Below are 230,686 nucleotides of genomic sequence, written 5' to 3' on the forward strand. Positions count from 1 at the left end.
TTGCCCAGCGCTGTGACTGCACCGATGGCACCTGTCGCCCAGCCACGCCCCGCCAGTAAGACCCCAAGAAATGGACCGATACCCGCCTGCACATCGGCCATGAAAAAATTGGCCGCAGCTAAGGCGTTACGGTCGCGCGCGGTCCCTGTCCGCGTTTGCGTCATCTGGTGATTGTGCCCGCTGCAGCGGGCCGATGTCGCGGCTGTGAATATGAGATTGGCGAGTTGCCTGGCGAGCAGTCATGCGTGTGGGCCGTCGACGTTGTTCCCCTGAGCGGGGGTGTCTGGGCAGCGGGGCCGGGTTAACTCAGCCGGAATCGAACCTCCGCCAGGTTCGCGACCGCGACTGACTTCAGGAGTGAAGCGAGACCTAGGAGCTGCGCGGTTTTGGTGGGCTTCTCGGCGTGACCGAAGCCAACGGTGCGCACCGAACTGATCCGCCGGTAGAGGCGCTCAAAGTTGTTCACTTGCCGTTGCAGCGCAGCCATATCAATCAGTTCCGTTTCATCGCCCGGCAGTTCGGCGAGCAGGTACAGCGGCGCGGTGACGAGGGAAATTGCTGGTATACCGGCGTGCAGGAGAGGCTCGCCCTCGCCGAAGTGAACGAGGGCGCTCGGTCTCGAAACACGGGTGATCGCAGCATCTTCGGCCAGCCACTCTGCCCGCGCGAGATGTGCCAGCTCGGGCGTGGTCGCATACAGAAGTTCAGGTTCAATCCGTCCGGTCGGCCGGAAGTCGTTGGCGTCGGGGTCGTCGATGAATTCCCGAGCACCAAGGTGCTCAATAGCGAGGCCTGCAACCGCTCGCCGTTGGCCTGCGCCGCCGGCCCACAATTCTGGATGGTCGGCCAGGAAGCGCTGGGTTGCCTGCCCCTCGGAGGTGACCGCAGGGATTCGCATATGGCCACTGGTGAAGACGAAGACAGTCGTGCGATCGGGGGGATCGAGTGCGGCGGCGCGGGCCATAGCGACCACGGCGATATGGCCGTTCTCCTCAACGGCATTGACGCCGTCGGTATGAGTCACGACAAAGACGGTCTCATCCGGCCTGGTGGTTCCTTCGACCGTCGTCCAGATGGTCCGGGCGGACGAATCAGGGGTGAGCCGATAGTTCAGCACCAGCGTCGCGTGCTCGTGGCTGGTCGCGCTCGCACGTGCGGTAGCGGCGCCTTCGCCGCTGACGAAGACGGCAGGGATGCCCTGATAGTCCATTGTGAACGGGAGGTACTGGCCACGCGCGTGATCGTCACTTATGTTGCGCCACAAGAAGACAACCGCCTTGACGCCCGCCTTCCTCGCACGTGACAGGCCTAGACCAGCGAGCGTAGCGGCGATCAGCGGGTTGCGTATCACTGGCCATGGCGCATCATTTCCCCACCTATCGATGACCGCGGCAAAAGGCAACCTGAAGTTGTTGACCTCGAGAACGGCGATCTTTCCTCGCGCCTTGCCCCAGGCCGGTATTGGTCCGCGTAGCCGGACCAACTGCCCAGATACGCCACCAGGGCCAGTAGTTCCCGAGTACGGAACGACAGAGGCAATCGGAACAGGATGCCCGGCGAACTCAAGGGTTGGATCCGTGTCGCCTTCGGGTGCCCAGCGGGTGAAGGGCAGCACGTCGCTATGCACATCGAGTCCCGCGTCGATGAGTTGTTCCTCGATGTGCTTGATCAGTTCCGCGTGCTCGACAGTGCCCGTGACCCGACTCTTCAGGCGGTTCAGCAGCGCCACCTCCTGACCGATCTGATCGGCGGTGATGATGGACGCAGACCCTTCGCTATCTCTCACGTCCACAGCCTCCATTCCTCGCGCAACAGTCCATACCAAGCGTCCACACGCCTTACCAGTGTCGATACACTATGTATCGAAGCTCAACGCCGATACTATAGCGACGTGGGCGAGTCGCGAAACCTGTCGAACCGGGAGAGTTGAGTGAGTGCCACCACACTGCGAGATCGCAACCGAACACGAATTGAGCTGATCGACGCCACCCGCCGGCTCATCGATAGCAGCGGCAGAACCAAGTTTGCCGTCAAAGACGTGTGCGACTCCATCGGGTACACGCGAGGCGCGTTCTACTCCAGTTTTGCGTCGATGGATGATCATCTTGTCGCAGTCCACGAACGCCAAAATGCCGATCTGACCGAAGCGGTAGCGGCAGCGCTGGCCCATGCGCGGAGTGTTGTTGGCGACACGGGCGACCTTGTGACATTCGTGAACACGTTCATCTCGACGATCGCAGTCGATCGAGGCCGCCTTGCCTTGCAGTCGGCTTTGACCGCACGCGCACAACACAACCCACATCTGGCCGATCAGCTAACCGTGCAGAGAGATCACCTTCGCCAGACGCTAGAGCCGTACCTGCTGGATGTAATCGACTGTGCTGGTAGGGAATTGACCACCGACACGATCACCTTCACCCGTGCCGTCATGGCAGCTCAGTCGGGTGCCGCATCGCAGTTGATAGCCGCTGACGATCCCGATGATATTCGTCCACTACTGGTCGCTACAACCATGATCGGACTCAGCCGGCCACGAACAAGCGGTTAGGGAAGCACCGCCCCCATCGCGCTTCTAAAAACCTTTATGGCCAACGTGTTTGAGGGGAGACGACGAGTCGGCAATCCATGCCGACCAACTCGGGCGTCAATCACGGAATATCTGACTACCGCGATTTTCCGACGGTCCGCTCCTCAGGCGTGGTCGCTCCCCAGATACCGTGTGGCTCGCCGGACTCCAGTGCGTAGCCACGGCATTGGGCCAGCACAGGGCACGATCCGCGCAGCTCCTTGGCGGCGTCTTCACGACTTCGCCGGGTCGCCGGTGGTCCATCGGAGGGTGGGAAAAAGATGTCGATGGGTAACCCACGGCATCGGGCTCTGAGGCGCCACTCCGCGTGCAGGAGTGACGGTTTCCGTCGTGCACGGTGGTCGCAGACGGCGGGTGTGCCGATACTTGCGAGGGCGAAGTCGACAGCGCGGCAAGCGTGGCGAGCGCCTCCGCCTCAGTGCAATGTTGCAGCTGCATAAGCAGTCCGATGGCTCGACGGGCTGATCGGGGACTGTCGGTCATTCGCGTTCCTGAGTTCGAGGTCGTCGGCGATGGGGTTTGCCCGGTGGCGCGGCGGTCGGTCTGCTATACATTAGCGGTAACGATAATCGTTTTCATTATTGAACAACCGCCTACCCGGACCACGATGGGCGTAACTTGATGTCAAGTCTGCGCAGATGGGACGCCAAGGGCGGAAAGGTGACTGGCATATGGCATGGCATGGGTTATTGATCAAGGCCGCCTCGACGGTGGTTACCGGCGCTGTTGGAGTCGCGGCCTACGAGGTCGTTCGCAAGGCTGCCGCGAAGGTCCCCGTACGCGACGTCAGCGTCACCGTTGCCGAGTGGTCCTTGCGCGGTGTACGTAAAGCCGAGGAAGGCGCCGAACGCGCGCGACTTGCTGTCGGAGACGTTGTCGCCGAGGCCCGTGAACGTCTAGGTGAGGAGGCGCCGCCACCCACGGCGGTGGATGCCGAGCACGACCACGAACACTGAGCCACGCATGGTCACCATCGAGTCGAATGCGGCCGGTCGGCTCCGGGTTACCGCCGCGCAGCTGCGAGGCGACTCACGTCGGGCAGTGGCAATCGAGGACGCACTTGCGAAGGTATCGGGCGTTCGCGCGGTACACGCGTACCCCCGAACAGCCTCGGTGGTCATCTGGTACTCGGCGAAGCGCACCACGATCGACGACATGCTCGCAGCGCTCAAGGAAACCCTTGAATTGTCTCTGCCGCAAACGCTTTCGCGTCTGCCTCACTCGGCAGACGTGCGCAACGCGGATGTGATCCGAATGGCCGCCGGCGGTCTGGCCCTGGTGTTCCTGGGCATCCGCCGCTATCCGCTGGGGCGGCCACCACTGCTGGGCCCGGCGAGCAGGGTGGCGGCCACTGCGGTGACGATTTTCACCGGGTACCCGTTCCTCAAGGGGGCACTCGCCTCACTGCGCGGTGGGCGATCGGCAGGCACCGACCTCCTGGTCTCGGCAGCTACCGTAGCCAGCCTGGTCCTGCGTGAGAACGTCGTAGCACTTACCGTGCTGTGGCTGTTGAACATAGGGGAGTACCTACAGGACCTCACTCTGCGTCGCACCCGGCGTGCCATCACGGACCTTCTGTCGGGCGGACAGGACACGGCCTGGGTCCGCCTCGCCGATGGCTCTGAGGTTCAGGTGTCCACCGACTCCCTCACTGTGGGTGACGAAGTCATCGCACACGAACAGGTGGCAATTGCCGTCGACGGTGAGATCGTGGAAGGCGACGCCATCGTCGATCAGTCGGCGATCACCGGCGAAACTCTGCCGGTCAGCGTCGCCACCGGCGCCATGGTGCACGCCGGTTCTGTGGTGATGCGCGGCCGTATTGTCGTGCGCGCCTCCGCCGTCGGAAGTCAGACCATAATCGGCCGGATCATCACGCGCGTGGAGGAGGCCCAACAAGACCGGGCGCCAATACAAACCATCGGCGAGAACTTCTCCCGGCGCTTCGTACCTGCCTCATTCCTACTGTCGGCTGTCACCCTGGCGTTGACCGGGGATGTACGGCGCGCGATGACGATGCTGCTGGTGGCGTGCCCGTGCGCCGTCGGTCTGGCAACCCCCACCGCGATCAGTGCCGCCATTGGAAACGGGGCCCGCAGGGGGATCCTGGTGAAGGGAGGCTCGCATCTGGAGTTGGCGGGTCGGGTCGATGCGGTCGTGTTCGACAAGACCGGCACCTTGACCGTCGGGCGGCCCGTGGTCACGAATGTCGTTGCATTCGATACTGATTGGGAACCAGAGCAGGTGCTTGCCTATGCCGCCAGCTCAGAGATCCACGCACGGCATCCGCTGGGCGAAGCGGTGATCCGGTCGACCGAAGAACGCCACATCACCATCCCCCCGCACGAGGAGTGCGAAGTGCTGGTGGGTCTGGGGATGCGCACTCGTGCCGACGGGCGCACGCTACTGCTAGGGAGCCCGGCATTGCTTCTCAAGGAACAGGTGCACGTCACCGATGAGGCTGACGAGTGGGTGGCCCGATTGCGCCGCCGCGCCGAGACCCCCTTGCTGCTGGCCGTCGACGGCGCCCTCGTCGGGCTCATTAGCCTGCGCGATGAAATCCGTCCGGAGGCAGCTGCGGTACTCGACGCGCTGCGCTCGTCGGGAGTACATCGAGTGGTGATGCTGACTGGCGATCACGCCGAGACCGCGCAGGCGGTGGCCGAGGAACTGGGCATTACCGAATGGCAGGCCGAAGTCCTGCCCGAGGACAAGCTCCAGGCGGTCAGCCGACTGCGCGATGAGGGATATGTGGTGGCCATGGTGGGCGACGGAGTCAACGACGCCCCGGCACTGGCTGCCGCCGATATCGGAATAGCCATGGGTCTCAACGGAACCGACGTAGCGGTGGAGACCGCTGATGTCGCGCTAGCCAGCGATGACCTACGTAAGCTGCTCGATATTCGCGGGCTTGGCGGGCGGGCCGTTGCGGTGATCCGGCAGAACTACGCGATGTCGATCGCGGTCAACGCCATGGGGCTCGTGGTCGGGGCCGGCGGCGCGCTATCCCCGGTGTTGGCGGCCATTCTGCACAACGCGTCATCGGTGGCGGTAGTGACCAACAGCTCGCGCCTCATCGGCTATCAGCTCGACGATGCCCCGGACCATCCACCGGTGGAGGACCACACCTGATTCATCGGGTGCGGCGCGGCACCTAGTTCGCGGATATTGCCGTGGCCGAACTAGTGTGACTTGGGCACCGAGAGAGCCGTGAACACCGAAAAAAGGTCCTGGTAGCGAGCTCCCATGACCCGGACGAGCACATCGAGAGCCTTGGCATCGGGTCCGACGAGTACGCGTGGCTTCTTCTTGCGCACGGCGGTGAGGACGATGCGCGCGGCAGCCTTTGGACTGGTGTTCGCCAGATACTTTTCAAACGTGGCGGCCGCCGCCTGCACATCGATTCCCTCCGCAGCGGTGGCGTTGCGGGCGATTGCAGTCTTCACGCCGCCAGGGTGTACGCAGGTGACGGCGATCGGTTTCTTGCCGATGATCATTTCCTGACGTAGAGACTCGGTAAAGCCGCGTACCGCGAACTTCGCTGCGTTGTAGGCACTCTGGCCGGGCATGGACATCAGGCCGAACAGGCTGGACACATTGATGACGTGGCCGTCGCCGGAGGCGATCAGGTGCGGCAAGAAGGCCTTGGTGCCGTTGACGACACCCCACAAGTTGACATCGAAGATGCGCTCGATGTCCTTGAATGGGCTCGCCCCAACGTCACCCGAGTACGCGACGCCGGCGTTGTTGTAGATCTGATTGACCGTGCCGAAATGATCCTTAATGGCGTCGGCGTAGAGCAGGAAGGACTCGCGCTCAACGACATTGAGTCGAGCGGAATGAACCTCTGCGCCGAGTGCCCTTACCTGGCGTTCGGTTTCGGCCAGACCTTCGGCGTCGACATCGCTGATGGCCACCTTGGCGCCCGAGCGGGCCAGCTCGATCGCCACAGCGCGCCCGATGCCCGATCCTGCGCCGGTGACCGCAGCCACCTTTCCGCTAAAGCCGTCCATTCCTGTCTCCCTGTCGGTTCGGGGCGTTATCCGGTAGAGGGGCGCGTCCTTGGCTTAGATCCTCGTATAGCAATTTTCTGGCTATCTCGCGGACTTTGGCCTTGCGGAGGTAGGCGAAATGAGCCTTGACAGAGGGGAAACCGAGATTGGGGTTCACGACATACGCAATCATGCTGATGTTGCGGCTGAGGTTCAGGAGAGCCCTATAGGCGCGCAGTCGAGCCCTGCGAGCGATGCCACGCTGCTCTCCATGCGCCCGGTAGTACGTCGTCTCGTCACCTCCGAAACTCTCAGCGGGAGCAGCTGTGTAGTAGAACAGCGCCAGGGATTGTCGCCACGCGCCTTCAGCGACGGGGAGAGGGAATCCGTGCACCGACTCGTCATCGGTGCGAAAGATGAGGGCCCTGCCCCACACGGGAACGACAGTCTGAACGGCCCGGCCCTCCGTGTCGTAGAGCGACAGGCAACCTCCGTCGTTTGACGACCAGATCTCATTCAAATAGACGATGACGTTGATGCGGCGGTAGAGGTTTAGCGCGCGAAGATAGTGGAAGTCGGTGTGGGGAGTCAGGATGCCGCCCGCGCCGCTGAGCTGGATGCCACCCCCAAACAGATAAGGATCGGGGAGTAGCTGCTGGATGCCGGTAATTTTTTCGAGCACGCTCAGGAAGCGCGGTTCGTTGAGCTCTCTGATCACAGCCTTGAAAGGTTCTGGGATGAGATCGATTTCCGCGCAGAACCGCTTGTTCTGGATGTATCCGTCGTCCCATTGGTTCCACCAGGGCCACGAGACACCGGGAAAGGTATCGGCGGCCTCAGCAGGCAAGCGGAGAAAATCGTCGACCACCAGGTGCGGAAATGGGTCGGCAGTCAGGAATTCGCGGTGCAGATCTGATGCGTCGTGCTCGAGCTTTTCGACCCTGACAACGGTATCTGTCTTGTGGACTCTCGCGTTGTCGCCTAGATATTTATCGACGGATTCTGTTGGCTCGTTGGCAATTTGATTTTCGATGTGCATCGGACATCTGCTCCTCGCGCTAGACCATGCGGAGCCTCGATAGCCGACCGCATCGATGTCTGCACGATGCAACAGCGAGCTGGTGCTGCGCCATGGTTTCGGCCCTAACCAAAACGATGTCGTGCAACATTGGCACGTACGCCTATGACGGCGTGAATGCCAATGCGGCAGGGGAACTCAAGAGGCTCTACGCCTTGAGTGGTTGCGTGGCAGGTAGGACGTGATTGCCCACCGCCAGCAGGAGGTCGACACTTTGGTGAATGAGTTCGGCCTTGTTTATGGGTAGGTCGCCAGCTAGCCAAGTGGTTGTGCACTCCATCAGTGCACCGAACAGGTGGACACCGGCGAATCTGATCTTGCCGTCCAGCTCGTCCGGTAGTGCACCACCGACTTGGAAGCGGCTTGCGCACGCATCAAACCGAAGAACATGTCGCTTATTTGCGTGCGGGATCAACCGGACATTGCTCCTCACAAAAACGGGCCAGAACGGGCAAAGTGGTAGCGCACAACGGTTCGCCGAGACGATGCAGTGGGCGCTCAGCGTCATCACCGATGATGGTCTGCTGCCGCAGGGGCCGGACTACGGATCGACTCTGCATGTGCGGCTCATCCACGCGTTCGTGCGACGACATGTCGCGGGGCCTACGTCGGCAATACGAATTCATGCACGGCCTCAGTACCGTCGGCCACGCAACCATCGGCCATTCCGCCAGTTATATCGGACACGCAGCCTGACTGATTTCCTAACTGTGGCTGGTCAGTTCTATGAAGTGGAGGACTGGCCCGATTCGGTACGTGAAAGCGGAATAGTTTACTAATAACCCGCATATTCGATTAATGCGATCAGGTCGCCGCAGCAATGGCTTGTCGTTTTCGAAATGGCCTATTTTCCATTCTTCGCAGTGAGGTTCTCGCGGAGCCATGTGACGAACGTGTCGATGTCCTTCCTTCGTGGGTGGTCTTCCATCCATGTGACGTAATAATCAAGCTGCGCGGGTACCTCGGCCGTCCCAATGCGAACGAGCTCGCCGCGCGCCAGAAAGGGCGTTGCCATGTGGCGGCGGATCATCGCCGCCCCGTGTCCCGAGATCACTGCTTGCAGCAGAGCGCCCGCGTCACGGTAAACCGGGCCTTTTTCGGGAGGGGCATCTTCGATTCCGGCCGCTTCGAAAAATTCCCGCCACGATCGGGATCCGAAGCGGAGCAGTGGGACGTCAACTAGTTGTTTGTTGCCTAAATCTGGGTAGCGGGCGGCGAAGTCCGGGCTGCAGACACAGATGACGCTGTCTTCGGTCAGGCGCACACTCCTATACCCGTGAGCGGTGGCCTTCTGGTGCCAGATCCCGATGTCGGCGGTGCGAGGGTCAGGCGGCGTGATATCGGTGTGCGGGGCCACTGTGAACTCTATTTCGGGATACTGGGCTGTAAACGTACCGAGTTGGGGGATGAGCCAGAACATGGCGAAGTCCGTCATGACACTAAGAAGCAAAGGCGTGACCGCGGCGCCTTGCCGCGCGCTCGTTTCAGCGAGCGCCTGATCGATCTCGTTCAAGGCCCTTCGGATCCGTGAGGCCAAGCGGCTGCATTCCGGGGTTGGCAGCATCTGCGTTCCTGATCGAACGAACAAGGTGATCCCGAGAGACAACTCCAACTGCCGGATTTGGTGGCTGATTGCGCTGTGGGTGACGTAGCGCTCGGTGGCAGCGAGCGAGTAGCTTCTGCGTCGCTCTGCGGCCTCCAGGGCCCGAAGGCTCGCGTAGTTCACCGGCGGGACCATCTGGACTCCTCTGCAGGCCCTGCGTTGACTGTAGTCAACGACTTTTTCGGCAGAACCGCCTGAAATATTACCCTGATCAGAATTCGTCAACAAAATCTATTCACAGTCCCATTGAAATACTTTCGTTCGATTTGACGGACGCTTCCGACTAAATTCGAGTTGATCGCGAATCAGTATCGAAAAGAGTTGTACAAATTAATGTGAGGAGAGGGCTGTTATGGGTCACGGTGTGGACTATGACACGATTTCAATCAAGTCTCCCGAAGACGTCGCGAAACTCCGGGTCGCGGGAAGCATTGCCGCGAAGGTCCTTGAAGAGATATCGCCGCACGTGCGCCCTGGTGTCACCACCAACGAGATCAATGCGATCGCACACTCGTTGATTGTGGACAAGTATGGGGCGGAGATCGATCGCGAGGACCTGAGTGGTTATGACGCGAGTCAGTACGCTTCAATCTCCATCGCGCACAACGATGTCGCGTTCAGCGGCGAGCCGACAGATGCCCCGTTGCGGATCGGTGATCTATTCGGCGTCGATGTCAGCTTGAAGAAAGATGGCTGGTGCGGGGACACGCAACGGATGTGGATCGTCGGCGACGAGACTTCTTCGGAGGCAAGACTACTCAACGCGGTCGGCTACCAGGCCATGTGTCTGGGAATCAGCCTGGTGCAACCAGGGGCGAAGATCCAGGACATCGCAGAACGCGTGCAGACTTACGTCGAGTCCTTCGGCTTCTCCATGCTCCGGGTACCCAGCGGCACCGGACATTCGACGGGTCAGGTGCACGCCGACGGATGGCTCATCCCTTACTACAAAGACCCACGCAACGAAGGGCGCGTACTGGAGAAGGGGATGGTTATCACTGTGGAGCCGTTCATATGTGCGGGATCTGGAGAAGGTAAGAGGCTTGACACACCCACACGGCCGGCCGTCACCGCGGATGGGTCGCTCGCCGTGTACTGGGAGCACGTCGTCGCGGTCACAGACAACGGATGCGAAGTACTCGACCTGCGAAAGGGGGAAGACGTCACCTTCCACTCCCACTGACAGGAACTCAGAGACAACGGCCCTGCTACAGACATCTGACACGCTGATTGAGAATGCTGCCATGTTGAGTGAGAACGGATGTCGGTTCCGGATTTAGTTGACCAGCGCAACAAGGTATTTGGCCATCTTCCCGGAGTATTGGGTGGGGTCTGTCCGGATGATGTTGGCCATTCCGTATGACGCTCGAAGGGCTGGTGTTGAGGGCGGCCACGGTGACGTTTCCTTCAATGGCGTCCGTCGCGGCGAGCTCCCGCCCGAAACTGACATCCAGCAGCTGGGTGACTACCTGGCCACTGCCCTCAACGGCCTATCGATCCAGGCGGGCGACGCCATACCTCGGCGCAGGCTCCTGGCCCTTATCGAACCCACCTTGAGCGTCTTGCCAAGCTAGGGTGAACAACTAGGCCTAGCTGAGGAATTCGCGCACCGCACACGCGAACTTGGCAGGCGCTCTACGTTGCTCAAATGCACCACCGGCAGCACGAGCAGGCGAGCGCCCGGAATGGCGGCGGCGATCTGCTGGCTGTGGGCCAGCGAGGTCGCCGTGTCAATTAGCCTGCGATCACCAGGTGGGGCGATCAATGAGCGAGATCACGCGGTGTAGAGCAGCATCTCGAACTGCCGCATAACAACGGGCCAGTCCAAAGCTGCTGGTGGCCAACAGATCTTTGCGAAAGGGACCGACTGCCTCGGCGTCGGTGGAAAGCATATAGGCCGGAAACCAGTTCCGCAGAAAGCTCTGCGCTGTCTCCGTCAGATCCATTGCCGCTAGCACGCTGTCGACGAGTTGACTGCGCTGGCCTCCTAGGCCTCGCCGGGGCGGGACATGGACATGTATGTCCTGCTCCGAGACCGTATGTAGATCAATCAGCACATGGGGACGGTGTTTTTCGCGCTGGCGGCTTTTCTCTGCGGATGCTTGGGAACCTGTGGTGCAGTTGGTCGATTAGACGGTAAGCCTCGTAGAGATCTTGACGCATCCGGCGTATCCGCAGATGTTTGTTTCGTAGCGTGGACCCGTGCTTTGCGCGCCGTATCTGATGTTCGGTTTCTGAGATCGTGCGCGTCAGTTCATCGACATGCTCGTGCAGCGATGTGAGCAGCACGCGGGCTTGGGCCACGGATGTGTCGTCGGCCATCATCCGACTTGCTGCCAAGACCAGCACCCGCTGGTAGCGAACGCGCAATCAGCCGGTTTGATCTGCACCGTGGACGGAGCTTCGGTCACGTTGCCCGCACTCCGGTGCCAGATGGGCGTTGCATCCCCTGCGGCCCATGATTTTTGGCCTGGCGTACAGCAACATGTCGGCGAGTGTGGAGGCTGGCGCCACTGAGGGGAGACCTGTCGCGGAGTACAGCGCGACGGCAACCGCGGCGAGGCCGCTGTGGTTGGCAGGATCTTCCATCGTGTGGTGTTAAGTGCCAGCTTCTCATCCATGAGGCCCCCTGTACTGACTGTGACGGCACCATACAGACCCGCAGCAAATATGAAAAGCTATGTTGTCAACTGCCGCGAAACGGTTGTGCGTGCGCACTTCGTTGAACTACGGCGCCAGGTTCCTGAGACGTCTTGTGTGGAAGAGCGGTCCAAGCGGGCGTCAACGACGCCGCGAACCTGGTTATCCCCGTCAGGCAACTTGTCCGCGACCGGGATTTGACCGCGACAAGTTACCGTGCTTTCCAACGCTGGGCATCGTTGCGTGCAGTTCGGCCCGTGCAGCGCGGATTAGTTCAATGCTAATCACCGTTCCCCAGAGGCCGAGCGCCGCTGCCGGGACGTAAACACCGAAGAACCCGTTGTATGCGAATGGTCCGGTCTTGAGATGATTTACCAGGAATGAGGTGCCGAACAGTGCTCCGCAAAGGAGGCTGAAGTATCCGATCCAACGTGGATGTAGCTGCCGGTGTTGGGGAGCCGTGAGAACGGGTATCCCAAAGGAGAATATCCAGACAGTGAACAGTGGCCAGATATATAGCAGGAGGTACCAGGCGGCATCGTTCAGCATCTGCGGAATTTCAGGGCTGGTCCAAGTTCTGAATGCGGCGATCGCAAAGCAGGCCGGAACAAGGAAGGTCGCCAGTAGCGTTGCGCCGAAGGTTGTTGCGCTCATGTACGTGAAGATGGGGAGCCTGCCCTCAAGGAGTCTGGTCCTGGCCACGAGCATCGCGCCCCACGGCGCGAAGAATCCTATGCCGATCACCATGATGAGGGCACCGAGTCGGATCCGATGACTGTTCTGCGCGAACAACGCAGCTATCTCGATTGCCGAAGCGTTGGGGTTTGGCGCCGGGAACAGAAGCCGCGCAACAATAATGAGCCCGAATGCATAGAGTGCTCCGCAGATATTTAACGCGACCCCACACCACACCTGTATGCGATATTGCATGTGCGGTTCCGACGCTTTCCGGGATGGTGCAATGTTTCCCATATGGTTCTACCTGTTTCAACGGGGGCGGCACCGCTAACGCACGTGCTGGGGTAGCGGTGGGACTTGTGGTATGAAAGGCGTTCCCGGGCAAATCATCTCAGCCCTGGCGGTAGATGAGACTGATGGTCAGACAAGTTGTTTGCCTCGGGCGATTCTGCGACGAAGGTCCCACAGGTAGTAGTTGAACGGGAACATGCGGACCAATGCGGGCGACCGGCTGAGTATCGTGCCAGCGGTGCGCGTAACCTGCTCGAATCGGCGTTGTTGAGAATCGGTCCATGACATTTGCATCTGTGCGCGCAGCTGCGGCGGCAGGAACCCGGTGACGAAGAAGCGGTGGCTACCCGCGAATGCCCAGCGCAGCGGCAGTGGCAGCATCTCTAGGTCGATCAGGGCGTTGAAGTAGGCGCGCACTGTGTCGTCGATTGAGGCGAGTGCGAGGTTCTCGTCCCAGTACCTCGCGAAGGCGGCACGATCTGCCGGCCACATAGCCGGTGGAAGCTGCAGTGTTGTGCCCAGTCGCGCGCAATGTTGATAGAGCGCGTCTGCCTCTGCGTCGGGAATTGGCCCGTATAGCAGTGTGGTGGTGTCGGTGACGCCCTTGTAAAGGCACGCTGCGACCCAGAGCTGCAGATTTTTGTCGAACGCGTTGTACTTCACCGGGCTGTCGGGTCCGGACCGCACCTGTCGGTGTGAGACGTTGACCGCGTTGCGGTATGTGCGTCGTTCCTCGTCGGTGCCCAGGATGGCAACCGCTAGGTAGCTCAGCGTCGTCCGCAACCGTTTGATCGGGTGCAACATGACGCTCCCGCTGTGCACGGGGCTTTCGATCACCCCGTAGCCGATCGGCGCCTGGCTTAACTGCATGATCACATTGGCTGTTCCATTGACGAATGCGGCGATCCCCGTTGTGTAGTCCTCGGGATTGAAGTCAGCCGCCGGATTAAACCCGGGCTGAATCTCCTGCTGTGAAGCGGTCATATTTCATCTCTCCTTGCGCGCTGCGCTGAAGATGGTCCCCGGCCCAAACACCGGGGGCCGCCGTCCTCGATTCCGTACCAACTTGGACAGAACCTCCCCGACGAGATCGGCCATTCGAGCCTCCTTCATCTGATCACGACTGTAGACAGATATACTATCTGCGCACAAGTGTGTCAAGATATTCGAGTGACAACCGAAGCTCGGGTGTATGGCGGCAAAACCGGCGACCAGCGCCGCGCCGAACGGCGCACCCGGCTGCTCGACGCGGGCCTTGAGCTGCTCGGCAACCATGGGCTGGCAGCCACCACAGTGCGCAAGGTCTGCGAAACCGCCGACCTGCCCTCGCGATACTTCTACGAGAACTTCTCCGATATCGACGCATTCACCGTGGCCGTTTACGACCGCATCATGGATGAACTGATCGATCTCGGCCGTGACACGCTGGCACACACACCGCCCGACATCGCCACGCAAGTCCGCGCCAACCTCAAATGCGCCATCGACCTCGCCGCCGACGATCCCCGCAAGGGACGCGTCGCCCTGAGCCTCGCCCTCGCCAGCCCACCGTTGGCTCAGCGCCGAAGCCACGTTGCCGAACGCATCGCCACCATGATCGCCGACCTCGGCAGCGGCTACCTTCACCCCGGCACCAACCGGCGGCAGCTACTGACCGCCACCCGATTCGTCGTCGGCGGGTTCGCTGAAATCCTCACCAACTGGATCGCCAACCCCACCAGTGCCACCCGCGACGAACTACTCAACGACTGCACCGGGTTGTTCCTGGCGATCCTGTCAACCATGCTGCCGCCAGCAGCACACGAGCCGACAAAACTTGGCGTCGCCCCTTCGGGAGACAGTTAGGTCCGTCCCCAATTGCTGTAGAACGGGACAGTCCCTTGCTTGCTTGATCACTCGCAGAGCGATGGGCTACCCGCTGGGGCATGGCAAGAGAGGTGCAGGCCCATGCGCTGCAATAATCATTCGGAACTGAGCTCGGATAGGGGGAGCGGCCTCCCTAAGGCAATCTCACACTGTCGGCGAAAGCTGATCGTTAGCCGGACGGGTGAGGATTAGTTAGCCGAAAGGCTGCGAAGCGACAAGGCGCTTAGTCATCCGAGCTCGGTTGCGATCGGGATACGTTGCAGGACGCCCCAAACGGTCAACTTACGACGTGGCGCGCTCACGCAACTCGATGTGCTGCCGGAGTTCCTCCGCTATCAATGCACGGAAACCGCAGTCGAGTCCGTATGCGGCCATCTTTATCCGGAAAATGGCCAACTAAATCCGGAGAGGACAACGGACAAGGGCAGTGGCGGATCGTGCATCCGTTGCAATGCATATACTGGTGACTCTGCATATTCGATTTCGCACTATTCGGTGCGGCCAGGGCTCAGACGTTCACTCCAATGGCTCGGGCGTGAAGGTGACGTCGACCCCGCCTATGGTCATCGTCACCTGACCTTCGATCACCATCACCTGCGCCGAGACCCGTCGATCGACAGTCTGGGCCAGTTGCTGCACCGCTGCATGCGGTATCTGAACTACCGACAGGTTCGACAGCCCCGCCACTTTGGGGCCGACGGTGCGCCACCAGGTGGCCACGCCGGCGGCGAATGGGAAGAGCAGCACCTGGTCGGCCTGGCTGGCTGCCTTGCCCAATGCGCGTTCATCGGGCTGGCCGACGTTGACCCACTCCAGGATCCGGCCGGTGTAGTCGGCGAGCCGCAAGTCCGGTACACCAGGAGTGGACAGGCCTGGCCCGAACGCCAACTCGCCGTCGACGTCGCTGAGTCGGTGTGCACGAAGCCCAAAAGCCAACAAGCGCACCACCATCCGCTCATCGGTCTCGCTGGGATGACGGGCCACGGTCAGTGCGTGATCGGCGTAGTAACCGTGATCGACATCGGAGACGCCAAGTTCGACTTTGAAAACTGTTGCAGAAAGGGCCACGTCATAGTGTCCACCCAAGTGGTGCCCCCCGAGCAGTCAGGTCGCATTCAGTGGTCACGACGCCTAGCCAGACGCCAGTTCGAGTCAGCCACCCAGGCACGCAACCATGCAGGAACAGTGGGGTACGTCGATGGCGCAGGCGCTGATCGCCTACGAAGACGCGGTACTCAGCTTGGTGGAAGCGCACGATGGGAGAGTGGCGCATTCCTCCCGATACGAACGTGCGGAATTCATCAGAAGCGGCAGGGGAGAGCGGTCCTCCTAGACCTACGCGCAACCCGCTACTGCAGGGTCGCGTAGATTCTTCGAGAACAATCCGAGCACCTAACGCAGCATTCAACGAAGGCCATCATGTCCGAGGATCAGAACACAGACGTTCCACCGAATCACCTCTCCATCGATCCGCGTAGCGCCTTCTATAGCGAAGAGGTGCTTCGCCGCGACGTGGGTATTCGCTTTAATGGTGTCGAGAAAACCAATGTTCACGAATACAACGTGGCCGAGGGTTGGGTGCGTGTTGAAGTCCCCACCGCGAAGGATCGCCGCGGAAATCCGATGGTCGTCAAGCTCAGTGGCACGGTTGAACCTTTTTTCCGCTGAGCAAAAACGCTGACGCCCCTGGATTTCTGGCGTGGTTGTCAACCGGCCCCGGCGGTCGGCCCGTGACTCGAGCGGCAGCGAGCAAGTTACAACAAGTACCTGTGGGCGTTTCGCGGCGAAACCGCTCAGGACCGGCCACATCAGTGCTTAGACGCGTACTCGACCTTGGTGACGATCCACCGGTTCTTCTGGTACTCGAGAGTGGTGGCCCAGGTCCCGTGCGTGGTCTGCGGTGCAGGGTTTCTAGGTGTCGTTACCGACCAGGCGATCTGTGACTCAACGCGGGCGTTGGCACCGGAGCACTCGACCTGCTTGCTGGTCAGCTCGGCGATATGCGAGATGTATCGATCTGCGCCCGGAATCGTGCTGACGGAGCGGAATGCCTCTTCGGACTGTGTGTAAACCTCAGGGGATAGACGCTCCTTGAGCGCGGGCAGGTTCTGCTCTGCGAGACCGGTGAACTCGAGGCTCAGGTGGGCGACCTCCTCGGCGGCGGCGACCGTAGTGTCGCAGTGGTTCGAGGCGCGTCGGATCGCGAAGTAGGCGGTGATGCCCCCCGCGATCACTAGTACTGCGACAACTGCGACTACCGCCCATCGCATCTGGCGGTTTCCGGACGCCGCGGCTGAAGGCCTGGGTGCCGGCAAAGTTGAGGCAGCGTTCTCCGATTCAGCAGGCTGGCCAGACTGTATGCCCGGCACTGCGGGTCCACCGACAGCCAGCGGCGCAGAGAGTTCTGCTACCAGCGTGCGCAGCTGGCCATCGTCGTCGAGATCGATCTGCTGCTTGCAGGCCTGGTCTGCCACGGCCATCACCTGGTCGCGGCTGATGGTTTGCCCCGTCAGCGCGGTGATCCGCTGGGAAAGCTCAGCGAGCCGGTCGTGCACAGTCATGATCGCTACCCTAACCACTCCTTCACCGTCCCTGCGGCCACCGGGATCCATTTGAAGGAGCAACCTGTGTTGAGACGATGCTTACCGATCCGGAGCACGACCAAAAACATTGCGTTGCAAGGGCGTTAAGTAATTATTTGGTGCAACCGGCCCGTTTTGTAGCTAGCGTGGATGTCGCCCTCGCTATCGCAGCGCTGTGCCGCAATGGAGCAGTGACGACTTTGGAGAGTCTGCTGGCCAATATCCTTGGTGATGGAGCCCACCGGCAGAAATATCTGGCTTGCGACGCGTCGCGGAACTGACGGTGCACAGTTGGCGTCGCCGCAAGCGGCGCGAGTCCACAGCGTAGGCACGGCAGGCGGAAAGCCTTGCACCGCAGCCGAAGACGATGGGATGAGCGGTGGCCGGCAGGTAGGCGGGTGAGGATTCATCTGGATGCGATATGCAGGGAGTTTACTGGCAACCCGCCATATTCTTCCTGGGCCTAGCGGCGATGCGCGCCCAAGGAGTGAGCGAAACCTCTGGATTTTCATAGTGGCGGCGCGCTATTGCGAGCTATGTCCGAGATGATCCGGATGCGCATATTCTGTTTGCTGCAAAGCCGCCCCAGCCTGTCAGTTCATCTGGGCTGGCTGAATGCTGGATCGGGTCGGGGTCTACTGGCGATCCCGCCCCTTGGATACCTGGCCGCCAGGTGAGGGTATCTGCCCTCACGCATAAGGTTGACCTCGCTTGGATGGATCACGCAATGCGACGGGGAGGGCGCCACGATTGACCCGAGGCTGGCCGATATGGACCCTACGGAGTTGTTCACTCGGCTGTCCGAGAAGCTGACGACCGCCGACGCGATGCGTCGGACACTGATACGAGCGCAGCGAGGCAAGGAGCTGTATACCTGGGGGCTCAACCCCCAGTACGCGGATCCGAACAGCAGCCTGGCCGCCGATGACGCCGGGTTCATGAACGAGTACACGGGCGACATGGTCAGCGCGACAGCCCTGTTTCCGATCATGAATGCTATCGACTGCCTTTGCGCGACAGCAGAACTGATTGAGTGGCGACCAAAGTCGCGTGACAGTCACACAACGTCAATCCTTGCCCAGTGTCGTACTGCGATTGAGTCGGCGGCGACGACGATATGGCTACTGTCCGACCGTGATCGTCAGATGCGCCGCGGTTTGAGTGTGCGGTTCACGACCTCGGAGTTGAATGCTCAGCGCTCCTACCACGCGTCAACCACCAAGTGGTTCAACACTGACCCCAATCATGCTGATACCCAACAGTATAAGGACTTTGCGGAGCACGTTCGGCTGTTCGACAATCGCGTGAAAATGCTGCGACGGGGCGAGAACATCACACCCAAAGCACCCGTACGCACCAGCGACGGGGTAGTGCGGTTCGCGGCGAAGTGGCTGGTCAAACATCCACCTGCCCACGCGGCAGAGGGTGAGCCATACGGCCGCAAAGCGTTCGGATTTGAAGACACGGCATCGGGTTTCTACTTGACCAGTTCCGCCATCATGCACGGTCTCAAATGGCCGCTGGACTACATGCCCAGCGGCGAACTGGACATGTCACGCCTGATCGTGGACGGGGTCAGCATCGCAGTCGGGATGGCAGAATGCGCCGTCGCGTTGTTCGAAGTACACGCGCAGCAACGAATACCCAAGACGCAACGAAAACCGCTGTATCCGGATCGGCTTCGGCCGACGATCAAACAGTGGGCTCGACACTTTTACGCCCCGGTGCACCCGCCTATCGATTCGGCGTTGCTTGCGCTGCCCGGGCTGGCTAACACCTAGCCATCCATGGCCCCAGATTGGCCAGCGACAGTGCGGCTAACTCGTCTTAGCACCTGTCCGGTCTCAATGCAGTTGACAGACGATGAGGTTCAAGGTTCTTTGCCGCATCGTGTGATGGCGGTTACATTGAACCTGTGTGCGATTTGCATCCGGTTTGCAGCAAGGCGGCGGGGCTGACGTGTAGGTGTTCGTGTGTCGGCCGCGGGCATGGAACGGAACGGCTATACAAGGTTGTGAGCGCGGTGCCGGAGGAGCGTGCGGCGGCCCGGGAATGGACTAGAACTGCTCTAGGTGGCGGTGGGAACCCTCACCCCGACGCGTACAGTCCTCGCCGTATCCCTAAGGCTGGCCCTGAGACCAAACTTGGCCCGGGCAGGCGGGCGTCAATACGTCATGGGCGCGGCGTAGATGAGGCATTAGCTGTTGCTGTAAACATCGCAATTGATGCTTTCGACCAGTTGGCCGTCGAGGTTGCCTTAGCTGAACTGATTCGTACTCGTATCTCGACTGAACAAGTAGCCCAAGTGATTGCCGGTGTCGCTGAGGTTGGTGTGACCGACGCCGACATTGCGACAGTAAGGGCACGGCAGGTAACACATGTTCACGGAATGCTCCAACCTGGCTCGGCCGGCACGGTTTCACGTGAGGGAATCGTTACCGCGCTAGCTAACGACAATCTCGGCTGCGCCGCAAACGAATTCGCGAAGGCAATCACCGACGAGATGATTGCTCTGGGCCAGATACAATTTGAGGCCGCGGATAATCCTGGACACGTCTGGTGTGGCATCCTCGCCGCTCTGTGCAAAGCCCTCGATGAAATCGAAAAGTACACAACGGCCGCACTCAAGGACGCAATCAAGGATGGGATCGCCGGTGCGGCAATAATCGTGCGCCCTTACCCCCAGCGGCGCCGAACCGTCGCAGACCGGCTCCTGGACTTCATAATCGACGTCACCGCAGGCAAGCTCGCTAAAGCAATCACGGCAGCGATCACAGCAGGGTTAGGTCTGCCGAACGTCAAACTCATACTCCGCGTTGCTGGAGCGGTTTGCTGTCGCGACCCCGACGAGCATCCCGCAGTGTTCAAATACTGTGTATGGCCGATCGTCAAACCCATTCTGACACAACAAATTAGTGCGACCGGCACCACTATCATTCACGACAACGTAATCGGAGGTTGGCAAGGCCGGAGACCAACAAATGAGGCACGTGGGACAAACTACTGGGACCTGCACGTGTGACATCCTCCTTATTCAGACAGCCACTTCACCTTGACTGTGCAGATGCGCGACCTGGCGAGTATTTCTGCGACGAGGGGGAGCGGGCGGACCTCGGTCGTGAGCTGCTTTAGGGCGCTGTTACGAACTCCCATGGGGGCATTCTGATTTGCTCGAACCCGCTCTGCGCAGGGTGATAGCGCGGATGGCGGGCAGAGCGCAACCATTCAAGGTTACGAACTTTCGTGGGATGCGCTTCATGTAGCACCTCGTGGCGCCAGCCGATATGCGCGCAGACATCCGCGGTCTTCTCGAACTGTGTAGCCGCAGTGTCATTCATACGCCCGGACGGTTTAACGTCATATACGAACCGGTCGCCGTTGCCGTGCAGCGCAAAGAAGTCAGGGTAGTGGCGCGTGCCATCGGAAAAGGTCATCATCATCGGCTGGGCCGCGATCCGACGGACACGACCTTCGAACGCGAGTACCAGCTATGCCTCTGCCTCCAGTGCAGACTCGCACCACACGTGAGAACCCTGCGGCGAGAAGAACTGTCGCGAATGCCGGTTCAATCGGTTCTGATACTGGACTCCCACACGAAGAGGCATCGCCTCGTCGAACGGCTCATGAAGCAGGAACTGTGAAGCAATTTCCGACCGGTCACGACCGTCGTGTGTACGCCATCGAACTGTGCCGACCCCGGGATCGGCGGTTCCTCGCCTTGAAACGCCCATGGCCGTCGTGACTTTCAATGTGAGCCCCTCCCTGGTCTGGTTTGGCAGGCGCGCCATGCTGCGCGCCTTCGCAGCGGCAATAGGAACCGTAGAGGGGAGGTACGACAGTGTTGGCGCAACGAAAATTCCCGCTGGTAACAGCACTGCGGAAGCGCACAAGGGCGCACCGCAGGATTCAAGACGTCCAATGAGACTCGGCCGACCAGGTTGATTCGCCGTTGGCGTCTTGTCGCCGAGCAGCTTTCACGCAAATCCAGTTCTTCACAGCGCTGAAGCGGATAAAGAGCGACAGAGACTACGGCGTGTCGCCGTAGTACTATCTTCTGTTACAGTTAGTATCTGTAACATGTCCGATCTCGCCGCCCTCAGTGATGCTGGGCTAACAGAACTCGACCATGCCTTGCGAAGTGAGCGGTTACGCCGCCGTAAAGCATGGCGAGAATGCGACCGCTGTCGTGAGAGGTTTCTTGGCCGCGGCGACGCTCGCTTCTGTTCTGCACGTTGTCGAGTCGCCTCCCACAGAGCAGGAGGGGCTCAATAATGAAGGACCGGATACGCGTTCTCGCCTCGCGCCGTTACGGCACTCTGTCACCCTTGCGATACCCCGGAGGAAAGGCCGCTCTCGCTGGATTTTTCGGAGACATCATCGAGCTACTCGAGATTGATAATCCGCGATACATCGAACCGTATGCAGGCGGCGTTGGTGCGGGGGTTGCGCTACTCCGGCAGGGAATAGTCGAGACTCTGGTTGTGAATGATATCGACCCTGCAGTACACGCATTTTGGCGTTCGGCCGTTCACGAGAACGCCAGACTGATCGAGCTGGTTTCGTCAACGCCATTGACCATCAGTGAATGGCAGAAGCAGCGCGACATTTACCGAATGCGAGATGAGAGTGACATGTTGCGCCTCGGTTTTGCCTTCTTCTTTCTGAATCGGACAAACCGTTCGGGAATACTAAACGCGGGTGTCATCGGCGGGCAACGCCAAGAAGGGGCGTACAAGATCGATGCCAGATTCAACCGCGAAACACTGATCCAGCGATTGACTGCCATTGGTGAATTGTCCGAGCGGATTACCGTATCTGATCTAGACGGTAGAACCGTGATCCAGCAGTACGCCCAAGATAAGTGCGCGTTCATGTACATTGATCCGCCGTATGTTGAGGCCGGATCACAGCTCTACCTAAATGCCTTTGACGGACGCGACCACAAGGCTCTCGCTGCCGTGGTCAATGCTATCGAGGGAGCGCATTGGCTAATGACATATGACACAGCGCCGCTAATCGCCAATCTCTACCGTAAACAGTTTCAGTGCGTCCTGGAACTCACATACTCTGCGCGCCATCCAGGCCAAGCAGAGGAGCTGCTCGTTGCCTCATCATCGGTGGCTGATTCAGTTATTCACCTTCAGGAGAGGGCTGAACTGATTGCCGTAGGAGATGTCTAAGCAGCGGACTCACAACTTTCCATGCTTGGCGGACATCTTCCGCGGTAACCGAAGCATCCGCGCTGTGGGCGGTGAGATTGAACCACTGGATGGACCCATGCTTGTGCGCATTTCCTGACTGAATAGCGCTGATCGTGGCTCTCAGCGCCTTGATCTGTCCGTAGGACTGGTCAATCTGCCGAAAGACGGCGCTCAGCTCTCCCGAGACGGGTGTAGCGGATGATTCAAAGTGGACCTTGATCGTTGACTCAAGAACCGATCGCAGCAAGATAGACGCCGAGATGGGCAGGTTCGAAAGGCTAACCTTGCGGAGCTCGAAGTAGCGGAGCTTCAAATTTAATGGCGCACTCTCGTATTCGAGACCCGATAGGTCAAGGGTGTCTTTTGTATCGGGGTGGTTCGGCCCGCGCGTCCCCGATGTGGCGGGCTGTGATGGCGAGTTGTCGCCTCCGCTAGATGCTGGCGCGTTTCCCCCGGTGATAGTCGTCGGCGTTGGCGAAGTGGATGGAGAAGGAAAAGGAGGTGTCGGCGCCGACGGTTGCGACGACTCAGGATTTCCAGGGGAGCCCGAAACACCGTTGAGCCGATCCACAAGTCGCTGATATGGGTCGCTGCGCTTCTTGAACTCCGGCGACCGCGTATTCAACCGACCAGCCCGGAACTCGCTGACCAGATACTCCAGCGCACTGAGTTTGCTCTTCGGCAAGTCTGCCCCGATCTTCGCAGGAGTCGAGGAGCGGGGAAGTAGTAGGCCGTCGGTGTCGAACTCCATTCCGATTGCGGACGCGATGTCCTTGCTCCTGTACGCATACTCGAATGCCGACATGGCCAAGTCATCACTTGCGGCGTACTGGCGCAGGCTGTGATCTGCAAACGGCACGGCGACCAGAAAACGCCGCGTGACTGCCATCTTCATAAATCGTGGGATAGTCACATCGGGGTATTGTGCTTTGACATCCTCAACAGTCGTCAGGTCATCTACTAAGGAATAGTAGAAAGTCGCCTGTTGATCCAGGCTCCAGCGTTTCTTCGAGAGGCCCGTGTGAAGCCGCGCGATGTGAGGCGCAGCCATAGCTCGATCTGGAGCTACGAGTACGCGGATTCGTTCGGGAAGGTCGTTTGATTCAACTTCGTACCGTTTCAACAGGGTCCGGAGCTCGCTCTCATGACCGGGCACTATGGAGGGGTCTCGCAGAGCCTTCAACGCACTGACCCGCCGGTTTCCCTCCAGGACGATGTAAGGCGGTCCGCCATCCTTGTCTGAGACGGCGATAACGATTGGCACCTCGTTGTCGAAGTAGCCGTCGCGAAGGATAAGCCTCGCGGCACCGAGAACATCCTCGGACATGAAAAGGTACTTAAGCGCTCCGGCCTCGTCGTCGCGGCGAGTGGGGATGCGGTAGTTCTCAAGATCTAGAAATAACCCATCAAGGTCGACTTCCACCATAGGCAACTGCTTGTACGCCATTACCACCCCTTCACCGATGGAACGCCAGCTCGACTCGATGCTGGTCGACACCAAAAACCGTGGATCACCTAACCGTAACCACGGTGGCGGCAAGATTAGCGTGGGACACGACGAGAACTCGTGAGTAGCCGTTCGGCGGCCGACGGAGTCTCGACTTTTTGTCCCTCAGTCCCAAGAAGACCGAGTAGATCTCAAGTCTCTTGTCAATCGACAGAGGACGAGTGGGGGCCGATCTGATTCATCAGATGAACACGGCGAGGTTAACTGACATAATGTGTCTTATCGGCGTTAGATATCTGCAGGCCGGACAACGCATGGCGCAGACCTGCACGAATGTCGCATTCTCTCGGCCCCGCTGATCTACCCGCCCCACCCACCCCCTCGGGTGCGCCGGCGCGGTGAAACTGCCGCGGTCCACACATGCGGGTTGCGGCCGGATGGCGACGTTGGCGCCGATCGAGACGTTCTTAGTAGTCATAAACCCATGCTGGACAACCGAGTTGGCTGATCCGACCGCTCTTGGGGCTTCCCAGTCTGCGTACACATAACGTCACTGTGACGTTATGTGTGTGTTGAGCGGCTTGTCTAGCCCGGCCGGTTCGCAAGCAACACAATCGCGTCCGAGCTCGCCCGACGGCTCTGATGCTCATTTCGGTTCTCACTAAGTGTGAAATGACGAACCTGTTCGCGGCCCCAACTTCCTTCGGCCAACCGACTCGTCTGCCGCTAACGTTCCGTTGCGCCATTACCGAACGCTACCCCCACTGCCCGACCTCTCCCCCGTAAGCCATACCTATTACGTCACTGTGACGAATATGTCCTGAATGCTTCTGCCCCACAACTTATTTGACAAAATCGGCGACCCAGTATTGGACGTTGAACGCGCCACAGCAGTGGTGGAAAACTACAGAGGCCGAGAACTATCTCAACCATGTGGCTACGACAAGCGGAACGCGGCCTCGATCTGAGCTACCGACTCTGCGACTGGCCGGTTGGTGTCGATGCGAAGCACCGTGTCTGACGTACGGGCTGTCACGTCTAAGGCCGCGGCGATGTCAGAAGTGGCATCGGAGAGTGTGGGCCCACGGTGAGCAATTCTGTTCTGGGTAAGAGAAAGCGGCACGTGACATTCGAATTCATGAAGCACGGCGTGCGTCTGGCAGGCGAGATCGCGTGTTCGCTCTTGCTGATGGGGGTCGCGCCATGTTCCATCAAGAATCACCGACTGGCCCCACGCAAGGAATTTTCGCGCGCGCTGTAGCACGGTCTCGTACACCGCCGCGACATTCTGCGTGGAGTACAACCCGCCGTCCAGAATTCCGGGCTCGCCGGCAATGACGCCTTGCTCCTGCAGCTCTCGGCGCACAGCGTCGGTGGAAATTACCTGCGCACCAGTTCTTTCCGACAGCGCTTTGGCGAGGGTCGTCTTTCCGGTTCCTGGCCCGCCTCCGATGCGGATAAGCCGCACCGCGCCCGCACGAAGGTACCGATGTGCCAGCTCAAGGTGAGCTATTGCCGCGTCCGCCGACGCGGGACGGCCCTGGGTGAATCGAATGCAGTCGACCTTTGCACGCACCACAGCGCGATAAGCGACGTAGAAATGCCACAGCGACTGTGGAGTATCGATTGCGGATGATTGTGTGTACTGATCGATGAAGTATTCGGCTAAATCGTCTCGCCCCAGGGACGCCAGATCCATTGCCAGAAACGCGGCATCATCTGCACAGTCGACGTAGCGCAGATGGTCGTCGAACTCAAGGCAGTCCAGGAGGACGGCTCCCCCGGGCACGCAGAAGATGTCTTCGGCCATTAGGTCGCCGTGGCCGTCGACGATAAGCCCCTTCTCGATACGCTCCGCGAAGAGAGAGTGCCGACCGCGCATGAATTCGTTTGATAGTGAGCGTATTTCATGGAGAGTCTGGTCAGTAAGCACGGATCCGACGAAGCCGGCAAGAACAGTGAGGTTCTCTTCCCAGCGGGCCGAGACGGCATTGGCTGTGCCTGATTCGCTGATCGGAGCACCACGGTCGGCGGCAGCGTGAAAAACCGCCAGCGCCTCGGCGATTGCGGCAAGATTCGGTTCCACATCCACTCCGGCTCTCACCATCGTGGCGAGCCGTGCCGAGTCCGGGTACCGACGCATCACTATTACGGGCTCGCTGGAACCGCCTGCAGGGTCAGTCAGATGAGCCACGCCCAAATAGCTGTCGCGAGCCAGTCTGCGGTTCAGGAAAACCTCTCGATTACAGGCCCTTTCACGTAATTCGACCGTACTGAAATCGAGAAAATCGGTCGTCACCGCCTTCTTCACCTTGTACGCGCGGCTGCCAATCAAGATCACGATTCCGGTGTGCGTCTCATGGATCTGTGGGGCGGCACCGCAGTGAGCGCCCAGCTGGTTTGCGTCCACAGCTCCATGTTCGTCGGCGACGCCGCAGATATCGAGGCATTGAGACTCTTTAACCGCCGCCAGTGTGCTCTCTTTCCCCAGGACCGGGACGAAAGCCTCTTCTGCTGAGTCCGGACTGCCCCGATAGTACAAATGATGCATTTGGCCGGGAGCCGACGATGCCAACAAACAGCTGCACCGAAGGTGAGGGACGACGTGTCAATGAGCTCTTTTACCAAGACATCACGGACTGCGGACGCCTCAGCGTTGGGTATTGGCGCGGCCAGTGCGCTGTCTGCCGAGGAAGTATTCACTCGACTGGCTGCCAGTCAACACGGATTGACACAGGAAGACGCCCGTCAGCGGTTACTCCGGCACGGGCCGAATGCGGTGTACTCACACCGGGCACGGATGGCCGCGGTGCTATGGCGTCAGCTCCGGTCCCCATTGCTCGGTCTGCTGGTAGCAGCGGCGACGGTGTCGTTCTTCGTGGGAGAGCGCACCGATGCGCTGGTGATCGGCGTGATCGTGGCACTGTCGGTCGGTCTCGGGTTCGGCAATGAGTACCGTGCGGCGAAAACGGCTGAGGCGTTGCACTCCCAGATCCACCACCGTGCGTTGGTTGTGCGTGACGGACATCAGGTTCTGGTGGATGTCACCGAGCTGGTGCCGGGAGATGTGTTGGAGCTGCGGCTGGGCGACATTGTGCCTGCCGATATCCGGTTGTTGTCGGTCACCGAATTGGAATGCGACGAGTCGGTGCTGACTGGTGAGTCCATGCCTGTCGAGAAGAATGTGGGCGAGAGCCCCGTCGGAGCACCGCTTGCGGAGCTGTCCGGGTGCGCGCTGATGGGCACGGTGGTGCACGCGGGCAGCGGGCGTGGCATTGTCGTCGCGACCGGTGCGGGAGCGGAGTTCGGCCGTATTGCCGCTGGATTGGATATCCGCAACCCGGAAACACAGTTTCAGGCTGGGCTGCGCAGCTTCTCGATGCTCTTGGTGCAGGTAGCGGGCGTGCTGACAACTTTCATCTTCGTCGTCAATCTCATGCTGCACCGGCCGATTATCGACGCGTTGCTGTTCTCTCTGGCGATCGCGGTCGGGATCACTCCCCAGCTGCTCCCGGCGATTGTCTCCACGTGCCTAGCCGCCGGGTCCCGACGAATGGCTCGGCGCAAGGTACTGGTGAAACGGCTTGTGTGCATTGAAGATTTAGGCAATGTGAACGTCCTTTTCACCGACAAGACCGGCACTCTGACGGAGGGGCGGATTAGCTTCATGCGGGCACTTGGCCCTGATGGCAGTCTTTCCGACGAGGCGTTGACATGGGGTCTGGTCTGTACCGAGGTGCACTTGGAAGGCTCTGCGGTGCTCGGCGGAAACGCGCTGGATGTGGCGTTGTGGGAGTCTTCTCAATCTGCCCGCTTTCGAAGTGACGTGGCTGGCTATCGAGTACAGGCAGTTATTCCTTTCGACCACGAACGGCGGATGTCCTCTGTGCTGGTCGACAATTCAGCCGGTCAACGGACCCTGGTAACCAAGGGAGCACCGGAAACCGTTCTTGATCGGTGTGTCGATGTTCCAGCACAGGCGCGGGCAGCCCTCGCCGCCGAATTCGCCGCGGGAAATCGTGTGGTGGCCGTGGCTACCCGCTCCGCAACCGCGCTGGCAACGCCAAGTCCCGACGACGAACACGATTTGCGATTCGTCGGATTGCTGGTCTTCTTGGACGCCGCGAAGCCTGGCGCCGCCACAGCGCTACAACGGCTGGCAGGCCTGCATATAGCAGTCAAGATCGTCACCGGGGATAGTCCGGCCGTCGCGCTGAAAATCTGTCAGGAACTCGATCTGCCCGTCACTGGCACGCTGACTGGAGCCGAGCTGGATGTCCTCGACGATCAACAGCTCGGCGCGATAATCGAGAACACTACGATTTTCGCCCGAGTGAGTCCCGAAGATAAGGCACGGATTGTGCGTATCCAGCGTCGCACCGGCTTCGATGTTGGGTTCCTCGGCGATGGCGTCAACGACTCGCTTGCCTTGCACGCCGCCGATATTGGGATCTCCGTTGACTCGGCTAGCGATGTGGCCAAGGACGCCGCAGATGTCATCCTGCTGGAAAAAGACCTTGATGTTCTCGCGGATGGAGTGATAGAAGGCCGGCGAATCTTCGCCAACACCATCAAGTACATCTTGATGGGCACCTCCAGTAACTTCGGCAACATGTTCAGTGCGGCCGGCGCCTCGCTGTTCCTGAGCTTTCTGCCCATGCTGCCCTCGCAGATTCTGCTCAACAATCTGCTCTACGACACGAGCCAACTCGCCATCCCCACCGATGAGGTGGATGCCGAGCAACTCGCCCGGCCGTCCCGGTGGAACATCAGTTTCATCCGCCGCTTCATGATGTACTTCGGCCCGATAAGCTCACTGTTCGACTTCGCCACCTTCGGAGTCATGTTGTGGGTCTTCCATTCTGGGCCCACACAATTCCGATCTGGCTGGTTCGTCGAGTCGCTCGCCACCCAAACCTTGGTGATCTTCGCCATCCGCACGAGGCGGATCCCATTCTTTCGCAGCACCCCCAGCATGCCGCTGCTGCTGTCGGCACTCGGTGTTGTTGTGATCGGTGCACTGCTCCCGGCGACACCTCTGGCCAACAGCCTGGGCTTTCACCCGCTGCCCCTCGGCTTCTTCGCCGCACTGGTGCTCATGGTCGTGTGCTATCTCGGCCTCATCGAGATGGGGAAGAAACTCTTCTACAGCGCGGCACAGACATCGCCTCCCGCGTTGCCACAACACGGCCGACAGCGCCACGTCCAACGTCGTGCGGCCCGCTTCAGCACCGCACTTCCCTAGGCGTATGGTCGGAGATTCGCGAAAATTCACCCTGCTGCAACAGTATTGGGGTCCTGTACGGACGTGTCTCTACTGTCGGCGAGTAGACACCGCGGCAGTGCCGATGCTCATTCCGGTCTAGTCCACCAGCTCGTTTCGTGGCCGCACCAGGACATCATGATCTCCCCCTTTTTTCTGTATACAGACGAATCTTAGAGCGGGCGGCGATGACCGCTGATCATGATGGAGCAGGCGATGTCGGGGGCTGTGCTGGATTGATCATGGTCGATCAGCGCGACAAGGCCCTGTTTCCGGTGACGCCCGACCGCCAGTAAATGAATGGGATCACGCTCCTGTGCAAGGTATTCAGCAATGTTGCCTTGCCAGACGACACTGTCGATGACGGTGTCGGGATACTGGTGTCGCCACGGTTCGAGCAGCTTTTCCATATGCGCTCGCAATGTGTTCACATCCGTCGAAGGCCTGGAGGTATCGCTGCCGTGGCGTGACCAACAGGCCACGACCCTAACTGTCGCAGCGCCCACTGCCGCAGCGTTCAGCCCTTGGGTCATCACGTCATCGAAGTCCGCAGAGTCGCCGAATTCGATGAGTACTGTCCCGCGCGGCTCTTGGCATGGCCTGCGTCCTCGAACAATCACCACGGGGCAGTGAGCGTGCGCAGACAGGGCCGCGGCCGTGGATGTAGCGCGGCGGGCAGTTGCACGGTCCCGCCCCAATGCTCCCAGGCAGACTAAGGCGGCTGAATGTGACTCACGGATCAACACATCCAGCGCGGAACCCTGGTGGATTTCGACCTCGATCTTTACGGGCTTGTCACACGATTGCACGGCGATCACGGCGCCCTGAGTGGCGATTTCAGCTGTCGCGAGATCGTATGCACCGTAGATGTCATCACGCGACTGCTGGCGGGGTTCGATGGCGTAGACGAGCCGTAGCGGGATGTCTCGGCTCACGGCTTCGTCGACTGCCCATAGCGCTGCTGCCAGAGCTCGATGGGATCCGTCGATACCGACAACCACTGCTGGTGCAGATTTGTCCTGATCCTGTGCCAGCTGGCCCTCGCCGGAGCAGCCGCTGTCGAGGTCTTCGTCCATCGTGCTCTCCTTCTGCGAGGGATCTTCCCGAAATATGGTGCTGTACAGGCAATACTCGCTGTCCGCCCTCCGTCCACGCCAGTGCCTGTCGTCGACTCGGTGAGAGCAAAAAGTCCACGACAACGGCGCCGTTCAGAAGGACCAATGGCGCCAATACGGGGACCGCAGACCACATCGTGGCGTGTAGGCGGACTCGTAGCCTGCGTGTACGAGTCCAGCAAGAAGGAGAATCGAGATGACAGAAACTACCCCAAAGCCGGGTGTTGTTGTCGCGGTGGACGGCTCACCTGAATCGTATGTGGCCGTGCGTTGGGCGGCGAAACATGCAGCCATGCGCCGTGATCGTCTGACGATCGTCACGGTGGTTACCAGGGAGTACCTCTACATTCGTGATCCAGAAACACAGGACCGAGTTCACCAATGGCAACGCCATCACGGCGAAACCGTGCTTCGCCGGGCTCAGCACGTCGCCGAAGACACTGTTGGCGCCGGTGTGCTTCCCGAGATATGTACCGATCTGATTTTCGGCAAACCAGTTCCTCTACTTGCCGATATGTCCAAAGAATTCCGCATACTCGTTGTCGGGCGCCGCGGCCTAGGAACATTTGATCGCCTTGTGCTGGGATCGGTGAGTTCGGGTTTGGTGCACTACGCACATTCACCGGTAGCCGTCATTCACGAAGTGCCCCACCTCGACCGAGACGATCCAGTGATCGTAGGCATCGACGGCTCCCCCGTTTCCGAGCCTGCCATCGCGCTGGCATTCGACGAAGCATCTCACCGCAAGGTGCCCTTGGTCGCCATGCACGCCTGGGTTGATGTCCTCGACACAGCACCCGAATTCGACTGGCGCGCTGAGCGTGAACAAGCCAATGAGCTCCTAGGCGAGCGGCTCGCGGGCTGGCAGGAGCAGTATCCAGACGTGAGCGTCGTCCGGAAACTGGTGAAGGGTAACCCTGGCCGTTGGCTGATCGAGCATTCCCGGCACGCACAGCTTGTCGTACTGGGCAGCCATGGCCGCGGCGGGTTTGCGGGAATGCTACTCGGCTCGGTGAGTAGAAGCGTTGTGCAAGCAGCACACTCACCGATCATCATAGTCCGGCCTTCATGATACCGGGAGTTCACCATGGACATGCTGATGCTCGAAATCGGCCGCTACCTAGTCCGCTCGATATGCACACCCGACCGACGGGTATGCCTATCGAGCCGGATAGTGGCGCTTGCTGAGTTGAGTGCGGCCACGATCCTGCTGTCTGCATTGGCCACGATTACAGCAGCCCGTCGTGCCTACGCTCGCTCCGAGAAGCTGTACACCCATGGACTTCCGGAAATGGTCGCGGGTCAGTGTGTACAGCCTTGCTAGACAAGATAGTTCGTGGTCTGTTTGGGTGAGCCATGTCCAATGAGCCAATAACGCACTCCGCCGAGCCGCATCAGTCCGGGACGGGCAGCAGACTGAACTGGCTGCGCGCGGGGGTCTTGGGTGCCAATGACGGCATCGTGTCGACGGCGGGGATGGTTGTCGGTGTCGCAGCGGCCACGGTCGAGCGTGCACCGATCTTCACAGCAGGTCTCGCCGGTGTGGCCGCCGGTGCAGTCTCCATGGCGCTGGGTGAGTACGTCTCGGTGAGCACGCAGCGAGACACCGAACGATCCCTTCTGAGCAAGGAGCGGCAGGAACTTAAGGACCTGCCCGCCGAAGAACTCGCCGAACTCACCTCGATCTACGAATCAAAGGGGCTGTCGCCAACAACCGCCCGGCAAGTGGCAGTTGAGCTCACTGCCCATGACGCCTTCTCTGCGCACGCTGACGCGGAGTTGGGAATCAACCCCCACGAATTGACCAACCCGTGGCATGCCGCTCTCTCGTCGGCCATCTCGTTCTTGACCGGCGCCATCTTGCCCATGGTGGCGATCCTCCTGCCGCCGGCGGCGTGGAGAATCCCCGTGACCGCAGTCGCGGTGTGCCTGGCTCTGATTGCGACGGGGTGGATCAGTGCCGCCGTCGGCCAGGCCAGTCGGACGCGGGCCATCCTGCGCGTCACCGTCGGAGGGCTCGCAGCCATGGCCGTCACCTATCTGATCGGCACCCTCGTCGGGCACGTCATATCGTGAGATAGCCCGAATACCGACTAGCGGGCGTTGAACGCATCGACGGCGATCGGCAGTGTCACGAAGATCCGGCCCTCACCGATCTTGGACAGCAATCCGGCCGCAGTAAGCGCATCGCGCAGATCCTGTTTGACTCGTGCGATCGCGAAGACGATTCCCGCGTCGCCCAAATCTTCTCGGAGTCGATCAAGTGCGTCGAGGGCGGTGAGATCCACGTCGACATTCGCCTCCGCGCTGAGAATGAACCACTCGACCGGTGCGGGGCCCGCAGCCACGGCCGCCATTGCCCGCTTACGAAAATCCTCTGCGTTGGCGAAACACAAAGGCGCGTCGTATCGGTAGACGACGAGGCCGGGTACCGCATGTGCGCCAGGGTAATCATCAAGGTCATGCATTCCCGGGACTCCCGGTACAAAGCCCAGCACGCTGTCGTGCGGGTGAGCGACGCGGCGAAGCAGGTCGAGAATCGACAAGGCCACAGCGGCAAGAATCCCGTAGAGCACTCCGACCCCGAGAACGGCGAATGTTGTTGCGAGGGCGATAATGAACTCGCTGCGACGAAAGCGGGCGAATCGACGGTACTCGGGAACATCAATCAGCTTGATAGCCGCATACACCACGAGTGCCCCGAGGGCCGCGCGGGGAAAATGCGCCAAGGTTCCGTGTGCGAACATCAGTACCATCAGGAGCAATGCGAGCGCCGTCAGGGAATGCAGTTGACTGCGGCTTCCCACCGAGTCACCCAGCGCGGTCCGGCTACCGCTGGAACTGACCGGAAAACCTTGCGTAAGACCGGAGCCCAAGTTGCACAGCCCCAGTGTGCGTAGTTCTGCGTTGGCATCGATGTCCTCATTACGGCGAACGGCGAACGCGCGTGCCGTCAAAATGTTGTCGGAGAACGCCACGATCGCCACACCTAACGCGGGTAGGACGAGGACGCCCAGACTGTGGAGGCCCAGCCAAGGTACCCCGGCGTGTGGCAGTCCTGCGGGGACTTGGCCGACGAGGTCGATGTCGGAACCGTCAGACGGTATGAGCGCCACCGCTGTCGCGGCAACCAACACCGCGATGAGCGGCCCGGGTGCCCGCGGAACCCATCGCCCAAGCACGCCAAGTAATGCGAGCACCGATGCCGCAACAATGATGGTGGGCCAACGGATCTGCTCGACGTGATCGGAGAATGACCTGATCTGCTCGATAAACTCGTCACCGGAACTGACCGTGCCCGTGATGCTACCGATCTGACTGCCCACCATTGTGATGCCCACACCGCCCATGTAGCCGACAAGCACCGGGTGCGAGAGCAGATTGGCGAGCACTCCAAGACCGGCCAGCCCTGCGATCAAACACACCACCCCGACGAGCAACGCCAGTGCAGCCGCTAGCGCCGCATAACGCGCGGCGTCACCAAAGGCCAAGGGAGCCAATACTGCGGCGGTCATCAATGCGGTGGTCGACTCCGGGCCCACGGACAGCTGCCGGGACGAGCCGAGCGCCGCGTAGATAGCCAATGGGGCCAGCGCCGCCCATAAGCCCGTCACCGCTGGCAAACCAGCCAGCGTGGCGTATGCCATGACCTGCGGGACGAGGTACGCGGCCACCGTGATTCCGGCGAGGACATCCCCCCGCAGCCACCGTTTCTGGTATGTGCGCAGCTGCGCCAGATTCGGTGCGTAGTTCATCCAACGCATGGTGAAGATCATCGTGCGTCAGCGGTTCTCACGCAGCTGAACAGACCTGATGACCAAGGACCCAGCTGCGACGAGCACAACTCTTCTACCAGAGGACGCAGCGCGGTGCGACGCTCTGCGGTGTCACTACCGAAAGACAGGAACGACAATGGACTCTTCGAGGACGCCGGTGTTCCGGATCGTGAAAACGACGCCGATGGAACGATTCAGCTGGCTGATCATGGGTGTGATTGTGCTGGCGACGGGCGTGCTGTTCTTGATGGACAAGACAGAACGTGCCTCCACGGTGGAGTTGGTGCTTCTCTGGGTGTTGGTTCTGGCCGGAATCAAGATGACGATCGTAGGGGCGTTCGGCCGCTATCCGTTGCCGCGCTGGTTTAGCTTTCTTGCCGCACATCCGCCCAAATAGTCAGGGCAGCGGCACTGACCAGGAGACCTGGGTACCGCCGCCGTCCGGCTCAGCGATGGTGAGATTCCCTCGCAGTGCTGCGGCTCGGGTACTGAGATTGCGCAGACCCCGGTGGGTAGCACCTTCCGGTATGCCTACCCCGTTGTCGGTGACATCCACAATGACATCGTCACCGACGGCAACCAACACCACTACTTCCGATGCTTTGGCGTGGCGGACAGCGTTGCTCACGGTCTCGCGCACCACCGCCTGGGTGTGCTCGGCGATATCCGTCGGTATGACATCGAGGGGCCCGTTCATACGCACGGAGACTTGCAGCGACGTGTCATCGGTCAGCTCGGCGACAATAGCGCGCAGGGTCGCACGGAGCGAAGGACCGTCGGTGGCCACAGTGTGCAAGTCGAAAATAGCGGTGCGGATGTCTTGAATGACGTTGTGCAACTGGTCAATGTGTTCGGCAAGCCGGGCGGCGACTCGCGGAGACTTGGCCGCGCGCCGGTGCGTTCCCTGCATGGCCAATCCGACTGCGAACAGTCGCTGAATGACGTGATCGTGAAGATCACGGGCAATGCGGTCACGGTCGGCCAGCAGTTGCAGTTCGTTCATCGTTGTGCGGGTCTGCGCCTGTTCAAGGGCCAGCGCGGCTTGGTCGGCAAAGGACGCGGCGATATCGAGCTGCCCGTCCCCGAAAGGGGCACCCTCGGGTGGGCGGATCAGCAGGAGCACACCGGTAGTTGAATCACGTCCACGTAACGGCAACGCCATCGCCGGCCCGAATGCGACGTGCGCGTCTGCTGCGATATCAAATTCCAGCTGGGTCACTAGGCGCGGCAAGCGATCTCGAAATGCCGCCCCGGAAGTCGACCCCCGGAGCGGAATGCGTGTTCCGCTGAGCTCTCGGCCCGAGGTACCGGCGCAGATCGCCACTTCGAGCTCGCCGATGTCGCTGTCGTCATCGGTCTCCAAGGGCACCGCGATCAAGGCGTAATCGGCATCAACCAATGCGGCAGCGCGGATGGCTATCAGCTGCAGCGCCTCGGCGGGTTCGACCCCAGCAAGTAGCTTTGACGTCACTTCCTCAATCGCCTGCAGCCAGCGCTGCCGCTGGCGAGCCTCCTCGTACAGGCGGGCATTCTCTACTGCGATCCCGGCTGCGCCGGCGAGTGCCCGCACCACCACCTCGTCATCGGCACTGAATTCCTCACCGTTGCGTTTCTCGGTGAGGTAGAGGCGCCCGAATACCTCGTTGCGCAACTGCACCGGCACGCCCAGAAAAGTACGCATGGGCGGATGGTTAGGTGGAAAACCGATGGACGATGGGTGGTGCATGATCTCGCTGAGCCGGAGCGGTTTGGCATCGTCGATGACCACCCCTAGGACGCCATGGCCGGTGGGCAACGGTCCGATGAGCTCGCGCGTGGCATCGTCGATGCCCTCGTAGATGAACTGAGTGAGCATGCCGTCCTGCCCGAGGACACCGAGAGCGCCGTACTGGGCATCCACGAGCTCGATGGCTACCCTGACGATCTGCCGCAGCGTGACATCCAATTCCAAACCGGCGCTGACCGCCATCACGGCATCCAGCAGCGCGTCGACCCGGCCCCTGGTCTCGGTGATGATGCGTTCGATACGGCCCTGGACCTCCGCCAGCAGCTCGCTGAGTTGGATATGCGCGAGTTCCTTGGTCACCGACTCATCGGCGCCCGACCGATCCGTCACCTATTGAGTATGGCGCAACCGGCCGGTATCGCCTCATCACGGGCCAAGTCTTAATACTCCGTATAGCGGCCCCCGGCGGCAGTACGATCACCGGCGACCTTGGTGGCGAGCACCGCTGCCTGTGTCCGACGTTCCAGGCCGAGCTTGGCCAGCAACCTCGAGACGTAGTTCTTCACCGTTTTCTCCGACAGGAACATCTCCCCCGCGATCTGCCGATTGGTAAGGCCCTTGCCTATCAGTTCGAGCAGTATCTGCTCCTGTGATGTCAGCGAAGCAACGGGCGATGACTGAGTCGCCGCACGCAGTCGATCCATCAAAGCTGCTGCCGACCGATTGTCCAGCAGCGACCGGCCAGAACCAACCGTCCGTATCGCAGATACCAGTTCCATGCCCTTGATGTCTTTGATGACATATCCGCCGGCACCGGCCAGGATCGCGTCCAGCATGGCCTGCTCATCGGTGAACGAGGTCAGCATCAGACAGTTCAGCGCAGGGCACCGCGAACGTAGCTCCCTGCAGAGTTCGATCCCATTCCCATCGGGCAGGCGTATATCGAGCACGGCGATGTCGGGATTGACTGCAGGAATGCGGGTCATCGCCTCGGCGACCGAGCCAGCCTGCCCTACGACGACAAGGTCGTCTTCGTCGTCGATGAGATCGGCAACCCCGCCACGTACGATTTCATGGTCATCGACCAGGAACACGGTGATCATCTCGTCTGGTCTCCTTCCCAGCGCCAGTCCCGCACCTCCGGTAGGTCTTCGCCGTGAGCACGTATCCAGTCGTGGTGGCGTTCATGCATCCAGAGCATCTCTTCCCTCAGTGCTTGGGCTTCCGCGCACTCCAGCAGCCCCGGTGTCCGCTCCAGCACATCGATCACCAACTGGAATCGATCCATCTTGTTCAACACCAGCATGTCGAAGGGCGTCGTGGTGGTGCCCTCCTCCAGGTAGCCACGAACATGCAAATTGGCGTGGCCCGCCCGGCGGTAGGTGAGCCGGTGGACGAGCGCCGGGTATCCATGGAACGCAAAGATCACGGGACGGTCCGCGGTGAACAAGGTGTCGTAATCGACGTCGGACATACCGTGTGGGTGCTGGCTATCGGGTTGCAAACGAAACAGATCCACCACGTTGACCACTCGGACCCTCAACTGTGGCAGATGCTTTCGCAGTATCGATACCGTGGCCAACACCTCAATGGTGGGTACGTCACCGGCACAGGCGAGAACGACGTCCGGGACGGCGCCTGCATCGCTGCTGGCCCATTCGAAGATATCGGCACCCCGTGCGCAATGCAGCGCCGCCTGTTCAGGATTGAGCCATACCGGCGTGTAGTTCTTACCGGCGACGATGACATTGATGTAGTCGCGGCTGGCCAGACAATGGGCCGCGACCGACAGCAGGGTGTTGGCATCGGGCGGCAGGTAGATGCGCGCCACCTCGGCGCGTTTGTTCGCGATGTTGTCGATAAAGCCCGGATCCTGGTGGGAGAAGCCGTTGTGGTCCTGACGCCAGACATGGGATGTCAGAAGATAATTCAGTGACGCGATGGGGCGGCGCCACGGTAGGCGCCTGCTGATCTTGAGCCATTTGGCGTGCTGGTTCACCATCGAATCCACGATGTGGGCGAACGCCTCGTAGCAAGAGAACAGGCCATGGCGGCCGGTGAGGAGGTAGCCCTCCAGCCAGCCCTGGCACAGGTGCTCGGACAAGACCTCAAGAACACGACCGTCTCGCGCCAGATGCTGATCGGTCGGCAAGATCGTCGCACTCCACTGTTTGTCCGTCACGTCGTAGACGTCCCCGAGTTTGTTCGATTCGGTTTCGTCGGGCCCGAAGAGCCGGAAGTTCCTGCTGTCGGCGTTGCGGATCAACAATTCTCGAAGGTAGCGACCCAGAACCCTGGTCGGCGACGCGTCCACTGCGCCTGGCTGGCCGGTCACGACACCGAAGGTCCCCGGATCTGGTAGGGCCAGCGGCTTCAAGAGGGTGCCGCCATTGGCGTGCGGGTTTGATCCCATGCGCTTTCGCCCGGACGGAATAAGCCGTGTCACAAGCTCATTGGGAGCGCCGTTTTCATCGAAGAGTTCCTCGGGGCGATAAGACCGCAACCACTGCGCAAGTTGGGCCCGATGCGACGGGTTCTCCCTCGCGTTGGCAATGGGCACTTGGTGTGATCGCCAGGTGCCCTCGACTTGGTACCCGTCTACCGTTACAGGCCCAGTCCAGCCCTTCGGAGTGCGTAGAACGATGAGAGGCCAGAAAGCGCGATGCAACACCGGATCCTCGCAGCGGGACAATACCTGGAAGTCGCGGATCTCCATGACCGCCCGGTCCAGTGCGGCAGCCATCTGTTGGTGCATATCTTCAGGTTCGTGGCCGGTGACGTAGATGGGACTGTAACCGTATCCGCGGAGCAAGCTTTCAAGTTCTTCCTCGGTAATTCTCGACAGCACAGTGGGGTTGGCGATCTTGTAGCCGTTGAGATGAAGGACCGGCAGCACCGCACCGTCCGTCGCCGCGCTAAGGAACTTGTTGGCGTGCCAGCTGGCAGCTAATGGCCCTGTCTCGGCCTCACCATCGCCGACGACGCATAACGCGATGAGGTCGGGGTTGTCCAGGACCGCGCCGTACGCGTGGGCCAGGCTGTAGCCCAGTTCCCCGCCCTCATGGATCGATCCAGGCACCTGCGGAGCTACGTGACTGGGTACACCTCCCGGAAATGAAAACTCCTGGAACAGCTTCCGCATGCCCTGCCCGTCACGTGGAACATCGGGCCGGATCTCGCTGTAGCTGCCCTCCAACCACGTGTTCGCGAACAGCGCCGGCCCGCCATGCCCGGGGCCGATGACATACATGACGTTCAGATCGTGAGCAATGATGGCCCGATTCATGTGGGCGTAGATGAAATTCAATCCGGGTGAAGTGCCCCAATGCCCCAGCAGGCGGGGCTTGATGTGCTCGGCATCCAGCGGCACCGCAAGGAGTGGATTGTCCATCAGGTAAATCTGGCCGGCGGTAAGGTAATTCGCGGCCCGCCACTGCGCGTCAACTGCCTCAAGCTGGTCGGCCGGTAACGGCCCCCGGCGATGGCGGGTGGCTGCCTGCGTTGTGGTGTTCATCATTTCACGTCGCCCGCGTGCGGTCGGGCTATCAAGACGGGGCACACCGCCTGATGGATCAGTGCATGGCTGGTGGCGCCGAGGAAGAAACCTGCAACGTCGCCGCGGCCGCGGCTGCCGACCACTAGCAGCTGTGCGTGCTGAGCACGCTCCAGCAGGATGTCGGCAGGGTTACCCATCGCAACCACCCGGCGCACGGTGACGTCGGGGTATTTCTCCTGCCAGCCAGCGAGCCTCTCAGCAAGTATCTCGGACTGCTGCTGCTCGGCGACATCCCAGTCCATCATGTTCCAGGCGGTGTACGCATACACATAGCTCGGCGGCACAGCACCTGCGGCGTTCACGGCCACCAACTCGGCGCCGCGCATCGAGGCTTCTTCAAAGGCCCATGCGATGGCTTCCTCACTGGAGGGGGTTCCGCTGATACCGACGATAACCGGGCCATCACCCGGGGTTCCCGACTCCCGGACGACCACCACGGGACTGTGTCCCTTCGCCGTCAACGAAACCGATACCGAACCGGCCATCATGCCGGTGAATCGGCCAAGGCCACTGGAACCCACAACGGTGATCAGTGCGTTCTTGGACAGCTCGACAAGAGTGGGCACGGGTTGGGCTTTGACCGTGGCGGTGAACACCTCCAGATTCGGGTGCAGTGCGGCAACGTGGTCCTTGGCCCGGGCGAGGAACTCCACACCGTCGGCGTCCAAATGTTCGTAGAAGCTCCCGGACGCCGACAGGTTGAAGCCATAGCCGAAGCTGCCGTAATCGACGGCGTGCACGAGCCGAAGGGGCAGATTGCGCCGTTCGGCTTCGTCCGCCGCCCACGTGAGTGCATGCAGCGCGGACGCTGATCCATCAATGCCCACCAAGATGTACGGACGTGGTGTGGTGTTCATGATTGTCCTCCGGATTGGTCGGTTACCAGTAGCTGGTGACAACAACGCTATGGAGCCGTCACGCGGCCTCCCACGGTCAAAGGTCCCGTTCCGCCGGGCAGCACGTCCCCGGTGAACAAGGCAGTAGGGTTCCTCGGTCCCAATGCACCGCCAAACCGGGACTAATTGCTCTCACCTTCCGCGGACCTCGGGTTGACACTTGCTAGAGGGGCCGAGGCGGAGGTATGGCTGTGACTCACGTAGTGCTAGCCCGTGACGTTGTCGTCAAGGCAATCCAGGCCGCGTGCCGGGCGCCGTCGATCCACAACAGTCAGCCGTGGCGTTGGGTGATGGATGACGAGGTCAAGCTTTATCTGGACGTGAATCGCGTGCTACGCGTGGACCCCTCGCGGCGGGAGGCGTTGATCAGCTGCGGCGCCGTGCTCGATCACTTTCGTGCCGCTGCGGCTGCCTTTGGTTGGCTGGTGCAGCCGGAGTACTTCCCAAACCCTAATGACCTCACCCATTTGGCGACCATGAATTTCACCAAGATGCAGTACGTCACGGATGCCCACCGTGATCGCCTGCATGCCCTGGAGCGCCGGTACACCGATCGACTCCCCTTTCTGCCGCCGCCCCGGTGGGCGGTGACCGAGCAGCTGCTCCGGCAAGCCGTCAGCGATCGAGCCTTCCTCGACGTCCTTGCCGACGAGGCGCGTCCGTGCGTCGTGGAGGCGGCTCAGCTCAGTGAAGGTCTTCGCCAATATGATCCGGAGTACAAATCCGAGATCGACTGGTGGACTGCCCCCTTCAAGCTCTCCGAGGGCATCCCGAGCAGCTCGTTGCCCTCGGAGGAAGAAAGGAACCGAGTCGACATCGGGCGCGGATTTCCTTTCGCGCGACATCAGGAGCGCCGCGCGACTGTGCCGCAGGATAGAGCAACTCTGGCGGTGCTCTCAACCGCCGATGACTCCGCACAGGATTTCTTGAGATGCGGTGAAGCCTTGTCGGCCTTGTTGATTGAAGCCACAGTTGCCGGTTTGGCCACCTGCACCTTGACCCATGTCATCGAACTCGCCGCGAGCCGCCAGATCATCGAGGGACTAACCGACCGCGACTACCCGCAGGCGGTGGTTCGGATCGGCGCGACGCCCCCGCTGGAACCGATACCGGCACCCACGCCACGGCGTCCCCTGTCTGCGGTCCTCGAATTCACAGGCAGGTGACTATTATCCCGAGCACCGCCCGCAGGCGCTAAGGCAGGAGCACGGCGGCGCCGTTGATGCGGCCGGCAGCCAGATCGGACAAAGCACGGTCCGCATGTCGCAGGTCGTATCGGGGGCCCGCCAGATGGAGCCGATGTGTCGCGGCGAACTCCAGGAATGCCCGTGCGTCGGCCCGGGTGTTGGCCGTAACCGATCGAATCTGCCTCTCCTGGAACAGATGCTGCTGATAGTTGAGCGCTGGAATGTCGGTTAGGTGGATGCCGGCAATGGCGAGCGTGCCTCCCCGGTCAAGCGCCGCGAGCGCGGGCGGCACCAGCTCACCGACGGGTGCGAAAAGTATCGCCGCGTCCAGCGCAACGGGAGGCGCATCAGCCGGCCCCTGCGCCGAGCTGGCACCAAGTTCGAGGGCGAGTAACTGAGCGTCCTCCCCTCTGGTCATCACGTGCACCTCGGCACCCTGGGCCAGGGCCACCTGTGCGGTGATGTGTGCGCTGCCGCCAAAGCCGTACAGTCCCAGGCGCCCACCCGGAGGCAGCTCTGCACGCTGGAGCGAGCGGTAGCCGATGATGCCGGCGCACAGCAGCGGGGCAAGTTCGGCGTCGGAGTAGCCTGCCGGCAGCTTCAACGCATAGGCGACCGGCGCCACCGCGTATTCCGCATACCCTCCATCTGCATCCCAGCCCGTATACAACGATAGAGGGCATAGGTTTTCGTTGCCACGTTCGCAGTATCTGCATGTACCACACGTATGCCGAAGCCAGGGTATGCCCACTCGATCACCTACCGTGAAAACGGTCTCGGGCTTATCGCCCAGTCCAACGACCTCCCCGACGATCTCGTGTCCGGGCACGACGTGTGGCCTGTGCACGGCCAGATCGCCCTCGGAGACATGAAGATCGGTCCGGCACACCCCACAGGCAAGCACTCGCACCAACAGTTCACCGGGGGCGGGCGCGGGCACCGGGACGTACGCACGACGCAGGGGCCCGCTCGCTATGGGACCCGGCCGCTGCACCTGCCAGGCCAGCATCTCTGAGTCCATGACCGCCTTCGTCCCTTCTGCTCGCCGACAAGCCTACGAGCTCAATGGTCACTTTTCCGGCGACCCCCGCGATCAACCAGCGCGTCGAAGTCTGATTCCCAGCGCGCATAACGGATCCGTTGGATCCGCCGCAGCGTCCATCCGACCGCTCCGACGACGAGGCTCGTAACGGCAGTCCACAACAGAACCGCGCCGACTATGGCATCGGCTGCGGCATCCGTTCGTGATGTCGGTGCCGACACACTGCGACCAGTCGAATCAACCCAGATCGGGAACCTGTCTCCCGTATTGAGATCTGCTCCGTACCGCACGGTGTCGTGATGCTCCACGGCCCCGACATTCCACCGGGCTGGCACCAGAACAACTGCACTGTAGCGGGGAGCCACCGCGTGACTCTCGCCGATTGCGACCGCTTGCACCTGGTGGCGTGAATGCAATTGTTCACTGCTGCTTCTGCTTCCGGCGTCGTACAAGGCTGTGCCGGCCGCACCTGCCACCGATAGCATCACCAACACCGAGAGCCAGCCCAGCAACTGCACCATGGCCTCTGCGCGGTCACAGCCCCGGACCAAGGGATGGCGCCGGAACAATCTGATGAGCAGAACCTGCCAGTAGCCAAACACCAAGACATTCATGACATCTCCTAGGCTGAGCATTAGGTCTGATCAGCTGATCCTCGCATCGGGTGGGGCCGGTGCCGCAGAGACCGCGGCCTCCACTTGAGCAGGTCATTGGTCACGGCGCCTGTCAACCTTCTGACACGACGGGCCGTATACCACTGGCAAGGAATCGGGGACTTACGACTCCGCCCAGCACAAGCAACCAGGCTTACCGTCAATTCAGCCGATCAAACGGCCGGCCGCGCTCGATCATCCGAAGGAGAGAGTCCCATGACTGATAATGCCCGGCACGGACCCGTGGTCGTCGGCATCGACGGTTCGCGCGCCGCTGTTCACGCGGCCGAATGGGCCACGGATGAAGCAATCAGCCGAGACGTGCCACTGTGCCTGGTTCACGTGACCAGGCCCGTCGTCACGGCTAAGTCTTTTGTCGACGAGTACAACATCGACAAGGAATACGCAGAAACATCGCTGCGCGATGCCGCGGCGGCCGTCAAGGCGACTGGAAAGGCTGTCAAAGTCGATTGCGTGATCCGCCACGGGCTAGCCTCGGATGCCTTGACCGCAGAATCGCGTACCGCCAGCCTGGTGTGCGTTGGCTCTGAGGGGTTCGGACGATTGGCAGGTGCCTTTTGGGGTTCGACCGCCAAAGAAATCGCCAACCGCGCGCACTGCCCCGTCGCGATAGTCCACCGACCGGAATTCGTGGCGCATGATCGCACCGTATGGATTGCTGTGGCCGTCAACGGTCCTCAGGACACGGATATAGTCATCGACCACGCGATCCAGGAAGCGCGACTGCGCAATCTGCCTGTTCTTGCGGTGGGTACTTGGCAAGAAGACATGGGCCAATCGCCTTACCAGGAACTCGATCGCCGTGTCGCCGGCCTGCGTGAACGCTATCCGGATATCCACATCTACCCCGTCGCAGCGCGCGCCGACATCGGCCATTTTCTTGCCGACTGTGACGAGCCGATCCAACTCGCAGTGGTGGGACGTGCAGATATTCCACACGTTATCCGCATACGGCCCTCAGTCGATCGTGGCGACCGCACGATCCTGGTCGTCCGCGACTAGCGGATTCCTCAGTACGAGACGAAAGAGGTTGAAAAAGAAATGCTATCCGAGACGCACCATTCGGGGATCGTGGTCGGGGTCGATGGATCCAGCTGCTCTGATGCCGCAGTTCGTTGGGCTGCAAAGGAATCGAGGATGCGCAACGAGTCACTCACCGTTGTCAGTGCGTTTGACATCGAGCAGACCCATGTGTACGACCAGCAGCTACGCGAGCGGATCTATCAATCACGTGAGCGGCACGCACAATTGATCCTGGAGAACGCTTGGCGAACCGCAGAAGAGGCCGCGGACGGCCCGTTGAGCCGTGCACACGGCCAGGTGGCCTTTGGGCATCCGGTACCAACGCTGGTAGACGCGGCACAAAACGCTCGGGTCCTCGTGGTCGGCAGCCGGGGCCTGCATACCCTGGACCGCCTGAGGCTGGGCTCGACCAGCACCGCCGTCCTTCACCATGCCCGTTGTCCCGTTGCGGTGATCCATGACGAGGCAATACTCGATAACCACGCGCCCATCCTGCTGGGTGTCGATGGCTCGCCGACATCGGAGAAGGCGACGGCCATCGCCTTCGACGAAGCATCACATCGCAAGGTTGCACTCATCGCGGTGCACGCCTGGCACATGCCCGACTTCTTCGAACCCGCATTTGACCTGCAGGCCACGGAAAACCAAGAAAAACAAACGCTCGCCGAAAGACTGGCGGGATGGCAGGAACGCTACCCCGACGTGAAAGTCGATCGCCGGGTCGTCTGTGACTACCCCGCCCCCTACCTCACCGCAGAATCCACACAGTCCCAGCTTGTCGTTGTCGGTAGTCACGGCCGCGGTGGCTTCGCCGGAATGTTGCTCGGGTCAGTCAGTTCCACCGTCGCTCAAGCCACGCGGGTTCCGGTAATCGTGGCGCGGCAACCATGAGCGTCATCGTCTCCGATTTTGGACAGCGGGCGCGCAAAAGCATCGATGGCTCGACGATCACCGTCAGAACACTGGATCGTGACGACATCCAATCGGTCACTGCTCTTCATTGCGAGCTCAACGACCAAGACCGCTATCTCCGATTCTTCACCACCAACCCAAAAAGTGTTACAGCACTTGCTGAATCACTGACTCAGCAGTCCAACCAACAACTGTCAATCGGAGCCTTAGAGCGTGGGCGACTGGTCGGTGCGGCAAACTACGTCATCAATCAAGACGGACATAGCGCCGAAGTTGCCATCCTCGTCGCGCACGCCGACCATCAGCGCGGCGTGGGCACAATGCTCCTCAAATGCCTCGCCGAGCACGCCGTCAGGAACGGGATCACACGGCTCACCGCGGATGTCCTCGCAGAAAACCACGCGCTCCTCGTGATGCTGCGTGAACTAGAACTGCCACAGAAGATCGACCACACCGATGGCGCCGTACTTCACTTGGCGATCGAACTAGACTCCTTGGGTTTTTAGCGTTCCTAGCCGCCTGGACAACCGCGGCGACTCGCCCGCTGTCACCGCATACACCCCGAGTCGAGGCCTGCATACCCTTGACCGCGCCTGTTGCTGAGCGCGATCAACACTGCAGTTCTGCATCGCGCACGTCCGCAGTTCGCACCCTTCAGATACTTGCAAATATAAAGTATATTTGATTATATCAAGTATCGAGCAAGGGGTAACCATGACAGTCCCGGGAAGACCGGCGTGGGTTGATGACGAGCTGTTCCCGTTTGAGAGCCGATTCATCGGCATCCACGGGCACCATATCCACTACGTGGATGTTGGATCGGGACCCACACTGGTGTTCTTGCACGGCAATCCAACCTGGTCGTTCGACTACAGCGAGGTCATCGACTCCCTGCGGCAAGAATTTCGTTGTATAGCAGTGGACTACCCCGGATTCGGGCTGTCACAAGCAGCGCCGGGATACCGGTATTTGCCCGCAGAACATGCACAAGTGATCGGCGCTTTTGTGGACGCGTTGGGGCTGAGCGGGGTGACGCTGGTCGCCCATGACTGGGGCGGCCCAATCGGTTTGGCAGCTGCGCAGAAACGCCCCGAAGTCTTCAGCCGGTTGGTCCTGACCAACACCTGGGCATGGCCCGTCAGTGACCCGCTCATACAGATCATGTCCTACGTGATGGGCAGCCCGATCGGGCGCCTGGCGATCCGGCAACTTAACCTCTTCGTCAATCTCATGATCCCCATCGGGCACCGACTTAACAAGCCCACCGTCGAGCGGATGACCCACTACCGGAAGCCGCTCGGAAGTCCCGCGCGGCGGGAACCCTCGGCAGTCTTCCCTCGCGAAATCACCGCCAGCCGAGCATTTCTCGCCGACGTCGAAGCCGGGCTGACCGACATCGCAGCACTACCGACGCTAATCATCTGGGGTGACGCCGACTTCGCGTTCGGCAACAACGAACTACGACGGTGGGAACACACTTTCACCGATCACCAGACCGTCAGCGTCAAGGGCGCCGGCCACTTCGTCCCTTCTGACGCACCCGAGCAGTTCACGGAAGCGATCCGTAACTGGCGCAGGGAACGCTGGGCTTGAAGCTAAGGACCTGGCAGAGTCGGCGTGCAATCCACCGGGGGTGTGCGCTGTACCCCTAGTCCTGCAGTCTCTTGCAGGCATCGCCTTTAAACCAGCGCACTAGGCCCGGTCCGCCGGGGAGGCTGAATGCTTTTCAGTCGCGCAGTTGAGGACGACCTCATCTCCGTCAGCGTGTGCCGCGTCATGTTGATTACGCGAAGCAAGCGCGTTGGCACTCCCCTACGGCCCGGATCGATTCGTCATTGTGGCGGGCTTCTGCCGGATCAGACTGCACCACAACAAATTCAGCAGTATTGGGCGAATTCTGCTGTGTGAGCCCCACCGCTTTGGCCATCACGCCCCTTCCTTCTTGCTCGCACCCAAGCCATCAACCCAATTTCTGGGTTTCACTGACAACTAGCGCTGCGCGAGTCGCCAATCGGAGTAGGCTGAGTGCAGACGGTCTCTTGCACTTGCCCATCTTGCGGACGAGGCTCCGTCTGGTTATTCGGCGCCGGTCAGGGGTCCGAGGCTAGGAGCGTCGATGACGCATCAGATTTTTTCTCCGCCACGATCCAAATTGGCGCTACGTCTTCGCCTGGATCCGAAAACCGGACACAGCGACGGGTCCTGGTGGCCACGCTCGAACGACCTGTCGATCGAGCTACCACAGCTGCTCACGCAGCTGAGCATCGACTTGGGCCCTATTGATCGGGTCACCTATCGACTCGGAGAATGGGCACCAACCTCGAGGCGGGTACTTTTTCTCAACCGGCTGGTGCATCTGGGTTGGTCGCTTCTGCAGCCAGCCAACACCATCAGCGTCCGAGGGACGACCGGGTTGCATCTGACCTTATTGATTGTCCCACCCTCCAGTGTGTCTCCTTTCGAACAAAACACCACCGCGGATGAAGCAACCCCGGGCAGCACGGAAACCATCGCTCAGCTGGCGCCCCGCGACATCACGGCGTTGACACGATGGATCGACACCTTTGAAGCTGAGAACCAATGGGACTCCGACGGCGGAGCCCAGCTGAAGCCTGCCGCAAGATCAACTAGGCGGACATCATGACGCGCGCGGCCACATTAGTGCCGCCGGTGACGTTCCAAAGTAGCGACCCCGTACGTCTTCGGTTGAAGCCCGACGGTGATTGGAGCGGGTATGTCGACGGCGCCTGGTGGCCGCACTCGCGAGACTTAGCGCAAGAATTGCCAACGGTTTTGGATGCTGCGGCATCTCGACTCGGAACCGTCAAACGGGTGATCTACCGTATCCAGGAATGGGATGCGGCCCCCAGGCAATTGGGCTACGGCGATCGCATGGTGTCTTTGGACGGATACCGCTACCAGCGGGCGGACACCGTCTACATCAGCGATCTGGATCGTCGTCAACTGGTGCTCCTGGTCATCCCCCCGATGACCGACCCGCACGTCGCCCACGACGCGATGGCGAAGGCAGCGACCCCGGGAAACATTTCCGCCCCAACGGCACTGTTACCGACTGAACCCTTGTCGGCGGCACGCAGGGCCGGTTGACGGCCCCACTCGCTGAAGCCTCTATGAGCGCGGCAGGCAAATCCTCTCGAAGAGCGCTAAATATGCATCGACGCATCGGTCTGCGCTGAAACGCTTCTCCACGTCTGCCCTACATGCGTAGCGGTCCAGCGTCTCGATATCCGCTACCGCGGCCACGGCGCTCCCGGTATCGACCACAAGGAATCCCGTCGAATCGTGCTGAATCAGTTCCGGCATGGACCCCAACGGTGTCGCGATCACCGGAGTGCCGGTCGCGAGGGATTCAACAACTGACAGCCCAAACGGCTCAGCGAAACTGATCAAGTGAAGCAGCGCTCGCGCACCGCCCAGTAGTTCGTCACGCTTCAAGGGCCCCACCGGCCCCACGTAGGTCACTTCCGCGCCGGTGAGATGCGGTTCGACCGCTGCACGGAAATACTCCTCGTCCTGGATTATCCCCGCGATGATGAGCGGTAGACCGGCACGCCTCGCCACATCGATCGCCACATGGGTCCCTTTGTCGGGATGAATCCTGCCGAGAAACAACAGATATTTTCCCACCGTAGGAACAAATGTAAACTTTGATAAGTCAATACCGTGATAAATCGTCGAGTCATAGCGCAGCGCCGGATGTCTGTTGGCATTACTGATCGCTACGTAATGCGCAATATCATCAAAGGCTTGATAGACCGGCACGATCTTTGGTGATGAAAAGCCGTGGATCGTCGTGACCATCGGGACGGACACCAGACGACTGTAGGTCAGCGGCATGAAGTCGAAGTGATTGGCCAATACATCGAACTCATCGCCGCGCTCGAAAACGCTCGAATTGTGGAGTGCTTCGCAAACTTTGGCGTCGGCCCCCTCGGATTCCTCGTACCCCGATTCCACCGTGCCGAACAGTCGCGCCGATGTCATGGAGTCCGCGGTGGCGAACAAGGTGACCTCATGCCCACGGGCCACAAACCCCTCGGTCAGCGTAGACGCGATCTGTTCCCAGGGGCCGTAATTCAGCGGCGGCAATCGGTGAGCCACCGACGCGATGACACCTATCTTCATCAGATCCTCAATTTCCGGCGCGATTCCGTCTATCGAGAAATTGATCCGACAGCTAGTGCCAAATTCACTGTATCAGGGAAAATGTTTAAGCGTTGAGCCCGGTTTGACCTCCATCTCAGTAGTCTCACGGTCTGAATATTTCCCGAAAAAATGCTAGACTAACGATTGTTACTCCGCCTTGTGGAGCAACAATTTTTGGTATTTTCCCAAATTGTGGTGGTCGATTTGCCGGGTGTGACGCTCAGGCGGATTCTCAAGCGCTTCAGCGCGGCACAGACGGCCAATTGAGTGGCGGCAGGCGGCAACTAGATGTGAGCTGCCCGAAGCGGAAAGGCCGGCACGTGCCAGTTCTGTCCTACGGAGTTCTCAGCACCTATCCCCCGACCCAGTGTGGGTTGGCGACGTTCACCCGGTCGCTGGTCGAATCGATCGCCATGGACAGCGACATCGTCTCTGCCCCAGGGAATTGCGATCGCCCGTCGAGTGAAGGGGCGGACTCCGTGGGGGTGGTCGCGCTGGTGGATGCGGTTTCCGAGACCGCCCCGGTTGGTGTCGTGCATCAATGGGTACGCAGCGCCAGGAAGGGTGCAACGGCGGCAGCCGCCGTACTTAATCGCCACGATGTGGTCGTAATCCAGCACGAGTACGGGATTTTTGGCGGCCGAGACGGATCAGATGTATTGGAAATTGTTCGAGCCCTGAGGGTTCCGACCATTTCCGTTTTCCACACCGTGCTGGTCACTCCGACCGCGCACCAGCGGATGATCCTGGAGAAGCTCGCCGAGGCGACCACTGCGATCGTCACGATGACACACACCGCTCGTCAACGTCTGATCGATCATTATTCTGTGGACCCGACGAAGATTCGGGTCATACCGCATGGTGCGGCCGACATACGATCTCAGCCCACGGACCCACACCAGCCGATCACACGGACACCGGTGATCTTGACGTGGGGACTCCTCGGTGAAGGCAAAGGTATTGAATGGGCCATCGATGCGATGGCCTTGATCGCCGACTTACGGCCCGCGGCGCTGTACCGGGTAGTTGGCCAAACTCACCCGAAAGTCGCAGAACGGCAAGGTGATTCCTATCGCGCTGGTCTCATCGCGCGCGCCCAACGCCGTGGAGTCGCCCATGCGGTGCACTTCGATGCGCGTTACCTTGATCAAGCAGAACTGCGTCGGCTGATTCGTCAGGCAGATGTTGTACTGCTCCCGTATGACTCACGCGAGCAGGTCACATCTGGCGTATTGATCGAAGCTGTCGCAGCGGGCAAACCAGTGATATCAACGGCGTTCCCGCATGCAATGGAACTGCTGTCGACCGGCGCGGGTCTATTGGTCGACCGACAAGACCCCTCTGCGATAGCGTCCGCACTGCGCCTCGTCCTCACCGAGCCGCACCTGTCGGCCCGCATGAGCGCGGAGGCAAATCGCATTGCCCCAGAACTATTTTGGCCAGCGATTGGCCGAAAGTACCGCGAGCTGGCCACCGAAATGCACGATATCGATTCCGTCATGGCCTCAGCATGAGCACCATCGCCATCTCCTACGCGCACCTAACGCGCCTCAGCGATGCACACGGGATTTTCGAGCATGCGAAGTTCGTCGAGCCCCGGATCGATCACGGCTATTGCGTCGACGACGTGTCGCGCGCACTCGTTGTCATAGCACGCGAGCCCGAGCGCACCAAGCAACAGCGGGCACTTGCGCGGATCTACCTGGATTTCCTCGTAGATGCGCAGAGCCCGGATGGGCAATTCCGAAACCGCCGTTCGGTCGACCTCGTTTGGGAGGACGATCCGAGAGTTGCCGATCATTGGGGCCGCGCCATCTGGGCATTGGGGTCAGTCGCCAACCAGATCCCCGAGCTAGCTCAGGAAGCGTTGACGTACTTCGATATCAGCATCGCCCGCCGCTCACCGTGGCCGAGGCCGATGGCTTTCGCGGCGCTCGGCGCAGCTGAAGTATTGCGCACACGCCCTCGCCACAAAGGTGCCAGGGCCCTGCTCACCAGCGCAAGCGCGTTGATCGGGGCGCCGACCCGCCGATCGGATTGGCGCTGGCCACAGCCACGCCTGCACTATGCCAACGCGGTACTGGCGGAGGGGTTGCTGGCAGTAGGCACCGGACTGGGCTTAGGGCGGACCTATGCCGACGGGCTCGTGATGCTGCGCTGGCTGCTGGCGATCGAGACCTCAGGGGGCCATCTTTCGGTCACCCCCGTGGGCGGGTGGGCCACCGGCGATCCGCGGCCCGGTTTCGATCAGCAGCCTATCGAGGTGTCGACGTTGGCCGACGCCTGCGCTCGCGCCTATGACGACACCGGCGACCACCGCTGGTATGACGCCGTGATGCTCTGCGAAGCATGGTTTCTCGGTGCCAACGACGTCGGTATCCCGATGTTCGACTCTGTCAGCGGGGGCGGCTGCGACGGGCTCGAGCAATACGGCAGAAACGAGAACCAAGGGGCCGAGTCGACCTTGGCCCTGATTTCCACCCTCCAACAAGCACGCCGCCTCCGGCAGCCCAGACCATGACGGACAAAGCCACCACCGCATTGGTCGAGCCAGTGCGGCGTGGCTCGCAAGTCCTCTCCCCCGACGCTCGGCGCGTCTTGGCGAAGTTGTTTCTTCCTGGCCAAGAAATTCTGGCTCAGGGCATTTCGCGCGCCGACACAATCATCGGCCGCGTGCTGAGGCTGACCCAAGAGGAGGTCCGGACTACCCTCTCCGATACCGCAGGCCGATTCTGTGACCGACACCGCGGGCTCGACGCGATATTCGCAGCGCATTTTGCCCTCGTGCAGCACCGCCTCCCGCAAGGGGCATCACTGACACCCGAACGCCAGCAGCTGATCGGCGCCTGTTTCACCCAGGAGTACGCCATCGAGGCTGCGGCACTGCTGAATCCGTCGATTGTCGCGCACCCCGACCAATCAGGGCTGGAAGCCGGCGAATGCCGCTTTGTCATGAGCCTGCGAGCTATCGGCGAAGGACATATCTCGAGCATCGAGTTTCGCACGGGCGTGCTCGCACCCAATGATTCCGTGCGTATCGATGCACCTGGCCACTTCGCGAACGCCGGCGAGCACTCCGCCGCCGTGGTATCTCGCGACTTCCTGGGGGCGGCACTTGCCGAGCGCGGCGACGCCGAGGCCGCCACACATGTACTCGGCCTGCTGCCGGAGAAGTTCGACGCGGCCACTCTCGAGGAGGCGCTGACCTCCGTCGGCCGCGATCGCCTGACTCGTGGCAGCACGGACGCCGTGACCGACCACATCCGGTGGATTGCTTCCTGCAACTACCGGCTGACGTATCCGGCCGACCGCCCGTTATCCGAGCGTGTCATCTTTCCCGCAAGCCCCGACGAAAGCCGCGGGATCGAAGATGCACGCTTCACCAGATTCCGTGACGATGACGGCTCCGTCAGCTACTACGCGACCTATACGGCATTCAACGGTTCTAAAGTCGTTCCGCGGCTTTTACATACCCGCGACTTTGTCACGTTCGACAGCAACCAGCTGACTGGGTCCGCCGCTAAAGACAAAGGCATGACGTTGTTCCCCCGCCGTTTACACGGCACCTATCTCATGCTGTCCCGCTGGGATCGGGAAAGTATCAGCCTCGCCAGTTCACCGGATGCCCTGGTTTGGAGCGATCCGATCACGATCTATCGACCGAGCCAGCCGTGGGAGCTGATCCAGCTTGGTAATTGTGGGCCTCCGATCGAAACGGCTGAAGGCTGGCTGGTGCTGACCCATGGCGTTGGCCCGATGCGCACCTACGGGATTGGTGCGATTCTGCTAGATTCCGATGACCCCACCACGGTCATCGGAGTGCTGCGCGAACCATTGCTGGTGCCCAACGAATCCGAGCGGGACGGCTACGTGCCCAACGTCGTCTACTCCTGCGGCGCGCTGGTTCATCGAGACGTACTGGTCCTGCCCTACGGTTGCAGCGACTCCTCAGTCCGGTTCGCCTTCGTTGACCTGCTCCCGCTGCTCGAGCTCCTCAAGGCATGACGCTGCACGCTATGAGGCGTGCATGTCTATCGATGGCGGACCACAAGAACTGAGCTTCCCGCCCCACCGGATGATGCAGATAGGCGCGCCGTCTGGTTCCCCTCTGCGGCCCCGATCACCGTAAGAGCAATCGGTTCTTGACATCTGGCAATGAACCGGGAGATACGTGAACGTGTAGTCACCGGATACATATGAACGTCCCGATACTGTTCACGCAGGCGCGCGATCCGGCGATCTAGTTCATGGTGCATTCCGTCGGCAAGATTATGCGACCAGGGGCTTATGGCAAGTACGGGTAGCTGACGCAAGCGCGCCTCGCGCATTGCGTAATCAGCAACACGGTGGTTGTCGTCTGTACCGTTGATGGACAGCGCAATCCACCTTTGGGAGAGGTTGTTCCAGCTCCGTCCAGCCGCTGGGCTCTCCAGCGTTGTCGGCTCTGAAGAGCCGTCCACATCAGGCCTTTGGGCTACCAGGACCGGGCAGTGGGCATGCTCGGCCAGTTCGGTCGCTGTAGAGCCCAGAACGGCCGCTGCGAAACGCCCGGTCCCTACACAAACAAGACTCGCGCTTCGTGATTCGACGATAAGCGCTTCAGCAGGAGGACCTCTGAGGACAACAGAGTCAATCTTCACCGGCTTGCCCAAACCTTCGATCGCGGCCGCCGCTGACCGCAGAACTGTCTCGGCATACTGCCCATCTTTTCGATACTCGTCAACGAAAGATCTGGCGGTGACCGCAGTCCTCGTCACATGGACAAGACACAGCGGTACATCACGGCTGATAGCCACATCGACCGCCAATTCCGCGGCGAAAAGCGCCGCCCGTGATCCGTCGATCCCGACCACCACGGGGCCATTTAGTTCGTTCTCGCTCATCAGAGTCTCCGTTCCACGGACATCTGCTGTTTCACTGGTGCAGGCGCCCAACTGTTGTGCGAGCACGGTGCCGTTGATGCACATCTGCGATCGCTGTTTTCAGCCCCAGTCTCCGGTTGGTGGCGGGATCAACAGGCGCAACGCGGGGCGCCGTCGCAAGGAACATCTGCTCGCTTCGGGTCTCGGGTGCGTCATCGGCCGTGTCATGCAGATATCTGTCGGGGAGTGAGAGCTTGGCGATAGTGCGCCACGTTTTGGCGTACTGAGCCGGAAATGATCCCGTTGTGTAGGGCAGGTCGTATTTCTCGCAAATCCCTTTGACCCGAATCGATATCAGGTGGAGCCGGTTGCTCGGCAGGTCGGGAAACAGATGATGCTCAATCTGATAGCACAAGTTGCCGCTCATCAATCGCAGGAGCGGCCCGGCTTCGAAGTTCGCCGCTCCGAGCATCTGCCGCAGGTACCACTGCCCTCTATTTTCGCCACATACCGCTGTCATCGCGAATTTCTCTGCGCCATCGGGGAAGTGGCCACAGAAGATCACGGCGTTCGACCACAGGTTGCGGATCATGTTCGCGAAAAAATCGGCTGTAAGGGTCGATTTGTAGGAAGCTCCAGGAGACAGCATGGTAAGCATCGGAAAGGCCACGTAGTCTTTGAACACCTGCCGGCCGGCCTTGACGAGAAACTCACGTATGCGTTTCAGCGACACCTTGCGGTCTGTCCTGCCTGCAAAGAAATTCTCAAGCTCTAAGGGCTGCAATCCGATTCCCCACTCGAAACCAAGGGCCAGGACTGCGTTGAGAAACAGGTTTCCCAGGTTCCATGGTGTCCACCGCTGATCTCTGGTGACCCGCAAAAGCCCAAAGCCCACGTCATGGTCCACACCCAAGATGTTGGTGTATTTGTGATGCATGAAGTTGTGAGTGAGACGCCAATGCTTGGAAACTGAGCTCATGTCCCACTCCCACGTCGAGGAGTGGATCTCGGGATCATTCATCCAATCCCATTGGCCGTGCATGACATTGTGGCCGATCTCCATGTTCTCCACAATTTTGGCCACACCCAGTGCGGCAGCGCCTGACCACCACGTTGCCCGGTACGCGCTCCGGAAGAGGATCGCCCGGCCTGCCACCTCCAGCGCTCGCTGAGCCGCGATGGTCCGGTGTATGTACCGCGCGTCCCGGTCACCACGAGACGATTCGACCTCGCGGCGGACCTCATCAAGTTCTGCCATGAGATTTTCGATGTCGGAGTCGGTCAAGTGTGCAAATGCCGCGACGTCTGTAACGGCCATCCGCTCCTCACCTTCTTGTCAAAAATAGATCTGCACTGACGCTCGCAACCGCGGCCAGGCTCTCACGTATGATGTTTACCGGCAACCAATCTCATTCTCTGTGGCCATCATTCCGGCCGAGTGCAATTGCCGACTCGTTCTGCTTCACCAATGCGTGCTGTTCCGCAGCCTTGCGGATCTGTTCAGCTTCGGCTTGCCCGTATCGGTGGTGCTCGTTGTACGCCATGAGTGCGATGGCGGCGAAGAGGAGAATCCCCGCGAGCACGACGAGGATGATCAAGAAAATAGCGCTGGTAGCCATATAGACTCCTAAAGTTGTTACATAGATGGGTGATTCGGGTCATCACCCACGGGTTTACGGGTATCAGCCACTGGGCGCGGGACCGCTGCAGCCCGTCGCCTTCGAATCGAGACCGGCGTAGTTGAGCGGACCGGCCACAACCGTCAAAGCAATCGTCGCAATGCCTCCACAACTATGTGTGTTCGCAAAATAGCCACGTTGGCCGGTCGCAATGGCGCCCATGATGAGCCAGCTGAGTATCAGTAGTTCCAGATAGTGGACGATGCGCTCCTTGTGGGGCGTAGTCGTCGAACGCTTTTCGCGTCGTAAGCTAGTACTCATCGTGCGATTCCTTCGCCGTCGCCGAAGGTAACGGGCTCACATCCGCAAGCGAGACTGCGCGGTATGCCCCGCACCACCCCACCGTCGACGGTATGACCGACGATGGAGCATCTCCTTCCCCTATGACGTGACGGTCGAAATCAGCAAAATCTCTAAGGACAAGGGCAACATCGTCAGCAGCAACCAGCACTGCCGTGAACCCAACGACCATCGCGATGACCAGAGTGGTTAATCCGATGATTGTCATCATCTTGCCTCTGATCCTGATGCGATAAGTCCAGTACACGCTTGTCATCATCGTTTGTCAACACTGTAGATAACAGCGTTGACCAGCAATGTAAGGTTGGTTCAGACTGAGCCGACCGACGGGACGAACTTCCCGAGATGAAGGTGTCACAGCAAAATGCCTAAACAGCCAGCCGGGCCTGCCGCTCACGACGGTCAGGGCACTATTCGCAGTCCTGCGGGTCGAACCGACATCCGGCTGACTCGCGCAATGATCTTGCAAGCGGCCCTCGAGATCGTCGATCGAAGCGGGATTGATGGCCTATCGATGCGACGCCTTGGCGAGGCCTTGGGTCGCGATCCAGTGACGCTGTACCGCCATATCCCAAGTAAGGCCGCGCTTCTCGACGGAGTGGCAGAGATGGTGCTTGCAGAACTCGTGGTGGACACCAACGACCCCGACTGGGAAGCCCAACTGCGTTCTGTCGCACACGATTTCCGCCGGCTGGCGTTACGGCACCCCAACGCCGTGCCGCTACTTGTGACTCGCCCGCTGTCTACTCCACTCGGGCAACGGCCACCAGGAATGGTACGGCCCCTTGAGAATATCCTCCGACTGCTCACGTCCACGGGGTTCCGCGGTGAGGAGGCCCTCCACGTCTATCGAGTGCTTTTTGGCTACCTACACGGGCACATCCTCAACGAGCTTCAGGAAGTCCTCGAACGCCCGGAGGAGACCGACCAGGTGCTCCAACTGGGCCTGCACCGACTACCGATCACCGAGTTCCCGCTACTGCGCTCCTTGGCGCCGGCCTTGGCGTCTTACGACGGTGCCGCAGAGCTAGATCACGGGCTCGACCTGCTTCTACCCGGCCTTAGTTCACCTCGCGCCGACCCCGACCGCACAGGCGAAACCACCTGAAACACATCTCGTCCGCGCCGGATATTGGCCAGCGAGTGCTATCGGATCGTTTCCGGGATCGATTCCAGTGCATGCAAAACGTAGATCGCCGCCGAGTTGGCGGCATCGTCCTCGAGCGTCGACGACGCCATGAGCGCCTGGGCTACCAATTCGACGCGCTTCTCGTAGGGAGTCCGGAACGTGATCGTAGATTCCATGATCTCTGTCCTGTTCAGTCGGCCCGTTTCGAGCACCACAGCGGTACTCGGGCCGACAACCTCTACGCTACGCCTATGCCCGTGTCGGTCACGTCGGTCGGATCGACCATGGGGCGGTGTCGCCCAACTCGTTCGGAAATCTGACGGGATAGCGGCGCGTTGCAGTCACAGACATCCTCGGAAGCTTTGCTTTTCGCTGAGCGTCTCGACTCCCCCATTTCCGCCGAGATACCAACCTGGGAAGCTCTCATTAGTGAAATCCGTAGCGGTGCAAGAATTTCTGGAGGCGTGATGCCGCGCGTGCCCAGTGCTAGCTTCGCCACGTCCATATCGCAGATTCGGAGTAGGCTGGTGGCACGACGGTATTTTGGCACTCGCTCATCGATGGACGCGGCCGCGTCGAAGTATTCGACTCCGCATGCGGGGCCGAGATGAGGAGCGTCCGATGACGCATCGAGTGTTTTCAAAGCCGCAAAGCGGATCAGCGGTTCGTCTTCGGTTAAAGCCGAAGGCGCCTACCACTGGACACGTAGATGGAGCATGGTGGCCGTATTCCACCGACCTGATGGTGGAATTGCCTCCACTGTTGAGAGTTCTCAGTGTCCGCTTGGGTTCGATCGACCGGGTTGGTTATCGCGTTTCAGAATGGAGGTCGGGCTCGCGGCGCATGCTGTTTCCCGACAATCTCGCACGTCTGAACTGGTCACTGCACCAACCATGCAACACCATTAGCGTCCAAGGAGAACACGGGTCTGTTCTGACCTTGTTGGTTGTCCCTCCCGAGACCGAGTCGTACGCCGCCCACACCAGTATGATGACTGCAGCAGCCCCAGGAAACACCAAGACTGTCAATCAATTGCTATCCGTGGACACCCCGGATGTACTGCAGCGAGCCGACGCATTCGCAGCACAGAATCAGTGGGATTCAGAAGGTGGTTCACAGGGTGTCGAAAACCGCGTCATGACTGTGTCCTAGGCACGGGCTTACGTCACGGTATGACCGACGAGTGTTCCGATCAGATAGGTGACCGCCATGGCGATCAACCCGCCAATTGTGACCCGCAGTATTGCCCTGGTGCGGTCGGCGTGACCGATGGTGGCGCTGATCCAGCCGGTCAACACCAACGCCAAGCAGACTGCTACCACAGTGGTCGGAATTCTCCACGCCGGCGGAGGAGCCAAGATCGCGATCAGCGGCAGCAGTGCGCCGGTCAGAAACGATATGGCCGACGATAGCGCGGCCTGCCAGGGGTTGGCGAGCTCATCCGGATCGATTCCCAACTCAGCCTCGGCATGGGCGGCAAACGCATCGTGGGCGGTGAGCTCGGTTGCTACTTGCCGAGCCGTTCCGCGCGACAGACCTTTTGACTCGTAGATCGCGGCGAGTTCATCGAGTTCTTCGTCCGGCAGCTCATGTAGTTCCTGGCGTTCCTTATCCAACAACGCTCGCTCGGTGTCACGTTGAGTGCTGACCGAGACGTATTCCCCGAGGGCCATCGAGACAGCTCCTGCCGCAACTCCGGCGACACCCGCGGTGAAGATGGGCGCTCGTTCGAGCGTCGCTGCCGCAACCCCGACCACGATGCCCGCAATAGACACAATGCCGTCGTTGGCACCTAATACACCCGCGCGCAACCAGTTCAGTTTGCCGCCAGCGCCCGAGACATGAGGTTCGGCGGAATGGGCGATCAATGACTTGGCCACACCGCCACCTAAACAGCTATGAACAGTGTTGTCTAGCAAGGCAGTACATACTTACTTGCTGCTCCATGCCGGCGAAGCAGGGCGAGTTGGCGCCTGAGGCCGGCGACCGACTGGGGGCATTGTGGGGAAAGACGTCAAGGTGGCCCGTTTTCGGCCACTTAGCCGAGACAACAGCGCGGCGATGAGTGGAGTGAGCAATGTGATCAAGAAGATTCGTGTCACCTGGGCGACTGCGACTACCGCCACGTCGCCGCTGTAGTTCGCGGAAGTCTCTGTGGCGGCGTAGATTCCACCCGGCGACATCGCCAAGTATCCATCCAGTACCGTCCCGCCGTCTAGTCTCGCCAACGGCCAGCCGATGATGCAGCTCGCTACGATGAGGACAGCGACTAGCGCGGTAGCCGTCGGCAGCATTGCCGCGATCTTCTTTACCGTGTTGACCGTGAACCTCAGGCCTGCTTGCCAGCCAATCACCCCGAACGCGAGGACTGCAACATATCCGGGCAGCCGCAATTCTGGTATTACGCCGACGATTTCCAACGTCAGACCCAAAATCATCGGCCCCAACAAGGCCGCAGATGGCAGCCGCGCCGCCCTGCCCAGCGCGTAACCGCAGCTTGCAACCGCGGCTGCTAACGCAAAATCGCTGAAGCTCATGCGGTTTGGATTTCCGCCCGACACCAATCCGCCGTCTGCGCTCGCTCCTGAAGAAAGAATGTAGACGACGGCAGGAAGGCTGAGCGTTACAGCTATCACCCTCAGGTACTGCAGAGAGGCGACGATGCTGGCTTCTCCCCCAGCATCTTTGGCCAGCGTGGTCAGGCTGGTTGAACCGCCCGCGATACTCGCCAAGATGGCGGTCGGTCGACCCACATGGGCATGGTGCACGCGATGCAGCGCAAAGCCGCCGGCAGCAGATATCGCCAGCGTTGCGATGGCCCCAGTGACTATCCACGGCAATTGCGGGAAGACCGTCATCAGTTGATCCCGATGAACCAGTGTCACCAAATGTATGCCCAAAATGCCTTGTGTCACTTGGACTATGCTTGAAGCTAGCACGTTCGGTCCCCGTGACAATAGCGCCAACGCGGCAGCCGAAAGCGTACCGGCGACCAGTGGCGCGGCCGGCACATTCGCTATCGAGAAGACCGATGTCAGTGCCGCAGTGATAGCGGCCAAAAGCAGCCACTGCTTGACGGATTCCGACCCAGGTCTCGTGCCCATGGGCTGAATACTGCAGGCATGCGGCTGTGAGTCCCCTGAGAACAACCTCAAGCATTGGCAGGCCCGATGAAATGCGATAGATATCTTCACGCATAAAAGCTGCTGCGAGAGAACGCTATTCGATGTCCGTGAGTGCAGAGCGCTCATTCCGTGACTCCCTGATACCCATGGCATATGCCTTTGACACGCGGTACTGGAGGGGGAATCATCCACGTCCGCAGTGTGTTCCGTGCCGGTGGTCCCGTTTGTCGACTATGTGGGAACTGCCTATTCGTTGGATCTTCGCCGGCTGGCCGTGTCAGGCGGCCAGGGCCGGGATGTCTCAAAGTTCACGTTGATGGCGTCGTGGTGGGGCTCTGGCAATGACGGTCGCCCTTTCGTCCTCGCGGTGCCGCTGTGACTGAGGCTAACTACGAACTACGGAAGACCTGGGCTGGCCGCTCTATTTTCATTCCGTTGCGCTCGATGCCCGCCTCATCCTGCGTCACTGGTCCGGTTTCCCTCGTTCACGTGCAGCGACGGTGCCAGAGCGCGCGGACACGGAACATGGTTACGATGTCGCTGGCTGACTCGGACGGATGACCACAGTCCGGTTCGGGTGGCCGGCGGTCAGTAAACGAAGTATCGATTTCTAGGCGGATACATGTCTAGCCATGTCATGAGCTTCCGCGATCGGGCGGAAGAGATTTATGCGGCCCGTACCGAGACCCTGGATGGGATTCGGCTGCTGCGCCCCGTTTGGCTCCTCACGGCGATCTGCGCGCCGGGTATTGGTGCGGCGGCGATAACGCTGGCCTTCGAAGGCATGTCCACAGTCCCGGTCGTCTGCCTTGCTATTTCGATTCCCGCATTCGCATGGGGCATCCGGTACGCCCTCAAAAGACCCATCACCTACGCGGAGTCTGTCGCTTACGTCGTGTACTGCGACGTAGCCATCACGGTTGGTGTCTGCGTCGTGACCCAAACGGGCATCGCGTTTCTCAAGCTGGTGTGGCTGGTGGCCGCTAACACCTACGCGTTCGCGTTTCACGGACGGCTGGCGATGGCGCTACAAGCGGCCGCGACTGCGCTTGCAACGGGCCTGACGGTAGGTGGCGCGATTATTCGCGGAGATTCCAGCACTCCTGCACTGATCACGACCGTAGCGACGGTGATCTTGGTCAACGCGGTCGCCGCCTGGGCTATCTACGCGGGAATGGCTCAATTCACCGAATCCGCCCGCGACAAGGATCGCCTCGCCCGCCACGACGAACTGACCGGCCTCCTCAATCGCCGTGGCCTTCAGCAAGCCTGTGCCAACTGGGCTGGTGGAACAATCGGCAAACACGCCGTAGTCGCCGCGATCGATCTGAACGGATTTAAATCGATCAATGACAATCACGGTCACCAGGCAGGTGACCAGGTACTGAGGAAAACGGCTCGACTACTGCAGACATTGGCTGGTCCCGACACATGGCTGGTCCGGCTTGGCGGAGACGAGTTCAGTGTTGTCGCCATTGTCGACTCAAACCGTGTACTGGACTACCAACGTGCGGTCGAAGACGCTCTCGCCGACGATGCGCCCCCGGTGGATGCCAGCGTCGGGGTCGCATCCGAAGAACTCTCGCGCGCTGACGACAGCGCGCCGTTGTCGCTGGCCGCAGTGGTTGCGGACTTACTCGTCAAGGCCGACAGCGCCATGTACGCCGTGAAAAGACGCGTGACATCAGAAGGAGTCAATCTCATCGAGCGCCGCACGATCGCCGGGGCAATCTCTGCGCGCCGACGGGGCCTGGGGCTTTAGCCGACCGTGAAACAGGGGCGCACGAAATGCCCTTGATTTCAGTGGTGGTCAGCAAGAGCGCCAGGCAGATCCCCAAAGTGCAGTAAAACCACCTGTCACCAGGTGGTTTTATTGTCGGGCTGACAGGATTTGAACCTGCGACCACTTGACCCCCAGTCAAGTGCGCTACCAAGCTGCGCCACAGCCCGCCGCCGCTATGAGCAGCAGACGGAAGCCTACCGTAGGTCTGGCCGGATTCTGAACTCGGATTCCCCCCAGCTGCACGCGATTCTCGAAATCACTTGTGTCACAAGCGAATGATCCAAAACATTTGACATCTACTCGTCGGAGTGGCGGAACTGAATTCGAACATGGGTTCGACAATGGGCGCCGGCGCGAGCCGTATCCTTGCGGACCTCGCCGCTGCGGTCGCCGCCCTGTCCGATCTCGACGTGTACATGCTCACCCGCTAGGAGCGCCTCGCCATTCTGCGTGATGTGGAAACCGTCATGCGGTGTATTCCCGCGGCAACCCACGGACTCGTCAATGAGCTTGCGGCGGGGCATGTTAGGGCGCGTACGGGATGTGGCGGAGCTGGCCCCGACTTCCGTGCTGAGCGCTGAACCTTCGGGCCGGTGCGGGACCCCTATCCCCCGTATCAATTGGTTCCATCACCGGGACAGCTACCGGCAGGAGTGAACGACATCGGCCCCGCCAGGGATTAATCCGACGGGGCCGATGGGGCCAAGAGGCTTAGATCGAGCTTCTCGCTCAAGCCGGCGAGACTACTCCGGAATGGTCAGAACCTGACCCGGCTGAATCAGATCCGGGTTGTCGATGCCGCTTGCGTCGGCGATCTTCTGGTACTGGTTTCCGTCGCCGTAGAAGCGCTCGGCGATGGCCCACAGGGTGTCGCCGGACTCAACGGTGTAGGTGCGGGGCTCCGGGGCAGGAGCGGGCTCCTCCACGGCCGCAGGAGCGACCTCGACGGACTCGGGGGCCGCGGCCACCGGGGTGTCGGTCTGGGTGCCCGAGGACCACACGGAGTCAGCGCCCGAGTACAGCACCAGGTTGCGGTCGTCCTGCAGAACCAGCTTCACGTCGGAGCGACCCTCGGTGTTGCTGCTCCACAGCGCGCCACCACCGTTGTCGTATACGACGAAGTTGCCATCGCTCTGCACCTCTGCGCGGCCAGCGGAGTGTCCGCTGCTGTCGGAAGCCCACACGGGGCTGCCGCCGTCGGTCAGCACGAGGTTGCCGTCATCCTGCAGAGTCAGGGTGTACGCGCCATTGTTCGAGGTGAGGCTCTGTCCCGAGTCCAGCTTCTGGCCCTGGGTGAGTGTGTCCGCCACTGTGTTGCGCCTTTCGGTAGGTGGTTTTGATACCGCCGCAGGATGGTAGACGGTGAAACCAGCCTAGGTCGGCAAACCGAAAAAGTGGGCGATTCGGATCGGGTAGATCACAACACGAGCGCGAATATTCGGTGAACGGAACCTGAGAAGGCAATGTGCAAGAGGTCTTTTAGCTTGTGCCCGTTGCCATCTCACTGTCAGTTAGCGCTTGGGACTGCGCTTTTCGCGCACTCGGACATTGATCCGGATGGGGGTTCCGTCAAAGCCGAAGGTCTCGCGCAACCTGCGCTCCAGGAATCTGCGGTACCCGGCCTCGAGGAAGCCGGTGGTGAACAACACGAATGTAGGAGGTCGTGAAGTGGCCTGGGTGGCGAACAACACTCGCGGCTGCTTTCCTCCGCGCACCGGAGGTGGTGTAGCGGCAACCACTTCCTTGATCCAGGTATTGAGCTGACCGGTGGAAATTCGCCTGTCCCAGGAATCCAGCGCAGACTCCAGCGCCGGTACAAGCTTCTGGACGGCCCGTCCGCTTTTGGCTGAAATGTTCACGCGTTGCGCCCAATTGAGCTGCGAAAGCTGAAGGTCTACTTCACGTTCAAGGAGGTCGCGGCGGTCCTCATCCACGAGATCCCATTTGTTGAACGCCAGTACCAATGCCCGCCCCGTTTCGACCACCATCGACAGCACGCGCTGGTCCTGTTCGGTGATGGGCTGGGATGCATCCAGAAGGACGATGGCAACCTCGGCCGCCTCGATGGCGCCATGAGTACGCAGCGACGCGTAGTACTCGTGCCCGGAGGCCTGTCCGACCTTGCGGCGCAAGCCCGCGGTATCGACGAAACGCCATGTCTTGTCGCCGAGTTCGATCAAGGTATCTACCGGATCGACGGTTGTACCCGCGGTGTCATGAACCACCGCCCGCTGATCGCCCGAGAGGCGGTTCAGCAGAGAACTCTTGCCCACGTTCGGTTTTCCGACCAGAGCGACCCGTCGCGGGCCGCCCTCCCCCGATCCTCGTGACGAAATCTCGGGCAGATCGGCGACCACGCGGTCGAGCAGGTCCGCCACTCCGCGGCCGTGCATGGCACTGATCGGAGACGGCTCTCCCAGTCCCAGCGACCACAGCACCGCGGCATCGGCCTCGGCGCGATCGCTGTCAACCTTGTTGGCCGCCAGGAAGACTGGCTTACCAGAGCGGCGCAGTAGCTTGGCGGCCTCTTCGTCGGTAGAGGTTGCGCCCACCGTGGCGTCCACCACGAGGATGATCAGGTCCGCAGTGGCCATGGCGTGGCGCGCCTGTTCGGCGACGAGCTGTTGTAGCCCGGTTGCATCGGACTCCCAGCCACCGGTGTCCTGCACCGTGAAGCGGCGGTCGAGCCACTCGGCCGGATACGAGACGCGGTCCCGGGTCACACCGGGAATGTCTTGGACGACGGCCTCGCGCCGGCCGATGATCCGGTTCACCAGCGTCGACTTGCCCACGTTCGGCCGACCGACCACCGCTACCACCGCGGGCGGGGCGCTGGGTTCGTCGGCTCCCTCGTCTGTGTCGAATTCGGTGAGTTCCCACTCACTTTCGTCTTCCCACGTGCCATCGGTCATCGAGACGCCCCTGCCCTAGTCTGCACCAGGTCCAGCAGGTGGGCCACGACCTGTTCTTGTGTCATATCGCTGGTATCGACCTCCACCGCATCCTCGGCTGGACGCAGCGGCGACACGGCTCGGGTGGAGTCCAGATGGTCCCGGCGCTGCACATCGGCAAGCACCTGTTCATACTCGTCGGCGCCGCCGCCGGAGACGTTCTGGGTATTGCGGCGCTGTGCCCGCGCCTGTGCCGATGCGGTGAGATAGATCTTCACGTCAGCATCTGGCAGCACCACGGTGCCGATATCGCGGCCCTCAACCACCACGGCGCCACTACCGTCGGCCAGCTCGCGCTGCTGCCGCACCAATCGTTCACGGACCGCCGGTACCGCGGACACTGCCGAGACCGCGCCGGTGACCTCGGTGCCTCTGATCGGGATCGAAACATCCTCTCCCGCAAGCAGGGCTGTCTGTTCGTCGGGATCGGAGCCCACGGACATGGGGACCTGCGCGGTGGCCGCGGAGATGGCCGCGGGATCGGTGAGATCGACCCCGGCCCGCAGCGCCCACAGTGTCACGATCCGGTACATCGCCCCGGTGTCCAAATAGGCCGCGCCCAGCTGGCGCGCCAATTCCTTGGCCACTGAAGACTTTCCGGTACCGGAAGGGCCGTCGATGGCCACCACGAGGCGCGTCACAGCCGCACCATCTTGTAGAGCGAGGCAATCTCGTCGCGGCCCAGGGCGCGCAGGCTGCCGGGACGTTGATTGCCCAGCGTGACCTCGCCAATCTTGATGCGCACCAACTCCACCACAGGGTGGCCCACGGCGTCCATCATCCGGCGCACAATACGGTTGCGGCCCTCATGCAGGGTCAGCTGCACCATGGTCTGGCCGTCGGTGGTGCCCAGGAACTTGAACTCGTCGATCTTGGCAGGGCCGTCGGCGAGTTCGACGCCGTCGCGCAACTGCCTGCCCAAGCCGCGCGGAACCGAACCTGCCACGGTCGCGATGTACGTCTTGGGCACCTCGTAGGACGGGTGCATGAGCCGGTGGGTCAGCTCCCCGTCATTGGTGAGCAGGATCAGTCCGACGGTTTCAGCGTCGAGGCGTCCCACGTTGCGGACACCCTGGTTGCTCCGGACGCGCTCCTCGATCAACTTGCCGATGCAGGGGCGGCCGCGATCGTCCGACATGGTCGAGAGCATGCCCAGTGGCTTGTTGAGCGCCAGATACACCAGGTCGGTGTTCATGATCACGCGTGCGCCATCGACCCGAACGACGTTGACAGCCGGATCGATTCGCTTGCCCTGCTCGGTGACGATCACGCCGTCTACTTCGACGCGACCGTCGTAGATCATCCGCTCGGCCACCCGGCGTGACGCAATTCCCGCTTGCGACAACACCTTCTGAAGCCGAATACCCTCTTCGCTCATGATTTCAGTCCTGATCAACGGTAAAGGCGGGCGCGGCATCAGATCCAGCGCCCTCGCCGGGTGTCCGGTTGAGTCGCGCGAACCGCGGCTCGTCGCCGAGGTTTTCGGATAGGTCATCGATCACATCGATATCGGGAAGGAGCGGCGCGATATCAGGCAGGTCGGACAGCGACGTCAACCCGAGCCGCTCCAGGAACAGCTCGGTGGTGCGGAACATCACCGCACCGGAGTCGTCGTCGGTGCCGGCCTCGGCGATCAGCCCGCGCATCAGCAGGGTCCGCATGACGGCGTCGACATTGACACCGCGGACCGCGCTGACACGTGATCGCGTCACCGGCTGCCGATAGGCCACCACCGCGAGGGTTTCCAGCGCGGCGCGGGTGAGCTTGGAACGTGCCCCGTCGAGCAGCAGCTTCTCGACATACGGGGCGTACCGGGCGCGTGTGTACATGCGCCAGCCATCGGCGGTTTCACGCAGATCGATGCCGCTACTGCGATCGGTCAGAATCTCGGAAATCCGTTGCAGGGCTTCGGCTACGCGGTCCAGCGGCTGAGCAACGACGGAGGCCACGGATGCGGCAGTGATGGGCGTGTCGACCACCAGCAGCAGCGCCTCGAGGGTGCTGATGAGCTCGTCCTCGCCCATCGGGACGAATTCGTCATCGCCTGATTCCACCTCACCAGATGCGTCCTCGACGGACTCCTGTGGGCCGGACTCCTCGGGGGTGTCGGGTTCGGTGGACTTTTCCGGGTCTTCGACAGCGATCGTCTGCTCGCTCATGTGTAGTCCACTGCCTTTTCTAGATCATCCTGCGCCGGGCGCTCACCGGTCCATGAAACTTGGAGCGGTCCAAGCGGTTCGGATTGCTCGAATAGTACCGCCTTGGAGCGGTACAGCTCGAGCACGCCCAGGAAGCGGGCCACGATCTCGAGGGGCACCGAGCATTCGGCCACCAGCTCGGTGAACGTCATCCATTGTCCCGCGCCACGTTCGGCGAGCAGCTCGACCATCCGCTTGGCGTGCTCGGGCACCGAGACACGGGGAATATGCAGATGACTCAGTCCCACCGTCGGCACCGGTCGCGGGCTGAACGCACCGGCGGCGAGCTGGGCGAATTGATCCCCATCGAGCCCCAGGTGCACCGGCGGCAACAGCTCGCTGAAGCGCTCCTCCAGCGCCACCGCGCGCGGGTACGAGCGCAGGGCCGCAGCCTCGAGCTCGGCGAACATCTCTGCCACGTGCTTGAAGGCCCGGTACTGCAGCAGCCGCGCGAACAGCAGGTCCCGGATTTCCAGAAGCGCCAGGTCGTCGTTGTCATCCACCTGGCCCGAGGGCAGCAGCCGCGCCGCCTTGAGATCCAGCAGTGTGGCCGCCACCACCAGGAAAGCCGTCACCTCATCGAGGCTGTAGGTATCGCCCAGCGTCTTGGTGTACGCGATAAATTCGTCGGTCACCTGGTGCAACGCCACCTCGGTGACGTCAAGCCGATGCTGAGAGATCAGCTGCAACAGCAGATCGAACGGGCCCTCGAAGTTCGTGAGTCGAATGCGGAAACCGCGCGCGTCAGCGGCATCGGGCACCGGTGCGGCGTCGGGCGCCACAGGCTCCGCAGCGGTCTCGACGACATCCGGCTCCTGGTCCACACCAGCAGTCACGATTCGAACCGGTCGATTACCTCGCGAGCCAACGAGATGTATGCCTGTGCGCCGGAGGATTTAGGGGCCCACGTGGTGATCGGCTCCCCCGCCACGCTCGTCTCCGGGAAGCGGACGGTGCGGGTGATGACGGTGTGGAAGACCTGATCGCCGAACACCTCGATGACCCTGGCCATCACCTCACGCGCATGCAGGGTGCGGGCATCGAACATGGTGATGACGATGCCGGACACCGACAGTTTGGGGTTGAGCCGGTCACGCACCTTGGCCACGGTGTCGGTGAGCAAGGCCAGCCCGCGCAGCGAGAAGAACGCGCACTCCATCGGGATGACCACGCCCTCGGAACAGGCCAGCGCGTTCACCGTCAACAGCCCCAGCGACGGCTGGCAGTCGATGAGCACGTAGTCGTAGCGGTCCAGCACCGGGTGCAGCGCCCGGGCCAACGAGTGTTCCCGGCCCACCTCGTTGACCAGCTGAATCTCGGCCGCGGAGAGGTCGATGTTGCTGGGAATCAGGTCCAGTCCCTCGACGCGGGTGCGCATCAGCACATCGTCGACTGACACCCTGGGCTCCACCAGCAGGTTGTGCACCGTGGTTTCCAGCTCGTGGTGGGCGATTCCCAAACCGGCCGACAGGGCGCCCTGCGGGTCGAGGTCGACGAGCAGTACCCGTCGGCCGTACCCGGCCAATGCGGCACCCAGATTGATGGTCGACGTGGTCTTACCCACCCCGCCCTTCTGGTTGCACATCGCGATGACCTTGGCCGGCCCATGAGTTGTCAGCGGCTTCGGCTCGGGAATGTCTTTGGGAGGACGACCGGTGAGATCAAGGTCGCCGTCTTCGGCGGGGAAGTCAGAGTCGAGACTGCCGTCTGTCACGTCACCTCCCGGTCATCTACTCGACCCTGTGCGCGAACGCTGGGGGTCTCGCCCACTTGTGGGGGCCTTATCGAAGGCATTCGGGCAAGTCTAGTGGGGTTGCGGCCTTCGGTAGCGGCAACCCGCGCATGTGGTCGCTGAGGAGCCTGTCTGAAGACCATGCGGTGGCCACTAACGGGCACGGGGATGCGCACCTGCCCACACTTCGCGTAGCGAGCTCACCGTGACCAGCGTGTAGATCTGAGTGGTCGTCACCGAGGCGTGGCCGAGCAACTCCTGGACCACACGGACGTCGGCACCGCCCTCCAGGAGATGTGTTGCAAAGGAATGCCGCAGGGTGTGCGGGGAAACCGCCGCGCTGATCTGGGCCCGCTCGGCGGCATCGGCCAACACCTGCCATGCGCTCTGACGGGACAATCGCCCGCCCCGCGAGTTCAGGAACAGTGCGGGAACACCACCACGACCGCGGCGCGCCAGATCTGGACGACCTCGCACCAGATAGGCCTGAAGTGCCTCGACAGCAGGCCGCCCCACCGGCACCAGCCGCTGCTTACCGCCCTTGCCCCAGAGCAGCGCAGAACGGGCCTGGACATCCACATCGTCGACATCGAGCCCCACCGCCTCGGAAATGCGCGCACCGGTGGAATACAGCAGCTCAAGCAGCGCACGGTTGCGCAGATCAAGAGGCCCGTCAGAGGCGCTTCCGACACCGCCACCTGCCGCGGCCAGCAGCGCCTCCACCTGCTCGACGGTCAGGCTCTTGGGCAGCCGCCGGTTGGGGGTCGGCGGTTTCACGGCCCGAGCGACATCGGTCGGTACGAGCCCTTCGATGGCCGCAAACCGGTGCAGCCCCCGCACGGCGATCAACGCGCGGGCCGCCGAAGAGGCGGACAGCTCCGGCACCCCGTTCTCGGGATCACCCCGCCGCAGTGTCACCACGAAGTCGCTGACATCGGGTTCGGATACGTCGGCAAGTCGGCCGATCTTGCGATCGGCGAGATGCTGGTGATAGCGGCGCAGGTCCCGACGGTACGAGCTGAGCGTGTTGGCGGCTACGCCGCGTTCCACGTCGAGGTGATCCAGGTAGGACTGGATCTCGCCGTCAAGGAGCCCAGCGACGAGGCCCCCGCAGGGAGGTACCACCCCCACCTCGGGCGAAGAGTCGGCGGCAAGCGCGCGGTTCAACTACGTTCCTTGCGTTCCGTGAAGGCCGTGGGCCGGTCCGGCCACGGGGCGTCCACGGGGCGGGTGTGGTGACCCTCCAGTGCGATGTGTGCGGCCAGAATGCCCGCCGCCGCAATGGCATTGACCACCTCGCCGGCGAGCACCATGGACACCGCCTCCGCCAGCGGCACCCAATGCACCGTCATGTCGGCCTCTTCGTCATGGCTTTCCCCACGACCCGGGTGCGACAACCCGGTTGCCAGGAACACCCTGACCACCTCGTCCGTGAATCCGGGGGACGCGGCGGCATCCACGAGCACCCGCCAGGTGGTGGCCTCGACACCGGTTTCCTCCAGCAGTTCGCGTGCGGCGGCCCGCTGGGTGTCCTCGCCCGCGATATCGAGCAGCCCGGCGGGTAGCTCCCACAGACGGCGTCCCAGCGGGTGGCGGTACTGATACACCAGCGCGACCCGGCCGACCTCGTCGATGGCAGCGACCGCCACCGCCCCGTAGTGCTCGATGACCTCACGGATGGCGCTACCGCCCCCTGGCATGGCCACCCGATCGCGGCGCAGCGCCAGAATGCCGCCCATGTAGATGGGCTCGGACTCCAGGGTGACGAAATTGTGGCGTTCGCCCTCCCCGGAAGTCCTGCTACTCACTGTCGGGATCCATGTCCGGTTCTAGCGGAAGCCGTTCGGCCGCTTTGTATTCCATGGCAGCGCGAATGAACGCGCTGAACAGGGGGTGCGGACGGGTGGGGCGACTCTTGAGCTCCGGGTGTGCCTGGGTCGCCACCGCGAAGGGGTGGACATCGCGCGGGTATTCCACGAATTCCACCAGGTGCCCGTCCGGCGAGGTCCCGGAGAACCGCAGACCGCTCTCGGCAATCTTGTCGCGGTAGGGGTTGTTCACCTCGTAGCGATGCCGGTGCCGCTCGGATACCTCGGTGCTGCCGTACGCCTCGGCCACGATGGAATCGGGCTCCAGGACGGCGGGATAGGCACCGAGGCGCATCGTTCCGCCCAGGTCCGCCTCGCCCGCGACGGCCCGCACCTGATCGGCCATGGTGGCGATCACCGGGCTGGGGGTGTCGGGATCGAACTCGGCGGAGTTGGCATCGGCGAGGCCCGCCGACCGTGCCGCCTCGATGACCATGCACTGCAATCCAAGGCACAGACCGAGTATCGGGATGCGCCGCTTGCGGGCGTACCGGATGGCACCGAGCTTGCCCTCGATACCCCGGATACCGAAACCACCGGGAATCAGCACCCCGTCGACATCTCCGAGCGCGGTCTGCGCGCCGGTCTCGGTCTCACAGTCGTCCGACGGCACCCACTTGATATCGACCTTGGTGTGGTGCCGGAAACCGCCCGCGCGGAGCGCCTCGGTGACCGAAAGATACGCATCGGGTAGGTCGATGTACTTGCCCACCAGGGCGATTCGCACCGACTCGCTGGGCTCGTGGACGCGCTGCAGCAGATCGCCCCACTCGGTCCAGTCAACGTCGCGGAAGGGCAGGTTCAGCCGGCGCACCACGTAGGCGTCGAGCTCCTCGCGATGCAGCACCTTGGGGATGTCATAGATCGACGGGGCATCCGGCGTGGAGATGACACCGTCGACGTCGACGTCGCACATCAGGGCGATCTTGTTCTTGAGTGGCTCGGGCACCTCCCGGTCGCAGCGCAAGATCAAGGCATCGGGGGTGATACCGATGCTGCGCAGGGCGGCGACGGAGTGCTGGGTCGGCTTGGTCTTGAGCTCGCCGGACGGCTTCAAATACGGCACCAGCGAGACGTGCAGGAAGAACACGTTGTCGCGGCCGACGTCATGGCGGATCTGCCGCGCCGCCTCAAGGAACGGCTGCGACTCGATATCGCCGACGGTGCCGCCGATCTCGGTGATGACGATGTCGGGCCGTTCTCCCTTTTCATTGGGTTCGGCCATGGCCAGGATGCGGCTCTTGATCTCGTCGGTGATGTGCGGAATCACCTGGACGGTGTCGCCGAGGTACTCGCCGCGCCGTTCCTTGGCGATCACCGACGAATAGACCTGCCCGGTAGTGACATTCGCCGACCCGGACAAGTCGCGGTCCAGGAAACGCTCGTAATGCCCGACATCGAGATCGGTCTCCGCACCGTCCTCGGTGACGAAGACCTCACCGTGCTGGAACGGGTTCATGGTGCCCGGATCCACGTTGAGGTACGGGTCGAGCTTCTGCATCGTCACCTGCAAACCGCGCGAGGTGAGAAGTTGCCCGAGGCTGGAGGCGGTTAGCCCCTTGCCGAGCGAGGAGGCGACTCCGCCGCTGACAAACAGATGCCGAGTGGCGGATTGAGGATGCTTGCGTAGACCTGGCAAGAAGGCTCCCGTGACGACTGCTGCAGGGCAATTCTGACTCGCTCGGGGCCCTGCTGACCCACGGAACCTCACCCTAACAAATACGCCGACAACCGGCGGCGAACACGCCGCGCAGTGTGGGCTAGATCCCTTTTAGGGGACGGTGATGGAAGTAGCTCCCGGACCAAGCCCGTACCGGCCCGAGTGCCCGTCGGCCTGTTCACGCAGGGCCAGAACGGCGGTGATGCGGCCCGAGGCCATCTCGATATCGTCGACGGTGCTCGCCGCGGAAGCCATGGACCCGTCGGCACGGGTTACCGCGATCGCCGCGATGCCGTTGGCGGAGCCGCTGCGCCCGGTCAGTACCGTGCCCGAGCCCCGCCGATCCAATGCGGCGGCGAATCGCGCCACGGTGGAGCCCTTGTTCCCGGCGTCGTCCGGTAGTGCTCCCCCCGTTACCACCACTGCGAGGTTCCCCGCTGCCACCTGGCCATCGGTGTAGGTGATGAATCCGCTTTGGCGTAGTGCCGACAGCGCGGTGTTCCGCTGCTCATCGGTCACCGGAGGTACCGGTTCTTCTGGCTTATGCGAGGGGACCTGCAACACGATGCCCACCAGGTCGCCAGCCTGCGATCCCTGATCGACCACATCGGTGCGCAGCTGCGTTCCCGCGGGCAGGATCGACGAGTTCACGATGGTGCGCAGCCGTTCACCCTGATTAGCGTCGGTGAACTGATCGGTCAGCCCGATCCGGCCCGATACCGAGCCGCCGGCGGTCGCGATGAGCTGGGCGATGCCGTCTACATCGGAGCGGTCGGCCTCCGGCGTGGTGATCAGAACCACCTTGCGATCGACGAGCGCGTCCTTAACCATGCGGGGAGCCATGGTGGCATCGAAATTACTTGCCGCGTTGAGCTTTTCGTTGAGTGCGTTCTTGGCCTGGTTCAGGTCTTCGATCTGCCGCTGCTGGCTGCGTTTGTCCTCGCGCAGACCGGAAAGCAACGTGTCATTGAGTAGACCGGAACCGAGTACGACGCCCACCGCAAGGGCGAGGAAAACCGCAGCGAGAGATATCGCGTGCTGACGCAGGGTAATCACGAGTAACTCAGCTGACCAGGTTCTGCACCCAGATCGTCAACCGGTTCCAGTAGGCAAGCAGCCATTCGGCTGCACTGTCGCCCGCGCTGGTGACCCACAGCATGGTGATCACTGCCACCAGCACCGCCAGGATCAACAGGGCAATCGCCCCGCCGGAGAACCGGTTGCGGTACAGCGTCGCAACGGCTTTGGAATCGACCAGCTTGGCGCCGACCTTGAGACGAGTCAGGAAGGTCGACGGATTGGACTGCTGGCGTTCGCGATCGAAGAACTCTTCGATCGATGCCGAATGCCCCACGGTGACGATCAGAGATGCCCCGTGATGGTCGGCCAGCAGCAGCGCCAAGTCGGCGGCAGAACCGGCAGCCGGGAATGTCACCGCACCGACTCCCAGGTCCTGGATGCGCTCCAGGCCGGCGGCGTGCCCGTCAGCATCGGCGGGAAGAACAACCTGCGCACCGGATTTCAGTACGTCGTTACTCATCAGCAGCGGGTCCCCCACCACGATGAGTGGCCGGTACCCGGCCTTGCGGAGGATGTCTGCTCCGGTCCCGACGCCGATGAGAACCGGTTGGTACTCCTTGATGAACGGCTTGAGGTTCTTCAAATCATGCGCGGCGCCAACACCATCGGACACGACGACAACATGGCGGTTGCGCAGATCGATATCGACGTCCGGGATGCCGATGCCGTCGATCAGCAGCGGGCTTTCGCTGCGGATGAACTCAATGGTGTTACCCGAGAATGCTTCCAGGTGGGCGACGAGACCGGTCTTGGCCTCGGTCATCAAATCGTGGACGTCCGCGTCGGTGCGCGGGGTTCCGGCGATGAGGCGCCGGTCGCCGTTGTAGATGCCGCCGTTGTGCACCCGGACCGTCGAGCCGTCCTTGACCTTCTTGAAGACATCGGGCCCGATGCTGTCGATGAGGGTGATGCCGTTGGCCACGAGCACCTCGGGGCCGAGGTTCGGATAGCGGCCCGAGATCGACGGTGAGACGTTCACCACCGCGCTGACGCGCGCATCGACCAGGGCGTCCGCCGTGATGCGGTCCAGATCGAGAATGTCGATGACGGCGATATCGCCTGGGTTGAGGCGCTGCAGCAGCCGGTTGATGTCCCTGTCAGTGCGTACCGTTCCGACGATGCCAGGCCGGGAGCTGCTGCTTCGAGTGAGCATCGTGGTCAAGTTCATAGGGGTGATCATGACGCCGAGCCCCCGCTAGCCTGTGGAGGCGCGCCGTAACACCTGTCACATTAGTCACTCCAGCACCCCTGGTTTATCGCCGCGAATAGGACGTATTGCCTGTTCGGGCGGGGTGCGAACAGTGCTACTAGGCGCGCTCGGCACGGGCGGCGTCGAGCAGCTCGCGAGCGTGCGCTCGGCCGGTGTCAGAGTCGCCCAGACCGGCAAGCATGCGGGCCAGCTCGGCGACCCTGTCCTCGTCGTCGAGGCGGCGGACACCGCTGCCCTTGCTGCTCACACGGTCAACGGTGAGGTGAATATCGGCAAATGCCGCCACCTGCGGCAGGTGGGTCACCACGATCACCTGGTGGGTATGGGCCAGCCTGGCCAATCGTCGCCCGATCTGGACGGCCGCGCGCCCGCCAACACCGGCATCCACCTCGTCGAACACCATGGTGGTGCCGACTGTCGAGGCGGCAAGTACCACCTCCAGCGCCAGCATCACGCGGGACAGCTCGCCACCGGAGGCGCTCTTGGCCAGCGGCAGCATGGGGTTGTCGCGATGCGCGGCGAACCCGAACTCGACGGCGTCGGTACCCGATGATCCGGCGTGCACAGCCTGCCCGGACGGCAGCGTCAGCGGCGCCGAATCGTCGGCCCGGGCCGGAATCGGCTCGACGGCAATGGTGAACGCGGCGCGGTCCATCGCCAGACCGGCCAGCTCGGCGGTGACTGCCTTACCCAACGCCTTGGCGGCTTTGGTGCGGGCTTTGGTCAGACCCGTTGCCGCGGTAGCCAGTTCACCGGCGAGCCGATCTACGCGTTGCGAGAGGGCGGCTAGCGTTTCCTCGGAGGTATCGACCTCGGCGAGCCTGGTGCGTGCTTCCTGCGCCCAGGCGATCACTCCGTTGAGGTCGGCGGCATACTTGCGGGTCAGCGTGCGAAGTTGCCCCTGGCGGGCCAGCTTCTCTTCGAGCGTGCTTGCATCGCTGGGCAATTCGTCAGTGAAGGCGGTCAGCTCGCGGGAGACGTCGCTGACCACTGCGAGCGCCTCGGCAAGTTGTGGCGCCAACGCCTGCAGGGCCGCGTCGTCGGTGGCATCCAGCAGCGCCTTGGCCTTCGCGATGCGATCGATGGCCGAATAGGAATCGCCAGCCTCACCCTCCGTATCGGCTCCGGCCAGCGCCCCATGTGCCGAGGCCGCCGCATCACGCAGGGCATCGAGTTCAGACAGCCGATGTATGTCGGCGGTCAGCTGGTCGTCCTCCCCCGGTTTGGGGTCGACCGTATCGATCTCGTTGAGCGCGAACCCTAGCCGATCCGCCTCCTGGGCGAGTTCACGCGCTCGGTTGGTGCGGTCGATCAGATCACGCCGGGCGGTGAGCCATTCCTCCCGCCGCTTGCGGTAGGTGGTGAGCAACGCCTCGATGCTCTCCGTTGCGAACCTGTCGAGGGCGGCGAGCTGCTGCTCCGGGCGCATCAGCCGCAGCTGGTCGTTCTGGCCGTGCACCGTGAGCAGCCCCGCGGTGAAGCTGGCCAGCGACTTGGCGGGCACGCTGCGCCCGCCAAGATATGCCCGCGAGCGGCCATCGGAGGTCACCGACCGGGCGGCGATCACGCTGCCGTCGTCGTCGCGTTGTGCCCCCGAGGAATCCAGTACCTCGGTGACGTCCACAGGCTCGGCACCCAGCGGATCGGCGGTCAGGAATCGGCCCTCGACCACGGCGCGATCGGCGCCCGCCCGCACCCGGTTTGCGTCGGCGCGCGCCCCGCCGAGCAGGTGAAGGCTGGTGACCACCATCGTCTTGCCGGCGCCGGTCTCGCCGGTCAGCACGGTCAGCCCACTGTCGAACTCCGCGGTGGCCGCCGGTATGGCGCCGAGGGACTCGATGCGAATCTCGGTGAGCACGATTACCTTCCCCGCCAGCCCTTGACGGGCAAATGGAACTTACGGACGATCCGGTCCGCGAAAGGCTTGCTGTCCAGGCGTGCCCACAGCACCGGCTGATGACCGCGGACAACTTCGACGCGTCCCCCCGGGGGCACCCTGATTTCTCGGCGGCCATCACAGAACAGGAGTGCGTCGTGCCCATCGGCTTCGATCTCGACGGCGACGGTGGACGCGGGACTGATCACCATGGGCCGGGCGAACAGGGCGTGCGCATTGTTGGGCACCACAAGGATCGCGTCCAGATCAGGCCAGACGACCGGTCCGCCCGCCGAGAACGCGTACGCGGTTGATCCTGTCGGCGTCGAGACCAGTACCCCGTCGCATCCGAAGGCCGAGACCGGGCGGGCGTCCACCTCCAGCACCACGCCGAGCACCCCCAACCGGGGACCCTTTTCGATGCTGACCTCGTTGAGCGCCCAGCCGCGTTCTTTCACCTCGCCGCCGATACGGACCTGAACGTCCAACGTCATCCGGGTCTCGACGCGGTACGTGCCTTCCACGACGTGATTGAGCACCGCATCGATGGCCTCGGCCTCGACCTCGGCAAGAAAACCGATGCGGCCCAAGTTGATACCGAGCACGGGGGCGGTAGCACTGCGCGCGAGATCGGCGGCCCGCAGGAAGGTGCCGTCCCCGCCCAGTACCAGTACCAGTTCGCAGCCGGTGGCCGCGTCCTGATCGGCGTCGACGACTTCCACATCGACACCGAGCGAGCGGAACTCGGAGGGGTCCAAGTGCACGGGTCCGCGATCAATGGCCTCGGCGGTGAGCACCCGCAGCGTTATGCCGTTCTCCCCCAATATCTTCGCGACACGGCGGGCGGTTTCAGTCACCTCATCGCGGCCGGTATGTGCGACAAGCAGGATTTTGCGATCGTTCACTGAGGTCCCCTAGACACGGCGTCGGCGACGGCTGCCTCGACATCCACCTCGGAATCTGTCTTGCGCAGCCACAGAAAGTACTCGACGTTTCCGGACGGCCCCGGCAGCGGGCTGGCCGTCACACCCGCGGTGAACCAGCCCTGGGACCGAGCACGACGGGCGACGGAGATGACGGCATCGGTGCGCAACTGCGGATCGCGCACCACACCGCCGGTACCGACGAGCTCCTTGCCCACTTCGAACTGGGGCTTGACCATCGGCAGAATGTCGGCATCGGATGTGGCGCAGGAAATCAGGGCATCAAGCACCAGTGCGAGCGATATGAAGGACAGGTCGGCGACGATTACCTGCGCGGGGCCGCCGATCAATTCGGGCGTCAGGGTGCGAACGTTGGTTCGATCGAGAACGGTGACGCGGTCGTCGGACTGCAGCGACCACGCCAGTTGGCCATATCCGACATCGGCCGCGACCACCTCGCGGGCGCCGGACCGCAGTAGCACCTCGGTGAATCCGCCGGTGGAGGCGCCGGCATCCAGGCATCGCTTGCCGTCGACGGAAAGTCCTTGTGGCCCAAAGGCGTCAAGAGCTCCGAGGAGTTTGTGGGCACCACGCGAGACCCAGCGGTCCTCGGACTCCCCTTGCACCACAAGGGAAGCCGTCGCGGGGACCGCGGTGGCAGCTTTGGCGGCAGGTATGCCATCGATACGGACCCGGCCCGCCTCGATCAGTTCAGCAGCCTGCTGACGAGAACGAGCGAGCCCGCGGCGCACCAACTCTGCGTCGACCCTGGCGTGCCGGGCCATGGCTATCCTTGCTCCGCGGATTCCAGTGCTCGGACCAACACCTCATGGGCTTGCTCAAGGACCTGAGCCTGGTTCTCCAGGTCCACTTCGGCCTCGGTTTCGCCCGCGCCGGTGTGCTGGTCGAGCTGAGCCAGCAGCGCCTCTACCTGAGACCTGACCTCATCGGGGTCAGGTCCGGTGGTCTGGCGCGCGACATCGTTTGGGGTGGTCATCGCGCTCAAGGCTAGTGGATCTCCCCGACGTGGCCGGGCCGACGACACACTATCCGGCAGAAAGCTGCTGCAAGGCGTGTTCAGCCAGGTCATCGGTGGCCACGATAGGCCTGATGGCAGGGGCTGGAGCGGTCCCCCAGACCGCAGCCGCCAGCGCCTGGGCCAGCGACAAAGGTGATCCGGTGGCGTCGATGGACCCGACCGACACCTGATCTGCCGCCACGGAGACCTGCCACGACGGCTTCGACTCGATTCGCACATCGGCCAGCGGGAGATGCAGAGCACTCAAATCCGCTCCCAAGAACGTGGGCCGGTGCGTGCTGTCCGCCCAGATCGCGTCGATGGCGCTGTTCACACCGGTAAGCACCATGAGGCTGGGCAGGCCCGCACCATTGGCCCCGGAGATGTCGGTATCGAGGCGATCGCCGACCACGAGGGGCCGGGTGAAGCTGCCGCGCGCTAACGCGTCCTGGATGAGTGCGCGCCCCGGCTTGCCGGCCACTACCGGATCGGCATCGGTGGCGGTGCGCAGCGCGGCGACCATCGACCCGTTTCCGGGTAGCAGACCCCGCTCGGTCGGCAGCGTCGCGTCGACATTGGCCGCTACCCAGTACGCACCCGCCCGGATGGCCAGGGCGGCCTCAGCGAGGGTCGTCCAGCAGGTGTCCGGCGAATGTCCCTGCACGACAGCACGGGGGTCCTCGTCGAAGCTGCGCACCGGCGTGAGGCCGACGGCGGCCACCTCGGCCGCCAGCGCGTCGGTACCGACCACGAGTACCGCCTCATCACGCCCGAGTGTCTCGGCGAGCAGTCTGGCCGCGCTTTGCGCACTCGTGACAACGTCGCCCGGGGCCGCGGTGAAACCCAGAGAGGTCAGGTGTTCGGCCACCTCGGGTGCGGACCGGCTGGCGTTGTTGGTGACGTACAGCTGCCGGGCATCGCCTGCGGCCGCCAAGGACGCAATCGCGTTGGGGGTGGGTTCGGCACCCCGGAACACGGTGCCGTCAAGGTCAAGGAGCAGGCAGTCGTACGAGCCGGCGAGTGTGTCAGGCAAGTTCGGCGGCCCGATCCTCGGCGTCCGTGTGGCCCTCGACATCGGCATTGGCGGCGTGCAAGAACCATTGCACTGCTTCGGGTTTGCGATCCAGTGCCAACAGGATGTCCGCGTAGGCGTAGAACAGCCGCGCCGCGACCACGCCGACACGCTTGGGATCCGGTGCCGGAGTGGAGAGCACCGCCAGCGCCTGATCGAGCTGCCCCATATCGGCACGCGCTCCGGCGGTGACGATGCGCAGTTCGTCGGCGGCGTCGCCGGTGAGGGCCTTGGCCTCATCTCCGCGGGCGAGCTCAAGAGCGCGTTCGGGCCGCCCCACTCCCCGTTCGCAGTCGGCGATCAGCGCCAGCAGCGGTGAGCGGGTGCCCATGCGCTTGGCCGCACGCAGTTCCGACAACGCCAGCGCCCAATCTCCGCAGTGATACGCGGCGATGCCGAGTGCCTCACGGACAGCCGCGATGCGGGCCGCACGGCTCTTGGCGGCCTTGGCATGCGCAAGAGCGGTCTCGGGGTCCTCGTCCAGCAGGTTCCCGGCGGTCACCAGATGCCGGGCCACCGTCTCCGCGGTGTTCTTGTCGAGACTGAGCAATTCGGCGCGGACATCCGGAGCGAGCTGCTTGGCCTCCACCTCGTCGGGAATGACGGGGCCGAAGTTTCGTGGAGCCGGTCGGTCATCGGTGCGCCGGGGGCGCGGTCCCTGATCGCGCCGCGGGCGGTCACCGCCGCGCTCGTCGGAACGCTGACGGCGCTCGCCGCCGCGCTCATCCGACCGGTGTGGACGTGCAGAGCCACCGCCGCGGTCGTCGCGCTGGGCACCCGAATCGCGTGCGGGCCGACTCGGGCCTTGCCTTCTCGGGCCCTGCTGCCTGGGTCCTCGCTGGTCCACGGGCACCTCCTTCTATAGCGCGAGTATGCCGGTAGCGAGCCCTCCGCCGGAAATGCGGTGGCGATCTATGTGACCGGTTCCGCAGACTAGGCGTCATGAGCCATGTGCAGCTCGATGCCATCGGCTACCACCTCCCGGACGGCAGAGCACTACTTCACGACGTCAGCCTGCGCGTGGGTGAGGGCAGTAAAACGGCGTTGATCGGCCCCAACGGGACCGGCAAGACGACACTGTTGCGCATCATCGCCGGCGATGCCGATCCACACGACGGAGCCGTAACCCGTGGCGGGCAGCTCGGGGTGATGCGGCAGTTCATCGGATCGGTTCGTGACGATTCGACGGTCCGCGATCTACTGCTATCGGTGGCGCCCGATCGCGTCAGGTTGGCCGCCGAGCGCCTGGACCGTGCGGAGCTGGTGCTCATGGAGCGCAACAGCGAGCCCGATCAGCTCAAATACGCGCAAGCACTAGCCGACTGGGCCGATGTGGGTGGCTACGAGTTCGAGACCGAATGTGACGTGCACACCATGGCCGCGCTCGGAATTCCCTACGAGCTGGCCAGATTTCGCGGGGTCAACACGCTTTCCGGAGGTCAGCAGAAGCGGCTGGTCCTCGAATCGCTGCTGCGCGGACCCCACCAGGTGCTGCTACTCGACGAGCCCGACAACTATCTCGATGTCCCGGCCAAGCGCTGGCTCGAGGAGAAGCTCGCCGAGTCTCCGAAGACCGTCCTGTTCGTCAGCCACGACCGCGAGCTGATCAATCGCGCGGCCGGACAGGTCGCCACGCTGGAACCCACGCGGTCCGGATCGACCTTGTGGGTGCATCCGGGTTCGTTTGCGACGTACCACCAGGCCCGCGCGGACCGCAATGCCAAACTCGCCGAATTGCATCGCCGCTGGGACGAACAGCGGGCGGCGCTGCGCGATCTGGTGCTGATGTACCGGCAGAAGGCGGCCTACAACTCCGATATGGCCAGCCGGCTGCAGGCTGCCGAGAGCCGGCTGCGCCGGTTCGACGAGGCGGGGCCGCCCGAAGCAGTGCCATTGCGGCAGAACGTGCGCATGCGTCTTGCAGGCGGACGCACCGCCAAACGTGCCGTGATCGCGGACAATCTCGAATTGACCGGCCTCACAAGCCCATTCGATGCCGAGCTGTGGTACGGCGACCGGGTCGCGGTATTGGGCGGTAACGGAACCGGCAAGTCACATTTCCTGCGGCTGCTGGCCTGCGGCGGCACCGACCCGGAGCAGGATCAGCTGCCGGTTGGCGAGATGATTCCCGAACCGGTGCGCCACGGCGGACGACTCCGGTTGGGTGCGCGGGTACGTCCCGGCTGGTTCGCGCAGACGCACCATCATGTGGGACTGATGGACCGCACACTGCTGGACATCCTGCATCACGGGGACGAGAGGCGCGCCGGATACGGGCGCGAGCAGGCGTCACGAATCCTGGACCGCTACGGGTTGGCGGCATCCGCCGAGCAGACCTTCGGCTCGCTGTCCGGCGGACAACAGGGCCGCTTTCAGATCCTGCTGCTGGAGCTGATGGGCTCAACGCTGCTGCTGCTCGATGAGCCGACCGACAACCTCGACCTGCACTCGGCGGAGGCGCTGGAGGACGCACTGACGGCCTTCGACGGCACGGTCATCGCGGTCACTCACGACCGATGGTTTGCGCGGAGCTTCACCCGCTTCCTCATCTTCGGTGAGGACGGCAAGGTGAAGGAATCCGTTGAACCCCAGTGGGCATAGCGGACCTAGTGGGCCTTAGAACTAGCGGACTCGCTGAACCCCGGCGATGTTCCGCTTGCCGCGGCGCAGTACCAACCAGCCCCCGGTGAGATAATCGCCATCACTTGGCGCCCAGTCCTCGGCGTCGACCCGCGTGTTGTTGACGTACACACCGCCCTCCTTGATGGTGCGGCGTGCGGCGCCCTTGCTTTCCGAAAGTCCGCTACTCACCAGGAGATCCACGATGGTGTCGGGTTCGCCGTCGGCGAGCCGGGCGGGTTCCCCGTTTCCCGCCTCGGTGAGGGCGGCAGTCAGGGTGCCCTCGTCGAGGCGATCCAGCTCGCCACGGCCGAACAGCGCACCGCTGGCGTGTTCGACAGCCTGAGTGGCGCTTTCACCATGTACCAGCGTGGTGACCTCGGCGGCCAATCGGCGCTGCGCGGCACGCTCATGTGCCCGTTCCGTCGTCGCCGTCTCCAGCTCGTCGACCTCGTCGGCGGAGAGGAACGTGAACCAGCGCAGGTACCGCACCACGTCGGCGTCAGCGGTGTTGATGAAGTACTGGTACCAGGCGTAGGGGCTCGTCATCTCCGGATCGAGCCAGAGTTTGCCGCCTCCGGTGGACTTACCGAACTTGGTGCCATCGGCCGCGGTCACCAGCGGAACGGTCAAGGCATGCACCGAGGCGCCATCGAGCTGGCGGGCGAGCCGCACTCCGGCCACGATGTTGCCCCACTGATCGGAGCCACCGATCTGCAACGAGCAGCCGTACTTTCGGTGCAGCTGCACGTAGTCATTGGCCTGCAGCAACATGTACGAGAACTCGGTGTAGGAGATGCCGTCGCCCTCCAGGCGCCGGCGGATGGTGTCGCGGTCGAGCATGACGTTGACGGAGAAGTGCTTGCCAAGATCGCGCAGGAACTCCAGGGCGGTGAGCTGTCCGGTCCAGTCAAGGTTGTTCGCGACGATGGCTCCGGTTGGGCTGTCACTGAATTCGACGAAACGCTCCAGCTGGCCGCGAATTCGGCCCGCCCACTCGGCCACGGTGTCGGCGCCATGCAGGCTTCGTTCGGAGGTGTCTCGCGGGTCTCCGATGAGCCCCGTCGCTCCCCCGGCCAACACGATCGGCCGGTGCCCCGCGCGCTGGAATCGGCTCAGTGTGAGCAGCGGAACCAGATGCCCGGCGTGCAGGCTCGCCGCGGTGGGGTCGAAGCCCCCATAGACACTGATCGGGCCCTTCGCGATATCGGCCGCGAGCGCGTCGCGGTCGGTTGTCTGCGCGATGAGGCCGCGCCAGGTCAGCTCGTCGAGGATGGATGAGCCGCTTGCGCGAGGATCGTTAGTCGGGGAAGCCACGGAGACGATCATCCCTTATCGGGTTCAGCGTGCGGGATACCGCTCGTCCCAGTCCTGTCCCGGCGGCCCGACTAAGTCGTCGGAGATCGCCATGATGAGCTCGCGCAATTCGAGCTCGGACAGCCAATCCGGCGGCAATGCCTGAGGGTGTCGTGGGTCTCCTCATGCCGGGGATACGTGATGAGAAGACCCAGCGCCGACGGGACCGCGTCGGGCAGCATGAGATCGGCCGCCAAGCGATTGACGATCACCGCAGGTGCTCCCGCAACGACTATCGCTACCCATGTTCACCAGTATCCGGTTGTGGTGCACGGGGACTGCGCCGGTACGCAGATACCTCCGGATATTCGGGCAGCCAGAACCGCCACGGACGATCCGCTGCCAGACTGACACCCACGCGTGGCCCGGACTGTGCCTTCCGTGTGCGATTCAACACGATGCGTACCGGGCTGGCGGCGGAGAAGACGTCAACGCCGTTGTCTTCCTGGGTGATTGCGAGCGCGGCACCCAAGTTGCCGGGGCCGCGGGCCAAACTCGCGTCGTTGCGCGCCGCCGGACGTCGTTGCCAACAGATCGGGGCACCATCGACTATCGCCGCGGCACGCATCAAGACACCGCAGGCGACACCGTCCGGGCCGCACACCACATTGGCGCACAGGTGAATTCCGTGGCTTCGGTACACGTACAGGTGGCCGGCAGGCCCGAACATCACCCGGTTGCGGTTCGTCGGGCCGCGAAACGAGTGAGAGGCAGGATCAGGCCACGGGCCGTCCGGCACGCCCCCGTACGCCTCCACCTCAACGATCAGCGCCCGTACGCCACGTGACTCGATGGTGGCGCCGAGCAGGCGCTGCGCTGCCTTTACCGGGTGGGTCTTGAGAATCTCGGCGCTCACTCCCCGATTGTGCTTGACCGTCGCGGGCTCTCTGCCGGCCCCCGCGCGGCGCTACCTGGGGCGCGCGATAGTTCAGTAACGTGATGTCGGTGAGTTCAAAGCGGCCCGGGCGTCGTCCGGGTACCAGCAACACCCGTGACGATATCCTCGCGAGCGCTCGAAAACTGTTTTCGGTCAACGGAATCGACAAGACTTCGATGCGGTCCATTGCCGCCGACGCCGGAGTGGACCCCGCGCTCATCCACCATTACTTCGGGACGAAGCTCGATCTTTTCCGCGAGGTGGTGCAGCTGCCGGTCGATCCGAGTGTGGTGTTGCAACCCCTCCGCGAGGTTCCGGTCGACGAACTGGGGGTCGCGATCCCCCGACTGATCGTCGCGCTGTGGGACTCGGACCTTGGCGCCAACGTGCTGGCGGTGTTCCGCTCGGCGCTGGCGGGTGCCGACGACGGGTTGGTGCGGGTCTTCTTCCGCGAGGTCTTGGTCAACATCATCGCTGAGCGCGTCGACAATCCAGTCGGCGGCGGCGTGCTGCGGGCCGAGTTCGCGATCACACAGATGGCCGGCATCTTGGTGGGCCGGTACATCCTGGCGATCGAACCGCTGGCCTCGTTGACGTCAGAGCAGATTGCCCTGACCGTGGGGCCGAACATTCAGCGATATCTGACGGGTGAGCTGCCCAGCATCACGCAGTGAAGCGCTGGTGCTCCTCGTCGGACACCTCGCGCGCTTCGTCCGGCAACAGCACAGGGATCGAATTCTCGATCCGGTAGGCCTTGCGCAGGCGGGGGTTGTAGAGGAGGCCGTCGGTATCGCTGCCGATGAGCAGGAGTGCCCCGCGGTCGACCGGGCAGACCAGGATGGCTAAGAGTGCGGCGTCAAGAGGCATATCGGTGCGATCAGCCCAGCGGGATGTTCTGGTTGAAGATCTGTTGACCGCCGCCCCCACTGACGCCGATACCTGGTCCGGGATTGACGTTGGGAGGCCCACCGTTCGGGTTGTTGGTTCCGTTGGTGCCGCTGATGCCGATGTGGACAGGCTGCTGCGGCTTCTGGGCGGCCCTGAGGAACTGCGTCTGCACTGCGATGACCGACTTCAGTGTGTTGATCAGCGGCATTTGGCTGGGACGCTTATCCAGGGCGGCTTTGAGGGCATCGTTCTGTGCCGAACTGACCTGGGCGCCCTTTGCGCGCAGCTGCAGCGAGGTGCGGACCAGATTGGAGACCTGACCACCACTGGTACCCGTCGAGTACTCGTGCGCGATGTCATCCAGTACGTCGGCGCGGGCCGTGCCGGCACCAGGCCCGAACGCCAGGGCGGCGCAGAGGCCGACCGTGGCCAGCGCGGTACCCGCGAGGGCACGTGGGCGTGTCGGCATGACGAGTTCCTTCCGGTATCGCGGACGCCAGCCTAACAACACCCCGCCACATCAGCAGCAGAAGGCGAGGCGGCGGCGTGTGGGTGGACGCCCTGCCGGGCCCTAGCGGGCCGCGCCCTGCAGCGCCTCAACCGTCGCGGCAGTGAGTCGGTGGTAGGTGCCCGATTCCGGATCGAGGTGCCACGTCTGCCGGCCCGGCTTCGGCAGGCCCAAATCCCGCAGGTGTGTTGTCGACGGCCGGTAGGAGGCACTCAACGGCAGATTCGGAACCACCTTGATGATGTCCGGACGTTCGGTGATCGGGACGGCGGCAAATGCTTCGGCCAGATCCGCGGGCGATAGCGCCTCGCCGGGCCGCAACACCACTGCCGTCACCGCAAGCGTGGTTTCGCCCGATTCCACCGGATACGTCGCGACCAGATCGATGGCACCCAGAGCGCCCAGCGCGTTGCTGGTGGCCTCGGCATACACAACACCCTGCGTCGTTCGGATCGCGGTGCCCCGGCCGTCAAGCATCCAGAAATCGCCGTCTTCATCACGGCGGAACAGGAACTCAGACGACACCCAGGTGTCGCCGGGGGCGAATACGCCGCGTCGCACCGCGGCGGTGGGGTCAACGTCTCCCGGCGGCTTCGCCAACAGCAGGCCGACCTCCCCAGGTTCGGCGATCTGCACGAAGCCGTCCTCCCCCTCGATGATCACGTCTTCAATGGGGTCGTACGCGGCCAGCCGTACCTTGCCACCGCCGGGTAGGGGGCGACCCTTGCTGCCGACCTTCGTGCCGGACACGTTGGCCAGCACCGCCTCGCCGTCGGTCGTCGCGAAGAATTCGACGACATGAGCGGGCTCAAACTTCTCGGTGACCCGTCGCCACAGACCCGCGGGCATGCCCGATCCGATGAACAGGCGGACCGAATGATGCGCGCCGAGGGCCAGCGCCGGATCGTCGATAACCTCATGCATCATGGCCCAGGTGTAGGACACCACGCTGACGCCGTACTGATGGATCTCCTGGACGAATCGATCGGGATCGAGCCCGCGCGACAAGGCAATTCGCGCACCGCCGGCCACTGCTCCACCGATGCTGACCAGCAGCCCGGACTGGTGATGCAGCGGCGTGAGGCAGTACACGGTGTCGGTGGAGCTGAGCGCGGCGGCCGACGCGGTGCCGAACGCCGACAGCGCCCACCGATGATTGGTGATCTGTTTCGGCAGCAGCTTGGCGCCGGTGCCACTGAACATCACAAACGCAAGGTCACGGGCTTGACCGGGATCTGGCCGGTACCACCCGGGCAATTGGACGGCGTCAGGATCGATCTTTTCCATGTCGATGGTTGAGCCGTCATCGGGAATGGCCAGGTCGCGCGACTCGCCGCCGCCGAGTACCAGCACGTGGACCGGAAGGCTCTGTGCGACAGGAAGATTCGGCGGATCCGTGAGTAGTTCGGAGATCTCCCCCAGCTTGACGGCGACCTCGAGATCGGCATCCGGCGGCAACAGAACCGCGACAGCACCCAGACGTGACAACGCGGCGATGGCGACCAAGGCGCTGGGGCGGGTCTCCATGAGAATGCCCACCCGCACGCCTTGGCGGACTCCCACCTCGATAAGACCCTTGACGACGTTGTTGATGCGGCGATCGACAGCCTCATAGGTGTGTACGCGGCCGTCGAAGAGGAAGCACTCGCCGTGCGGGGTGCGACGCGCCTGTTCTGTCATCAACCGGCCCATGGAGATTCGGGTGTGATCGTGAATCTGCCCCAGGCGTGTCAACCGCGGAAGCGTGCGAACCGCCTCGACGGCAATGGATTTCACCGACTTGTTGGCCGCCGCTGCGGCCGCTCCCGCGGTGCGGGCAGCCGTGATGGCGACCTCGGTGGTGGTGCTCAAGCCATGCGCCACACGGGAAGCGAGCGGGACACCGCCGCCGTCGAGTTGGCCGGCTTCGTGCTCGTACATGAGATCCACGGACGGGGGTTTCGACGCTTCGCCCTCGCGCCATTGCACCCATTGGCTGACCGTCGGCCAGGTCTGAGCGACTGCGGTCGAACCGACCACCAGACCGAAATGACCTGCGCGGATGAGGTATTCGTAGACGTCAGCCTTGGGTGCGGCGCGCAGAATGCCGCGCACCGAAGCGGGCTGTCCGATGTCGTCGACCTCGCCGACGACCGCCAGAACCGGGCAGGTGATATCACTGAGGGTGACCACCCGGTCGTTGACGGTGAAGCCGCCGGTGGTCATGCGGTTATGCACCACGAACTGACGCAGCAGTTCGGCGATCGCCGGACCGGACCATGCGATCCAGCCCTCATTGGCCAGGAACTTACGCTGCTGCTCGCGTGGGAGCAGCGCGTCCCGGTCGTGCAGCTGCCGCAGGAAGTCGAGACGGCCCCTGATGGTCTTGACCGGATCCAGCATCTGGAACCCGAGCCGTGCCGACCATGCCGGAATGGAGAATCGGCTGAATACGTGGTCGGCCATGAATTCGGCAATGTCGGCCGAAAGCCCGGCCGGCATACCCATGGGCATCGCGGCGTTGGCGTCGACCGGCGAGCCGAAGGTGATGATGCTCGCGATGGTGCGCGACTTTCGCAGTGCCGCAGTCTGATAGCAGAACATGCCACCCTGGGAGTAGCCCGCCAGGTGTATCTGGCGGCCGGTGATGCGGTGCACGGTCTCGATGGCGTCACTGATCGCGACGACGTGATCGGACAGAGTGCGCTCCATACCTCCGGCCATCCGGTCGGGGCTGCCGAAGTCGATGACCCACGGGTCGATACCGGCCCGGTGCAGCATGCCGACGGCGCCACCGTCCTGGGTGACGTCCCACATGTCCGCGGCCATCATCATCGGATGAACCATGAGGACGACGGGCCCGGCGTCTTCTGCCCCGGCCGCACCCGGCGCGAAGTAGCGGCGCAACCGGTACATGGGCACGCTCTCGACGATCTGGTGCGATGACGCGGTGCTGCCGGTCTCGAGGCCACCGAGGCGCAGGACTTCAAGCCCGTTCTGCGCGGTGGCTGCCAGGCGGGCGACAGGCTTGGTCAAGGAGGAGAGATTGAAGGCCACTGCTGCTCCTTAGATACCGATCGTCCACCCGGGATGCCCAGGTGAGGGCCCGCTCATCCTGTCACAATGGGCGCGTCGGCCCGACCAAATCCCTGTCACCCTGATCGGAAGCGATGTCGTGGTACGAGCCTCTACGATGACGCGGTGGGGAATCTGTTGCTGAGGCCGCTACGCCTCTGGGTGATGTATCTGCCGCAACTGGCGGCGTGCTATCTGTTGGGCCTGCTGGGGCGCAACATCGTCATCGAACTGGCGGCGAAATTCGGCTGGAACAACTATCTCGTTGTCGACCTGTTGATGCCATTCGCTGGCATCATTCGCCTCGGGTCCATCGTGGCAATGTTCCTGGTCTTGAAATCGGCGATCCCAGTGCTAGCCACGCTGCCTAAGGCGTCACTGCGCAGCATGGACATCTTCGCCAATATCGTGCTGCCCTTCTTTGTCATCTATCTGGCTTGGAAGATGTTTCAGGACGACTGGTTGGCCTACGAACGACGTGCCATGCCGTACCGAATGGCCGCGGCCTGGACCGGGCAACCCGTGTCAGATCAGCTCGGCCACCTCCCCCTGACCGACACGGTGTGGTATCTCATCGTTGGCGCATTCACCGTCCGCTATTTGATGAAACTCAAATGGGTGAAGGCTCATACCCCGTCATGGTTCGTTTTCATCCAGGTCTATCTGGATGCCCTCTGGGTGTTTCTGGCGCTCTCCTTCGCTGCAAGTAACGGAGTCACCTTCTTCCTGAACCCGGCCGGATGGTTCAAGGAACGTCGGATCGTGGTCTGGGCGGAAAACATGCGGGCCGAGCTTTTTTCTCACTTCCGACCGCTTGAGATTGCCTGGAACTTACTGACAAGCGTCTGGGATATCGCGTGGGGCGCTGCCGCCGTACCGCTCATCTGGCTTGCCATCGCCGGAATCATCTACGGCTCATCTAGCCAAGCAAGCTGGCGTGGCGTGCTCAGACGCGTGGCAGGAGCACGCGGCGACCTCGTCGTGGATCGATTGCTCCCTGCCCGGCAGCGTGTGCAGAGCGGATTAACCGTTTTTTCTGACCAAACCAAAGGCAAGACAAAAGAGCTGGCGCTGTCGCAGTTCGGCCGGGCCCGCCCAATCATCGACTCGGCGCGGTTGGTGCTTCATGGCGGACTGATCATGTTATCCGCCTACATATTGTTATATATGTGCTTGTCGTGGCTGGATATGTCGGACAGTTTCCTCCGTGCGCAGCGTCAAGAGGGCGGATATCTAACCCGCGGGTTTGCCTGGCTCTTTGGTCCGCATCCTGCCTACTTTTGGGATGCAGTGAGTCCGGTGTTGGTCGCACTAACGGGCGTTTTGATCGGTTCGCTTCGCATCTGCTTGATCGCATCAGTCTTCGCGCATTGTGTAGAGCGGGCCGAAGCAGAAGTGATCGACGCTGACGCCTCCGAATCCGCTGCTGGCGATGTTGTCGACTATCCCGAAGAGATTCCTGGAACACCAGCCGACCCGATCGACATAAACTCGCCGCAGCGCTGACTTACGCCCCCGGTATCTCGAATCTGATCAAGATCTGAGTTCCGTATGCCTCGATGATGTCCACCGCCGTCGGGTGCGAATCCTCCGGCAGCAGAAAAGTGAACTGCAGGGGGCCTGGCTTTCTGCAGGAGTTGGAGGTGCCATCGGGAAGCGGCACCGTGTATTCGATTTGGTCGCCCTTCCAACTGCGAACGCCGTCAGTCAGCAGGGCTTGGCAGTACATGTCCGGCTGTGGTGTGCCCGACCGCTCGATGGTCACCACCGCAAGTTGAGTGCCCTTCGGTATCGCCGAGTTCCAGGCACCTGGCAACTTTCCGAAATGCCTGATTTGACCGAGCTGCCATGTCTGTCCGTCGATGGTCTCGGTCTGCCCCGCCTGGACGACGTGAGCGGGCCTGACACTGTCCTGGTAAGTGCGCCACGGACCGCGGAAGGAGACCACGGCAAGGCCAGTGAAAGCTGCCACCACAATCAACCCCGCCACTGTGTTCTTAAACCACAGTTGCGACCAGAGCCCCGAACCAATACGCCGGTGCCGAGCGCCGTCCTCTAGCACCGTCATGTCTGACCTACCACTGTTTTCGGGAGCGCTACTACGGACGCACGGGGCGCATTCTCTGGATCTAAGGGGACCTCGACGACGAGTCGCGAATCCCATTTGAATTCGCCGTAAGAGATATACAGCTCGCCCGACGAGGCACGGTTGAGGTCATCGGTTCCAACCTCGAAAACATATACGCCCGTCTGCGGAATCAACGGAGTCAGCGCAGCACCATCGAGAGTTGAAATCTGTAGCCGATTGTCGGGGCGGTACGCGTTATCTCCGATTTGCAGTGACGCATTGGCCATTGGTGCATCGACGAGTGAAGTAACCGTGGCCTTGATGATCACCCACTGCCCCAGCGATGTGATGTTGCGTTGCTTCGGGAAATAGCCGGTGTGCTTGACGACGGGCGCCACCGCGACCTTGCTTACCGATATCGAGAAGAGCCTGCCCGACACGACGTTCCCGACAGTGCCGTGAACGTCGAAGGCGTTCTGTATCACCGGCGCGGTCGGAAGCCGCCTCCACACGTAGACCGCTGCGCTCATAAAGACACCGGCGACGACTACTACGCAAAAAACCCGCAGTAGCGGTGATGAGATCTTCGACGGCGATAGCGAATCCCCAATCCGCGCGAATGTCATGACGGAACCCCCACCGATATATCAGCTTTCGCAGAATCGTCCTTGCCCACCCAACCCTCGCCATACTGCACGAAACCTCGACTGAACAGGCGGTACGGCAGTTCTAGCGACACACTCGTCCCCGGTGTGACCGTATCGGGCACGCTCCATACCACCGCAACCTTCTCGGTCAGGCCGGGCTGCAAGAGGTTCAATTGGCTACCGTCCGAAACACGATAGATGACTGGTACACCTTCATTAGGTACGACCGGATTTTGTGCGTCCGGAACCTTCGAGAGCACGAACATAGAAGTCGCCACGTCGGGTGAATCCTGCTGATTGGTGATATCTGCCAGCACACCGAGATAGATCCGGCCAGGTTTCGGCTTGGCCACCACCGATCCACCGCCGACAATCTGTTGCACCAAAGACGCTCTGTGCACCGTGATGGTGAACTCACCGTTATCGAAAGGCTCCCCGAGCACAAAAGTCTGCGGCGTCTTGTTGACCTGATCCAGACCGCCGAAACCCGCGGTCGTGAGTATCGCCGCAACCGCCACGACGTGCCACATCTGGACGAACTCAAGGTCGTTCCACCACGAGCGGACCCACGCGGTCAACCGGCCGACAACACCTCGCGGCGCAGGCGGTACAGCGCTTTCCGCGACGGTGGAGCCAGCCTCCACTGGTTCCGCGGCACCGGGACGGCGCCACACCGCGTTTGGGTCGTCCGGTATCCCACCCCCCGGACCGGGGCCCGATGACGTCGGGTCCGGCTCACCGTCCATGGCTGGATATTAGCCTGGTTGATTGCCGCTCGGACCGCGCAGCACGTTCAGACGCGCCAATACCAGCTCACGCTGCTCGGCAACCCGCTCCGGGGCGGTGCCGCCGCGCGCACTGCGTGAGGCGACGGACCCGGCGGTGGTCAGTACGTCACGTACTTCGCCGGTCAGCTCAGGGTGAATGGCCGCGAACTCGTCGTCGGTGAGGTCTTCAAGACCGACGCCGCGGGCCTCGGCCACACGAACCGCCTCCCCCGCTGCCTCGTGCGCGATGCGGAACGGAATGCCTTGACGCACCATCCATTCCGCCAGATCGGTGGCTAGGGTGAATCCCGCGGGAGCTAGCTGTGCCATGCGATCGGTGTGGAATCGCAGCGTGGCGACCAGCCCTGCCATCGCGGGCAGAAGTAACTCCAGCTGGGCCACCGAGTCGAACAGTGGCTCCTTGTCTTCCTGCAGGTCCCGGTTGTACGCCAACGGCTGCGCCTTCAAGGTGGCGAGCAGGCCGGTGAGGTTACCGATCAGTCGTCCCGACTTACCGCGCGCCAGCTCCGCGATGTCCGGGTTCTTCTTCTGGGGCATGATCGAACTACCCGTGGACCATGAGTCATCAAGGGTGACGTATCCGAATTCAGTGGTGCCCCACAAGATGATGTCTTCCGACAGTCGCGACAAATTGATGGCGATCATGGCGAAAACGAAGGCGGCCTCGGCCGCGAAATCACGCGCCGACGTCGCGTCGATCGAATTATCGGCAGCCGCGCTGAAACCCAGATCCAACGCGATGGCGTCCGGGTCCAGTCCCAACGAGGACCCCGCCAGTGCCCCGGCTCCGTAGGGTGAGACGGCGGTGCGCCGGTCCCAGTCGACGAGACGATCCACATCACGCAGCAGCGGTTGCGCGTGTGCCAGCAGATGATGCGCCAGCAGTACCGGTTGAGCTGCCTGCAGATGGGTCTTGCCCGGCATGATCGCATCAGGATGCGCACCGGCCTGATCGGCCAGTGCCTGCACAACGTCGAGCACACCTTCGGAAACGCGTCCGGCCGCGTCGCGCAGCCACATCCGAAACAGTGTGGCCACCTGATCATTTCGGGACCTACCGGCACGCAAGCGGCCGCCGATATCGGGCCCCACTCGTTCGATCAGCCCGCGTTCGAGTGCACCGTGCACATCTTCGTCGGTGTCGGCCGGGGCAAACGCCCCCGAAGCGACGTCGCGGTCCAACCGTTGCAGGCCGTCGACCAGCGCGGACAGCTGATCGTCGGTGAGTAGGTCCGCCTTCCGGAGCACCCGGGCATGAGCGATCGATGCCCGAATGTCGTAGGGCGCCAGGACCCAATCGAAATGGGTGGACTTGCTCAACGCCGCCAGCGCGGGAGCCGGACCGCCGGCGAACCGGCCGCCCCACAGGGAGCCTTCGTTGGTGCTCACTTCCCTGCGAGGTCCCGTTGCGCGGAGATCTTCGAGGACAAACCGTGAATGTGTACGAAGCCCTTGGCGCTCGTCTGATCGAAGCTGTCGCCCTCGTCGTAGGTGGCCAAGTTGAAGTCGTACAGAGACTCGGCGCTGCGACGACCGTTCACCGCGATGTTTCCACCGTGCAGCACCAGCCGGATGTCCCCCGAGACATGCTGCTGGGTGTCGGCGACGAATGCCTCGAGCGAGCGCTTCAGCGGGGAGTACCACAGGCCGTCATACACCAACTCCGACCACTTGCGATCGGTGCCGCGCTTGTACCTGCCGAGTTCACGCTCCAGGGTCACGTGTTCGAGTTCCTCGTGCGCGGTGATGAGGACCATCGCCCCCGGGGCCTCGTAGATCTCACGGCTCTTGATGCCGACCAGCCGGTCTTCCACCACGTCCAGACGACCCACACCCTGCGCGCCCGCCCGCCGGTTGAGCTCGACGATGGCCTCCAATACGGTGACCGGCTTCCCGTCGATCGCGGTCGGAATGCCCTTGTCGAAGCTGACGATCAGCTCGTCGGGCGCACCCCAATTGAGGGTCGGATCTTCGGTGTAGTCATAGACGTCCTTGGTCGGCGCGTTCCAAAGGTCCTCCAGGAAGCCTGTTTCGACCGCACGGCCCCACACGTTCTGATCGATCGAGAACGGCGACTTCTTCGTCACGTTGATCGGTATCGCGTTCTCCGCGGCGAACGCGATGGCCTTCTCACGGGTCCAGGCGTAGTCACGGACCGGTGCCAGCACTTCCAAATCCGGTGCCAGCGAGGCGAAGCCGACCTCGAATCGCACCTGGTCGTTACCCTTGCCGGTGCAGCCATGGGCGACGATCCCACCGCCGTACTCGCGCGCCGCAGCAACCAGGTGCTTGACGATCAACGGGCGGCTGATCGCCGACACCAGCGGGTACCGATCCATGTACAGCGCGTTGGACTGGATCGTGGGCAGGCAGTATTCATCGGCGAATTCGTCGCGGGCATCGACGACGACGGCTTCGACCGCGCCGCAGTCGAGTGCGCGCTGGCGCACCACTTCCATGTCCTCGCCGCCCTGACCGAGGTCGATGGCGACGGCCACGACCTCGCGGCCGGTCTCCTTACCGATCCAGCTGATCGCCACGGAGGTATCGAGACCGCCCGAGTAGGCCAGGATTACGCGGTCAGACGTTGTCGATTGGGTGGTCATGTCATCTCTCTCTTAAGCAAGCTGTTCGAACTGTGCGGCGAGCTGGGCTCCGGTCATGGGTTCGCGGGCGATCACCGCAATGGTGTCATCCCCCGCGATGGTCCCGACAACGTCGGGTAACGCGGCGCGATCGATCGCGCTGGCGAGATAGTGAGCGGCACCAGGCGGTGTTCGCAGCACCGCGAGATTACCGCTGGCGTCGGTGGATACCAGCAGCTCCCCCAGCAACCGGGATAGCCGGTCGGTGCCGCCGGACACCCCACGAACGGGACTGCCGTCCTCGGGCACGACATACACCCCCACTCCGCCGTCGGCGGCGCGGAGTTTGACGGCCCCAAGCTCGTCGAGATCTCGGGACAAGGTGGCCTGAGTGGTCTCGATGCCCTCGGCGGCCAACAGTGCGGCCAATTCGCCCTGGCTGCGTACCGATTGAGTGGACAGCAGCGCCACGATGCGGGCCTGCCGGCCTGCCCGGGTATCGGCCGCGTGCGCCGCCGTCATCGTCTGTGCCCTTGGCTTTTCGCGCAGACTGGGGGTACCGCCCACTCGAGGCGGATCATCGCTGCTCCAACAGCCACGCCAGCAGTGCCTTCTGGGCGTGCAACCGGTTCTCGGCCTCGTCCCAGACGGCGCTGCGCGGCCCGTCGATCACCTCATCGGTGATCTCTTCTCCACGATGGGCGGGAAGGCAGTGCAGGACAATGGCTTCGGAATCTGCCAGGCCAAGTAGCTCCTGGTTTACCTGGAACGGCCGGAACGGACGGACCCTGTCGAGCCCGTCATTCTCCTGCCCCATAGACGTCCAGGCATCGGTGACAAGGACGTCGGCGCCCGTCGCGGCGGCCCGCGGGTCGGCCGTCACGGTCACCGAAGCTCCCGTGTTCACGGCGATCTTCTCGGCGGCGGTCACGTACTTGACGTGCGGCGCAAACCCATTGGGTGCTGCGATCGTCACGTGGATACCGGCGGTAACCCCGCCGACCATCAACGAATGCGCCATGTTGTTCGCACCGTCACCGAGATACGTCAGACGCAGACCGGCCAGCGAGCCCTTGCGTTCGGCGAGTGTCTGCAGATCGGCGAGCACCTGGCACGGGTGAAAGTCGTCGGACAGGGCATTGACAATAGGGACGGAGGCACCGCTTGCCATGGCGGTCAGGCGTTCCTGCGCGTAGGTCCGCCACACAATGGCTTCGACGTATCGGGACAGCACCTGTCCGGTGTCCTCAAGCGTCTCTTCGCGACCGAGTTGAGTCGTACGGCTGTCGACGACCACCGCGTGACCGCCCAGCTGCGCGATACCCATCTCGAAGGAGAACCGGGTTCGAGTGGAATTCTTCTCGAAAATGACGGCGACGCCACGCGGACCCTCCAGTGGGCGCCGCGAGAATGGCGCCTTCTTGAGTTCAGCTGCCAGCGCAAGGACTTCGGCCTGCTCCGCGGGTGAGAGATCATCGTCTCGTAAAAAATGGCGAAGTGACTTCGACTGAATCATGCCTGCTCCTGTTCTGCGGCGGTGTCGAGGATTGCCGGCAATGCGGCGACGAACTCCCCGATCTGTTCGTCGGTGATGATCAGCGGAGGCGCCAGCCGGAGCACGTCGGGCGCGGCGGCGTTCACCAGGAAGCCGGCCTTGCGCGCGGCCGACTCGGCGGCCTTGGCGCGTTGCTCGTTCAAGACGATGCCCAGGAGCAATCCCGCACCGCGGACGCGGTCGACCAAGGGATGGTTGAGCTCTTCGATGGAGTGACTCAACGACTTCCCCGCGGCGGCAGCATGGTCGATGAGGTTCTCGTCGTCGAGCACCCGAAGCACCGCCAGTGCCGCTGCGGCACAGACCGGATTGCCTCCGAACGTGCTGCCGTGCATGCCAGGGGTCAGTAAGTCGGCGGCGGCTCCGGTCGCGATGCAGGCTCCGATGGGTAGCCCACCGCCGAGGCCCTTGGCCAAGGTGACCACATCGGGCGTGATACCGACCTGTTGGTGTGCGAAAAACGTACCCGTGCGGCCAATTCCGGTTTGCACCTCGTCGAGTACCAGTAGCGCACCGTGGCGGGCGGTAATCTCACGTACGCCGGCGAGATAGCCCTCCGGCGGGACAACTACTCCACCCTCGCCCATGATCGGTTCCAGGAAGACCGCGGCAGTATCACCGTCGACCACCGCCGCAATGGCGGACAGGTCTCCGTACGGCACATGGACCACTCCGGTGGGTAGCGGCTCAAATGGCGCTCGCTTTGTCGGCTGGCCGGTGAGCGCGAGCGATCCCATCGTGCGGCCGTGGAACGCGCCCTCGGCCGCTACGACCTTGGTCCGTCCGGTGAGCCGAGTGAGCTTGAATGCGGCCTCGTTGGCTTCGGTGCCGGAATTGCAGAGAAAGACCTTGCCGGGAACGCCCAGCCGTGCGATGAGCGCCTCGGAGAGTTCGATGCCGGGCCCTGTCGCGTACAGATTCGACGTGTGCCCCAGCGTGGAGAGCTGCTGCGTGACGGCATCGATGACAGCTTGGTTCCGATGACCCAACACATTGACGGCGATGCCGCCCAATAGATCCACATATCGCTTGCCGTCGGCATCGGTGACGACGGCACCGTCGCCTTCGGTAAGGACAACAGGCGGTGTGCCGTAGTTGTTCATCATGACGTGTTCCCAGCGCTGCTGAGTCTGGCTGGTGTTACTCATGCTCGCTTTATTCATGGCTGCTCCTGACGATCGTTCCGACGCCCTCGTCCGTGAATAGCTCGACCAAGACACAGTGTTCGACGCGCCCGTCGATGATGTGGGCACTGGGCACTCCGCCGTCCACCGCACGGAGACACGCTTCGACCTTGGGAATCATGCCCGATTCCAGGCTGGGAAGGAGCGCGCGCAGATCTTCGGCCGCGATCTCCGTGACCAACGATTCCCGATCGGGCCAGTCGGTGTACAGACCCTCGATATCGGTCAGCATCAGAAGCCGTTCGGCGCCAAGGGCTTCGGCGAGCGCGCCGGCAGCGGTGTCGGCATTGAGGTTGTGCACCACGCCGTCCGCATCGGGGGCGAGGGTGGATACCACCGGGATGCGCCCGGCATCGATCAGGTCGAGGATCGCTTCCGGATTCACCTGTGCCACATCGCCCACCAGACCGATGTCGGTCTCGATGCCATCAACCGTCGCGGTCCGCCGAACGGCGGTGAAGAGTTGCGCGTCTTCTCCCGTGATTCCCACGGCGTACGGTCCGTGTCCGTTGATCAGCCCGACCAGCTCGCGGCCCACTTGGCCGAACAGCACCATGCGTGCGATGTCGAGCACTTCCGGGGTGGTGACCCGAAAACCGCCCTTGAATTCGCCGGACACGCCAAGCTTTTTCAGCATCGAGGTGATCTGTGGGCCGCCACCGTGCACGACGACAGGATGGATACCGCAGTTACGCAGGAACACCATGTCTTCGGCAAAAGCGTTCTTGAGAGCATCGTCGGTCATGGCGTTGCCGCCGTATTTGATCACGACGATGGTGCCGTGCAGCTTCTTGAGCCACGGCAGAGCCTCGGCCAGTACGCGCGCTTTCTTCGGGGCCTTCACGAGCTGTACGCCGAATTCTCTTCGACGTACGCATGCGATAGATCGGTGGTCCGGATGGTCGCCGTGTGATTCCCGGCGCCGAGGTCGATGAGTACCTCGACATCCGGTCCGGACAAATCGATATCACGAGCGCCCGGCTGACCGGTGCAATTGGCGCATACCAGGTTTCCGTTGAACGACACCGTAACTCGATCCGGATTGAGCTCTATCGGAGCCATACCCACCGCGGCCAGCACCCGGCCCCAGTTGGGGTCGGAACCGAACAGTGCTGTTTTGACCAGACTGTCGCGCGCGACGGTCCGCGCGGCGGCAACCGCGTCGTCCTCGCTGGCGGCGCCGGCGACGGTGATCAGAACCCGTTTGGTGACGCCCTCGGCATCGGCCTGTAATTGGGCGGCGAGGTCGTCGCACACCTGCACTACCGCCTCGGCGAATTCTGCTGGGTCGGGGGTAATCTCGCTGGCCCCTGAGGCCAGCAGAAGCACGGTGTCGTTGGTGGAACAGCTGCCGTCGACATCGAGCCGGTCGAAGGTACGGGCGGTGGCGGCCCGCAGCGCCGAATCCAGCTGCTCGGCCGATACCGCGGCATCGGTCGTGATGACCACCAGCATGGTGGCCAGAGAGGGGGCGAGCATGCCCGCGCCCTTGCCCATGGCGCCTACCGTCCAACCTGCTTTATGGTGCAGTGCAACCTCTTTGGGCACGGTGTCGGTGGTCATGATGGCATGCGCGGCGTCGGTTCCGCCTCCAAGTCCCCCGGCCAGTTCGTGCACGATCTCCTGCACTCCGGTCAGCACCTTGTCCATGGGCAACCGGTCGCCGATCAATCCGGTAGAGCACACCGCCACCTCGATGGCGCCGGTCTCGGTTCCCCAGTCGCTGAGGGTCTTGGCGACCTCCTCCGCGGTGGCGTGGCTGTCCTGAAATCCCTGCGGACCGGTGCAGGCGTTGGCGCCACCGGAGTTGAGGATGACCGCGCGCAGACGGCCCGTGGTGAGCACTTGCTGAGACCACAGCACCGGGGCGGCCTTCACCTTGTTTCGGGTGAAGACCCCTGCCGCGGCGTAATCGGGCCCCTCGTTGAACACCAGCGCAAGGTCCGGCCTTCCGGAAACCTTGATACCGGCGCTGATTCCGGCGGCCTTGAAACCTGCGGGCGCGGTGACACCCTGCGTGCGCACGAGAGGTGAGGTCACGGATTCAGTGGTCACGGTGCTACTCCCACGATAGAAAGGCCGTCGGCCTCGGGCCAGCCGAGCGCGAGGTTCATGGACTGGACGGCGGCTCCGGCGGTGCCCTTGACCAAGTTGTCGATCGCCGCGATGGCCACCAGCACGCCGGCATCGGGATCGACGGCGAGGCCGATATGTGCCGCGTTACTCCCCGATACCGCCTTCGTGGTGGGCAAGTGCCCTTCGGGCAGCACATGGATGAATTCTTCGGTGCGATAGGCCTCGTCGTACGCATCGCGGATCTCGGCCAGGGTGGCCGTGGTCGGTGCGGTGCAGGTGGCGAGAATGCCACGAGGCATCGGGACGAGCACAGGAGTGAACGAGACGCTCACCGGCTTGCCCGACGGATGCTTGAGCCCCTGAGCGATTTCGGGGGTATGTCGGTGGGCCCCGGCGACGTTGTAGGCCCGTGCGGATCCCATTACCTCGGAGGCGAGCAGGTCGGCCTTGGCGGCGCGTCCCGCGCCCGTGGTGCCACTGACCGCCACAACGGTGACCGACGGCTCCACAAGCCCCGCAGCCACCGCGGGCGACAATGCGAGCAGCGCCGCTGTGGGGTAGCACCCGGGCACTGCCACGCGCCTTGTGGCATGTAGAGCAGCGCGTCCGTCCGGAAGCTCGGGCAGTCCATATGGCCAATTTCCCGCATGTTTTGACCCGTAGTACCGCTCCCATGCCGTGGCATCGGTCAGCCGGAAGTCTGCACCGCAGTCGATGATGAGGGTCTGGGGTCCCAATTCGTCGGCGATCTTTGCCGAGGATCCATGGGGTAACGCGAGGAACACCACGTCATGACCCCGCAACAATTTGGGATCGGTGGGCTGTAGTTTGTGGTCAGCCAGTGGTGTGAGATTCGGGTGATGCTCGATGAGGTTGCTTCCGGCGTTGGAACCGGCGGTCAGTACTCCGATGCGCAGGCGACCCGCGGCATATGCCGGATGCGACAGCAGCAGGCGCAAGATCTCCCCGCCTGCGTATCCGCTGGCACCGGCGACCGCGACCGAGAACCCAGTAGTCATGGAATCAATTCTGAATCATTATGCAGAAGAGCGCAAATATATTCGCAATATCTTTGTTGGCCCGTCCTCAACCTCAACGTGAGCTAAACGGTGTAATGCTGGGTGCCCACAGTTACGGTGAGGTAGCTGGCGAATAGCGTCGGCAGTTGATAACGAGCGAGAACGAGTACGAGAAGGGAGCCTTCCATGTCGGATCGTGCCGATCGTCAGCGCCAGGAGCAGCACCGCGAGCAGGCTGACCAGCGTCGAGGACAGTAAGACCTGCTAGGCGCGTTGGGTAGCCCCGACGCGCTCGGCCGCAGAAGCCACCGCCGCCACCCGGGCGGCGGTGGCTTCGTCTTCGGTGAGGGTTCGATCCGCTGCCCGGAAGCGCAACCGGAAGTTCAAGGACTTATTACCCTCGCCAACTTGCGGTCCGGTATAGACCTCCACAAGCCGCACATCCTCAATCAACTCCCCCGCCCCGTCACGGAGGGCGTTGGTGACTGCATCGGCCGGGACCGTGTCGGTGACCACCAGTGAGACATCCTGGTGAACCGCCGGGAAGGGCGAAATCCTTGGCGCCGGCAGTGGATTGGTGGCAGGAAGCGCGTCGAGGTTCAGCTCCAGCGCACAGGTGCGTTTGGGTAACCCGAGGCGTTCGATGACGGCGGGATGCAGCTCACCTGCATGGCCGATGACCTGATTGTCGACCACAATCTGCGCGCAACGCCCCGGATGCCAGGGCAATTCGTCGCCGGCGCGCAGCGTCAGATCGACGTATGCGGCACGTCCGATGATCCGGGCGGCCTCCAACGCATCGGTGACATCAGCAGCGCGCCCACGTCCCCAGGGCCCACTGGGCTCGCGAGCTCCGGTCAGCACGAGCGCGACATGCACCGGCTGTGCCGGTAGCGATTCGAGCAGCGCATTGAGTTGGGCTTCGGAGGGGCGTTCGCTCAGGTCGAGTAGCGGGATCGCCCGGGTGGCCTCCGTTGGCCGGACCACCTGGCCGATGGTGAAGAGGGCGACATCGGTGGTTCCACGTGCGATATTGCGGGACAACGCTTCCAGCACGCCGGGCAGCAGGGTACTGGCCAATTCTGGGCGATCAGACTCCAGCGGGTTGAGCACCTTTGTGGTCCGGCGACGTGGATCATCGACATCCAGGCCCCACGTGTCGAATACACCGGCTGGGAGGAATGGCATTGGCAGGATCTCGGTGTAACCGCTGAGCGCCAATGACTTCCCCACCGCGCGACGACGGCGTTGCCTAGGGGTGAGACCGCCGCCCTGCGGCGCCGCGGGCAGTACCGAGGGGATGTCACCCAGTCCTTCGAGCCGGAGCACTTCTTCGACCAGGTCGGCGCCCTCGGCGATGTCGGGGCGCCAGCTCGGCGGCGCCACGCGGAGTTCGTCACCTTCGACGACAACCTCGGCACCGATCTGACGGAGCCGGCGTTCCACCACGCCGTCGGCGTAGTCCATTCCGGCGATCCGCGCCGGCAGGTCGGCGGCCATGACGATCTCTGGCCGAACTTCGCTGTCGGCGGTCCAGTCGGTGAGCTCGGCGGGTGTGGTCCCGCCGGCGATGTCACGCAAGAGAGAAGCGCAACGATCAAGTGCGGCAACGGATATTGCGGGGTCTACGGAGCGTTCATAGCGACGCCCCGCCTCGCTGTGCAGGTGTAGCCGGCGCTGGGTGCGCAACACCGCGGCCGGGTCCCATACCGCGGCTTCCAGCAGCACATCGGTGGAGTCGTCGCGCATCTCGGTGCTGCCGGCGCCCATCACACCACCGATGGCGGTGACGGCGGCATCGTCGGCGATCAGAACATCGCCGGGCTCTAGCTTGCGCTCCAGGTTGTCGAGCGTGACCACGGTCTCGCCCGGTGTCGCGAACCGTACCCGGAAATCGCCACGGATACGTGCCTTGTCATGCGCGTGCATCGGATGCCCGATCTCCAGCATCACGTAGTTGGTGGCGTCCACAGCTGGCGAGATCGCGCGGATTCCGCACAGCATCAAGCGTCGTTGCAGCCACCACGGGGAGACCGCGGCCGGATCAATGCCGATCACCGGACGCAGCCCGAAGCGCTTGACTCCGGTACCGCCGTCGATATGCACGGGCAGTGACGGCCCGTCCGCTGGGAGAGGCTGCACCGCAGCGGGATCGACGAAGTTCAGGTCGTAGGCGCAGGCCAGATCGCGAGCCAGGCCACGGACGGACAGGCAGTATCCGCGATCCGGGGTGATGGACAGATCGAAGACTGCGTCGTCCAGCCCGACAACATCGGCGGCATCGGCGCCGGGGGCCGCGGTACCCGGCGGCAGCACCAAGATGCCCGACGATTCAGCGCCGAGGCCCAATTCTGTCGTCGAGCAGATCATCCCATCGGAGTTGTGCCCGTAAGTCTTTCGCTTCGCGATGGTGAAGTCGCCGGGCAGGGTGACGCCCGGCAGTGCTACCACCACTAGGTCGTCGACGGCAAAATTCGATGCGCCACAAACGATTTCACGAGGTTCTGCCTCGCCGACATCCACGAGGCAGAAGCGGATCGGCTTCTTGAACTCGGTGAGTTCGGTGATCTGAGCGACCCGGCCCACCACAAGCGGTCCACTCACCGGGCCCGGAACCACCACCTCTTCGACCTCGTGGCCGATGCGGATCAGGGCTTCTTCGATATCGGCGGCGGTGGCGGAGAACTCCGGTGCGCCGACGCGCAGGACCTCGATCAGCCAGCTGTAAGGAACACGCATCAGACACTCACTCCGAACGGAAGGCTGAAGCGCACATCGCCCTCGATCATGTCGCGCATATCCGGAAGCCCATTGCGGAACTGCAGAGTGCGCTCCAATCCCATGCCGAACGCGAAACCGCTGTACTCGTCGGGGTCAATGCCGCTGGCCCGCAGAACATTCGGATTCACCATGCCGCAACCACCCCATTCGACCCAACCCGCGCCGCCCTTTTTGTTCTCGAACCAGACATCGACCTCGGCAGAAGGCTCGGTGAAGGGGAAGAAGTGTGGACGCATCCGGGTGTGTGCCTGAGCCCCGAACATCGCCCGGGCGAAGGCGTCGAGCGTGCCCTTGAGATTGGCCAGGGTCAGCCCGCGGTCCACGGCGAGTCCTTCGACCTGATGGAAGGCCGGCAGGTGGGTCGCATCGATCTCGTCGGTGCGGAAGGCGCGCCCCAGGGAGATCACATAGACGGGCAGTTCGCGTGCCAGCAGGGTCCGGACCTGAACCGGCGAGGTGTGCGTGCGCAGCACCTGCCGAGAGTCTTCCGGAGCGATATAAAAGGTGTCCTGGGTGCTGCGTGCCGGGTGGTCCGGGAGAAAATTCAGGGCATCGAAGTTGAAATGCTCGGTTTCGACCTCGGGGCCGTCGGCCACCTCCCACCCCATGGCGATGAAGGTGTCGGCGATGTGTTCGGACAGAATTGTGATGGGGTGACGCCCACCGAGGGGCTGCCGGGTCGAGGGCAGCGTCACATCGACGCGTTCCGCGACGAGTACCGCCGCATCGCGTTCGGCACGCAAGGCTTCCAGCCGGTCGTCATATGCCTGTTGCGCCTGCGTGCGAACGGTGTTGACGAGTTTTCCGGCCTCGGCCCGTTGATCCTTGGGCAGTGACCCCAGTGCTTGTCGAGCCTGGGCCAGTGGCGACTTCTCCCCCAGATGATCGATCTTCGCCTGCGCGAGGTCGTCCAGGTTGGCGGCCGCGTCGAATGCAGCACGGGCAGCGTCAACGGCAGCAGTCAAAGGTTCCGTTGAAGACTCCACCGAAGGATTCTGGGTGTGATCGGCCACGGAAGCCGATCATAGGGTAAAGCGGGCTAACCACTTCCCGTCGTGCCGGACCAGCGCCGCAGCACGCGCCTAATCTCGAACATGTGAATGGCGCAGCAGCACGCCGCTGGATCTTCGAAAGGCACTGCCACCCGGTGAGCGCATGGTCACGTTGGGCGACGACACCGCTATTGCTCGTCCCGGTCTGGACCAGACGATGGCGTTCGGGAATCCCCATCGGTGTCTGGCTGGCTATCAATCCCATTATGACGCCGCCGCCGCGTGACGACAGCTCGTTCGCCACCCGGGCCATTCGCGGTGAGGAGATCTGGATGGCCAGACCCACGTCGGATCCCGCGATCACCGCGTTGAGCCTGCTCGGCAGCGCGGCACTGATGTCGGCACTTACTGCCTCGTGGCGGCGTTCGTGGGTCGGGGCGATGGCGGGAACCGTGATATCGATGGTCATCACACTGCTGGCGTGGGGCCGGTATTCCCGAATCTGGGAGGCTACCGGAGCCGGACGATAGCGTCCGATTTCCGCTAGCACTGCCGCAACGGCAGGGGCATGCTCAACACATGGAACTTGACGCGGAGGCCTGCTACCGAGCGGTCCAGTCCCGCGACACACGATTCGACGGGCAGTTTTTCACCGCGGTGCGCACCACCGGGATCTATTGCCGGCCATCCTGCCCGGCGCTCACGCCGAAACCTCAGAACGTTTCATTCCACCCCACCGCGGCATCCGCGCAGGCCGCGGGATATCGGGCCTGTCGGCGGTGTCTGCCCGACGCGGCACCCGGCTCTCCGTTGTGGAATATCAAGTCCGATTTGGCCGTCCGCGCGATGCGCCTCATCGGCGACGGTGTCGTTGAACGCGAGGGTGTGGACGGATTGTCACGCGCCCTCGGGTATTCCAGTCGCCAGCTCAATAGGGTGCTGCTGGCCGAGCTCGGCGCGAGCCCACTTGCCCTGGCACGGGCCAATCGAGCCACCACCGCACGTCTGCTCATCCAGCGCACCGAACTTCCCATGTCCGATATCGCCTTTGCAGCAGGGTTTTCCAGCATCCGGCAATTCAACGACACAATCGCGGCGGTCTTTGCGACGACTCCATCGAAGTTGCGTACCGAACTCCCCCGCAGAGGCGGCATTGCGCCGGCGCCAATCCCTGGCGCCGTCAGCCTCAAACTCCCGCTGCGACAGCCTCATAACGTTGCATGGTCAACCTGGCTCCTCGAGCATCACTGTGCGCGTGGTGTGGAGGATTTTTCCGAAGGTCGCTATACCCGGGCATTGCGGATGCCGCATGGCCCAGTCATCGCGACTTTGACGGTCGCCGCCGATCAGGTGCGGACCGACCTGCAGCTCACAGACATGCGCGACTTGGCCCCCGCCGTCGCACGTCTGCGTCATCTCCTTGATCTCGACGCCGATCCCGCGGCTGTCGACGACGCCTTGCTCTCTCACCCCGCGCTGGCTCCACTCGTGGCCGAGGCGCCTGGGATCAGGGTTCCCGGCACCGTCGACGGGGCAGAACTATTGTTGCGCACCATGATTGGTCAACAGATCTCGGTTGTTGCAGCCAATACCGCGACAGCATCCCTCGTGGCCGCCCTCGGCGAGGAAGTAACCGATGCGACGGGGCGGGTGACCCACCTGTTTCCGACCGCGGAATCTGTTGCCGCCTCAGGCGGAGAGGTGATGTCCGGCCCTGCGGCGCGGATCGCGGCAATCGTCGGGGCGGCCGACAGACTTGCGACCGGAAAGCTGGAACTGCATCACGGGATGACCGCCACCGATCTGCGTCGACAGCTGCTGGACATCAAGGGAATTGGGCCCTGGACCGCGGACTACGTGGTGATGCGCCAACTGGCCGATCCCGATGTCCTGCTTGAGCATGATCTGGTGTTGCGGCGTGGCGCGGCCGCCGAAGGTATCGACCTCGCGGCCGCCCGTGCCAGCTCACCGTGGCGGTCCTATGTCTCCATGCACCTGTGGCGCAAGGGAATCGCCGCACAATCCCGGCAGCACACTCGAAAACCGAAGGAAATCTCGTGACCGATCATGCGACTCTCACCACTCCGGTGGGGCCATTCACCGCCATCGTCGACGACGCCGGTGCCGTTCTAGCATCGGGATGGACCGACTCGCCCGAACTGCTGCGTGCGTTGATCCACCCGTCATTGCGTCCACTGACACTGACACGCAAGCGTGATCTCGGGAAAGTCACCGAGGCGATCACTGACTATCATGCGGGCGATCTGACCAGCATCGATTCGATCCCGGTCGCCCAACATTCCGGAGAGTTCATCCGGCACGCCTGGGATGTGCTGCGGACGGTGGATCCGCAAGCGCCCATCACCTACAGCGAGTTCGCCATCCGCGCGGGACGTCCCGCCGCCATCCGCGCCGCCGCCAGCGCCTGCGCGCGCAATGCGGCGGCGTTGTTCGTCCCGTGCCATCGGGTCTTTCGGATCGGAGGTGCGTTGGGTGGCTTTCGCTACGGCCTCCCGATCAAGCAATGGCTACTTGACCATGAGGCCGCCGGCGCTCGCTGACCCAGTGAGTGATCAGTATTGCCGCGGCGCCGGCGGGCAGAGCGACGGCAAGCGTCTGGCCATCTTCGGAGAACAACATCAGCGCAAAAAGACCACCAAAAGCCAAGAGTGACAGCCGAAGGGGCGACCAACGCGGCGTATGAAGGGGGGCCAGGTGGCCCACCACCATGCCCAGCAATAACGCCGTGAGGTGGCCAACCTCGGTGAAGGTTTGGTTGCACACGATGGAGACGACCCCAATGGTGATCCATCCCCATATCCAGGACACCCGCCACCGCGGCGAGATCGAGTAGGTAAGCGCTCCAAGGACGGCCGCGGTTCCGTAACTCATTCCGACATCGCTGGCGCGCGCAATGGACACGGGGGCCCAATGAAGCCAGATGGCCAATGCGAGGCCTGAGCTGACGATGAGCGTGGCCCCGATGTGTCCCAAGACAAATGTCAGCGCCAGTCGTCCGCTGCGCCATTGCAGTTCCGCAAGCGCAAGGATACTCACGAGGCCAGGGAGCCACAGGTAGATCGGCCCGGCATCCGTCACGAACGCGCTGCCGATGAGAGTGCCCAGGTGTCCCTGGTGGAGATTGTGCAGGTTGGTGCTCGCATGGGCGATGACCCTGTCTTGCATCCGCGGGCCCTCCGCGACCAATACGGTGGCGACCACGACCAGGGCCGCCGCATAGCCAATCGTCACGCGCAGCCGGACTAGCGCGGCCCACACTCTCCGCATGACCCATGATCGCACCGTCTAGATGCGACCGTCATCTCCCGAGGCTGGCAGCTCTCTGCGAGTTTCGAGCAGGTACATCTTCATATTCTCCGGCACCCCGGCGGGTCGGCTGGAGAATAAGGGCCGTCGCACCGGCGTGGGCGTCAGACCCATGTGGTCGAGAAATACCAGCGGCACCTTCGCCAGCGCGGGCTGCGAAATGGCCAGCCCGCCCTTCGCGGCACTCTCCATGACGCGGGCCGCGATGTTCACGTCGACACCAAGCCAATCCGACCCGATACGCTGCGGCATGCCGGTGTGGATACCGATCCGCAACACCGGCGTGTATCCCTGGATCTCAACGTTTTTCAACGCCTCGCGGGCGGGAATGACCGCACGCAGTGCGGTTACCGGATCATCGAAGACCGCCATGATGCCATCGCCCATGCGCTTGACGACCTGTCCCCCGGCGCTGAGCATCGGCGGCTCAGAGACGGACGCCACCCGGCGCAGCAGCTTCAGAGTTGCCTCATCACCGGCTTCAAGTGCCCATCCGGAGAAGCCGACAAGATCGGTGAAGACCAGGGTGACTTCGCGATTGGCCGGCTGCTTGCTGACCTTCTCGGTGAAGGCCTGCCAAATCTGCAATGCGCCGAACCCGAACTCGCGGACCGCGGTGTCTCTGTCGGTCACCAACCGGTCGGCGGCGCGCGCGACTGCACTTGCCCCGCCAAAACCACTGGTGGACAACGGGTCACCGAAGTAGGGGTCGCCCGGTAGGGACCGTCGCGCACGGCGCACTGCGGCCACGACCGCAGGGTCGCGATCCATTTTACGGAACCAGCTACCGGCGGTACGTGACGCGCGTGCGATGTGGCGGGCGGCGGGCTCTACTGGCTCGATGTCATCCTCGGTCTTCGCGGCGCCGTCTGGCTCCAGGGCGGGGTCATGCCGCACAGGTCCACGGGTGCGGCCTCGCCTGCGCTTACGGATCCCAGTGTCGTACTCACCGTCCGGTTCGGCATCGAGGCCTGACGGCTCGACATCCACGGGCTCAGCCTATGTGCTGGTGTGTGTGGCGGCAATCTTGTGGTTGCCAGTGTCGCCAGGTTCGCGCGCGGCACGTTAGGTCCTGCTCATCGCCCATTGGCGCTGGTAGTAGCGGCGTGGAGCGTCGGACACGTTTGGCAAACCGTTGTCATCACCAGCGACGTGGCCGTTGAGAGCGCTGGTGATCGCCCGCAGCGTGCGTGATAGCCGCCACACAGGGGGCCCATGATGACATCCAACACTGCCGGCCCGGATTCGCTGACGTGCAAGTACTTCGCGAATCTGCGGACCGCGTCTGCGACGACGACTGGGAGATCAACCGCGCGGCGCTCGATATCTTCCACATCCAGATTCCGAAGCTGCGATACGTCTTAATCCCCCGACCTTCTTTGGCGCCCGACGTGGACACCCGCTCGGGCAGTGTTCTTTCGGTTGTTCGGCAAGGCGGTGCGGCTGGTGTGCGGCCAGCTGTCGACTGATGCACCACTGGTCGAAGCCTCAAAGACCACCGCTGCGTCCAGGGAGAGGCGGGGCATCCGATGTGTTACGTACCGCCGCCGGTTCCGCCAAGATCGCTCGCGCGGATGGTCGAGTTATTCAACTCTGTTGTCTCGCTGATTGGCCCGATGTGGGCGAATCAGGGGGTCGCGACGTCCTGTAACACCTGTTTACGCAGCTTTTACAGGCCTTTACTATGGCGTAGGACACATTTTCGGAAGGAGTATTTCTGTCGTCTGACAGACGAAATCAGCAATTCGGGCTATGGGTTAACTCCGCCGTGGGAGGTTCGACACACTCTGTTCACCGGGTGATTCTCCCAGCATAAGAACATATTTGGACAGCCTGACCTTTGTTAATTAGCCACGTCTAGCAACGCGGCATCAACTCACACTGAACGAAACTCGAAAGTGAGCTTCCGTGTCCCAGTTGCCGGATTCTGTGAAAAACCTGTGAAAACTGACCTGCGGCGACGATTCCGTCGGCGTATCTTTCCGTCAGCTCACATAACGGACTCATCACACCGACACGTAATCGACGACGCTGCACAGCTCCCAAAACTTCAGGTATTGGTCCACCACTCTTCACATCCGCAAGTGGAAACGAGGCATCCACATGGCAGTACGTAAGCGCGTCGGCGCCGTCATGGCGCTGGTCACTGCGATCTGCACTCTGGCAACGGCACCGGCGAACGCCGATCCCGTCACGATGGCACCTCAGACATATACGAAGGTGACTCGAGACGGCTGGACTCTGGTGATCCGGATCGACCACGAGACCATCAACTCGGTGCCCAACCTGGCAGAGGCCTCCAACTCACGCGAGGCGTTCGTGACCTTCGACGCGACAGCGATCGCCACCGGCGGATCGGCCCCGATCACCGACAGCCTTTTCATCGCAGGCTACCAACTGGGCTGCCAGACGGACGTCTCCAGCGGTCTGCAGATCGGTGGTACCGGTGGTCTTGCCGGGTCGGTGGGTTACAGCGGTGGACCGAGCGTCGGAGGTTCCGGTGGTCTCGCCGGTTTCGTGCAGACCATTCTGCAGCCCGGAGTGATCACGGACCTGCCGCTGGCCAACATGGCGCTCAGCGATAGCGGAAAGGCCATGCTGGACGTAGACAATCTGCACATCAAGGCGGATGCTTGCGGTGGAGATGTCACCATCCGCTCGTATGTCTATCTGCGAATCTCGACCGCTTCCGCGCATACTGAGTTCGCCATCTACGGCGACCCGATGAAGATTTAAGGAGGAGATCTCTATGCCGAAGAGAAAGATCGCCGCCACTGCGGCCGGTGTGGCCGGAGCTCTCGCTTTGGCAGGATTCGCCGCCCCCACGGCAGCCGCCGACCCGCCGGGTATTCCGTTCGTGCCCGGCGTGCCTGCGCCACTGCCAGCCACTCCGGGTAGCTACACGTACATCTACAACAACTTCCCGGCGGTGGCGCCGGCCACGGTCGACGCCCGCGGGGTAAAGATCGCGGCGAACGCCGACCCGGCGGCGGGTGCCGCCGGTCTCCCGGGCAGCAAGTTGGGTAACAGTGCCCATCCGGCCAACGTGCTGACTTCGTCGAGTACCCGGTATGGCATCCAGGGCGGCGCCACTCCCGCTGCCCCAGCCAGCACCACTGGCGTGCAGTTCGGTGCGGGTAACGAGAGTCCCGCACTGGAGGATGCGCATGGTCAGGCGCCGCAGAGCGTCGCCGCGATCGAGGCCACCGCTCCGACGGTGATGCCGGGTGCACCCACGCCGCCGGTGCTGGAATCACCGGACGGTCAGCCACCGAAGCCTGCGGAGGCTCCGGCCGGCGGTTAGGCCTGATTCAAGAAAACGGGATCACTCCACCACGGGGTGATCCCGTTTTCTTGTACGCCCAGTCGATCGCTCGCTGATAGCTTCAGGCCAAGAACGAGGGGCGGGGATGAATCTGTCGAGAACAAAAAGCTTGGCAGACAAAGGCGGACGCATTTCTGGCAGCCGCGACGAAACTCGGATCGATCATCAGCACCGCCGCAGACGCGATGGCGAAAACGGAGGGCGGGATCGCGAACAACCCGGAGTTGGGCGGGGCCAAGTGACTCCTGGGCCCCGCCGATAACCCGCGGCTTCGAACCGACGACGGCAAAATAGAGCGAGTGACGGGACTCGAACCCGTGTGAACGGCTTTGCAGGCCGGTGCCTAGCCTCTCAGCCACACCCGCGTCGAGCACCGATAATGCCGAAGTACGGTGCGCGACACGAGTGTTGGACTCAGAGTGATCCCAGGGTGCCTAGCCGGTGAGGCGGGAGTAATCCGCGCCGGTGAGTTCCACCGACTTCTCCCACAGCTGTGCCGCCAGCTTGGGGTCACGTGCTTCGTTGTTCCGGGGCGCGCGTGCCACCGGTCCGCGGGCACCTGTCAGCTGTGTGGGGCCGAGGTAGTCGTCGGGCTGAACATCGGGCATCGATGCTGCGTACAGCTCGGCCTCGGCGCCCTGACGCTCGTCCTGGAGGACCAGGCCCATGCCGAAGTAGAAGGCCTTATGCAGCCCGGGGATCTTCGGGATCATGGAGTCGAACAGGTTGGTGGCGGCCACTCCGGGGTGCACGTTCACTGACAGCAGCGAGGATCCGGCGGCAGCGGACTTACGGGCCAGTTCCGAGCCGAACAGCATGCATGCCAGCTTCGAGGCGCGATACGCGGTCATGCGGTTGTACCGGCGCTGAGTGAAGTTCAGGTCATCGACCTTCAGGTTGTTGCGTCCCTGCGCGTGCGCGACGCTACCCAGCGAGATCACCCGTGGCGCGTTGGCGGCCAGCAGTGAAGGCAGCAGCGCGTCGGTTAGCACGAAGTGACCGAGGTGGTTCACGCCGATCTGCATCTCAAACCCCTCGGCAGTGCGCTGCAACGGGATCGCCATGACCCCCGCGTTGTTCAGCAGCACGTCGATGGTGGGCGCCTGGGTACGAATGGCGTCCGCAGCGGACCGCACCGACGCAAGGCTGGTGAGGTCCAGCTCGACGAGCGCATGGTCAGCGTTCGGGCCCAGTGCGCGCACCTTGTCCAGCGCCGCACGGCCTGTCTGCTGGTTGCGGCAGGCAAGCACCACGCGGGCGCCGGCCCGGGCAAGTGCCTCCGCGGCGACTAGACCGAGGCCGTTGTTCGCACCGGTGATGACGTGCGTCTTGCCGGTCTGGTCGGGAACGTCCGACTCGCGAAAATGCCTGATCTGCAGGGGTGCGGGCATGAGGTTCCTCAATCCGTGGAAGTTACTAGTACTCGTTGTTACGGTTTTGTCGGATAGTACTGGAGGCTATTGACGGTGATGCATCCGCGCCGTGGCGTATAGGCAAATCGAGGCGGCGCTGGCCAGGTTCAGGCTCTCCGCTCCCCCGCGCATCGGGATACTGATCCGATGCGTCGCCAGGGCGGCGGTCGCATCGTCGAGCCCGTGCGCCTCGTTTCCGAAGATCCAGGCGCAGGGTCCGGCAAGGATCGAGTCTGCCTCGTCGAGTGAGAGGTCACCGTCGAGTGTGGTGGCCAGTACCGCTGCACCCAGCGCCGCGAGGTCACCGGCGATCGCCGCGATATCCCCCTCGGATACCACCGGAATATTGAAAATGCTTCCCGCCGAGGCGCGCAGGCTTTTGCCGTTGAACGGATCGACGCTATTGCCGGCCAGTACGACGGCATCGGCACCCATCGCATCGGCAACCCGGATGAGGGTGCCCGCGTTACCTGGTTCCGAAATATCAACGGCAACAACGATAAATCGAGGCGAGTCGGCGACTATTTGGGTCCAGGTGGCCGCGACGGAACGGCATTGGGCCACCAGGCCGACCGGAGTGACGGTGTCCGACAACGCTTTCGCGGCCCGTTCGGTCACCAGGCGCACGGGAGCATCGGCCAACAGATCGGCGAATCGTTCCAGCGCAGTCTCGGTCGCGAAGACGTTTTCGACCGCCCCGGATCGCAGGGCGGCCTCGACCAGATTGGGGCCTTCGGCGAGAAAAAGACCGGCCCGCCGACGGGCGGCGGGCCGGTGCAGTTTGACCGCGTCGATCACGGTTTGTGATCGCTCAGTCAGTGCCATTGAGCCAGGCAGAACGCTCAGGCGGCTTCCCCGGCCGGAGCATTGACGTCCTCAGGCAGAGCAGCCTTGGCGACCTCAACCAGCGCGGTGAACGCAGCGGCATCGCTGACGGCCAGCTCGGCAAGGTTCTTGCGGTCAACCTCGACGCCCGCGATCTTCAGGCCCTGGATGAAGCGGTTGTAGGTGATGTCGTTGGCGCGAGCTGCGGCGTTGATACGCGCGATCCACAGCTTGCGGAACTCACCCTTGCGGGCGCGACGGTCCCGGTAGGCGTAGGTGAGCGAGTGGAGCTGCTGCTCCTTGGCCTTGCGGTACAGGCGCGACCGCTGGCCGCGGTAGCCCTTGGAGGCCTTCAGGATTGTCCGGCGCTTCTTCTGGGCGTTGACGGCCCTTTTCACGCGTGCCATAAAATTCGTTCCTTCTAGTGATGCAGTGTTGGGGTGGTCGTGGTGTCGGCGGCTAGCCGGCCAGCATTTTCTTGACGCGCTTGGCGTCGTTCTCCGCTACCACGACGCGGCCGTCGAGACGGCGGGTGCGGCTGGTGGGCTTGTGCTCCAGCAGGTGGCGACGGTTCGCCTTCTGGCGCACGATCTTTCCGCTGCCGGTGGTGCGGAAGCGCTTCGACGCACCGCTGTGGGTCTTGGCCTTAGGCATCTTGGTGTCCCTGTCCTTCGTTTTCCGTACTAGGTCTGTTCGGTGGGCGCTTGCTCGGCGGGCGCTGCCGCCTGGGCTGGGGCCGGTCCCGCAGGAGCCTCCGCCTGCTGGGCCGCCTTGGCCCGGGTCTTAGCGCCCCGGTGCGGCGCCAGCACCATCGTCATATTGCGGCCGTCCTGCTTCGCGGAGGTTTCCACGAAGCCGTACTCGGCCACGTCTGCGCCGAGCCGCTGCAGCAGCCGGTAGCCCAGCTCGGGCCGTGACTGCTCGCGTCCGCGGAACATGATCGTGACCTTGACCTTGGATCCGGCTTCCAAGAATCGGACCACATGGCCCTTCTTGGTTTCGTAGTCGTGATCGTCGATCTTCGGCCGAAGCTTTTGCTCCTTGACAACGGTCTGCTGCTGGTTCTTGCGAGACTCGCGCTCCTTCAGAGCCGTCTCGTACTTGAACTTGCCGTAGTCCATGATCTTGCAGACCGGGGGCCTGGCGTCTGGGGCTACCTCGACAAGGTCGAGATCGGCGTCTGCGGCGACGCGAAGCGCATCTTCGATCCGCACGATGCCGACCTGCTCGCCTTTCGGGCCGATCAGGCGGACTTCGGGTACGCGGATACGTTCGTTGATGCGGGTCTCAGTGCTGATGTGGCCTCCCTGGCTCGTCCTCATACTGTCGTAACCGAAGCTCGGTTCGACGGGGACAAAAGCGGCGCCCATCAGCAAGAAAGCCCTGCGTATAGCAGGGCCCGAAGCCGACCGGTCATGACGAAAACACGCCATTCTGCATAGCGCAGAACACCCACCCAAAGGTGGCTGGACCGGACCGCTGTACCTTGTGGCCAGCGGTGGGAGCGGGACTCCACTTGATGTCCCCGACGGAGCCGGGAACGGTCGTGCATGACAGTCTAGCAGCCGTGACCGATGACCTTGACAATGATCAGTACGACGAGGCCCCGGCCGACAGTGTCCGCGAGCTCGCCGACATCCCGGCCATCGAAGTAATTACCAAGGCCATTGTGATGCTGATGAGTTCCAGTGCCGAGAAATTGGGGCTGTCCTCCCCCGATCCGGACGAAAGTCCGCACCGCGACCTGGATGAGGCGCGCCGGTTGATCACCGCACTCGCCGGCTTGGTGGCCGCCTCGGTGGAGTACCTAGGTCCGCACGCGGCACCCATTCGCGACGGATTGCAGAGCCTGCAGAAGGCATTTCGTGAGGCCAGCGCCGTCCCGGACGAACCCGGGCAGGGTCCCGGCGAAAAGTACCTGCGATAAAACGCCGGGAACCCAAACTCGCAGGGAATGCCAAGGCGTGCCACTTATTCTCGCAAGGTGACATCCACCAAACCGGCAGTTGAACCACCCGCCCCGGACCATCCCGCTGTCACGGCGCTCCCGGGAATCGGCGCACGCCCAGCAGCGCGACCGCCCATAACCTCGTTGTGGCGCTGGGTTCCGGCGTTCTTCGGCTGGTTCGTCGGCATCCAGGCGATCCTGAACTTCCTCTCGAGCATCTCGCCATTCATTCGGATGGTGACGAGGCTGCCGCGGGAATTCGTCGATGAGTACCTGTTCGGCTGGCCCGACGGCAGCCTGTCCTGGGCATTCGTGCTTTCGTTGCTGGCCGCCGCACTCGCAGTGCGCAAGAGCATCGCGTGGTGGGTGCTGCTGATCGATTTGGTGGGGCGGTCGGCACTCAATGTCGGCGGTTTCATCGAGCACCGCGACTCCACCGAGCTGATCGGTCTCGTCGTGCATGGCGCGTTCATCCTGCTGCTGCTGCTGGCGCGCAAGGAGTTCTACGCGAAGGTCCGGCGAGGCGCGACCGTCAAGGCCGCGCTGGTGCTGATCGCCGGTATGGCAGCGGGAACGCTCGTCGCGTGGGGCCTGCTGGAGCTCTTTCCACGCACCCTGGTCCCCGGCGATCGCTTCTGGTGGGCGCTCAACCGTGTTGCAGGCTTCTCGATCGCTTCACATCGTGATTTCGACGGCCTCCCGCCGCACTTCCTGAACTGGCTTTTTGGTCTGTTCGGCGCGCTGGCGCTGATCACCGCGGCCATCGTGCTGTTCCGCTCCCAGCGCGCGGTCAACGCGCTGACCGGTGATGACGAGTCACTCATCCGCGGGTTGCTGGAGCGTTATGGTCAGGACGATTCTCTGGGGTACTTCGCGACTCGCCGCGATAAGGCGGTCATTTTCGCGCCCAACGGTCGTGCGGCCGTGACATATCGAGTGGAGGTTGGCGTCTGCCTGGTCAGCGCCGATCCGATCGGGGACAAATCGGCCTGGGGCCAAGCCATTGCCGCATGGTTGCAGGTATGCGACGCCTACGGCTGGGCTCCCGCGGTGATGGGAGCCAGCGCCGAAGGCGCGCTCGCCTATCGCGAACATGGCCTCAACGCACTGGAACTCGGCGACGAGGCCATCCTGTACCCCCGATCCTTCTCGATATCGGGCCCGCATATGGCGGCGGTCCGGCAGGCGGTCAACCGTGCCCGGCGATCGGGGCTCACGGTGCGTATCCGTCGTCATCGCGAACTGAGTGCGGCAGAGGCTAAACAGATCATTGTCAATGCCGACCTGTGGCGTGATGGAAACACCGAACGCGGATTCTCGATGGCGCTGGGGCGATTAGGTGACTCCACCGACGGCGACTGCTTGCTGGTAGAGGCAGTGGACCCCAGTGGCAACCCGGTCGCCATGCTGTCGCTCGTGCCCTGGGGAACCAACGGGGTATCCCTGGAACTTATGCGCCGTTCGCGTCAATCACCCAACGGCACAATCGAATTCATGGTTACCGAGCTGCTCACCCAGGCGGAGGGCATGGGAATCACCCGGGTCTCCTTGAACTTTGTGATGTTCCGCTCGGTCTACGCCGATGGGTCCCGGATCGGCGCGGGTCCGGTCCTGCGGCTGTGGCGCTCGGTGTTGATGTTCGCGTCCCGATTCTGGCAGTTCGAGCAGCTGTACCGCTCGAACGTGAAGTACCAGCCGGAATGGGTGCCGCGGTTCGCCTGCTACGAGGATGCCCGGCTGATTCCCCGGATCGGCATCGCCTCGGTGATCGCGGAGGGCTTCCTGGTGCTGCCCTTCGGGAACCGCGACAAGCCGCGCCACACAGGTCAGTACAGCGCGGTTCCTCAGGCCATCGTGGCCACCGGCTTGTTGCATCATGACGGCAGCACCCCGGACCTGCTGCCACAGGCGACATCTCCGCAGCGCGTGCCCGAGCAGGTCAAGGTTCGTCTTGGCAAGCTGGCGGCCTTGCAAGACAAGGGAATAGACGCCTATCCGGTGGGGTCTCCGCCGTCCCACACCGTCGCCGAGGCGCTGGCCGCGGCCGACGGGAGTCTGGTGGTCATCAGCGGCCGCTTGCTGCGCATCCGTGACTACGGTGGCGTGTTGTTCGCGCAGTTGCGCGACTGGTCGGATGAGGTGCAGTTGCTCATCGACGATCCGGGCCTGCATGAAGATTTCACCGCGGCCGTCGACCTGGGCGACCTGATCGAGGCCACCGGCGCTATGGGTCAATCACACAACGGCACTCGATCGGTGCTGGTGCGCTCGTGGAGAATCATCGGCAAGTGCTTGCACCCGCTCCCGGACAAGCGCAAGGGCCTTACCGATCCCGAGGCCAGGGTGCGCGCGCGATACCTCGATTTGGCGATCAACCCCGAGGCCCGCGAGCAGATCACCGCACGCAGCGCGATCATCACATCGCTGCGCCATACCCTGTTGTCCCAAGGGTTCCTCGAGGTGGAGACACCGATCCTGCAGCAGGTGCACGGCGGAGCGAACGCACGTCCCTTCCTGACGCATATCAACGCATACAACATGGACCTGTATCTGCGTATCGCCCCGGAGCTCTATCTCAAGCGGCTCTGCGTCGGTGGCGTGGAACGGGTCTTCGAACTGGGCCGGGCCTTCCGCAATGAGGGTGTGGATTTCAGTCACAATCCCGAATTCACGCTGTTGGAGGCCTATCAGGCGCACGCCGATTATTTGACCTGGGCCAAGACAACCCAATTACTCATCCAGAACGCCGCGAAAGCTGCGCACGGCAGCGAGATAGTCCTGCGACCCGGCGGAGATGACGGGAAACTGGCGCCGGTCGATATCAGTGGCGAATGGCCGATCATCCCGGTGCACGAGGCGGTCTCGCGGGCACTGGGTGAACAGGTCGATGCGACCACGGAGGTGCCGACGCTGCAACAGTTCTGCCAGTCCGTCGAGGTGCAGTTCAATCCGCGGTGGGATGCCGGGCACCTGGTCCTGGAGCTCTATGAACGGCTTGTCGAGAAGCACACCACCACACCCACGTTCTATAGCGACTTTCCAGTCTCGGTCTCCCCGCTCACTCGCCCGCACCGAAGCATCGCCGGGCTCGCCGAGCGGTGGGATTTGGTGGCTTGGGGTGTCGAACTCGGCACCGCATATACCGAGTTGACCGATCCGGTAGAGCAGCGTCGGCGCCTGTATGAGCAATCACTGCTGGCTGCGGGCGGAGACGCCGAGGCGATGGAACTCGACGAGGACTTCCTGCGCGCTATGGAGTACGCGATGGCGCCGACCGGCGGTATGGGAATGGGTGTCGACCGGGTGGTCATGCTGATCACCGGGCGCAGTATCCGCGAGACGTTGCCGTTCCCGTTGGCCAAACCCCGGTAGCCGGGCCGGCACTGAGTAGTCTGGAATTGTTGGCGTTCCGTACCCGGACTCGTCGGACAGCTGACAGACAATTCACAGAAATCTAGGTCATCATGAGTGCCGTGTCCGGTCATGACATCTCCCTGTTACATGGGAACTTTCCCGTCTCCATGCAGGTCATCGCCGGCTTTGCGCTCGTTTTCGCGATCGGGCTGCGTACTCGCGGATGGTTTCGGCGCTGGGTGCCGGTTGCGGTAGGTATCGGCGTGGCCCTGGCCGCATGGGCCTACTGGTACATCCAATCCGAGGGTTGGGCCGACAGAGGCAATCCTGCTCCGCTGATGCTGTGGGTGTGGATCGCGCTCACCGGTGTGGCCGCCACAGTCCTGGTAGTGGGTTGGCGCACGGCGCACTGGTGGCGTCGTGCGGTCGCGTTCACCGCGGTACCGCTGGCTATCCTTTCTGGCTCGCTGATGCTGAACCAATGGGTTGGCTACGTGCGCAGCGTCCAGTCCGGCTGGGCGCAGTTAACCGCGGGCCCGCTACCCAATCAGGCCGATATGGCCACGGTGACCGCTGCACGCGAGCAGCGCCGTGGTCCGACCATGACCAAGGGCAAGCTCGTCCCGGTCGACATCCCGGCCGATGCCAGCGGATTCCGGCACCGCAAGGAGATCGTCTACCTGCCCCCGGCCTGGTTCGACTCGACGCGTACCGAGTTGCCGACGATCATGATGATCGGCGGCGAATTCAACACGCCAAGCGACTGGATCCGCAGCGGGAACGCGGTCGAGGTGGCAGATGCCTTCGCCAGTCAGCACGGCGGGAATGCGCCCGTCATGGTGTTCGTCGACGCCGGTGGCTCGTTCAACAATGACACCGAATGCGTGAATGGCCCGCGTGGTAATTCCGCCGATCACCTTACGAAAGACGTTGTCCCGTTTATGGTGTCACGTTTCGGGGTCAGCCCCCGCCCGCAGAACTGGGGCCTGGTGGGCTGGTCGATGGGCGGCACGTGTGCGGTGACGCTCGCTGCCAAACATCCCGACCTGTTCAGCGCCTTCGAGGATATCGCCGGTGATATGTCGCCCAACACGGGAAACAAAGCGCAGACGATCTCCCGCCTCTTCGGCGGAGACGCCGGAGCCTGGGAGCAGTTCGACCCGGCGACGGTGATGGCCCGTCACGGACGCTATGCGCACACCGCGGGCTGGTTCGACGTCAATGGCCTGCACCACGCCGGATCCGGTGCGATCACCAGTACGGGAGCGGCCCCCGGGGCCGCAGCCCCCGCGCCGCTGAGCGATCAGGATCGTGCCGCGCACCGACTGTGCGAGGTGGCTACAGCACAAGGGATCTCATGCACGGTGCAGCACAAGCCCGGCGAGCATAAATGGCCGTTCGCGCAGACCGCGTTCACCTCGGCGCTGCCGTGGATGGCGGGCCGGATCGGCACGCCGGCGGTGCCCGATCTGCCGCTGCCGCGCTAGTCGCCCGGAGTAGCCTCGACCGGTATGGCCGATACACCAGATCCGGGATACGACGACAGCGGTGTACCGACATTCGATTCGGTGCGCGAAAGGATCGAAACTCGTTCCGGCACGGCCGCCGGGGCCGCCGAGCTGGATGCGGAGAGCGACGAGGGCCGCGCGATCGAGGAACAGTTCGAGGCCAGGAGCCGCGCGGCCGCCGAGAAGCTCGAAGAAATCCGTCAATCGATGCGCGATGAGGCTAGCCGCCCGCCGCCCGACGGACAATCGCCTGCTCACGGATGAGGCTGCGCCGAACCTTGCCGGAGTCCTCCCGCAGCGGTTCGGTGACGAATTCGATGGTGCGCGGCACCTTATATCGGACGATCTGATCGAGCAGATAGTCGTGCAGCTGACCCTCGGTGACATTCTGTTCGGCGTGCACGACAGCGTGCACGATCTGCCCGAGGTCGTCATCGGGTAGTCCCACAACGACACTATCGATGACGCCCGGGTAGCCGTTCATGATCGATTCCACCTCGGCGGGAAACACATTCGCACCGCCCGTCACGATCAGGTCGGTACGACGATCGCTCATATACAGATAGCCCTCGTCATCGAGCCAGCCGAGATCGCCGATGGATTCCCAGGTTCCGAACCGCTTGATCTCCGCGCCGAGGTACTTGTACGGCTTGGGCATGCCGTCCCATGGGCGCATGAAGATCTCCCCTACCTCCCCGGCGGGCAACGGGTCTCCGGCCTCATCAAGGATGGCGAGCTCGCCGAGAGCAGGCTTGCCGACGGAGCCGCGGTGCGCCAGCCATTCCTGCCCGGTGATGATGGTCCCGCCGATGGCCTCGGTGCCGGCGTACAACTCCCAGATGACATCGGGGCCCAGCAGGTCGATCCATGCTTGCTTCAGCCATACCGGACAGGGGGCGGCCATATGCCACAGGACCCGGATGGTGGACAGATCGAACCGTCCCGGGTGCTGACGGACCTCGCGCAGCATCCGCGACATCATCGTGGGCACGACTTGAAGCCACGTGATCTTGTGCGTGCCGATCAGTTCGAGCGCCTCAAGTGCGTCGAACTTCGGCTGCACGATCAGATGGTGACCGAGTAGCAGTCCATATGACGAAAACATCAGCGGGGCATTGTGATACAGCGGACCGGCGACCAGTTGGGCGTCCGAGGGCTGCATGCCCATCAGCTCGCCCGCCGCCGGTCCGGTGATGACCGCGGGGCTCGGCGCGAGAATGATCTTGGGTCGTCCGGTGCTGCCTCCGGATGTGGGTGCCTTCCAGGCGGGCGACACCACCTCAGGCAGTGGCTCGGCGGCATGATCTTCGGTAGTGGGTTCGAATCCTGCTGGCACGCACACCCGGTCGGGGTGATCGGCCGGGTCTACCCCGACTACGAGCGCCGAGTCGGCCAGTTCGACGATCGCCCGCCGTTCGGCAAGTGGCAGACGCCATGACACCGGTTGCGGGGTGGCGCCCAGCTTCCATACGGCGATTTGCGCGGCGAAGAACTCCACCGAGTTGGGTAACCCGATGGTGACGAGATCCCCTTGCCGTACCCCGAGCCGTTGGTAGGAGTGTGCCAGGGCGCCGGCACGCCGCTCCAGCTCGGCCCGGGTGACTGATTCGGTACCGCAGGTGATGGCCGGGGCGTCGGGCTCTGCATCCGCGAGGTGGGCGAGGATACGAACGAACGGTTCACCAACGGCCGCGTCAGTCATGAGTGCCACCCTAGACCGGAGTGACAACCTTCCTGGTCCGTGGTTTGGCAGCTGTCTTCGCGGCAGTCTTGGCCGGCGCCTTCGCCGGGGTCTTGCCATTGCGCCCGGGCTTGGGCAGCAGGTCCACCAGGAATTCGCCGGTGTAGCTGCCCGGCGTCTGCGCGACGGCCTCGGGTGCCCCCTCCGCCACCACGGTGCCACCGCCCGATCCGCCCTCGGGCCCCATGTCGATGACCCAGTCCGACGTCTTGACGACATCGAGGTTGTGCTCGATGACGATGACGGTGTTGCCTTTGTCCACCAGACCGTTGATCACCGTGAGCAGCTTGCGGATGTCCTCGAAATGCAGTCCGGTGGTGGGCTCGTCGAGGATGTAGATGGTCTTGCCCGTCGATCGTTTCTGGAGTTCGGCTGCCAGTTTGACGCGCTGTGCCTCGCCGCCGGAGAGGGTTGGAGCCGGTTGCCCCAGCCGCACATAACCCAGGCCGACCTCCACCAGGGTGTTCAGATACCGATGGATGGACGTGATGGGTTCGAAGAACTCGGCGGCCTCTTCGATGGGCATGTCCAGTACCTGGGCGATGGTCTTGCCCTTGTAGTGAACCTCGAGCGTTTCTCGGTTGTAGCGGGCGCCGTGACATACCTCGCAGGGCACGTAAACATCCGGCAGGAAGTTCATCTCGATCTTGATGGTGCCGTCGCCCGTGCACGCCTCGCACCGGCCGCCCTTGACGTTGAACGAGAACCGGCCCGGTTGATAGCCGCGCACCTTGGCCTCCGTGGTCGCCGCGAACAACGTGCGGATCTTGTCGAAGACCCCGGTATAGGTGGCCGGATTGGAACGCGGTGTGCGCCCGATCGGCGACTGGTCGACGCGCACCAGCTTGTCGACCTTGTCCAGTCCGGTCACTCGGGTGTGCCGGCCGGGTACTTGGCGTGCCCCGTTGAGCTTGTTGGCCAGTACGGTGGCGAGGATGTCGTTGACCAGGGTCGACTTCCCCGAGCCTGACACCCCGGTGACCGAGGTCAGCACCCCGAGCGGGAACGCGACGTCGATGTCCTTGAGATTGTGTTCGCGTGCTCCGACGACAGTGACCTGACGTTTCGGGTCGATTGTGCGGCGTATCAGCGGCAGCGGAATGCTTTCTGCCCCCGACAGATAGGAGCCGGTGACAGAGTTTTTGTTCTTCAGCAGTTCGGCGTAGGTGCCGCTATGCACCACCTGGCCGCCGTGCTCCCCCGCGGCCGGGCCGATGTCCACCACCCAGTCGGCATGTTTGATGGTGTCCTCGTCATGCTCGACCACGATGAGCGTATTGCCGAGATCTCTTAGCCGCGTGAGTGTTTCGATGAGGCGCCGGTTATCGCGCTGATGCAGGCCGATCGAGGGCTCGTCGAGAACATAGAGCACGCCGACCAGCCCGGAGCCGATCTGGGTCGCCAGCCGGATTCGCTGTGCCTCGCCGCCGGACAATGTGCCTGCCGCACGCGACAGCGACAAATACTGCAGTCCGACATCCAGCAGGAATCCCAGCCGGAACTGGACCTCCTTGAGAACCTGACCGGCGATGGCTTGCTCACGGTGCCCCAGAGTCAAGGCGTTGAGGAACTGTGCGCAGTCGGCGATCGACAGCTCACAGACCTCTGCGATTGATTTGGTGCCGTGCTGGCCCGCGGTAAGCGTGACGGAGAGGATCTCGGGCTTGAGGCGGGTTCCGTTGCATTCGGGGCACGGGATGTCCCGCATGAAGCCCTCGTAACGTTCCTTCGCCCATTCGGACTCGGTCTGTTCCATCCTGCGTTGCAGAAAGGCCAGCACACCTTCGAATTCCGCATAGTACGAGCGGGTGCGCCCGTACCGGTTCTTGTATCTCACATGGACCTGCTCGGTGGAGCCGTCCAGGATCGCCTTCTTGGCCGCGGCGGGAAGCTTCTTCCACGGGGTGTCCACGTCGAATCCGAGCGCGTCGCCGAGACCGGACATGAGCCGAACGAAGTAGTCGGCGTTCTGTCCCATCGACCAGGGGGCGATCGCGCCCTCGGCGAGCGTCATGTCCGGGTCCGGGACCACCAGGTCGGGGTCGACCTCCTTCTTGATGCCCAGACCGGTGCACTCGGGGCAGGCGCCGTAGGGCGAGTTGAACGAAAACGAGCGTGGTTCAAGATCATCGACGGCCAGCGGGTGGCCGTTGGGGCAGGCGAGTTTCTCGGAGAATCTGCGTTCTCGCTGCGGGGAGTCGTCGTCCGCATCAACGAACTCGAGCACCACGATCCCGTCGGCGAGGCGCAGTGCGGTCTCCACCGAGTCGGTGAGGCGCTGCTTGGAACTTGCCTTGACGCTGAGGCGGTCGATGACCACCTCGATATCGTGCTTCTCTTGCTTCTTCAGCTTGGGCGGATCGGTGAGCGAATGCACCACGCCATCGACTCGAATGCGGCTGTATCCCTGCGAGTTCAGCTGCTCGAACAGGTCCACGAACTCACCCTTGCGGGTACGCACCACGGGAGCGAGGACCTGGAAGCGCAGGCCCTCCTCCATGTCCAGCACCTGATCGACGATCTGCTGGGGTGTCTGCTTGGCGATCTTCTCCCCACATACCGGGCAATGCGGCGTACCGGCGCGCGCGTACAGCAGGCGCAGGTAGTCGTAGACCTCGGTGATGGTGCCAACCGTGGATCGGGGGTTGCGGTTCGTGGACTTCTGGTCGATCGATACCGCGGGTGAGAGCCCCTCGATGAAATCGACATCGGGCTTGTCCATCTGCCCCAGGAACTGGCGGGCGTACGCGGACAGTGATTCGACGTACCGGCGTTGCCCCTCGGCGAAGATGGTGTCGAACGCCAGACTGGACTTTCCGGATCCGGAGAGACCCGTGAAGACGATGAGGCTGTCTCGGGGTAGGTCCAGGTCGATACCGCGCAGGTTGTGCTCACGCGCGCCCCGCACGATCAGACGGTCGGCCACCTGTCTCCCTTCACACTGCCCATGCAGGTCTTTCGCACAGCTCAGCCGCTGCGTTCCCATGCGGAATCCAGGCCGACCGAGTCGTCGACTCCATGCTAGGGCGAGGCACCGACAACCTTCGCGCCGAGACAGGTCAGTACCGTTGACGTATGACCTCGATCACCGTCGACGACAACTACTCCGGACACATCGAACCGGGTTCCGGTGTGGCACGTCGCACCGTGGGCGGTGCGACCATCATCAAGGCCTCGGTGGGTCCGATGGACAACAACGCCTATATCGTCACGTGCACCAACACCGGCAAATCGCTGCTGATCGACGCCGCCAACGACGCCGAGCGCCTGGCAACCCTGCTGGATGAGAACGCGCCGAACATCGAGCTCATCGTGACCACACATCAGCACTTCGATCATTGGCAGGCTCTCGAAGCGATCGTCGACAAGACCCAATCCCCCAGTGCCGCACACGACTTGGACGCCGGCCCACTTCCCGTCCCGCCGACGACGCTATTGGCCGGAGGCGACAGCTTCGATATTGGTGACCTGCACTTCGACGTCGTCCACCTGCGCGGACACACGCCGGGCTCGGTGGCGCTGGCATTCAACGCCGACGGTGTGACCCACGTGTTCACGGGCGATTCGCTATTTCCGGGCGGCATCGGAAAGACATTCAGCCCCGAAGACTTCAACCAACTGCTCGATGATGTCAGCGACAGACTTTTCGGCGCGTACCCAGACTCCACCGTTGTGTACCCCGGACACGGGGACGACACCACCTTGGGTGCCGAGCGCGGATCGCTCGGAGAATGGCGCGAACGAGGCTGGTGAACCCGCCCCGTTCGCGCGTACCGAATCTAGGTGGTGTGCACGATCAGCACGTCGCACCTGGAGCGACGGGCTACATCCGAGGGAACCGATCCCAGTAGACGTCCGGCGATGGTGTTGAGGCCGACATTGCCGACGACCAGCAGATCCGCCTTGGAATCCACCACCAGGTCGAGCAGCGCATCCACCGGGGCGCCCTCGATGGAACGCTCTTCGACGCTCGTCGCACCGGCCGCGGCGGCGCGCTCGCGAGCGGTGCGCAGGATGTCGTAGACGGGTGCCTTGCCGGTGACCTTGTACGCGTCGTCCTTGAGCACATCGGCAGAGTGGGGGTTGTTCTCCGGGAAGTACGCGGTCGCGACGATGAGCTTGGCGCCGGCGGCGCCCGCGATCGCTCCAGCGCGGTCGACCGCCCGGTACGACGAATCTGATCCGTCAGTACCGACAACGACAGTGCTGTATGCACTCATGAAAGGTCCTCCAGTTCCGTTTGACCAGGCCAGATGAGATTAGCCGGGAAGGGGCCCGGCCATGCGTCATTTGGCCGATTGTGTCGCGCTCTGCGCGCGATTTTCCCTCGTCGGGTCCGCGTGTCGATATGGCCTGCGCCTCAATCTGGATATGAGGACGATCACGCGGCGATGAGCAGCGCGCCTGAAGAGCGTCAGGCTCCGTTCGCATACAGCTTGACGACTTGATAGAGGAATGCCCGTCCGTCATAGAGGGATTTCACCTGGATACGTTCGTCCAGACCGTGTGCGTGTGTCTCACCGGGCTGGGCGAATATCCCGCTGAGGCCATATACCGGGGTCGTTCCGAAGTAGATGGCGTCTGTTGCTCCTGTCGACATGGTCGGCACCAAAGGCACACCCGGCCACATCGAACCGGCGACGGCCTTGATGGGATCGACGATCTGCGCAGATAACGGTGGGACAGTCGCGACGTTGGTGCGGAACGCCGTGGCGGGCTTCACCGTCACCTTCGGGTCATTCACTGCTTTGACGATCGCGTCTTGAACCCTCTGCTGCACGGTCCCGGCACCGGGCAATATTCGGCAGTTCACGTTGGCGGTGGCGCGTTGAGGCAGCGCATTGTTGGCATGTCCGCCTTCGATTTTCGTGGGGACACAGGTGGTGCGCAGCATGGCGTTGTACAGCGGACTGGCCGATAGCACCGATATGGCGGCCGGATCCTGTGGATTGACAACGATCGTCGACATGGCCTGACCGACCTCTCCCGGCTGCAGCGCGGCCTGTGCCGTGAAATAGGCCCGGGTCACGTCGTTGAGCTGGACGGGAAAGGGTGCGGCGGCGAGCCGGTTGAGCCCGGCGCCGAGGGCCTGTATCGCGTTGAACGGCCCGGGCTGGCTGCTGTGACCGCCCTCGTCGGTGACCTCAAGGGTGAAGTCTTGATAGATCTTCTGGCCCGCCTGGATTTGGAGCAGGATCGGCTTGTTGTCCTTGTTGAGATCGCCGCCGGCGCCTTCGTTGATGACGAATTCGGCATCAACGAGCTCGGGCCGGTTTTGATGGAGCCACTCGGCACCGTTCACCTGCCCGCCGCCCTCTTCACCACAGGTGAGCGCCACCCTGATCGGACGTTTGGGGACGAAGTTCTCCGTGCGATACCGGATGAGGCTATCCACGAATATCGCTGCCATGGCCTTGTCGTCCTCAGCACCACGAGCGTAGAAGTACCCGTTCTCCTCGGCGAGCGTGAATGGATCACGTTTCCAGTCCTCGCGTTTGGCCTCCACGACGTCGATATGTGCCAGCAGCAGGATCGGTTTGGCAGCATCATCGGATCCCGCAAGCGTGGCGACCAGGCCGCCGTCCTTGGGGTGATCGGGCGGGCTGAACAACACCAGATCCTTGTCGGCATAGCCGGCGGTCTTGAGCCGAGTGGCCATCTTTTGTGCCGCCTCGGTGCAACTCCCCTGCGATGCCGTCGTATTGGTTTCGATCAATTCCCGGTAGAGGTCCCGAAACGCACCACGGTCGTCGTTGGTGACAGGGGCAGTGGTCGCCGGTGAGCTCAGCTCCTGCGTCGCCCCGCAGGAGCTGAGGGTGAGCACGGCGACGGTGAGCGCAAGAATCCGGTGCATGGTTCCGTTCATACACCCGTGACGGCTATAGGGGGGCCTGAACCGCTTCTTCCCCTGCCTTATCCGTCACTTCCAGTCTGGAATCTCCGCGAAATACCCTGGAAGACACCGCAACACCGGCAATCGTAATCGCGGCGAACCCCAGGAACAGTAGATGTGCTCCGCGCGTGGGCGATCCGCCGAGATTGACCAGCACACCGGCCAAACCGGCACCGAATGCCCCGGCGATCAACTGCACCGTACTGATGGCCGCAGCGGCAGCACCGCTCTCTGCTGCATCCGTCGATACCGACATCGCTGCGGCCGCCAGATGCGGCCACGCCATGCCGATACCGGCGCCGGTGACGGCGAAACCGAGCGCCCACAAAGCCATCTCGAGTGCGGAGGCGCCGTCGCGCTGCAGTGCTCCGGCGAGAAGCAGCCCCGCCGCCACCACGGCGGGAGCGAGCGTCACCACGCGTGAGACGGCGCGCGTGTGCGCCGATGCGCTGATCATTTCACCGACGGTCCAGCCGAATGCCAGGGTGGCGCCGAGGAATCCGGCGGTCAGCGGGATCAGGTGCCCCAGGCGCTGGCCGAAGAACGGAATGTATGTCTCGACCATCGAGGCCACCGCCAGCACCGCGATCGTCAGGTAAATCCACTTCAACGGGTTGTGCGCGAAGACCGTCCTCGGCAATACCGGCGCGCCTGAGCGGCGATCGAGTATGACGAACAGGACCGTCAAGGCGGCGGCGCCAACGATGAGGCCGGACATAGCGGGCAGTGCCGACTGCAGTCCGGCCACGGCCACCAGGCCGGCCGCCGTCGTCAGCACGAGCAGCGACCGCACCGGAACTCGGCGCCGGGCGGCCTCGGAGTCCGCGGTCTCGGTTCGCGTCAACACCGCGGGCACCATCGCGGCGATGCCCACGGTCATCAGGCTCAATGTTACGAACGCCCATCGCCAGAGCCCGAATTGCGCGAATAGGCCGCCGGCCGCAGGCCCCACAAACGTTCCGACCCCCCACATTGCCGAGGTGAGTGCCGAAGCCCGTACCCATAATCGTTGTGGTAAAGCAAGATTGATGACCGCATAGGCAAGACCGGCCAGTAGGCCGCCCGCTGCGCCCTGCACGGCGCGTCCGGCGAGCATGACCTGCATCCCCGGAGCAACTGCGCACACCAGCGTGCCGGCCGCGAATGCACCGAAGGCCAGCAGGTAGGCGCCGCGTGGACCGGCCCAGCCGAGAAGCGGGCTCACCACCGTGGCGGCGCTCACCGAGGCGATCAGGTACACCGTTGTCACCCAGGCGTAGAACCGTTCCCCGCCGATATCGGCGACAGCACTCGGCAACAGACTGGTGGTGAGATACACGTTGGTGGCGTACAGCGCGACCCCGCCGGCCAGCACCGTGACGATCCCGAGCTGCCGCCCACCCAACAGATCCCGCCAACTACCGGTGTCCGGTCCGTGAGTCATGCCGACACAGTATGAGTTAAAGTGCACTTGAGATCAACTCGGCATGGCGAACTGCACCAAGGAGACCGATGAAGGGCAAGGCCGAGCTGCTGCCGATCGGTGAGGTGGCCAGGCGAAGCGGAATCGCAGTGTCCGCGGTGCGCTACTACGCCGATATCGGTCTGGTCCCGTCCGAGCGCACGTCCGGGAACGCTCGGGTCTTCCGCCGCCACGCCTTACGGCGCATTTCGCTGATCCGGGTGGCGACCGGATTCGGTATCCCGCTATCGGAAGTCGCGGAGGTGCTGTCGAGCCTGCCCGATGATCGGGCGCCGAGTACCCGTGATTGGCAACGAATCTCCCGCCAGTGGCATGCGCATCTGGAGGCCCGCAAGAACGCCATCGCCGATATGCAGGAGAAGCTCACCGGATGCATCGGTTGCGGCTGTCTGTCGATGACGAAGTGCACCCTGTTCAATCCCGGCGACGTCCTCGCAGACGACGGTTCTACCGGTGCGCTGTTGCTCGCCGATCCGGGCTGATTACTTCAAGCCCGCGGCGTCCATACCGCGCAATTCCTTTTTGAGGTCGGCGATCTCGTCACGGAACCTCGCCGCCAACTCGAACTGCAGATCACGTGCCGCGGACATCATCTGCTCGGTCATATCCTTGATCAGGTCGGCCAGCTCGGCCCGCGGCATGCTCTTGGTATCGCGGCCCTCGAAGACTCCGGCGCTGACCGCGCGACCCGGCTCACCCTGAGCGCGGCGGCCGCGACTGGCGTTACGGCCGGAGCCGCCGATCTGAATCGCCTCGCTGCTCTCTGTATCGGAGGCTTCCCGATACACCTGGTCGAGAATGTCGGCGATCTTCTTGCGCAACGGTTGTGGATCTATCCCGTTCGCCTCGTTGTAGGCGACCTGCTTGGCACGTCGACGATCGGTCTCGTCAATGGCCTCTTTCATGGAGTCCGTCATGGTGTCGGCGTACATGTGCACCTCGCCCGAGACGTTGCGCGCGGCACGACCGATCGTCTGAATCAGGCTTCTGCTGGACCGCAGGAACCCTTCCTTATCGGCGTCGAGAATCGCGACCAAGGACACTTCGGGCAGGTCCAGTCCCTCCCGCAGGAGGTTGATTCCGACCAAGACGTCGTACTCGCCAAGCCGGAGCTGGCGTAGCAGTTCGACTCGCCGCAGGGTGTCGACCTCCGAATGCAGATAACGGACCCGGATGCCCATCTCAAGCAGGTAGTCGGTCAGGTCCTCGGCCATTTTCTTCGTCAGCGTCGTGACCAGCACCCGTTCGTCGACCTCGGTCCGTTGCCGAATCGAGGCGATGAGATCGTCGATCTGGCCCTTGGTGGGCTTGACGACCACCTTCGGGTCCACCAGCCCGGTCGGCCTGATGACCTGCTCCACAAACTCTCCACCGGCCGCGCTGCGTTCGTAATTTCCGGGGGTGGCGGACAAATACACCGTCTGGCCGATACGTTCGGCGAACTCCTCCCAGGTCAGGGGCCGGTTGTCGACGGCGGACGGGAGCCGGAATCCGAAATCCACCAGATTCCGTTTACGCGACATGTCGCCCTCATACATGGCACCGATCTGGGGAACCGTCACGTGCGATTCGTCGATGACCAGCAGGAAGTCGTCCGGGAAATAGTCCAGCAGGGTGGCGGGCGGCGTCCCTGCACCACGGCCGTCGATATGCCGTGAATAGTTTTCGATGCCCGAACAGAAGCCGACATTGCGCATCATCTCGATGTCGTAGTTGGTCCGCATCCGCAGGCGCTGGGCCTCCAGCAGCTTGCCTTGCCCCTCCAGCTCGGCCAGGCGTTCCTCGAGCTCCTGCTCGACACTCACAAGCGCCTTTTCCATCCGATCCGGTCCCGCCACGTAGTGCGTAGCAGGGAAGATCCGCAGCGAATTAGTCTGCCGCACAACGTCTCCGGTGAGCGGATGGAGGTAGTAGAGCGCCTCCACCTCGTCGCCGAAGAATTCGATGCGAACCGCCAACTCTTCGTAGGAGGGAATGATCTCGACGGTATCGCCGCGCACCCGGAACGTGCCGCGGGTGAAGGACATGTCGTTGCGGTTGTACTGCATGTCGACCAAGAGCCGCAGGAGCGCATCCCGCGGCACCTCCAGTCCCACATCCAGTTGCACCGAACGATCCAGATAGGACTGCGGGGTACCCAGACCGTAGATGCACGAGACCGAGGCCACCACCACAACATCCCGGCGGGACAGCAGATTGGATGTCGCCGAGTGCCGCAAGCGCTCCACGTCATCGTTGATGGAGCTGTCTTTTTCGATATAGGTGTCGGTCTGCGCGATATACGCTTCCGGCTGGTAGTAGTCGTAGTACGAAACGAAGTACTCGACGGCGTTGTGCGGCAACATCTCCCGAAGCTCATTGGCCAGCTGCGCGGCCAGGGTCTTGTTCGGCGCCATGACGAGCGTCGGTCGCTGCAATCGCTCGATGAGCCAGGCCGTCGTCGCGGACTTGCCGGTACCCGTGGCACCGAGCAGCACCACGTCCTTCTCCCCTGCCCGAACCCGGCGTTCGAGCTCGGCGATGGCACCCGGCTGATCGCCCGCGGGCTCGTACTGACTGACGACCTCGAACTGTCCGTCGGCACGCAGGACGTCCGTGACCGGGCGGTACTCGGAATGCGCAACGATGGGGTGTTCTGTTGCGAAAGCCATGTGCCCAGAGTAAGCCGAGGGTCTGACATCCCCTCCAGTACCAGTGAGGAAGGCGGAAGGAAACCAGCGTGCACCCGCCCAAACGCGAGATCTTCGACGTCGATGCGCTGACCAACACCGACCCCAAGGGAATCGTGCGGTTGGTGGACCAGTACCGGGTGCAGCCGTGGGGGCTGTACATGGCGCGCCCGACGCCCGGCCGGGCACAGTTTCACTATCTGGAGTCCTGGTTGCTTCCGACGCTGGGGTTGCGGGCGAACATCTTCCACTTCAACCCGGGCCATGAGCGCGATCAGGACTATTACCTCGATATTGGTGAGTTCATCGCCGGGGAATCGCAGTGGGTGGCCACCGACCACTATCTTGACCTAGTGGTGCGCGGCGGACGAGAAACCGAACTGGCGGACGTCGACGAGCTGCTCGAAGCGCACAAACTGGGGTTGCTATCCACTACTGCAACAGAACTCGCCATTCGTCGGGCAGTTGCCGCCATTGACGGACTCGCTGAGCACGGACATGATCTGAACGCTTGGCTCGCCGATGCCGGGATGCCTTTGACCTGGCTCGACAGATGCGGAGATGCACATGCCTGAGGCCATTCGCTGGGGAATCATCGGGCCGGGCCGTATCGCCGGCAACGTAGCCCGTGACTTTCCGCTGACACCAGGGGCAGAGCTGGTGGCCGTTGCCTCCCGGTCCATCGGGCGCGCTCAAGACTTCGCCGCGGCGCATGGAATCAACCGGGCCTTCGGTTCATATCGTGAGCTGCTCGCCGACCCGGATATCGACGCCGTGTACATCGCCACTCCACATCCCCAGCATCGACAGGCCGCCGTCGCGGCACTGACCGCCGGGAAAGCGATTCTGGTGGAGAAAACGTTCACCGCGACCGTCTCCGGGGCACAGGAGATTATCGATATCGCAAGAGCCCGAGGCGTTTTTGCGATGGAGGCGATGTGGACCCGGTTCCAGCCGGCCATCGTCGCGGCCAAGCAGCTTGTCGACGACGGGGTCATCGGCGAGGTGCGCCAGGTTCAGGCGGACCTGGGGGTCGATCGACCGTTCGATCCCCAGGATCGGTTGTTCAATCCCACACTGGGTGGCGGGGCGCTGCTGGATTTGGGTGTTTACGTGGTTTCGCTGGCCCAATACTTCCTCGGAGATCCGGCGGCGGTCGTGGCGCACGGCTCGTTGTTTCCCACCGGCGTCGACGCCGAGGCCGGGCTGCTGTTGCGCTACGACGACGGTCGTACCGCGACTCTGCTGTGCTCGCTTCTGCACCACACCCCTGGTCAGGCGCGCATCTTTGGCACCGAGGGCTGGATCGATATCCTCCCCCGCTTCCACCACCCGCGCGAAATCGTGGTGCACCGCAAGGGATCTGACCCCAAGCCGATGGTGCGGCCCCCGATTGGGGGTGGTTACAGCCACGAACTCGCCGAGGTGACCGAGTGCCTACGTGAGGGTAGAGCGCAGAGCACGGTGATGCCGTTGGCCGACACGTTGGCGGTACAGCGGGTGCTCAATACGGCCTGCGAACAACTAGGGGTTGATCACTCCGAAGACCACGCTGACCTGGACTAATCACATTGCCGCTGTCTCTGGGACCCCGGTAGGATGCCCATATGCGTCCTCTCCATCGAGGGGTTGGCGCTGTCGGGACAGCGACGGTAACTCTCGCTCTTCTAGCAGCACCAGCCTCCGCAGCCGAGCTGCACAACATCAGCTACATCGCCCGTGTCGATGGGCTGGGACGCGGCATCTCCGTGACGTTCAAAACCGATCCGGTGGATCGGCGTACCGAGCAACCTCGTCTCGGACCCGGCGAGAACTGGGAGGTCAACCTGGTGATGGATGATCCGCAGCAGGCGGGGATGACCGTTCGGGTGCTGCCTCCCTACGGCGTCGCATTGCACTGTGAGGTGCAGGTCGACGATGTGGTCACCGATTCTCAGGACCTGACGGTCCCCCCGGCTCTAGGGATCTTCAACGGGCCCGTCAACGACACCGTCACCTGCGGTCACTTCAACTCGTAATCACCAGTCAAATTAGTCACTTCCGCACCCCGGACCTGTACGAAAACCGCTACAATAGCGCCATGCGCCTGAACTCCATTCGTACCCATTTGCGCGGTCCCGCTCGCAGCGCGGGAATTGCGTTAGTCGCCGCAGGAATTGCCGCGAGCACAATCCCCGCGATTGCCTCCGCAGACTCGACCGATGACTACCCAATTCCTCGTCGAATGCTGAAGACCACGTGTACGGCCGAACAGTATCTGGCCGCAGTCCGCGATTATGACCCGGTTTACTACACCCGGTACATGATCGATAAGAACAACAAGCCCGATTATGTGCAGCAGGCCACAATCGACCGGATTCATGAGTTCTTCTCGAAGGACTACACGGGTCGCCGCGCGGAGTCCGAGGTTTTCGCGGTGAACTACCCGCCGGAGGCCTTGACGTCTCAGTGGCCCAACTGGGGCAAGATCTTCTTCAACAACAAGGGTGTCGTCGCCAAGGGCACCGAGAATTGCAGCAAGTACCCCTCCGACATGTCGGTATGGGACGGCCCCTAACCAAGCGCAGAGAAAAACGCCCCGTGGTCATCACACCGCGGGGCGTTTTTCTATCCTGGAAGACTGTCGGGAAACAGTTGTGCCAGCTGGGAAGACCTGGAAAGGCTTAGTCAGCCGATCCCATACACGAATTCGGCCCCCATGCCATGAGCACGGGGGCCGAACTGTACTAGCCGTCAGACCTGAGGTCGTGGGAACTCCGCGGTGACCGGGTCATCATGTGCGGGTCCAGGACCCGCCCCGACGGGAACAGGCGCCGGTGGTGGCGGAGCCTGTTGCTCGACGGGCACCGGCGGTGGCGGCGGATCCGTCGCGTACTTGCTCACCTTCATGGGCCACCAGAACCACCGGCCCATCAGGGCGGCGATCGCCGGCGTCATGAACGCCCGGATGATGAAGGTGTCGAACAGCAGACCCAGGCAGATGGCCGACCCCGCTTGGCCGATCGCGATCAGGTCGCTGGTGATCATCGAGCCCATGGTGAACGCAAATACCAGACCCGCCTGGGTGGCCACACTTCCGGAACCGCCCACACCACGCAGGATGGCGGTGTTCAGGCCACCATGTAGCTCTTCCTTGAATCTGGATACCAGCAGCAGGTTGTAGTCCGAGCCGACCGCCAACAAGATGATGACGGTGAACGGCAGCACGAACCAGTGCAGCTGCAGGCCAAGAATGTGCTGCCACAGCAACACCGATAGGCCGAAGGACGCCCCGAGCGATATCGCGATGGTCCCGACGATCGTGAACGCCGCCACGATGCTTCGCGTGATGACCAGCATGATGACGAAGATCAGGCATAGCGACGCGATGACTGCGATCATCAGGTCGTACTTCACCATCTCGCCGATGTCGTGATAGGTCGGCGCCGTACCGCCGAGATAGAGCTTGGCCTCGTCCAGCGGGGTGCCCTTGATGGCGTTCTTGGCGGCCTTGAGTTCGACTTCCGTGTTGGCGAGCGACTCCTTGCTGGCGTAGTCGCCCTCATGCGTGATGATGAACTGCGCAGCCTTGCCGTCCGGCGACATCATCAGCTTGACGCCCTTCTTGAAGTCTTCGTTGTCGAAGGCTTCCGGCGGCAGGTAGAAGAAGTCGTCATTCTTCGCCTCGTCGAACGCCTGACCCATCACCGTTGCGGTGTCGGTCATGCGGTCCATCTGGCCGATCATGCCGTTCATCGTGCTGTACATGGTCAGCATGGTGTTCCGCATGTTCTTGGTGATGGCAATCATCGGTGGAAGCTGCTCCACCATCTGCGGCATCAGCTTGTCCATGTTGGTGATGTCACCGAGCATTCCCTGCATGCTCTCGGCTAACTTATCGATCCCGTCAATGGTGTCGAATAGCGAGCGCATGGACCAGCACATCGGAATATCGAAACAATGCTTTTCCCAATAGAAATAGTTGCGCAGCGGGCGGAATTGATCGTCGAAATTGGCGATATTGTCCCGCATTTCATTGGTGACACTGATCATGTCCGGCACCGTCACTGTCGCCATATGGTGTGTTACACCGACAAGCTCTTTCATGATGCTGTACATGCGTTCCATGATGGCGACCATCGATCCCATATCGTCGGCCATCTTCAACATGTCCGCCATGCTGTTCTTGAGGTAATTCATGTTCTCGGTCATCGATACCGATTGCATACTCACCTGGAATGGCACCGAGCTGTGATCGATCGGAGCGCCCATCGGGCGGGTCATGCTCTGCACCTTGTTGATGCCCTCGGTGCGGAAGACGTTTTTGGCGATGCGGTCCAGCACCAACATGTTGGCCGGGGTCCGCAGATCCTTGTCCGCCTCGACGATCAGGATGTCCGGGTTCATTCTCGCCTTCGAGAAGTGCCGGTCGGATGCCTGGAAGCCTTGAATCGACGGCAGACCAGTCGGGATGTAGTACCGGTCGTTGTAGTTGACCGAGTACGTGGGCAGGATGCCCAAGCCGACGATCGCGATGATCATCGTGACCGCCAAGATCGGTCCCGGCCAGCGCACGATGGCGGTGCCGATCTTGCGCCATCCTCTGCTCTTGATGGTGCGCTTGGACTCCAGCAGCCCAAACTTTGTCGCGATCAGAATCACCGCCGGACCGATGGTGAGCGAGGCGGCCACCACCACCAGCATGCCGATCGCGCAGGGCACACCCAGCGACTCGAAGTACGGCAGGCGAGTGAATTTCAGGCAGAACGTTGCGCCCGCGATGGTGAGGCCCGAACCCAAGATCACGTGCGAGACACTGTGATACATGATGTAGAAGGATTCGAGCCGGTCCCTGCCCTCGGCCCGTAGCTCGTGATAGCGGCCGATTTGGAAGATCGCATAGTCTGTCCCGGCCGCGATGGCCAGAGAGGTCAGCAGGTTCACCGCGAATGTCGACAGGCCGATGATTTCGGCATTGCCGAGGATCGCGACCACGCCACGAGCGGCACCCAGTTCGACGAACACCATGAACAGGATGAGCAGCACCGTCGTGATGGATCGGTAAATGAGGAGCAGCATCACGGCGATGACGATGAAGGTGATACCCGTCATCTTGAGCATGCTCTTGTCGCCGGCGTCGTTCATGTCCATCGTCAGCGCGGCCTGGCCGGTGACGAAGACCTTCAGCCCGTCGGGATAGGTGCTGTTCTTCTTGCTCTCGTCGATGAGCTTGGCGACGATGTCCTGGACCGCCGTGACGGATTCCTTGCCTTCCGTCGTGCCTTGGTCTCCACGGAGATTCAGCTGAACGTACGCAGATTTTTCGTCGACACTCTGCGCGCCACCGGCCGTGATGCGGTCGCCCCAGAAGTCCTGGGCGTATTCCACGTGCTTGGTATCGGCACGCAGTCGTTTGACCAACTCGCGGTAGAACGTGTGCGCCTTGTCGTTCATATCGGTGGAGAACTTGGTGTCGCTCTCCAGCAGGACCATCACCATGCTGTCGTCCTTGAACTGCTGGAACAGCTCACCTTGACGCTTGATGGCCTGGTAGGACGGTGCGTCCTTCGACGCCAACGACACCGAGTGTTCTTTACCGACCTCTTCGAGCTGCGGCACGACGACGTTGACGATGACCGTCAACACGAGCCAGGCCAGAATGATCGGTACGGAGAACGTGTGGATGAACCGCGCTATGCGCGAAGGCTTTTGGGTTGCGCCATTCGTGGGAGCGCTATGTGTGCTCATGCGGATTTCACCATGCAGAAGACCTGGGCGTTGTGGTTGGACACGGTCTGTTCGTCCTTTACTTCGCCGTTGGACAGGATGCGGCAGCCGATTTCATCGCTATCCCCCATCGCGACGACATTGGCGAAGACAGAAGTCATCGTCGTCGTGATGGTTAACGTCCACGGCAGTGTGGTGAACTGGGCGCGCTGCGGTTGCGCCCGGTCGTCGAGATAGTTGACCTCGCCCCTTGTTCCTGCGGGACCGAAGATTTCATAGACGATGTCTTTCGGGATGATGTTCTTGGAGTCATCCTTGATGCCGACCGCCGAGTTGATGCTGGTCGAGCCGAACACGCCGTGAAGCCGATAGACACCAAACGCGGCGGCCGAGATCACCACCAGAACGACGAGCGGGACCCATACCCGCTTCAATACCTTGAAAATGGTCCAATCCCCTTCACCCGTGTGGCCCGGGGGCCAACAACTCGACTCTGCTTATCGCGTCCGGCTATGCGGCGGCGCGATTCGCGCGCAAACAGTTACCAGCCAGTACGACACCGTGTTGTTTTGCGGAGTCCGTGAGCTGATGGGGCACCCGCTCATATCGTCGGTTCATCCCACGTGGCTCCGCTCATGCCGATTTCTTAGTAATTCGTAAGGGATACTACATACGTTTGTCAGGGAACTGTACATGTGCTGTCAGTCACAACTTGCCCGTTCGCTCCCCTGAGCACCCGCAATAGCTTAGTTAGCTACAAGCGGATGTCAACAACCGGTGACACGGATCTATTCCCCGTTTCTTTTCCTCCATGTAACGAAAGCGCCTGCGTGCACATCGGAGTTAGTGACTGATCTAAGAATCGCACCAGCTACCGGACCCACCGAGTGTTTGCCAGTGCTATTTTCCGCCGGGCCGGTTCCCTCGGCTTTGATGCTCGCAACGGCCGTGGGCGGTACACGCGCGGCGGGACGAAAAAGTGACCGGCAGCTAGGGCACACGCCGGGCGTGTCGTTGGTCACGAAGGTCGGTGAGTCGTCATCCAATGGACGTGGTGCCGCGCACGGCTCAGCGCCACCCATACAACCAGCAAATATTTTCCGACGGCTTTTGGAGCCCTGCTGCGATGGTGGATCTCATTACTCCAACACATCGCAGCCGAATTCGCGTGCCGATGACGAGTGAAACACCTCGGATATTGCCAAGGCATCATGAACGATGCCTTGGCAATAGGACTGTTTACCCGACGGGAAATCTCGCGTGCGGCTACCCGCGCTTACGGGAGTCAGACCGAAGGCCGGGGGAACTCCGTGGTGATGGGCTCATCGCCGTGTCCCGGAGTCACCGGCACCGGCGGGGGCGGCACGGGCTGCGAAGCTGCCGGCGTCCTGGGCGGAGGCAGTGGCCGCGTCCGCACATTCAGCGGCCACCAGAACCAACGACCGAGGATGGTCGCGATGGCCGGTGTCATGAAGGAACGCACGATGAGGGTGTCGAAGAGCAGACCCAGCGCAATGGTCGTACCGACCTGGCCGATGATGCGCAGATCACTGACCACCATCACAGCCATCGTGAACGCGAAGACCAGGCCGGCCGAGGTCACCACGCTGCCGGTACCACCCATCGAGCGGATGATGCCGGTCTTCAGACCGCCGTGCAGCTCCTCCTTGAGTCGGGACACCAACAAGAGGTTGTAGTCGGAGCCGACCGCCAGCAGCACGATGATCGCCATCTGCATGACCAGCCAATGCAATTCGATGCCCAAGATGTATTGCCAGATGATCACCGACAGACCGAATGAAGCACCCAGCGACAACGCCACCGTGCCGACGATGACAAGTGAGGCCACGAAGCTCCGCGTGATCAGCAGCATGATCAGGAAGATCAGGCACAAGGCGGAGATGCCGGCGATCATCAAGTCGTACCGGGCGCCATCGGACATGTCCTTGAACACGGCCGCGGTGCCGCCCAGTTCGATCTTGGCGTTCTCCAGGGGCGTGCCCTTGACCGCCTCGATCGCGGCCTGCTTGATCGGCTCGACATGCGAAAGGCCTTCAGGTGTCGCGGGATCACCTCGGTGCGAGATGATCATCCGGACCGCCTTGCCGTCCGGTGACAGGAACGATTTCATTCCCCGTTTGAAGTCGGCGTTATCGAAGATCTCCGGTGGCAGATAGAACGAGTCGTCGTTCTTCGCAGCATCGAACGCCTTACCCATGGCGGTCGAGTTCTGGCTCATCTCGTCCATCTGGTTGTAGAAACCGGACATGGTGCTGTGTTGGGTCAGCATCATCTGCTGCATGTCTTCCATGATCGGGACCATCGCCGACATGTCCGAGACCATCTTGGGCATGAGCTGGTCCATCCGCTCCATGTTGACGACCATGCCGTCCATGGTTTCGGTCATCTCATCGATCTTGTCGAGAGTGTCGAAGATGGAGCGCATCGCCCAGCACATGGGGATGTCGAAGCAGTGCTTTTCCCAGTACAAGTAGTTGCGAATCGGGCGGAACCAGTCGTCGAAATTCGAGATGCTGTCCCGCATATCGTGGATGGTGCCCTGCAGGGTGTGCATATCGCCGACGAGTGAGTGCGTAATGCCCGCCATGGTGGTCATGTTGGCGAGCGTGCGCTTCATGATGACGACGTTCTCGCCCATCTTGTCGGCCTGGACCTTCATGTCGGCCATGCGGTCTTTCATCAGCTTCATGTTCTGCAGCTGACCCACGCTCTGCATGCTGATGAGGAATGGAATGGAGCTGTGCTCGATCGGCGTGCCCTGTGGGCGCGTAATCGCTTGCACGCGTGCGATTCCGGGCACTCGGAACACGGCCTTGGCGACCTTGTCGATGACCAGGAAGTCTGCCGAGTTCCGCATGTCGTGATCGGACTCGATGAGGAGCATCTCCGGGTTCATCCGGGCTTGCGAGAAGTGCCGGTCGGCGGCTTGGAAGCCCGCGTTGGCCGGAATGTCCTTCGGGATGTACTTCTTGTCGTCGTAGCTGGTCCGGTATCCGGGCAGTGCCGCAAGACCGATGATGGCGATCGACAAAGCGGCCGCGAGAACCGGGCCCGGCCATCGCACGATCGTCGTCCCGATCTTGCGCCAGGAGCGAATCCGCATGGCGCGCTTCGGTTCGAACAGTCCAAAGCGGCTACCGATGGTGATGAGGGCCGGTCCCAAGGTGAGGGACACCAGCACGCCCACGAGCAGGCCCACCGAGCAGGGCACGCCCAGAGTCTGGAAGTACGGCATGCGGGTGAAGCTCAGGCAGTACATGGCACCGGCGATGGTCATACCCGATCCCAGGATGACGTGCGCGGTGCCGTGGAACATCTCGTAGTACGCCGCTTCCTTTTCGGCGCCCATGGCTCGGGCTTCCTGGTAACGGCCGATCAGGAAGATGGCGTAGTCGGTTCCCGCGGCGATGGAGAGCATCACCAACAGGTTCACGGCGAAGGTCGACAACCCGATGATCTCGGTATTACCGAGGAAGGCGATGACACCGCGCGCGGCGCTGAGCTGGATACCCACCAGCATGAACACCATGATCACGGTGAAGATCGATCGATAGAAGAACAGCAGCATCACCACGATGACGAGGAAGGTCAATCCGGTGATGAGCTGGAGGCTGCCGTCGCCGGCGTGGTTCATGTCGGTCTGCAATGCGCCGGGGCCGGTGACGTAGACGGTCAGCCCGTCGGGCAGCTTGGTGCCGTTCTTGGTCCAGTCGGCCTCGAGTTGTTTGACGATGTTGCGAGCCGCCTCAGTGGACTCGTTCGACAGCGTCTCGCCCATGTTTCCCGCGAGGTTTACCTGGACGTAGGTGGCCTTGCCGTCGGTGCTCTGGGCGCCGGCCTCGGTGAGGGGATCGCCCCAGAAGTCTTGAACGTGCTGAACGTGTTTGGTGTCGGCGCGCAGCCGGCCCACCATTTCGTCGTAGAACTTGTGCGAGCCGGGGCCCAGTCGTTCCTGTCCCTCCAGCACGATCATGACGACGCTGTCGGAATCGGACTCCTTGAACATCTTGCCCATGTGCTTCATCGCCTGCATCGACGGCGCACTCTGCGGGCTCAACGAAACGGTGTGTTCCTTGCCGACCTGCTCCAGCTGAGGGACGAACGTGTTGAGGGCGAAGACAATGGCCAGCCAGCCGATGACGATGGGGATCGACAGGCGGCGAATCCATTTGGCCAAAAAGGTGGGCTCCCCTGCCGCACGTCCTGTGTGCGCCCCGCTCATGCGGACTTCACAAAGCAGTAGACGTAGGCGCTCACCTCGTTGGTATACCTTTCATCTTTTTTCTCATCGTTGGCCGTGATGCGGCAACCGAGTCCATCGGCATTGCGGGTCTGGGCCAGGATGTTTCCCGTCATCGACGGTGCGGTCGTGACGATCTCAATCGACCACGGCAAGACCGCCCCGTTGATCTGGTGCGGTTCACCCTCTTTGTCGATGTAGTTGATGTCCGCGATGGTGCCGGGAGGGCCGAAGATCTCGTAGAGCACATGCTTGGGCTTGGAGTTGTTCTTGTCGTCGGTCATGCTGCCGGCGTAGGTGGGCAACTGCGACGAGCCGAAGATGCCGCGAATCCGCCATACCGCGAAGCCCGCGATGGCCAACACGAGCACCATCACCACGGGGATCCAAGCCCGCTTCAATGCGCTAAGAATCGTAAAACCCCTTCACCCGTTTGGCGTTTCGCAAGCCGATAGCACGTGCTTGCTCGAACCTGGCTCAACTACCGATCGGATTCCGCACCCGACCGCCCCACTCGAAAGGGCGGCGCAGCAATCGCCGCGTGCTGGTTGCTTCAAGCCTGCGGTGCCCGGGCACGCATGCCCGCACATTTCTCGAAGTAAACCATGCCTAAGGTCGGAACAGTTGGCTCCCTTCCAGCGCGTTTCATCAGGATCTTTAACGCATACCACGTGCGTAACGCACGCTACCGGGTGGTTCGTTACGTCGCAAATCACACGCCGTGCGTTATCCTCGGCACGTGGCGCAACTGACATTTCAACGCGCCCGCACTGACGAGAAGAAACGTCAACGGGCCGCAGCAATCGTGGAAGCTGCGCGGTCGCTGGCTGTGGAATCCGGTGTCACCTCCGTAACGCTGACCGCGGTCGCGAATCGCGCCGGGGTGCACTACTCGGCTGTTCGGCGCTATTTCAGCTCCCACAAAGAAGTCTTGTTGCACCTGGCCGCCGAGGGTTGGACCCGGTGGTCGGCCACGGTCTGCGCAGCGCTGGCCGAACCTGGCCCCGGCTCCCCCGCCCGCGTGGCCGAGTCGCTGGTGCACGGCTTGGTCGACGATCCCCTGTTCTGCGACCTGTTGGCCAATCAGCATCTACACCTGGAGCACGAAGTCGACGTCGAACGCGTCGCCGAGGTGAAGCAGATCAGCAACGTCGCCGTCATGTCGATCGCAGAGTCGATCGAACGCACCCTCCCGGAGATCGGCCGCAAGGGCTCGCTCGACATCCTTGTCGCCGCGTTCTCGCTCGCCGCCATGCTCTGGCAGATCGCACATCCCCCGGAGGGACTTGAACACGATTACCGGAGTGAGCCGGGCGTCCCACCAGACTGGAGCCTGGACTTCGAGCCGGCATTGACCAGGCTGTTGACCGCGACCTGCATCGGTATCGTCACGCAACAACGGTGACGCGCGCGTCTTACGGAGTCCATCCGGTTTCGGCCGCCCAGGCAAGCGCGCGTGGATACGCCGATGCAAACCAGGGTTCCTTGGCGTCGACGTAGGCGCCGAGATCACCGTTGGCCTCCGCCGCCGCTCGCTCGGCCGCTTGCTTGATCGAAAGATACTCGGCGCGCGCCTGCGGATCCGAGCGCAGCCAATCGCGGAAGATCAGCGCGAATCGCTGACCCGGCCAACCGTCCACCCGCACATGTACCAGGGCGGCGCGACCCGGGTCCGCTGCAGCGTGGATGCGCTTGCCCCAGGTGGCAATGTCGGCGTCATGCGGATCATCGGCGGTGATACCCACTATTTGAGGTAGCCCGATATCGGCCAAGGGATCCGCCAAAGCGTCGGCCACATCGAGCGATTCGACGGTCACCTGAATATCGATGACATCCTTGGCGTCCAGTCCGGCTATGGAGGTGGAACCGATGTGGTCGATCCGCAGCGCCTTCGAACCGCACACCACCGCCAGCCGGTTGATGATGCGCTGGGCCTGAACCGGCCACGTCGGGTCGGCGGGAACGAGCTCTGGCTTCCATGGCGCCCGTTGACGAGTGCGCAGATTATGCGCGTACGGCTGCAGCCGCTCGGCCCACAGGTCACGAACCGTCTGTGCGAGTGCGTCGGAGTCACCTGAATTATCCAGCCACACATCGGCGATGGCCCGGCGCTGCTCATCGGATGCCTGGGCGGCCACGCGTGAGCGGGCGTCCTGCTCATCCATCCCGCGATGCGTGACGAGTCGTGTGACGCGGGTTTCGATATCCGCGTGCACAACCAGCACCAGATGGTAAAAGGCCGCGAGCGAGTTCTCCGCGAGCAATGGAATGTCTTCCACCACAATGGCATCCTTGCCCGCGGCGGCCATCAATTCGGCCCGCCGGGCGCCGACCAAAGGATGCACGATTCCGTTGAGGGTGGCGCGGTGCACATCGTCCTGGAACGCAATTGCCGCCAGCGCTGGACGATCCAAGGCGCCGTCGGGGCGCAGGATCGATTCCCCAAAGGCCTCGACCAGTGCAATCAGGCCGGGAGTTCCGGGTTCCACCACCTCGCGCGCAATGACGTCACTGTCCACGATGAAGGCCCCACATTCGGCGAGGGTCCGCGAGACCGTGGACTTTCCCGCGCCGATTCCTCCGGTCAGGCCAATGCGCAACATGTCCGCAGTCTGTCACAGCGCCGGCTCCGCCTGATCACCAGCACCCGGGAACCCGCTACCCGTGTTGACATCGAATTCTCCTGGGCGAGGCCCTGATTCGGCGACGACGTGCCAGAACAGCTGCTGTGAAGACGAAGAAGGCCCCGGTCGCAGGACCGGGGCCTTCCGTCGTGAGAACGCGTGCTTAGGCGTTGCCTGCCAGCTTCTCGCGCAGTGCGGCGAGCTGCTCGTCATTGGCCAGCGAGCCACCCTGCGGAGCCGAATCCTCGGACCGCGAGGAGCTGCTCGAGGAAGCGGCCGCGGCCTCTGCCTCGGCGGCCGCCGCGGACTTCTCCATCTGCACGGTGTGCATCTTGTGACGGCGCTCGGCCTCGGCGTACCGGGCCTCCCACTCTTCACGCTGCTTGTCGAAGCCCTCGAGCCACTCGTTGGTCTCGGCGTCGAAGCCCTCCGGGAAGATGTAGTTCCCGGCCTCGTCGTAGCTGTCGGCCATGCCGTACTTCGAGGGGTCGAACTCCTCGGTGTAGTCCTCGTTGGCCTGCTTGAGGCTCAGCGAGATCCGGCGACGCTCCAGGTCGATGTCGATGACCTTGACCATCGCGTCGTCGCCGACACCCACAACCTGGTCCGGCACCTCGACGTGGCGCTCCGAGAGCTCGGAGATGTGCACCAGGCCCTCGATGCCCTCTTCGACGCGGACGAACGCACCGAACGGCACCAGCTTGGTGACCTTGCCGGGCACGATCTGGCCGATGGCGTGGGTGCGGGCGAAGTGACGCCACGGGTCTTCCTGGGTTGCCTTGAGCGACAACGAAACCCGCTCGCGGTCCATGTCGACGTCGAGAACCTCGACGGTGACCTCGTCGCCCACCTGAACCACCTCGGACGGGTGATCGATGTGCTTCCAGGACAGCTCGGACACGTGCACCAGGCCGTCAACCCCACCGAGATCGACGAAGGCGCCGAAGTTGACGATCGAGGACACGACACCCTTGCGAATGGCGCCCTTGGTGAGCTGGTTCAAGAACTCGCTGCGGACCTCGGACTGGGTCTGCTCCAGCCAGGCCCGGCGCGACAGCACCACGTTGTTGCGGTTGCGGTCGAGCTCGATGATCTTGGCCTCGATCTCCTTGCCGATGTACGGCTGCAGATCGCGGACACGACGCATCTCGACCAGCGATGCGGGCAGGAAGCCGCGCAGGCCGATGTCCAGGATGAGGCCGCCCTTGACGACCTCGATGACGGTGCCCTTGACGGCCTCGTCCTTCTCCTTGAGCTCTTCGATCGTGCCCCACGCCCGCTCGTACTGAGCGCGCTTCTTGGACAGGATCAGACGGCCTTCTTTGTCTTCCTTGGTGAGAACCAGGGCCTCGACCTCGTCGCCCACGGAAACGACCTCGTTGGGGTCGACATCGTGCTTGATCGAGAGTTCGCGGGACGGGATGACACCTTCGGTCTTGTAACCGATGTCAAGAAGAACTTCGTCGCGGTCAACCTTGACGATGGTCCCTTCGACGATGTCGCCATCGTTGAAGTACTTGATCGTCTTATCGATAGCGGCGAGAAAATCCTCGGCCGAGCCGATGTCGTTAACGGCTACTTGCGGCGAGGTCACGGTGGGACTTGGCATGTGTGGGGTTGCTCCGGACAGGTTGTGTAGTAGGGACAGTGCTGGTGCAGCTAGCTTCAGCTGCGGGCGTGCTGATACCTCCGCACGTGCGGCAGAGATGTGTTTCACCTTACTAGACCGGTCTCCACCAGCACAAACCCGGTCGACTCGGTGGGTGCTGCCGGCGGGCCATCGCCGCACCCTCCCGAGGGCTCACAGCTACTCTTCGGTGGTGTCCTACGCACCCGCGCCCGCCCCCATGCCACCGATGCCAGGATTCCCTCAGCGGATCAAGAAGGTAGGGGCGCCGATCGGCCTCATCATCGCTCTTGCGCTGGTGACGGGATTGATCATCGCGGGTCTACTTCTCGCGAATCCGGTTGGCGCAATGATCGGCTTGGTCCTATCGAGCATCGCGATCGGGATTGTGGTGCTGTGCTATCTCTGGCTGGACCGGTGGGAGCCGGAGCCCTCACGGCTCCTTGTACTGGCATTTGTCTGGGGCGCGTCGCTCGCGGTGGTGGTGTCGATCATCCTTGAAGTGGCCTTTGGTGCGGGGTACGGCCCGGACTCCAGTACCTCCTTCGCGTCAGTGGCCATCCGCGCGCCCTTCATCGAAGAGGCCGCCAAAGGAGCTTTCCTGCTACTGATGCTGACGGGTCGCCGCCGCCTGGAGCTCAACTCGCTCACCGATTGCCTCGTCTACGCGGGTATCACCGCCGCCGGATTCGCCTGGCTCGAAGACATCGCCTATATCGGCAGTGGCAACACTGTCGGCGAGTCAGTGCTGACCGCGATCGTTCGGCTTGGTCTTGGCCCGTTCGCGCACTCGTTGTTCACGAGCATGACCGGTGTCGGTGTGTACTACTCGTTTCGGCAACGCAGCGCCGTCGCCAAATTTTTCTGCATTGTGGCCGGATATCTGGCCGCAGTGCTCATGCACGGTTTGTGGAATGGCTCGTCGTTCCTCGGGTTAGAGGGTTACCTGGCCGTATACGCGTTCTGGATGGTGCCGATGTTCGCGCTGATGATCGTCGTCGGAGTGCGCAGCCGGCGCAAAGAGCAGCAGGTCGTCGCCGAGAAGCTGCCGGGGATGGTGGCAGCCGGGCTGGTCACGCCCAATGAGTCCACCTGGTTGGGCTCGCTCAAGGAGCGCAAGCACGCGGTAGCGGAGGCCAGGCGAATTGGCGGGGCCCCGAGTGGTGTCGCGGTGAAGAACTTCGCGGCACAGGTCGTGGAACTGGCCTTCGTGCGAGAGCGCATCGAGCAGGGCTCCCGGGACCCGCGCGATATCGCGATGCAGACCGAGGAGGCGTATGCGGTGATGGCCGCGCGAGCCGCCGCTCCGGTCTTGCAAGGACTCTCGGGTTACCGTGCGCCCCTTACGGGGTAGCGTGATGAGTCGGATGTTGTCTCATCAATGACGATCAGGAGCATCATGTCGGACATGTCGAAGGACGAGCTCGTAGACGTTCTCATCGTGGGTGCCGGGATATCCGGCATCAACGCCGCTATTCGATTGAGCGCCGCGGGCCGTAGTTTCCACATCGTCGAGCGCCGAGAACGCATCGGTGGAACCTGGGATCTGTTCCGGTATCCGGGGATTCGTTCCGACAGCGACATCTACACGCTCAGCTTCGGTTATCACCCCTGGCATGAACGCAACACCATCGCCGATGGTGCGGATATCCGTGATTACCTGGAGCATGCCGCGCGGGACTACGACATCGACGGCCATATCACCTTCTCCGCCAAGGTCACCGGCGCGGATTTCGGAACCGACACCGACACCTGGTCGGTGGGCGTCGATACCCCGGCCGGGCGGACGACCTACCGGGCCCGGTTTCTGTACCTGTGCACCGGCTACTACAACTACGACGACGGTTACACCCCCGACTTCCCGGGGGTGGAGAACTTCGCCGGGCAACTGATCCACCCGCAACACTGGCCGGAGGATCTGGACTGCTCCGGCAAGGAGGTCGCGGTCATCGGCAGCGGCGCCACCGCGATCACGTTGGTGCCGTCCTTGGCGCGTGCCGGCGCCAAGGTGAGCATGGTGCAGCGCTCCCCGAGTTACGTCTACCCCATCTCCCGCGCCGATCCGATCATCGGCCTGGTGCGAAAAGTACTTCCGGCCAACATTGTTCAGCATTTCGCACGCATTTGGCTGGGCGGGTTCAGCTGGATCATGTACCACGTCTGCCGTCGGGCGCCCGGATTCGCCAAATGGTTCATCAGGCGCCGAATCTCCAAGCTGTTGCCCGCCGACTATCCGGTCGACGTGCACTTCAAGCCGCGGTACAACCCATGGGACCAACGCGTGTGCGCCGATACCGACGGAGACCTCTTCGAGGCCATCAACGCGGGCGGCGTCCGCATGGTCACGGACACGATCGACTCGTTCACCTCAACCGGAATCCGGCTGGGATCCGGTGAAGAACTACGTGCGGATGTCATCATCACCGCGACCGGGCTGAATCTGCAGATTTTCGGCGGCATCGGACTGAGTGTGGACGGCTCCCCCGTCGATTCCCCGAGCCGGTTCATCTACAAGGGATATCTGATCGAGGGAGTCCCGAACGCCGCGTGGAGCGTGGGATACACCAACGCATCATGGACGCTGCGTGCCGACCTGAGCGCGCGGGCCGTGGTGCGTCTCCTCGACTACATGGATCAGCGCGGATATACCCACGCCTATCCAGATCGGCACGGCGAAGAACTCGAGGCGCGGCCGTTCTTCAATCTTTCGTCCGGCTACGTGAGCCGCGGTGATGCCCACATGCCGCGCTCCGGGACATCGGGGCCATGGGCCATCCGGCACAACTATCTGCTGGATTTCCTTGCGTTCCACCGGGATCGAATTGAGCAGAACATGGAGTTCGGTACCGCCAAGTCGAACGCGGTGTCTTCGGCGGCCTAATCGCCGGGGGCGATCTCCGAATCCTCAAGGTCTGCCAGGTGCGTGAGCACCCGCAGGAACGCATCGCGATCCGTTGAGGGCACGCCGGCGAGGATCCGCTTCTCGTTCTCTTGAATCGCTTTCTGTGCTGCCGTAACAGTTTTGCGCCCGGCGGCGGTTAGCGACAGCAGATTGCTTCGCCGGTCACTCGGGTCCGGTTGCCGATTGATGAGCTTGCGCTCCTGGAGATCGTCCAAGACGGCGATGATGCGCGTGCGGTCGGCGCCGATGGTGTCGGCGAGACTGGCCTGACTGCTCGCCTCATTGTCGCGCAGCGCCGTAAGCACGGCGTACGCCCACATAGACACGCCGTGCGCCTCCAGAAGCGGCAGTTCCGCGCGCATCAAGGACCGGCCGAGCGGGACCATCAGGGCCGCGAGGTCCGGCCGGGCATCGGGATTCTGTTGCGCCACGGACATCAGAATAGACGATGGTCCGCGATCGTATTGATTGCATAATGATATGCAGACACCTACGATAAACGGCATGACACGGACTGAGGATCGCGCGGTAGTCGTCGAGCGGGTCATCGACAGCGCCGCACAAGAAATATTCGATGTGCTGGCCAATCCGGCGAACCATGCCGCCATAGACGGCACGGGGGCGGTACACGATCCGGTGCTCGATGCGCCCACGCGGCTCCATCTCGGCGCCACGTTCACCATGCGCATGCGTACCCGGCTGCCAAACCTGGCCCTCTCCTCGGTGGTTCAGGTGACTGTTGCGCTGACCCATCGCGGTCGGCTCACGAATGTGGTGCGAGAGTTCGATGAACCGCGCAGGATCGCCTGGCGGAACTTCGGTCGGCATACGTGGCGGTACGAGTTGGAGCCGCTGACGCCCACGCGCACCTTGGTGCGGGAAACTTTCGATTATTCAACGAATATCGCGCCATGGCTGCTCGAGTTGGCACGATTTCCTTCGGTGAATCGCCGAGCTATGCGGGACACGCTGGACAGGCTCGCCGTCGTTGTGGGCACGAGCGCATGACGCGTTCGACAGTGGCCCGTTGCACTAAATCACTTGTGCTGCAATAGTTTTACGCGTCACAAACATGCTGGTAGAACCGGCATGTCACGGACGAAGACCCAGCCAAGGTCCGGCGCCGACGTGAACTACCGACCAAAGCGTTTCAGGTGTTGGTCCAGAACAACGTGATCCTCACCGGCGGCCTGTCCCCTATCACGCTGCCTTTCTTCGTTGGGCGCGGTCCGCTCAAGGTTCATCCCCCGATTGCCGTCGGCAGGGGTCTTCGACCGGAACGTGCCTACTCCCAACGTGCACTAGCGCCGAGGATCAGTGGGCCGCGGCATCCCAGCTGCGCCCATAGCCCACGGACACCTCAAGCGGCACATCCAGCGGATACGCCGAGCCCATGGTTTCGCGCACCAGCGCTTCCAGGCTGTCCCGCTCGCCCTCGGCCACCTCGAAGAGAAGTTCGTCGTGCACCTGTAGGAGCATTCGCGACTGTAAGCCCTTGTCGCGCAAGGCATTATCAGTCGTAATCATCGCAACCTTGATAATGTCGGCCGCACTCCCCTGGATCGGCGCGTTGAGTGCCGCCCGTTCGGCGGCCTCCCGCCGCAGCCGGTCGCCGCTATCCAAATCGGGCAGGTATCGGCGACGGCCGAGCACTGTCGAGGTGTATCCGTCCTTGCGTGCTTGATCGACCACGGCGTGCAGATAGTCACGCACACCGCCGAACCGCGAGAAGTACTGGTCCATCTGCTCTTTGGCCTCGTCGTTGGAGATCTTGAGCTGGGTCGCCAGTCCGTAGGCCGACAGACCATAGGCCAAGCCGTAGGACATCGCCTTGACCCGGCGACGCAACTCTGCGGTGACCTCGTCGATGGGTACACCGAAGGCGCGTGCTGCCACGAACGAGTGCAGGTCCTCGCCGGTATTGAATGCCTCGATCAGCCCCTCGTCGGCCGACAGGTGCGCCATGATGCGCATCTCGATCTGGCTGTAGTCGACGGTCATCAGCTCGGAGTAACCCTTACCCACCACGAAGCCATCGCGGATTTCGCGACCTGCCTCGGTACGCACCGGGATGTTCTGCAGGTTCGGCTCGGTGGATGACAGGCGGCCCGTCGCCGCGATCGTCTGGTTGAAGGTGGTGTGAATACGACCATCGGCGGCAACGGATTTCAGCAGACCGTCGACGGTCACCTTCAGCCTGGTGACGTCACGGTGTGTGAGCAGATGTTCCAGGAAGGGATGGCCGGTCTTGTCGAACAACGTCTGCAGGGCGTCCGCATCGGTCGTGTAACCGGTCTTAGTCTTCTTCGTCTTGGGCATGCCCAGCTCGTCGAACAGCACGACCTGCAGCTGCTTGGGTGAACCCAGGTTGATCTGCTTACCGATCACCGCGTACGCGGCGTCGGCGGCCTCCCGGATGCCGGTGGCGAATTGATTCTGCAGTGAGGTCAGGTGGTCGGTGTCGACGGCGATACCGACCGATTCCAGGCCCGCGAGCACCCGCTGGACCGGTAGTTCCATATCGGCGAGCAGCGTCGCCGACTCGATGCGTTCGAGCTCGACATCGAGCGCATCGGCGAGGTCGATGACCGCCCGAGCACGCAGCATCTGAGCCTGTGCGGCCTTCGCGTCACCCGCGCCGTCCTCGTCAAGCAACGAAAGCTGTTGTTCCCCATCATCTTCAGCGCGAAGCTCACGGCGTAGATACCGCAACGACAGGTCGTCGAGCGCGAAGCTGCGCTGTCCGGGGCGCACCAGATACGCGGCGAGAGCGGTGTCCGAGGTGACGCCGTTGAGCCGCCAGCCGCGCCCGGTCAGCGCGTGCATGGCCTGCTTGGCCTCATGCAAGGCCTTGGGACGAGCCTCGTCGGCGAGCCATTCGGCAAGTGCGGCCTCATCCTCCGGTGTGACCGTGGTGGTGTCGATGTACGCACCGTCCCCATCAGCGGAGGCGACGGCCACGGCAGTGGCATCACCGTCGTAGGGCGTGTACGTCCCGACCACCGCCAGGCCGCTGCGGCGGCCATCTCCGGTGTGCCGGGACAGCCATTCGGCGACGGTGCCGGGCTCCAACACCTGTCCGGCGAGTTGGAATCCCTCGTCCACTTCGGGCTCGACGGCCTCAAGAGTCTCGAACAACCGGTCGCGCAGCACCCGGAACTCGAGGTCGTCGAAGAGGCGGTGAATCTGGTCGCGATCCCACGGTGCCAAAGCCAGCTGGCCGGGCACATACGGAAGCGGCACCGTGCGCACCAGATCGGTGAGTTCGCGATTGAGGATCACGGCGCCCAGGTTGGCACGGAGTGAATCACCGACCTTTCCGCGCACGGTGTCGGCCTTATCGACCAGCTCTTGCAACGACCCGTATTCGAGAATCCACTTGGACGCCGTCTTCTCACCCACACCGGGAATGCCCGGCAGGTTGTCGCTCGGGTCGCCGCGCAGCGCCGCGAAATCCGGGTACTGGGTCGGCGTGAGGCCGTACTTCTCGACCACGGCTTCCGGGGTGAACCGGGTGAGATCACTGACGCCCTTGCGCGGATACAACACCGTCACGTCCTCGTTGACGAGTTGTAGTGAGTCGCGGTCACCGGTCACCACGAAGACCTTGAAACCATCAGCCTGCCCCTGGGTTGCCAGGGTGGCGATGATGTCGTCGGCCTCGAATCCCTCCTCCGCCAGCACCTTGATGCCCAGGGCCTGGAGCACTTCCTTGGTGATGTCGATCTGTCCGCGAAACTCGTCGGGCGTGGCCGAGCGCGTGGCCTTGTACTCGGGGTATCGCTCGGAACGGAACGTCTTGCGGGATACATCGAAGGCGGCCGCCACATGCGTGGGCGCCTCGTCGCGCAGCAGATTGATCAACATCGAGGTGAACCCGTACACCGCGTTGGTGGTCAGACCGGACTGTGTCTTGAAGTTCTCGGCCGGGAGCGCGTAAAACGCGCGGAAGGCCAGCGAGTTACCGTCGAGCAGCAGGAGGGTCGGCTGTTTGGTTCCGGTCTTCGTCGCAGGCGCAGTCACACTCCATACCCTAGGCAACCGGTGCGACAGCGTTTACGACCCCGACACTTCCCCTGATCCGTACGGCCGGGTGATGATCTCCAGGTAGTGGCCCGAGGGATCCTGGAAGTACACCCCGCGGCCGCCGTCGTTGTGATTGATCTCGCCCGGATGTTGGGCGCGCGGATCGGCCCAATGTTCCAGACCCCGTTCGGTGATGCGGCCGTAGATCGCCTCGAAAGCGTCTTCGTCGACCAAGAAGGCATAGTGCTGCGGGGTGATATCGCCGGCTGCAATGGTCGCAAAATCGAGATTGCCGCCGTGCTCCAGCTCCACGTTCAGGAAATGTCCGAACTCCTGCGCGGCAGGTAAGCCGAAGATCTCGGTGAAGAACCGCGCGGACTCATCGCGGTCCCGAGAATGAACGATCGTATGGTTGAACGCGATACCCATAAGTCCAGGGTATGCCTACCATCTGACATTCCATGTCCCACTGAACTGACACACGTTTCAATTCGTTCATCGGCATGGGTAATCTGACCGGGTGCCTACAGACCAAGCCCCCGCCGTCGACGGCTGGTTCGATACCGATGAATCCGGCCAGCCACATTTGATCGGCGGCAAGTGCACACAGTGCGCCACCATCGTGTTCCCGCCGCGTGCCAACAACTGCCCCAACCCGGCCTGTGACAGCGACGTCCTGGATCAGGTGCCACTCTCCTCGCGTGGCGCGGTCTGGAGCTACACCGAGAACCAGTACGCGCCGCCCCCGCCCTACCCGGCGTCCGACCCATACCAGCCCTACGCCATCGCGGCGGTCGAGCTGGCCGCCGAGGGCATCATCGTGCTCGGCAAGGTGGTGACCGGTACCGGCGCTGCCGATCTGAAGGTGGGTCAGGCGATGGAACTCGCGCTGGAGCCGCTCTACACCGACGACGAGGGCGTCGAGCGCCTGGTCTACGCATGGAAGAAGGTCTCCGCATGAGCCGCACTCCGGATCCGGTCTATATCCTTGGCGCGGGGATGCATCCCTGGGGCAAGTGGGGACGGGACTTCACCGAGTATGGTGTCGCCGCCGCTCGGACCGCGCTGCAGGATGCCGAATTGGATTGGCGCCAAATTCAATTCGTTGCCGGAGCGGACACCATTCGCAACGGCTACCCGGGCTTCATCGCCGGCTCCACCTTCGCCCAGAAGCTGGGCTGGAACGGTGTGCCGATCAGTTCCACCTACGCGGCCTGCGCCAGCGGCTCCCAGGCGCTGCAGAGTGCCCGCGCACAGATCCTCGCCGGGTTCTGTGATGTGGCGCTCGTCATCGGCGCCGACACCACCCCGAAGGGCTTCTTCGCCCCTGTCGGCGGCGAGCGCAAGGCTGACCCCGACTGGCAGCGTTTTCACCTCATCGGGGCCACCAACCCGGTGTACTTCGCGATGCTCGCGCGGCGCCGGATGGACCTCTACGGCGCGACCGCCGAGGACTTCGCCCAGGTGAAGGTCAAGAACTCGCGGCACGGCCTGAACAACCCGAATGCCCGGTTCCGCAAGGAGTCCTCCGTCGAGGACGTACTGGCGAGCCCGGTCGTGTCCGACCCGCTGCGGCTGCTGGACATCTGCGCGACCAGCGACGGTGCCGCGGCCCTCATCGTGGCGAGCGCCGATTTCGCGAAGAAGCATCTCGGCTCGGTCGAGGGCGTCCCGTCGGTGCGTGCGGTCGCGACCATCACTCCGAAGTACCCACAGCATCTTCCGGAATTGCCGGACATCGCCACCGATTCCACCGCGGTGGTGCCGGCGCCGGAACGGGTGTTCAAGGATCAGATCGTCGACGCCGCGTACGCCGAAGCCGGTATCGGACCCGAGGACATAAGCCTTGCCGAGGTATATGACCTTTCGACGGCCCTCGAGCTCGATTGGTATGAGCACCTGGGCCTGTGCCCCAAGGGTGAGGGTGAGCAGCTGCTGCGCAGTGGCGCCACAACGGTGGGCGGCCGGGTTCCGGTGAACGCCTCCGGCGGCCTGGCGTGTTTCGGTGAAGCCATTCCGGCCCAGGCCATCGCGCAAGTATGCGAGTTGACCTGGCAGCTGCGTGGGCAGGCCGGGGAACGGCAGGTCGAGGGTGCACGGGTCGGTATCACCGCCAACCAGGGTCTGTTCGGCAACGGTTCCTCGGTCATCGTCGCGCGCTAGCCGCGCCCGGCGGTCATCTGCTGGCGATAGCCTCAACCGATGGCACCGGCGGCGCTACGGGAGTTCCACCAGCACGGCCCATCCCATATCGCAGCGATCACACTTTTCGTATGCGGCGCCGTGATCCTGGTGTGGTTGGGGCGCAGACAAACTGAATTCCAGGCCCGCCTACTCGGACGGGTCCTCGGGGCCGCCACCGCCGCGATCTACGTCGCGATACTGGTTGCCGGACTCAATCCGCCGCGCCTCGATGTGTCCGTGCCGTTGCGTCTGACCGACCTGGCGACGATGGTCTGCGCGTATGCCCTGTGGTCCCAGCGACATTGGGCGTATGCGTTGACGTACTACTGGGGACTGGTGCTGAGCAGCCAAGCGCTGATCTCCCCGGTCCTGACGGGGCCGGACTTCCCCAGCGTCGGGTTTCTCGCCTTTTGGTCGATTCACCTACTGGTCGTCTGGGCCGCCATCTACCTCACCTGGGGGCTGGGCATGCGGCCGACCTGGCGCAGCTATCGGATCGTGACCGTCGTCAGCATCGCTTGGGCGATCGTCACGATGGTGTTCAACGCCGTAGCCGGATCCAACTATGGATTCCTGAACCGGAAACCTTCCACGGCAAGCCTTTTGGACGTCATGGGCCCGTGGCCGTGGGAACGATCCGCGGGCCGAACCGCAGAACCTCAGACCACGCCGAGATAGGCCGAGCGAATGCTGTCATCCTGCAACAGTTCTCGTCCAGGGCCGGATCTGACGACCGAGCCGGTCTCCAGAATGTAGGCGTGATCCGAACGGCTCAGTGCCTGCTGCGCGTTCTGCTCGACCAGCACCACGGTGGTTCCGGAGGCGTTGATCTCCTCGATAATGTTGAAGATCTTCGTGATCAACAACGGTGCCAGGCCCATCGACGGTTCGTCGAGCAGCAGGATCTTGGGCCTGGCCATCAGGGCGCGTCCGATGGACAGCATCTGTTGCTCACCGCCGGAGAGGGTGCCGCCGGGTTGATGGCGGCGTTCGGCCAGTCGCGGGAACAGTGCGTTGATCCAGTCGAGACGCTCCCGACGTTCCGAGCGGGATTTGAATCTTCGCCCGTAACAGCCCATTTCGAGGTTCTCGGCGACCGTCATGCCTGGGAAGATGCCCCGCCCCTCCGGCGCCTGGACGATTCCTGCCTTGACGCGTTTGTGCGCCTTCATCTTCGAGATGTCCTGGCCTTCGAAGAAGATGGTGCCGGCGCTGAGCGGGACCAGGCCGGAGATGGCGCGCATGGCGGTCGACTTACCGGCACCGTTGGAACCCAGCAGCGTGACCAGTTCGCCCTCGCGCACGTCGAACGAGAGCGTGTTCACCGCCTGGATGGGTCCGTAGTGGACCCCGACGTTGTTGAGTTTCAGCTGTACGGGAGGCATTCACCTCTCGCCTTCGGCATCGGGTTCAGCGGGACCGGTACTTGTCGACTCGAGCCATCCGGGTCCGTGAAGGTCCTCATCGGCCACTCCTAGGTATGCCTCGATGACGGCTGGGTCATTTCTGACCTCGGCGGGCAACCCGTCGGCGATCTTCCTGCCGAATTCGAGGACCACGATGCGGTCGGTCACGCCCATGACCAGCGTCATGTCGTGCTCGATGAGCAGCACGGTGTATCCGTAGTCCCGGATGCGCTGGATGAGCTCGATCAGCGATTCCTTCTCGCTGGGGGTGAAGCCGGCCGCCGGCTCGTCCAGGCACAGCAGTTTGGGTTCGGTGGCCAGCGCGCGCGCGATCTCGAGTCTGCGCTGGCTGCCGTAGGGAAGGTTCTTGGCCTTAACGTCCGCGACGTCGGCGATGCCGACGAAATCGAGCAACCCCATCCCCACATCGACGGCATAGTGTTCCTCGCGGCGGTGCCGCGGTGTGCGCAGCAGGGCGCCCAGGACCGAGGTCTTGTGCCGGGCATCGGTTCCCACGGCGACGTTCTCCAGTGCCGTCATCTCGCCGAACAGCCGAATGTTTTGGAATGTCCGGGCGATACCGCGGCGGGTGATCTGATGGCGGCGCAGTCGGCGTAACGGCTTGCCGTTGAAAACGATGCTGCCGGACGTCGGTTTGTATATCCCGGTGATGGCATTGAAGCAGGTGGTCTTGCCCGCGCCGTTGGGCCCGACCAGACCCAGGATCTCGCCGCGGCGGATGTCGAAACTCACCCCATCGAGTGCTTGCAGACCCCCGAATTTCAGTGTCAGTTCCTTGACCTCGAGCAGGACTTCGCCCTCGTCCCGATCAGCTTCGGACTCGGTGTCCTCGGCGTCGGTCCCCTCCTCGACGTCGATCGCGGTCTCGGACTCGCGCGGCTCGGCGGCGCCGTCCTCGTCGTGAACGGTGTTGTCGTGTTCGGTCATGCCGCGGCCTCGGCTTCGTCGGGCTTCTTGGCACCCAAGCGCTCAGATGTCGTGCGCCAGTACGCCATCAACTTCTGATGCGCGGGGAACAGGCCCTGTGGGCGGAAGATCATCAGAACAACCAGTGCGAGACCGAAGAACAGATACTTCAGGTTGCCCAGATCGACTCCCTGCACGTGCACGCCCAGCAGACGGTTTGGCAGGTAGACGATGATGAACGCACCAACGACCACGCCAAGTTTGTTGCCTTGCCCGCCCAGGACAACGGCGCACAGGAACAGCATCGAGTTGATGATGTTGAAGGTCGGCGACGCCACGTATTGGACCTGACCCGCGTACAGGGCACCGGAAAGTCCACCGATGCTTGCCCCAATCACGAAGGCCCACAACTTGAACCGGAATGTGGGAACACCCATCATCTCCGCGGCGTCCTCGTCCTCGCGGATGGCCACCCACGAGCGACCCACCCGGCTGCGCTCGAGATTGCCCATCAACACCAGCACCACCGCGATCAGACAGAGCCCCAACCAGTACCACCACACGCCATAGTTCAGATGGCCGCCTGAATTGGCACTGGAGAAGACACCGCCGCCGTGGACGTGCTGCTCCCCCACGTGCGGGTAGGCGACTTTGTGCAGACCGCGGGGACCATTCGTGACGTCCAGGTTGTCGGCGAGCAGACGAATGATCTCGCCGAATCCCAGTGTGACGATGGCGAGATAGTCACCCCGAAGCCGAAGCGTGGGGGTGCCGAGGATCAGGCCGAAGCAGGCTGTGATGGCCACCGCGATGGGCAGGCAGGACAGCCATGCCCAGTCCGAACTGAAAAATGCCGAAGTGCCCATCCGATTCCACGGACTATCGGGACTGGTGAGCAGGGCGACCGTGTATGCGCCGATGGCATAGAACCCGACATATCCCAGGTCGAGCAATCCGGCTTGTCCGACAACGACATTGAGGCCTATAGCGATCAATGCCACCATGGCGAACTGGGCCATGACCCCGCCGAAGCTGGTGTTGGGCGTGTCCAGGTACGGGATCTTCCACACCGGTAGCAGCGCCAGGAGTGCGAATCCGACGATTCCGTACACCCACTGCATGGGACGGGCCAGCTCGGCCCACCACCGGCGTATCGAGTCGCCCGGTGCCAGGGCACGTGGGGCACTCATGCCTTCGCCCGCCCTAGGCTCTCACCGAGAATGCCGGTGGGGCGGAACATGAGTACCAGCACCAGCAGAACGAACGCCACGACGTCGCGCCATTGGGTGCCAAAGACCGCCTGGCCGTAGTTCTCCATCACGCCCAGAATCAAGCCGCCCAGCAGCGCACCGCGCAGGTTGCCGATCCCGCCGAGTACCGCGGCCGAGAATGCCTTGATACCCAACAGGAATCCGCCGGAGTAGATGATGTCTTGCGGCACCTTCAGGGTGTACAACAGCGCCGCCGCGCCGGCCAGCTGGCCACCGATGATGAAAGTGGTCATGATGATGCGTTCGCGGGATACCCCCATGAGCGTCGCCGTCGTGGGATCCTGTGCCACCGCCCGAATGCCGCGCCCGAACTTGGTGTGGTTGATCGCGACATCGGTCACCAAGGCCAGCACCAACGCCGCCGCGACCACCACGACGGTGACATTGGTGATCGTGGCCTGGAACGGGATGTGGTGACCACTCACGTCGAACGGACCGAATGTCCACACCGGCCTGGGCGTCACCAGCATGATCGGCTGCTGAGCGTTGCTCCCCCCATAACCCTTGGCGATTTTCGGCAGCACCCAGTGCACGAACTCCTGGATGACGAAGGACATGCCGATAGCGGTGATCAGGAAGGTCAGTGGGCGCGCACCGCGGCGGCGCAGCGGGCGATAGGCGACCGTCTCCAGGCCTATTGCCGTGGTAGCGGACACGACCATGGCGATGAGCATGGCGACGCCGAGATACAGCACGGTCAGCGATACACCGTTGTTGTAGGCATTGCCGCTGGGCGAGAAGCCGAGCACGACATCGAGGGCGAAGTACGCGCCGAACATGCCGAGCATGAAGACCTCGGAGTGCGCGAAGTTGATGAGCCGCAACACCCCGAAGACCAACGTGTACCCGACAGCGACCAACGCGTAGATGGCGCCCCACGCCAAACCGTCAATCGTCAGCTGTCCGATGCTGCTCCACAATCCGTGCAGATCGAACGAAATTGTGCTGGTCTGCACACCCGTCTGTGCCATCCACCCCGAAATCATTTGCGGCTGAGCCTAGTCCCCTCGTTTGTCCTACGTGACCTTATACACCCAGATAAGTGTGGAAGTTAGCTCCCCATTTTCGTTCCACTTGTATTCGCGTGCCACGCCCTGCCCCTGGTAGTTCCTGACCCAGTCAAGCAATCCCGCACGGGTGGTCTTTCCCGCGTCGATTCCCTTGATCAGGATCGTCGCTAGGTCATACCCCTCGGTGCTGTATGTCCCCGGCTCCTGATCGAACTTGGCGGTGTAGTCCTTGGCGAACGTATTCGACGCCGGCCCGCACGGGCAGGAGAGCAAGGCATCCTTGGCCGAGTCGCCGGCTTGTTTGACGAACTCCACGTCCTTGGTGCCGTCCGCGGACACGAAGGTCGCGGCCACTCCGCCATTGCGCAGCTGCTGCACCAGGGGGGCCGCTTCGGCGTAGTACCCACCGAAGAACACCGCGTCCGGGGAGGCGTTCTTGAGCTGGGTGACGGCCGCGGAGAAGTCCTTGTTCCCCTTCTTCACCGAGGCGTTGCAGTCATTTCCGAGTGTTCCGCGCACCGCGTTGGCCAGTCCGGAGCCGTAGTCGGTGCTGTCGTCCACGACGCAGATTTTCTTGTACCCGAGCGTCTTCTTGAGGTAGTTGGCAACCGCGGGCCCCTGTACCCCGTCGTTGGCCAGACCGCGGAAAAAAGTCTTCCAGCCCTGCTGTGTCAGCGTCACGTTCGTGGCCGAGGCGGTAGTGGAAACCAGACCTGCCTCGCTGAAGATCTGACCCGTCGACTTGGTCTCACCAGAGAAAGCCGGCCCGATGAGCCCGAGGACTGACTGGTCTCCGATGATTTGCGGGGCGATATTGCTTGCGTTCTGCGGCAGGCCCTCGGTGTCGAATTCGCGGAGTTTGACCTGGCATCCGGGATTAGCGGCGTTGTGTTTGTCGATAGCCAATTGCGCCCCGTTGCGGATGTTGGTCCCGAGTGCCGCGTCGGGGCCGTTGAGCGCACCGGCCATGGCCAGGGAAACATTGGTGCACAGGGCTTTTCCGTCTCCTGCGGGATCAGCAGCTGACTGCGTGTTGGACGCGGGCACCTCGGTCCCGTCCTGAGCGATCTGCACCAGCGGCACGATCTTCAGGTTGCTCTGATTGGAGTCGGCCGACTGCGCACCGGCGTGACAGCCCGCCAGGACGAGGGCCACCGCGCCCAGCATGAACACACGCGCGCGAGCACGCACGATTACCTCCGAATCGCTGGGGCGGACTGGTCCAAACGCTGATGAGAAAACATAGCCAACCGGGAGGCCACGCGCAGTGCTTACCCGAGTTTCAGCTCGGCGCGTCGGTGTCGAGTGTTTCCAGCACCACTTCGGCAACGCGCTTCATGGTGGTGCGGCGGTCCATCGCGGCGCGTTGGATCCACTTGAACGCTTCGGGTTCGGTGAGGCCCTGAGTGGACTGCAGGACGCCCTTGGCGCGCTCGACGAGCTTGCGGGTCTCCAGTCTGTCGGCCAGGGTCTGAACTTCCTTCTCCAGCGCGGTGAGCTCGCCGAAACGGCTCACTGCCACCTCGATAGCCGGCACAAGGTCGGTCTTGGAGAACGGTTTGACCAGATATGCCATCGCACCGGCGTCCCGAGCCTTCTCGACCAGGTCGCGCTGACTGAACGCGGTGAGGATCACGATCGGAGCGATGCGCTTGGTGGCGATCTCCGCGGCAGCATCGATCCCGTCGCGGCGCGGCATTTTCACGTCCATGATCACCAGATCGGGTTTGAGCTCCACGGCGAGGTCGACGGCTTCCTGCCCGTCGCCTGCCTGCCCCACCACGTCATAGCCCTCCTCGTGGAGCATCTCGACAAGGTCGAGGCGGATGAGGGCTTCGTCTTCGGCGACGAGCACGCGGCGCGCGGGTGCCGCCGGTTCGGTGTTCTGAGGGCCGGTCATGGCGACCATTGTGACGCATGTGGTCGTGCGCACGGCCATACCGTGGTGAAAGTGACGTTCCCCATCCTTTAAGGTGGGAGATCGCGCGACCGGCCGACGGCCACGAAAACGCGAGAAACGCCAGGCCCTCGTATCCCAACTGGCAGAGGAAACGGATTCAAAACCCGTGCAGTGTGAGTTCGAATCTCACCGAGGGCACCACAGCTCGCCGGCGGCCCTAACCGACGTCGGTGCAGTTCACCCCGGGGTTATCGCAGTCGGGACCGGTTTGATCGGGTGCACTTACCCAGCCACCGGCATCATCGCGCCCTGGTCCCAAGTTGGAAGCGGGTGGGTTCTCGTCCGAACCGCAGACCACCCAGGCGTTCTCACATTGGGCGCCGGCGCCGTTTGGTAAGTAGCCCCAGCCCGTGTCCCCGGAGTCGTTGGGCTGGTCGACCAACGACCCATGCGACGGCGCATTCGGTGAACCGGGTACCGGCGGCGGTGGGGTCGGCTCGGCGTACGCCGTGGCGGCACCGAATCCGAGGAAAGCAACAGCTGCCGCGGGCGCCACGACAAGACGGGTGAATGCGTTCATGGGGCACCTCTTCAGGGGTGGTCGATGCATGTACGACAAATGTATTCCCAAGCAGGGGTGTGTGGATGATCTTGATGCGAGCAGACCAGGCCCCGGGCGGGACTGGGCGTGCTAAGACTGGCTGCATGGAACGCCCGACCCCTGAAACTCTCGTCGACATCCACGAGATCACCGAGCTCAAGTACCGCTATGCCCGCACCCTCGACAACAAGCTGTGGGATGCGTTCGCCGACACGCTCACCGAGGATGTTGAGGCGACATACGGCACCGCGGTACACGGAGCTCCCCTCGAGTTCACGTCGCGCGCAGGTGTTGTCGAATACATGCGGTCCTCACTGACGACCGATATCACCAGCGTTCACACCATGACGCATCCGGAGATCCACGTGAGCGGCGATACCGCGACAGGCAGCTGGGCCATGAGCGATGTCGTCATCGTCCCGGCGCACAGCGTGCTGATCACCGGCACCTCGTACTACACGGACCGGTACCGCCGTGACGCCGATGGGACATGGCGGATCAGCCACATCTCCTATTACCGCCTCTACGAGGCGGTGCAGAACACCAAGGACATCGGTTTCAACCTGATCGCGAACCGCTGGTCGCAGTAGGACCCATAACCGGGTACCCTATCGCCGGGTCTGGAGACATCCGTACTCCACATAGCTGGCGAAGGAGAAACCGGTGCGCTGCCGTCTGTGCGACTCGACGGAGCTGCTCAGCGTCGTCGATCTGGGCGCCACCCCGCCCTGCCAGAAGTTCCTGCATGCCGACGAGCTCGACCTCCCGGAACCCACCTACCCCTTGCACCTGAGGCTCTGCCGGGATTGCATGTTGCTGCAAATTCCCGCGCTGATTAGCCCCGAGGAGAACTTCACCGAATACGCCTATTTCTCGTCGTATTCGGACAGCTGGGTTGACCACGCACGCTCATATGTCACCGGCTCGATCGCCCGACTGGCGCTCTCCCCCGAACGTCGCGATGATTTCATCATCGAGGTTGCCAGCAACGACGGCTACCTCCTTCAGCATGCCGTCGCCGAGGGGATTCGCTGCCTCGGTATCGAGCCCTCGGTCAACGTCGGACAGGCCGCACGCGACAAGGGTGTGCCGACCCTGACGGCCTTCCTCGACGAGGACACCGCCGCCCGGGTCCGCGCCGAGCACGGTCCCGCACGCTTGGTCGCCGCGAACAATGTTTACGCACACATCCCCGACCTGCGTGGGTTCACCCGTGCCCTGCGTGGACTCGTTGCCGACGACGGCTGGGTGAGCATCGAGGTGCATCACGCGCTCAACCTCATCGAGCTCGGCCAGTTCGACACCATCTACCACGAACATTTCCAGTACTACACCGTGCTCGCGGCCCAAAGAGCCCTCGCGGTAGGCAATCTGGAAGTTGTCGATGTCGAACTGCTTGATACGCACGGCGGTTCGATCAGGGTCTGGGCCCGCCCGCGCGAATGCAATCCCCAGATCGCGCCATCAGTGGCCGAGGTCTTGGAGCTGGAACGGCGTGCGGGTCTGCACGAATTGTCCGGATACGAGCGATTCCGCGCCACGACAGAACGAATTCGTTTGGAACTCTTGCAGTTCCTCCTTACCTGCAAGGCCGAGGGCAAGTCCGTCGTCGGCTACGGGGCGCCCGGTAAGGGCAACACGCTGCTGAACTATTGCGGCATTCGCACCGACCTCCTTGAGTACACCGTCGATCGCAACCCCTACAAGCAGGGCATGTTCAGCCCCGGCACCCGCATCCCGGTGCACTCCCCCGACCGCATCGACGAGGACAAACCCGATGTGGTGCTGGTGCTGCCATGGAACCTGGAAACCGAGATCACCCGACAGTTGCGGCATATCGGTGAGTGGGGCGGGCGGCTCGTCTACCCCCTGCCCCGGCTGCATGTTGTCGAACCCCACGTCGAGCCCGAAGGAGCATCGGTATGAAGGTCGTGCTTTTCTGCGGCGGTTTCGGAATGCGCATGCGCAACGGGGCCGGCGACGTGATCCCCAAGCCCCTCCAGATGGTCGGGCCACGCCCGCTCATCTGGCATGTCATGAAATACTATGCGCACCATGGGCATAAGGAATTCATTCTGTGTCTGGGCTACGGTGCCGAGGCCATCAAAGATTTCTTCTTGAGCTACAACGAGGCACAGTCCAACGATTTCGTCCTGGCTGAGGGCCAAGTACGACTGTTGAAATCCGATATCGCGGACTGGACCATCACGTTCGCCGACACCGGGGCCGAATCTCCCATCGGAGAACGGTTGCGTCGCGTCCGCCACCATCTCGGCGACGACCCCTATTTCCTGGCCAACTACGCAGACGTTCTCACCAACGCCCCCTTGGATGACCTGGTGGCCAAGTTCCAGGACTCCGGCGCGGCCGCGTCCATGCTGCTGGTTCCGCCTCAATCGTCGTTCCACACCGTCGATGTCAACGACGGCGGGTCCATCACCGACATCACGGCCGTCTCCAAGCTCGACATGTGGGAGAACGGCGGCTATTTCGTGCTTTCTCAAGACGTTTTCGACTACCTGCCTGCCGGCGGTGACCTGGTCGAAGATGCCTGCGGATCGCTGGCCAAAGAGGGCCGGATGTTCGGCTACAAGTTCAATGGATTCTGGAAGCCCGCCGACACATTCAAGGAACGCGCCGAGCTCGACGACGGGTATCGCAAGGGCGTGCGACCGTGGATGGTCTGGGAGCAGGAGCAAGCCACCGCGTGATCGAACTCGGTACCGGGCCAGTTGACGAAATCGCGCTGCTGGCAGCGCATTGCGATGATATCGCGATCGGCATGGGCGGCACGCTGTTGACCATGACAGGTCGTCATCCCGGCCTGCGCGTGCGGGCCCTGGTGCTCTCCGGTGCCAACACCGAGCGGGAATCCGAGGAACGCGCCGCACTGGCTGCCCTGTGTCCCGGAGCCGAGGTCACCATCGATGTGCTCGACTTCCCCGATGGACGAGCTCCCGCCCGTTGGGACGAGATCAAGGACGCCCTAGCCGCCTTTCGCCGCCAGTCGGCGGCCACGCTGGTGTTCACCCCGCAGCGCCATGACGCCCACCAGGACCACCGGCTGCTGGCATTCTTGGCGCCCACCGAGTTCCGCGACCACCTGATCCTCGGCTACGAGATCATCAAGTGGGAAACCGACACCCCGACACCGACGGTGTTTCAGCCACTCAGCGATGAAATCGCCACCAGCAAGGCCGACCTCATCTACACGCACTACCCGTCGCAACGGCCGCATGACTGGTTCGACCACGAGACCTTTCTGGCGTTGGCGCGCGTACGCGGTGTGCAATGCCGCCATCGGTACGCGGAGGGGTTTGTACTGGAGAAGGCCACAATCTCGTTAGGAGCAACGCAGTGAAGGTTCTGATCACCGGCCATCAGGGCTATCTCGGTACCGTGATGGCGCAGATGGTCGCCGGAGCCGGTCACGAGGTTGTCGGTTTGGATTCGGGCCTTTTCGCCGACAGCGTGCTGGGCCCGCCCGTCGTAGATCCCCCGTCCATCGCCGTCGATCTGCGGGACGTGACGGCCGATCAGCTGGCCGGTTTCGACGCCGTGATTCACCTGGCCGCCCTGTCGAACGATCCATTGGGGGCATTGGCTCCCGACCTCACCTACGACATCAACCATCACGCCTCGGTGCGGCTGGCACGGCTGTCCAAGGAAGCCGGTGTGAGCCGGTACCTGTACGCCTCGACCTGCTCGGTGTACGGCTCCGCCGGCGAGGATTTGGTGAACGAGAGTGCTCCGCTCAAACCATTGACCCCGTACGCCGAGAGCAAGGTTCGGGTCGAGGATGACGTCGCCGCCATCGCCGATTCCGACTTCTCGCCGGTATTCCTGCGCAACGCCACCGCATTTGGATACTCGCCCCGGCTTCGCGCCGATATCGTGCTGAACAACCTCGTCGGCAACGCGGTGCTCACTGGGGAGGTCCGGGTACTCTCCGATGGCACACCATGGCGCCCCTTGGTGCATGCGCAAGACATCGCGGGCGCCTTCCTTGAATGCCTCACCGCCCCACAGGACGTCATCCATGGTGCGGCATTCAATGTCGGTACCGAAGAGAACAATCAGACGGTCGCCCAGATCGCGGAGGCCGCCGTCGCTGCGGTGCCGAACTCGACCTTGACCATCACCGGCGAGACCGGTGCGGATCCCCGGTCCTACCGCGTTGACTTCTCGGCGATCCGCGCCGCACTGCCCGGATACCACGCGACATGGTCTATAGCGGCCGGTGCCAAGGAGCTCTACGAGCAGTGCGTTGCCGGAAACCTCACCGAATCGATGTTCCGCCAGTCCTTCACCCGCCTGGCGCATCTGAAGAGCCTTCGTGAATCCGGGGCAGTCGACGACAGTCTGCGGCCGGTCACGCGGTGAACGGGTCACCGACTGGTGAGTGCCACCCAGCTGCCCGCGGCGGCGTCCTTGGCGCTCACGACGGTGACCGGCAGCGGCCAGTCGATGCCGAGATCGGGGTCGTCATGAGCGACCGAGACGTCCTCGGCCGGGTTGTGCGGCCGGTCGATGCGGTAGCAGAGGTCGGCCCACTCTGTCAGCGCTTGATGGCCATGCAGTATGCCGGCCGGGACGAATAGGTGCGCAAAGGTGCAGTCATCGAGAGTGAAGCTCTGCCAGCGCCCGAAGGTCGGTGAGCCCGGCCGCGCGTCCACCAGCACGTCGAAGACGGCGCCGCGGGCACATCTAATCAACTTGCTCTCACCGCTGCCCGACCGTCCATGCAATCCGCGCAATACACCCTGGCGCGAACGTGATTGGGAGTCCTGCAGAAAGCCGGCGGCGCGCACCGCAGCGCCGGCCGCTTGTTGGTACTCGTCGAATACCGCGGCGTCGAATGTCCGGGTGAAGAATCCACGGTCGTCATGGTGCGGTGTGGGTTCCATCAGCAGCACGCCGTCAATCTCGGTGGTATGGATACGCACAACGCCATCCTGCCGTACCGCGGGAGGATTGGGGTGGCAACGGTGATCGCCTGCCGATATTGCCGCGGCCACCGACTGAGCCGGGTTCTGGACGTGGGCAGCGTTCCCGCCGCGGACTTCTTCCCGCTCGCTGCCACTGGGCCCTTCGATGACGCGGTGTACCCGCTGGCCATGATGCTGTGTGCGGACTGCGCGCTGGCGCAGCTTGAGGTCGACGACACCCATACCGAGGAGCCCAAGGCTGTCGAGCCGCAAGCCCTCCGAGACCAGGCAGCCGACGCGGTCCGTGCGGTGGAAGCCGCCGGACTCCTCACCGGAGACACCGTGCACGAATTCACCAGTCCGCACGGCGGTAGCTGGCTCGATCTTGTCATTCCCAAGGGTTTTGAGATCGCATCCGATGAGCCCGCGGATCTGGTGCTGGACAGTTTCGGCATGATGCACGATCCGGATCAAGCGGATGCCATCCGGGAGCGCGCCCGCCGCACCAGTACCGACGGCGTGCTGCTGCTGCAATTCCATTCGATCGCTACCATCTTGGCACTGGGTCAGTGGAACGCGCTGCGGCACGGCCACTTTGCCTACTACTCGCTGACCGTGGTGTGTCGGATGCTTGCCGATGTGGGTATGTCCGCGGTGGCGGTATGGGAGTTCGACCTATACGGCGGCACCCTGTTGGTCGCCGCCCGGCACGGCGAGCATCCGACTGCGCCGTCGGTGCGGCAGGCACTGGCACGTGAGAAGGCAATCGGCGCCGCCGATCCCGCCGGATTCGTGGGGCTGCAGCAGACCGTCGACGAACAGGTGCGGCGCCTTGCCGAGTGGCTGAGTGAAATGCGTTCGGCCGGACACTCGGTGTATGCGTACGGCGCACCGTCCCGCGCCGTGGCGCTCTTCCACCGGGCGGGGCTGACGACGGAATCTGTGGTCGCGGTCGCCGACGCTTCTGCGGCCAAACAGGGCCGGCGCATGCCCGGCACCGATATCCCGATCGTGTCGCCGGCCGACTTGATGGCCGCCCGTCCCGACCAGGTCCTGCTTACCCTGCCCGACCTTTACACCGAAGTGCACCGGCGCTTTCCGGAACTGGACGGTCGGTGGATGACCGGACTGTGCTAACGCAGTAGCGCTGCGGCCAACGTCGGGCTGAACGCTCCCCCGGGTGCATCGGGGGCGGCACCGCAGGGCCCGTTGGAGCTGCCCGGTGCCAATATCCAGAGGTTCATGTCCAGACCGACAGGGGACCCCACTAAGGCCGGCGGCGTACCGAGCGTGCGGCCGGACGGGTTGCACCAGTCGAAGTTCCATTCCGGATTGCCGTTCTGAGATGTGTCGACGACATAGCGAGGATCGCGCACGCCGAACCACTGCTGCAAGGCGGCCCTGATGCGTTGGGCGTAGCGGGATATCTCATAGGGAGGCGCAAAGGAAGAGACGTTGACGGCATAGCCCACATGATCGGAGACGCCGACCAGAGCGAGCAGGGCCGCCATCCTTTCAGGGGTCACCGAACCGGACGAGGTACCGGCGTCGACGTACACCCGCGCGTTCAGATTCCGCGCCGAGAAGGTGTCAACCGCATATCGCAGCGAACGGATACGACCGTCGAAATCGGTGCCCTGCAGGGATTGTCGATCGGCGAACCACAGTGCATCCGGTTCGACGATCAACACCATGCGGGCGTCTCCCACCAACGCCGACACTCTGTCGATCCAGGCCTGGTACACCGTCGGGGTCACGGCGTGGTGTGGGCCGGAGAATCCGTCATCGCGGTCCGGGATGTTGTACAGCACCAATTGCGCGGTACCTGCGGCGCGCCGCGCGCGCCCGACGATGTCGCCAATGTTGCGGTCGTCGTCCTCATCGTTTCCGGTGGCCCACATGGCGATCGGGTAGCGTGCGATCCTCTCCCGAATGGCCGGCGCACGGGGGTCGTCCGGGTGATCACGTACCCACCACGCGACGTCAAGAGAGTTCGGTACTAGCGGGCCGGTCTCGAGCCGGTGCATGACGGTCTCGGCGGCGCGCTGATGCACGAACTTGCTGGAGTCGCGCGTCAGCACCACCGCAGCTATCAGAGCCAGCACGGTCAACAGCACGGCACCGGCCACCGAGGGATGGCGGTGTCGCCCGGTCTGGTCCGAGGTCACAGCGAGGAACGATACCTAGCCGCTGAGCTTTACACTTGGCGCGTGTCCAATGTCCGTTCGACGCCCGCACCCGTGCGTGTGCTGGCCATCGGGCCGGCCCCGGCGGGTCCGGAGAGCCGCGGAGGTATGGCAACCGTCATGTCGCATATGGCGGCGTTGACTGACCCGGATGTGACCGTGCGGGTCGTGCCCACCTACGTCGACGCCGGACGGTGGCGTTGGCTGTGGGTCGGTATGCGCGGAATGCTGGTGTCATCGTGGTGGGTCCTCACCGGACAGGTTGACGTTCTGCACGTTCACCTGGGCCACGGCGGAAGTGTCGCGCGCAAGGCACTCCCGCTCTGGGCCGCTCGGATCAGGCGGGTACCTTCCCTCATCCATGCCCACAGCTTTGATTTCGCCGGGTGGTATCGGCAGCAGCCCGTCGCGGTGCAGTACGGCGTGCGGTGGGGATTGCGTGCCGATCGGTGGATCATCTTGGGTCGCGGCCTCGCTGACGAGTACACCGCCTGCCTGCAACTCGATCCGAATCATGTTGCCGTATTGCAGAACCCGGTACGAATTCCCGAACAACCCGCATTCTCTGCGGCAGCCACCGTGACCGCGGTGAGCCTGGGCAGGTTGGGCCACCGCAAGGGCACGTACGACATCGTCAGAGCGGTATCCATTCTGCCGACCGATGTTCGTGCGTTGCTACGCATCCACCTTGCGGGCGATGGCGAGGTCGAGCAGGTGCGCGCCGCGGTCACCTCGGCCGGTGTCGCCGACGTGATCACCGTCCATGGCTGGCTGGATGCTGCCGCGGGCGCTGAACTCCTCAGCGGCGCTGATATTTTCGTGTTACCCAGCTATGCCGAGGGCCTACCCATGGCGCTGCTGGAGGCCATGGCCGCGGCCGTCGCCGTCATCACCGCACCGGTCGGGTCAATTGCCGAGGTTGTGCACAACAATGAGAACGGCATCCTGATTACACCGGGCGATATCGACGCCCTGGCGGCGGCTCTCACCCGGCTCGCCACCGGCCCGGAGGAGCGCCGCGCATTGGCACAGGCCGCGCGAGAGACGGTGCGCGGCCTCGATATCGCGGACTGGGAAGCGCAACTAGTGCGGACGTGGAAGTCGCTCGCAGATCGCTAGCAGCCTCGCCGCGGCGTGATCCGCGGAGAAATTTTGCGTGTAGTGCTCGCGTGCCGCCGCGCCGAGACGCGCCGCGACGACGGGATCGGCGTGGCGGTCGAATGCCGCGGCGAGCCCCGGCACGTCATCACGGCCGAGCGGGAGTTCCCCGGGCGGTTGGAACTCCGGCAACGCTCCCTCGGAGGAAACGATGACGTTCACGCCGAGCTGCATCGAGAGTGTTTGCACACCGCTCTGCGAGGCCTGCCGGTAGTGCACGACCGACGCCTTGGCAGCGGAAAGCCGTTGCAGTACCTCGCTATAGCTGTACCGTCCGCGAATCCATCGCACCGATTCCGGTAGTGGGCCGGTGATGGTTCCGTCGCCGATGATCACCAGGTGGTCTCCACGCCAGGCCGGTCCGGCACTATGCGCCTGCCATGCCTGCAGGATGACATCGACGTTCTTGTAACCGTAGAGCCGCCCGACCAGGACGAAGTCACGCCGCCGCGCCGCGGGTACGAGAGGAGGCACACGCGCCGGATCAAGATCACTCGTCAATGGGACCACGCCGACCGGCGATGACGCGTGCGCGGCAATCGAACGTGAAACATAGTCGCTGAAGACCACGCGCTGAGCCGCGCCCGTCTCCCACCCGCGGAACGCCACATCCTTCCACCGGGGGCGCTCTTCGACGACATCATGCGGTCGATCGTCGTGGATGAGCAGCACCCGCGGACGGCCCTGGCCGAATGCCTGCCATCGCGGGTCACGCACCAGCTCACTGATCACCACATCAGGCTGGAACGCGCGGGCTTTCGGTACCGCACGCGCCCAAGAGGCCCAACTCGCCGGTTGAGCGAGCGCGGTCTTCAGGACCAGCTCGTAATCGCGTGCCGGCCCGGACTCTGGATGATCGTCGGTGGTCACCAACAATATGGAGGCGCCCCGATCTTGCAGGGCCTCCGCTTGTACGCGCGCCAGCGGGCGCATCCAGGGCGATAACCAGAGAATCCGCATCGTCGATGTCAGCCCTTCAGCACCGCGGTAAAGGCCTCCTCGTAAGAGTCCGCCATGGTCTCAATCGTGTAGAGATCACGCATTCGGTCAAAACCGCGCCGCCCCAATGCGGTGAGGCGCTCAGGGGCGGCCAGCACTCCCTCAAGCGCGGTACGCCAGTGCTGTACGTCAATCGGGTCCACGACCACGCCGCTGTCGTTGCCGAGCATATCGGGCACTGAACAGACCGCCGAGCCGATGACCGGGACCGCTCGTGCCATCGCCTCCAGGATCACCAGCGGAAACGCCTCACTGCGACTCGGCACACAGAGCACATCGCAGTCGGCCAGCGCATGCTCCGGCCCGGGCGACCAACCACGCCAGTGCACCCGGCCGCGTACCGCATCGGGGGTGAGCGCTTCCAACCGTTCACGATCAGGTCCGTCACCGAAAATGGAGAGTTTCCAGTCATATTCGGGCAATCCGCTCAGTGCTTCCACCAAGAGATGCGGGTTCTTGTGCTCCACAATGCGTGACAGCATGACGAAGTGCACGGCGCCACGCGGTTCGGTGCGGTGCGGTGCGGTCTCGGGCAGGTCGGCGCGGCTCACGACCCCATTGGGGGCGGTGAAGAATCGGTTGCCCACGCGTTGATGCGCTGACACCTCATCCCAGTGCCGCCGCGACAGCGCGATAAACCCGTCGGCCCTGCTCATGGCCGCCGCCAGCGGCGCCGAGTAGGTCCCCGTGTTGAGCACGGGTGGAATGTGCGCTGCGACAAGCCATCTACGATCGCGCCCGGCTGCGCGCCACAAGGTCGCACACCCGGTTTCGGTATTGGTATCCCCCGAGACCAGGATCGCGGGCCCGCCGCCCACCTCGAAGGTCGGACACCACCAGGGCTGGCGCACGACCCGCACCGTCGCAGGAACTTCGGATACCAGTGGGCCGAATCGCTGCATGCACGCGATGGTCACGGAGTAGCCGCGCCGATCCAACTCAGTTGCCAACAGCACGTGTTGGCGTTCCGCTCCCCCATAGACCAACCGATTGGTGGTCAGCACCACCTGCGGGTGTCCTTGGAACGAGGCGATACGGGCCGCCCGGGCGCGCCGTGCTGCGGGCTGCACTCGGTCCAGCACTGATGTGCCGGCCAGGTAGAGATCGGCAGTCCGTACGCCCTGCGCATGCTCGAGTGTCAACGCGATGTTGGCCCGCAGCAGATCGTCGGACCGCATGCTGCGCCGGTGATCTCCCGCGACTGTCCCCTTGGCGCTGTGCGTGACACCCGGCTCGTCGACGAGGACCAATCGCCAACCCGCGAACCGTGCCCGTTGTTGCCAATCGGCTTCCTCGCCGTACAAGAAGAACTCTTCGTCAAATCCACCTATCTCATTCCAGGCGTGACGGTTGATCAAAAGACAAGCACCGGTGAGGTATCCGTCAACATCCGGCGGTGGCGTCCGATACAGATCGGAGATCGCGCGGCCGCGCAACGCGGGCGCGTAGCCCGTGCGCGAGACGAGTGCTCTCATCAGGCTGGGGGCCCGATGCCCGTTGTCCCACGGACGCTCGCCAGGGTGAGCGGTGACGGAATCGATCTGCGGTGCCGCCGCTCCCACCCGGACATCCGTCGTCAGTTGAGCGCGTGTTTGGGTGAGTGGACTCTTCACAACGGCATCGGGATTCAGCAACAACAGATGCGCACCCGGCGCCAGATCGGCCAACGTGTTGACGGCCGCGGCGAATCCCAGGTTCTTACCCGTGCCGTGCCAACTCACTTCCGGGTAGGCCGCCCGGATTGCCGTCATGCCGGGGAATTCCGATTCGGAGTTGTCCCACACGTGTACCGGCAGATCAACGAGGTGTTCGCGACAGGACCGCAGACAGTCGTCGAGTAGGTCGGGGCGGCGGTAGGCCACAATGCAGACGACGGTGCCTCCGTGCACCCCACTTGTCCGGGGCGATGGCAGGTAGGCCCGGTTGAGTTCCTTGTTCCTGTTCCTACCCATGTCCATCACCCATCTGAGGCCTCCTTGCGGAGAATTTCCCGTACATCGCGCAGGTGTACCGGGCCTACCCAAAGGTTCATTCCTACGTACACGGCGGCGGCGATTACTGCCGCGATCAACGGCGGCACCCACAGTGCGGCAAGGACGAGCGCAGCCACCGCCGCCAGGGTCGGTATGGCCAGCCGGAGCAGAAACGTCCACGGCGTGCGATAGCCACTACAGGTGGCCAGCCTGACGGTGGCGACAACCAGACCAACCACCTCGCTGGTCACCAGCGCGATCGCCGCACCCAGCGAACCCAGATGCGGGATCAGCACCACGTTGAGAACGATATTGCAGGCGAGATTGAAAACATTGAGACGCAACAGAAATGCCTGATGATGCGCGGCAAAGAGCGCCTGACTCACCGTCCCGGTGAGGAAGGTCAAACCGACGGCGACAAGGAGCAACGGCATCACCAGATTCGACTTGTCGACGAACTGTTCCGAGCCCAGCAGCGCCACCAGATCACGGCCGACGAAGAACCCGACCACGGCAATGGGGACCGCAACGGCCATCATCAATCCCATCGACCGTTCGATGAAGATCGCGAACCTCTCCCGCGACGACGCGAACAGCCCCGTCATCGTGGAAAGGGTTGCACCCAAGAAGAAGTTCCCCATCAGCGACAACGTGAAAGCGGTCTGATACGCCAGGCCGTATCGACCGACCTCGGCGGGAGTGCTCAGCAGGCTGAGGATCACACCGTCGATGCGCCAATAGAGCACCCCGATGATGAGCACCATGGTCTGCGGCAGACTCTCGCGCACCAATCCCCAGGTCTCTTTGACGGACATGACGATTCGCAGCGGAATGATGCGATGTGCGGCAATGCCCTGCACCAACAACAGCGTGGCCGGCGCTGCGACCTGGGGCAGCACGTACCACACGTGGTCGGCACGAACCGTGACCAGAACAATGGTGACCACTAGCATCGCGACACGGGACAGCGTGTCGGCAAGTGCCACCGCCGAGAACCGCACCGCGGACATGAATATGGGGTTGAGGCAGCTCGACAGTGTTGTCAAGGTGAGGCCGGCGCTGAGTATCAACAACATCGACTGCACCTCTGGCTGGTCGGAGTAGACCAGCCAGCCCGATACGGCAGCCAGCGCGGCGAGCGGCAGGCAATAGCTCAGTGAGAAAGCAAGATTGATCCCGACCAACCGTTGCAGGTCGCCCTCACTTGCCGAGACACGTCGCACGATCACGACGCCGATACCCAGCTCAGTCAGACTGGTCCACAGTCCGATGAAGAAAATCGCAGTATTCAAATGCCCATAGGACACCGGGCCCAGCGCGCGGGTGGTCAGGGCGATGGCCGCGATGGAAGCAACCGTCCCCAGCATGCGCCCGCCCAGCTGCCATGCGACTGCGCTGGCGATGCGGCGCCCGGATGCCGGCTCGGTCACCGGGGAACCCTGGGTGCGTTCGGGAGTCATGTGATACCTTGCGCCGGTACGGGATGGGAACAATGCAACCGAACCAACACTTGCGCGCGTATGTGGCTTTGTCGCACGGCGTTTCGGCTTCGCAGTGGGAGGCACGGAACGTTGCAGATGAAGTGCCGGATCGCGCGCCCTATGGACTGCATCGGTTGTCGAACTACGGTGTGACGCCCACCTTCAGTGAGTTCTCGCTGGCTCGCCGCTTCGAGCGAATCGCCGGGCAAATTCGGTATCGCAGCGGCAATTTGGAAATTCTGGAGACCGTCGCAGACCGGTCGGCGCGACGCGAGAGCGACATCGTGTTCTGCTACGACGAGCGCACCGGGGTGCCGGCTGCCGCCGCCACGGCCATTGGCATGAGCCCACCCGTGGTGACCGGGGTGGGGTGGCTGACCGAGCCGGCGGACTCGGCGCCGCTTCATCGCGTACTCGCACGGTACGGATTGGCCCGCAGTGCGGCGGTATTCTCCCAATCCCCGCCCCAGGTCGAACTGCTGTCCCGCGCCTGGGGCGTCGAGGATTCGCGGCTGCATTTCGCACCGGTGGGCATCGACACCGATTTCTATCGGGTGCAACCGTGGGAGAACACGAGCACTCCCTTGGTAGTCAGTGCGGGCGAGGACGTTCACCGGGATCACGCGCTGCTGGTCCAGGCGGTGTTGACCGCCCGCGAACACTGCCCCGGCCTCACGCTGGAACTGGCCACCGCGCTGCCGGTCAGCGCGCCGTCCGAGGTTGTCACGCTGCGTACCGAGCGTCTTTACGGACGAATGCGCGACCTGTACCGACGCTCCGCCATCGTGGCGATCGCGGTGCGCCCCAATGTAGTTACGGGTTCGGGGCTCACCGTCGCATTGGAGGCGATGGCCAGTGGGCGTCCGGTTGTGATGACCAACAACCCGGGGATATCGCATTACGTCCGCCACGATATCGATGGGGTGCTGGTTCCCCCTGGTGATCCTGACGCGTTTGCCCGAGCGATCTCCGACCTGGCGCACGATCCCGACCGAGCACGCGCGCTCGGCCAGGCCGGAGCGCAGCGGGCGCGGACGGACTTCAGTTCCGAACGAATGGCTGAGCATTTCGCGAGCATTATGCATGGGGTTTAGCTACGACGCGTGCCAAGGTTGCGGGGGCTCGACGTTCGCCCTCCGCAACCGCATCACGGATGCGGGCCCCTGCACCAAGTATCTTCGCGCCATCCGCCGCGGTTCGCGCCCCAATCGGTAGGACCATTCCAGGCCGCAGCGCCGCATCCACTCCGGCGCACGCACGGCGGCGCCGGCCAGAAAGTCCGCGGACGCGCCGAAGGCCAACATGACCGCAGCGCCGGTGGTAACACCGTGACGCGCAATCCACAACTCCTGCAATGGTTTTCCAAGGCCTACGACCAGAATGTGGGTATCCGTGGCGGCGATGTCACGGGCAAGGGCATCGCTACGAGCCGGATCGGTGAGATCGCTACGATCAGGCGCCCAGAAATCCGTGACCTCAAGACTCGGATAGCGATCTGTGATGACTCCGCGCAACTGGTCGTGAGTCTGTGGCAGCCCGCCCAGGAAACCAACTCGCTGACCTGCGTCCATCGCCTGTTCGAGCACGAGAGGCAGCAAGTCGGCTCCGGTAATCCGCGGCCAGTTTCGCCGCGTCCTGAGTCGGGCGCGCGCCACAATCGGCGCACCGTCGGCCAGCATCAACCAACGCAGCCGCGGTCCGAGTTCCGCACAGTCCGGGTTGGCACGCCCCGCGCCGAAGTGATGCAGGTGATCCAGGTTCACCGAGCCGATCACCAGCGGGTTATCGCCCCGCACCGCTGCATACCGTGCCGCCGCGGCAAGCACGTCCCGCACGGAGCAAAGATCTACCTTCACCCCTGAGATCATCACTCGGGCCGGCGGGCCCTGCGATTCTGTCGACACGGCGGACAGCCTAGTCCCGCGATTCCGAGGGCTTGGCAAGTGTGGGTTATGCTCGTGACCAATAACGCTGGTTATGGGACAGTGCGCCTACCGCGGATAGTCCGGACGATAGCGAGAGTCGGAGCGCGCGTGAACGTCAACGACCTGGTCAAGCGGATCTTGAATCGGCGCATCGCGCTGTTTCTCGTGGTCCTGCTGGCCTGCGGTGCGGGCGCATATGGTTACAGCACCGGCGTCACGGTGCGGGCATCCACGGCTTCGGCCGTGGTGGTGCCACCGCCCACCTACTCCTCGACCGGCGACACGCTCGGCGCCAACCCGATGCTGAATCTATCCCCGGAGAAAGCACAGCTCGCCGGCATCCTGGCCACCTCTCTGTCCAGCCAGCCCGCGCAGGCCGCCATCGCGGCAGTCGCTCCCGGCGTGGACTACAAGGTCTCCAACACCATTGACCTGGGGCCCAACAACCAACAGCCGTCGCCCCAGGTGTCGATTCTGGTGTTGTGCAGCGCGACATCGGATTGCCAGGCAGGCGCGTCAGCACTGCTGGACGTCGCACGTGACAATCTGATCAAGCTGCAGGTGGGCGCCTCCGTCTCCCCCGAGAACTGGGCCAGCCTCACGGTCCTGCAAGAACCCACCGCACCCGTTGTCACGTCGACCAGCGCGATGAAATCAGCAGGCTCCATGGCGGTCGCGGCACTGCTGGCCGGACTCATCCTGGTGTTGATATACGACGCCCTCGCAGTGCGTCACCGCAAAGAAAAGTCCGCCACCAAGAAGAATAAGGAACAGATCCAAGCGAAGACTGCGGCGCCAACTAGTGCAGCCGGGTCGTCCACCCAGGCCGCACTCGCCGACGAGCCGGTGGCGCACGAAGCGGAGGACGAAGATCAACCAGCAGCAAACATCAAGAAGCCCATGACCATCGACGATGACCTGGACAACGTCGAGATTGACGACGAGGCACTGGCTCAAGCGGTGCTGAACTGGACTCCACCCCGACTCACCGATTTTCGTAACTGGCGTGACGACAAGCCTTCCCCGGACCGGTAGCTCACGCGCAGCGGTGTCCGGCCGCGGCCCGGATATCGTCACGTTCGCCGCGCTGGCATTGATAGTGCTGCTGAGTACGCGGCAGGCCTACGCGACATACGCGTTGAAGGGACTGAGCCCTGCCCAGGTCGCGTTGACCCTGATCGGAGCGCTCGGCATCTACTGGGTGCTGTCAGGGCACAGACTCACTCTCGGTGCGCGGTGGCTGTCCATCGCGATCCTCGCCTCGCTACTCACCACCGTGGTGTCCTTCAACGTGGTGACCACACGCGTGTTGCCACACGTCGCGTTGATCCAAGCCGGGCAGGGCATCGCCGCTTTCGCGGTAACGGCGGTGGTGCTCATAGGATTCGTCTTCCTTTTCGCCGCCCATCCCGGTGACTCCGCGCGCATCATCGAAATCTTGTTGAAGGCGCTTCTGATCGGCGGCGCCATCACAGCCGCCTTTGCTTTGATTCAGTTCGCGACCGGCTTCGATATCGCGGCCTTGATTCGCATCCCCGGGATCATGAAGTTTCGCGATACCGGTGTCGCACACGACATCGTCCGTGAAGGCGTCGTTCGCGCCCAGGGCGCCGCGGGGCACGCCCTGGAACTCAGTGCGGTGTTGACGACCATCGCGCCCATCGGGTTGGCGCTCGTATACAGCGCCAAGGCACGCGGCAGAAAGACGTGGCCGTGGGCGATCCTGACCGCCATGGTGATCGCCGGTTCCGTGGTGACGGTTTCCCGATCGGCATTCGTCGGACTGGCCGCCGCGGTCCTGGTGATGTCGTGGCGCTGGCCGGTCCGTCGCCTTACCGGGCTGCTCGGCGCAGCATGCGGCGCGGCAGCGCTTGCCGCCGTGAGCGGGCTCGGTGTCTTCGACGCAATCATCAGCACCTTCATGGGTAGCGCCGATGATCCGTCGCTGCAGTCTCGCGCACGCGGAATCGACTACGTGACGGCGCACTGGACCGAACACTTTTGGCTGGGACAAGGATCATTCACCTATCCGCTGGGTCCCGAACAACCAGTTCTCGACAACGAGTACCTCAGCCGACTCATCGAAGGTGGGATCCTGGGCCTGCTCGCGCTGATCTTCCTGATGATCACTGCGGTCGGGTACGCCGCCAAAGCACGTAATCGCTGCGGGGACGTGGCCACGACGGAACTGATCAACGGCGTTCTCGGCGCACTCGTCGCGCTCACTGTCGTCAGTACGGTGCTGGATGTATCTGCTTTCCAACAGGTTTCCATGGTCCGGTACCTCTTGATCGTACTGGCCGGTGCGGCATGGGCATTGGTCAAACGTAGCGAGGAAGTCGAGGAAGCACTGACGTGACGCACAAAGGCTTCGACCAATCGAACGCGTGGCAGGCACGGCTCCACCACGCAGTGCCGGGCGGTGCGCATACTTACGCGCGCGGCGCCGACCAGTATCCGTTGGGCATGGCCCCAGTACTGACCCACGGATTGGGCGCACGCGTGTGGGATGTCGACGAGAACGCCTACGTGGAATACGGCATGGGACTGCGCGCGATAACCCTGGGCCACGCGTACGCGCCCGTCGTCGCGGCCGTTCGCGAAACCCTGGAGTGGGGAGTGAGTTTCAGTCGACCAACAGTGTTCGAAGCAGAGGCCGCCGAGGACTTCCTGCGGACAGTACCCACCGCCGAGATGGTGAAGTTCGCCAAAAACGGATCCGATGTCACCACCGCAGCCCTTCGCCTGGCCCGCGCCGTAACCGGACGCCCGAAGGTCGCGGCCTGCCTGCAGCCGTTCTTCTCCACCGATGACTGGTTCATCGGTACCACTGAGATGAACGCCGGAATCCCGAAAACCGCGATAGATGATGTGATCAGGTTCGACTACAACGATCTCGACTCGCTGACAAAGCTTTTCGAAGAGCAGCCCGGCCAGATCGCCTGCGTCATCATGGAGGCCGCCAGCGCCGCGGCCGAACCCGAGCCGGGCTTTTTGGACTCCGTGCGGACACTGTGCACGCAGCACGGTGCGCTGCTCGTCTTCGACGAAATCATCACCGGCTTTCGCTGGTCCCGGGCGGGTGCCCAAGCGGTGTACGGCGTCACCCCTGATCTGTCCTGTTGGGGCAAGGCGATGGGCAACGGTTTCGCGATTGCCGCGCTGGCCGGCAGGCGCGAGTACATGGAACGTGGTGGCCTGCGCACCGAAGATCCGCGAACCTTTCTGCTGTCCACCACGAATGGTCCGGAGGCGGTGGGACTGGCCGCGTTTCGTGCGGTCGTGCAGGCTTATCGCGATGACGCCCCGATACGTGCCATGGAGGCCGCGGGGCGCGATCTCGCGGCCGGTGTCGCCGAGGTCACCACGGAACTCGGTGTAAGCGAACATATCCGGACCATTGGCAGGCCGTCCTGTCTGACCTTCACCAGCCTCGATCCCGACGGGATTCCCTCGCAGGCCTATCGGGCACTGCTGCTCCAGGAACTCCTGCGTCGTGGCGTATTGGGGCAGTCGTTCGTCATCTCCGCCGCACACACCCCCGTCGATATCGAGGTGACGGTGGATGCGGTGCGCGGGGCGGCCGAGGTCTATCGGCGCGCACTCGAGGCCGGCACCACCGATGGATTCCTACTGGGCCCGCCGGTCGCGCCGGCCCTGCGGTCACTGGCCGCGCCCCGACGGATCTCCTAACCGCGCGCACCGGGCGGGTTCACGCGTTTACCGCCCCACGTTCGTCTCGTTGGCGTATTAGTAAATGTGGCCCGTATCGCGTTGATCTTGGATTACTACTACTACTACGCTGTGTCGTAGGAGGTGGCGATGAACGCCCTGGACGTATCCCGATGGCAGTTCGGTATCACCACCGTGTACCACTTCATCTTGGTGCCGTTGACCATTGGGCTCGCGCCCCTCATTGCCATCATGCAGACGGTGTGGGTCGTAACCGGGAACAACTCCTGGTATCGGCTCACCCGGTTCTTCGGCAAGCTGTTTCTCATCAACTTCGCGCTGGGTGTCGCCACCGGAATCGTGCAGGAGTTCCAGTTCGGCATGAACTGGAGCGAGTACTCACGATTCGTCGGTGATGTATTCGGTGCTCCCCTGGCGCTCGAAGGCCTCGTGGCCTTCTTCCTGGAATCAACCTTCCTGGGTTTGTGGATATTCGGGTGGACCCGGCTGCCCAAACTGGTCCACTTGGCGTGCATCTGGATGGTGGCCATCGGGGTCAATGCCTCGGCCTTCTTCATCATCGCCGCCAACTCCTTCATGCAGCATCCCGTCGGTGCCATTTACAACCCGGAAACCGGTCGCGCGGAGCTGACCAGCATCACCGAACTCCTCACCAACAACACGGCATTGGCCGCGTTCCCGCATACCGTCGCCGGATCCCTCCTCACGGCGGGCACTTTCGTTGCCGGCATCTGCGGCTGGTGGATGGTGCGCTCACACAAGCTCGGCACCCTGGAAGATGCCCGCACGATGTACCGGCCCGCCGCCATTGGCGCATGCGCGGTGATGATCTTGTCCGGGGTCGCACTGGCTGCCACCGGCGACGTCCAGGGCAAGCTGATGTTCCAGCAGCAGCCCATGAAGATGGCATCCGCAGAATCCTTGTGTTACACAGAAAAAGACCCCAAGTTTTCGGTGTTGACGGTGGGAACCCACAACAACTGTGCCAGCGTGACGCATGCCATCGAGCTGCCGTATGTCCTGCCATTCCTGGCGGAAGGCAAGTTCACCGACGTCACCCTCAAGGGTGTAGAGAACCTGCAGAAGGAGTATGAGCAGAAGTTTGGTCCGCGAAATTATCGGCCCAATCTGTTTGTGACCTACTGGTCCTTCCGCGCGATGATCGGACTTGCCGCCGGGTCGGCCCTGCTGGCGTTGGCCGGACTATGGGTCACCCGCAGGGGACGAATCCCCCATCAGCGCTGGTTCGCCTGGCTTTCGATCCTGGCCATCCCCACCCCCTTCCTGGCGAACAGCGCCGGATGGGTGTTCACCGAGATGGGTCGGCAGCCCTGGGTAGTAGCCCCCAATCCCACAGGCGTCGAACAGATTCGACTCACGGTGGACCTGGCGGTCTCTCACCATTCGGCGGCGACGGTATGGCTGTCGCTGGTCACCTTCACGCTGCTGTACGGCGCGCTCGGCGTGGTGTGGTTCTGGCTCATCCGCCGATACACCGTCGAAGGACCGCTCGAACACGACACCGAACCAACACCGCCCGTTACCGACGATGACAGCCCCAAACCGCTGTCCTTCGCCTACTGATCCGACCAGTTACGTAAGGAGGTTCCGAACATGAATCCGACGGCATTGCAGCAGTTCTGGTTCATCGTCGTGGCGGCGCTGTTCCTTGGGTTCCTGGTGCTGGAGGGTTTCGACTTCGGTGTCGGAATGCTGATGCACCCGCTCGGCCGGGGCGACGATCGTCGGCGACGGGCCGTTCTCAACACGATCGGGCCGGTATGGGACGGCAATGAGGTGTGGCTGATCACCGCGGGCGGCGCGATGTTCGCCGCCTTCCCCCACTGGTATGCGACCGTGTTCTCAGGCCTGTACATCCCCCTGTTGCTGATTCTCGTCGCCATGATTGTCCGAATCGTCGCGATCGAATGGCGCGGAAAGATCGACGACCCTCGCTGGCGTGCCCGCTGCGACCTCGGGATAGCCATCGGTTCGTGGATACCCGCACTGCTGTGGGGTGTCGCCTTCTCCTCGATGCTCGCCGGGCTTCCGGTGGACGGCGCCAAACAGCTCACGCTTACCGTCGGAGATGTGCTCCGGCCGTATGTCCTCCTCGGCGGCGTGGTTTTCGTGGGGCTCTTTGCCTTTCACGGTGCGCTCTTCATCTCCCTGAAGACCGCGGGAGTGGTCCGCGAAGATGCCGTGTCCTGGGCGCGCAAGCTGGCGATCCCGGTGATCGTCGCCGCCGGTGGATACGGATTGTGGACACAGCTTGCTTACGGCAAGAGTTGGACGTGGATCGCCCTCGTGATCGCCGCATTGTCGTTGATCGGTGCGGCCGCCGCGTCACGGGTCTCGCGGGACGGTTGGGCCTTCGCCTGCACATGCCTGACAGTGGTTGCGGTCGTCGTCTTGCTGTTCGGCTCCCTCTACCCCAATCTCATTGTGTCCAGCCTTGATCCGGCCTACAACTTGACCGTCGTCAACGCCTCTTCCAGCCCCTACACACTCAAGGTAATGAGCTGGGCGGCGGCTATCACCGCGCCGGTGGTGTTGATCTACCAGGGCTGGACGTACTGGGTATTCCGACAGCGCATCTCGGCCGAGCAGATTCCCGATCCGGTCGGGTTGCCTGTGCGATGACGAAATTGCGCAGCGCCCCGGTTGATCCCCGACTGTGGCGCCGCAGCGCTCCTGTGCGCCGGTACCTGATTCTGACGGTGCTCTGCGAAATGGTGATGACCGCGTGCACGCTCCTGATCGCGATAGTGCTGGCGCACGCCCTCGCCCGACTGATCACCGATCCGCCCGCGCGCGATATCGCTCATATGGGACAACCGCTCGCGCTCCTGGCGGTGCTCTGGATCCTTCGGGCCGCAGCACATGGCGTGCAGGTCCGCTTCAGCGAACGGGGCGCGACAGCTGTCATCGCCGACCTCGACGATCAGCTGCTGTCGACACTCGCACAAGCACAACCGCGTGATCTGGAGCAACATCGAGACTCGGCCACCGAGGTACTGACCCGCGGATTAGACGACCTGCGGCCCTATTTCGCGGGATACCTGCCCGCGGTGCTCAGTGCCGCGATCGTCACGCCCGCCGCCGCGTTGGTGATCGCGTTCTCCGATATCCGATCGGCCATCATCGTCGCGGTGACCCTGCCGCTGATCCCGGTGTTCATGATCCTCATCGGCCTGCTCACCCGGGATCGCGCGGAGGCGGCACTGAACGCATCGACGGCGGTCACGAGTCAGATTCTCGATTTGATCGCGGGCATCCCGACGTTACGCGCGCTGGGCCGCACCGCGACACCGTTGCGCCGAATCACCGAACTCGGCGCCGCTCAGCGACGTTCGGTGATGGCAACGTTGCGGGTCGCCTTCCTGTCGGCGATGGTGCTGGAAATGATCGCGACCCTGAGTGTCGCTCTCATCGCGGTGAGCATCGGGATGCGACTCGTCTTCGGACATCTGGATCTCACTATCGCGCTCACCGTCTTGATCCTTGCCCCGGAGGTGTATTGGCCCCTGCGGCGGGTCGGAATCCAGTTCCACAGTGCCGCCGATGGAAAGGCGGCGGCGGACAAAACCTTCGAACTGCTCGATACCCTCACACCGCAGGCCTCCTTGTCCGTGGCCGGGGATACGAAGGCTCCGCACCCTCGGCCAACCATTCAGTTGGACGCCATCAGCGTCATGGACCGAAGCGGCTATGCGCCTTGGGAATTGACGGCAACCATTCGGCCCGGCACCGTGACGGTGCTGACCGGTGACAACGGTGCGGGGAAGTCCACCGCGCTGCACGCGATAACCGGTCTTACGATGCCGACAGCCGGCCGCGTTCTCGTGGACGGGGTGGCACTTGACGACATTGACCGCGACACCTGGTGGTCGATGATCGGATGGCTGCCGCAACGGCCGGTGCTGGTCGCGGGCACCGTACGCGAGAACCTCGAGATCTTCGGAACGCTCGACGATCTGGAATCCGTGCTTGCCGAGAGCCAGTTCGATAGGACCCTGGCGACGCTGCCTGAAGGATTGGATACCCGCCTCGGTACCGGTGGCGCCGGGCTATCGCTGGGTGAACGGCAACGGCTGGGCCTGGCCCGGGCGCTCGGCACCCATCGACCGATCCTGCTTCTCGACGAGCCCACCGCGCATCTCGACGGTGATACCGAGGCCGCCGTGCTGGCGGCGCTGGTGTCCCGTGCACGAAAGGGCGCGACGGTGGTGGTGGTGGGCCATCGAGCCCCGGTCTTGGCTGCGGCCGACAGAGTCTTCACTGTGCAGGCAAGACATGCCACGCACCACTGAGCCCTTACGGCACTGGCTGGTCGCGCTGCGGGTGCGACCGGCACGGCTGGCGGTGGCCGTGGCATACGGTGTCCTGGCGCTGGGAAGTGCCCTGGCTCTCGCCGGCCTGTCGGCGTGGTTGATCGCCCGTGCCTGGCAGATGCCACCCGTACTCGACCTGTCGGTTGCCGTGGTGGCGGTGCGGGCACTGGGAATCTCGCGCGGCATCTGGCGGTACTGCGAGCGGCTCGCCGGCCACGATATCGCGCTGCGCGGCGCGGCCACCGTTCGTGCGCACGTGTACGCGCGGCTGGTCGGCGGATCTGCCGGAACGCTGCGCAAGGGTGCGGTGCTTGCCCGCATCGGTGCAGACATCGACGAGCTGGCCGAGACCGTGGTTCGCAGCGTCATTCCCGCTGCGGTCGCCGCCGTGCTCGGCGTCGCGGCGACAGTCGCCATCGCACTGATATCACTGCCTGCCGCCGCCGTGATGGCAGGTGCCTTACTGATCGCCGATGTGCTGGCGCCGATGTTGGCAGCGCGCGCATCCCGGGCCAGACAGACACGCGGCGCGCGGGCACGGGCACTGCACGCCGAGACAACCGTCGAGATCCTCGACCACGCACCCGAGCTCCGGGTGGGGGGCTTGCTGCCGCGTCAGCTTGAATCGGCTCGCCGACGCCGGATGGAGTGGGCGGCTGCCCAGGACGCGGCCGCGAGTCCGGCGGCCTGGGCAGCAGCGGTTCCCACGCTGGCTGTCGGCGCCGCCTCCGTCGGGACCTTGGCCTCGGCAGTAGAACTCGCAGGGCATATCGCGCCCACGACCCTTGCCATCCTGGTGCTGCTACCGCTGGCGGCATTCGAGGCTTCCACCGCGTTGCCCGCCGCTGCCATCGGCATCGCGCGCTCACGCGCATCGGCGCGGCATCTGCAGGAGCTGGTCTCGACCGGCATCGACATGGCCGTGCCTGTCGATGTGATGCCGAGCGCGGCGAGCTCCGGCGCATCTGTCGAGTGCTCAGAACTCCGTTGGCGCACCGGATGTTCCGTATCGGGTCCGTTGTCGTTCCAGCTGCCGGCGGGTGCCCGGCTGGCGATCACCGGCCCCAGCGGCATCGGCAAGACGTCATTGCTCACCACCCTTGCCGGACTGTCCTCGCCGGCCTCGGGCAGCATCGGCGTCGGCGGCGATCCCCTGGCCGATCTGCCTGCGGCCGAACTGCCCTCACTCATCCGGTTTTTCGCCGAGGACACGCGCCTGTTCGCCACCACGGTGCGCGACAACCTCCTGGTCGCCCGCGGTGATGCCACCGATGACGCCGTGATGGGCGCCTTGTCCGCCGTGGGCCTCGGTTCCTGGATCGAGTCGCTGCCACAGGCACTGGACACGGTGTTGACCGCGGGTGCGGCCTCGGTATCCGGCGGGCAACGGCGACGACTCCTCCTTGCGCGGGCGATACTGTCCACGGTTCCGGTGCTGCTCTTGGACGAACCCACCGAACATCTCGATGGTCACGCCTCCGAAACGATGCTGCGGGCGTTGTTGGACGCCGACAGCTCGTTGCTGGCGGGGCGGACCGTCGTGGTCGCCACCCACCACCTGCCCGATTCCGTGACATGCCTTCGTATCCAACTCGGCGATACAGTGCAGGTATGACGGAAACGCCACCTCCGCCGCCGCCATACCAGCCGGCCGGCGGCTACCCGCCGCCCTTCCCCTATCCGTATCCGTACGGCGCGCCCGGCGCTCCGGTTCCCCCACCGGCGCCGAAGAACGGCATCGGCTTGAGTGCACTGATTGTCGGAATCGTTGCCATCCTGTTGTCGTGCACGGTATTTGGCGGATTTTTCGGGGGCATCGTGGCGGTGGGGCTCGGGATCGCGGGCCTACTCAGGGTCAAACGCGCCGAGGCCGACAATCGCGGCGTGGCCATCGGGGGCATCGCGTTGGGCGGCCTCGCAATCCTGCTGTCCACGTTGATCGTCGTGTTTACCCTGGTTTTCATGAAGTCGGCCGGTTTGAGCGACTTCATCACGTGTTTGGCCGACGTCAAGGGTGATCAGGCAAAGGCCACCCAATGCCAGAACGACTTCGAGAAACGGATGAACGAGAAGGCCGGTACGCCGAGTACGCCTAAGCCTTGATCGCTACCGCGTGGGCGGATCGGCAGGCAGCACATGCTCACCGAGCCGGTCGGTGGCCAGGCTGAGCGACGAGATGTACTGCAGCTGCCCGTCGGGGCCGGGCTTCGCCGAGGCGAGCATGTCGGGGCGCTCGAAGTCGATGCCGCTGACCGCGCACCGTAGCAGCTCATCGGACGGGTTTCCGTACTCGTCGTACATCGGCAGGTCGATACCGTCGTCGGTCCGGCGCAGGTAGTACTTTCCGCGCGTCGCCACGGCCAGGATCGGCGGCAGCACAAAGGCGATCACGACTGCCACGATCGGCGAGTAGGGACGGATCGCCTCGCCGAACACCCCGAAGAAGACCAGGATCGAGATACCTGCCGAGAACAGCATCGATACAAATCCGACTGGGTTGATGTCGTAAAGCATGCCCCGCCGGAACTCGGGCTCCTTGGGCGAGAGCTTGAGCAGGTACTTGTTGACCGCGATATCGGAGGCCACCGTGACGACCCATGCCATACCGCAGTTGGCGTAGAACCCGAGGATGGTGCTCAGGAAGTCGAACATGTTGGCTTCCATGAGCACCAGCGCGATCAGCAGGTTGAACAGCACGAAGACCAGACGGCCCGGGTAGTGCTTGGTGATGCGGGTGAAGGAGTTGGTCCATGCCAACGAACCCGAATAGGCATTGGTGACGTTGATCTTGATCTGGCTGATAACCACCAGAATCACCGCCAGGGTGATCGCCAGCCAGTGCGGCATCATGTTCTGGTAGATCTCCAGGAACTGATGCACCGGCTGATTGGCCACCGCGGCCCCGCCCGCCACGTTGGCGATGAGATACACGGCCAGGAACAGCCCGATCACCTGTTTGATGGCACCGAACAGGACCCAGCCGGGTCCCGCCAACAACATGGCGGTCCACCAACGGCGGCTGTTCTCAGGGGTTTTCGGCGGCATGAAGCGCAGATAGTCGATCTGCTCGGCAATCTGCGCGATCAAGGATAGGCACACCCCCGCTGCCAGCATGATCGAGCCCAGATTGACGGCCTGCGCGTCCTTGCCGCCGTAGGCGAAAAACGTGCCGATGGAATCCGGGTGACGCACTACCAGATAGACGAACGGGATGACCATCATGACAAGCCACAACGGGGTGGTCCACACCTGAAGCACCGACAATGCCTTCATCCCGTAGATGACCAGCGGAATGATGATGATCGTGGACGTCGCATAGCCCACGGGTAGCGGTACGCCGAGCCCGAGCTTGAGTCCTTGGGCCATGATCGAGCCCTCGAGCGCGAAGAATATGAACGTGAACGTCGCGTAGATGACATTGGTGACGATGCTGCCGTAGTAGCCGAATCCGCTTCCACGCGTGATCAAGTCGAGGTCGATGTTGTAACGGGCCGCGTAGTACGACAACGGGATTCCGGTCAAAATAATGATGACCGCAAAAACCCCTATGCCCCACAGCGCATTTCCGGTGCCATAGGAGATTCCAATGTTGGCACCGATCGCGAAGTCTGCCAAGTAGGCGATGCTGCCCAAGGCGGTAACACCAACCACGGCGGGGCTCCAGCGCCGAAAACGCCTGGGAGCGAACCGGAGTGTGTAGTCCTCCAATGTCTCCCGCAGTGCCGCGCTTTCCGAGGCGTCGTGGGTGGACGGAGCAGACGAAACGGGTGCGGATGCAGTCGTATCGAGAGTGTCGGTCACGCGGACAGCCTGTCCACCGCCCAATTCGAGCGCGTTTTCCGGACGTTAATGTCCTGTTACGTGGCAGGTCCAGCAGACACTTTGGGGCGCATCCTGGGCGCGAATTCCAGGCTCAGCAACGCGAACGCGACCAGCGGCACCGTCGACATCTGCACGAGCACGTATCGCGCCGCACCGAGGGCGTGGAACTTGCGCAGGTACCGGTACAGAGACTCCAGCGCGATCAGCGGATCGAGTATGTGAATCGCCGAGTAGCAGATCTGCTGCGCGCGGGTGCGGTCCCTCTCGGCAAAGATCTCCGGGAACGCCGCGAATGCGAGCGACAACCGGCGCGCGCCTTCTGCCTTCGCACACGTGATCATGTCGATCGTGAGTCGCTCGTCCAACCCGTTGGGCGAGCTGGGGCGCCGCCATGGCACATCGAGGGAGACATCGGTGCCGCCACCGGAGGTGACATACCGATGAAAGCCCTGCACCACACCACGATTGTCGCGGGCGATGATGAGCCGGATGCCGGGGTAGCGACCGAGTAGCGCGCCGTCGAGGATCATCGAGAAGCCCCGCTCGAATCGACCTCCGTGCGAAAGTTCCATCACCTGTTCCAGTTCGGTGCGTAGCGCACCATCGAGACTGCGCTCGTCGACAATCTCGGTGGTCACCCCCGAGTTGTGGGTGCGCTGCATGCCCTGGCGCAGGTTGCGATACTTGCGGCCCACCATGTCGAAGGTCTGCACGTCGACGACGACATCGCGACCCACGGCTATGGCGCGCAGCCGGTGACCCACTACGCGGGAGTCGCCCCACAGTGGCAGGCGGCGCTCACTGCATCCCAGAATCGCGATGCGCCAGCCATGCGAGCGGCACATCGCCGCGAAGTCCCGGACCAGGGACGGGAACCCGGACTCGTCCCCGATGGGGTCGCCGCCGACCACCGCAAAACCCGCCCGGGTCCGGTACGCGATCGCCGCGCTACCGTCGGCATTGAAGTAATAGGACTTCAGCGAGTGCATGGCAAACACCGCCAACGGATCGTCGCTGGTCTTGGCGACCAGGGCACAGATCTGCGCCAGCGCCTCCGGTTGCGGCGCCGCCGATGTCGGCCACATCAGGATGAGACCGGCGGCGACGACCAGTACGTCACCCGTGCGCTCGAATTGCAGGACGTCGGCTCCCAGTGCGATCAGAATCGCTACCCCCGCCCACGCCGCATGACCGTAGGTGACCGGCCGGCCAAGGAAGATTCCGCGCGCGATAAAACCGACACAGAAAAGAACGGTCAGAGGCCAAAGGATTTCGTCGAAATCGGGGTGTTTCAGGTATCCGGCATGGGCGACCAAAAGCACCAGCCACCCGGTCACCAAAAGCAGCGTACCGGCGCTTACCAAACGCGCTGATCGTGAATCACTATGAACGGCAATGCGTTCAGCAATGCGCACACGGGTGGTAGTCGCTGATGGTTCTAGCATCCAGCCACCTCCCCGGGAGCTCGCATCCACCTCCCAGGATACTCCTGCGACTACCAGCGGTCGGAGGGATCACTCTTTCCGATGGCAAACCACAAGATGGGTCCGAAGATCGGAAACACAAGCACGATGATGGCCCATGGGAGCTTCTCGCCATTGGGCTTCGCCGGGTCCTTGATGATGGAAATGATGGTGACAACGGTGAGGACCAGCACCAGCAGAGAAAGAATACGAATCATGACCGCCCCGGGAAGTATTTGATAATGCCTTCCTGAATGGTACTGGCCAGCAACGCTCCTTCGCGATCGAAATAGCGCCCCGCGCCCATTCCGCGACCTGCCGAGGCGACCGGCGACTCGGTCGCGTAGAGCACCCAGTCGTCGAACCGCAGCGGACGGTGAAACCACACGCTGTGGTTGATGGTCGCTGCAAAAATCCGGTCATAGCCCCAGGACAGACCGTGGGTGGTGATGATCGAGTCCAGCACGGTGGTGTCCGATGAATAGACCAGTGCGGCGCTGTGCAGCACCGGGTCATCGGGTAGCGCCGCATGGGTCTTCATCCAAACCCGATTATGTTCCAGCCGTTCAGATTTCGCCTTGAGAACCCACGCCGGGTCATTGTCGTACCGCCATTCGATCGGTTTGAGCGCGGCCACGAACATCGGCACGGTCTCCTCGTAGCCGACCAGATGCTCGTCGATGGACGGCAGTGTCTCGGGATCGGCCACCGTCGGTGGCTTCACCGCGTGCTCCAGCCCTGGCGAATCCTTGAGATACGACACCAACGCCGAGGACAACAGCAGCTCACCCTGGACCGCGTCAACCCGCCTGTTGGCGAAGCTACGCTCGTCCCGCAACCGCTGCACCCGGAATTCGATGTCCCGCTCGGGGTCGCCGCCATTGATGAAATGGGTCGAGATCGCGGCCAGCGACAGCCTGTCCGATACGGTGCGGCCGGAGGCCACCACGGACTGCGCCATCAGCTGACCGCCAAAGGTGCGCGGCGGATTGACGGTCGGATGCCCGCCGATGAAGACGTCGGTCTCGGGATTTTTCAGTTCCAGCAGCGCAAGAAGCTGTTCAAAGTCGGCCTTGCCTGATTCTCTTCGCGCAAGCGGCTCATCGATGCTGATGCTGAGCTCCTAGTGGTCGTCCTCGCCGATCCGGTGCACATGGATCAGATTGGTCGAGCCTACTGTCCCGGGAGGGGCGCCCGCGACGATCACCACGAGATCTCCGCTCTGATAGCGCTCCATCGCCAGCAATGCCGTATCCACCTGTTGGATCATGCCGTCGGTGGTGTCCATCACCGGGACAATGAAGGTTTCCGTTCCCCAGGTGAGCGCGAGCTGGCTACGCACCTCGGGCAGCGGGGTGAACGCCAACACGGGTAGTGGGGTGTGCAACCGCGCTAGGCGACGCACGGTGTCACCGGACTGCGTAAACGCGACGAGTGCCTTGGCGTTGAGGCGTTCTCCGATATCCCGCGCTGCGTAGGAGATGACTCCGCGTTTGGTCCGCGGCACGTGTGTCAACGGCGGCGCGCTCACGGAGTGGCTTTCCACCGCGGACACGATGCGAGCCATGGTCCGCACTGCCTCGAGCGGGTACTTGCCCACCGAGGTCTCCCCCGACAGCATCACCGCATCGGCGCCGTCGAGGACCGCGTTGGCAACATCGGAAGCCTCGGCACGGGTGGGCCTGGAGTTCTCGATCATCGATTCGAGCATCTGGGTCGCCACGATGACGGGACGAGCGTTCTCACGCGCGATCTGGATCGCCCGCTTCTGCACAATGGGCACATCTTCGAGCGGCAGTTCCACGCCGAGGTCACCGCGGGCGACCATGATCGCGTCGAAGGCAAGGACGATGGCCTCAAGATTGGCAACGGCCTCGGGCTTCTCCAGCTTGGCGATCACCGGCACGCGGCGTCCGACGCGGTCCATGATGGCGTGCACCAACTCGACATCGCTGGGCGAGCGCACAAAGGACAGCGCGATGAGATCGACTCCGAGGCGCAGGGCGAATTCAAGATCCGCGATGTCCTTCTCGGACAGCGCGGGCACCGAGACGTTCATCCCCGGCAACGACAATCCCTTGTTGTTGCTGACCGGCCCACCCTCGGTGACCCGGCATACCACGTCGTCGCCCTCGATCGCCTCTACGGTCAGCCCTACCTTGCCGTCATCGACCAGCAGCCTGTCGCCGACGGCGGCATCCACAGCCAGCTGCTTGTACGTGGTGGAAACCCGATCGGGGGTTCCGATGACGTCCTCGACGGTGATCCGGACCAGTTCGCCTGTCACCCAGTGGGCAGATCCGGTAGCGAACCGTCCCAGCCTGATTTTGGGTCCCTGGAGGTCGGCAAGCACGCCGACCGCCCGCCCGGACTCGTCGGAGGCTCTGCGCACCCAACGGTAGTTCTGCTCGTGGTCGGCGTGCTCACCGTGGCTGAAGTTCAGCCGCGCGACGTCCATACCAGCGTCGACGAGCGCACGTACAAGCTCGGCCGAACCGGTCGCAGGGCCGAGGGTACAAACAATTTTTCCGCGTCTCGTCACGACTTTTGAGCATAGTCGGGGTGCTACCTACTCACGAGTCAGCGCGAGCACGATTCACCCGCCGGTTACCTTGGCCGGTTTACGTTGTCAGGAGGCCAATTTCAGACCGATGATGCCTGCCACGATCAATCCCAGGCTCAGTAGGCGCCAGATGTTGGCCGAATCGCCGAACAGCACAATGCCTAGGATCGCGGTACCGACGGCTCCCACGCCCACCCAGATCGCGTAGGCGGTGCCCACCGGTAGGTTCTTCATCGCGATGCCCAGCAGCGCGATGCTGATGATCATTGATCCGATGGTGCCGACCGTGGGCCACAACCGAGTGAAACCCTCGGTGTACTTCAGGCCGATGGCCCATCCCACCTCGAGAAGACCCGCAAGAATGAGGACCAGCCAAACCATGAGAGATACCTCCGTGTTTCGGTGAGGTCGTCCCCTGGCGAGAGAATGACCGGGCCGTCCCGGTCAATCCCATTTTCTCACACGTCAATCCCTAAGCTGGCGACCAGCCTTGTCGCCGACCTTGCCGCCGAGGATCAACACCGCATCGATGATTCCCCAGATCAGTGCTCCAACGCCGAATGTCACCCAGCCGACTATCAGCTGAATGACGCCCAGCAGGGTCTGGCCGAGGTAGATGCGGCCGAAGCCCAGGAATCCGACCAGGCCCAGCAGTTGCAACAGACCGGCGACGAGTTTCGACTTGTCCGAATACGGCGCCCCGGTGGCCGGGTCGCGTCCATAAGGGGCCGCGGGATCCACATACGGCGGCGGATAAGGAATGCCGGGCGGTGGTACCGGCGGAGGAGTTCCGAAAGGAGGCGGAGTGCTCTCGGTCATTTCTCCACAATGCCAGAATTTTCGGCGGGTTCGTCCGCGGGCTTATCCGCGGCGCCTTCCCCTGGATTCTTCGTGACGCCTTCGTCGGTTGTCTCCGCGACATCCTCGGAATCGTTAGGAGTCTTGGACTCCTCGGTGTCATCGGCAGCGGGCTCTGCGGCAGATTCCCCGGCGCCGGCCGGCGCCGGCGTGCCACCCAGAGTCGCAGGATCCTCACGGCCCTTGGGCGCCAGCAGAATGTAGGCAATCGCACCGAGGAACACCAGCGTCGAGGTAAACGAGTTGACTCGAATTCCACCGAACTGTGTCGCCGGATCCACGCGCATCAGCTCGACCCAGAAGCGCCCGACGCAATACGCCGCGACGTACATCGCGAACAGCCGCCCATGCCCAATCTTGAAGCGCCGATCCACGACAATAAGCAGTGCGAAAACCAAGACATTCCACAACAATTCGTAGAGGAAAGTCGGGTGGACGACCTGGGCTACCTCGCCGGTGGACACACCGTTGAGGTTGAGGACGTCCACCGTGCCATCGGCAGAGCGGCGGTAGAACAGTTCCAGCCCCCACGGCAGCGTGGTCGGTCCGCCGGTGAGTTCCTGGTTGAAGTAGTTGCCCAATCGGCCGATCGCTTGGGCCAGCACGATGCCGGGAGCGATCGCATCAGCGAAGGCCGGCAACGGAATCCCGCGCCGGCGACACGCGATCCAGGCTCCGACGCCACCGAGGGCAACGGCGCCCCAGATGCCGAGGCCACCCTCCCAGACTGCGATCGCCTTGCCCAGGCCCTTGCCATGCGGTCCGAAGTAGGTCTGCCAGTCGGTCATCACGTGATAGAGCCGGCCGCCGACCAGCCCGAAAGGCACTGCCCACAAAGCGATGTCGTAGATGACGCCGCGTTCGCCGCCGCGTTGCTCCCACCGACGATCACCGATGACCAGCGCGACGATGATGCCCGCGATGATGCACAGTGCGTATGCGCGGATCGGGATCGGCCCCAGATGCCAGACTCCTTGGGGCGGACTGGGGATGTATGCCAGATTCACGATAGTCACTGTGCTCTACCTGTTTTCCCTGTTGTCCCTGAGCTCATGCCCTTCGGACTCCGGTGGCCAACTCTTCAGTCAACGTACGCACGGCCGCGGGGCCCTGCGGGGCTGCCGCCACCAATGCCGAACCGACGATCACGCCGTCGGCATATGCCGCGATCTCAGCCGCTTGTGCACCGGAGCGCACGCCCAGACCCACCCCCACCGGGATATCGGAGACCTCGCGGACCCTGCTCACCAGGGTGGGTGCGGCGTTCGACACCGCATCACGGGCGCCAGTGACGCCCATAGTGGATGCCGCGTACACGAATCCCCGGCAGGCGCCAATTGTCTTCGCGAGTCTTTCGGGCGTGGATGACGGCGCGACGAGGAAGATGCGGTCCAAATCGTGTGCGTCCGAGGCGGCGATCCAGTCTTCGGCCTCATCGGGGATCAGATCCGGAGTGATGATGCCGAGGCCGCCCGCGGCGGCGAGGTCACGTGCGAACGCGTCAACTCCATAGCGCAGCACCGGATTCCAGTACGACATGACGACAGCATGCCCGCCGGCGTCGGTGATGGCGCGCACCGTGGTGAACACGTCCGCCACCCGAACCCCGTTGGCAAGCGCGGTCTCTGCGGCGGCGGCGATCATCGGGCCGTCCATCATCGGATCGGAATACGCGATCCCGACTTCGATGATGTCGCATCCGCCGCGCACCAGGGTGGTCATGAGTTCAATCGAGGTGTCCAGGTCCGGATACCCGTTGGGTAAGTATCCGATCAGCGCGGCGCGTTCCTCGGCGCGGCATTTGTCGAAGACTTCGGTCAGACGGCCGGGCTGTGTCATGACTGGCTGCCGTTCTTGTCCAAGAGGTCGAACCACGTGGCGGCGGTCTCGACGTCCTTGTCGCCGCGACCCGACAGGTTCACCACGATGACAGCGCCCGCACCCAACTCGACCCCGAGCGTGAGTGCGCCCGCGACGGCATGGGCCGACTCGATGGCGGGAATGATTCCCTCGGCGCGGGAGAGCAGCAGGAAGGCATCCATGGCCTCACTGTCGGTGACGGGGCGGTAGTCCGCACGTCCACTTTCACGCAGCCAAGCGTGCTCAGGACCGACTCCCGGGTAGTCCAGACCCGCTGAGATCGAATGGGACTCGATGGTCTGACCATCATCGTCCTGCAGCAGGTAGGAGTAGGAGCCCTGGAAGGCGCCTGGTGTCCCGCCGCTGAATGTGGCTGCATGCCTGCCGGTCTCGACACCGTCGCCCGCCGCCTCGTATCCGACGAGGCGCACCGCCGGATCGTCGATGAAGGCATGGAACAGGCCGATGGCGTTCGAGCCCCCGCCGACGCAGGCGACTACCGCGTCCGGCAATCTGCCCTCCTGGGCGAGAACTTGGGCGCGTGCCTCCATACCGATGATGCGCTGGAAATCGCGAACCATCACCGGGAAGGGATGCGGCCCGGCGGCGGTACCGAAGCAGTAGTAGGTGTTGTGCGCATTGGTCACCCAGTCGCGCATCGCGTCGTTGATGGCGTCCTTCAGGGTCTTCGACCCGGACTCCACCGACACCACAGTTGATCCGAGCAGCCGCATCCGCGCGACGTTGAGCGCCTGCCGTGCGGTGTCGACGGCGCCCATGTAAATCACGCATTCGAGGCCCAGAAGCGCACAGGCGGTGGCCGTGGCGACGCCATGCTGCCCGGCGCCGGTTTCCGCGATGACCCGAGTCTTGCCCATCTTCTTGGCCAGCAAGACTTGACCCAGAACGTTGTTGATCTTGTGAGAACCCGTGTGGTTCAGGTCTTCTCGCTTGAGCAGGATCCGCGCGCCACCCGCGTGGGCACTGAGTCGCTCCGCTTCGTACAGCGGGGACGGGCGGCCCACGTAGTGCGTCTGCAGCCGATCGAGCTCATCGAGGAAGGATCGATCGGACCGCGCCTTCTCGTAGGCGGCGGTCACTTCCTCGATGACGGCCATCAGCGCCTCGGCCACGTAGCGACCGCCGTAGGGACCGAAATGGCCGCGGGCGTCCGGATCGTGCGCGGTGGGTTCGGCGATCGCAGCGCTCATCTGCGGTAAACCGGTGTTCTTCATGCTGGATGAGCCGCCTGTGTGAAAGCTTTCGGGCATTGTCTAGCGGGCCGGTTTAGGGCAGGACGGATGCGTGCCCGCAGTCACCAAATCAGCGACGGCCCCCCGCGGATCGCCGCTGGTGACCAACCCCTCGCCGACCAACACGGCGTCGGCTCCGGCACCGGCATAGGCAAGCAGGTCGGCGGTACCGCGGATACCGGATTCGGCGATACGGATCACTCCGCTGGGCAGCCCCGGCGCGATGCGCGAGAAGCAATCCCGGTCGATCTCAAGAGTTTTCAGGTCACGTGCGTTGACTCCGATGACGGAGGCCCCGGCGGACAGAGCCCGGTCGGCCTCTTCCTCGGTGTGCACCTCCACCAACGCGGTCATGCCGAGCGACTCGGTGCGATCGAGCAGCGACACCAGCGCGGTCTGCTCGAGTGCCGCCACGATCAGCAAGATCAGGTCGGCGCCATGCGCGCGCGCCTCGTGGATCTGATACGGGCTGATGACAAAGTCTTTGCGCAACACGGGAACCGACACCGCGGCGCGTACCGAGTCCAGATCATCGAGGCTGCCATGGAACCGCCGCCCCTCGGTGAGCACGCTGATGATGCGCGCTCCCCCGTCCTCGTAGGCCTTGGCAAGCTCGGCGGGATCACTGATATCGGCGAGTGCGCCGCGCGACGGACTGGCCCGCTTGACCTCGGCGATTACCGCGATACCGGGCTCCCGCAGAGCGGCCATCACATCGAGTGGCTTGGGCGCGGCCTTGGCAGCCGCTTTGACGGTGGCGAGATCGATAACGGCTTCGCGAGCCGCGACATCAGCGCGCACGCCATCGAGGATCGAATCGAGTACGGTTCCCGAACTCATGACCTCGACGATTCCCTTCTTGCAGCGCCCCCGCGCCTGCGCACTCGAACTTCACAGAAGGGTAGCCGCTGCGGGCTCACACAAGAAAACCGGGTCACATCGAACCGGACTGTCGAACCGAACTACCGACGTGCCGGACCGGCGGTGGGGTCCTGCCCGTCGTCGAGGCTGTCCCACATCACTCGCTCACTCTGCTTCTTATCGGCCGGATTCGCGGCCTCAGAGCGTCGTGCGGCCGGGGTCTGATACTTGGAGGCCGTGACTCCCCGCCCGGCCCGCAGCAGCGTGATGGCGGCCAACACCGCCACCACGGCGGCAAGGACGGCGGTGGTGGCACCACCGGAAAGGCGATCGGCGCCGACCAGAGTCGATACCGCGACGTTCTTCACCTCCGCGGCGCGCGGCCCGACATCGCGAACCGCCCAGAGGCTGACACCGAGATAGGCGGCGCCGGCTCCGATGACCGCCACCAGGACGGCCAAGATGCGCAGGGCCCAGCCGCGTATCGCGAGCGTGGCGATCGCGGCTGCGATCAGGGCGACGGCCAGCGGCACCAACGCGGCGGACCAATCGGCGCCGGATACCAGCAGCGTTCTGGGTTCACCCAGACCGTCGAAGGAACGCAGCCGAACCCAGGTGAATTTCGAGGCCACCCACAGCGCAGCCGCGGCGACGACGAGGAGTCCAGCGCCCGTCAGGAGCTGTCTGCGGCCCGGGTTCGGCGGGCCCGGGTCAGACATCCGCGGCGCCCGTGAGGGTTTCAGCGGCCGCGATGGCGTTGAGCACGGCGGTGGCCTTGTTGCGCGCCTCGTTGTATTCGTACTCGCCCGTGGAGTCGGCCACCACACCCCCGCCGGCCTGCACATAGGCGCGGCCGTCCTTGAATAACGCGGTGCGGATCGCGATGGCGAAATCGGCGTTGCCTGCGAAGTCGAGGTAGCCCAGGACTCCCCCGTACAGTCCGCGGCGGGTGAGCTCGACTTCCTCGATCAGTTCCATGGCGCGCACCTTCGGTGCCCCGGACAGCGTTCCCGCTGGGAAGCACGCGGTGATGGCGTCCAACGCCGTCTTGCCGTCGGCAAGCGATCCGGACACTGTCGACACCAGATGCATGACATGGCTGTAGCGCTCGATATGGCTGTAATCACTGACCTTCACGGTGCCGGGGGTGCACACCCGCCCGAGGTCATTGCGGCCGAGGTCGACCAACATCAGGTGCTCGGAGAGTTCTTTTTCGTCGGCGAGAAGATCCTTGGCGAGCAGGATGTCCTCCTCGGCAGTAGCCCCGCGCCAGCGCGTTCCCGCGATCGGATGGGTGGTGGCCACCCCGTCCTTGACGGTGACTAGCGCCTCCGGGCTCGACCCGACGATGGAAAATGCTGTTCCACCATCGGAATCCGGTGCATGAAGCAGATACATGTACGGGCTGGGATTGGTGACCCGCAGGATTCGGTACACCTCGAGTGGGTCGACATCGGTCTCCATCTCAAAGCGCATGCTCGGGACAACCTGAAACGCCTCGCCGGCTTCGATGTCGCCGACCAGCTTGTCCACGATTGCGCTGTACTCCTGGACGGTGCGCTGGCTGCGGTAAGTGGGCGCCGGTCGATCGAAGTGGGCAACGGTCGACGGGAGCGGCTGCCCCAGTGCCGCCGTCATCACGTCCAGCCGCGCGACCGCGCTGTCGTACGCCTCGGCCACGCGTTCCGCCGTGTCATCCCAGTTGACCGCGTTGGCGATCAGCGTGATGGTGCCCTCGTGGTGGTCGACCGCCGCCATATCGGTGGCGAGCAGCAGCAGCAGATCCGGCAGTCCGAGGTCGTCGGTGGCATGTTCCGGAAGCTTCTCCAACCGCCGGACGATGTCGTAGGCCAGGAAGCCCACCATGCCGCCGGACAGCGGCGGGAGACCTTCGAGCGACTCACCCGCCAGCAGATCCATGGTGGCACGCAGCGCGTCGAGCGGGTCTCCGCCGACGGGGGCGCCTTCCGGAGTCGCTCCCAGCCACGCGGCATGACCGTCCCGCACCGTCAACGCCGAGGGCGATCCCGCACCGATGAACGACCACCGCGACCACGATCGGCCGTTTTCGGCCGACTCGAGCAGGAATGTGCCGGGGCGGTTTGCGCCCAGCTTTCGGTACGCGGAGAGTGGGGTTTCGCTATCTGCCAGTACTTTTCGAGTCACCGGCACCACCCGATGCACCGCCGCCAGGGCGTTGAATTCTTCCCTGGTCGTGGTGGCGGCGCCGCTGACGGTGCTATGCATGGGAGCCATTCTCCCAGACCCCCGCCAGGGGATTTGGCCGCGTCGCTAACGCTGAGTGTGCCTAGCCCTCGTACGCCTTCAGCGAGGCGACCAGTCGCTCCAGTCCGGCGACGACCGTGGCGCGCTCGTCGCCGAGCCCGGCAAGCGCTTCGGCTTCGATGCGCAGCCGCTCCGGGAACAGCTCGTCCACTACCGAGCGCCCGCTATCGGTCATGCTGATGATCGCGGCCCGCCGATCGTTGGCGTTCGCCTCCCGGCGCACGTACCCACGCTCTTCGAGCTTGCGCAGCATTCTGGACACCCAGGCCTGTGATACCCCAAGCTCTTCGGCCACGTGACGGGCGATCACTGGCCCCTTGCGGTGACGCAGCACCACCAGAACATCGTGCTCGGGCTCGGCGATGGCCGCCGTTGCATAGAGAGGCTCAAGCAACCGGGCAAGCAGTCCCGACGCACGCTTCAGCGCGCCGATCACCTCCATCGGTGATGTGTCGAGCTCCGGCCTGTTCAGCGTCCAGTCGCGTGCGGTGATCGAGCTCTCGTGGACGGCCATCATGCCTCTCGGTCCAGGTATTTCAGGTAAACGCGGGTAGGACCCAGGCTATCGAAACCGCGACGTCGCTATCCGGAGCTCGGAAACAACCATCTGCGGTGCGGTCATTTTATTCCCCTACGGCCCGTGCCGATCCCTGAGACAAGCGTCTCACTCGCCAGATCCACACCTAATACATAACTTGTATAGTATCTGTCACGCATGAGTTCCGCTCCACAGTCGCAAACGCCACAACGGTGAACGCGCCGAGCGGCAGGCTCTACCGCCGTCACCAGTGACGACCACGTTCCACACCGCTCGGCAAGCAACGGGGCAAGCCGATGTCGCCCGGATGTCGCGGGTTCCGCGGGCATTGAACCTCGAAAGGTGCAGCCATGAGCGTTTCCAGAAGCCGTCGCGTGGTCAACAAGATCTGGCTGCCCGTGTTGGCGATCGTCATACTTCTGATCGCAGGGCTGGCCATCAAATTCGCGCACGGGGTGTTCGGCTCGGAGGACCGAACACGCAGTCCTGGAGGCAATTTCGCGGTTGTCCAATTCAATCCCAAGAACATCGTCTACGAAGTGTTCGGCGACTACGGCGGCTGGGCGCGGATCAGCTATTGGGACACCAACAACCGACCGGTCGATATTGAGCCGACCGCATTGCCCTGGACGCATACGGAGACCACGGTCTTGACCACCGCGACCGGGGACATCACGGCACAGGTAGCGGGTCAAAACGTCGGCTGCCGCATCACTGTTGACGGACTGGTGCGCTCGGAGCACACCGCGACCGGCGAGCACGCCGGGGTCTGGTGCCAGGTGCTGTCCGCATGAGCACACACTCCGCACAGAAACCGTTGTTCGCCAAGATAATTCGCAAGTATTCGATACTCGTGGTGCTCGCCTGGGCGGCGTTCACCGTGGTGATCAACGTGGTGGTACCCCAGCTCGAACCGGTCACGGATCAGAATCAGGGCCCACTGGTGCCACTCGACGCACCGTCCTCCAGGGCGCTGATTCACATCGGCGAGTCGTTCCAGGAATCCGACAGCAACAGTTTGGCCATGGTGATCCTGGAGGGTGACCACAAGCTGAACGATGCCGACCACACCTTCTACGACACACTGGCCAGCAAGCTTGAAAATGACAAGAAGCATGTCCAGTACGTGATGAACCTGTGGGGCCAGGGCACGACCGCCGCCGGCGTACAAAGCTCCGACGGGCAAGCGGCCTACACACTCGTGCGGGTTGCCGGTGACCAGGGCTCGACAGTCTCCGACGAATCGATCCGCGCGGTGCGCGAATTGGTCTCCGAGGTGCAGCCCCCCAACGGGGTCAAGGTGTACGTCTCTGGCTCCGCCCCGCTGTCCACGGACATGCTCCAAGTGGGCAACCAAAGCATGATCCGCCTGATGTACGTGACCATCATCATCATCACGGTGATGCTGCTCATCGTTTACCGGTCCGTGGCGACGGCACTTCTGACGCTGCTGATGGTGATGGTGGAACTCTCTTGTGGGCGAGGCGTTGTCGCTTTCCTCGCCTATCACAAGTTCATCGGCATCTCCGTGTTCGCATCCAACATCCTGGTGTCGCTGATCCTCGGAGCCGGAACCGATTATGCGATCTTCTTGATCGGCCGATATCAAGAGGCACGCCATGCCGGCGAGGACCGCGAGACCGCGTATTACTCTGCGGTCAAGGGTGTCTCGCATGTCATTCTCGGGTCGGGGCTGGCCATCGCGGGTGCGACATTCTGCCTTCAGTTCACCCGACTCAACTACTTCAACACCATGGGCATCCCGTGCGCGGCCGCGACGCTCGTCGCCGTCGCCGCATCTCTCACCTTCGGGCCCGCCGTATTGGCACTGGGTAGCCGATTCGGGGTGTTTGAACCGAAAGTCAAGGCCAGCACTGGAATTTGGCGCAAGGTGGCTACCGTCACGGTACGGTGGCCGGGCCGGATCCTGGTGGTGAGCAGCGTGGTGGTGATGATCGGCTCGATCACGCTTCCGTCCTACCGCCCCAACTACAACGACCGGATTTACATCGCCGACGACGTCCCGGCCAATCAGGGGTATGCCGCGGCAGACAGGCATTTCCCGGTGAGCAAGCTCAACAGCGACATGCTGATGATCGAGTCCGATCACGATATGCGCAATTCGACGGACATGATCGCGTTGGACAAGGTGGCGCGCGAGGTGTTCCACACTCCCGGCGTCGCCATGATCCAAAGCGTCACCAGACCATTGGGCACACCACTGGAGCATTCGTCGTTCACCTACACGATGGGGACGATGGGCACCAAGATCAACGAAATACTGCCCTTCCTCACCGATCTCACCGACCGGTTCACCCAGATGGCCGATATCACCGACCGGATGGCCGCCCTGATGCGCCAACAGCAGGAGCTCACCGGGCAACAAGCAGGTTCTGCGCACATCTCCCTCAAGGGTGCACAGGAGTTGAAGGATGCCACCGTCAGCATGCGGGACACCCTCGGGAACTTCGACGACCAATTCCGACCGCTGCGCAACTACTTCTATTGGGAACCGCACTGCGCGGACATCCCGATGTGCTGGGCGATGAGATCACTGTTCGACATGACCGACCAGGTCGACGCGATGACCGATGCGGCGGACGACAGCCTCAAGGCCGCCGTGATTCAGGATGCCGTCACCCCCCAACTGGTCGAGGTCATCGGCAAGAGCGCCGCCGAACTGGACAAGATGAGAAAGGTGGTGCTCACCGAGCAGAGCACCATGCGGCCCATGCTGACCCAGATGAATGAGCTGGGCCGCCAGATGATGGACCTCGGATACGCATTCGACAGCTCGAAGAACGACGAGTTCTTCTACCTGCCGCCCGACGCGTTCGCCAATCCGTATTTCCAGATCGACCTGAAGTACTTCATGTCGCCGGACGGAAAGTCCGCCCGCTACATGATCTATCACGACGGCGAGGCCCTGAGCCCGGAAGGCATTGACCACGCGCAGGCGTACCTCCCCAAGGCCAAAGAGGCACTCAAGGGCACGACACTGGCCGGGTCGCGCGTCTATCTCGGTGGCGCGGCCGCAACCTACTGGGACATCCAGGACGCCACCAAGACCGACCTCCTGATCGCGGCGATCGCGGCATTCGCCCTGATCTTCCTGGTGATGCTGCTGATCACCCGGAGCGTGGTGGCGGCACTGGTCATCATCGGCACGGTGGCGTTCTCATACTCCGGCGCCTTCGGGCTGTCGGTGTTGGTCTGGCAGCACTTCCTGGGCATACCGCTGAGCTGGTTGAACCTCCCCATCACCTTCATCATCCTGGTGGCCGTCGGGTCTGACTACAACCTGTTGTTGATCGCCCGATATCTGGAGGAAAGCAAGGCCGGGCTCAACACCGGACTCATCAGGGCCGTCGCCAACTCCGGCAAGGTGGTGACCACCGCGGGCATCGTGTTCGCGACCACGATGATGGCCATGCTCTCCAGCGACCTACTGTCGGTGGGGCAGCTGGGCTCCATCATCGGCCTTGGCCTGCTGCTGGACACGCTCATCGTGCGCTCGTTCATCACTCCCGCGATCGCCCGGCTGCTTGGACCACTGTTCTGGTGGCCGCGGCTGATCCCGGCGCGCCCGAAGCCCGCAACGTATCGGTGAAACACATTGCACACCAGTTGATTTGGCTCGGCGGTACAAATTCCAGTGGAACTCCCACACCGTACCGCCGGGCAGGAACACCGTCACGCTCTTCGATGGCACCGCACACCTCATCACCTCGAAGCCATCCAGACCGGCCGATCGTATCGAACATACATTCGAGCCGTCAACGCATCTAGCGTGGGACGGTGGCCGACGAGTGCTTGTTTTGCGGAATCATCTCCGGTGCGGTGCCCAGCGTGCGGGTGTCCGAGGACGCCGAAACGTACGCGTTCATGGACATCAACCCCGGCTCAGACGGACATCTGCTGGTGGTTCCCAAGCGGCACAGCAGGGATCTGCTCGAGATACCCGCCGATGACCTCGGAGCCGTCGCCGTGGCGGCGCAGCGCATCGCCAAGGCGGTGGTCTCCGAGCTCGGGGCCGACGGCGTGAACCTGCTGAATTGTTGCGGTGCGCACGCGTGGCAGACGGAGTTCCACTTCCACCTTCACGTGATTCCCCGATATGCCGACAAGTCCAAAGACGGCCTGCGATTGCCGTGGGCGCCGGGCGTCCGTGGCGACATGCGCACGATCACCGCCCTGGGAAACACCCTGTGTGCGGCGCTGGCCGCTAAAGAAATGTGACGGTCTCGGACAGCGCTGCCCGCGGCATCTCCGGATGTTGCGCCGCCGGATTGCTGTAACCAATCGACATGCCGCAGTACAAGACTCGCTGCGGCGGCGGCGCAATGACTTGCGCGACGGTGCGGTGATACTCCGCCCAGGCGATTTGCGGGCAGCTGTGCAGCCCTTCTGCCCGAAGCAGAAGCATCACCGTCTGTAGGTACATGCCCGCATCACCCCATTGCGGTGGCATATCGCGATCGAGGTAGCAGAACAGGGCCGTTGTGGCGCCGAAACAATCCCAGTTGCCGGCGCGGACCCGGGCCCGGGCCGCCTGATCGTCGTGATCGATACCCAGGGCGCCGTAACGTCGTCGCCCAAAGTCGTACAGTCTTTGCCGATAGGGGCCGCCCAGTGGCTCCGGGTACGTCGCCACCTCGAGGGCGTCCCCGCGATCTCCTGCGCTCACCCGCTGGGCAATCCGGTTCTTGAGCTCCGCGAGGCGTGCGCCGCTGAGTACGTACACATGCCATGGCTGCAGATTCCCTCCCGACGGAGCCCGAGAGGCGGCCGTCAGCACCCGAGTGAGCGTCTCATGATCCACCGGGCGATCAAGGAAGTCCCGGACTGAGTGCCGGGACGTCACCGCGTCATATACGTCCACGTCACCGATCGTATGGCGACACACCACCGCGCACGGGTAGCGTTCGGTTCATGAAACCTGGTGATCGCGTCGCGGACTTTGAGCTCCCGGATCAGACCGGAACCACCCGCAGCCTGTCCGCCCTCCTCGCCGACGGGCCCGTCGTGCTGTTCTTCTATCCGGCCGCCAATACCCCCGGCTGCACCGCCGAGGCCTGCCATTTCCGTGATCTGGCAAGCGAATTCAAGGATTTGGGCGCTTCCAGAGTGGGCATCAGTGTCGATTCCGTGGAGAAGCAGGCCGATTTCGCCGACAAGCGCAAGTTCGACTACCCACTGCTATCGGATAGCGGCGGCAAGGTTTCGACTGCCTTCGGTGTCAAGCGCGGGCTGCTGGGCAAGCTCGCTCCCGTCAAGCGGACCACGTTCATCATCGGTACCGACAAGACGGTTCTCGAAGTCTTCTCGAGCGAGCTCAACATGAACGCGCACGCGGATAAGGCCCTGGAGTTCCTGCGCGCCCGTACGTAGCGCGCTACCTAACGCGCTTCACTCAGGAGTTCATCGCGGTCAAAGCAGCTGTGGGCGCCCGTGTGACACGCGGGTCCGGTCTGATCGACCTCGAGGATCAGCGTGTCACCGTCGCAGTCCAACCGCACCGAGTGCACGTACTGGGTGTGCCCCGATTCCTCACCCTTGACCCATAGACGCTGTCGGGACCGCGAGAAGTAGGTGCCCTGGCGCGTGGACAACGTCAGGGCCAATGCCTCGTCGTTCATCCACGCGACCATGAGTACGGTTCCGGTGCCGCGTTCCTGCACCACCGCGGTCACCAAACCTGCCGCATCGCGCTTCAGGCGGCCGGCAATGGCCGGATCCAGTTCGGTCATCGCACCGTGATCCCTTCTGCCGCCATCGCCGCTTTCACCTCACCGATGGTCAGCTCCCGGAAGTGGAAGACACTGGCCGCCAGCACCGCATCAGCGCCGGCCTTCACCGCGGGCGCGAAGTGCCCGATAGCGCCGGCACCGCCGCTGGCGATCACTGGGACGTCAACCGCGGCCCGTGCGGCCGCGATCATCTGAAGATCGAATCCCGCCTTGGTGCCGTCGGCATCCATGGAATTGAGCAGGATCTCCCCCACGCCCAATTCTGCTCCACGACTTGTCCATTCGATCGCGTCGATCCCAGTGCCCTGGCGTCCGCCGTGTGTGGTTACCTCCCACCCGGACGGGGTCGGCTTGTCGCCCTCACGGACGCGGCGGGCATCGACGCTCAGCACGATGCACTGTGACCCGAAACGTTGCGCCAATTCGGCCAATAGTTCTGGGCGCGCGATCGCCGCGGTGTTCACACCCACCTTGTCCGCACCGGCACGCAGCAGGACGTTGACATCATCCACCGATCGCACACCGCCGCCCACGGTCAACGGGATGAACACCTGCTCGGCGGTGCGCCGCACCACATCCAGCATGGTGGCGCGCCCCGAGGACGAAGCGGTGACATCAAGAAAGGTGAGCTCGTCGACGCCCTCCGCGTCATATGCCGCGGCCAGCTCCACCGGATCACCTGCATCGCGCAGATTTTCGAAGTTCACGCCCTTGACCACCCGACCGTCGTCGACGTCGAGGCAAGCGATGACACGGGTGGCGACACTCATCGGTAGTCCTCCGGATCTCCGACCTCAGCAAGCACTTCCAGGATCTGTTCATGCACGCCGGGCGCGGCTACCAGCACCGAGGCTGATTCCGGTGTCCAGGGCGCGCCACTCAGATCGGTCGCATGACCGCCCGCGGCGTGTACCAGTGCGATACCGGCAGCGTGGTCCCACACGTGCGCACCGAAGCTCACCGCACCGCCCAGTATCCCGCCCGCGGTGAATGCCAAATCGATTCCTGTGCTGCCGTGCATCCGCAGGCGCGAAGTGACCCGGCTCAGCTTCTCCACCACTGCCAGTCGATAGCGGCCCGGAACCCGGCCCTTCCAATCGACGTTGAAGGTACCGAGGCCAACCGCCACATCCGCGAGATCCGTTCGCGGCAGCGGAGACATCGGCACGCCGTTACGAATCAACGGGCCCCCCGCCACGGCGGTGTACTTGTCCCCCATGAACGGCAACCACGTCAACCCGGCCACCGGAACGCCATCAGACATCAGACCCAACAGGATCGCGGCCATTGGCGAACCCGCCGCATAGTTGACGGTGCCGTCAATGGGGTCCACAACCCAGACCAGTCCCGAATCCACTGCCGGGCCACCGAATTCCTCACCGTGCACCCCGATTCCGGTGCGCTCGGTCAGTGCCTGCACGACCATCCGCTCGATGGCGAGGTCTTCCTCGGTGGCGAAGTCCTTACCGCCCTTGAAGACCACACCATCGGCGCCGTGGCCCGCCACGAAGCGCTGGGCCGCCGCATCCAGAATCACGGACGCCTCGCGTACCAGCGCTTCCAGTTCAGCGGTCGTTGTCATGTCAGGAAACGGCGGCTATCGCGTCAGGCAAGGTGAAGCGCCCTGCGTAAAGCGCTTTTCCGACAATCGCGCCCTCAACACCTGCTCCGGTCAGCTCCGCGATCGCGCGCAGATCGTCCAGACTCGACACCCCGCCCGAGGCAATGACGGGCGCGTTGGCCACTCCGGCGACCTGCGCCAGCAGTTCAAGGTTCGGTCCGGTGAGGGTGCCGTCCTTGGTCACGTCGGTGACGACGTACCGCGAACACCCCTGTCCGCGCAGCCGTTCGAGTACCTCCCAGAGGTCACCACCGTCGCTGACCCAGCCACGGCCACGCAAACGATGTTCGCCGTCGACGATTTCGACATCCAGCCCCACGGCCACACGCTCGCCGTGCCGCGCGATCGCCGAGGCGCACCACTGCGGGTCCTCCAGCGCGGCGGTGCCCAGATTGACGCGGGCGCAACCGGTGGCGAGCGCCGCACTCAGCGACTCGTCGTCGCGGATACCGCCTGAGAGCTCCACCTTGACATCAAGCTCGCCGACAACCTGCGCGAGCAGCTCACGATTGGAACCGCGACCGAAGGCCGCATCCAGATCCACCAGATGCACCCATTCGGCGCCGTCGTTCTGCCACGCCAGCGCCGCGTCACGCGGTGAGCCGTACGTGGTTTCGCTGCCGGCCTTACCCTGCACGAGGCGCACGGCCTGACCGTCCGCGACATCAACCGCCGGTAATAGAACGAGACTCAAGAGATTCCCTTCACCCAATTGCTCAACAACACGGCCCCCGCATCGCCACTCTTCTCCGGATGGAACTGTGTGGCAGCAAGTGATCCATTCTCCACCGCCGCGACAAACGGCACGTGATGGGTCGCCCAGGTCACCAGCGGCGGCGCGATCGGCGAATCGCTGGGGGTTTCCAACTCCCACTTCTGCACGGCGTACGAGTGCACGAAGTAGAAGCGAGTATCGGCGTCCAGCCCGGCGAACAGTTCGGATCCTGCCGCCGCGTCAACGGTGTTCCACCCCATGTGCGGAATGACCGGCGCATCGAGGCGGCTGACCACACCGGGCCACTGCGCGCACCCCTGGGTGTCGACGCCGAACTCGATACCGTGGCTGAACAGGATCTGCATACCCACGCAGATACCCAGCACCGGACGGCCACCGGCGAGGCGGACGTCGATGATGCGTTCACCGTCTATGCCGCGCAGCCCGTCCATGCACGCCGCGTAGGCACCGACTCCGGGCACCACGAGCCCATCGGCGTTGAGCGCCATGTGGGCATCGGCGGTCACCGTGACATCGGCGCCTACCCGTTCCAGCGCGCGCTGCGCTGACCTGAGATTGCCCGAACCGTAGTCGAGAACAACAACTTTCGGTCCCGCACCGGTCACAGGCTGCCCTTGGTCGACGGCACGCCGGTCACCCGGGGATCGGGTTCGACGGCTTGGCGCAGCGCACGGGCCACGGCCTTGTACTGGGCCTCGGTGATGTGGTGCGGGTCACGACCGTACAGCGTGCGCACATGCAGCGCGATCCGTGCGTTGAGCGCCAACGATTCGAACACGTGCGCGTTGATGACGGTGTGGTACGGAACCGAAGAACCTGCGATTGTGGTGTGCAGCAGGTGGTCCGGCTCGCCGGTGTGCACACAGTAGGGACGGCCGGAGACATCGACCACGGCGTGGGCCAAGGTCTCGTCCATCGGAATGAAGGCATCGCCGAAGCGGCGTATCCCCTTCTTGTCGCCCAGGGCCTCGGCAAGCGCCTGCCCCAGGGTGATGGCGGTGTCCTCCACTGTGTGGTGGGCCTCGATCTCGGTGTCACCCTTGGCTGTGATTTTCAGATCGAAACTGGCGTGCGTGCCTAGCGCGGTGAGCATGTGGTCATAGAACGGCACGCCGGTGTCGATGTGCACCTGGCCGGTTCCATCCAGATTCAGTTCCACCACGATGTCCGACTCACGGGTGGCCCGCGCCACTCGTGCAACACGTGCCTGCACAGGAACCGTCATGATGCCTCCACTTCTAGGTCGGTCGCAGCCAAGCTGTCGCTGACCTTCAAGAACACGTCATTCTCGCTCGCCAGCCCGACGGTGACGCGCAGATAACCCGGAATGCCAACATCCCGAATGAGAACGCCCGCATCGAGGTACCGCTGCCAGCTCGCCGCGGAATCTGCGAACCGACCGAACAGGATGAAGTTTGCGTCACTGGGAATTACCCGGAACCCACTGGCCGACAACGCCTCTGACACCCTAATGCGCTCGGCAACCAACGTCGCGACACTACCGAGAGTCTCGGCGCGATGTTTCACCGCGGCGCGTGCGGCAGCCTGCGTGAGCACCGACAAGTGGTACGGCAGCCGCACCAGCAGCAGCGCATCGATGACCGCGGGCGCCGCCACCAGGTATCCGAGCCGTCCGCCCGCGAAGGCAAACGCCTTGCTCATGGTGCGACTCACGATCAGTTTCGCCGGGTACTCGTCCACGAGCGTGATGCCACTCGGGGCCGCCGAGAACTCGCCATATGCCTCGTCGAGGATCACCACCCCGGGAGCAGCATCCAGGATCTGCCGCAGATCATCCAGCGGAACCGACTGTCCCGTCGGGTTATTAGGGCTGGTCACGAAGACTACGTCGGGCCGGCGCTCACGCACCGCCCCGACCGCGGTGCCGACGTCCAGGGCGAAGTCCTCCGAACGCTGCGCCTGCAGCCACTCGGTTTGGGTTCCGTCGGAGATGATGGGATGCATCGAATAGGACGGCGTGAACCCCAGCGCGGTGCGGCCCGGCCCCCCGAATGCCTGTAGTAGTTGCTGCAGCACTTCATTGGAACCGTTTGCCGCCCATACATTCTCGGTGGCGACGCGCACACCTGTCTGCTCCGTCAGATACGCGGCCAAATCAGCGCGCAGGGCCACCGCATCCCGATCCGGGTAGCGGTGCAGTTCCGCGGCTACCTCACGGATGGACGCGGCGACATCATCGACCAACCCCACCGAAGGCTCGTGTGGATTCTCGTTGGTGTTCAGCCGCACCGGCACCGTCAATTGCGGTGCGCCATAAGGGCTCTTACCGCGCAAGCTGTCCCGCAGCGGTAGATCCTCGAGTCGGGCCGAACCCCCGATTGCATCGCTCATGATCGCTCGAACCTACGTCGAACGGCCTCACCGTGCGCGGGCAGATTCTCGGCGTTGGCGAGCGTGATCACATGCCCGGAGACTTCTTTGAGGGCCGCCTCGGTGTAATCCACGATGTGGATACCGCGCAAAAAGGTCTGCACCGACAGTCCGCTGGAATGGCGGGCACACCCGGCGGTGGGCAGTACGTGGTTGGATCCCGCGCAGTAGTCACCCAGGCTCACCGGTGACCATGGCCCCAGGAAGATCGCACCGGCGCTGCGTACCCGCGCCGCGACCGGCACCGGCTGGGCCGTTTGAATTTCCAGGTGCTCGGCCGCGTAGGCATTCACCACCTTGATTCCCGCGTCGATGTCGTCGACGAGCACGATCCCGGATTGGGTGCCGGTCAATGCGGCGGTGACACGTTCGGCGTGCACCGTCGTCTGCAGTTGGGTCGCGGTCTCGTTGACCACCGCGTCGGCAAGCGCCTCGCTAGTAGTGACCAGGACACTCGCCGCCAGCACATCGTGTTCGGCTTGGCTGATCAGATCGGCGGCCACGTGCACCGGATCGGCGGTCTCATCGGCGAGGATCGCGATCTCGGTCGGACCGGCCTCGGCATCGATACCCACCAACGAGCGGCACATCCGCTTGGCCGCGGTCACATAGATGTTGCCCGGGCCGGTGATCATGTCGACCGGCGCAAGTTCGGCGCCGTCGGTGTCGGTGCCACCGTGTGCCAGCAGCGCCACTCCCTGCGCGCCGCCGACCGCCCAGATCTCTTCGACACCGAGCAATTGCGCCGCCGCCAGAATGGTCGGGTGTGGCAGACCGCCGAACTGCGCCTGGGGCGGCGAGGCGATGACAAGCGATCCCACCCCGGCCGTCTGCGCCGGGACGACGTTCATCACAACGCTCGACGGATATACGGCGTTACCGCCGGGCACATAGAGGCCCACCCGGTCGACGGGCACCCATCGCTCGGTGACCGTAGCGCCGTCGGCGACCGTGGTCACCGTGTCCTGACGGCGCTGATCGGCATGCACTGCCCGCGCACGGAGAATGGCGACCTCGAGCGCATCACGCACAGCGGGGTCCAGCTCGGCCAGGGCGCGCTCCAGCTCGGCGGCCGGCACCCGCACAGTCTCGGGCCGCACGCCATCGAACTCGGCGCAGTAATCCAGCGCCGCCTCCGCGCCGCGGTCCCGAACGGCCTCCACGACGGGCCGCACCTTCGGCAGCACCGCGTCGACATCCGTGCCTCCCCGCGGCAGCGCCGAGCGCAGATGGGATGGGGACAAGCTCGCACCACGCATGTCGATACGGCGAAGCAGAACGGGTGCGGCGTCATTCACATAAGCCATTGTCCCAGAGCTGCTCAACACCATTTACCAGGCAGTCACCGGTTGTGTGTGACGCATGTCTAACTAGACTCATCCGAAGCTCATCACCAGGACTCCCGCCACGACCCACAACGATCGGAATATCGATGTCAGCAAACAACCAGCCCGGCGTACCCATGCTCCTGCCCGAGTGGCTTGAGCGAGCGCAGATCAGGTTTATCAATCCCCTCGTGGCCCCCATCGCGCGTTTTCTTCCCTCATTCGCCACCGTCACGCACTACGGCCGCACCTCTGGCGCCAAGTACGAGACCACGGTAAACGCATTCCGCAAAGGCAATGCAGTTTCCATTGGGTTGATCCACGGCAAGACCAACTGGACCAAGAACGTGATTGCCGCCGGCGGCGCCGACATCAGGCTGTTCGGTGGTAAGCAAATCCACGTGGTCAACCCGCGCATCGTGGAGCAGGGTCAGGGTGACCCCGCGCTGACACGGTCCACCCGCCAGGTGAACAAGCGTGCAGGCGTCTTCGTGGCCGATATCGCGGAGTAAGCCGGTGTCCGATCCCCCCGACTTCGATCGTCTGGTCCGGGGGCGATCGGCGATACGTGCGTTCTTGCCAACACCGGTTCCGCGAGAGATCCTTCTGGCCGCGCTGGAGTCGGCCCAGCACGCTCCGTCGAACTCGAATATTCAGCCATGGCGGGTGGCCATCGTCGCGGGCCGTACCCGGGACAGATTGGCAGCCGAGCTGACGTCGTACGTCCGGGAACACGGTCTGTCCCGCATCGACCTACCCGAAGAGTTCCAAGCACAACGGCGTGCGCTGGGCAGCCAGGTGTACGGCTCGATGGGCATCGAGCGGTACGACTCCGAGGCCCGCTTCCTGGCCACCTTGCGCAACTTCAATTTCTTCGATGCGCCGACCGCCGCAATGGTCGGGCTCGACGGCAGACTCGGCATCGCGGATGCCGCCGGCGTCGGCATGTACCTGCAGACGCTCGCTCTGGCGCTCGCTGCGCGCGGAGTCGATACATGCATACAGGTGGCACCCGTCATGTTTCCCGAAGTGGTACGACCAGTCGTCGGGTTCTCCGATCAGATCGACCTGGTGTGTGCGGTCGCCATCGGCTACCGGGACCCGTCGGCGCCGGTGAATTCGGTGCGCTCCCCGCGCAATCCGCTCTCCGAGAACGTCACGTTCCTGGAGTGAGCTACATATCCAAACCGATGTCGAGCACCCGCGCCGAGTGGGTCAACGCCCCAACGGCAAAGTAGTCGACACCCGTCTTGGCGTATGCGGCAGCGGTTTCCAGCGATAGCCCGCCGGAGGACTCCAGCTTGAGCTGAGGCGCGCGCGCATCGCGCCGCTGCACCGCCACCTGGGTCTGCCAGACCGGAAAGTTGTCGAGCAGCACGAGCTCGGCGCCCTCGGCCATGACCTCGTCGAGTTGTTCCAGCGAGTCGACCTCGACCTCGCATTCGATATTCGGCGCTATCGCGCGGACCGCCCGCAACGCCGCCACCACCGAGCCCGCGGCCACCACGTGATTGTCCTTGATGAGTGCGGCGTCTCCGAGACCGAGTCGATGGTTGACCCCGCCTCCGGCGCGGACAGCGTATTTCTGCAGAAGACGCAGTCCTGGAAGGGTTTTACGGGTATCACGGATCTGCACGTTCGTACCGTCGACCGCGTCCACCCAGGCGGCGGTGGTGGTGGCGATACCCGAGAGATGGCATACGAGATTGAGCATGGTGCGCTCCGCGGTCAGCAGAGCGCGGGTCGGGGCGGTGACGGTGAGCAGCGATGTACCAGTGCCGACCCGAGCGCCATCGGTGAGACGGTTTTCCACCCGGTAATTCCCCGCACCCACGACCTGATCGAGCACGATGAGGGCGATATCGACTCCGGCGATGACTCCACCGGATCGGGTCACCATCGATGCGGTGCATTCGGCATCTGCGGGCACCGTCGCCTGACTCGTGATGTCCGGCCCATAACACAGGTCCTCGGCAAGAGCACGCTCTATCACCGAACGTGCCTCGGCGAGTTCGGTTTCCGTGAGATTCCCGGTCAACATGGCACCCCCGACGATAGCGCAACTTCGCAGCCATCGGTGTCGCGGCGCACCGGAAGGCTGACGGCGAACAGCGGATCGATTCCCGGCCAGTCCGAGCGGGCATGGCAGCCCCGAGATTCCGTGCGTGCCGTCGCCGCGGCGACCACGGCCTGGGCGGTGAGGGTAAGCGCCGCGTCCTCGACCTCACGTGGTGTTGCCTGCTCCGAGTTGGCCGCCACCACAGTGCCCGAACGCAATTCGGCATCCAGCATGCCGAGTCCGTCGGCGTCGCGGAGCACCGACGCCCACTGTGTCATCGCCGCTTGAAGCCGCCGACGGTCCATTCGGGGTTGCCTGCGATCGCTCTCCTCGACCACGACAGCCCGGTCTGTCACCTGTGCCGCCGCCTCCCCCGCACGCCTGCCCACCACCAGACCTTCCAACAAACTGTTGGAAGCCAGGCGGTTTGCGCCATGCATCCCGGTGCGCGCCACCTCGCCCGCGGCGAACAATCCCGCCACCTCAGTCTGGCCGTGCGGATCGGTAACAACGCCGCCGCAGCTGTAGTGGGCGCCGGGCACCACCGGAATCAGTTGGACCGACGGATCGACCCCCGCCGTCGCGCAGGCCGCGGTGATGGTGGGGAAACGGCCGGCGAAGTTGTCAATGGCGCGTGCATCGAGATAGACACATTGATCTCCGGACTCACGCAGCCGCCGGGCGATTGCCCCGGCCACCACGTCGCGCGGCGCCAAGTCGCCCAGCGGATGCACTCCAGCGGTAACCGAATCCCCATGCGCATCAACCAAAATGGCGCCCTCACCACGAACCGCCTCGCTGATCAGTGGTCGACATCCGGTCCCGCGCGGGGTATGCAACATGGTCGGGTGAAACTGGATGAACTCGATATCGGCTACCGGAACACCCGCGCGCAACGCCAGCGCAATGCCGTCACCGGTCGAGCCCTCGGGGTTGGTGGTGGCCGAATACAGATGTCCCAGACCGCCGGTGGCAAGTACCACCGCACCCGTATTGATCACACCGAGGCCGTCGCCATTTCCGACGACAACGCCACCCACGCCGCCCGGACCGATGAGGATTTCATACACCACATGGCTGCGGCGAATGTCCAGCGTCGCCGCGGCGTGATCGAGCGCCCGCTGCACTTCCGCGCCCGTCGCATCGCCGCCGGCATGGATGATCCTGCGGGTGCTGTGCCCGCCTTCGCGCGTCAATGCCCATTGTCCCGAGCGTGATTCATCGAATCGCGCGCCATCTGCCACCAAATCGCGCACGGCCCGGTAGCCATCGGAAACGATCGAGCGCACCGCCTCGTCATCACACAGGCCCGCCCCGGCCGTCACTGTGTCCCGAACGTGTGCTTCGACGGAATCTTCCGAATCCGGCAGCACCACAGCGATACCGCCCTGCGCGAAATGCGTGGCGGTAGCACCGATCTTGCTCAGTACCAAGACCTTTCGGCCACGGCGGTGCGCTGCCAGCGCGGCCGCCAGTCCGGCTACACCCGCACCGACGACGACCACATCTGCATCAGCACTCCAGGTGGTCCCCGCCGGTGGCGTCATTCTCCGCCGCCGGGTTGTCCGATCTCGATCATCCGCTGGACGCTGCGCCGCGCCAGGCGTGCGGTGTCCAGATCGACATCCACCTCATCGCGCCCTTCAACCAGGCAGCGCAGCAGAGCAGCCGGGGTGATCATCTTCATGTAGGTGCATGAGGCCTTGTCGTTGACCGCCAGGAAATTCACCTCGGGGGCGGCCTTGCGCAGCTGGTGCAGCATGCCAACCTCGGTGGCCACCAGCACTTCCCGCGCACTCGTTGCGCGAGCCGCGTCAAGCATTCCGCCCGTCGAGAGGATCTTCACTCGATCGTCGGGCACTGCCCCCTCGCCTGCGAGGTACAGAGCCGATGTGGCGCAACCGCATTCGGGGTGCACAAACAGCTCGGCGTCCGGGTGTGAACGTGCCTGCCCGGCAAGTTCGTCGCCGTTGATACCGGCGTGCACGTGGCACTCACCCGCCCAGATCTGCAGGTTCTGTCGACCCGTCACCCGTTTGACGTGAGCGCCGAGGAACTGGTCTGGGCAGAACAGCACCTCGCGGTCCGGGTCGATCGACGCGACGACATCGACGGCGTTGGAGGAGGTGCAGCAGATGTCGGTCAGCGCCTTCACGGCAGCCGTGGTGTTGACATAGGAGACGACGACCGCGTCGGGGAACTCGGCCTTCCAATCCCCTAGCTGCTCGGCGGTGATGGAGTCGGCGAGTGAGCATCCGGCCCGCTGGTCCGGGATGAGCACCGTCTTCTCAGGGCTGAGGATCTTGGCCGTTTCCGCCATGAAATGCACCCCGCAGAACACGATCGTGTCTTCGGGCGCCTCGGCGGCGATTCGGGACAGCGCCAGCGAGTCGCCGACATGGTCGGCCACGTCTTGAATCGCCGGAAGCTGGTAATTGTGCGCGAGCAGTGTGGCGCCGCGCTGGTCGGCAAGCCGGCGCACCTTTTCGGCCCAGCGGGCATCGCCCTCCACCCCGGTGTATCCGCCGGGGCCGTCAATCACGCCGTCAAGTACTACGTCAGCTGCGGTCATGGCCGCCTCCTCGCGCCTCGGGTCTCGGTCCGCCGCCAGGCTGGGGTTGGACGACCGAGGTTTTCGACTTATGATCGAAAACATGATCCATACTAGCACCGAACATGAAGTGTTAGCCGTGGTGTTCCAAGTACGTCACTTTGGCGCCAGTCAGGTGCCCGAGCTCGCGGTGCTGCTGTGGCAACGCGCGCTCGAACCACACCGCGGCTCCTGGGCCCTTCCCGGCGGTCGAGTGCGCACCGACGAAGACCTCCCCTCGTCCATCCGGCGACAGCTCGCCGAGAAGGTGGACGTGCGTGAGCTGGCACACCTCGAACAGCTGGCAGTGTTTTCGGAACCGAACCGCGTGCCCGGCCCACGCACGATCGCCTCGACGTTCCTCGGGCTCGTGCCCTTCCCCGCCACACCCGAACTCCCTGCCGACACCCAGTGGCACCGGGTGAGCAATCTGCCCGCGATGGCCTTCGACCATCACGTCATGGTCGCGCACGCACACACCCGGCTGGCGGCCAAGATGTCGTACACGAACATCGGATTCGCCTTGGCGCCACAGCAATTCACACTCTCGACGCTGCGTGACATCTACTACGCCACCCTCGGATACCCGGTCGACGCCACCAACCTGCAGCGCGTGCTGGTCCGACGTGGAGTGCTCACCCCAACCGGAACCACCGCACGATCGGGCCGCAGCGGCGGCCGCCCCGGCGCCCTCTATCGATTCACCGATGATCGGTATCGGGTCACTGACGAGTTTGCCGCGCTCCGCCCTCCCGGCTGACCCGACTAGCCTCTTAGAGTCTTCTTAGGGTATGAATGCGTGGGACCTTGAAGGGAGCGCAGGCATGGCACCCCACGACCTCGCGGTATCCGGTGACGTCAAATGGATCGGCGAAGCACCTCACCAGGAGATCGAGCGCGGCACACGCCCGCTGCTGCCCACGAAGGACCCGTTCTACCTGCCCCCTCTCGGATTCGAGCACGCCGCGCCGGGCACGGTGCTAGGCACCCGCGACGTCGAGATGGCGTTCCTCGGCCTCATCCCCCAGCGATTCACCGCTACCCAGCTGCTCTACCGGACCAATGACCTCAACCTGCGCCCCGACGCCGCGGTGACCACAGTTCTCACGCCCGCGCAGAGCGACCCGGCAACGCCGGTGCCGATCGTCTCCTACCAGTGCGCCATCGATGCCGTCACCGACCGCTGTTTTCCCTCGTATGCCCTGCGGCGCGGCGCGCATGCGCTCGGCTCCTTCACCCAGTTCGAACTGCTGCTCATCGCCGCGCTGCTTGCCAAGGGCTGGGCCGTTTCCATTCCCGATCACGAGGGTGTCGACGGGATCTGGGGCGCGCCGGAGGAACCGGGCTATCGCACCCTGGACGGGCTTCGCGCTGCCCTCAACTGCGACCGGCTGGGACTGTCCCGTCGGGCACCCATCGGCCTGTGGGGCTACTCCGGCGGAGGGCTTGCGACCGCGTGGGCGGCAGAGGTCAGCGCCGATTACGCACCCGAGCTCGAGATCGCCGGCGCGGTACTCGGATCTCCCGTAGGCGATCTGGGCCATACCTTCCGTCGTCTCAACGGTGGACTGTTCGCCGCGCTGCCCGCCCTGGTCGTCGCCGCACTGTCCCACGTGTATCCCGGCCTTGAGCACGTGATCGAGGAGCACGCGACCCCCAAGGGCAAGGAGGTCCTGGGACGGCTCGAGGACATTCCGACCTTCCGTGCCATCATCGCCATGGCCTTCAAGGACATGGACGATTTGGTGGACCAGCCGCTCGATCAGCTCCTGGAGACACCCGAGGTACAGCACGTCTTCGACAGCATCAAGCTCGGCAAGACGATCCCCACCCCGCCGACGTTGATCATTCAGGCCGTCCACGACGAGATCATCTCCACGTCGTGCATCGACGAACTTGCCGACACCTACCGCGGCGGCGGTGCCAACGTGGCGTATCACCGCGACCTGCTCAACGAGCACATACTGCTGCACCCCATGTCCGCGCCCATGTCTATGGAATGGCTCAGCGCCCGGTTCCGGGGCGAAGCCCTCCCGACCGGATCACGCCGCACGAGCTGGCCGCTGGCATTCCAACCCTCGACCTACGTCGGCCTGCTCAAACTCGGCTGGATCAGCGCCAAGGTGATCGGCGGACGTTCTCTCTAACGCGACTCAGCTGTTCAGTGCCGCGATCGCCGCACCCACCGCGGTCTTCTTGACCTGCCGATGCGAACGGTCCGCGTACTCGATGGTGCAATCCGACAATCCGCCGAGCGCCACCGTGGCCCGGATCATCTGCACCCCAGAAGGTTTACTGCCTACCAACAGCCCGATCAGCTTGCGGCGCCATTCCATCATCCACTCGCCCAGCTCGAGCTGCCCCAGCGTGGCCAAATCGCGCACGATGATGCCCATGACAACCCGATGGGCCCACAGCACGTCGAAGTAGTCCTCAAGTAATTGACGCGTATCCGCCGCATCGCTCGTGGACAAAAACGCCTCGAGGTCATCCACCATCGGCTGGACGATGCTCCGGACTAGATCATCACGCGACGAGAAGTGATAGTAGAGAGCTGGTTTGGTGATCTTCAGCCGGGCTGCGATGTCTTGCAGGCTGGTGTTGCGTAGTCCATGTTCGGCGAACAGGTCGCGCGCCACCAGCTGGATGCGCTCCCTGGTGTTGGTTGCGGCGCTTGCCTCGGGAACCATTTCTCGATATTAGCCCCTGACTTTCCGATAGGTAAGCAATATGCTCGGTATACTTACCGATCGTTAAGTAAGGAGTTGGCGTGAGGGTTCTCATTTCCGGAGCAAGCGTCGCAGGACCTACCCTGGCTTTTTGGCTGACACGCTATGGTTTTGACGTCACCGTGGTCGAGCGCGCGCCCAGTCCACGAAAGTCGGGCGGGCATGCCGTGGACCTGTTCAAGCCCGCGATGGACATCGTCGAGAAGATGGGCGTCCTGGACCGCATCGAAGCGCACGAGGCCGGCACCGACATCATCTCCATTCAGCGCGGGGGCAGACGTGGCCTGGTCGAGCTGCCGGAGGCACTGATCACCTCCGCCGTGTCGCAACGCCACATCGAGATCATGCGGGACGATCTCAGCGAAATCCTTTACGAAGCCAGCTCACCCACCGCGGAGTACATCTTCGGTGACTCCATCACAGCACTCACCGAAGAATCCACCGGTGTACACGTCTCCTTCGGCAAGGCCCCCGATCGTCGATTCGATCTTGTCATCGGCGCCGATGGGCTGCACTCGAACGTTCGCAGTCTGGTATTCGGTCCCGAGTGCGGCTACTCCCATTGGCTCGGCGAGTATCTCGCCGTCGCGTCCATACCGAACTATCTCGATCTCAAGGATCGCGCGTTGATGTTCCCGCGCGTCGACCGGTTGGCGGGCATCTACAGCGCCAAGCAACTTCAGGATGCACGGGCGTTCTTTCTCTTCCGCACGCCAGAACCGCTCGACTATCACCACCGCGATGTTGACCGGCAGAAGCAGATCCTTAAACACCTGTATGCGGACTTCGGTTGGGAGGTACCGCGGATGCTCGCCGAGCTGGACACCACGGACGCCTTCTACATGGACTCCATCACGCAACTGCGCATGGACACCTGGTCCAAGGGCCGCATCACCCTCGTCGGCGACGCGGGGTACTGCCCGGGCCCGGCCGTGGGCGGAAGTACCAGCATTGCCGTGGTCGGGGCATACGTGCTCGCCGGGGAAATCGCGGCGGCCGAAGGGGATCACACCCGCGGCTACCTCGCATACGAAGCAGCACTGCGTGACTACGTGCACCGCAGTCGACAGCTGGCCCTTACCGCATCCAGCACCCTGGTACCCAAGAGCCGTCTGGGCCTTTTGGCCCTGGTTCACGGTGCACGCATCCTGCAGCATTTGCCATCACCACTGGCGCACACGCTGTCCCGGCTCGTGGCGGCGCGCCGATTGAATATCCACGACACCTTCACCCTCTGCGACTACCAGCATGTAGCCGACCGAAGGTACATTAGCCAGAGTACGGATCAACAAGAGCCAGAACATCATTGGAGACAGTAGTTGTCACGTTGCTGTGCAACACACCCTCATCGCGAGTGCCGTGCACGGGCAGCACACCACGTAGGCTGACGTCCGGGTCGTCACAACAGAACACATAGGAGTGAGATGGACCGGACCGCCAATCCCTTGTTCAAGGCGGGTCTGGCCGCTATCACCGCAACCACCTTGGTGGTCGCACCCACGGTGGCTCCGCCCACGCGGCAGGCAATCTCACTGCCCGATATCCGGTCCGCCTCTGTACGTCTGAGCGCGTTCACCCTCACGCCACAGGCCGCCAGCGCCCCTGTGAGCCCCTTGACCGCGTTGAAACTCCCACTGTCACTGGCTGTACCCGACGCCGGCAATGCGCCGACGAGCCCATCCCGGCCTGCATCGATCACCCAGCTCACCCCGTTGGTGCAGCCACGGGCCGCGGCAGTGCAGTCCCCCGCGCCCGTCGGCGTCCCGGCGCGGTCCGGCGCATCCGCCTCGGTCGCCGCAGGACCCGCCGTCGCGAACTCCATCACCAATGGCATCGACCAGGCCTACCAATTCGTCCAGTACTGGGTCGACTACGGGGTCAACCTAGCCCAATGGGGCGCCGGGTTCGTTCCCGTCATCGGCGGCCTGGTCAGTGCGCAGATCGGTATCGTCTATGACAATCTCGTTCGGCCCATTGCCAACAGCTTTGTCTACAACCTCGTCGACCCGATCATTAACGACCCCAGCTTCTCCAACATCGTGAACTCGTTCGGGCGATTCGGCGGTGACATCGTGAACTCCGTCATCAACTTCGCCTGGGCTGAGGTGCGTTACCTGCTACCACCGCTGCCGCCCTTGCCCGGCTTGGCCCTTCAGGCGACGCCGAACGCCGACGGCACGCTACCGGCCTCTGTCCACGAGGCATTGGCGCCGTTCACCAAGGCCTTCAAGGATGCCGAGGCCCATTTTTCCGAGGCGCTGGGTCTGACGAAGACGGATCCGAAGCTGACGACCCTCGAAAAAGCCGGCACCGCAGCGCAAACCACCGCGGAATCGAGCAAGGATACGACCAAGGAATCCCCGAAGGAAGACGGCAAGGCGACCGACACAAGTGCCACTGTCGGGGTCAAGGACACCGTCAAGGACACCAAGGAAGCCCAGGACTCGAAGGTATCCGCCGAAGGCAAGGTGCCCGCCAGCGATAAGGTCACCACCGCCACCGACAAGAAGGCGGGCGACACGGCCAAAACGGATGGCACCAAAACAGATGGCACCAAAACGGATGGCACCAAAACAGATGGCAAGGAAACCACCGTCGAGGGCACCAAGGAATCCCCCAAGGACGCCACCACGCCGGCAGCCACTACCGATGCCGACAGGACTTCCGGCGATGGAACAACGGCCACCAAGCCAGCGAAAGACACCGTCAACCTGAAGGATTCGGCGAAGGATCCCAAGTCATCCACCGACGCGGCGCCGGCCGACAAGCCCGACAAGACGATCAAGCCGAAGATTCCCACCGCCAGCACAACCGAGCATGGCGCCATCAGCGCTCAGGGCATAGTCCGCGGCCCTGTCTCACAGTCGACATCGGGACAGTCCGGGCCATCGACCTCAGCCTCAAAGACGTCGGACTCCAAGGTTTCCGATTCCAAGGTTTCCGATTCCAAGGCTTCCGATTCCAGGACTTCAGATTCCAAGGCCTCCGATTCCGTCAAACCGGATAGCGCGACGCCGGATACCAAGACCACCAACACCAAGGCGACCAACCCCACAACGCCGGACGCCAAGACAAAGCCCGAGTCCAAGACTTCCGGGACAAAATCGCCAACCAGCGCCTCCGCGCACGATTCGACGAGCAAGTCCGCAGGATCCGCAAGCAGCTCATCCAAATCCGGTGGAGAAGGCTCCACCTCACACGGCGGTGGCCACGACTAGGCGTCGCGAGCAACCACGCTGTTGACGGCGGCCGGCGAGAAGTGTTGGAGTAAAAAGCCATTCAGGCACCTGGTCGGCGCCGCGCGGGTGGCGGTCCCCCAGGCCAGGGCGATGGAGCGGTGGTAGCCGCCTCCCGCCAGTGGTATTTCGCGTATCCCCGGTGGAGTGCGGTCGTCATGCGGCAAGAGCGCAATCCCCAGCCCGCGACTGATGAGTTCGCGGATGGTGCTGAACTCGGTAACTTCGATCGCGATGTTGGGGATGTATCCGGCTTCACGGCACCACTTCTCGGTGAGCTGGCGCAGGTTGTAACTGGGCGGGTTGGCGATGAATGTCTCGCCGGACAACTCGTCGAGCCGCAGCTGTGCGGCGCCTGCTAATCGGTGGTCCACAGGGAGCGCGATGTGAATATGTTGGGTGCCTATCACGTTGTGGTGCAACCGTTCTGGTGCTGGAATCACGACGGCAAGGTCAAGGTGCCCGCTCAGTAACTGGGCGCCGAGTTCCGTGCCGTGCGCCTGCTTGAGGAGCACACGAATGCCTGAGTGCCGGTATCGAAATGCGGCAAGAAGATCGGGGATGTGACCCGAACCCATCGTGAGAGGAAACCCGAAGCGGACGGTGCCGTGCTCCGGATCCGCGTCCCCGGTGAGCTCGGCAAGTGTGTGGTCGAGCTCGGCGAGCGGCTCACGCGCGCGAGCCGCGAGCCGGTGTGCCTCCGGGGTAAGACGCACCGTCCTCCCGTCGTGAATGAGCAGCGGCACCCCCAGGGCCTCCTGCAATGCGTGAATCCGGCGGCTCATTGACGACTGCGGAATGTCCAACGCGAGCGCAGCCTGCGTCATGTGCCCGTCGTGGGCGGCCAGCTCCACCAAGGCCCGCAGCTGCGGAGCCAGCTGCGATGTCCATCGATCCATTATCGGATGATACTGCTTCAATCATTCATTGGACGGAATGATTGGCAGGGACGGATCGTGAACGGTATGAGCAGAAACCGGAGCGCGTCCGACACGTCCCCCACCGAGGCCGACGTCGTGCTGATCGGCGGCGGAATCATGTCCGCGACGCTGGGCTCGATGCTGTCTGTACTGGCACCCGAGTGGCGAATCATCGTGCTGGAGAAGGCTAGCGCGCTGGCCACGGAAAGTAGCGGCCCCTGGAATAATGCCGGCACCGGGCACACCGGATTCTGCGAGCTCAACTACATGCCGAATCCCGCGAACGGTGAGAAGGCTGCGACCATCGCTCGGCAGTTCCACATCAGTCGTCAATGGTGGGCCTACCTCGCCGACACGGGGTTGCTGCAGCCCGATGCCTTCATTCACTCCGCCGCGCATATGGACGTGGTCTTCGGGCGCCGCGACGTGGATTACCTGCGACGACGGTACGAAACCCTCTCCGCCGAGCCGATGTTCACCGGAATGCGGTACACCGATGACCCGGCCATCATCGAGCGGTGGGCTCCGTTGGTGATGCGCGGCCGAGAACCGGGCGAACCCATTGCCGCCACCCTGCACCCCGACGGAACCGACATCGATTTCGGTGCACTCACCGGGGCACTGACACGCATCGTCACCGATCGCGGCGGGCAGGTCTGGCTGGGCCACGAGGTTCGCGCGCTCAGCCAGAACAGCGATGGCCCGTGGCTAGTGAGCGGCCGAAACTCCGATGGAGACTTCGCGATACGCGCGCACAAGGTGTTCGTGGGCGCCGGCGGGCACGCCCTGCGAATCCTGCAGCGCGCGAATCTTCCCGAGGTCCGCGGATACGCTGTCCTGCCCGTCGGCGCGGCGTTCCTGCGGTGCGCGGATGCCGCCGTCGCGGCGCAACATACAACCAAGGTGTACGGGCAAGCCCCGGTCGGCGCGCCACCGATGTCGGTGCCGCATCTCGACAAACGCGTGGTCCGCGGGCGGCCATATCTCATGTTCGGGCCATATGCGACATTCAGCACCAAGCTGCTCAAGCAGGGCCGGTGGGTCGACTTTTTCACCACGGTGCGCTGGCACAACGTGCATGTGATCGCGGCCGCACTCGTCCAGAACCTCACCCTAATCAGATATCTGATCACACAGCTCATCGCGGGTCCGCGACAACAATTCCGGCAGCTGCGGCGGTACTACCCCCATGCCAAGACCGCCGATTGGGAACTTGTCCCGGCAGGCCAACGTGCACAACTCATTACGCCCGATCCGCGACGGGTGGGTGTGCTCCAACAAGGCACCGAGCTCGTCGTCAGTGCCGATCGCACCATCGCCGGACTACTGGGCGCATCCCCGGGGGCGTCGACCGCGGCGCCGATCATGATCGACGCGCTCCAGCGCTGCTTTCCCGAACAATGGCACGCCACCTGGCATAAGACGATTACCGATGCCATCCCCGGCGCCGGAGATATCACCTGGGACGCCGCGGCAGTCACCAACTCGGCACGTACCACCGCATACTCGCTGCGGCTCGACGGATCTACGCCGTCGAGTTAGCGCCTTCGACTGGCGGCGCCGCCACGGGCGCCCGGTAGACGGGTGTCGGCGCAGGCGGCCACGCATCGAGATCGTCACGGGCGCAGGCAACTACACAGAACATGTACACCACCGCGGCCAGGCAGGGAGCCAGTGCCAGCGTGACGGCGATCTGAGCCTCCGTATGACCGTAGAACACCGCCGGAGCCTGGACGACATACTTGATCCGGTGGCCCTCGTCGAGCTGAGCACCCGCGATATCCAATGCGCCGTAACGTAGCCGGACCAGTACGGCGCCGACTCCCGCTGCTACCGCCGAGCACGCCAGGGCGCCCAGGGTGAGCGCGCCCGCCATGATGGGGCCGCGATGAGCCCGCCACTGCCAGGCTGCCGCGGATGCGATCACGGCAACCACCGCAGCCATACCCATGAGCATGGTGGTGCCGATAAAGAAGTTATCGGCCTGATTACCCAAGTGCACAAACACCCGGCCGTTGTCCCGGGTGTCGGCGATGGCGCCATGCACACCCGGTGCGATGACGCTCCAGAGCGCCCCCACCAGCACCCCGGCCGCGGCCAACGCGCCGAAGACGACTACTGCCGCACGAGCATGTGAAAACCGCGGCGCGCCAGGACGGTTCACGGCAGCCAACGGCTCTTCGCTTGCGCTCATCGGAACCAACGGCTCTTCGCTTGCGCTCATCGGAACCAACGGCTCTTCGCTTGCGCTCATCGCTGCTCGAGCTGCTTGGAGTCCACCTCGCCGTGGCGCGAACACTTCGCGTGCCAACCATCCGGACGCACCTGCACGATCATCCGCCGCCCACAGGCCGCGCAGAACCGCGGTGGCTCCAGCCCCAGATGAGCGGCCGTCGGAAGCGCCGAACCGGCAGCCCCACCATCGATTTCGATCCCCGTGTACACGTTGTACTTACCGGCAGCCACCGGTTCGGTACCCATGAGGTACAGACTATTGGTCACAGGCTGCTGTTCAGAGCCTTGATCGGCATCTGTAGATCGTCGAGCAGTTCCAGGTCTGCCTCGGCCGGGCGGCCCAGCGTGGTCAGGTAGTTGCCGACGATGACGGCGTTGATGCCACCCAGGATGCCCTGCTTGGCGCCGAGGTCACCGAGGGTGATCTCGCGGCCACCGGCGAAACGCAGCATGGTGCGCGGCAACGCGAGCCGGAATGCCGCCACGGCACGCAACGCGTCCGACGCCGGCAGCACCTCGAGATCGCCGAAGGGCGTTCCGGGACGCGGGTTCAGGAAGTTCAGCGGAACCTCGTCGGGCTCCAGCTCGGCCAGGTTCGCCGCGAATTCCGCGCGCTGCTCGAGGGTTTCACCCATGCCGAGGATGCCGCCGCAGCACACCTCCATGCCCGCTTCGCGGACCATCCTGAGGGTGTCCCAGCGCTCCTCCCAGCTGTGCGTGGTGACCACGTTCGGGAAGTGGGACTTGGCGGTTTCCAGGTTGTGGTTGTACCGGTGCACACCCATCGCCGACAAACGGTCGACCTGTTCCTGCGTCAGCATGCCCAGCGAGCAGGCAATCTGGATGTCGACCTCGTTGCGGATCGCCTCGATACCGGCGGCAACCTGCGCGAGAAGCCGCTCGTCGGGGCCACGGACGGCCGCCACGATGCAGAACTCGGTGGCGCCGGACTTCGCGGTCTGCTTGGCGGCTTCCACCAAACTCGGGATATCGAGCCACGCGCTGCGCACCGGGGAGGCGAACAGACCGGACTGCGAACAGAAGTGGCAGTCTTCGGGGCAGCCACCGGTCTTGAGGCTGATGATGCCCTCGACCTCGACCTCCGGGCCACACCAACGCATCCGCACCTCATGAGCGAGCGCAAGCAGCTCCTCCAGGCGATCATCAGGCAGCTGCAAGACCCGAAGCACTTGCTCTTGCGTCAGGCCCACGCCCTGTTCCAAAACCTGCTCACGGGCGACGGCCAATACATCGGCGTCAGTCGCGGCTGTCAGCTCAGCTGTCTCAGTCACGCAGCGCTCCTCACATAGGTACAAACCTGATACTCAATCCTGAACGGTGTTCAGGTTAGAGTATGGCCATCACTGAGCCAAACAAGGGGCGTGCCGTCCCACCGATGAGCCGCCTGCGTGAAGAGCGTCGGGCGCTGAACCGACATGACCTGGTGCGCCGGGCCACCGCGATTCTCGACGACTATGGGATCGCGGATCTCACGATGCGCCGGCTGGCCCGCGAGCTCGATATCGCGCCGAGCGCTCTGTACTGGCATTTCGCGAATAAGCAGCAGCTGCTGGGCGCAGTCGCCGATCACGTACTGGCACCGCTGGCCGAATCCGACCGTCGCGATGTGCCCTGGCAACAACGCATCGACTTTCTGTGCTCGGCTCTTCGCGACGCGCTGCTATCCCACAAGGACGGCGCGGAGCTGGTGTCGGCGAGCTTCGCCTCCGGCCAGACCTCACTCATGATCACCGTGCTCGATCGGCTGGCCGAGGCCGCCGTCACCGCGGGTCTGGGCGCGGTTCCCGCCGCGTTGGCCGCCCGCAGCATCGTCTATTACGTACTCGGATACGTCGCCGACGAACAGTCGCGGCTGCAGTGGGACTCCGCCGGTGCTCTCCAAGACGGTCAGTCGTTCCTCGCGGACGGCGCAGGGCTCACCGATCCCACGGCGCAATTCGGCTTCGGCACGCGCCTACTTGTCGACGGCATCGACCAGCTGGCCCGCCAGTCCAGCCCGATCGGTTAGGACACCAGCTCGGCGATCCACTGGGGGTCGAACAGCGCGACGCTCAGCTCGGCGAACACCCCAGGCATCAGCCGTGCGGCGCCCTCAGGAATCACCGCACGCACCGACGTCTGGAACTGACCCGCCAAATCCTCACGGTTGAGTCGTTGCGCCAGATCGGGCTCTGCGGGAAAACTTCCCACCACCAGTCCCGCGCACGGAACCGACTGCGCATCAAGGGCTTCCAAGGTGAGGGCGGTGTGATTGAGGGTGCCCAGGTCGGCGGTCGTCACCACCAGAACCGGCGCGTCGAGCACGATCGCGAGGTCGCGCAGGGTCTTACCCGCGGCCGCCAGCTCCACCAGGAGACCACCGGCGCCCTCAACCAACGTCAATGCGCCGGGACGATCGAGAGCGAAGATCGCCGTGGCCATCTGCACGTGGTCCAGTAACGCCAGACCGGCCCGCGACGCCGACGCCACCGGTGCCAACGGTTCGGGATAACGCACCAGTGTCTGAACCCGCCGCACACCGGACAACCGCGCTACCTCATCAGCATCACGGTCGTCACCGGTCTGCACCGGCTTGCATACCGTCACGTCGATGCCCTGGCTGACGGCCGCCGCGGCCAGGGCCGCCGTCGCCACCGTCTTTCCCACCCCGGTCGAGGTTCCAGTGACCAGGAGGATGGTCACTGGCGGGCCAGCGCCAACACTCCGGCGAGCACCTCACGCACGCGATCCAGATCCGCCTCGGTCAGTGAGGCGCGGGCCGTCAGACGCAGCAGGGATTGCCCTTCGGGAACTGACGGCGGACGGAAACAGCCCACCCTGACACCTTGCTCCAGGCATGCCTTGGCAGCGTTGAACGCGACCGTGGGATCCCCGAGGATCACCGGTACCACCGCCGACTCCGGTTTCTCCGCCACACCACACCACTGCCCCAGCGCCGCCGCGTGATCAAGGACCGCACGCACTCGTTCCGGTTCGACGGCCAGCAGGCACAGCGCCGCCAAGGCCGATCCGGCCGCGGCGGGAGCGAGACCGGTGTCGAAGATGAACGGACGCGCGGCGTCAATCAGGTGCGCACGAACTGCCTCGGAACCCAAGACGGCCCCGCCCTGGCTGCCCAGGGCCTTGGAGAGCGTGACGGTGACGACAAGATCGTCCAGGCCGGCGAGCCCGACTTCGGAGACCAGACCCCGGCCACCCGGTCCACGCACACCAAGCCCATGCGCCTCATCGACCAGCAGTACCGCGCCGTGGCTGCGACACACCGCGTGTAGCTCGGTCAGTGGTGCGAGCGCACCGTCGGCGCTGAAGACCGCGTCGGTGAGCACCAGGGCGCGTTCTTCGGGGCGTTGCGCCAGGGCCGCCGCCACCGCCTGGGTGTCGCGGTACGGCGTCACGACAACGCGCGCCCGTGACAGGCGGCACGCGTCGATCAGCGAGGCGTGGGTCCGCGCGTCGGAGACTATGAGCGTGCCGGGACCGGAAAGTGCCACGACCGCACCGAGATTGGCGGTATATCCCGAGGAGAACACCAGCGCCGATTGCGCGCCCATGAAGGTCGCGAGTTCGCGCTCCAGCTCTTCATGCAGCTCGGTATTGCCGGTGACCAGGCGCGAGCCGGTAGATCCGGCACCCCAGATCCGTAGGGCCTCGACTCCGGCCTCGATGACCTGCGGGTGCCGGGACAAGCCCAAGTAGTCGTTGGATGCCAGGTCGATCTCGGGCTCGGCAGCGCTGCGGGTACGCAGCCGACGACGGAGTCCGGCAACTTCCCGTTGCCGCTCGACCTCACCCAACCAGGCAAGCGGTGATGATGCGTCGGTCACCGGTGCCTCCTCTCCTGAACGGTGTTCAGGTTAGCGCACCGCCGAAGCGGCTCCTACCGCCGCCGCGGCGCGCACCATCGCATGGGTGATTCGGCGGATTTCCTCGTCATCGCAGATGTACGGCGGCATCGTGTAGATCAATGTCCGGAAGGGACGCAGCCACACGCCCTCATCGAGTGCCGTATCAGTGGCGATCCGCATGCCCTGCGGACCCAAGGGCTGATCCATGTCGATGACACCGATCGCCCCGAGAACCCGCACATCGGCGACACCCTTCAGATCGGCGGCCGGCGCCAAGCCCTCACTCAGACCCGCCGATATCTGCGAGACCCGGGACTTCCAATCCCCGGACAGCAGCAGTTCGATGGACGCGACCGCCACCGCGCATGCCAAC

The 230,686-nt window shown here is 63.2% G+C and carries 212 protein-coding genes, 3 tRNA genes and 4 pseudogenes (2 of these 219 running past the window's edge); 83 read left to right on the top strand and 136 right to left on the bottom strand.

Annotated elements, in window-relative coordinates; translation table 11 throughout:
* Both B4393_RS17745 and B4393_RS17750 read right to left on the bottom strand, forming a co-directional pair.
* On the bottom strand, window positions 1–164 hold the beginning of the coding sequence (locus B4393_RS17745; RefSeq protein WP_078335200.1) for an MFS transporter. It extends 1,057 nt beyond the left edge of the window; the window shows 164 of its 1,221 coding nt (coding positions 1–164); the start codon lies at window positions 162–164; its stop codon lies beyond the left edge, outside the window.
* Between the two features lie 137 nt (window positions 165–301).
* Window positions 302–1,786 carry a hypothetical protein gene (locus B4393_RS17750; protein ID WP_236743186.1) on the bottom strand — a complete coding sequence of 495 codons (1,485 nt, stop codon included), beginning with the start codon at window positions 1,784–1,786 and terminating at the stop codon, window positions 302–304.
* Window positions 1,787–1,930: 144 nt separating this feature from the next.
* Between B4393_RS17750 and B4393_RS17755 the strand changes: the two genes are divergently transcribed.
* On the top strand, window positions 1,931–2,548 hold the full coding sequence (locus B4393_RS17755) for a TetR/AcrR family transcriptional regulator (protein ID WP_109558594.1): 618 nt from the start codon (window positions 1,931–1,933) through the stop codon (window positions 2,546–2,548).
* A 115-nt stretch (window positions 2,549–2,663) separates the two neighbouring features.
* Here B4393_RS17755 and B4393_RS28400 read toward each other — a convergent pair whose 3' ends face one another.
* A complete protein-coding gene (locus B4393_RS28400) occupies window positions 2,664–2,951 on the bottom strand; it encodes a WhiB family transcriptional regulator (protein WP_330359281.1) in 288 nt (95 codons plus the stop codon).
* 307 nt (window positions 2,952–3,258) lie between these two features.
* On the opposite strand from B4393_RS28400, the gene B4393_RS17765 reads away from it, so the two are divergent.
* Together B4393_RS17765 and B4393_RS17770 are read left to right on the top strand one after the other, a co-directional pair.
* Window positions 3,259–3,543 carry a DUF1490 family protein gene (locus tag B4393_RS17765; protein ID WP_078335203.1) on the top strand — a complete coding sequence of 95 codons (285 nt, stop codon included), beginning with the start codon at window positions 3,259–3,261 and terminating at the stop codon, window positions 3,541–3,543.
* A gap of 7 nt (window positions 3,544–3,550) precedes the next feature.
* A complete protein-coding gene (locus B4393_RS17770; protein ID WP_078335204.1) occupies window positions 3,551–5,719 on the top strand; it encodes a heavy metal translocating P-type ATPase in 2,169 nt (722 codons plus the stop codon).
* 50 nt (window positions 5,720–5,769) lie between these two features.
* Here the strand turns inward: B4393_RS17770 and B4393_RS17775 are convergent, their stop codons facing one another.
* Complete coding sequence (locus B4393_RS17775; protein WP_078335205.1) at window positions 5,770–6,600, bottom strand: SDR family NAD(P)-dependent oxidoreductase; 831 nt, start codon at window positions 6,598–6,600, stop codon at window positions 5,770–5,772.
* On the bottom strand, window positions 6,587–7,618 hold the full coding sequence (locus B4393_RS17780) for a 2OG-Fe(II) oxygenase (protein WP_078335206.1): 1,032 nt from the start codon (window positions 7,616–7,618) through the stop codon (window positions 6,587–6,589). Before B4393_RS17780 ends, B4393_RS17775 begins: the two co-directional genes overlap by 14 nt.
* Window positions 7,619–8,064: 446 nt before the next feature.
* Between B4393_RS17780 and B4393_RS28105 the strand changes: the two are divergent.
* Window positions 8,065–8,256 (top strand): annotated as a pseudogene (locus tag B4393_RS28105) (oxygenase MpaB family protein); the annotation flags it as partial.
* Between the two features lie 245 nt (window positions 8,257–8,501).
* Here the strand turns inward: B4393_RS28105 and B4393_RS17790 are convergent.
* Window positions 8,502–9,395 carry a LysR substrate-binding domain-containing protein gene (locus B4393_RS17790; RefSeq protein ID WP_078335207.1) on the bottom strand — a complete coding sequence of 298 codons (894 nt, stop codon included), beginning with the start codon at window positions 9,393–9,395 and terminating at the stop codon, window positions 8,502–8,504.
* Between the two features lie 217 nt (window positions 9,396–9,612).
* On the opposite strand from B4393_RS17790, the gene B4393_RS17795 reads away from it, so the two are divergent.
* Together B4393_RS17795 and B4393_RS17800 are read left to right on the top strand one after the other, a co-directional pair.
* A complete protein-coding gene (locus tag B4393_RS17795; protein WP_078335208.1) occupies window positions 9,613–10,443 on the top strand; it encodes a M24 family metallopeptidase in 831 nt (276 codons plus the stop codon).
* A gap of 97 nt (window positions 10,444–10,540) precedes the next feature.
* Window positions 10,541–10,834, top strand: coding sequence for a hypothetical protein (locus B4393_RS17800; protein WP_133052605.1), 294 nt, complete (start codon window positions 10,541–10,543; stop codon window positions 10,832–10,834).
* A 1,237-nt stretch (window positions 10,835–12,071) separates the two neighbouring features.
* Here the strand turns inward: B4393_RS17800 and B4393_RS17815 are convergent.
* Window positions 12,072–12,830 (bottom strand): hypothetical protein, encoded by a 759-nt coding sequence (locus B4393_RS17815; RefSeq protein WP_078335211.1) that lies wholly within the window; start codon window positions 12,828–12,830, stop codon window positions 12,072–12,074.
* 168 nt (window positions 12,831–12,998) lie between these two features.
* Window positions 12,999–13,853: an oxygenase MpaB family protein gene (locus B4393_RS17820; RefSeq protein WP_078335212.1), complete on the bottom strand. Its 855-nt coding sequence runs from the start codon at window positions 13,851–13,853 to the stop codon at window positions 12,999–13,001.
* 186 nt (window positions 13,854–14,039) lie between these two features.
* Here B4393_RS17820 and B4393_RS17825 point away from each other — a divergent pair, with 186 nt between their 5' ends.
* Window positions 14,040–14,714, top strand: coding sequence for a TetR/AcrR family transcriptional regulator (locus B4393_RS17825; RefSeq protein WP_157901288.1), 675 nt, complete (start codon window positions 14,040–14,042; stop codon window positions 14,712–14,714).
* A 537-nt stretch (window positions 14,715–15,251) separates the two neighbouring features.
* Here B4393_RS17825 and B4393_RS17830 read toward each other — a convergent pair.
* Window positions 15,252–15,803, bottom strand: a complete 552-nt coding sequence (locus tag B4393_RS17830) for a YaeQ family protein (protein ID WP_078335214.1) — start codon at window positions 15,801–15,803, stop codon at window positions 15,252–15,254.
* Window positions 15,804–16,154: 351 nt separating this feature from the next.
* Here B4393_RS17830 and B4393_RS17840 point away from each other — a divergent pair, with 351 nt between their 5' ends.
* Window positions 16,155–16,403: a DUF3297 family protein gene (locus B4393_RS17840; RefSeq protein WP_005058085.1), complete on the top strand. Its 249-nt coding sequence runs from the start codon at window positions 16,155–16,157 to the stop codon at window positions 16,401–16,403.
* A gap of 140 nt (window positions 16,404–16,543) precedes the next feature.
* Here the strand turns inward: B4393_RS17840 and B4393_RS17845 are convergent, their stop codons facing one another.
* Window positions 16,544–17,296, bottom strand: a complete 753-nt coding sequence (locus B4393_RS17845) for a hypothetical protein (protein ID WP_078335215.1) — start codon at window positions 17,294–17,296, stop codon at window positions 16,544–16,546.
* Between the two features lie 959 nt (window positions 17,297–18,255).
* On the opposite strand from B4393_RS17845, the gene B4393_RS17850 reads away from it, so the two are divergent.
* From B4393_RS17850 to B4393_RS17865, 3 genes are all read left to right on the top strand, one after another.
* A complete protein-coding gene (locus B4393_RS17850) occupies window positions 18,256–19,098 on the top strand; it encodes a hypothetical protein (protein ID WP_191988870.1) in 843 nt (280 codons plus the stop codon).
* Between the two features lie 458 nt (window positions 19,099–19,556).
* Complete coding sequence (locus B4393_RS17855; RefSeq protein WP_078335216.1) at window positions 19,557–20,339, top strand: hypothetical protein; 783 nt, start codon at window positions 19,557–19,559, stop codon at window positions 20,337–20,339.
* A gap of 1,249 nt (window positions 20,340–21,588) precedes the next feature.
* A complete protein-coding gene (locus tag B4393_RS17865; protein WP_078335218.1) occupies window positions 21,589–22,497 on the top strand; it encodes a DNA adenine methylase in 909 nt (302 codons plus the stop codon).
* Here the strand turns inward: B4393_RS17865 and B4393_RS17870 are convergent.
* The gene (locus B4393_RS17870) at window positions 22,448–23,965 is read right to left on the bottom strand and encodes a hypothetical protein (RefSeq protein ID WP_078335219.1); all 1,518 of its coding nucleotides are present in this window, start codon (window positions 23,963–23,965) and stop codon (window positions 22,448–22,450) included. The genes B4393_RS17865 and B4393_RS17870 overlap by 50 nt on opposite strands.
* A 937-nt stretch (window positions 23,966–24,902) precedes the next feature.
* A complete protein-coding gene (locus tag B4393_RS17875; RefSeq protein ID WP_236743187.1) occupies window positions 24,903–26,375 on the bottom strand; it encodes a bifunctional aminoglycoside phosphotransferase/ATP-binding protein in 1,473 nt (490 codons plus the stop codon).
* 201 nt (window positions 26,376–26,576) lie between these two features.
* On the opposite strand from B4393_RS17875, the gene mgtA reads away from it, so the two are divergent.
* Window positions 26,577–29,210, top strand: a complete 2,634-nt coding sequence (mgtA, locus tag B4393_RS17880; protein ID WP_078335220.1) for a magnesium-translocating P-type ATPase — start codon at window positions 26,577–26,579, stop codon at window positions 29,208–29,210.
* Window positions 29,211–29,401: 191 nt separating this feature from the next.
* On the opposite strand, the gene B4393_RS17885 is transcribed toward mgtA, so the two are convergent.
* Window positions 29,402–30,304, bottom strand: coding sequence for a universal stress protein (locus B4393_RS17885; RefSeq protein WP_078335221.1), 903 nt, complete (start codon window positions 30,302–30,304; stop codon window positions 29,402–29,404).
* A gap of 235 nt (window positions 30,305–30,539) precedes the next feature.
* Here B4393_RS17885 and B4393_RS17890 point away from each other — a divergent pair, with 235 nt between their 5' ends.
* Together B4393_RS17890 and B4393_RS17895 are read left to right on the top strand one after the other, a co-directional pair.
* Window positions 30,540–31,415 carry a universal stress protein gene (locus tag B4393_RS17890; protein WP_078335222.1) on the top strand — a complete coding sequence of 292 codons (876 nt, stop codon included), beginning with the start codon at window positions 30,540–30,542 and terminating at the stop codon, window positions 31,413–31,415.
* 284 nt (window positions 31,416–31,699) lie between these two features.
* A complete protein-coding gene (locus B4393_RS17895; RefSeq protein WP_078335223.1) occupies window positions 31,700–32,419 on the top strand; it encodes a VIT1/CCC1 transporter family protein in 720 nt (239 codons plus the stop codon).
* A 17-nt stretch (window positions 32,420–32,436) separates the two neighbouring features.
* Here B4393_RS17895 and B4393_RS17900 read toward each other — a convergent pair whose 3' ends face one another.
* Window positions 32,437–34,119 carry a SulP family inorganic anion transporter gene (locus tag B4393_RS17900; protein WP_078335224.1) on the bottom strand — a complete coding sequence of 561 codons (1,683 nt, stop codon included), beginning with the start codon at window positions 34,117–34,119 and terminating at the stop codon, window positions 32,437–32,439.
* Between the two features lie 136 nt (window positions 34,120–34,255).
* Here B4393_RS17900 and B4393_RS17905 point away from each other — a divergent pair, with 136 nt between their 5' ends.
* Window positions 34,256–34,516: a hypothetical protein gene (locus B4393_RS17905; protein WP_133052581.1), complete on the top strand. Its 261-nt coding sequence runs from the start codon at window positions 34,256–34,258 to the stop codon at window positions 34,514–34,516.
* On the opposite strand, the gene B4393_RS17910 is transcribed toward B4393_RS17905, so the two are convergent.
* From B4393_RS17910 to B4393_RS17925, 4 genes are read right to left on the bottom strand one after another with little or no spacing between them, the layout of a single operon-like run.
* A complete protein-coding gene (locus B4393_RS17910; protein ID WP_078335226.1) occupies window positions 34,517–36,235 on the bottom strand; it encodes a sensor histidine kinase in 1,719 nt (572 codons plus the stop codon).
* 50 nt (window positions 36,236–36,285) lie between these two features.
* Window positions 36,286–36,948 carry a response regulator gene (locus B4393_RS17915; RefSeq protein WP_078335227.1) on the bottom strand — a complete coding sequence of 221 codons (663 nt, stop codon included), beginning with the start codon at window positions 36,946–36,948 and terminating at the stop codon, window positions 36,286–36,288.
* Window positions 36,945–39,359, bottom strand: coding sequence for a phosphoketolase family protein (locus B4393_RS17920; protein WP_078335228.1), 2,415 nt, complete (start codon window positions 39,357–39,359; stop codon window positions 36,945–36,947). Before B4393_RS17920 ends, B4393_RS17915 begins: the two co-directional genes overlap by 4 nt.
* The gene (locus tag B4393_RS17925; protein ID WP_078335229.1) at window positions 39,359–40,258 is read right to left on the bottom strand and encodes a universal stress protein; all 900 of its coding nucleotides are present in this window, start codon (window positions 40,256–40,258) and stop codon (window positions 39,359–39,361) included. Before B4393_RS17925 ends, B4393_RS17920 begins: the two co-directional genes overlap by 1 nt.
* Before the next feature lie 230 nt (window positions 40,259–40,488).
* Between B4393_RS17925 and B4393_RS17930 the strand changes: the two genes are divergently transcribed.
* Complete coding sequence (locus B4393_RS17930) at window positions 40,489–41,463, top strand: Acg family FMN-binding oxidoreductase (protein ID WP_165758495.1); 975 nt, start codon at window positions 40,489–40,491, stop codon at window positions 41,461–41,463.
* A 28-nt stretch (window positions 41,464–41,491) separates the two neighbouring features.
* On the opposite strand, the gene B4393_RS17935 is transcribed toward B4393_RS17930, so the two are convergent.
* Together B4393_RS17935 and B4393_RS17940 are read right to left on the bottom strand one after the other, a co-directional pair.
* Window positions 41,492–42,493 carry a zinc-binding alcohol dehydrogenase family protein gene (locus B4393_RS17935; RefSeq protein WP_078335384.1) on the bottom strand — a complete coding sequence of 334 codons (1,002 nt, stop codon included), beginning with the start codon at window positions 42,491–42,493 and terminating at the stop codon, window positions 41,492–41,494.
* Window positions 42,494–42,546: 53 nt separating this feature from the next.
* The gene (locus B4393_RS17940; RefSeq protein ID WP_078335231.1) at window positions 42,547–43,140 is read right to left on the bottom strand and encodes an Rv1733c family protein; all 594 of its coding nucleotides are present in this window, start codon (window positions 43,138–43,140) and stop codon (window positions 42,547–42,549) included.
* Window positions 43,141–43,422: 282 nt separating this feature from the next.
* Here B4393_RS17940 and B4393_RS17945 point away from each other — a divergent pair, with 282 nt between their 5' ends.
* From B4393_RS17945 to B4393_RS27570, 6 genes are all read left to right on the top strand, one after another.
* A complete protein-coding gene (locus B4393_RS17945) occupies window positions 43,423–44,202 on the top strand; it encodes a universal stress protein (protein WP_236743188.1) in 780 nt (259 codons plus the stop codon).
* 39 nt (window positions 44,203–44,241) lie between these two features.
* Complete coding sequence (locus tag B4393_RS17950) at window positions 44,242–45,114, top strand: universal stress protein (RefSeq protein WP_078335233.1); 873 nt, start codon at window positions 44,242–44,244, stop codon at window positions 45,112–45,114.
* Window positions 45,111–45,641, top strand: a complete 531-nt coding sequence (locus tag B4393_RS17955) for a GNAT family N-acetyltransferase (protein WP_078335234.1) — start codon at window positions 45,111–45,113, stop codon at window positions 45,639–45,641. The genes B4393_RS17950 and B4393_RS17955 overlap by 4 nt, the downstream gene beginning before the upstream one ends.
* Window positions 45,642–45,849: 208 nt before the next feature.
* Entirely contained in the window at window positions 45,850–46,728 is an 879-nt protein-coding gene (locus B4393_RS17960) for an alpha/beta fold hydrolase (protein WP_078335235.1), read from the top strand.
* A gap of 523 nt (window positions 46,729–47,251) precedes the next feature.
* Window positions 47,252–47,779, top strand: coding sequence for a DUF5994 family protein (locus tag B4393_RS28460; RefSeq protein WP_078335236.1), 528 nt, complete (start codon window positions 47,252–47,254; stop codon window positions 47,777–47,779).
* A complete protein-coding gene (locus tag B4393_RS27570) occupies window positions 47,776–48,243 on the top strand; it encodes a DUF5994 family protein (protein WP_133052580.1) in 468 nt (155 codons plus the stop codon). The genes B4393_RS28460 and B4393_RS27570 overlap by 4 nt, the downstream gene beginning before the upstream one ends.
* 21 nt (window positions 48,244–48,264) lie before the next feature.
* Here the strand turns inward: B4393_RS27570 and B4393_RS17975 are convergent, their stop codons facing one another.
* Window positions 48,265–49,281 carry a glycosyltransferase family 4 protein gene (locus B4393_RS17975; RefSeq protein WP_078335238.1) on the bottom strand — a complete coding sequence of 339 codons (1,017 nt, stop codon included), beginning with the start codon at window positions 49,279–49,281 and terminating at the stop codon, window positions 48,265–48,267.
* A 434-nt stretch (window positions 49,282–49,715) separates the two neighbouring features.
* On the opposite strand from B4393_RS17975, the gene B4393_RS17980 reads away from it, so the two are divergent.
* From B4393_RS17980 to B4393_RS17990, 3 genes are read left to right on the top strand one after another with little or no spacing between them, the layout of a single operon-like run.
* Window positions 49,716–50,816, top strand: coding sequence for a glycosyltransferase (locus B4393_RS17980; RefSeq protein WP_078335385.1), 1,101 nt, complete (start codon window positions 49,716–49,718; stop codon window positions 50,814–50,816).
* Window positions 50,813–51,823, top strand: a complete 1,011-nt coding sequence (locus B4393_RS17985) for a glycosyltransferase (RefSeq protein ID WP_078335239.1) — start codon at window positions 50,813–50,815, stop codon at window positions 51,821–51,823. Before B4393_RS17980 ends, B4393_RS17985 begins: the two co-directional genes overlap by 4 nt.
* Window positions 51,820–53,307, top strand: coding sequence for a glycoside hydrolase family 130 protein (locus tag B4393_RS17990; protein WP_078335240.1), 1,488 nt, complete (start codon window positions 51,820–51,822; stop codon window positions 53,305–53,307). Before B4393_RS17985 ends, B4393_RS17990 begins: the two co-directional genes overlap by 4 nt.
* Window positions 53,308–53,333: 26 nt before the next feature.
* Here the strand turns inward: B4393_RS17990 and B4393_RS17995 are convergent, their stop codons facing one another.
* The 4 genes from B4393_RS17995 to B4393_RS27575 all read right to left on the bottom strand — a co-directional run bounded on the left by B4393_RS17995 (window position 53,334) and on the right by B4393_RS27575 (window position 56,104).
* Window positions 53,334–54,185, bottom strand: coding sequence for a universal stress protein (locus B4393_RS17995; RefSeq protein ID WP_078335241.1), 852 nt, complete (start codon window positions 54,183–54,185; stop codon window positions 53,334–53,336).
* Between the two features lie 31 nt (window positions 54,186–54,216).
* Entirely contained in the window at window positions 54,217–55,482 is a 1,266-nt protein-coding gene (locus B4393_RS18000) for a fatty acid desaturase family protein (protein ID WP_078335242.1), read from the bottom strand.
* A gap of 91 nt (window positions 55,483–55,573) precedes the next feature.
* Window positions 55,574–55,783 (bottom strand): hypothetical protein, encoded by a 210-nt coding sequence (locus tag B4393_RS18005; protein ID WP_078335243.1) that lies wholly within the window; start codon window positions 55,781–55,783, stop codon window positions 55,574–55,576.
* A gap of 63 nt (window positions 55,784–55,846) precedes the next feature.
* On the bottom strand, window positions 55,847–56,104 hold the full coding sequence (locus tag B4393_RS27575) for a hypothetical protein (protein WP_133052579.1): 258 nt from the start codon (window positions 56,102–56,104) through the stop codon (window positions 55,847–55,849).
* A 403-nt stretch (window positions 56,105–56,507) separates the two neighbouring features.
* Here B4393_RS27575 and B4393_RS18015 point away from each other — a divergent pair, with 403 nt between their 5' ends.
* Window positions 56,508–57,251: a TetR/AcrR family transcriptional regulator C-terminal domain-containing protein gene (locus B4393_RS18015; RefSeq protein ID WP_078335245.1), complete on the top strand. Its 744-nt coding sequence runs from the start codon at window positions 56,508–56,510 to the stop codon at window positions 57,249–57,251.
* 38 nt (window positions 57,252–57,289) lie between these two features.
* Here B4393_RS18015 and B4393_RS27850 read toward each other — a convergent pair whose 3' ends face one another.
* Complete coding sequence (locus B4393_RS27850; protein ID WP_165758494.1) at window positions 57,290–57,448, bottom strand: DUF6307 family protein; 159 nt, start codon at window positions 57,446–57,448, stop codon at window positions 57,290–57,292.
* A gap of 445 nt (window positions 57,449–57,893) precedes the next feature.
* Here B4393_RS27850 and B4393_RS28110 point away from each other — a divergent pair, with 445 nt between their 5' ends.
* Window positions 57,894–58,424, top strand: coding sequence for a DUF5994 family protein (locus B4393_RS28110; RefSeq protein WP_078335247.1), 531 nt, complete (start codon window positions 57,894–57,896; stop codon window positions 58,422–58,424).
* An 8-nt stretch (window positions 58,425–58,432) separates the two neighbouring features.
* On the opposite strand, the gene B4393_RS18030 is transcribed toward B4393_RS28110, so the two are convergent.
* Together B4393_RS18030 and B4393_RS18035 are read right to left on the bottom strand one after the other, a co-directional pair.
* On the bottom strand, window positions 58,433–59,092 hold the full coding sequence (locus B4393_RS18030) for a VIT1/CCC1 transporter family protein (protein ID WP_109558489.1): 660 nt from the start codon (window positions 59,090–59,092) through the stop codon (window positions 58,433–58,435).
* Between the two features lie 111 nt (window positions 59,093–59,203).
* Window positions 59,204–60,523: an AbrB family transcriptional regulator gene (locus tag B4393_RS18035; RefSeq protein WP_157901290.1), complete on the bottom strand. Its 1,320-nt coding sequence runs from the start codon at window positions 60,521–60,523 to the stop codon at window positions 59,204–59,206.
* Window positions 60,524–61,019: 496 nt separating this feature from the next.
* On the opposite strand from B4393_RS18035, the gene B4393_RS18040 reads away from it, so the two are divergent.
* The gene (locus tag B4393_RS18040; RefSeq protein WP_109558477.1) at window positions 61,020–62,159 is read left to right on the top strand and encodes a GGDEF domain-containing protein; all 1,140 of its coding nucleotides are present in this window, start codon (window positions 61,020–61,022) and stop codon (window positions 62,157–62,159) included.
* A 114-nt stretch (window positions 62,160–62,273) separates the two neighbouring features.
* Here the strand turns inward: B4393_RS18040 and B4393_RS18045 are convergent.
* The 19 genes and pseudogenes from B4393_RS18045 to B4393_RS18135 form a co-directional block, all read right to left on the bottom strand.
* A tRNA-Pro gene (locus tag B4393_RS18045) sits at window positions 62,274–62,347 on the bottom strand.
* A 576-nt stretch (window positions 62,348–62,923) separates the two neighbouring features.
* Window positions 62,924–63,490, bottom strand: a complete 567-nt coding sequence (locus tag B4393_RS18050; protein WP_070939794.1) for a LysM peptidoglycan-binding domain-containing protein — start codon at window positions 63,488–63,490, stop codon at window positions 62,924–62,926.
* Between the two features lie 201 nt (window positions 63,491–63,691).
* Complete coding sequence (gene der, locus B4393_RS18055; protein WP_078335250.1) at window positions 63,692–65,092, bottom strand: ribosome biogenesis GTPase Der; 1,401 nt, start codon at window positions 65,090–65,092, stop codon at window positions 63,692–63,694.
* Entirely contained in the window at window positions 65,089–65,760 is a 672-nt protein-coding gene (gene cmk, locus B4393_RS18060) for a (d)CMP kinase (RefSeq protein WP_109558488.1), read from the bottom strand. Before cmk ends, der begins: the two co-directional genes overlap by 4 nt.
* An 8-nt stretch (window positions 65,761–65,768) precedes the next feature.
* Window positions 65,769–66,509, bottom strand: a complete 741-nt coding sequence (locus B4393_RS18065) for a pseudouridine synthase (RefSeq protein ID WP_070939791.1) — start codon at window positions 66,507–66,509, stop codon at window positions 65,769–65,771.
* Between the two features lie 4 nt (window positions 66,510–66,513).
* Window positions 66,514–67,290: an SMC-Scp complex subunit ScpB gene (scpB, locus tag B4393_RS18070; RefSeq protein WP_078335252.1), complete on the bottom strand. Its 777-nt coding sequence runs from the start codon at window positions 67,288–67,290 to the stop codon at window positions 66,514–66,516.
* Window positions 67,287–68,165, bottom strand: a complete 879-nt coding sequence (locus B4393_RS18075; RefSeq protein ID WP_078335253.1) for a segregation and condensation protein A — start codon at window positions 68,163–68,165, stop codon at window positions 67,287–67,289. Before B4393_RS18075 ends, scpB begins: the two co-directional genes overlap by 4 nt.
* A complete protein-coding gene (locus tag B4393_RS18080; RefSeq protein ID WP_070939789.1) occupies window positions 68,162–69,043 on the bottom strand; it encodes a ParA family protein in 882 nt (293 codons plus the stop codon). Before B4393_RS18080 ends, B4393_RS18075 begins: the two co-directional genes overlap by 4 nt.
* 171 nt (window positions 69,044–69,214) lie before the next feature.
* Window positions 69,215–70,186 carry a site-specific tyrosine recombinase XerD gene (gene xerD, locus B4393_RS18085; RefSeq protein WP_078335387.1) on the bottom strand — a complete coding sequence of 324 codons (972 nt, stop codon included), beginning with the start codon at window positions 70,184–70,186 and terminating at the stop codon, window positions 69,215–69,217.
* Window positions 70,187–70,224: 38 nt separating this feature from the next.
* Window positions 70,225–70,869: an NUDIX domain-containing protein gene (locus B4393_RS18090; RefSeq protein WP_078335254.1), complete on the bottom strand. Its 645-nt coding sequence runs from the start codon at window positions 70,867–70,869 to the stop codon at window positions 70,225–70,227.
* A 19-nt stretch (window positions 70,870–70,888) separates the two neighbouring features.
* Window positions 70,889–72,568: pseudogene (locus tag B4393_RS18095) on the bottom strand (CTP synthase); the annotation flags it as partial.
* Between the two features lie 132 nt (window positions 72,569–72,700).
* Window positions 72,701–73,645, bottom strand: a complete 945-nt coding sequence (locus B4393_RS18100) for a copper transporter (RefSeq protein ID WP_078335256.1) — start codon at window positions 73,643–73,645, stop codon at window positions 72,701–72,703.
* A 7-nt stretch (window positions 73,646–73,652) separates the two neighbouring features.
* The gene (gene steA, locus B4393_RS18105; RefSeq protein ID WP_078335257.1) at window positions 73,653–74,837 is read right to left on the bottom strand and encodes a putative cytokinetic ring protein SteA; all 1,185 of its coding nucleotides are present in this window, start codon (window positions 74,835–74,837) and stop codon (window positions 73,653–73,655) included.
* 139 nt (window positions 74,838–74,976) lie between these two features.
* Entirely contained in the window at window positions 74,977–76,737 is a 1,761-nt protein-coding gene (gene recN, locus B4393_RS18110) for a DNA repair protein RecN (RefSeq protein WP_078335258.1), read from the bottom strand.
* Between the two features lie 2 nt (window positions 76,738–76,739).
* A complete protein-coding gene (locus B4393_RS18115) occupies window positions 76,740–77,660 on the bottom strand; it encodes an NAD kinase (RefSeq protein ID WP_078335259.1) in 921 nt (306 codons plus the stop codon).
* Complete coding sequence (locus tag B4393_RS18120; RefSeq protein ID WP_078335260.1) at window positions 77,657–78,463, bottom strand: TlyA family RNA methyltransferase; 807 nt, start codon at window positions 78,461–78,463, stop codon at window positions 77,657–77,659. Before B4393_RS18120 ends, B4393_RS18115 begins: the two co-directional genes overlap by 4 nt.
* Before the next feature lie 2 nt (window positions 78,464–78,465).
* Window positions 78,466–78,675: a hypothetical protein gene (locus B4393_RS18125; protein WP_078335261.1), complete on the bottom strand. Its 210-nt coding sequence runs from the start codon at window positions 78,673–78,675 to the stop codon at window positions 78,466–78,468.
* Between the two features lie 49 nt (window positions 78,676–78,724).
* A complete protein-coding gene (locus B4393_RS18130) occupies window positions 78,725–79,729 on the bottom strand; it encodes an HAD-IIA family hydrolase (protein WP_078335262.1) in 1,005 nt (334 codons plus the stop codon).
* Window positions 79,722–80,357: a hypothetical protein gene (locus B4393_RS18135; protein WP_070939779.1), complete on the bottom strand. Its 636-nt coding sequence runs from the start codon at window positions 80,355–80,357 to the stop codon at window positions 79,722–79,724. Before B4393_RS18135 ends, B4393_RS18130 begins: the two co-directional genes overlap by 8 nt.
* 353 nt (window positions 80,358–80,710) lie before the next feature.
* On the opposite strand from B4393_RS18135, the gene B4393_RS18140 reads away from it, so the two are divergent.
* On the top strand, window positions 80,711–82,369 hold the full coding sequence (locus tag B4393_RS18140; protein WP_078335263.1) for an ABC-F family ATP-binding cassette domain-containing protein: 1,659 nt from the start codon (window positions 80,711–80,713) through the stop codon (window positions 82,367–82,369).
* Between the two features lie 21 nt (window positions 82,370–82,390).
* On the opposite strand, the gene tyrS is transcribed toward B4393_RS18140, so the two are convergent.
* The 3 genes and pseudogenes from tyrS to B4393_RS18150 form a co-directional block, all read right to left on the bottom strand.
* Window positions 82,391–83,716, bottom strand: coding sequence for a tyrosine--tRNA ligase (tyrS, locus tag B4393_RS18145; protein WP_078335264.1), 1,326 nt, complete (start codon window positions 83,714–83,716; stop codon window positions 82,391–82,393).
* Between the two features lie 12 nt (window positions 83,717–83,728).
* Window positions 83,729–83,848 (bottom strand): annotated as a pseudogene (locus B4393_RS27280) (ADP-ribosylglycohydrolase family protein); the annotation flags it as partial.
* A gap of 133 nt (window positions 83,849–83,981) precedes the next feature.
* The gene (locus B4393_RS18150) at window positions 83,982–84,599 is read right to left on the bottom strand and encodes a DNA-3-methyladenine glycosylase (RefSeq protein WP_078335265.1); all 618 of its coding nucleotides are present in this window, start codon (window positions 84,597–84,599) and stop codon (window positions 83,982–83,984) included.
* 89 nt (window positions 84,600–84,688) lie between these two features.
* Between B4393_RS18150 and B4393_RS18155 the strand changes: the two genes are divergently transcribed.
* Window positions 84,689–85,294, top strand: coding sequence for a TetR/AcrR family transcriptional regulator (locus tag B4393_RS18155; protein ID WP_109558486.1), 606 nt, complete (start codon window positions 84,689–84,691; stop codon window positions 85,292–85,294).
* Here the strand turns inward: B4393_RS18155 and B4393_RS18160 are convergent.
* From B4393_RS18160 to B4393_RS18170, 3 genes are all read right to left on the bottom strand, one after another.
* Window positions 85,284–85,487 carry a Trm112 family protein gene (locus B4393_RS18160; protein WP_078335267.1) on the bottom strand — a complete coding sequence of 68 codons (204 nt, stop codon included), beginning with the start codon at window positions 85,485–85,487 and terminating at the stop codon, window positions 85,284–85,286. The two genes, B4393_RS18155 and B4393_RS18160, sit on opposite strands and share 11 nt — an antisense overlap.
* Window positions 85,488–85,497: 10 nt before the next feature.
* On the bottom strand, window positions 85,498–85,977 hold the full coding sequence (locus tag B4393_RS18165; RefSeq protein WP_078335268.1) for a hypothetical protein: 480 nt from the start codon (window positions 85,975–85,977) through the stop codon (window positions 85,498–85,500).
* A gap of 102 nt (window positions 85,978–86,079) precedes the next feature.
* The gene (locus tag B4393_RS18170; protein WP_078335269.1) at window positions 86,080–89,052 is read right to left on the bottom strand and encodes an acyl-CoA synthetase; all 2,973 of its coding nucleotides are present in this window, start codon (window positions 89,050–89,052) and stop codon (window positions 86,080–86,082) included.
* Window positions 89,053–89,196: 144 nt separating this feature from the next.
* Here B4393_RS18170 and B4393_RS18175 point away from each other — a divergent pair, with 144 nt between their 5' ends.
* The gene (locus B4393_RS18175; RefSeq protein ID WP_078335270.1) at window positions 89,197–90,576 is read left to right on the top strand and encodes a hypothetical protein; all 1,380 of its coding nucleotides are present in this window, start codon (window positions 89,197–89,199) and stop codon (window positions 90,574–90,576) included.
* Window position 90,577: 1 nt separating this feature from the next.
* Here B4393_RS18175 and B4393_RS18180 read toward each other — a convergent pair whose 3' ends face one another.
* The 13 genes from B4393_RS18180 to pheS form a co-directional block, all read right to left on the bottom strand.
* On the bottom strand, window positions 90,578–91,138 hold the full coding sequence (locus B4393_RS18180) for a hypothetical protein (RefSeq protein WP_078335271.1): 561 nt from the start codon (window positions 91,136–91,138) through the stop codon (window positions 90,578–90,580).
* The gene (locus B4393_RS18185) at window positions 91,135–91,764 is read right to left on the bottom strand and encodes a hypothetical protein (protein WP_078335272.1); all 630 of its coding nucleotides are present in this window, start codon (window positions 91,762–91,764) and stop codon (window positions 91,135–91,137) included. The genes B4393_RS18180 and B4393_RS18185 overlap by 4 nt, the downstream gene beginning before the upstream one ends.
* The gene (locus B4393_RS18190; protein WP_078335273.1) at window positions 91,761–92,531 is read right to left on the bottom strand and encodes a DUF4352 domain-containing protein; all 771 of its coding nucleotides are present in this window, start codon (window positions 92,529–92,531) and stop codon (window positions 91,761–91,763) included. Before B4393_RS18190 ends, B4393_RS18185 begins: the two co-directional genes overlap by 4 nt.
* 9 nt (window positions 92,532–92,540) lie before the next feature.
* Window positions 92,541–93,962, bottom strand: coding sequence for an argininosuccinate lyase (argH, locus tag B4393_RS18195; protein WP_078335274.1), 1,422 nt, complete (start codon window positions 93,960–93,962; stop codon window positions 92,541–92,543).
* Window positions 93,959–95,179 (bottom strand): argininosuccinate synthase, encoded by a 1,221-nt coding sequence (locus B4393_RS18200; protein ID WP_078335275.1) that lies wholly within the window; start codon window positions 95,177–95,179, stop codon window positions 93,959–93,961. The genes argH and B4393_RS18200 overlap by 4 nt, the downstream gene beginning before the upstream one ends.
* Window positions 95,180–95,191: 12 nt before the next feature.
* A complete protein-coding gene (locus tag B4393_RS18205) occupies window positions 95,192–95,680 on the bottom strand; it encodes an arginine repressor (protein WP_070940055.1) in 489 nt (162 codons plus the stop codon).
* A 55-nt stretch (window positions 95,681–95,735) separates the two neighbouring features.
* The gene (gene argF, locus B4393_RS18210; protein ID WP_078335276.1) at window positions 95,736–96,674 is read right to left on the bottom strand and encodes an ornithine carbamoyltransferase; all 939 of its coding nucleotides are present in this window, start codon (window positions 96,672–96,674) and stop codon (window positions 95,736–95,738) included.
* The gene (locus B4393_RS18215; RefSeq protein ID WP_078335277.1) at window positions 96,671–97,876 is read right to left on the bottom strand and encodes an acetylornithine transaminase; all 1,206 of its coding nucleotides are present in this window, start codon (window positions 97,874–97,876) and stop codon (window positions 96,671–96,673) included. The genes argF and B4393_RS18215 overlap by 4 nt, the downstream gene beginning before the upstream one ends.
* Entirely contained in the window at window positions 97,869–98,741 is an 873-nt protein-coding gene (argB, locus tag B4393_RS18220) for an acetylglutamate kinase (protein ID WP_078335278.1), read from the bottom strand. The genes B4393_RS18215 and argB overlap by 8 nt, the downstream gene beginning before the upstream one ends.
* Window positions 98,738–99,952 (bottom strand): bifunctional glutamate N-acetyltransferase/amino-acid acetyltransferase ArgJ, encoded by a 1,215-nt coding sequence (gene argJ, locus B4393_RS18225; protein WP_078335279.1) that lies wholly within the window; start codon window positions 99,950–99,952, stop codon window positions 98,738–98,740. The genes argB and argJ overlap by 4 nt, the downstream gene beginning before the upstream one ends.
* Window positions 99,949–100,992 (bottom strand): N-acetyl-gamma-glutamyl-phosphate reductase, encoded by a 1,044-nt coding sequence (gene argC / locus B4393_RS18230; protein ID WP_078335280.1) that lies wholly within the window; start codon window positions 100,990–100,992, stop codon window positions 99,949–99,951. Before argC ends, argJ begins: the two co-directional genes overlap by 4 nt.
* A 264-nt stretch (window positions 100,993–101,256) precedes the next feature.
* On the bottom strand, window positions 101,257–103,731 hold the full coding sequence (gene pheT / locus B4393_RS18235; protein ID WP_078335281.1) for a phenylalanine--tRNA ligase subunit beta: 2,475 nt from the start codon (window positions 103,729–103,731) through the stop codon (window positions 101,257–101,259).
* Window positions 103,731–104,786 (bottom strand): phenylalanine--tRNA ligase subunit alpha, encoded by a 1,056-nt coding sequence (gene pheS / locus B4393_RS18240; RefSeq protein ID WP_109558475.1) that lies wholly within the window; start codon window positions 104,784–104,786, stop codon window positions 103,731–103,733. The genes pheT and pheS overlap by 1 nt, the downstream gene beginning before the upstream one ends.
* 83 nt (window positions 104,787–104,869) lie before the next feature.
* Here pheS and B4393_RS28405 point away from each other — a divergent pair, with 83 nt between their 5' ends.
* From B4393_RS28405 to B4393_RS18255, 3 genes are read left to right on the top strand one after another with little or no spacing between them, the layout of a single operon-like run.
* Window positions 104,870–105,295, top strand: coding sequence for a DUF6653 family protein (locus B4393_RS28405; protein ID WP_330359280.1), 426 nt, complete (start codon window positions 104,870–104,872; stop codon window positions 105,293–105,295).
* 49 nt (window positions 105,296–105,344) lie between these two features.
* Window positions 105,345–106,826 carry an Ada metal-binding domain-containing protein gene (locus B4393_RS18250; RefSeq protein WP_078335283.1) on the top strand — a complete coding sequence of 494 codons (1,482 nt, stop codon included), beginning with the start codon at window positions 105,345–105,347 and terminating at the stop codon, window positions 106,824–106,826.
* Entirely contained in the window at window positions 106,823–107,326 is a 504-nt protein-coding gene (locus B4393_RS18255) for a methylated-DNA--[protein]-cysteine S-methyltransferase (protein ID WP_078335284.1), read from the top strand. Before B4393_RS18250 ends, B4393_RS18255 begins: the two co-directional genes overlap by 4 nt.
* Here the strand turns inward: B4393_RS18255 and B4393_RS18260 are convergent.
* The gene (locus B4393_RS18260) at window positions 107,283–108,053 is read right to left on the bottom strand and encodes a rhomboid-like protein (protein WP_109558474.1); all 771 of its coding nucleotides are present in this window, start codon (window positions 108,051–108,053) and stop codon (window positions 107,283–107,285) included. The two genes, B4393_RS18255 and B4393_RS18260, sit on opposite strands and share 44 nt — an antisense overlap.
* 18 nt (window positions 108,054–108,071) lie before the next feature.
* Window positions 108,072–109,082, bottom strand: a complete 1,011-nt coding sequence (locus B4393_RS18265) for an adenylate/guanylate cyclase domain-containing protein (protein ID WP_078335285.1) — start codon at window positions 109,080–109,082, stop codon at window positions 108,072–108,074.
* A gap of 1,143 nt (window positions 109,083–110,225) precedes the next feature.
* Here B4393_RS18265 and B4393_RS18275 point away from each other — a divergent pair.
* Both B4393_RS18275 and B4393_RS18280 read left to right on the top strand, forming a co-directional pair.
* Complete coding sequence (locus B4393_RS18275; RefSeq protein WP_078335390.1) at window positions 110,226–110,828, top strand: MspA family porin; 603 nt, start codon at window positions 110,226–110,228, stop codon at window positions 110,826–110,828.
* Between the two features lie 13 nt (window positions 110,829–110,841).
* The gene (locus B4393_RS18280) at window positions 110,842–111,396 is read left to right on the top strand and encodes a hypothetical protein (RefSeq protein ID WP_078335287.1); all 555 of its coding nucleotides are present in this window, start codon (window positions 110,842–110,844) and stop codon (window positions 111,394–111,396) included.
* Window positions 111,397–111,711: 315 nt separating this feature from the next.
* Here the strand turns inward: B4393_RS18280 and B4393_RS18290 are convergent.
* The 6 genes from B4393_RS18290 to infC all read right to left on the bottom strand — a co-directional run bounded on the left by B4393_RS18290 (window position 111,712) and on the right by infC (window position 114,976).
* Window positions 111,712–111,782 (bottom strand) — tRNA-Cys (locus tag B4393_RS18290).
* Window positions 111,783–111,851: 69 nt separating this feature from the next.
* A complete protein-coding gene (locus tag B4393_RS18295; RefSeq protein WP_078335288.1) occupies window positions 111,852–112,808 on the bottom strand; it encodes an oxidoreductase in 957 nt (318 codons plus the stop codon).
* A 66-nt stretch (window positions 112,809–112,874) separates the two neighbouring features.
* Entirely contained in the window at window positions 112,875–113,627 is a 753-nt protein-coding gene (locus B4393_RS18300) for a TrmH family RNA methyltransferase (protein ID WP_078335391.1), read from the bottom strand.
* Between the two features lie 44 nt (window positions 113,628–113,671).
* On the bottom strand, window positions 113,672–114,061 hold the full coding sequence (gene rplT, locus B4393_RS18305) for a 50S ribosomal protein L20 (protein WP_005058700.1): 390 nt from the start codon (window positions 114,059–114,061) through the stop codon (window positions 113,672–113,674).
* Window positions 114,062–114,113: 52 nt separating this feature from the next.
* On the bottom strand, window positions 114,114–114,308 hold the full coding sequence (gene rpmI, locus B4393_RS18310) for a 50S ribosomal protein L35 (RefSeq protein WP_070939750.1): 195 nt from the start codon (window positions 114,306–114,308) through the stop codon (window positions 114,114–114,116).
* A gap of 29 nt (window positions 114,309–114,337) precedes the next feature.
* Window positions 114,338–114,976, bottom strand: a complete 639-nt coding sequence (gene infC, locus B4393_RS18315) for a translation initiation factor IF-3 (protein ID WP_070940051.1) — start codon at window positions 114,974–114,976, stop codon at window positions 114,338–114,340.
* Window positions 114,977–115,221: 245 nt separating this feature from the next.
* Here infC and B4393_RS18320 point away from each other — a divergent pair, with 245 nt between their 5' ends.
* The 4 genes from B4393_RS18320 to B4393_RS18335 all read left to right on the top strand — a co-directional run bounded on the left by B4393_RS18320 (window position 115,222) and on the right by B4393_RS18335 (window position 120,728).
* Window positions 115,222–115,581, top strand: coding sequence for a DUF1844 domain-containing protein (locus B4393_RS18320; RefSeq protein WP_078335290.1), 360 nt, complete (start codon window positions 115,222–115,224; stop codon window positions 115,579–115,581).
* 57 nt (window positions 115,582–115,638) lie between these two features.
* Window positions 115,639–118,974, top strand: a complete 3,336-nt coding sequence (gene lysX / locus B4393_RS18325) for a bifunctional lysylphosphatidylglycerol synthetase/lysine--tRNA ligase LysX (protein ID WP_078335291.1) — start codon at window positions 115,639–115,641, stop codon at window positions 118,972–118,974.
* A 92-nt stretch (window positions 118,975–119,066) separates the two neighbouring features.
* Window positions 119,067–120,443: an alpha/beta hydrolase gene (locus tag B4393_RS18330; protein ID WP_078335292.1), complete on the top strand. Its 1,377-nt coding sequence runs from the start codon at window positions 119,067–119,069 to the stop codon at window positions 120,441–120,443.
* Window positions 120,444–120,467: 24 nt separating this feature from the next.
* A complete protein-coding gene (locus tag B4393_RS18335; protein WP_078335293.1) occupies window positions 120,468–120,728 on the top strand; it encodes a hypothetical protein in 261 nt (86 codons plus the stop codon).
* On the opposite strand, the gene B4393_RS18340 is transcribed toward B4393_RS18335, so the two are convergent.
* Together B4393_RS18340 and uvrA are read right to left on the bottom strand one after the other, a co-directional pair.
* Complete coding sequence (locus B4393_RS18340; RefSeq protein ID WP_078335392.1) at window positions 120,685–122,166, bottom strand: AMP-binding protein; 1,482 nt, start codon at window positions 122,164–122,166, stop codon at window positions 120,685–120,687. The two genes, B4393_RS18335 and B4393_RS18340, sit on opposite strands and share 44 nt — an antisense overlap.
* 10 nt (window positions 122,167–122,176) lie before the next feature.
* Complete coding sequence (gene uvrA / locus B4393_RS18345) at window positions 122,177–125,131, bottom strand: excinuclease ABC subunit UvrA (protein WP_078335294.1); 2,955 nt, start codon at window positions 125,129–125,131, stop codon at window positions 122,177–122,179.
* A 149-nt stretch (window positions 125,132–125,280) separates the two neighbouring features.
* Between uvrA and B4393_RS18350 the strand changes: the two genes are divergently transcribed.
* Window positions 125,281–125,958 (top strand): MBL fold metallo-hydrolase, encoded by a 678-nt coding sequence (locus B4393_RS18350; protein ID WP_078335295.1) that lies wholly within the window; start codon window positions 125,281–125,283, stop codon window positions 125,956–125,958.
* A gap of 26 nt (window positions 125,959–125,984) precedes the next feature.
* Here B4393_RS18350 and B4393_RS18355 read toward each other — a convergent pair whose 3' ends face one another.
* The 3 genes from B4393_RS18355 to B4393_RS18365 form a co-directional block, all read right to left on the bottom strand.
* The gene (locus B4393_RS18355; RefSeq protein ID WP_070939743.1) at window positions 125,985–126,425 is read right to left on the bottom strand and encodes a universal stress protein; all 441 of its coding nucleotides are present in this window, start codon (window positions 126,423–126,425) and stop codon (window positions 125,985–125,987) included.
* Between the two features lie 194 nt (window positions 126,426–126,619).
* Entirely contained in the window at window positions 126,620–128,071 is a 1,452-nt protein-coding gene (locus B4393_RS18360) for a M20/M25/M40 family metallo-hydrolase (protein ID WP_078335296.1), read from the bottom strand.
* A gap of 13 nt (window positions 128,072–128,084) precedes the next feature.
* Entirely contained in the window at window positions 128,085–129,521 is a 1,437-nt protein-coding gene (locus B4393_RS18365; protein ID WP_078335297.1) for an MFS transporter, read from the bottom strand.
* 68 nt (window positions 129,522–129,589) lie between these two features.
* Here B4393_RS18365 and soxR point away from each other — a divergent pair, with 68 nt between their 5' ends.
* Complete coding sequence (gene soxR / locus B4393_RS18370) at window positions 129,590–130,042, top strand: redox-sensitive transcriptional activator SoxR (RefSeq protein ID WP_070939740.1); 453 nt, start codon at window positions 129,590–129,592, stop codon at window positions 130,040–130,042.
* Here the strand turns inward: soxR and uvrB are convergent, their stop codons facing one another.
* Entirely contained in the window at window positions 130,043–132,211 is a 2,169-nt protein-coding gene (uvrB, locus tag B4393_RS18375; protein ID WP_070939739.1) for an excinuclease ABC subunit UvrB, read from the bottom strand. It lies immediately after the preceding gene.
* A gap of 68 nt (window positions 132,212–132,279) precedes the next feature.
* Between uvrB and B4393_RS18380 the strand changes: the two genes are divergently transcribed.
* The 4 genes from B4393_RS18380 to B4393_RS18395 all read left to right on the top strand — a co-directional run bounded on the left by B4393_RS18380 (window position 132,280) and on the right by B4393_RS18395 (window position 134,786).
* Window positions 132,280–132,804: a ribonuclease FAU-1 family protein gene (locus B4393_RS18380; protein ID WP_078335298.1), complete on the top strand. Its 525-nt coding sequence runs from the start codon at window positions 132,280–132,282 to the stop codon at window positions 132,802–132,804.
* Window positions 132,797–133,795, top strand: a complete 999-nt coding sequence (locus B4393_RS18385; RefSeq protein ID WP_078335299.1) for a Gfo/Idh/MocA family protein — start codon at window positions 132,797–132,799, stop codon at window positions 133,793–133,795. Before B4393_RS18380 ends, B4393_RS18385 begins: the two co-directional genes overlap by 8 nt.
* A 41-nt stretch (window positions 133,796–133,836) precedes the next feature.
* The gene (locus B4393_RS18390; protein ID WP_078335300.1) at window positions 133,837–134,247 is read left to right on the top strand and encodes a hypothetical protein; all 411 of its coding nucleotides are present in this window, start codon (window positions 133,837–133,839) and stop codon (window positions 134,245–134,247) included.
* A gap of 62 nt (window positions 134,248–134,309) precedes the next feature.
* On the top strand, window positions 134,310–134,786 hold the full coding sequence (locus B4393_RS18395) for a DUF5078 domain-containing protein (RefSeq protein WP_070939735.1): 477 nt from the start codon (window positions 134,310–134,312) through the stop codon (window positions 134,784–134,786).
* 176 nt (window positions 134,787–134,962) lie between these two features.
* Here B4393_RS18395 and B4393_RS18400 read toward each other — a convergent pair whose 3' ends face one another.
* The 4 genes from B4393_RS18400 to B4393_RS18415 form a co-directional block, all read right to left on the bottom strand.
* Complete coding sequence (locus tag B4393_RS18400) at window positions 134,963–137,956, bottom strand: MMPL/RND family transporter (protein ID WP_078335301.1); 2,994 nt, start codon at window positions 137,954–137,956, stop codon at window positions 134,963–134,965.
* Window positions 137,953–138,369 carry an MmpS family transport accessory protein gene (locus B4393_RS18405; RefSeq protein WP_078277750.1) on the bottom strand — a complete coding sequence of 139 codons (417 nt, stop codon included), beginning with the start codon at window positions 138,367–138,369 and terminating at the stop codon, window positions 137,953–137,955. Before B4393_RS18405 ends, B4393_RS18400 begins: the two co-directional genes overlap by 4 nt.
* Window positions 138,370–139,220: 851 nt before the next feature.
* Window positions 139,221–142,178 (bottom strand): MMPL/RND family transporter, encoded by a 2,958-nt coding sequence (locus B4393_RS18410; RefSeq protein WP_078335302.1) that lies wholly within the window; start codon window positions 142,176–142,178, stop codon window positions 139,221–139,223.
* A complete protein-coding gene (locus B4393_RS18415; RefSeq protein WP_232783719.1) occupies window positions 142,175–142,570 on the bottom strand; it encodes an MmpS family transport accessory protein in 396 nt (131 codons plus the stop codon). Before B4393_RS18415 ends, B4393_RS18410 begins: the two co-directional genes overlap by 4 nt.
* A gap of 365 nt (window positions 142,571–142,935) precedes the next feature.
* Between B4393_RS18415 and B4393_RS18420 the strand changes: the two genes are divergently transcribed.
* Window positions 142,936–143,601, top strand: a complete 666-nt coding sequence (locus B4393_RS18420; RefSeq protein WP_078335393.1) for a TetR family transcriptional regulator — start codon at window positions 142,936–142,938, stop codon at window positions 143,599–143,601.
* Between the two features lie 10 nt (window positions 143,602–143,611).
* Here B4393_RS18420 and coaE read toward each other — a convergent pair whose 3' ends face one another.
* Both coaE and rpsA read right to left on the bottom strand, forming a co-directional pair.
* The gene (gene coaE / locus B4393_RS18425) at window positions 143,612–144,799 is read right to left on the bottom strand and encodes a dephospho-CoA kinase (protein WP_078335303.1); all 1,188 of its coding nucleotides are present in this window, start codon (window positions 144,797–144,799) and stop codon (window positions 143,612–143,614) included.
* 184 nt (window positions 144,800–144,983) lie between these two features.
* Window positions 144,984–146,429 (bottom strand): 30S ribosomal protein S1, encoded by a 1,446-nt coding sequence (rpsA, locus tag B4393_RS18435; RefSeq protein ID WP_070939729.1) that lies wholly within the window; start codon window positions 146,427–146,429, stop codon window positions 144,984–144,986.
* Between the two features lie 208 nt (window positions 146,430–146,637).
* On the opposite strand from rpsA, the gene B4393_RS18440 reads away from it, so the two are divergent.
* Both B4393_RS18440 and B4393_RS18445 read left to right on the top strand, forming a co-directional pair.
* Complete coding sequence (locus tag B4393_RS18440) at window positions 146,638–147,801, top strand: PrsW family intramembrane metalloprotease (protein WP_413816155.1); 1,164 nt, start codon at window positions 146,638–146,640, stop codon at window positions 147,799–147,801.
* A 27-nt stretch (window positions 147,802–147,828) separates the two neighbouring features.
* Window positions 147,829–149,328: a flavin-containing monooxygenase gene (locus B4393_RS18445; protein ID WP_078335305.1), complete on the top strand. Its 1,500-nt coding sequence runs from the start codon at window positions 147,829–147,831 to the stop codon at window positions 149,326–149,328.
* On the opposite strand, the gene B4393_RS18450 is transcribed toward B4393_RS18445, so the two are convergent.
* Window positions 149,325–149,780: a MarR family winged helix-turn-helix transcriptional regulator gene (locus B4393_RS18450; protein ID WP_109558485.1), complete on the bottom strand. Its 456-nt coding sequence runs from the start codon at window positions 149,778–149,780 to the stop codon at window positions 149,325–149,327. The two genes, B4393_RS18445 and B4393_RS18450, sit on opposite strands and share 4 nt — an antisense overlap.
* Before the next feature lie 73 nt (window positions 149,781–149,853).
* Between B4393_RS18450 and B4393_RS18455 the strand changes: the two genes are divergently transcribed.
* Together B4393_RS18455 and B4393_RS28120 are read left to right on the top strand one after the other, a co-directional pair.
* Window positions 149,854–150,357 carry an SRPBCC family protein gene (locus B4393_RS18455; RefSeq protein ID WP_157901291.1) on the top strand — a complete coding sequence of 168 codons (504 nt, stop codon included), beginning with the start codon at window positions 149,854–149,856 and terminating at the stop codon, window positions 150,355–150,357.
* Between the two features lie 101 nt (window positions 150,358–150,458).
* A pseudogene (locus B4393_RS28120) lies at window positions 150,459–150,654 on the top strand (FAD-dependent oxidoreductase); the annotation flags it as partial.
* A 9-nt stretch (window positions 150,655–150,663) separates the two neighbouring features.
* Here B4393_RS28120 and polA read toward each other — a convergent pair.
* The gene (polA, locus tag B4393_RS18460; RefSeq protein ID WP_078335308.1) at window positions 150,664–153,372 is read right to left on the bottom strand and encodes a DNA polymerase I; all 2,709 of its coding nucleotides are present in this window, start codon (window positions 153,370–153,372) and stop codon (window positions 150,664–150,666) included.
* A gap of 33 nt (window positions 153,373–153,405) precedes the next feature.
* Window positions 153,406–153,804 (bottom strand): VOC family protein, encoded by a 399-nt coding sequence (locus B4393_RS18465; RefSeq protein WP_078335309.1) that lies wholly within the window; start codon window positions 153,802–153,804, stop codon window positions 153,406–153,408.
* Between the two features lie 91 nt (window positions 153,805–153,895).
* Between B4393_RS18465 and B4393_RS18470 the strand changes: the two genes are divergently transcribed.
* Genes B4393_RS18470 through B4393_RS18480 form a run of 3 tightly spaced genes read left to right on the top strand, consistent with a single transcriptional unit; the run spans window position 153,896 to window position 156,237 of the window.
* A complete protein-coding gene (locus B4393_RS18470) occupies window positions 153,896–154,336 on the top strand; it encodes a Zn-ribbon domain-containing OB-fold protein (RefSeq protein ID WP_078335310.1) in 441 nt (146 codons plus the stop codon).
* A complete protein-coding gene (locus B4393_RS18475) occupies window positions 154,333–155,538 on the top strand; it encodes a lipid-transfer protein (protein ID WP_078278274.1) in 1,206 nt (401 codons plus the stop codon). The genes B4393_RS18470 and B4393_RS18475 overlap by 4 nt, the downstream gene beginning before the upstream one ends.
* 39 nt (window positions 155,539–155,577) lie before the next feature.
* Window positions 155,578–156,237, top strand: coding sequence for a YwaF family protein (locus tag B4393_RS18480; RefSeq protein WP_078335311.1), 660 nt, complete (start codon window positions 155,578–155,580; stop codon window positions 156,235–156,237).
* On the opposite strand, the gene B4393_RS18485 is transcribed toward B4393_RS18480, so the two are convergent.
* The 6 genes from B4393_RS18485 to B4393_RS18510 all read right to left on the bottom strand — a co-directional run bounded on the left by B4393_RS18485 (window position 156,219) and on the right by B4393_RS18510 (window position 162,073).
* Complete coding sequence (locus B4393_RS18485; RefSeq protein WP_070939719.1) at window positions 156,219–156,944, bottom strand: ABC transporter ATP-binding protein; 726 nt, start codon at window positions 156,942–156,944, stop codon at window positions 156,219–156,221. The two genes, B4393_RS18480 and B4393_RS18485, sit on opposite strands and share 19 nt — an antisense overlap.
* The gene (locus B4393_RS18490) at window positions 156,945–157,913 is read right to left on the bottom strand and encodes an ABC transporter ATP-binding protein (RefSeq protein WP_078335312.1); all 969 of its coding nucleotides are present in this window, start codon (window positions 157,911–157,913) and stop codon (window positions 156,945–156,947) included.
* Window positions 157,910–159,082: a branched-chain amino acid ABC transporter permease gene (locus tag B4393_RS18495; protein ID WP_078335313.1), complete on the bottom strand. Its 1,173-nt coding sequence runs from the start codon at window positions 159,080–159,082 to the stop codon at window positions 157,910–157,912. Before B4393_RS18495 ends, B4393_RS18490 begins: the two co-directional genes overlap by 4 nt.
* Window positions 159,079–160,149: a branched-chain amino acid ABC transporter permease gene (locus B4393_RS18500; protein WP_078335314.1), complete on the bottom strand. Its 1,071-nt coding sequence runs from the start codon at window positions 160,147–160,149 to the stop codon at window positions 159,079–159,081. Before B4393_RS18500 ends, B4393_RS18495 begins: the two co-directional genes overlap by 4 nt.
* Before the next feature lie 30 nt (window positions 160,150–160,179).
* Window positions 160,180–161,364, bottom strand: a complete 1,185-nt coding sequence (locus B4393_RS18505; protein WP_109558471.1) for a branched-chain amino acid ABC transporter substrate-binding protein — start codon at window positions 161,362–161,364, stop codon at window positions 160,180–160,182.
* A 91-nt stretch (window positions 161,365–161,455) separates the two neighbouring features.
* Window positions 161,456–162,073 (bottom strand): ANTAR domain-containing response regulator, encoded by a 618-nt coding sequence (locus B4393_RS18510; protein WP_109420972.1) that lies wholly within the window; start codon window positions 162,071–162,073, stop codon window positions 161,456–161,458.
* Window positions 162,074–162,197: 124 nt separating this feature from the next.
* Here B4393_RS18510 and B4393_RS18515 point away from each other — a divergent pair.
* Window positions 162,198–162,274: transfer RNA gene (locus B4393_RS18515), tRNA-Leu, on the top strand.
* 16 nt (window positions 162,275–162,290) lie between these two features.
* Here B4393_RS18515 and B4393_RS18520 read toward each other — a convergent pair.
* On the bottom strand, window positions 162,291–162,653 hold the full coding sequence (locus B4393_RS18520) for a hypothetical protein (protein WP_070939715.1): 363 nt from the start codon (window positions 162,651–162,653) through the stop codon (window positions 162,291–162,293).
* 125 nt (window positions 162,654–162,778) lie between these two features.
* Here B4393_RS18520 and B4393_RS18525 point away from each other — a divergent pair, with 125 nt between their 5' ends.
* The 5 genes from B4393_RS18525 to B4393_RS18545 all read left to right on the top strand — a co-directional run bounded on the left by B4393_RS18525 (window position 162,779) and on the right by B4393_RS18545 (window position 167,057).
* Window positions 162,779–163,264, top strand: coding sequence for a nuclear transport factor 2 family protein (locus B4393_RS18525; protein WP_078335315.1), 486 nt, complete (start codon window positions 162,779–162,781; stop codon window positions 163,262–163,264).
* Window positions 163,265–163,337: 73 nt separating this feature from the next.
* Window positions 163,338–164,600 carry a class I SAM-dependent methyltransferase gene (locus B4393_RS18530; protein ID WP_078335316.1) on the top strand — a complete coding sequence of 421 codons (1,263 nt, stop codon included), beginning with the start codon at window positions 163,338–163,340 and terminating at the stop codon, window positions 164,598–164,600.
* Window positions 164,597–165,385, top strand: coding sequence for a glycosyltransferase family protein (locus tag B4393_RS18535; RefSeq protein WP_070939712.1), 789 nt, complete (start codon window positions 164,597–164,599; stop codon window positions 165,383–165,385). Before B4393_RS18530 ends, B4393_RS18535 begins: the two co-directional genes overlap by 4 nt.
* Entirely contained in the window at window positions 165,382–166,035 is a 654-nt protein-coding gene (locus B4393_RS18540) for a PIG-L deacetylase family protein (protein WP_078335317.1), read from the top strand. Before B4393_RS18535 ends, B4393_RS18540 begins: the two co-directional genes overlap by 4 nt.
* Window positions 166,032–167,057 carry an NAD-dependent epimerase/dehydratase family protein gene (locus tag B4393_RS18545; protein ID WP_078335318.1) on the top strand — a complete coding sequence of 342 codons (1,026 nt, stop codon included), beginning with the start codon at window positions 166,032–166,034 and terminating at the stop codon, window positions 167,055–167,057. The genes B4393_RS18540 and B4393_RS18545 overlap by 4 nt, the downstream gene beginning before the upstream one ends.
* A gap of 5 nt (window positions 167,058–167,062) precedes the next feature.
* Here the strand turns inward: B4393_RS18545 and B4393_RS18550 are convergent, their stop codons facing one another.
* The gene (locus B4393_RS18550; protein ID WP_078335319.1) at window positions 167,063–167,620 is read right to left on the bottom strand and encodes a dTDP-4-dehydrorhamnose 3,5-epimerase family protein; all 558 of its coding nucleotides are present in this window, start codon (window positions 167,618–167,620) and stop codon (window positions 167,063–167,065) included.
* On the opposite strand from B4393_RS18550, the gene B4393_RS18555 reads away from it, so the two are divergent.
* Window positions 167,609–168,739, top strand: a complete 1,131-nt coding sequence (locus B4393_RS18555; RefSeq protein ID WP_078335395.1) for a transferase — start codon at window positions 167,609–167,611, stop codon at window positions 168,737–168,739. The two genes, B4393_RS18550 and B4393_RS18555, sit on opposite strands and share 12 nt — an antisense overlap.
* Here B4393_RS18555 and B4393_RS18560 read toward each other — a convergent pair.
* Window positions 168,736–169,770, bottom strand: a complete 1,035-nt coding sequence (locus B4393_RS18560; RefSeq protein WP_157901292.1) for a glycoside hydrolase family 6 protein — start codon at window positions 169,768–169,770, stop codon at window positions 168,736–168,738. The two genes, B4393_RS18555 and B4393_RS18560, sit on opposite strands and share 4 nt — an antisense overlap.
* 42 nt (window positions 169,771–169,812) lie before the next feature.
* Here B4393_RS18560 and B4393_RS18565 point away from each other — a divergent pair, with 42 nt between their 5' ends.
* Window positions 169,813–170,907, top strand: a complete 1,095-nt coding sequence (locus B4393_RS18565; RefSeq protein WP_157901293.1) for a glycosyltransferase family 4 protein — start codon at window positions 169,813–169,815, stop codon at window positions 170,905–170,907.
* Here the strand turns inward: B4393_RS18565 and B4393_RS18570 are convergent.
* The 3 genes from B4393_RS18570 to B4393_RS18580 are packed head-to-tail and all read right to left on the bottom strand — an operon-like array spanning window position 170,872 to window position 175,378.
* Complete coding sequence (locus B4393_RS18570) at window positions 170,872–171,900, bottom strand: glycosyltransferase family 4 protein (RefSeq protein ID WP_191988873.1); 1,029 nt, start codon at window positions 171,898–171,900, stop codon at window positions 170,872–170,874. The genes B4393_RS18565 and B4393_RS18570 overlap by 36 nt on opposite strands.
* Before the next feature lie 14 nt (window positions 171,901–171,914).
* Complete coding sequence (locus B4393_RS18575) at window positions 171,915–173,897, bottom strand: glycosyltransferase (RefSeq protein ID WP_078335396.1); 1,983 nt, start codon at window positions 173,895–173,897, stop codon at window positions 171,915–171,917.
* 5 nt (window positions 173,898–173,902) lie between these two features.
* Window positions 173,903–175,378 (bottom strand): flippase, encoded by a 1,476-nt coding sequence (locus tag B4393_RS18580; protein ID WP_078335323.1) that lies wholly within the window; start codon window positions 175,376–175,378, stop codon window positions 173,903–173,905.
* 32 nt (window positions 175,379–175,410) lie between these two features.
* Between B4393_RS18580 and B4393_RS18585 the strand changes: the two genes are divergently transcribed.
* A complete protein-coding gene (locus B4393_RS18585) occupies window positions 175,411–176,493 on the top strand; it encodes a glycosyltransferase family 4 protein (protein ID WP_078335324.1) in 1,083 nt (360 codons plus the stop codon).
* Here B4393_RS18585 and B4393_RS18590 read toward each other — a convergent pair whose 3' ends face one another.
* The gene (locus tag B4393_RS18590; RefSeq protein WP_133052577.1) at window positions 176,494–177,303 is read right to left on the bottom strand and encodes a WecB/TagA/CpsF family glycosyltransferase; all 810 of its coding nucleotides are present in this window, start codon (window positions 177,301–177,303) and stop codon (window positions 176,494–176,496) included.
* 129 nt (window positions 177,304–177,432) lie between these two features.
* On the opposite strand from B4393_RS18590, the gene B4393_RS18595 reads away from it, so the two are divergent.
* From B4393_RS18595 to B4393_RS18630, 8 genes are all read left to right on the top strand, one after another.
* Window positions 177,433–178,359 (top strand): hypothetical protein, encoded by a 927-nt coding sequence (locus B4393_RS18595; RefSeq protein ID WP_078335326.1) that lies wholly within the window; start codon window positions 177,433–177,435, stop codon window positions 178,357–178,359.
* A complete protein-coding gene (locus tag B4393_RS18600) occupies window positions 178,331–179,683 on the top strand; it encodes an O-antigen ligase family protein (protein ID WP_133052576.1) in 1,353 nt (450 codons plus the stop codon). The genes B4393_RS18595 and B4393_RS18600 overlap by 29 nt, the downstream gene beginning before the upstream one ends.
* Complete coding sequence (locus B4393_RS18605; protein WP_078335328.1) at window positions 179,680–181,017, top strand: glutamate-1-semialdehyde 2,1-aminomutase; 1,338 nt, start codon at window positions 179,680–179,682, stop codon at window positions 181,015–181,017. Before B4393_RS18600 ends, B4393_RS18605 begins: the two co-directional genes overlap by 4 nt.
* A gap of 129 nt (window positions 181,018–181,146) precedes the next feature.
* Window positions 181,147–182,601 (top strand): cytochrome ubiquinol oxidase subunit I, encoded by a 1,455-nt coding sequence (locus tag B4393_RS18610; protein WP_078335329.1) that lies wholly within the window; start codon window positions 181,147–181,149, stop codon window positions 182,599–182,601.
* A 30-nt stretch (window positions 182,602–182,631) separates the two neighbouring features.
* A complete protein-coding gene (cydB, locus tag B4393_RS18615; protein WP_078335330.1) occupies window positions 182,632–183,660 on the top strand; it encodes a cytochrome d ubiquinol oxidase subunit II in 1,029 nt (342 codons plus the stop codon).
* Window positions 183,657–185,330, top strand: coding sequence for a thiol reductant ABC exporter subunit CydD (gene cydD, locus B4393_RS18620; protein ID WP_078335331.1), 1,674 nt, complete (start codon window positions 183,657–183,659; stop codon window positions 185,328–185,330). The genes cydB and cydD overlap by 4 nt, the downstream gene beginning before the upstream one ends.
* The gene (gene cydC, locus B4393_RS18625) at window positions 185,314–186,966 is read left to right on the top strand and encodes a thiol reductant ABC exporter subunit CydC (protein ID WP_078335332.1); all 1,653 of its coding nucleotides are present in this window, start codon (window positions 185,314–185,316) and stop codon (window positions 186,964–186,966) included. Before cydD ends, cydC begins: the two co-directional genes overlap by 17 nt.
* Window positions 186,963–187,454: a DUF4190 domain-containing protein gene (locus tag B4393_RS18630; RefSeq protein WP_078335333.1), complete on the top strand. Its 492-nt coding sequence runs from the start codon at window positions 186,963–186,965 to the stop codon at window positions 187,452–187,454. The genes cydC and B4393_RS18630 overlap by 4 nt, the downstream gene beginning before the upstream one ends.
* A gap of 3 nt (window positions 187,455–187,457) precedes the next feature.
* Here the strand turns inward: B4393_RS18630 and B4393_RS18635 are convergent, their stop codons facing one another.
* The 14 genes from B4393_RS18635 to B4393_RS18700 form a co-directional block, all read right to left on the bottom strand.
* On the bottom strand, window positions 187,458–189,152 hold the full coding sequence (locus tag B4393_RS18635; protein ID WP_078335334.1) for a purine-cytosine permease family protein: 1,695 nt from the start codon (window positions 189,150–189,152) through the stop codon (window positions 187,458–187,460).
* Window positions 189,153–189,208: 56 nt separating this feature from the next.
* Window positions 189,209–190,618 carry a bifunctional lysylphosphatidylglycerol flippase/synthetase MprF gene (locus B4393_RS18640; RefSeq protein ID WP_078335397.1) on the bottom strand — a complete coding sequence of 470 codons (1,410 nt, stop codon included), beginning with the start codon at window positions 190,616–190,618 and terminating at the stop codon, window positions 189,209–189,211.
* Window positions 190,619–190,668: 50 nt separating this feature from the next.
* Window positions 190,669–190,854, bottom strand: coding sequence for a PLD nuclease N-terminal domain-containing protein (locus B4393_RS18645; protein WP_070939694.1), 186 nt, complete (start codon window positions 190,852–190,854; stop codon window positions 190,669–190,671).
* Window positions 190,851–191,744 carry an acyl-CoA thioesterase II gene (locus B4393_RS18650; protein ID WP_078335335.1) on the bottom strand — a complete coding sequence of 298 codons (894 nt, stop codon included), beginning with the start codon at window positions 191,742–191,744 and terminating at the stop codon, window positions 190,851–190,853. Before B4393_RS18650 ends, B4393_RS18645 begins: the two co-directional genes overlap by 4 nt.
* A 15-nt stretch (window positions 191,745–191,759) precedes the next feature.
* Window positions 191,760–193,178, bottom strand: coding sequence for a pyruvate kinase (gene pyk / locus B4393_RS18655; protein ID WP_078335336.1), 1,419 nt, complete (start codon window positions 193,176–193,178; stop codon window positions 191,760–191,762).
* 87 nt (window positions 193,179–193,265) lie between these two features.
* Window positions 193,266–193,580 (bottom strand): quaternary ammonium compound efflux SMR transporter SugE, encoded by a 315-nt coding sequence (sugE, locus tag B4393_RS18660; protein ID WP_078335337.1) that lies wholly within the window; start codon window positions 193,578–193,580, stop codon window positions 193,266–193,268.
* An 84-nt stretch (window positions 193,581–193,664) separates the two neighbouring features.
* On the bottom strand, window positions 193,665–194,018 hold the full coding sequence (locus tag B4393_RS18665; RefSeq protein ID WP_078335338.1) for an NINE protein: 354 nt from the start codon (window positions 194,016–194,018) through the stop codon (window positions 193,665–193,667).
* Window positions 194,015–195,073 carry a prolipoprotein diacylglyceryl transferase gene (gene lgt / locus B4393_RS18670; protein WP_078335339.1) on the bottom strand — a complete coding sequence of 353 codons (1,059 nt, stop codon included), beginning with the start codon at window positions 195,071–195,073 and terminating at the stop codon, window positions 194,015–194,017. Before lgt ends, B4393_RS18665 begins: the two co-directional genes overlap by 4 nt.
* 34 nt (window positions 195,074–195,107) lie before the next feature.
* Window positions 195,108–195,896: a tryptophan synthase subunit alpha gene (trpA, locus tag B4393_RS18675; RefSeq protein ID WP_078335340.1), complete on the bottom strand. Its 789-nt coding sequence runs from the start codon at window positions 195,894–195,896 to the stop codon at window positions 195,108–195,110.
* Complete coding sequence (trpB, locus tag B4393_RS18680; protein ID WP_078335341.1) at window positions 195,893–197,152, bottom strand: tryptophan synthase subunit beta; 1,260 nt, start codon at window positions 197,150–197,152, stop codon at window positions 195,893–195,895. The genes trpA and trpB overlap by 4 nt, the downstream gene beginning before the upstream one ends.
* A 39-nt stretch (window positions 197,153–197,191) precedes the next feature.
* Window positions 197,192–198,010, bottom strand: coding sequence for an indole-3-glycerol phosphate synthase TrpC (trpC, locus tag B4393_RS18685; RefSeq protein WP_078335342.1), 819 nt, complete (start codon window positions 198,008–198,010; stop codon window positions 197,192–197,194).
* A gap of 122 nt (window positions 198,011–198,132) precedes the next feature.
* On the bottom strand, window positions 198,133–198,750 hold the full coding sequence (locus B4393_RS18690; RefSeq protein ID WP_078335343.1) for a TIGR02234 family membrane protein: 618 nt from the start codon (window positions 198,748–198,750) through the stop codon (window positions 198,133–198,135).
* Window positions 198,743–200,278 (bottom strand): anthranilate synthase component I, encoded by a 1,536-nt coding sequence (locus B4393_RS18695; RefSeq protein WP_078335398.1) that lies wholly within the window; start codon window positions 200,276–200,278, stop codon window positions 198,743–198,745. The genes B4393_RS18690 and B4393_RS18695 overlap by 8 nt, the downstream gene beginning before the upstream one ends.
* A 61-nt stretch (window positions 200,279–200,339) precedes the next feature.
* The gene (locus B4393_RS18700; protein ID WP_078335399.1) at window positions 200,340–200,831 is read right to left on the bottom strand and encodes a MarR family winged helix-turn-helix transcriptional regulator; all 492 of its coding nucleotides are present in this window, start codon (window positions 200,829–200,831) and stop codon (window positions 200,340–200,342) included.
* A 374-nt stretch (window positions 200,832–201,205) separates the two neighbouring features.
* Between B4393_RS18700 and B4393_RS18705 the strand changes: the two genes are divergently transcribed.
* The 3 genes from B4393_RS18705 (at window position 201,206) to B4393_RS18715 (ending at window position 205,094) form a co-directional block, all read left to right on the top strand.
* Window positions 201,206–201,649, top strand: coding sequence for an MmpS family transport accessory protein (locus B4393_RS18705; RefSeq protein WP_078335344.1), 444 nt, complete (start codon window positions 201,206–201,208; stop codon window positions 201,647–201,649).
* Window positions 201,646–204,465 (top strand): MMPL/RND family transporter, encoded by a 2,820-nt coding sequence (locus tag B4393_RS18710; RefSeq protein WP_078335345.1) that lies wholly within the window; start codon window positions 201,646–201,648, stop codon window positions 204,463–204,465. Before B4393_RS18705 ends, B4393_RS18710 begins: the two co-directional genes overlap by 4 nt.
* A gap of 188 nt (window positions 204,466–204,653) precedes the next feature.
* Entirely contained in the window at window positions 204,654–205,094 is a 441-nt protein-coding gene (locus B4393_RS18715) for an HIT family protein (protein ID WP_078335346.1), read from the top strand.
* On the opposite strand, the gene B4393_RS18720 is transcribed toward B4393_RS18715, so the two are convergent.
* Window positions 205,081–205,737, bottom strand: a complete 657-nt coding sequence (locus B4393_RS18720) for a nitroreductase (protein ID WP_078335347.1) — start codon at window positions 205,735–205,737, stop codon at window positions 205,081–205,083. The genes B4393_RS18715 and B4393_RS18720 overlap by 14 nt on opposite strands.
* A gap of 50 nt (window positions 205,738–205,787) precedes the next feature.
* Here B4393_RS18720 and B4393_RS18725 point away from each other — a divergent pair, with 50 nt between their 5' ends.
* Window positions 205,788–206,246 (top strand): peroxiredoxin, encoded by a 459-nt coding sequence (locus B4393_RS18725; protein ID WP_078335348.1) that lies wholly within the window; start codon window positions 205,788–205,790, stop codon window positions 206,244–206,246.
* Window positions 206,247–206,254: 8 nt separating this feature from the next.
* Here B4393_RS18725 and hisI read toward each other — a convergent pair whose 3' ends face one another.
* The 8 genes from hisI to hisD are packed head-to-tail and all read right to left on the bottom strand — an operon-like array spanning window position 206,255 to window position 212,660.
* Complete coding sequence (gene hisI, locus B4393_RS18730; protein ID WP_078335349.1) at window positions 206,255–206,605, bottom strand: phosphoribosyl-AMP cyclohydrolase; 351 nt, start codon at window positions 206,603–206,605, stop codon at window positions 206,255–206,257.
* Window positions 206,602–207,375: an imidazole glycerol phosphate synthase subunit HisF gene (gene hisF / locus B4393_RS18735; protein WP_078335350.1), complete on the bottom strand. Its 774-nt coding sequence runs from the start codon at window positions 207,373–207,375 to the stop codon at window positions 206,602–206,604. The genes hisI and hisF overlap by 4 nt, the downstream gene beginning before the upstream one ends.
* On the bottom strand, window positions 207,372–208,187 hold the full coding sequence (locus B4393_RS18740; protein WP_078335351.1) for an inositol monophosphatase family protein: 816 nt from the start codon (window positions 208,185–208,187) through the stop codon (window positions 207,372–207,374). Before B4393_RS18740 ends, hisF begins: the two co-directional genes overlap by 4 nt.
* A 1-nt stretch (window position 208,188) precedes the next feature.
* Complete coding sequence (gene priA / locus B4393_RS18745) at window positions 208,189–208,920, bottom strand: bifunctional 1-(5-phosphoribosyl)-5-((5-phosphoribosylamino)methylideneamino)imidazole-4-carboxamide isomerase/phosphoribosylanthranilate isomerase PriA (protein WP_070939674.1); 732 nt, start codon at window positions 208,918–208,920, stop codon at window positions 208,189–208,191.
* The gene (gene hisH / locus B4393_RS18750) at window positions 208,917–209,567 is read right to left on the bottom strand and encodes an imidazole glycerol phosphate synthase subunit HisH (RefSeq protein WP_078335352.1); all 651 of its coding nucleotides are present in this window, start codon (window positions 209,565–209,567) and stop codon (window positions 208,917–208,919) included. The genes priA and hisH overlap by 4 nt, the downstream gene beginning before the upstream one ends.
* Complete coding sequence (gene hisB, locus B4393_RS18755; RefSeq protein ID WP_070939672.1) at window positions 209,564–210,187, bottom strand: imidazoleglycerol-phosphate dehydratase HisB; 624 nt, start codon at window positions 210,185–210,187, stop codon at window positions 209,564–209,566. The genes hisH and hisB overlap by 4 nt, the downstream gene beginning before the upstream one ends.
* On the bottom strand, window positions 210,184–211,314 hold the full coding sequence (locus tag B4393_RS18760; RefSeq protein ID WP_078335353.1) for a histidinol-phosphate transaminase: 1,131 nt from the start codon (window positions 211,312–211,314) through the stop codon (window positions 210,184–210,186). Before B4393_RS18760 ends, hisB begins: the two co-directional genes overlap by 4 nt.
* Window positions 211,311–212,660: a histidinol dehydrogenase gene (hisD, locus tag B4393_RS18765; protein WP_078335354.1), complete on the bottom strand. Its 1,350-nt coding sequence runs from the start codon at window positions 212,658–212,660 to the stop codon at window positions 211,311–211,313. The genes B4393_RS18760 and hisD overlap by 4 nt, the downstream gene beginning before the upstream one ends.
* A 155-nt stretch (window positions 212,661–212,815) precedes the next feature.
* Between hisD and B4393_RS18770 the strand changes: the two genes are divergently transcribed.
* Window positions 212,816–213,190 carry a nitroreductase family deazaflavin-dependent oxidoreductase gene (locus B4393_RS18770; protein ID WP_070939669.1) on the top strand — a complete coding sequence of 125 codons (375 nt, stop codon included), beginning with the start codon at window positions 212,816–212,818 and terminating at the stop codon, window positions 213,188–213,190.
* 4 nt (window positions 213,191–213,194) lie between these two features.
* Entirely contained in the window at window positions 213,195–213,851 is a 657-nt protein-coding gene (locus B4393_RS18775) for a nitroreductase (protein WP_157901294.1), read from the top strand.
* Window position 213,852: 1 nt separating this feature from the next.
* On the opposite strand, the gene nadC is transcribed toward B4393_RS18775, so the two are convergent.
* Genes nadC through nadA form a run of 3 tightly spaced genes read right to left on the bottom strand, consistent with a single transcriptional unit; the run spans window position 213,853 to window position 217,309 of the window.
* A complete protein-coding gene (nadC, locus tag B4393_RS18780) occupies window positions 213,853–214,719 on the bottom strand; it encodes a carboxylating nicotinate-nucleotide diphosphorylase (RefSeq protein WP_078335356.1) in 867 nt (288 codons plus the stop codon).
* Window positions 214,713–216,284: an L-aspartate oxidase gene (locus tag B4393_RS18785; protein ID WP_078335357.1), complete on the bottom strand. Its 1,572-nt coding sequence runs from the start codon at window positions 216,282–216,284 to the stop codon at window positions 214,713–214,715. Before B4393_RS18785 ends, nadC begins: the two co-directional genes overlap by 7 nt.
* Window positions 216,281–217,309: a quinolinate synthase NadA gene (gene nadA, locus B4393_RS18790; protein ID WP_078335358.1), complete on the bottom strand. Its 1,029-nt coding sequence runs from the start codon at window positions 217,307–217,309 to the stop codon at window positions 216,281–216,283. The genes B4393_RS18785 and nadA overlap by 4 nt, the downstream gene beginning before the upstream one ends.
* 82 nt (window positions 217,310–217,391) lie before the next feature.
* Between nadA and B4393_RS18795 the strand changes: the two genes are divergently transcribed.
* Complete coding sequence (locus B4393_RS18795; protein ID WP_078335400.1) at window positions 217,392–218,087, top strand: NUDIX hydrolase; 696 nt, start codon at window positions 217,392–217,394, stop codon at window positions 218,085–218,087.
* 64 nt (window positions 218,088–218,151) lie between these two features.
* The gene (locus tag B4393_RS18800; protein ID WP_078335359.1) at window positions 218,152–219,474 is read left to right on the top strand and encodes a lipase family protein; all 1,323 of its coding nucleotides are present in this window, start codon (window positions 218,152–218,154) and stop codon (window positions 219,472–219,474) included.
* 6 nt (window positions 219,475–219,480) lie between these two features.
* Here the strand turns inward: B4393_RS18800 and B4393_RS18805 are convergent, their stop codons facing one another.
* Window positions 219,481–220,017 (bottom strand): TetR/AcrR family transcriptional regulator, encoded by a 537-nt coding sequence (locus B4393_RS18805; protein WP_078335360.1) that lies wholly within the window; start codon window positions 220,015–220,017, stop codon window positions 219,481–219,483.
* Between the two features lie 80 nt (window positions 220,018–220,097).
* On the opposite strand from B4393_RS18805, the gene B4393_RS18810 reads away from it, so the two are divergent.
* The gene (locus B4393_RS18810) at window positions 220,098–221,375 is read left to right on the top strand and encodes an FAD-dependent monooxygenase (RefSeq protein ID WP_078335361.1); all 1,278 of its coding nucleotides are present in this window, start codon (window positions 220,098–220,100) and stop codon (window positions 221,373–221,375) included.
* 105 nt (window positions 221,376–221,480) lie between these two features.
* The gene (locus B4393_RS18815; RefSeq protein ID WP_078335362.1) at window positions 221,481–223,274 is read left to right on the top strand and encodes a hypothetical protein; all 1,794 of its coding nucleotides are present in this window, start codon (window positions 221,481–221,483) and stop codon (window positions 223,272–223,274) included.
* Here the strand turns inward: B4393_RS18815 and B4393_RS18820 are convergent.
* Window positions 223,271–224,191, bottom strand: coding sequence for a LysR family transcriptional regulator (locus tag B4393_RS18820; RefSeq protein ID WP_078335363.1), 921 nt, complete (start codon window positions 224,189–224,191; stop codon window positions 223,271–223,273). The two genes, B4393_RS18815 and B4393_RS18820, sit on opposite strands and share 4 nt — an antisense overlap.
* Before the next feature lie 66 nt (window positions 224,192–224,257).
* Between B4393_RS18820 and B4393_RS18825 the strand changes: the two genes are divergently transcribed.
* Window positions 224,258–225,754, top strand: a complete 1,497-nt coding sequence (locus B4393_RS18825) for a malate:quinone oxidoreductase (RefSeq protein WP_109558480.1) — start codon at window positions 224,258–224,260, stop codon at window positions 225,752–225,754.
* Here the strand turns inward: B4393_RS18825 and B4393_RS18830 are convergent.
* The 3 genes from B4393_RS18830 to bioB are packed head-to-tail and all read right to left on the bottom strand — an operon-like array spanning window position 225,738 to window position 227,739.
* Window positions 225,738–226,466, bottom strand: a complete 729-nt coding sequence (locus B4393_RS18830) for a DUF2567 domain-containing protein (protein ID WP_078335365.1) — start codon at window positions 226,464–226,466, stop codon at window positions 225,738–225,740. The genes B4393_RS18825 and B4393_RS18830 overlap by 17 nt on opposite strands.
* The gene (gene bsaP, locus B4393_RS18835) at window positions 226,463–226,714 is read right to left on the bottom strand and encodes a biotin synthase auxiliary protein BsaP (protein WP_078335366.1); all 252 of its coding nucleotides are present in this window, start codon (window positions 226,712–226,714) and stop codon (window positions 226,463–226,465) included. Before bsaP ends, B4393_RS18830 begins: the two co-directional genes overlap by 4 nt.
* Window positions 226,711–227,739, bottom strand: a complete 1,029-nt coding sequence (gene bioB / locus B4393_RS18840) for a biotin synthase BioB (protein WP_109420938.1) — start codon at window positions 227,737–227,739, stop codon at window positions 226,711–226,713. Before bioB ends, bsaP begins: the two co-directional genes overlap by 4 nt.
* A gap of 62 nt (window positions 227,740–227,801) precedes the next feature.
* Between bioB and B4393_RS18845 the strand changes: the two genes are divergently transcribed.
* Complete coding sequence (locus B4393_RS18845; RefSeq protein WP_078335367.1) at window positions 227,802–228,476, top strand: TetR/AcrR family transcriptional regulator C-terminal domain-containing protein; 675 nt, start codon at window positions 227,802–227,804, stop codon at window positions 228,474–228,476.
* Here B4393_RS18845 and bioD read toward each other — a convergent pair.
* The 3 genes in view from bioD to B4393_RS18860 are tightly spaced (at most 30 nt apart) and all read right to left on the bottom strand, a layout consistent with a single transcriptional unit that may run on beyond the window.
* Entirely contained in the window at window positions 228,473–229,150 is a 678-nt protein-coding gene (gene bioD, locus B4393_RS18850; protein ID WP_078335368.1) for a dethiobiotin synthase, read from the bottom strand. The two genes, B4393_RS18845 and bioD, sit on opposite strands and share 4 nt — an antisense overlap.
* On the bottom strand, window positions 229,147–230,292 hold the full coding sequence (locus B4393_RS18855) for an 8-amino-7-oxononanoate synthase (RefSeq protein ID WP_078335369.1): 1,146 nt from the start codon (window positions 230,290–230,292) through the stop codon (window positions 229,147–229,149). The genes bioD and B4393_RS18855 overlap by 4 nt, the downstream gene beginning before the upstream one ends.
* A gap of 30 nt (window positions 230,293–230,322) precedes the next feature.
* A protein-coding gene (locus B4393_RS18860) for an adenosylmethionine--8-amino-7-oxononanoate transaminase (RefSeq protein ID WP_078335401.1) crosses the window boundary here: on the bottom strand, window positions 230,323–230,686 show its final stretch. 953 nt of this gene lie beyond the right edge of the window; 364 of the gene's 1,317 nt are visible here — the last part of the coding sequence; its start codon lies beyond the right edge, outside the window — the gene reads right to left on this strand; its stop codon occupies window positions 230,323–230,325.

It is taken from the genome of Mycobacteroides franklinii, assembly GCF_002013895.1.
Classification (GTDB): domain Bacteria; phylum Actinomycetota; class Actinomycetes; order Mycobacteriales; family Mycobacteriaceae; genus Mycobacterium; species Mycobacterium franklinii.

Coding starts and splice junctions, on each gene's coding strand:
- B4393_RS18845 (WP_078335367.1), top strand. CDS start 227,802: ATGGCCATCACTGAGCCAAACAAGGGGCGTGCCGTCCCACCGATGAGC.
- hisI (WP_078335349.1), bottom strand. CDS start 206,605: ATGACCGAACTGGATCCGGCCATTGCCGGCCGCCTGAAGCGCGATGCG.
- B4393_RS17920 (WP_078335228.1), bottom strand. CDS start 39,359: ATGAACACCACAACGCAGGCAGCCACCCGCCATCGCCGGGGGCCGTTA.
- B4393_RS18295 (WP_078335288.1), bottom strand. CDS start 112,808: ATGCCCGCACCCCTGCAGATCAGGCATTTTCGCGAGTCGGACGTTCCC.
- B4393_RS18275 (WP_078335390.1), top strand. CDS start 110,226: ATGGCGCTGGTCACTGCGATCTGCACTCTGGCAACGGCACCGGCGAAC.
- B4393_RS18785 (WP_078335357.1), bottom strand. CDS start 216,284: ATGACGCCACCGGCGGGGACCACCTGGAGTGCTGATGCAGATGTGGTC.
- B4393_RS18525 (WP_078335315.1), top strand. CDS start 162,779: ATGGAACGCCCGACCCCTGAAACTCTCGTCGACATCCACGAGATCACC.
- B4393_RS18825 (WP_109558480.1), top strand. CDS start 224,258: ATGAGCAGAAACCGGAGCGCGTCCGACACGTCCCCCACCGAGGCCGAC.
- B4393_RS28110 (WP_078335247.1), top strand. CDS start 57,894: ATGACGCATCGAGTGTTTTCAAAGCCGCAAAGCGGATCAGCGGTTCGT.
- B4393_RS18395 (WP_070939735.1), top strand. CDS start 134,310: ATGCGCCTGAACTCCATTCGTACCCATTTGCGCGGTCCCGCTCGCAGC.
- rplT (WP_005058700.1), bottom strand. CDS start 114,061: ATGGCACGCGTGAAAAGGGCCGTCAACGCCCAGAAGAAGCGCCGGACA.
- scpB (WP_078335252.1), bottom strand. CDS start 67,290: ATGAGCGAGCAGACGATCGCTGTCGAAGACCCGGAAAAGTCCACCGAA.
- B4393_RS18280 (WP_078335287.1), top strand. CDS start 110,842: ATGCCGAAGAGAAAGATCGCCGCCACTGCGGCCGGTGTGGCCGGAGCT.
- B4393_RS27575 (WP_133052579.1), bottom strand. CDS start 56,104: ATGAGTACTAGCTTACGACGCGAAAAGCGTTCGACGACTACGCCCCAC.
- B4393_RS18585 (WP_078335324.1), top strand. CDS start 175,411: ATGCAACCGAACCAACACTTGCGCGCGTATGTGGCTTTGTCGCACGGC.
- B4393_RS27850 (WP_165758494.1), bottom strand. CDS start 57,448: ATGGAATCTACGATCACGTTCCGGACTCCCTACGAGAAGCGCGTCGAA.
- B4393_RS18610 (WP_078335329.1), top strand. CDS start 181,147: ATGAACGCCCTGGACGTATCCCGATGGCAGTTCGGTATCACCACCGTG.
- B4393_RS17900 (WP_078335224.1), bottom strand. CDS start 34,119: ATGATCTTCACCATGCGTTGGATGAACTACGCACCGAATCTGGCGCAG.
- B4393_RS18165 (WP_078335268.1), bottom strand. CDS start 85,977: ATGCCGACACGCCCACGTGCCCTCGCGGGTACCGCGCTGGCCACGGTC.
- trpC (WP_078335342.1), bottom strand. CDS start 198,010: ATGAGTTCGGGAACCGTACTCGATTCGATCCTCGATGGCGTGCGCGCT.
- B4393_RS17925 (WP_078335229.1), bottom strand. CDS start 40,258: ATGAACACCACACCACGTCCGTACATCTTGGTGGGCATTGATGGATCA.
- pheT (WP_078335281.1), bottom strand. CDS start 103,731: ATGCGTGTTCCTTACAGCTGGCTGATCGAGGTCCTGCGCGTCGGCGCA.
- B4393_RS17840 (WP_005058085.1), top strand. CDS start 16,155: ATGTCCGAGGATCAGAACACAGACGTTCCACCGAATCACCTCTCCATC.
- B4393_RS17940 (WP_078335231.1), bottom strand. CDS start 43,140: ATGAATGTCTTGGTGTTTGGCTACTGGCAGGTTCTGCTCATCAGATTG.
- B4393_RS17865 (WP_078335218.1), top strand. CDS start 21,589: ATGAAGGACCGGATACGCGTTCTCGCCTCGCGCCGTTACGGCACTCTG.
- cydC (WP_078335332.1), top strand. CDS start 185,314: ATGCCACGCACCACTGAGCCCTTACGGCACTGGCTGGTCGCGCTGCGG.
- trpB (WP_078335341.1), bottom strand. CDS start 197,152: ATGAAGAACACCGGTTTACCGCAGATGAGCGCTGCGATCGCCGAACCC.
- hisD (WP_078335354.1), bottom strand. CDS start 212,660: ATGGCTTATGTGAATGACGCCGCACCCGTTCTGCTTCGCCGTATCGAC.
- B4393_RS18800 (WP_078335359.1), top strand. CDS start 218,152: ATGGCACCCCACGACCTCGCGGTATCCGGTGACGTCAAATGGATCGGC.
- B4393_RS18330 (WP_078335292.1), top strand. CDS start 119,067: ATGAGTGCCGTGTCCGGTCATGACATCTCCCTGTTACATGGGAACTTT.
- B4393_RS17895 (WP_078335223.1), top strand. CDS start 31,700: ATGTCCAATGAGCCAATAACGCACTCCGCCGAGCCGCATCAGTCCGGG.
- B4393_RS18485 (WP_070939719.1), bottom strand. CDS start 156,944: ATGCCTCCCGTACAGCTGAAACTCAACAACGTCGGGGTCCACTACGGA.
- argC (WP_078335280.1), bottom strand. CDS start 100,992: ATGACTACTGGGTTCTCGGTCGCGGTCGCCGGTGCCAGCGGATACGCA.
- B4393_RS17815 (WP_078335211.1), bottom strand. CDS start 12,830: ATGCAATATCGCATACAGGTGTGGTGTGGGGTCGCGTTAAATATCTGC.
- B4393_RS18410 (WP_078335302.1), bottom strand. CDS start 142,178: ATGAGCGGGGCGCACACAGGACGTGCGGCAGGGGAGCCCACCTTTTTG.
- B4393_RS18355 (WP_070939743.1), bottom strand. CDS start 126,425: ATGAGTGCATACAGCACTGTCGTTGTCGGTACTGACGGATCAGATTCG.
- der (WP_078335250.1), bottom strand. CDS start 65,092: ATGACCGATGGCACGTGGGAAGACGAAAGTGAGTGGGAACTCACCGAA.
- B4393_RS17985 (WP_078335239.1), top strand. CDS start 50,813: ATGAGCACCATCGCCATCTCCTACGCGCACCTAACGCGCCTCAGCGAT.
- B4393_RS18340 (WP_078335392.1), bottom strand. CDS start 122,166: ATGACTGACGCGGCCGTTGGTGAACCGTTCGTTCGTATCCTCGCCCAC.
- B4393_RS18630 (WP_078335333.1), top strand. CDS start 186,963: ATGACGGAAACGCCACCTCCGCCGCCGCCATACCAGCCGGCCGGCGGC.
- B4393_RS18830 (WP_078335365.1), bottom strand. CDS start 226,466: ATGAGCGCAAGCGAAGAGCCGTTGGTTCCGATGAGCGCAAGCGAAGAG.
- B4393_RS18140 (WP_078335263.1), top strand. CDS start 80,711: ATGAGCCATGTGCAGCTCGATGCCATCGGCTACCACCTCCCGGACGGC.
- B4393_RS18000 (WP_078335242.1), bottom strand. CDS start 55,482: ATGGCCGTTACAGACGTCGCGGCATTTGCACACTTGACCGACTCCGAC.
- B4393_RS18385 (WP_078335299.1), top strand. CDS start 132,797: ATGCCTGAGGCCATTCGCTGGGGAATCATCGGGCCGGGCCGTATCGCC.
- sugE (WP_078335337.1), bottom strand. CDS start 193,580: ATGGTTTGGCTGGTCCTCATTCTTGCGGGTCTTCTCGAGGTGGGATGG.
- rpmI (WP_070939750.1), bottom strand. CDS start 114,308: ATGCCTAAGGCCAAGACCCACAGCGGTGCGTCGAAGCGCTTCCGCACC.
- B4393_RS18820 (WP_078335363.1), bottom strand. CDS start 224,191: ATGGATCGATGGACATCGCAGCTGGCTCCGCAGCTGCGGGCCTTGGTG.
- B4393_RS18695 (WP_078335398.1), bottom strand. CDS start 200,278: ATGCATAGCACCGTCAGCGGCGCCGCCACCACGACCAGGGAAGAATTC.
- B4393_RS18690 (WP_078335343.1), bottom strand. CDS start 198,750: ATGTCTGACCCGGGCCCGCCGAACCCGGGCCGCAGACAGCTCCTGACG.
- B4393_RS18805 (WP_078335360.1), bottom strand. CDS start 220,017: ATGGTTCCCGAGGCAAGCGCCGCAACCAACACCAGGGAGCGCATCCAG.
- B4393_RS18705 (WP_078335344.1), top strand. CDS start 201,206: ATGAGCGTTTCCAGAAGCCGTCGCGTGGTCAACAAGATCTGGCTGCCC.
- hisB (WP_070939672.1), bottom strand. CDS start 210,187: ATGACGGTTCCTGTGCAGGCACGTGTTGCACGAGTGGCGCGGGCCACC.
- B4393_RS18125 (WP_078335261.1), bottom strand. CDS start 78,675: ATGACCACCCCAAACGATGTCGCGCGCCAGACCACCGGACCTGACCCC.
- B4393_RS18250 (WP_078335283.1), top strand. CDS start 105,345: ATGGAACTTGACGCGGAGGCCTGCTACCGAGCGGTCCAGTCCCGCGAC.
- B4393_RS18815 (WP_078335362.1), top strand. CDS start 221,481: ATGGACCGGACCGCCAATCCCTTGTTCAAGGCGGGTCTGGCCGCTATC.
- B4393_RS17850 (WP_191988870.1), top strand. CDS start 18,256: ATGAACGAGTACACGGGCGACATGGTCAGCGCGACAGCCCTGTTTCCG.
- rpsA (WP_070939729.1), bottom strand. CDS start 146,429: ATGCCAAGTCCCACCGTGACCTCGCCGCAAGTAGCCGTTAACGACATC.
- B4393_RS17885 (WP_078335221.1), bottom strand. CDS start 30,304: ATGGACGAAGACCTCGACAGCGGCTGCTCCGGCGAGGGCCAGCTGGCA.
- B4393_RS18710 (WP_078335345.1), top strand. CDS start 201,646: ATGAGCACACACTCCGCACAGAAACCGTTGTTCGCCAAGATAATTCGC.
- trpA (WP_078335340.1), bottom strand. CDS start 195,896: ATGACACAGCCCGGCCGTCTGACCGAAGTCTTCGACAAATGCCGCGCC.
- B4393_RS18065 (WP_070939791.1), bottom strand. CDS start 66,509: ATGAGCGAAGAGGGTATTCGGCTTCAGAAGGTGTTGTCGCAAGCGGGA.
- B4393_RS18665 (WP_078335338.1), bottom strand. CDS start 194,018: ATGACCGAGAGCACTCCGCCTCCTTTCGGAACTCCTCCGCCGGTACCA.
- B4393_RS18360 (WP_078335296.1), bottom strand. CDS start 128,071: ATGAACGGAACCATGCACCGGATTCTTGCGCTCACCGTCGCCGTGCTC.
- B4393_RS18040 (WP_109558477.1), top strand. CDS start 61,020: ATGTCTAGCCATGTCATGAGCTTCCGCGATCGGGCGGAAGAGATTTAT.
- B4393_RS18795 (WP_078335400.1), top strand. CDS start 217,392: ATGATCCATACTAGCACCGAACATGAAGTGTTAGCCGTGGTGTTCCAA.
- B4393_RS18740 (WP_078335351.1), bottom strand. CDS start 208,187: ATGACAACGACCGCTGAACTGGAAGCGCTGGTACGCGAGGCGTCCGTG.
- B4393_RS18495 (WP_078335313.1), bottom strand. CDS start 159,082: ATGAGTGCCCCACGTGCCCTGGCACCGGGCGACTCGATACGCCGGTGG.
- tyrS (WP_078335264.1), bottom strand. CDS start 83,716: ATGATCGTCTCCGTGGCTTCCCCGACTAACGATCCTCGCGCAAGCGGC.
- B4393_RS18335 (WP_078335293.1), top strand. CDS start 120,468: ATGGCCGATACACCAGATCCGGGATACGACGACAGCGGTGTACCGACA.
- B4393_RS17990 (WP_078335240.1), top strand. CDS start 51,820: ATGACGGACAAAGCCACCACCGCATTGGTCGAGCCAGTGCGGCGTGGC.
- B4393_RS17915 (WP_078335227.1), bottom strand. CDS start 36,948: ATGATCACCGTGTTCCTGGTCGATGACCATGAAATCGTACGTGGCGGG.
- B4393_RS18350 (WP_078335295.1), top strand. CDS start 125,281: ATGACCTCGATCACCGTCGACGACAACTACTCCGGACACATCGAACCG.
- B4393_RS18520 (WP_070939715.1), bottom strand. CDS start 162,653: ATGAACGCATTCACCCGTCTTGTCGTGGCGCCCGCGGCAGCTGTTGCT.
- B4393_RS18120 (WP_078335260.1), bottom strand. CDS start 78,463: ATGGCCCGGCACGCCAGGGTCGACGCAGAGTTGGTGCGCCGCGGGCTC.
- B4393_RS18205 (WP_070940055.1), bottom strand. CDS start 95,680: ATGACGGCGGCGCACGCGGCCGATACCCGGGCAGGCCGGCAGGCCCGC.
- B4393_RS18770 (WP_070939669.1), top strand. CDS start 212,816: ATGCTCCTGCCCGAGTGGCTTGAGCGAGCGCAGATCAGGTTTATCAAT.
- B4393_RS17765 (WP_078335203.1), top strand. CDS start 3,259: ATGGCATGGCATGGGTTATTGATCAAGGCCGCCTCGACGGTGGTTACC.
- B4393_RS18510 (WP_109420972.1), bottom strand. CDS start 162,073: ATGACCGGCCCTCAGAACACCGAACCGGCGGCACCCGCGCGCCGCGTG.
- B4393_RS18575 (WP_078335396.1), bottom strand. CDS start 173,897: ATGGGTAGGAACAGGAACAAGGAACTCAACCGGGCCTACCTGCCATCG.
- B4393_RS18185 (WP_078335272.1), bottom strand. CDS start 91,764: ATGACATTCGCGCGGATTGGGGATTCGCTATCGCCGTCGAAGATCTCA.
- infC (WP_070940051.1), bottom strand. CDS start 114,976: ATGAGGACGAGCCAGGGAGGCCACATCAGCACTGAGACCCGCATCAAC.
- B4393_RS17995 (WP_078335241.1), bottom strand. CDS start 54,185: ATGAGCGAGAACGAACTAAATGGCCCCGTGGTGGTCGGGATCGACGGA.
- B4393_RS18415 (WP_232783719.1), bottom strand. CDS start 142,570: ATGGTGCTCGTGTTGGCCATCGCGGGCTTCGCGGTATGGCGGATTCGC.
- B4393_RS17870 (WP_078335219.1), bottom strand. CDS start 23,965: ATGGCGTACAAGCAGTTGCCTATGGTGGAAGTCGACCTTGATGGGTTA.
- nadC (WP_078335356.1), bottom strand. CDS start 214,719: ATGTTGACCGGGAATCTCACGGAAACCGAACTCGCCGAGGCACGTTCG.
- B4393_RS18645 (WP_070939694.1), bottom strand. CDS start 190,854: ATGATTCGTATTCTTTCTCTGCTGGTGCTGGTCCTCACCGTTGTCACC.
- B4393_RS18640 (WP_078335397.1), bottom strand. CDS start 190,618: ATGCTAGAACCATCAGCGACTACCACCCGTGTGCGCATTGCTGAACGC.
- B4393_RS18480 (WP_078335311.1), top strand. CDS start 155,578: ATGGCACCGGCGGCGCTACGGGAGTTCCACCAGCACGGCCCATCCCAT.
- B4393_RS17935 (WP_078335384.1), bottom strand. CDS start 42,493: ATGCTGGCCTGGCAGGTGCAGCGGCCGGGTCCCATAGCGAGCGGGCCC.
- B4393_RS18190 (WP_078335273.1), bottom strand. CDS start 92,531: ATGGACGGTGAGCCGGACCCGACGTCATCGGGCCCCGGTCCGGGGGGT.
- B4393_RS18555 (WP_078335395.1), top strand. CDS start 167,609: ATGGATACGCACAACGCCATCCTGCCGTACCGCGGGAGGATTGGGGTG.
- B4393_RS17955 (WP_078335234.1), top strand. CDS start 45,111: ATGAGCGTCATCGTCTCCGATTTTGGACAGCGGGCGCGCAAAAGCATC.
- B4393_RS18390 (WP_078335300.1), top strand. CDS start 133,837: ATGCGTCCTCTCCATCGAGGGGTTGGCGCTGTCGGGACAGCGACGGTA.
- B4393_RS18475 (WP_078278274.1), top strand. CDS start 154,333: ATGAGCCGCACTCCGGATCCGGTCTATATCCTTGGCGCGGGGATGCAT.
- B4393_RS18015 (WP_078335245.1), top strand. CDS start 56,508: ATGCCTAAACAGCCAGCCGGGCCTGCCGCTCACGACGGTCAGGGCACT.
- mgtA (WP_078335220.1), top strand. CDS start 26,577: ATGAGCTCTTTTACCAAGACATCACGGACTGCGGACGCCTCAGCGTTG.
- B4393_RS18455 (WP_157901291.1), top strand. CDS start 149,854: ATGACACGGACTGAGGATCGCGCGGTAGTCGTCGAGCGGGTCATCGAC.
- B4393_RS18580 (WP_078335323.1), bottom strand. CDS start 175,378: ATGACTCCCGAACGCACCCAGGGTTCCCCGGTGACCGAGCCGGCATCC.
- cydB (WP_078335330.1), top strand. CDS start 182,632: ATGAATCCGACGGCATTGCAGCAGTTCTGGTTCATCGTCGTGGCGGCG.
- B4393_RS18035 (WP_157901290.1), bottom strand. CDS start 60,523: ATGAGCGCTCTGCACTCACGGACATCGAATAGCGTTCTCTCGCAGCAG.
- B4393_RS18760 (WP_078335353.1), bottom strand. CDS start 211,314: ATGAGCGATGCAATCGGGGGTTCGGCCCGACTCGAGGATCTACCGCTG.
- B4393_RS17890 (WP_078335222.1), top strand. CDS start 30,540: ATGACAGAAACTACCCCAAAGCCGGGTGTTGTTGTCGCGGTGGACGGC.
- soxR (WP_070939740.1), top strand. CDS start 129,590: ATGAAGGGCAAGGCCGAGCTGCTGCCGATCGGTGAGGTGGCCAGGCGA.
- B4393_RS28460 (WP_078335236.1), top strand. CDS start 47,252: ATGACGCATCAGATTTTTTCTCCGCCACGATCCAAATTGGCGCTACGT.
- B4393_RS18445 (WP_078335305.1), top strand. CDS start 147,829: ATGACGATCAGGAGCATCATGTCGGACATGTCGAAGGACGAGCTCGTA.
- hisF (WP_078335350.1), bottom strand. CDS start 207,375: ATGAGTGTCGCCACCCGTGTCATCGCTTGCCTCGACGTCGACGACGGT.
- B4393_RS18005 (WP_078335243.1), bottom strand. CDS start 55,783: ATGGCTACCAGCGCTATTTTCTTGATCATCCTCGTCGTGCTCGCGGGG.
- B4393_RS18700 (WP_078335399.1), bottom strand. CDS start 200,831: ATGGCCGTCCACGAGAGCTCGATCACCGCACGCGACTGGACGCTGAAC.
- B4393_RS17975 (WP_078335238.1), bottom strand. CDS start 49,281: ATGAAGATAGGTGTCATCGCGTCGGTGGCTCACCGATTGCCGCCGCTG.
- B4393_RS18400 (WP_078335301.1), bottom strand. CDS start 137,956: ATGAGCACACATAGCGCTCCCACGAATGGCGCAACCCAAAAGCCTTCG.
- B4393_RS17960 (WP_078335235.1), top strand. CDS start 45,850: ATGACAGTCCCGGGAAGACCGGCGTGGGTTGATGACGAGCTGTTCCCG.
- B4393_RS18725 (WP_078335348.1), top strand. CDS start 205,788: ATGAAACCTGGTGATCGCGTCGCGGACTTTGAGCTCCCGGATCAGACC.
- B4393_RS17780 (WP_078335206.1), bottom strand. CDS start 7,618: ATGCACATCGAAAATCAAATTGCCAACGAGCCAACAGAATCCGTCGAT.
- B4393_RS18180 (WP_078335271.1), bottom strand. CDS start 91,138: ATGACGGTGCTAGAGGACGGCGCTCGGCACCGGCGTATTGGTTCGGGG.
- B4393_RS17845 (WP_078335215.1), bottom strand. CDS start 17,296: ATGACTGTGCACGACCGGCTCGCTGAGCTTTCCCAGCGGATCACCGCG.
- B4393_RS18490 (WP_078335312.1), bottom strand. CDS start 157,913: ATGACCGAACACGACAACACCGTTCACGACGAGGACGGCGCCGCCGAG.
- B4393_RS18365 (WP_078335297.1), bottom strand. CDS start 129,521: ATGACTCACGGACCGGACACCGGTAGTTGGCGGGATCTGTTGGGTGGG.
- B4393_RS18260 (WP_109558474.1), bottom strand. CDS start 108,053: ATGCGGAGAGTGTGGGCCGCGCTAGTCCGGCTGCGCGTGACGATTGGC.
- B4393_RS17795 (WP_078335208.1), top strand. CDS start 9,613: ATGGGTCACGGTGTGGACTATGACACGATTTCAATCAAGTCTCCCGAA.
- uvrB (WP_070939739.1), bottom strand. CDS start 132,211: ATGGCTTTCGCAACAGAACACCCCATCGTTGCGCATTCCGAGTACCGC.
- B4393_RS17950 (WP_078335233.1), top strand. CDS start 44,242: ATGCTATCCGAGACGCACCATTCGGGGATCGTGGTCGGGGTCGATGGA.
- cydD (WP_078335331.1), top strand. CDS start 183,657: ATGACGAAATTGCGCAGCGCCCCGGTTGATCCCCGACTGTGGCGCCGC.
- B4393_RS17820 (WP_078335212.1), bottom strand. CDS start 13,853: ATGACCGCTTCACAGCAGGAGATTCAGCCCGGGTTTAATCCGGCGGCT.
- B4393_RS18535 (WP_070939712.1), top strand. CDS start 164,597: ATGAAGGTCGTGCTTTTCTGCGGCGGTTTCGGAATGCGCATGCGCAAC.
- B4393_RS17905 (WP_133052581.1), top strand. CDS start 34,256: ATGGACTCTTCGAGGACGCCGGTGTTCCGGATCGTGAAAACGACGCCG.
- steA (WP_078335257.1), bottom strand. CDS start 74,837: ATGAACTTGACCACGATGCTCACTCGAAGCAGCAGCTCCCGGCCTGGC.
- B4393_RS17980 (WP_078335385.1), top strand. CDS start 49,716: ATGGACAGCGACATCGTCTCTGCCCCAGGGAATTGCGATCGCCCGTCG.
- B4393_RS17790 (WP_078335207.1), bottom strand. CDS start 9,395: ATGGTCCCGCCGGTGAACTACGCGAGCCTTCGGGCCCTGGAGGCCGCA.
- B4393_RS17775 (WP_078335205.1), bottom strand. CDS start 6,600: ATGGACGGCTTTAGCGGAAAGGTGGCTGCGGTCACCGGCGCAGGATCG.
- nadA (WP_078335358.1), bottom strand. CDS start 217,309: ATGACCGCAGCTGACGTAGTACTTGACGGCGTGATTGACGGCCCCGGC.
- B4393_RS27570 (WP_133052580.1), top strand. CDS start 47,776: ATGACGCGCGCGGCCACATTAGTGCCGCCGGTGACGTTCCAAAGTAGC.
- B4393_RS17770 (WP_078335204.1), top strand. CDS start 3,551: ATGGTCACCATCGAGTCGAATGCGGCCGGTCGGCTCCGGGTTACCGCC.
- B4393_RS18465 (WP_078335309.1), bottom strand. CDS start 153,804: ATGGGTATCGCGTTCAACCATACGATCGTTCATTCTCGGGACCGCGAT.
- argF (WP_078335276.1), bottom strand. CDS start 96,674: ATGATTCAGTCGAAGTCACTTCGCCATTTTTTACGAGACGATGATCTC.
- B4393_RS18200 (WP_078335275.1), bottom strand. CDS start 95,179: ATGACCACCCAATCGACAACGTCTGACCGCGTAATCCTGGCCTACTCG.
- B4393_RS18215 (WP_078335277.1), bottom strand. CDS start 97,876: ATGAATAAAGCGAGCATGAGTAACACCAGCCAGACTCAGCAGCGCTGG.
- coaE (WP_078335303.1), bottom strand. CDS start 144,799: ATGTTGCGCATTGGCCTGACCGGAGGAATCGGCGCGGGAAAGTCCACG.
- B4393_RS18160 (WP_078335267.1), bottom strand. CDS start 85,487: ATGCCTCTTGACGCCGCACTCTTAGCCATCCTGGTCTGCCCGGTCGAC.
- B4393_RS18500 (WP_078335314.1), bottom strand. CDS start 160,149: ATGATTTCGGGGTGGATGGCACAGACGGGTGTGCAGACCAGCACAATT.